General features: G+C 71.1%; 163 protein-coding genes, 13 pseudogenes and 1 riboswitch. Of the genes and pseudogenes, 87 read left to right on the forward strand and 89 right to left on the reverse strand.

The window, feature by feature from the left end; genetic code table 11:
- Nucleotides 1-53: 53 nt before the first annotated feature.
- Nucleotides 54-821 (reverse strand): alpha/beta hydrolase, encoded by a 768-nt coding sequence (locus tag ABZ396_RS27520; protein ID WP_358923882.1) that lies wholly within the window; start codon nucleotides 819-821, stop codon nucleotides 54-56.
- Nucleotides 822-2,218: 1,397 nt separating this feature from the next.
- On the opposite strand from ABZ396_RS27520, the gene ABZ396_RS27525 reads away from it, so the two are divergent.
- From ABZ396_RS27525 to ABZ396_RS27555, 7 genes are all read left to right on the forward strand, one after another.
- Nucleotides 2,219-2,983, forward strand: a complete 765-nt coding sequence (locus tag ABZ396_RS27525; protein WP_358923880.1) for a HipA family kinase — start codon at nucleotides 2,219-2,221, stop codon at nucleotides 2,981-2,983.
- 17 nt (nucleotides 2,984-3,000) lie between these two features.
- On the forward strand, nucleotides 3,001-3,429 hold the full coding sequence (locus tag ABZ396_RS27530; protein WP_358923891.1) for a DUF3037 domain-containing protein: 429 nt from the start codon (nucleotides 3,001-3,003) through the stop codon (nucleotides 3,427-3,429).
- 152 nt (nucleotides 3,430-3,581) lie between these two features.
- The gene (fabG, locus tag ABZ396_RS27535; protein WP_358923878.1) at nucleotides 3,582-4,343 is read left to right on the forward strand and encodes a 3-oxoacyl-ACP reductase FabG; all 762 of its coding nucleotides are present in this window, start codon (nucleotides 3,582-3,584) and stop codon (nucleotides 4,341-4,343) included.
- A gap of 32 nt (nucleotides 4,344-4,375) precedes the next feature.
- Nucleotides 4,376-5,146, forward strand: coding sequence for an SDR family oxidoreductase (locus ABZ396_RS27540; protein WP_358923876.1), 771 nt, complete (start codon nucleotides 4,376-4,378; stop codon nucleotides 5,144-5,146).
- Nucleotides 5,147-5,378: 232 nt separating this feature from the next.
- Nucleotides 5,379-6,956, forward strand: a complete 1,578-nt coding sequence (locus ABZ396_RS27545; protein WP_358923874.1) for an ABC transporter substrate-binding protein — start codon at nucleotides 5,379-5,381, stop codon at nucleotides 6,954-6,956.
- Between the two features lie 93 nt (nucleotides 6,957-7,049).
- Nucleotides 7,050-7,733: a uracil-DNA glycosylase gene (gene ung, locus ABZ396_RS27550; RefSeq protein WP_358923872.1), complete on the forward strand. Its 684-nt coding sequence runs from the start codon at nucleotides 7,050-7,052 to the stop codon at nucleotides 7,731-7,733.
- A gap of 553 nt (nucleotides 7,734-8,286) precedes the next feature.
- On the forward strand, nucleotides 8,287-8,817 hold the full coding sequence (locus ABZ396_RS27555) for a hypothetical protein (protein ID WP_358923870.1): 531 nt from the start codon (nucleotides 8,287-8,289) through the stop codon (nucleotides 8,815-8,817).
- Nucleotides 8,818-9,156: 339 nt separating this feature from the next.
- Here the strand turns inward: ABZ396_RS27555 and ABZ396_RS27560 are convergent, their stop codons facing one another.
- Together ABZ396_RS27560 and ABZ396_RS27565 are read right to left on the reverse strand one after the other, a co-directional pair.
- Nucleotides 9,157-9,624 (reverse strand): hypothetical protein, encoded by a 468-nt coding sequence (locus tag ABZ396_RS27560; protein ID WP_358923868.1) that lies wholly within the window; start codon nucleotides 9,622-9,624, stop codon nucleotides 9,157-9,159.
- Nucleotides 9,625-9,736: 112 nt separating this feature from the next.
- Nucleotides 9,737-10,249 carry a DinB family protein gene (locus ABZ396_RS27565; protein ID WP_358923866.1) on the reverse strand — a complete coding sequence of 171 codons (513 nt, stop codon included), beginning with the start codon at nucleotides 10,247-10,249 and terminating at the stop codon, nucleotides 9,737-9,739.
- 95 nt (nucleotides 10,250-10,344) lie between these two features.
- Between ABZ396_RS27565 and ABZ396_RS27570 the strand changes: the two genes are divergently transcribed.
- Entirely contained in the window at nucleotides 10,345-11,256 is a 912-nt protein-coding gene (locus ABZ396_RS27570) for a Gfo/Idh/MocA family oxidoreductase (protein ID WP_358923865.1), read from the forward strand.
- Here the strand turns inward: ABZ396_RS27570 and lnt are convergent.
- Both lnt and ABZ396_RS27580 read right to left on the reverse strand, forming a co-directional pair.
- Nucleotides 11,174-12,748, reverse strand: a complete 1,575-nt coding sequence (gene lnt, locus ABZ396_RS27575) for an apolipoprotein N-acyltransferase (RefSeq protein WP_358923863.1) — start codon at nucleotides 12,746-12,748, stop codon at nucleotides 11,174-11,176. The two genes, ABZ396_RS27570 and lnt, sit on opposite strands and share 83 nt — an antisense overlap.
- Before the next feature lie 74 nt (nucleotides 12,749-12,822).
- Nucleotides 12,823-13,305, reverse strand: a complete 483-nt coding sequence (locus tag ABZ396_RS27580; protein WP_358923862.1) for a nuclear transport factor 2 family protein — start codon at nucleotides 13,303-13,305, stop codon at nucleotides 12,823-12,825.
- A 100-nt stretch (nucleotides 13,306-13,405) separates the two neighbouring features.
- On the opposite strand from ABZ396_RS27580, the pseudogene ABZ396_RS27585 reads away from it, so the two are divergent.
- Nucleotides 13,406-13,579 (forward strand): annotated as a pseudogene (locus ABZ396_RS27585) (DUF4291 family protein); the annotation flags it as partial.
- Nucleotides 13,580-13,814: 235 nt separating this feature from the next.
- On the opposite strand, the gene ABZ396_RS27590 reads toward ABZ396_RS27585, so the two are convergent.
- Both ABZ396_RS27590 and ABZ396_RS27595 read right to left on the reverse strand, forming a co-directional pair.
- Nucleotides 13,815-14,546: a phosphotransferase gene (locus ABZ396_RS27590; protein WP_358923861.1), complete on the reverse strand. Its 732-nt coding sequence runs from the start codon at nucleotides 14,544-14,546 to the stop codon at nucleotides 13,815-13,817.
- Between the two features lie 529 nt (nucleotides 14,547-15,075).
- Nucleotides 15,076-16,470, reverse strand: a complete 1,395-nt coding sequence (locus tag ABZ396_RS27595; protein WP_358923859.1) for a vanadium-dependent haloperoxidase — start codon at nucleotides 16,468-16,470, stop codon at nucleotides 15,076-15,078.
- Nucleotides 16,471-16,852: 382 nt separating this feature from the next.
- On the opposite strand from ABZ396_RS27595, the pseudogene ABZ396_RS27600 reads away from it, so the two are divergent.
- Together ABZ396_RS27600 and ABZ396_RS27605 are read left to right on the forward strand one after the other, a co-directional pair.
- A pseudogene (locus ABZ396_RS27600) lies at nucleotides 16,853-17,065 on the forward strand (DUF4291 family protein); the annotation flags it as partial.
- Between the two features lie 32 nt (nucleotides 17,066-17,097).
- On the forward strand, nucleotides 17,098-17,838 hold the full coding sequence (locus tag ABZ396_RS27605) for an SDR family oxidoreductase (RefSeq protein WP_358923857.1): 741 nt from the start codon (nucleotides 17,098-17,100) through the stop codon (nucleotides 17,836-17,838).
- 14 nt (nucleotides 17,839-17,852) lie between these two features.
- On the opposite strand, the gene ABZ396_RS27610 is transcribed toward ABZ396_RS27605, so the two are convergent.
- Nucleotides 17,853-18,032: a hypothetical protein gene (locus tag ABZ396_RS27610; protein ID WP_358923855.1), complete on the reverse strand. Its 180-nt coding sequence runs from the start codon at nucleotides 18,030-18,032 to the stop codon at nucleotides 17,853-17,855.
- A 402-nt stretch (nucleotides 18,033-18,434) separates the two neighbouring features.
- Entirely contained in the window at nucleotides 18,435-19,283 is an 849-nt protein-coding gene (locus tag ABZ396_RS27615; RefSeq protein ID WP_358923853.1) for a helix-turn-helix transcriptional regulator, read from the reverse strand.
- A 134-nt stretch (nucleotides 19,284-19,417) separates the two neighbouring features.
- Between ABZ396_RS27615 and ABZ396_RS27620 the strand changes: the two genes are divergently transcribed.
- Together ABZ396_RS27620 and ABZ396_RS27625 are read left to right on the forward strand one after the other, a co-directional pair.
- Nucleotides 19,418-20,125, forward strand: a complete 708-nt coding sequence (locus ABZ396_RS27620) for an alpha/beta fold hydrolase (protein ID WP_358923851.1) — start codon at nucleotides 19,418-19,420, stop codon at nucleotides 20,123-20,125.
- A gap of 49 nt (nucleotides 20,126-20,174) precedes the next feature.
- Nucleotides 20,175-20,540 carry a DUF4440 domain-containing protein gene (locus ABZ396_RS27625; RefSeq protein ID WP_358923849.1) on the forward strand — a complete coding sequence of 122 codons (366 nt, stop codon included), beginning with the start codon at nucleotides 20,175-20,177 and terminating at the stop codon, nucleotides 20,538-20,540.
- Nucleotides 20,541-20,544: 4 nt separating this feature from the next.
- Here ABZ396_RS27625 and ABZ396_RS27630 read toward each other — a convergent pair whose 3' ends face one another.
- The gene (locus tag ABZ396_RS27630) at nucleotides 20,545-21,420 is read right to left on the reverse strand and encodes an undecaprenyl-diphosphate phosphatase (protein ID WP_358923847.1); all 876 of its coding nucleotides are present in this window, start codon (nucleotides 21,418-21,420) and stop codon (nucleotides 20,545-20,547) included.
- Between the two features lie 282 nt (nucleotides 21,421-21,702).
- On the opposite strand from ABZ396_RS27630, the gene ABZ396_RS27635 reads away from it, so the two are divergent.
- The 4 genes from ABZ396_RS27635 (at nucleotide 21,703) to ABZ396_RS27650 (ending at nucleotide 25,898) form a co-directional block, all read left to right on the forward strand.
- Nucleotides 21,703-22,860, forward strand: a complete 1,158-nt coding sequence (locus tag ABZ396_RS27635; protein ID WP_358923846.1) for a Gfo/Idh/MocA family oxidoreductase — start codon at nucleotides 21,703-21,705, stop codon at nucleotides 22,858-22,860.
- Complete coding sequence (locus ABZ396_RS27640; protein ID WP_358923844.1) at nucleotides 22,857-23,786, forward strand: PmoA family protein; 930 nt, start codon at nucleotides 22,857-22,859, stop codon at nucleotides 23,784-23,786. The genes ABZ396_RS27635 and ABZ396_RS27640 overlap by 4 nt, the downstream gene beginning before the upstream one ends.
- On the forward strand, nucleotides 23,780-24,508 hold the full coding sequence (locus tag ABZ396_RS27645) for a cupin domain-containing protein (protein ID WP_358923842.1): 729 nt from the start codon (nucleotides 23,780-23,782) through the stop codon (nucleotides 24,506-24,508). Before ABZ396_RS27640 ends, ABZ396_RS27645 begins: the two co-directional genes overlap by 7 nt.
- Nucleotides 24,509-24,695: 187 nt before the next feature.
- On the forward strand, nucleotides 24,696-25,898 hold the full coding sequence (locus ABZ396_RS27650) for a thiolase family protein (protein WP_358923840.1): 1,203 nt from the start codon (nucleotides 24,696-24,698) through the stop codon (nucleotides 25,896-25,898).
- A gap of 108 nt (nucleotides 25,899-26,006) precedes the next feature.
- Here ABZ396_RS27650 and ABZ396_RS27655 read toward each other — a convergent pair whose 3' ends face one another.
- Nucleotides 26,007-26,768 (reverse strand): TVP38/TMEM64 family protein, encoded by a 762-nt coding sequence (locus ABZ396_RS27655; RefSeq protein ID WP_358923838.1) that lies wholly within the window; start codon nucleotides 26,766-26,768, stop codon nucleotides 26,007-26,009.
- 334 nt (nucleotides 26,769-27,102) lie between these two features.
- Between ABZ396_RS27655 and tuf the strand changes: the two genes are divergently transcribed.
- Nucleotides 27,103-28,272, forward strand: a complete 1,170-nt coding sequence (gene tuf / locus ABZ396_RS27660; protein WP_358923837.1) for an elongation factor Tu — start codon at nucleotides 27,103-27,105, stop codon at nucleotides 28,270-28,272.
- 149 nt (nucleotides 28,273-28,421) lie between these two features.
- Nucleotides 28,422-29,267: a fused MFS/spermidine synthase gene (locus ABZ396_RS27665; protein ID WP_358923835.1), complete on the forward strand. Its 846-nt coding sequence runs from the start codon at nucleotides 28,422-28,424 to the stop codon at nucleotides 29,265-29,267.
- Here the strand turns inward: ABZ396_RS27665 and ABZ396_RS27670 are convergent.
- Both ABZ396_RS27670 and ABZ396_RS27675 read right to left on the reverse strand, forming a co-directional pair.
- Nucleotides 29,229-30,539: an MFS transporter gene (locus ABZ396_RS27670; protein ID WP_358923833.1), complete on the reverse strand. Its 1,311-nt coding sequence runs from the start codon at nucleotides 30,537-30,539 to the stop codon at nucleotides 29,229-29,231. The genes ABZ396_RS27665 and ABZ396_RS27670 overlap by 39 nt on opposite strands.
- Nucleotides 30,540-30,609: 70 nt before the next feature.
- Nucleotides 30,610-31,620, reverse strand: a complete 1,011-nt coding sequence (locus ABZ396_RS27675) for a hypothetical protein (protein WP_358923831.1) — start codon at nucleotides 31,618-31,620, stop codon at nucleotides 30,610-30,612.
- A gap of 164 nt (nucleotides 31,621-31,784) precedes the next feature.
- On the opposite strand from ABZ396_RS27675, the gene ABZ396_RS27680 reads away from it, so the two are divergent.
- Nucleotides 31,785-32,222: a DUF4442 domain-containing protein gene (locus tag ABZ396_RS27680; RefSeq protein WP_089105668.1), complete on the forward strand. Its 438-nt coding sequence runs from the start codon at nucleotides 31,785-31,787 to the stop codon at nucleotides 32,220-32,222.
- Nucleotides 32,223-32,292: 70 nt separating this feature from the next.
- On the opposite strand, the pseudogene ABZ396_RS27685 reads toward ABZ396_RS27680, so the two are convergent.
- Nucleotides 32,293-33,256, reverse strand: a pseudogene (locus ABZ396_RS27685) (UTP--glucose-1-phosphate uridylyltransferase).
- A gap of 401 nt (nucleotides 33,257-33,657) precedes the next feature.
- Nucleotides 33,658-34,680 carry a hypothetical protein gene (locus ABZ396_RS27690; protein WP_358923829.1) on the reverse strand — a complete coding sequence of 341 codons (1,023 nt, stop codon included), beginning with the start codon at nucleotides 34,678-34,680 and terminating at the stop codon, nucleotides 33,658-33,660.
- Between ABZ396_RS27690 and ABZ396_RS27695 the strand changes: the two are divergent.
- Together ABZ396_RS27695 and ABZ396_RS27700 are read left to right on the forward strand one after the other, a co-directional pair.
- A pseudogene (locus ABZ396_RS27695) lies at nucleotides 34,564-35,088 on the forward strand (ricin-type beta-trefoil lectin domain protein); the annotation flags it as partial. The gene ABZ396_RS27690 and the pseudogene ABZ396_RS27695 overlap by 117 nt on opposite strands.
- A 410-nt stretch (nucleotides 35,089-35,498) precedes the next feature.
- Nucleotides 35,499-36,194: pseudogene (locus ABZ396_RS27700) on the forward strand (class I SAM-dependent methyltransferase); the annotation flags it as partial.
- Between the two features lie 16 nt (nucleotides 36,195-36,210).
- On the opposite strand, the gene ABZ396_RS27705 reads toward ABZ396_RS27700, so the two are convergent.
- Nucleotides 36,211-37,209 (reverse strand): lysylphosphatidylglycerol synthase transmembrane domain-containing protein, encoded by a 999-nt coding sequence (locus ABZ396_RS27705; protein ID WP_358923827.1) that lies wholly within the window; start codon nucleotides 37,207-37,209, stop codon nucleotides 36,211-36,213.
- A gap of 216 nt (nucleotides 37,210-37,425) precedes the next feature.
- Here ABZ396_RS27705 and ABZ396_RS27710 point away from each other — a divergent pair, with 216 nt between their 5' ends.
- Nucleotides 37,426-38,064: a DedA family protein gene (locus ABZ396_RS27710; RefSeq protein ID WP_358923825.1), complete on the forward strand. Its 639-nt coding sequence runs from the start codon at nucleotides 37,426-37,428 to the stop codon at nucleotides 38,062-38,064.
- Between the two features lie 93 nt (nucleotides 38,065-38,157).
- On the opposite strand, the gene ABZ396_RS27715 is transcribed toward ABZ396_RS27710, so the two are convergent.
- Nucleotides 38,158-38,685: a gamma carbonic anhydrase family protein gene (locus tag ABZ396_RS27715; protein WP_358923823.1), complete on the reverse strand. Its 528-nt coding sequence runs from the start codon at nucleotides 38,683-38,685 to the stop codon at nucleotides 38,158-38,160.
- A gap of 110 nt (nucleotides 38,686-38,795) precedes the next feature.
- Here ABZ396_RS27715 and ABZ396_RS27720 point away from each other — a divergent pair, with 110 nt between their 5' ends.
- The gene (locus ABZ396_RS27720; RefSeq protein WP_358923821.1) at nucleotides 38,796-39,560 is read left to right on the forward strand and encodes an acyltransferase; all 765 of its coding nucleotides are present in this window, start codon (nucleotides 38,796-38,798) and stop codon (nucleotides 39,558-39,560) included.
- 1 nt (nucleotide 39,561) lies between these two features.
- On the opposite strand, the gene ABZ396_RS27725 is transcribed toward ABZ396_RS27720, so the two are convergent.
- Nucleotides 39,562-40,419: a DMT family transporter gene (locus ABZ396_RS27725; protein WP_358923819.1), complete on the reverse strand. Its 858-nt coding sequence runs from the start codon at nucleotides 40,417-40,419 to the stop codon at nucleotides 39,562-39,564.
- A gap of 115 nt (nucleotides 40,420-40,534) precedes the next feature.
- Here ABZ396_RS27725 and ABZ396_RS27730 point away from each other — a divergent pair, with 115 nt between their 5' ends.
- Together ABZ396_RS27730 and ABZ396_RS27735 are read left to right on the forward strand one after the other, a co-directional pair.
- Nucleotides 40,535-41,107, forward strand: coding sequence for a helix-turn-helix domain-containing protein (locus ABZ396_RS27730; protein ID WP_358923817.1), 573 nt, complete (start codon nucleotides 40,535-40,537; stop codon nucleotides 41,105-41,107).
- Between the two features lie 32 nt (nucleotides 41,108-41,139).
- Complete coding sequence (locus tag ABZ396_RS27735) at nucleotides 41,140-41,694, forward strand: YbaK/EbsC family protein (protein ID WP_358923815.1); 555 nt, start codon at nucleotides 41,140-41,142, stop codon at nucleotides 41,692-41,694.
- Here ABZ396_RS27735 and ABZ396_RS27740 read toward each other — a convergent pair.
- Nucleotides 41,691-42,833 carry a cation diffusion facilitator family transporter gene (locus tag ABZ396_RS27740; protein ID WP_358923813.1) on the reverse strand — a complete coding sequence of 381 codons (1,143 nt, stop codon included), beginning with the start codon at nucleotides 42,831-42,833 and terminating at the stop codon, nucleotides 41,691-41,693. The two genes, ABZ396_RS27735 and ABZ396_RS27740, sit on opposite strands and share 4 nt — an antisense overlap.
- 63 nt (nucleotides 42,834-42,896) lie before the next feature.
- Here ABZ396_RS27740 and ABZ396_RS27745 point away from each other — a divergent pair, with 63 nt between their 5' ends.
- Nucleotides 42,897-43,310 carry a metalloregulator ArsR/SmtB family transcription factor gene (locus ABZ396_RS27745; RefSeq protein ID WP_358923811.1) on the forward strand — a complete coding sequence of 138 codons (414 nt, stop codon included), beginning with the start codon at nucleotides 42,897-42,899 and terminating at the stop codon, nucleotides 43,308-43,310.
- A gap of 51 nt (nucleotides 43,311-43,361) precedes the next feature.
- Here ABZ396_RS27745 and ABZ396_RS27750 read toward each other — a convergent pair whose 3' ends face one another.
- From ABZ396_RS27750 to ABZ396_RS27760, 3 genes are all read right to left on the reverse strand, one after another.
- Nucleotides 43,362-44,570 (reverse strand): 4-hydroxybenzoate 3-monooxygenase, encoded by a 1,209-nt coding sequence (locus tag ABZ396_RS27750; protein ID WP_358923810.1) that lies wholly within the window; start codon nucleotides 44,568-44,570, stop codon nucleotides 43,362-43,364.
- 74 nt (nucleotides 44,571-44,644) lie between these two features.
- Complete coding sequence (locus tag ABZ396_RS27755; protein WP_358923808.1) at nucleotides 44,645-46,282, reverse strand: APC family permease; 1,638 nt, start codon at nucleotides 46,280-46,282, stop codon at nucleotides 44,645-44,647.
- A gap of 203 nt (nucleotides 46,283-46,485) precedes the next feature.
- Nucleotides 46,486-46,893 (reverse strand): CoA-binding protein, encoded by a 408-nt coding sequence (locus tag ABZ396_RS27760; protein WP_358923806.1) that lies wholly within the window; start codon nucleotides 46,891-46,893, stop codon nucleotides 46,486-46,488.
- 205 nt (nucleotides 46,894-47,098) lie between these two features.
- Between ABZ396_RS27760 and ABZ396_RS27765 the strand changes: the two genes are divergently transcribed.
- Both ABZ396_RS27765 and ABZ396_RS27770 read left to right on the forward strand, forming a co-directional pair.
- A complete protein-coding gene (locus tag ABZ396_RS27765) occupies nucleotides 47,099-47,830 on the forward strand; it encodes a hypothetical protein (RefSeq protein ID WP_358923804.1) in 732 nt (243 codons plus the stop codon).
- Nucleotides 47,827-48,369, forward strand: coding sequence for a histidine phosphatase family protein (locus tag ABZ396_RS27770; protein WP_358923803.1), 543 nt, complete (start codon nucleotides 47,827-47,829; stop codon nucleotides 48,367-48,369). Before ABZ396_RS27765 ends, ABZ396_RS27770 begins: the two co-directional genes overlap by 4 nt.
- Before the next feature lie 230 nt (nucleotides 48,370-48,599).
- On the opposite strand, the gene ABZ396_RS27775 is transcribed toward ABZ396_RS27770, so the two are convergent.
- Complete coding sequence (locus tag ABZ396_RS27775) at nucleotides 48,600-49,199, reverse strand: DUF308 domain-containing protein (protein ID WP_358923801.1); 600 nt, start codon at nucleotides 49,197-49,199, stop codon at nucleotides 48,600-48,602.
- Nucleotides 49,200-49,390: 191 nt separating this feature from the next.
- Here ABZ396_RS27775 and ABZ396_RS27780 point away from each other — a divergent pair, with 191 nt between their 5' ends.
- The 3 genes from ABZ396_RS27780 to ABZ396_RS27790 all read left to right on the forward strand — a co-directional run bounded on the left by ABZ396_RS27780 (nucleotide 49,391) and on the right by ABZ396_RS27790 (nucleotide 52,021).
- Nucleotides 49,391-50,593 carry a histidine kinase gene (locus tag ABZ396_RS27780; protein WP_358923799.1) on the forward strand — a complete coding sequence of 401 codons (1,203 nt, stop codon included), beginning with the start codon at nucleotides 49,391-49,393 and terminating at the stop codon, nucleotides 50,591-50,593.
- Nucleotides 50,590-51,249 carry a response regulator transcription factor gene (locus ABZ396_RS27785; RefSeq protein WP_358923797.1) on the forward strand — a complete coding sequence of 220 codons (660 nt, stop codon included), beginning with the start codon at nucleotides 50,590-50,592 and terminating at the stop codon, nucleotides 51,247-51,249. Before ABZ396_RS27780 ends, ABZ396_RS27785 begins: the two co-directional genes overlap by 4 nt.
- A gap of 145 nt (nucleotides 51,250-51,394) precedes the next feature.
- Nucleotides 51,395-52,021 carry a YigZ family protein gene (locus ABZ396_RS27790; protein ID WP_358923795.1) on the forward strand — a complete coding sequence of 209 codons (627 nt, stop codon included), beginning with the start codon at nucleotides 51,395-51,397 and terminating at the stop codon, nucleotides 52,019-52,021.
- A gap of 361 nt (nucleotides 52,022-52,382) precedes the next feature.
- Here ABZ396_RS27790 and ABZ396_RS27795 read toward each other — a convergent pair.
- A pseudogene (locus tag ABZ396_RS27795) lies at nucleotides 52,383-52,877 on the reverse strand (ATP-binding protein); the annotation flags it as partial.
- 307 nt (nucleotides 52,878-53,184) lie between these two features.
- Here ABZ396_RS27795 and ABZ396_RS27800 point away from each other — a divergent pair.
- Complete coding sequence (locus ABZ396_RS27800) at nucleotides 53,185-54,330, forward strand: exonuclease SbcCD subunit D (protein WP_358923793.1); 1,146 nt, start codon at nucleotides 53,185-53,187, stop codon at nucleotides 54,328-54,330.
- Nucleotides 54,327-57,317, forward strand: coding sequence for an SMC family ATPase (locus ABZ396_RS27805; RefSeq protein WP_359186224.1), 2,991 nt, complete (start codon nucleotides 54,327-54,329; stop codon nucleotides 57,315-57,317). The genes ABZ396_RS27800 and ABZ396_RS27805 overlap by 4 nt, the downstream gene beginning before the upstream one ends.
- A gap of 21 nt (nucleotides 57,318-57,338) precedes the next feature.
- On the opposite strand, the gene ABZ396_RS27810 is transcribed toward ABZ396_RS27805, so the two are convergent.
- Entirely contained in the window at nucleotides 57,339-57,785 is a 447-nt protein-coding gene (locus ABZ396_RS27810; protein ID WP_358922148.1) for an Lrp/AsnC family transcriptional regulator, read from the reverse strand.
- A 135-nt stretch (nucleotides 57,786-57,920) separates the two neighbouring features.
- Between ABZ396_RS27810 and ABZ396_RS27815 the strand changes: the two genes are divergently transcribed.
- Entirely contained in the window at nucleotides 57,921-58,397 is a 477-nt protein-coding gene (locus ABZ396_RS27815) for a rhodanese-like domain-containing protein (protein WP_358922146.1), read from the forward strand.
- 47 nt (nucleotides 58,398-58,444) lie between these two features.
- Nucleotides 58,445-58,960, forward strand: a complete 516-nt coding sequence (locus ABZ396_RS27820) for an immunity 21 family protein (RefSeq protein WP_358922144.1) — start codon at nucleotides 58,445-58,447, stop codon at nucleotides 58,958-58,960.
- 7 nt (nucleotides 58,961-58,967) lie between these two features.
- Here the strand turns inward: ABZ396_RS27820 and ABZ396_RS27825 are convergent, their stop codons facing one another.
- From ABZ396_RS27825 to ABZ396_RS27840, 4 genes are all read right to left on the reverse strand, one after another.
- Nucleotides 58,968-60,203 (reverse strand): cytochrome P450, encoded by a 1,236-nt coding sequence (locus ABZ396_RS27825; RefSeq protein WP_358922143.1) that lies wholly within the window; start codon nucleotides 60,201-60,203, stop codon nucleotides 58,968-58,970.
- Nucleotides 60,204-60,231: 28 nt separating this feature from the next.
- On the reverse strand, nucleotides 60,232-61,626 hold the full coding sequence (locus tag ABZ396_RS27830; RefSeq protein WP_358922141.1) for an FAD-dependent oxidoreductase: 1,395 nt from the start codon (nucleotides 61,624-61,626) through the stop codon (nucleotides 60,232-60,234).
- On the reverse strand, nucleotides 61,613-61,840 hold the full coding sequence (locus ABZ396_RS27835; RefSeq protein WP_358922139.1) for a ferredoxin: 228 nt from the start codon (nucleotides 61,838-61,840) through the stop codon (nucleotides 61,613-61,615). Before ABZ396_RS27835 ends, ABZ396_RS27830 begins: the two co-directional genes overlap by 14 nt.
- Nucleotides 61,841-61,984: 144 nt before the next feature.
- Nucleotides 61,985-62,656 (reverse strand): hypothetical protein, encoded by a 672-nt coding sequence (locus ABZ396_RS27840; protein WP_358922137.1) that lies wholly within the window; start codon nucleotides 62,654-62,656, stop codon nucleotides 61,985-61,987.
- Between the two features lie 112 nt (nucleotides 62,657-62,768).
- Here ABZ396_RS27840 and ABZ396_RS27845 point away from each other — a divergent pair.
- A pseudogene (locus ABZ396_RS27845) lies at nucleotides 62,769-62,887 on the forward strand (SDR family oxidoreductase); the annotation flags it as partial.
- 7 nt (nucleotides 62,888-62,894) lie between these two features.
- Here the strand turns inward: ABZ396_RS27845 and ABZ396_RS27850 are convergent.
- Together ABZ396_RS27850 and ABZ396_RS27855 are read right to left on the reverse strand one after the other, a co-directional pair.
- Nucleotides 62,895-64,583, reverse strand: coding sequence for a DUF885 domain-containing protein (locus ABZ396_RS27850; RefSeq protein WP_358922135.1), 1,689 nt, complete (start codon nucleotides 64,581-64,583; stop codon nucleotides 62,895-62,897).
- A 33-nt stretch (nucleotides 64,584-64,616) separates the two neighbouring features.
- The gene (locus ABZ396_RS27855; protein WP_358922133.1) at nucleotides 64,617-65,108 is read right to left on the reverse strand and encodes an Lrp/AsnC family transcriptional regulator; all 492 of its coding nucleotides are present in this window, start codon (nucleotides 65,106-65,108) and stop codon (nucleotides 64,617-64,619) included.
- A 116-nt stretch (nucleotides 65,109-65,224) separates the two neighbouring features.
- Between ABZ396_RS27855 and ABZ396_RS27860 the strand changes: the two genes are divergently transcribed.
- Nucleotides 65,225-66,358, forward strand: a complete 1,134-nt coding sequence (locus ABZ396_RS27860; protein WP_358922158.1) for an aminotransferase class I/II-fold pyridoxal phosphate-dependent enzyme — start codon at nucleotides 65,225-65,227, stop codon at nucleotides 66,356-66,358.
- A gap of 64 nt (nucleotides 66,359-66,422) precedes the next feature.
- On the opposite strand, the gene ABZ396_RS27865 is transcribed toward ABZ396_RS27860, so the two are convergent.
- From ABZ396_RS27865 to ABZ396_RS27880, 4 genes and pseudogenes are all read right to left on the reverse strand, one after another.
- The gene (locus ABZ396_RS27865) at nucleotides 66,423-67,814 is read right to left on the reverse strand and encodes a GNAT family N-acetyltransferase (protein WP_358922131.1); all 1,392 of its coding nucleotides are present in this window, start codon (nucleotides 67,812-67,814) and stop codon (nucleotides 66,423-66,425) included.
- Between the two features lie 194 nt (nucleotides 67,815-68,008).
- Nucleotides 68,009-68,491, reverse strand: a pseudogene (locus ABZ396_RS27870) (hypothetical protein); the annotation flags it as partial.
- 176 nt (nucleotides 68,492-68,667) lie between these two features.
- Nucleotides 68,668-70,248: an alkaline phosphatase D family protein gene (locus ABZ396_RS27875; protein ID WP_358922129.1), complete on the reverse strand. Its 1,581-nt coding sequence runs from the start codon at nucleotides 70,246-70,248 to the stop codon at nucleotides 68,668-68,670.
- A gap of 106 nt (nucleotides 70,249-70,354) precedes the next feature.
- Nucleotides 70,355-71,785 carry a PLP-dependent aminotransferase family protein gene (locus ABZ396_RS27880; protein WP_358922127.1) on the reverse strand — a complete coding sequence of 477 codons (1,431 nt, stop codon included), beginning with the start codon at nucleotides 71,783-71,785 and terminating at the stop codon, nucleotides 70,355-70,357.
- Between the two features lie 47 nt (nucleotides 71,786-71,832).
- Here ABZ396_RS27880 and ABZ396_RS27885 point away from each other — a divergent pair.
- Nucleotides 71,833-73,017 (forward strand): annotated as a pseudogene (locus ABZ396_RS27885) (DMT family transporter); the annotation flags it as partial.
- On the opposite strand, the gene ABZ396_RS27890 reads toward ABZ396_RS27885, so the two are convergent.
- Entirely contained in the window at nucleotides 72,904-73,734 is an 831-nt protein-coding gene (locus ABZ396_RS27890; RefSeq protein ID WP_358922125.1) for an alpha/beta fold hydrolase, read from the reverse strand. The pseudogene ABZ396_RS27885 and the gene ABZ396_RS27890 sit on opposite strands and share 114 nt — an antisense overlap.
- Nucleotides 73,735-74,373: 639 nt before the next feature.
- Between ABZ396_RS27890 and ABZ396_RS27895 the strand changes: the two genes are divergently transcribed.
- The gene (locus ABZ396_RS27895) at nucleotides 74,374-75,135 is read left to right on the forward strand and encodes a GntR family transcriptional regulator (protein WP_358922123.1); all 762 of its coding nucleotides are present in this window, start codon (nucleotides 74,374-74,376) and stop codon (nucleotides 75,133-75,135) included.
- A 68-nt stretch (nucleotides 75,136-75,203) separates the two neighbouring features.
- On the opposite strand, the gene ABZ396_RS27900 is transcribed toward ABZ396_RS27895, so the two are convergent.
- From ABZ396_RS27900 to ABZ396_RS27910, 3 genes are all read right to left on the reverse strand, one after another.
- Nucleotides 75,204-76,361, reverse strand: a complete 1,158-nt coding sequence (locus ABZ396_RS27900) for an ROK family transcriptional regulator (RefSeq protein ID WP_358922156.1) — start codon at nucleotides 76,359-76,361, stop codon at nucleotides 75,204-75,206.
- A gap of 101 nt (nucleotides 76,362-76,462) precedes the next feature.
- Nucleotides 76,463-77,113, reverse strand: coding sequence for a response regulator transcription factor (locus ABZ396_RS27905; RefSeq protein ID WP_358922121.1), 651 nt, complete (start codon nucleotides 77,111-77,113; stop codon nucleotides 76,463-76,465).
- A 14-nt stretch (nucleotides 77,114-77,127) separates the two neighbouring features.
- The gene (locus ABZ396_RS27910; RefSeq protein WP_359186231.1) at nucleotides 77,128-78,282 is read right to left on the reverse strand and encodes a histidine kinase; all 1,155 of its coding nucleotides are present in this window, start codon (nucleotides 78,280-78,282) and stop codon (nucleotides 77,128-77,130) included.
- Between the two features lie 109 nt (nucleotides 78,283-78,391).
- Between ABZ396_RS27910 and ABZ396_RS27915 the strand changes: the two genes are divergently transcribed.
- The 3 genes from ABZ396_RS27915 to ABZ396_RS27925 are packed head-to-tail and all read left to right on the forward strand — an operon-like array spanning nucleotide 78,392 to nucleotide 80,510.
- Complete coding sequence (locus ABZ396_RS27915; protein ID WP_358922117.1) at nucleotides 78,392-79,315, forward strand: ATP-binding cassette domain-containing protein; 924 nt, start codon at nucleotides 78,392-78,394, stop codon at nucleotides 79,313-79,315.
- A gap of 2 nt (nucleotides 79,316-79,317) precedes the next feature.
- Nucleotides 79,318-80,028, forward strand: coding sequence for an ABC transporter permease (locus tag ABZ396_RS27920; RefSeq protein ID WP_358922115.1), 711 nt, complete (start codon nucleotides 79,318-79,320; stop codon nucleotides 80,026-80,028).
- Between the two features lie 41 nt (nucleotides 80,029-80,069).
- Nucleotides 80,070-80,510 (forward strand): hypothetical protein, encoded by a 441-nt coding sequence (locus ABZ396_RS27925; RefSeq protein ID WP_358922113.1) that lies wholly within the window; start codon nucleotides 80,070-80,072, stop codon nucleotides 80,508-80,510.
- 4 nt (nucleotides 80,511-80,514) lie between these two features.
- Here ABZ396_RS27925 and mug read toward each other — a convergent pair whose 3' ends face one another.
- From mug to ABZ396_RS27965, 8 genes and pseudogenes are all read right to left on the reverse strand, one after another.
- Complete coding sequence (gene mug, locus ABZ396_RS27930) at nucleotides 80,515-80,952, reverse strand: G/U mismatch-specific DNA glycosylase (RefSeq protein WP_358922154.1); 438 nt, start codon at nucleotides 80,950-80,952, stop codon at nucleotides 80,515-80,517.
- A 131-nt stretch (nucleotides 80,953-81,083) separates the two neighbouring features.
- Nucleotides 81,084-82,526, reverse strand: coding sequence for an adenylosuccinate lyase (purB, locus tag ABZ396_RS27935; protein ID WP_358922112.1), 1,443 nt, complete (start codon nucleotides 82,524-82,526; stop codon nucleotides 81,084-81,086).
- A gap of 113 nt (nucleotides 82,527-82,639) precedes the next feature.
- Nucleotides 82,640-82,978, reverse strand: a complete 339-nt coding sequence (locus tag ABZ396_RS27940) for a DUF4326 domain-containing protein (protein ID WP_358922110.1) — start codon at nucleotides 82,976-82,978, stop codon at nucleotides 82,640-82,642.
- Nucleotides 82,979-82,988: 10 nt separating this feature from the next.
- Nucleotides 82,989-83,780, reverse strand: coding sequence for an SGNH/GDSL hydrolase family protein (locus ABZ396_RS27945; protein WP_358922108.1), 792 nt, complete (start codon nucleotides 83,778-83,780; stop codon nucleotides 82,989-82,991).
- Nucleotides 83,781-83,876: 96 nt separating this feature from the next.
- The gene (locus tag ABZ396_RS27950; RefSeq protein ID WP_358922106.1) at nucleotides 83,877-84,890 is read right to left on the reverse strand and encodes a hemolysin family protein; all 1,014 of its coding nucleotides are present in this window, start codon (nucleotides 84,888-84,890) and stop codon (nucleotides 83,877-83,879) included.
- The gene (locus tag ABZ396_RS27955) at nucleotides 84,887-86,221 is read right to left on the reverse strand and encodes a hemolysin family protein (protein WP_358922104.1); all 1,335 of its coding nucleotides are present in this window, start codon (nucleotides 86,219-86,221) and stop codon (nucleotides 84,887-84,889) included. Before ABZ396_RS27955 ends, ABZ396_RS27950 begins: the two co-directional genes overlap by 4 nt.
- 345 nt (nucleotides 86,222-86,566) lie before the next feature.
- Nucleotides 86,567-86,704, reverse strand: a pseudogene (locus ABZ396_RS27960) (aldo/keto reductase); the annotation flags it as partial.
- Nucleotides 86,705-86,866: 162 nt separating this feature from the next.
- Nucleotides 86,867-86,989, reverse strand: a complete 123-nt coding sequence (locus ABZ396_RS27965) for a hypothetical protein (protein ID WP_358922152.1) — start codon at nucleotides 86,987-86,989, stop codon at nucleotides 86,867-86,869.
- A gap of 373 nt (nucleotides 86,990-87,362) precedes the next feature.
- Between ABZ396_RS27965 and ABZ396_RS27970 the strand changes: the two genes are divergently transcribed.
- Both ABZ396_RS27970 and ABZ396_RS27975 read left to right on the forward strand, forming a co-directional pair.
- Nucleotides 87,363-88,259 (forward strand): helix-turn-helix transcriptional regulator, encoded by an 897-nt coding sequence (locus ABZ396_RS27970; RefSeq protein ID WP_358922103.1) that lies wholly within the window; start codon nucleotides 87,363-87,365, stop codon nucleotides 88,257-88,259.
- A 25-nt stretch (nucleotides 88,260-88,284) separates the two neighbouring features.
- Nucleotides 88,285-89,304: an aldo/keto reductase gene (locus tag ABZ396_RS27975; RefSeq protein ID WP_358922101.1), complete on the forward strand. Its 1,020-nt coding sequence runs from the start codon at nucleotides 88,285-88,287 to the stop codon at nucleotides 89,302-89,304.
- Nucleotides 89,305-89,350: 46 nt separating this feature from the next.
- Here the strand turns inward: ABZ396_RS27975 and ABZ396_RS27980 are convergent, their stop codons facing one another.
- From ABZ396_RS27980 to ABZ396_RS27990, 3 genes are read right to left on the reverse strand one after another with little or no spacing between them, the layout of a single operon-like run.
- Nucleotides 89,351-90,205, reverse strand: a complete 855-nt coding sequence (locus ABZ396_RS27980) for an LLM class F420-dependent oxidoreductase (protein ID WP_358922099.1) — start codon at nucleotides 90,203-90,205, stop codon at nucleotides 89,351-89,353.
- Nucleotides 90,206-90,247: 42 nt separating this feature from the next.
- Nucleotides 90,248-92,815 (reverse strand): FtsX-like permease family protein, encoded by a 2,568-nt coding sequence (locus tag ABZ396_RS27985; protein WP_358922097.1) that lies wholly within the window; start codon nucleotides 92,813-92,815, stop codon nucleotides 90,248-90,250.
- 4 nt (nucleotides 92,816-92,819) lie between these two features.
- Complete coding sequence (locus ABZ396_RS27990) at nucleotides 92,820-93,623, reverse strand: ABC transporter ATP-binding protein (protein WP_358922095.1); 804 nt, start codon at nucleotides 93,621-93,623, stop codon at nucleotides 92,820-92,822.
- A 171-nt stretch (nucleotides 93,624-93,794) separates the two neighbouring features.
- On the opposite strand from ABZ396_RS27990, the gene ABZ396_RS27995 reads away from it, so the two are divergent.
- Nucleotides 93,795-94,046 carry a toxin-antitoxin system HicB family antitoxin gene (locus ABZ396_RS27995; RefSeq protein ID WP_358922093.1) on the forward strand — a complete coding sequence of 84 codons (252 nt, stop codon included), beginning with the start codon at nucleotides 93,795-93,797 and terminating at the stop codon, nucleotides 94,044-94,046.
- 4 nt (nucleotides 94,047-94,050) lie between these two features.
- On the forward strand, nucleotides 94,051-94,425 hold the full coding sequence (locus ABZ396_RS28000; RefSeq protein WP_358922091.1) for a fic family toxin-antitoxin system, toxin component: 375 nt from the start codon (nucleotides 94,051-94,053) through the stop codon (nucleotides 94,423-94,425).
- Between the two features lie 12 nt (nucleotides 94,426-94,437).
- Here ABZ396_RS28000 and ABZ396_RS28005 read toward each other — a convergent pair whose 3' ends face one another.
- Together ABZ396_RS28005 and ABZ396_RS28010 are read right to left on the reverse strand one after the other, a co-directional pair.
- A complete protein-coding gene (locus ABZ396_RS28005) occupies nucleotides 94,438-95,121 on the reverse strand; it encodes a class I SAM-dependent methyltransferase (protein WP_358922089.1) in 684 nt (227 codons plus the stop codon).
- 96 nt (nucleotides 95,122-95,217) lie between these two features.
- Complete coding sequence (locus ABZ396_RS28010) at nucleotides 95,218-95,904, reverse strand: triacylglycerol lipase (RefSeq protein ID WP_358922087.1); 687 nt, start codon at nucleotides 95,902-95,904, stop codon at nucleotides 95,218-95,220.
- Nucleotides 95,905-96,020: 116 nt separating this feature from the next.
- Here ABZ396_RS28010 and ABZ396_RS28015 point away from each other — a divergent pair, with 116 nt between their 5' ends.
- Complete coding sequence (locus tag ABZ396_RS28015; RefSeq protein ID WP_358922085.1) at nucleotides 96,021-98,180, forward strand: LuxR C-terminal-related transcriptional regulator; 2,160 nt, start codon at nucleotides 96,021-96,023, stop codon at nucleotides 98,178-98,180.
- 33 nt (nucleotides 98,181-98,213) lie between these two features.
- Here ABZ396_RS28015 and bioD read toward each other — a convergent pair whose 3' ends face one another.
- The 3 genes from bioD to bioB are packed head-to-tail and all read right to left on the reverse strand — an operon-like array spanning nucleotide 98,214 to nucleotide 101,360.
- Nucleotides 98,214-98,930, reverse strand: coding sequence for a dethiobiotin synthase (bioD, locus tag ABZ396_RS28020; RefSeq protein ID WP_358922083.1), 717 nt, complete (start codon nucleotides 98,928-98,930; stop codon nucleotides 98,214-98,216).
- A 2-nt stretch (nucleotides 98,931-98,932) separates the two neighbouring features.
- A complete protein-coding gene (locus ABZ396_RS28025; protein ID WP_358922081.1) occupies nucleotides 98,933-100,213 on the reverse strand; it encodes an adenosylmethionine--8-amino-7-oxononanoate transaminase in 1,281 nt (426 codons plus the stop codon).
- A complete protein-coding gene (gene bioB, locus ABZ396_RS28030) occupies nucleotides 100,206-101,360 on the reverse strand; it encodes a biotin synthase BioB (protein WP_358922079.1) in 1,155 nt (384 codons plus the stop codon). Before bioB ends, ABZ396_RS28025 begins: the two co-directional genes overlap by 8 nt.
- Nucleotides 101,361-101,507: 147 nt before the next feature.
- Here bioB and ABZ396_RS28035 point away from each other — a divergent pair, with 147 nt between their 5' ends.
- Entirely contained in the window at nucleotides 101,508-102,635 is a 1,128-nt protein-coding gene (locus tag ABZ396_RS28035) for an 8-amino-7-oxononanoate synthase (protein ID WP_358922077.1), read from the forward strand.
- A 59-nt stretch (nucleotides 102,636-102,694) separates the two neighbouring features.
- Here the strand turns inward: ABZ396_RS28035 and ABZ396_RS28040 are convergent, their stop codons facing one another.
- Together ABZ396_RS28040 and ABZ396_RS28045 are read right to left on the reverse strand one after the other, a co-directional pair.
- Entirely contained in the window at nucleotides 102,695-102,922 is a 228-nt protein-coding gene (locus ABZ396_RS28040; protein ID WP_358922075.1) for a DUF397 domain-containing protein, read from the reverse strand.
- Nucleotides 102,923-102,931: 9 nt separating this feature from the next.
- Nucleotides 102,932-103,792: a helix-turn-helix transcriptional regulator gene (locus ABZ396_RS28045; RefSeq protein ID WP_358922073.1), complete on the reverse strand. Its 861-nt coding sequence runs from the start codon at nucleotides 103,790-103,792 to the stop codon at nucleotides 102,932-102,934.
- A gap of 213 nt (nucleotides 103,793-104,005) precedes the next feature.
- Between ABZ396_RS28045 and ABZ396_RS28050 the strand changes: the two genes are divergently transcribed.
- The gene (locus ABZ396_RS28050; protein WP_358922071.1) at nucleotides 104,006-104,464 is read left to right on the forward strand and encodes an ATP-binding protein; all 459 of its coding nucleotides are present in this window, start codon (nucleotides 104,006-104,008) and stop codon (nucleotides 104,462-104,464) included.
- Nucleotides 104,465-104,497: 33 nt separating this feature from the next.
- On the opposite strand, the gene ABZ396_RS28055 is transcribed toward ABZ396_RS28050, so the two are convergent.
- The 3 genes from ABZ396_RS28055 to ABZ396_RS28065 all read right to left on the reverse strand — a co-directional run bounded on the left by ABZ396_RS28055 (nucleotide 104,498) and on the right by ABZ396_RS28065 (nucleotide 106,468).
- Nucleotides 104,498-104,971, reverse strand: coding sequence for a C40 family peptidase (locus ABZ396_RS28055; protein WP_358922069.1), 474 nt, complete (start codon nucleotides 104,969-104,971; stop codon nucleotides 104,498-104,500).
- Between the two features lie 3 nt (nucleotides 104,972-104,974).
- Nucleotides 104,975-105,187: riboswitch (cyclic di-AMP (ydaO/yuaA leader) on the reverse strand.
- A 329-nt stretch (nucleotides 105,188-105,516) separates the two neighbouring features.
- Nucleotides 105,517-105,825: a hypothetical protein gene (locus ABZ396_RS28060; RefSeq protein WP_046730013.1), complete on the reverse strand. Its 309-nt coding sequence runs from the start codon at nucleotides 105,823-105,825 to the stop codon at nucleotides 105,517-105,519.
- 7 nt (nucleotides 105,826-105,832) lie between these two features.
- The gene (locus ABZ396_RS28065) at nucleotides 105,833-106,468 is read right to left on the reverse strand and encodes an ATP-dependent Clp protease proteolytic subunit (RefSeq protein WP_358922067.1); all 636 of its coding nucleotides are present in this window, start codon (nucleotides 106,466-106,468) and stop codon (nucleotides 105,833-105,835) included.
- A 146-nt stretch (nucleotides 106,469-106,614) separates the two neighbouring features.
- Between ABZ396_RS28065 and ABZ396_RS28070 the strand changes: the two genes are divergently transcribed.
- A complete protein-coding gene (locus ABZ396_RS28070; RefSeq protein ID WP_358922065.1) occupies nucleotides 106,615-106,893 on the forward strand; it encodes a type II toxin-antitoxin system Phd/YefM family antitoxin in 279 nt (92 codons plus the stop codon).
- A 305-nt stretch (nucleotides 106,894-107,198) separates the two neighbouring features.
- Here the strand turns inward: ABZ396_RS28070 and ABZ396_RS28075 are convergent, their stop codons facing one another.
- Nucleotides 107,199-107,318: an SDR family oxidoreductase gene (locus ABZ396_RS28075; RefSeq protein WP_358922063.1), complete on the reverse strand. Its 120-nt coding sequence runs from the start codon at nucleotides 107,316-107,318 to the stop codon at nucleotides 107,199-107,201.
- Nucleotides 107,290-107,619 carry an SDR family oxidoreductase gene (locus ABZ396_RS28080; RefSeq protein WP_358922061.1) on the reverse strand — a complete coding sequence of 110 codons (330 nt, stop codon included), beginning with the start codon at nucleotides 107,617-107,619 and terminating at the stop codon, nucleotides 107,290-107,292. The genes ABZ396_RS28075 and ABZ396_RS28080 overlap by 29 nt, the downstream gene beginning before the upstream one ends.
- Between ABZ396_RS28080 and ABZ396_RS28085 the strand changes: the two genes are divergently transcribed.
- The 8 genes from ABZ396_RS28085 (at nucleotide 107,600) to ABZ396_RS28120 (ending at nucleotide 114,264) form a co-directional block, all read left to right on the forward strand.
- Entirely contained in the window at nucleotides 107,600-107,728 is a 129-nt protein-coding gene (locus ABZ396_RS28085) for a TetR/AcrR family transcriptional regulator C-terminal ligand-binding domain-containing protein (RefSeq protein WP_359186241.1), read from the forward strand. The two genes, ABZ396_RS28080 and ABZ396_RS28085, sit on opposite strands and share 20 nt — an antisense overlap.
- A 190-nt stretch (nucleotides 107,729-107,918) precedes the next feature.
- Nucleotides 107,919-108,221 carry an urease subunit gamma gene (locus ABZ396_RS28090; RefSeq protein ID WP_358922057.1) on the forward strand — a complete coding sequence of 101 codons (303 nt, stop codon included), beginning with the start codon at nucleotides 107,919-107,921 and terminating at the stop codon, nucleotides 108,219-108,221.
- A gap of 10 nt (nucleotides 108,222-108,231) precedes the next feature.
- Nucleotides 108,232-108,543 (forward strand): urease subunit beta, encoded by a 312-nt coding sequence (locus ABZ396_RS28095; protein ID WP_358922055.1) that lies wholly within the window; start codon nucleotides 108,232-108,234, stop codon nucleotides 108,541-108,543.
- Entirely contained in the window at nucleotides 108,536-110,257 is a 1,722-nt protein-coding gene (locus ABZ396_RS28100) for an urease subunit alpha (RefSeq protein ID WP_358922053.1), read from the forward strand. Before ABZ396_RS28095 ends, ABZ396_RS28100 begins: the two co-directional genes overlap by 8 nt.
- Before the next feature lie 15 nt (nucleotides 110,258-110,272).
- Nucleotides 110,273-110,950 (forward strand): urease accessory UreF family protein, encoded by a 678-nt coding sequence (locus tag ABZ396_RS28105; protein ID WP_358922051.1) that lies wholly within the window; start codon nucleotides 110,273-110,275, stop codon nucleotides 110,948-110,950.
- 143 nt (nucleotides 110,951-111,093) lie between these two features.
- On the forward strand, nucleotides 111,094-111,774 hold the full coding sequence (gene ureG / locus ABZ396_RS28110) for an urease accessory protein UreG (protein ID WP_358922049.1): 681 nt from the start codon (nucleotides 111,094-111,096) through the stop codon (nucleotides 111,772-111,774).
- A complete protein-coding gene (locus ABZ396_RS28115; RefSeq protein ID WP_358922151.1) occupies nucleotides 111,771-112,532 on the forward strand; it encodes an urease accessory protein UreD in 762 nt (253 codons plus the stop codon). Before ureG ends, ABZ396_RS28115 begins: the two co-directional genes overlap by 4 nt.
- Before the next feature lie 130 nt (nucleotides 112,533-112,662).
- Nucleotides 112,663-114,264, forward strand: coding sequence for an alpha/beta hydrolase (locus tag ABZ396_RS28120; RefSeq protein WP_358922047.1), 1,602 nt, complete (start codon nucleotides 112,663-112,665; stop codon nucleotides 114,262-114,264).
- Between the two features lie 59 nt (nucleotides 114,265-114,323).
- Here ABZ396_RS28120 and ABZ396_RS28125 read toward each other — a convergent pair whose 3' ends face one another.
- Nucleotides 114,324-115,049: a lysophospholipid acyltransferase family protein gene (locus tag ABZ396_RS28125; RefSeq protein WP_358922045.1), complete on the reverse strand. Its 726-nt coding sequence runs from the start codon at nucleotides 115,047-115,049 to the stop codon at nucleotides 114,324-114,326.
- A 271-nt stretch (nucleotides 115,050-115,320) separates the two neighbouring features.
- Between ABZ396_RS28125 and ABZ396_RS28130 the strand changes: the two genes are divergently transcribed.
- Both ABZ396_RS28130 and ABZ396_RS28135 read left to right on the forward strand, forming a co-directional pair.
- Nucleotides 115,321-116,061: an SDR family oxidoreductase gene (locus tag ABZ396_RS28130; RefSeq protein ID WP_358922044.1), complete on the forward strand. Its 741-nt coding sequence runs from the start codon at nucleotides 115,321-115,323 to the stop codon at nucleotides 116,059-116,061.
- A gap of 13 nt (nucleotides 116,062-116,074) precedes the next feature.
- Nucleotides 116,075-117,070: a sigma-70 family RNA polymerase sigma factor gene (locus tag ABZ396_RS28135; RefSeq protein ID WP_358922042.1), complete on the forward strand. Its 996-nt coding sequence runs from the start codon at nucleotides 116,075-116,077 to the stop codon at nucleotides 117,068-117,070.
- Between the two features lie 391 nt (nucleotides 117,071-117,461).
- Here the strand turns inward: ABZ396_RS28135 and ABZ396_RS28140 are convergent, their stop codons facing one another.
- A complete protein-coding gene (locus ABZ396_RS28140) occupies nucleotides 117,462-118,322 on the reverse strand; it encodes an SDR family NAD(P)-dependent oxidoreductase (protein WP_358922041.1) in 861 nt (286 codons plus the stop codon).
- A 127-nt stretch (nucleotides 118,323-118,449) separates the two neighbouring features.
- Nucleotides 118,450-118,605: pseudogene (locus tag ABZ396_RS28145) on the reverse strand (NADP oxidoreductase); the annotation flags it as partial.
- 362 nt (nucleotides 118,606-118,967) lie between these two features.
- Between ABZ396_RS28145 and ABZ396_RS28150 the strand changes: the two are divergent.
- The 10 genes and pseudogenes from ABZ396_RS28150 (at nucleotide 118,968) to ABZ396_RS28195 (ending at nucleotide 127,953) form a co-directional block, all read left to right on the forward strand.
- Nucleotides 118,968-119,528 (forward strand): TetR/AcrR family transcriptional regulator, encoded by a 561-nt coding sequence (locus tag ABZ396_RS28150; RefSeq protein ID WP_358922039.1) that lies wholly within the window; start codon nucleotides 118,968-118,970, stop codon nucleotides 119,526-119,528.
- 443 nt (nucleotides 119,529-119,971) lie between these two features.
- Nucleotides 119,972-120,091: pseudogene (locus ABZ396_RS28155) on the forward strand (hypothetical protein); the annotation flags it as partial.
- 326 nt (nucleotides 120,092-120,417) lie between these two features.
- Nucleotides 120,418-120,531: pseudogene (locus ABZ396_RS28160) on the forward strand (site-specific integrase); the annotation flags it as partial.
- Nucleotides 120,532-120,771: 240 nt separating this feature from the next.
- Nucleotides 120,772-122,256, forward strand: a complete 1,485-nt coding sequence (locus tag ABZ396_RS28165; RefSeq protein ID WP_358922037.1) for a hypothetical protein — start codon at nucleotides 120,772-120,774, stop codon at nucleotides 122,254-122,256.
- A gap of 7 nt (nucleotides 122,257-122,263) precedes the next feature.
- Nucleotides 122,264-122,944, forward strand: a complete 681-nt coding sequence (locus ABZ396_RS28170; RefSeq protein ID WP_358922035.1) for a nitroreductase — start codon at nucleotides 122,264-122,266, stop codon at nucleotides 122,942-122,944.
- The gene (locus ABZ396_RS28175) at nucleotides 122,932-124,536 is read left to right on the forward strand and encodes a type I 3-dehydroquinate dehydratase (protein ID WP_358922033.1); all 1,605 of its coding nucleotides are present in this window, start codon (nucleotides 122,932-122,934) and stop codon (nucleotides 124,534-124,536) included. Before ABZ396_RS28170 ends, ABZ396_RS28175 begins: the two co-directional genes overlap by 13 nt.
- A complete protein-coding gene (locus tag ABZ396_RS28180) occupies nucleotides 124,533-124,952 on the forward strand; it encodes a hypothetical protein (protein WP_358922032.1) in 420 nt (139 codons plus the stop codon). The genes ABZ396_RS28175 and ABZ396_RS28180 overlap by 4 nt, the downstream gene beginning before the upstream one ends.
- Entirely contained in the window at nucleotides 124,949-125,377 is a 429-nt protein-coding gene (locus tag ABZ396_RS28185) for a hypothetical protein (RefSeq protein ID WP_358922030.1), read from the forward strand. The genes ABZ396_RS28180 and ABZ396_RS28185 overlap by 4 nt, the downstream gene beginning before the upstream one ends.
- Nucleotides 125,374-126,600, forward strand: coding sequence for an acyl-CoA dehydrogenase family protein (locus ABZ396_RS28190; protein WP_358922028.1), 1,227 nt, complete (start codon nucleotides 125,374-125,376; stop codon nucleotides 126,598-126,600). Before ABZ396_RS28185 ends, ABZ396_RS28190 begins: the two co-directional genes overlap by 4 nt.
- A 231-nt stretch (nucleotides 126,601-126,831) precedes the next feature.
- Nucleotides 126,832-127,953: a PP2C family protein-serine/threonine phosphatase gene (locus ABZ396_RS28195; protein WP_358922026.1), complete on the forward strand. Its 1,122-nt coding sequence runs from the start codon at nucleotides 126,832-126,834 to the stop codon at nucleotides 127,951-127,953.
- A gap of 179 nt (nucleotides 127,954-128,132) precedes the next feature.
- Here ABZ396_RS28195 and ABZ396_RS28200 read toward each other — a convergent pair whose 3' ends face one another.
- Nucleotides 128,133-129,155 (reverse strand): FAD-dependent oxidoreductase, encoded by a 1,023-nt coding sequence (locus ABZ396_RS28200; protein WP_358922024.1) that lies wholly within the window; start codon nucleotides 129,153-129,155, stop codon nucleotides 128,133-128,135.
- 294 nt (nucleotides 129,156-129,449) lie between these two features.
- Nucleotides 129,450-130,040: a TetR/AcrR family transcriptional regulator gene (locus tag ABZ396_RS28205; RefSeq protein WP_358922023.1), complete on the reverse strand. Its 591-nt coding sequence runs from the start codon at nucleotides 130,038-130,040 to the stop codon at nucleotides 129,450-129,452.
- Nucleotides 130,041-130,128: 88 nt separating this feature from the next.
- Here ABZ396_RS28205 and ABZ396_RS28210 point away from each other — a divergent pair, with 88 nt between their 5' ends.
- Nucleotides 130,129-130,881: an SDR family oxidoreductase gene (locus ABZ396_RS28210; RefSeq protein ID WP_358922021.1), complete on the forward strand. Its 753-nt coding sequence runs from the start codon at nucleotides 130,129-130,131 to the stop codon at nucleotides 130,879-130,881.
- 273 nt (nucleotides 130,882-131,154) lie between these two features.
- On the opposite strand, the gene ABZ396_RS28215 is transcribed toward ABZ396_RS28210, so the two are convergent.
- Complete coding sequence (locus ABZ396_RS28215) at nucleotides 131,155-131,988, reverse strand: PIG-L family deacetylase (protein WP_358922020.1); 834 nt, start codon at nucleotides 131,986-131,988, stop codon at nucleotides 131,155-131,157.
- 346 nt (nucleotides 131,989-132,334) lie between these two features.
- On the opposite strand from ABZ396_RS28215, the gene ABZ396_RS28220 reads away from it, so the two are divergent.
- Both ABZ396_RS28220 and ABZ396_RS28225 read left to right on the forward strand, forming a co-directional pair.
- A complete protein-coding gene (locus ABZ396_RS28220; protein ID WP_359186250.1) occupies nucleotides 132,335-132,754 on the forward strand; it encodes a DUF6153 family protein in 420 nt (139 codons plus the stop codon).
- Nucleotides 132,755-132,836: 82 nt separating this feature from the next.
- Nucleotides 132,837-133,466: a DUF305 domain-containing protein gene (locus ABZ396_RS28225; RefSeq protein ID WP_359186252.1), complete on the forward strand. Its 630-nt coding sequence runs from the start codon at nucleotides 132,837-132,839 to the stop codon at nucleotides 133,464-133,466.
- 60 nt (nucleotides 133,467-133,526) lie between these two features.
- On the opposite strand, the gene rocD is transcribed toward ABZ396_RS28225, so the two are convergent.
- The 3 genes from rocD to ABZ396_RS28240 form a co-directional block, all read right to left on the reverse strand.
- A complete protein-coding gene (gene rocD / locus ABZ396_RS28230; RefSeq protein ID WP_358926079.1) occupies nucleotides 133,527-134,756 on the reverse strand; it encodes an ornithine--oxo-acid transaminase in 1,230 nt (409 codons plus the stop codon).
- A gap of 78 nt (nucleotides 134,757-134,834) precedes the next feature.
- Complete coding sequence (gene ddaH, locus ABZ396_RS28235) at nucleotides 134,835-135,653, reverse strand: dimethylargininase (protein WP_358926077.1); 819 nt, start codon at nucleotides 135,651-135,653, stop codon at nucleotides 134,835-134,837.
- Nucleotides 135,654-135,798: 145 nt separating this feature from the next.
- Nucleotides 135,799-136,284, reverse strand: a complete 486-nt coding sequence (locus tag ABZ396_RS28240) for an Lrp/AsnC family transcriptional regulator (RefSeq protein WP_358926075.1) — start codon at nucleotides 136,282-136,284, stop codon at nucleotides 135,799-135,801.
- A gap of 110 nt (nucleotides 136,285-136,394) precedes the next feature.
- Here ABZ396_RS28240 and ABZ396_RS28245 point away from each other — a divergent pair, with 110 nt between their 5' ends.
- Genes ABZ396_RS28245 through ABZ396_RS28260 form a run of 4 tightly spaced genes read left to right on the forward strand, consistent with a single transcriptional unit; the run spans nucleotide 136,395 to nucleotide 140,417 of the window.
- The gene (locus ABZ396_RS28245; protein WP_358926085.1) at nucleotides 136,395-137,144 is read left to right on the forward strand and encodes a LytTR family DNA-binding domain-containing protein; all 750 of its coding nucleotides are present in this window, start codon (nucleotides 136,395-136,397) and stop codon (nucleotides 137,142-137,144) included.
- Between the two features lie 2 nt (nucleotides 137,145-137,146).
- Nucleotides 137,147-137,506, forward strand: coding sequence for a hypothetical protein (locus tag ABZ396_RS28250; protein WP_358926073.1), 360 nt, complete (start codon nucleotides 137,147-137,149; stop codon nucleotides 137,504-137,506).
- Nucleotides 137,503-139,215: a cation acetate symporter gene (locus tag ABZ396_RS28255; protein ID WP_358926071.1), complete on the forward strand. Its 1,713-nt coding sequence runs from the start codon at nucleotides 137,503-137,505 to the stop codon at nucleotides 139,213-139,215. Before ABZ396_RS28250 ends, ABZ396_RS28255 begins: the two co-directional genes overlap by 4 nt.
- Nucleotides 139,212-140,417 carry a histidine kinase gene (locus ABZ396_RS28260; RefSeq protein WP_358926069.1) on the forward strand — a complete coding sequence of 402 codons (1,206 nt, stop codon included), beginning with the start codon at nucleotides 139,212-139,214 and terminating at the stop codon, nucleotides 140,415-140,417. The genes ABZ396_RS28255 and ABZ396_RS28260 overlap by 4 nt, the downstream gene beginning before the upstream one ends.
- A 4-nt stretch (nucleotides 140,418-140,421) precedes the next feature.
- Here ABZ396_RS28260 and ABZ396_RS28265 read toward each other — a convergent pair whose 3' ends face one another.
- The 5 genes from ABZ396_RS28265 to ABZ396_RS28285 all read right to left on the reverse strand — a co-directional run bounded on the left by ABZ396_RS28265 (nucleotide 140,422) and on the right by ABZ396_RS28285 (nucleotide 145,279).
- Nucleotides 140,422-140,592, reverse strand: a complete 171-nt coding sequence (locus tag ABZ396_RS28265; protein ID WP_351352531.1) for a hypothetical protein — start codon at nucleotides 140,590-140,592, stop codon at nucleotides 140,422-140,424.
- Between the two features lie 351 nt (nucleotides 140,593-140,943).
- Nucleotides 140,944-141,894 carry a cytochrome c oxidase assembly protein gene (locus ABZ396_RS28270; RefSeq protein WP_358926067.1) on the reverse strand — a complete coding sequence of 317 codons (951 nt, stop codon included), beginning with the start codon at nucleotides 141,892-141,894 and terminating at the stop codon, nucleotides 140,944-140,946.
- Between the two features lie 189 nt (nucleotides 141,895-142,083).
- A complete protein-coding gene (locus ABZ396_RS28275; protein WP_358926065.1) occupies nucleotides 142,084-143,109 on the reverse strand; it encodes a 6-phosphofructokinase in 1,026 nt (341 codons plus the stop codon).
- Between the two features lie 179 nt (nucleotides 143,110-143,288).
- Nucleotides 143,289-144,017, reverse strand: coding sequence for a glutamine amidotransferase (locus tag ABZ396_RS28280; protein ID WP_358926064.1), 729 nt, complete (start codon nucleotides 144,015-144,017; stop codon nucleotides 143,289-143,291).
- Nucleotides 144,018-144,040: 23 nt separating this feature from the next.
- Nucleotides 144,041-145,279, reverse strand: a complete 1,239-nt coding sequence (locus tag ABZ396_RS28285; RefSeq protein ID WP_358926063.1) for a MurT ligase domain-containing protein — start codon at nucleotides 145,277-145,279, stop codon at nucleotides 144,041-144,043.
- A 151-nt stretch (nucleotides 145,280-145,430) separates the two neighbouring features.
- On the opposite strand from ABZ396_RS28285, the gene def reads away from it, so the two are divergent.
- On the forward strand, nucleotides 145,431-145,991 hold the full coding sequence (gene def / locus ABZ396_RS28290; protein ID WP_358926062.1) for a peptide deformylase: 561 nt from the start codon (nucleotides 145,431-145,433) through the stop codon (nucleotides 145,989-145,991).
- A gap of 79 nt (nucleotides 145,992-146,070) precedes the next feature.
- Here def and ABZ396_RS28295 read toward each other — a convergent pair whose 3' ends face one another.
- Nucleotides 146,071-146,715, reverse strand: coding sequence for a TetR family transcriptional regulator (locus ABZ396_RS28295; protein ID WP_358926060.1), 645 nt, complete (start codon nucleotides 146,713-146,715; stop codon nucleotides 146,071-146,073).
- Nucleotides 146,716-146,884: 169 nt separating this feature from the next.
- On the opposite strand from ABZ396_RS28295, the gene ABZ396_RS28300 reads away from it, so the two are divergent.
- On the forward strand, nucleotides 146,885-148,111 hold the full coding sequence (locus ABZ396_RS28300; RefSeq protein WP_358926058.1) for an acyl-CoA dehydrogenase family protein: 1,227 nt from the start codon (nucleotides 146,885-146,887) through the stop codon (nucleotides 148,109-148,111).
- A 19-nt stretch (nucleotides 148,112-148,130) separates the two neighbouring features.
- Here the strand turns inward: ABZ396_RS28300 and ABZ396_RS28305 are convergent, their stop codons facing one another.
- Genes ABZ396_RS28305 through ABZ396_RS28315 form a run of 3 tightly spaced genes read right to left on the reverse strand, consistent with a single transcriptional unit; the run spans nucleotide 148,131 to nucleotide 150,957 of the window.
- On the reverse strand, nucleotides 148,131-148,652 hold the full coding sequence (locus tag ABZ396_RS28305) for a cupin domain-containing protein (protein WP_358926083.1): 522 nt from the start codon (nucleotides 148,650-148,652) through the stop codon (nucleotides 148,131-148,133).
- An 8-nt stretch (nucleotides 148,653-148,660) separates the two neighbouring features.
- Complete coding sequence (locus tag ABZ396_RS28310) at nucleotides 148,661-149,896, reverse strand: cytochrome P450 (RefSeq protein ID WP_358926056.1); 1,236 nt, start codon at nucleotides 149,894-149,896, stop codon at nucleotides 148,661-148,663.
- On the reverse strand, nucleotides 149,893-150,957 hold the full coding sequence (locus ABZ396_RS28315; protein WP_358926054.1) for a type III polyketide synthase: 1,065 nt from the start codon (nucleotides 150,955-150,957) through the stop codon (nucleotides 149,893-149,895). Before ABZ396_RS28315 ends, ABZ396_RS28310 begins: the two co-directional genes overlap by 4 nt.
- Nucleotides 150,958-151,141: 184 nt before the next feature.
- Here ABZ396_RS28315 and ABZ396_RS28320 point away from each other — a divergent pair, with 184 nt between their 5' ends.
- Entirely contained in the window at nucleotides 151,142-151,804 is a 663-nt protein-coding gene (locus ABZ396_RS28320; protein ID WP_358926053.1) for a transcriptional regulator, read from the forward strand.
- Here ABZ396_RS28320 and ABZ396_RS28325 read toward each other — a convergent pair.
- The 5 genes from ABZ396_RS28325 to ABZ396_RS28345 form a co-directional block, all read right to left on the reverse strand.
- Nucleotides 151,797-152,039: a DUF6213 family protein gene (locus ABZ396_RS28325; protein WP_358926051.1), complete on the reverse strand. Its 243-nt coding sequence runs from the start codon at nucleotides 152,037-152,039 to the stop codon at nucleotides 151,797-151,799. The two genes, ABZ396_RS28320 and ABZ396_RS28325, sit on opposite strands and share 8 nt — an antisense overlap.
- A gap of 24 nt (nucleotides 152,040-152,063) precedes the next feature.
- A complete protein-coding gene (locus tag ABZ396_RS28330) occupies nucleotides 152,064-153,449 on the reverse strand; it encodes an NADP-dependent succinic semialdehyde dehydrogenase (protein ID WP_358926049.1) in 1,386 nt (461 codons plus the stop codon).
- Between the two features lie 75 nt (nucleotides 153,450-153,524).
- Complete coding sequence (locus tag ABZ396_RS28335; protein ID WP_358926047.1) at nucleotides 153,525-153,992, reverse strand: NUDIX domain-containing protein; 468 nt, start codon at nucleotides 153,990-153,992, stop codon at nucleotides 153,525-153,527.
- Nucleotides 153,989-155,527 (reverse strand): ATP-dependent DNA ligase, encoded by a 1,539-nt coding sequence (locus ABZ396_RS28340; RefSeq protein ID WP_358926045.1) that lies wholly within the window; start codon nucleotides 155,525-155,527, stop codon nucleotides 153,989-153,991. Before ABZ396_RS28340 ends, ABZ396_RS28335 begins: the two co-directional genes overlap by 4 nt.
- Nucleotides 155,528-155,557: 30 nt before the next feature.
- Nucleotides 155,558-156,505 carry an NAD(P)/FAD-dependent oxidoreductase gene (locus ABZ396_RS28345; protein WP_358926043.1) on the reverse strand — a complete coding sequence of 316 codons (948 nt, stop codon included), beginning with the start codon at nucleotides 156,503-156,505 and terminating at the stop codon, nucleotides 155,558-155,560.
- Nucleotides 156,506-156,583: 78 nt separating this feature from the next.
- Here ABZ396_RS28345 and ABZ396_RS28350 point away from each other — a divergent pair, with 78 nt between their 5' ends.
- The 6 genes from ABZ396_RS28350 (at nucleotide 156,584) to ABZ396_RS28375 (ending at nucleotide 161,920) form a co-directional block, all read left to right on the forward strand.
- Entirely contained in the window at nucleotides 156,584-157,159 is a 576-nt protein-coding gene (locus ABZ396_RS28350; protein ID WP_358926041.1) for an XRE family transcriptional regulator, read from the forward strand.
- A 110-nt stretch (nucleotides 157,160-157,269) separates the two neighbouring features.
- Nucleotides 157,270-158,238: an NADPH:quinone oxidoreductase family protein gene (locus ABZ396_RS28355; RefSeq protein WP_358926040.1), complete on the forward strand. Its 969-nt coding sequence runs from the start codon at nucleotides 157,270-157,272 to the stop codon at nucleotides 158,236-158,238.
- On the forward strand, nucleotides 158,235-159,452 hold the full coding sequence (locus ABZ396_RS28360) for an acyl-CoA dehydrogenase family protein (RefSeq protein ID WP_358926039.1): 1,218 nt from the start codon (nucleotides 158,235-158,237) through the stop codon (nucleotides 159,450-159,452). The genes ABZ396_RS28355 and ABZ396_RS28360 overlap by 4 nt, the downstream gene beginning before the upstream one ends.
- Nucleotides 159,449-160,531, forward strand: a complete 1,083-nt coding sequence (locus ABZ396_RS28365; protein ID WP_358926037.1) for an acyl-CoA dehydrogenase family protein — start codon at nucleotides 159,449-159,451, stop codon at nucleotides 160,529-160,531. The genes ABZ396_RS28360 and ABZ396_RS28365 overlap by 4 nt, the downstream gene beginning before the upstream one ends.
- Before the next feature lie 228 nt (nucleotides 160,532-160,759).
- Complete coding sequence (locus ABZ396_RS28370) at nucleotides 160,760-161,623, forward strand: phosphatidylinositol-specific phospholipase C/glycerophosphodiester phosphodiesterase family protein (RefSeq protein WP_358926035.1); 864 nt, start codon at nucleotides 160,760-160,762, stop codon at nucleotides 161,621-161,623.
- Nucleotides 161,624-161,725: 102 nt separating this feature from the next.
- Nucleotides 161,726-161,920, forward strand: a complete 195-nt coding sequence (locus ABZ396_RS28375) for a hypothetical protein (protein ID WP_358926034.1) — start codon at nucleotides 161,726-161,728, stop codon at nucleotides 161,918-161,920.
- 64 nt (nucleotides 161,921-161,984) lie between these two features.
- Here the strand turns inward: ABZ396_RS28375 and ABZ396_RS28380 are convergent, their stop codons facing one another.
- The 4 genes from ABZ396_RS28380 to ABZ396_RS28395 all read right to left on the reverse strand — a co-directional run.
- Nucleotides 161,985-163,157, reverse strand: a complete 1,173-nt coding sequence (locus ABZ396_RS28380) for a phosphodiester glycosidase family protein (protein WP_358926032.1) — start codon at nucleotides 163,155-163,157, stop codon at nucleotides 161,985-161,987.
- 143 nt (nucleotides 163,158-163,300) lie between these two features.
- The gene (locus tag ABZ396_RS28385) at nucleotides 163,301-163,666 is read right to left on the reverse strand and encodes a DUF779 domain-containing protein (protein ID WP_358926030.1); all 366 of its coding nucleotides are present in this window, start codon (nucleotides 163,664-163,666) and stop codon (nucleotides 163,301-163,303) included.
- Nucleotides 163,667-163,746: 80 nt separating this feature from the next.
- Nucleotides 163,747-163,956 carry a hypothetical protein gene (locus tag ABZ396_RS28390; protein ID WP_358926028.1) on the reverse strand — a complete coding sequence of 70 codons (210 nt, stop codon included), beginning with the start codon at nucleotides 163,954-163,956 and terminating at the stop codon, nucleotides 163,747-163,749.
- Nucleotides 163,953-166,648, reverse strand: a 2,696-nt coding sequence (locus tag ABZ396_RS28395) for a cation-translocating P-type ATPase (protein ID WP_359186262.1), incomplete at its 5' end; no start/stop codon positions are given. The genes ABZ396_RS28395 and ABZ396_RS28390, both read right to left, overlap by 4 nt.

The following is a 166,648-nucleotide window of genomic DNA, read 5'->3' on the forward strand; positions in this document are numbered from 1 at the left end:
GCGTCGACGTAGACGTGACAGTTGCCGGTGCCGGGGCGCCGCAACCGCTCAGGTCACGCCGACGCGGTGACTGCTCCGCCGAGGTGCCGGGCGAAGAACCGGACCGCGCTGTCTGCCTCGAACCTGGGCAGCTCCTTGTGCCTGCCCGAGTTCACGTGCAACGACTTCTCATTCGAGGCGAAGGCGTCGAACAGCGCGAGACCCTCCTCGCGCGAGATGTGCTCGTCGTCCCACTGCAGGTCGAACTCGATCGGGATGGTGATCTGCTTCGCTTTCTCGCCCAGGACATCGGGCCAGTGCTGGCCGAAGACCGCGGCGGAGATCCTGGGCTCGACCGCCACGAACGGGATGCCGATCGCGGTGCCCATGTTGATGCCCCAGAAGCCGACCGGCCCGTCGGTGCCGATCTCCGGGAGCTCCTGGAGGGCGTTCAGCATCGCCCGGTACTCGGGCACGGCCAGCTCCGCCAGGTGGTCGTTGTAGCGCACGACGATCGGGCCTTCCGGCTCGCCTGCCGCCCGTGCCGCGAACAGGGCAGCGATCTCCGCCTCGTCGTGCGCCGTGCGCGGCCGGTCGCCGTGACCGGGCGCGTCGAGGACGGCGACGTGGAAGCCGCAGCCGGCCACAAGGAGCCGTGCGCGGCCGGACATCGCCGCGTGCTTCTTGTGGGTGCCGCCGCCGTGGGCCATCAGGACCAGGGGCGCGCGGTCGGCTGCGTTGGAGGCCGGCGACCAGAGGACACCGGGGACACCGCCCACGGTGAAGTCGCGCTCAAGTATGCCGTTCGACGACGACTCGGCGGTGAACTGCAGAGACTGCATGGGATGTTGCCTTTCGGGAGTGCCTTGTTGTCGAGGCGCTCCTGGCGACACCTACGTCAATCGCCCAACCGTGACGAGAGGGGGAGCACCCACATGGATACAGCGTTCATGGGTCTCACCTCCTCGGGCGGCTTCACGGTCGAGTGAAAGCTACCAGCCCGATGATCATCCCCTCAACCCTTTTCCCCGCCACGTCATCACGACTCCAGGCAGGCCCCAGGCCAACACCGCCGCCTTGGAGAACGCTTTGGTGCCATCGATGGTTTCGGTGGATCCCCGCTGCGCGATCCCGACCTGCCGCCTCTCCCGCTCAAGCCGGGTGACCGGGTGTCCTGGCAGCGTGACGACTGTTGTCGGTCTTTGCGCACATCGAGGTCCAACCCGGCTTTGAAGTCCAGGGCGTGGGATCCGCGCTCGCGGAGGCTGCCGCGTCGGCCATGGTCGAGGAAGCGAACCTCGACGTGCTACGGCCAACCGTGCCCCCAGGATGACGACGGGTATCAGATGATCCGCACCTTCCAGATCGTCACTTCTGCATCCGTAAACTCCGTGGAGATCGCGACGTTCGACAGCGGGACCCGCACCTGGAACCCTCCTGTTCAGAAACATGTGCGATCCCGAATGCTTATCCTGGGACTGTTTCCGGGAGAACGTGTCAGCGTGTCCATGGGCAGCGGTGAGGCTGAAAATCGAATTGAGTTGGATCATTCCTGAGGGGATATTTCGGACCGCCTCCAGTGCGGCGATGCTTCGCTGACCAGTCAGGGTGGCGGGGGGCCAGCCGACTACTTCGGAGGACGGTGTTGTTCGGTCCCGGGCCGTGGTGACGCACAACCGGGCGCCGCCTGGCAGGCGGGTGGCGTGCCTTCTGGGTCTCGTCCGGGTCGGTGATCGGCTCGCCGGTGACGACGACGTGGTGTCTGTAGGATTGGCAGGTCGTCATGAGCGTAGTTTTCCGCGTGCGAACTCGCGGACGGCGAGGGTCAGCGGCTGGTCGCGGTCCTGCCACTACCGTCGCTACCTGCTCCCCGTTGCCGAAGACGGGCAAGCCGCCGCGCTCGCAGGCTGCGGCATAGTGCCGCAAGGGATCATGCGTGGCCCGGTCGGTCGGGGAGACGGCCAGCTTTCCATCGTCGAGGCGCTGTGCCGGGGCCTGAGAAGCCGCCGCGTCCAGTGAGCAAGCAGGCCCCGCACAGGGTGCCGCCAAGGGTTCTCGCCCCAGAGCGCTCCTCGCCTCGGATAGCGGGGGTGTTCACGAGTGGCCCTGACGTGACTCCTCGCCCGCGATCACCCTCGGTTACTATGCTCACTTCATGCCGGAGGCCGGGGCCAAGGGGCGCACCGCCGTCGACGATGGCCGTGGATTGCAAGGTTGAAGAGACGGGTGACCTGGGGAAATGTTGAAAGAGGTCATCGCGACCCGCTACATCACGCCCCTGCGTGAGGGTGGCTCACTGCCGGGGCTCGTCGAGGCCGACGACTTCGGGACGTACGTCATGAAGTTCACCGGCGCGGGGCAGGGCCGCAAGACGCTGGTCGCCGAGGTGGTCTGCGGTGAACTCGCCCGCCGGCTCGGGTTCCGGATGCCCCGTCTGGTCACCGTCGAACTGGACGCGGTGCTGGGGCTCGGCGAACCCGAGCAGCAGGTGCAGGAGCTGCTGCGGGCCAGCGGCGGCACCAACCTCGGCATGGACTTCCTCTCCGGCGCCCTCGGCTTCGACCCGCTCGCCTTCACGGTGAGCCGCGAGGAGGCCGGACGGATCGTCTGGTTCGACGCTCTGATCAACAACGTCGACCGCTCCTGGCGCAACCCCAACCTGCTGGTGCACCGTGGCGACCTGTGGCTCATCGACCACGGCGCCACCATGATCTGGCAGCACAACTGGCCCGCCGCCGAGGCCTCCGCAGCCCGCCCGTACGACGCCGCCGACCACGCGCTGAGCGGCTTCGCTCCCGACGTCCGGGCAGCCGCCGCCGAGTTGGCACCCCGGGTCACCGAGGACCTGCTCGCCGAGGTCACCGCCGAGATCCCGGACGTCTGGCTCGCCGGGGAACCTGGCTTCGACACCCCCGACGACCTGCGACGAGCCTACGCCCGGCGGCTGCTCGACCGGGCCGCCGTCATCCATGAGCGCATCACCGGCATCAAGGGGGCCAAGTGAGCCAGACCCACATCCATATGGCCGGACATGTGACCGAGCGCCACATCACCCGGGCCGGCCAGGGCGGCGACCGGGATGTCTTCGAGTACGCCCTGCTGCGTGTCGTACCCCGCGTGGAGCGCGGCGAGTGCATCAACGCGGGCGTGATCGTCTACTGCCGGGCCAAGACGTACGTCGGCGCCCGCACCCATCTCGACGAGGCCCGGCTGCTGGCCCTGGACCCGGACGCGGACGTCGCCGGGGTGCGGGCCGCGCTGGGGGCGGTCGAGGGCGTCTGCGCGGGCGGCGAGGCGGCGGGACACGCCGCCGGCGACGACCCGGGCAGGCGCTTCCGCTGGCTCGTCGCGCCCCGCTCCACCGTCGTACAGCCGGGTCCCGTGCACACCGGGCTCACCCTCGATCCGGCCGCCGAGACGGAGCGGTTGCTGGACCTCCTGGTGAGGTAATGGATCACACCCGCGCGGTGGGACGTTGACACCGCGTGCCAGGGCTTCTAGCGTCACCTCTACTGAAGGTACTAAGCGGTCGCTCACCGCAGGGCGGGCTCCGTGAGCGGGCTCACTCGATCAGGTTCTCTCAAGGGCGAGGAGACACAGGAATGTCCACCACTGAGCAGCGGGTCGCGGTCGTCACCGGTGCCGCACGCGGTATCGGCGCCGCCACCGCCGTACGACTGGCCGCAGAGGGCCGCGCGGTCGCCGTGATCGACCTCGACGAGGCAGCCTGCAAGGACACCGTCGAGAAGATCAGCGCGGCCGGCGGCAAGGCCATCGCGGTCGGCGCGGACGTCTCCGACGAGGCCCAGGTCGCCGCCGCGATGGCGCGGGTGGTCGAGGAGCTCGGCGCCCCGACGATCCTGGTCAACAACGCCGGTGTGCTCCGCGACAACCTGCTGTTCAAGATGTCCGTGTCCGACTGGGACACCGTCCTGAACGTGCACCTGCGCGGCTCCTTCCTGATGGCCAAGGCCGTCCAGCAGCACATGGTCGAGGCCGGCTGGGGCCGGATCGTCAACCTGTCCTCCTCCTCGGCGCTCGGCAACCGCGGCCAGGCCAACTACTCCGCCGCCAAGGCCGGTCTGCAGGGCTTCACCAAGACCCTCGCCATCGAGCTCGGCAAGTTCGGCATCACCGCCAACGCCGTCGCCCCCGGCTTCATCGCCACCGAGATGACCAAGGCCACCGCCGAGCGCGTGAAGATGGGCTTCGAGGAGTTCAAGGCCGCCGCCGCCACCCAGATCCCGGTGCAGCGCGTCGGCGAGCCCGAGGACATCGCCAACGCCATCGCCTTCTTCACCGACGAGGCGGCCGGCTTTGTCTCCGGCCAGGTGCTGTACGTGGCCGGCGGACCGCTGGACTAGGAGCCGTCAGGGACTATCGAGGATCACCGAACATGACTGAACTGCCTGAGCTGCCCGAGCTGTCCGGCAAAGTCGCCATCGTCACCGGCGCCAGCCGCGGCATCGGCTATGGCGTCGCCGAGGCGCTGATCGCCCGCGGCGACCGGGTCGCCATCACCGGCCGCAACGAGGACGCCCTCAAGGAAGCCGTCGAGAGCCTCGGCTCCGAGCGGGCCATCGGCATCGCCGGCAAGGCCCACGACCTGGCCCACCAGAGCGAGGTCGTCGAGCGCACCATGGAGGCCTTCGGCCGCGTCGACTTCCTCGTCAACAACGCCGGCACCAACCCGGTGTTCGGCCCGATCGCCGACGTCGACCTGGACGTGGCCCGCAAGGTGTTCGAGACCAATGTGGTCTCGGCCCTCGGCTTCGCCCAGAAGACCTGGCACGCCTGGCAGAAGGACAACGGCGGCGCCATCGTCAACATCGCCTCCGTCGCCGGCCTGTCGGCCTCGCCGTTCATCGGCGTGTACGGCATCAGCAAGGCCGCGATGATCAACCTGACCCAGCAGCTGGCGCACGAGTTCGCGCCGGGCGTGCGGGTCAACGCGATCGCCCCCGCGGTCGTCAAGACCAAGTTCGCGCAGGCCCTCTACGAGGGCCGGGAGGCGGAGGCCGCCGAGGGCTACCCGCTCAAGCGGCTCGGCGTGCCCTCCGACATCGGTGGCACCGCCGCGTTCCTCACCTCGGGGCAGTCCGACTGGATCACCGGCCAGACCCTCGTCGTCGACGGCGGCATCTTCCTCAACGCCGGCATCGCCTGACGGCACCACAGGCTGACCGGGACGCCTCCGGGCGTCGTCTTCGTCACAGACATTTCGTCGCAGCAACGACGGAAACGACGCCCGGCCGGTCATACAAGTTCCGCACAGCAAAATGACAACGTCGTCATGGCGCATTCGATCAACGCCCGTGTTTCCAGGGTGGTTCCAGGCGGGCAACGCTGCGGTATGGTCTGCCGCCGACCCTTGGTATGGCGGATCGAGGAGCTTGCGCGTGTTCAACCGGAACCGAGGCCTGCGAAGAGTGGCCGCTGTCGCGTCCATAGCCCTGGTGGCCGGCTGCGGAGTGTTCTCCAGCGGCGGCGCGGGCGACAGCGGGCCGATCGTCGTCGGGACCACCAGCGCCCCCAGCACCCTCGACCCCGCCGGGTCCTGGGACGGCTCCTGGGAGCTGTTCCGGAACATCTACCAGACCCTGCTCGCCTACCCCGACGGCGCCACCACCCCGCAGCCCGACGCCGCCGAGAACTGCGCCTTCACGGACCCCGGCAACCGCACCTACCGCTGCGAACTGCGCTCCGGCCTGAAGTTCGCCGACGGCGACCCGCTCGACGCGCAGGCCGTCAAGTACTCCATCGACCGGATCCGGACCATCGACGCGCCCAGTGGACCCGCCGGACTGCTCGGCAGCCTCGACCGGGTGCAGGCGCTCGGTGACCGCGAGGTGGTCTTCCACCTCAACAAGGCCGACGCCACCTTCCCGTTCGTGCTCGCCACCCCGGCCATGTCGATCGTCGACCCCGACGACTACCCCGCGAAGTCCCTGCGTGAGGACAACTCGGTGCACGGCTCCGGGCCGTACGCCCTCAAGTCGTACGACGACGGCAAGCAGGCCGAACTCGTCCGAAACGACCGCTACCGGGGCTTCGCCGACCGGCAGAACGACGCGGTGACCATCCGCTACTTCCAGGACTCGGCCACCATGGTCAAAGCCCTGCGCTCCGGCGACATCGACGTCACTTACCGCGGCCTCGCCGCCTCCGACATCGTCACCCTGGAGGCGCACACCGACACCAACCTGCAACTGGTCGACGGCGCCGGCACCGACATCAGCTACCTGGTGTTCAACCCCAGGGACCCGTGGGCCAAACAGCCCGCCGTGCGCAAGGCCGTCGCCCAGATCGTCGACCGCTCGGCGATCGCCCACAACGTCTACAAGGACACCGTCGACCCGCTCTACTCCATGGTCCCGGCGGGCCTCACCGGTCACACCACCGGCTTCTTCGACGACTACGGCGACCCCAGCGCCTCCAAGGCCCGCAAGATCCTCGCCGACGCCGGCATCACCCAGAAGGTCCCGCTCACCCTCTGGTACACCACCGACCGCTACGGCTCCGAGACCGGCCGGATGTTCCAGGAGCTCAAGCAACAGCTGGACGCCTCCGGGCTGTTCACCGTCACCCTCAGAAGCCGCCCCTGGAAGACCTACGTCGTCGGCTACCAGAAGGGCGAGTACCCGGTGTTCGGGCGCGGCTGGTTCCCGGACTTCCCCGACGCCGACAACTTCATCGCTCCGTTCGTCGGCGAGCGGAACGCCCTGGGCACGCCGTACCCGTCACCCGTGATCACCGGCAAGCTGCTGCCCGAGTCGCGCACCGAGAGCGATCGCGCCGAGGTCGTCAAGGCGTTCGAGGACGCCCAGCAGATCCTCGTCAGCGACGCCCGGCTGATCCCGCTGTGGCAGGGACGGCAGTACGTCGCGGCCAGCGACGACGTCTCCGGCGGCGAGCAGGCGCTCGACCCGTCGACGATCATGATGATGTGGGAGCTGCACCGCAAGACCAGCTGGTGAACCGGCCGTCCGGCACCCGGTGTCAGTGGTCGCCTGTAGGTTCTTGGGCATCGGCAGGAACTGAAAGTGACCGCAATTCGTGAGGACGTTGACGTGACCGACACCGCCATGCTGCCCGAGTCCTGGCGCGGGGTTCTGGGTGACGAACTGCAGCAGCCCTACTTCAAGGAGCTGACCGAGTTCGTCGAGGACGAGCGGGCGAAGGGCCCCGTCTATCCGCCGCGCGAGGAGGTCTTCGCCGCGCTGGACGCGACGCCGTACGACCAGGTCAAGGTGCTGGTCCTCGGCCAGGACCCGTACCACGGCGAGGGCCAGGGCCATGGCCTGTGCTTCTCCGTCCGCCCCGGGGTGAAGACCCCGCCGTCCTTGCGGAACATCTACAAGGAGATGAAGGAGGAGCTGGGCCTCGAGGTGCCGGACAACGGCTATCTGATGCCGTGGGCCCAGCAGGGCGTGCTGCTGCTCAACGCGGTGCTCACGGTCCGGGCCGGGGAGGCCAACTCCCACAAGGGCAAGGGCTGGGAGAGGTTCACGGACGCGGTGATCCGGGCGGTCGCCGAGCGGCCCGACCCGGCGGTGTTCGTCCTCTGGGGCAACTACGCGCAGAAGAAGCTCCGGCTGATCGACGAGACCCGGCACGTGGTGGTCCAGGGCGCCCACCCGTCCCCGCTGTCCGCGAAGAAGTTCTTCGGCTCCCGCCCGTTCACCCGGATCAACGAGGCGGTCGCGGCACAGGGCCACGAGGCGATCGACTGGCGCATCCCGAACCTGGGGTGAGCATGCGGGAGGGGGGTGTGCATGCGGGGCGGCGCTGAGCAGGGCGGACCGGGGTGAGCACGCCGGAGCGGGGTGCCGGGCCGGCGGGGGCGTGGGGCTGACGGGGGCAGGGCTGCTGGGGGTGGTCCCGTGGGGTGCGGCCGATGGGTGGGCGGCGCTGACCAGGCCGGACGGGGGTGCCGGGCCGGCGGGGGGTCGGACTAGTCGGCGGGGGTCGGACTAATGGGGGCACGGGGCTGACGGGGGCTCGGACCGACGGGGCACGGGGCTGACGGGGGCTCGGACCGACGGGGGGCGGGCCCGTTGGGGGGGCGCTCCCGTGCGGTTCGGCCGGTGGTGGGCGGCGGTCCCGAATGGGCGGGCCGGTGGGCGCGGCAGTCCTTTCGGGGGTGGGGCGGTGGGTTGCCGCGGTCCCGTGTGGGGTGGGGCGCCCGCGTGCGGAGCCCGGGGCGGTGGGTGGGAACACGTCGGTCCTGGAGCGGGTCGGATGGCCCGGAGAAACCCCGGCGCCGGTTAGCGTCGTCGGAGACATCCGGACAGCTCGGAGGACGTGGTGGCGGAGCGACAGGAGCGCACGGCACCCGATGCCGTGCTCACACGGATCGGGCAGGTCGTGATGCTGCACCACGCCGGGGACCGTGAGGAGGCCCGCCGGCGCCTGCTCGGCCTGTGGGCGGAGATCGGCGAACACGGCGCACCGCTGCACCGCTGCACCGTGGCCCACTATCTGGCCGACACTCAGGACGACCCGACCGACGAACTCGCCTGGGACCTGAGGGCGTTGTCGGCGGCGGACGAGGCGGACGAGGCGGAGGAGGCGGAGGAGGCGGAGGGAGCCGCCGGGCTGCGCGGTTTCTACCCCTCGCTGTATCTGAATCTCGCCGCCGACTACGTCAAGCTCGGCCGCACCGAGGCCGCCCGCACCCATCTGCGCCGGGCCCGCGGCGCGGCCGACGCCGCCCTCGGCGACGACGGGTACGGCGACGGGGTGCGGGCCGCGATCAGCCGTTTGGAGTTGCGGCTGGGGGAGGACGACACGCCGGAGGGCGGCTCCTGGGGCCCACCGCGGCAGCGGCCGAACTAGGGCCTGTGCGAAAGTCCCGTCGTCCGCCCGGAGGGCGGGCCCCGCGGCGTCCGGTGCGTGCTCTGGGGGTCCCCCCGGCCGGAGGCTGGGGGGTGCCGGGTGCAAGCCCTCGTACTGGACGTGCTTGGGTTTGTGCCCGGTGCGGCGAGAGTGCGTGCCGGGCGTCGCGGGGCAGGCGGGACTTTCGCAACAGGCCCTGGAGCGGACCGGTCGATCACCGCCACCACGGCTGTCCCCCCCGGCGGCCCCGGGGGCCCTGACGGCCGGCGTCATGGCACCCGCGCCGGAGGTCTCCTTGCCGACCGCCGCCCCGTGCCGCACGCGTCCTGGCTCGGCGCGTCAACGCCCATACGTCTGCTCACAGATCCGTGCCTCCGGGCTGCCCGCGCGCCAGCCGCCGTACTGCCGGCCAAGGGCGCACACGTCCGGTGCCTTCGGCACGGACCGGGAGAGGTCGGGGATATCGGCCTGCGGGCCGCGGTGCGGGTGCGGGTGGGGATGCGGTTCGGCAGCGCGCGGGGCGGGGGTTCGATGGTGGGCCGGGGGAGGGGCCGCCGGGGTGTGGGCGGCGGTCGGCGTGGCCCGGTGGGCGGGACGGGGCGGGCCGACCATCTCCAGGGCCTCCTTGACCGGCGCCTGCACCACCCGGGGCTCGGCGCTGCCGTCAGGGCGGGGCACCGACGGCTGCGAGGGCGCCGTGCCGGGTGGCGGGCCGGGCGCCGCCGGACGCTGGATCGTCACGCAGCCGGATAGGGCCGAGACGGTCACGGTGACCAGAAGCGCTGCGGTGGTGGTCGTTCGATGCACCCGCGCAACTCTGCTGGGTCCGGGCGGGGGTTGGCAGCGTCGAGGCGAGTTTGGTGCCCCTCACGGGTGATCTCGTGCCCCGTACGGAGGATCGGCGGGTGCGAGACTGACGTCAGTCGCCGGTCACACCGTCGATCCGCTCCCGGATCAGGTCGGCGTGGCCGTTGTGCCGGGCGTACTCCTCGATCATGTGGGTGTGGATCCAGCGCAGGTTGATCTGCTGCCCGGTGTGGCGGTGGCGGCCCTTGGAGAGGTCGTCCAGGCCGAAGCCGGCCGCGTTGCGCCGGGCGGCCTCGATCTCGGCCTGCCAGATCGCGTACGTCTCCTGCCAGGTGTCGGCCTCGCCGAGACGGAACTCGGCGTCCGGGTCCTTGTCGCTCCAGTAGAGCGGCGGCGCCGCCTCGTCGGCGAGGACCCTGCGGTACCAGGACCGCTCCACGTCGGCCATGTGCCGCACCAGCCCCATGAGGGACAGCGGGGACGGTTCCACGGAGGCGATTCGCAGCTGGGCGTCGGTCAGGCCCGCGCATTTCATCGCGAGGGTCTGCCGGTGGAACTCCAACCAGCCCTCCAGCATGGTGCGTTCGTCGGCGTCAACGGCGGGCATATGGCGTTCGGTCGTCATGCCAGGATCCTCGCCCACCCCGCCCGATCCCACCACGGATTATCGGCCCGTATGCTTCCGCACAGGCAGACGTAGGCAACCGCTAGGGAGCGTCAGTGAAGGTCGGCTGCATCGGACTCGGCGACATCGCGCGAAAGGCGTATCTGCCGGTGCTGAGCGCGCAGCCGGGCCTCGAACTCCATCTCCAGACCCGCACCCCCGCCACCCTCGCCGAGGTGGCCGACAGCCTCCACCTGCCCGCCGGCCGCCGGCACGTGACCCTCGACGACCTCCTCGCCCAGGATCTCGACGCCGCCTTCGTGCACGCGTCCACGGTCGCCCACCCCGAGATCGTCACCCGGCTTCTGGAGGCGGGCGTACCGACGTACGTCGACAAGCCCCTCGCCTACCGGCTCGCCGACTCCGAGCGGCTGGTGACGCTCGCCGAGGCGCGCAACGTGTCGCTGTGCGTCGGCTTCAACCGCCGCCACGCCCCCGGCTACGTCCAGTGTGCCGACCACCCGCGTGAGCTGATCCTGATGCAGAAGAACCGGATCGGGCTGCCCGAGGAACCCCGCACGATGATCCTCGACGACTTCATCCATGTCGTCGACACCCTCCGCTTCCTCGCCCCCGGCCCGGTCGACGACGTCACCGTCCGTGCCCGCGTCGCCGACGGCCTGCTGCACCACGTGGTCCTGCAACTGTCCGGGGACGGCTTCACCGCGCTCGGGATGATGAACCGGCTCAGCGGCTCGGCGGAGGAGATCCTCGAGGTCTCCGGGCAGGACACCAAGCGACAGGTCCTCAACCTCGCCGAGGTGATCGACCACAAGGGGCAGCCGACGGTCCGGCGGCGCGGCGACTGGGTGCCGGTCGCCCGGCAGCGCGGCATCGAACAGGCCGTGCTCGCCTTCATCGACGCCGTCCGCGCCGGCAAGGTGCTCAGCGCCCGGGACGCACTGGCGACTCATGAACTGTGCGAGCAGGTCGTACGAGCGGTTCAGCGGGGCCCCGGCGCAGCCTGACCGCCCGCAGCCCCTCGGTCAGGCAGAAGCCGGCCAGCACCACCAGCGCGCCGTCCACCGCCCAGTCGCCGTACCGCACGAACGGTGTGACACCGCGGGCGATCGGCACCTCGTACACCTCCGCCCTGCTGGCGTCCGTGCCCAGCCAGGGGCCCAGCCGCTCCCCGCCCGGGCCGTAGACCGCGGAGACGCCGGTCAGCGTGGCGTGGATCATGGTGCGGCCGGTCTCTGCGGCCCGCAGGGCGGCCAGCGAGGCGTGCTGTTCGGGGGCCCAGCTGTGCTGGAACGACGAGGTCGAAGTCTGGCCTATCAGCACCTCGGCGCCGTCCTGCGCGAGATGCCGGCTCATGTCGGGGAACGCGGTCTCGAAGCAGACCATCGGGCCGACCCGCAGCCCCTGGCCGACGTTCATCACCACCTGCTCGGTGCCGCGGCGCCGGTCCTCGCCGGCCGCCTTGCCGACCGAGGTGGCCCAGCCGAGCATCGAGCGGGCCGGTATGTACTCGCCGAACGGGACCAGCCGCATCTTGTCGTACCGGTCCCCGGTCGGGCCGTCCGCGCCCACCAGGAGGGAGCTCTTGTAGATGCCGGGCCGGTCGGAGCGCCGGGCGTCGACATTGACCAGGATGTCCGCGCCGGTCTCCCGGGAGAGGGCTGCGATCCGCCGGGCGAGATCGGGCCGGTCACCGAGGTCGTACCCGACGCTGCTCTCGCCCCAGACGATCAGGTCGGGACGCTGTCCGGCCAGTTGCCGGGTCAACTGCTCCTCGCGGGCGAAGCGCCGGTCACCGCTGTCGGTGCCGTCGACGATGCCCGGCTGTACGACGGCGATGCGGACCTGGCCGTCGACGTCCGGGCGCGGTGACCACAACCAGGCGGCGGAGGTCGCGGCGGCCGCGGCCACCAGCGAGGCCACCGCCGGCACCCGCGCCTCGCGCACGGAGACGAGCACGGTGAGAGCCACGTTGACGGCCACGACCAGGAAGCTCAGCAGCCACACCCCGCCTACGGAGGCCAGCCGCAGCGCGGGCGTCACCTGCCACTGGGTGGCCCCGAGCATGCCCCACGGGCCGCCCAGCCCCTGCCAGGACCGCACCAGCTCCACCAGCAGCCAGCCCGACGGAAGCAGCAGCACCGCGGCCGCGGCCCGCCCCGGTGATGGCGTCCCGCCCAGCAGCCGGCGTGTCAGCCGGCCCCAGGGCGCCCAGAGCACGCTCAGCAGCCCGGCTATCAGGAAGATGAAGACGTGCAGGCTCGGCAGCAGCCAGTGGTGCACGGCGACCATGAACCCGAACCCGCCGCACCAGCCGTCGTACGCCGCCCGCCGCCCGGTGGGCGCCGAGCGCGCGAGCAGCAGCCAGGGGACCAGCGCGACATAGGCGAACCACCACAGCGCCGGCGCCGGAAAGGCCAGTACCGGCAGCGCTCCCGCTAGCGCCGCTACGCAGGAACGCCGCCACGGGGAGGTGAGCCAGCGCTCGACGGTCCTCATGCATCGCCTCCTGCCTGCGGGTCCGTCCAGTGTGCGGGACCGGTGGGGATCTCCGACAGGGGGCATGGGCGGGGTCAGTCCGGCACAGCCGCGGCGCGCTGGTCGCTCATCCTGCGCCACTTCTCCTCGACCGCCACCTGGCGCAGCCGCCAGCCGTCCCGGGTGCGCAGGAACGCGAAGGCGTAGCGGCCGCCGCACACGAAGTGCGGGGCGGTGGAGGCGCTGTCGCCGGCGAAGCGCATGGGGTTGATGTAGTCGGCCTGAAGGTGGGCGGTGTCCCCGGTGTCGTGCTCCAGGATCCCGAACCGCACCTGGCGGTTGACGAACAGATGCTGCCGCATCGAGAACAGCGCCAGGCTCTCCGAGAGCCACCCGGCCACCTGCCCGGCGTCCCCCTCGATCCCTCCGGCCGACCGGTAGTCGGCCCGTCCGTCCGCGGTGAACAGTCCGCGGTACGCCGTCCAGTCTCCGTCGTCGACGGCCACCGCGTAGTCGGTGACCAGTCCGTCCACGGCCAGCCGGTCCATCACGGTCGCGAGCTCCACGCGCTGCGTCATCGGATCAGTGTTGGGCACGGGGCGGCCACAGCCAAGGGGTGCGGGCGATATGTGGGAGATATTCGTGGTGTTCGAATAGGGTGCCCCTGACCCTGGTCGTGTGAACCACCGGTCAGTCGAACAAAAACCCAAGTTCCGCATCCGGGCGCGCCATGCGGAATCCACCGTCACCGTGTAACAGGTCTACCGCCCCGGGATCGGCGGGCCGCCGGCCAGGACGGGGCGTTTTCCGGCCACCTGGAAGCGGGACCGGATGACCTGGGTCATCAAGCCGCGTTGACAGACCTCTTTCGTCGTCGGCGATGAACGCCGCAGACGAGTGAGTCTGGTGAGTGTCACAGTGTGGCAATCGTCCACGCTGAGGATCCAGCTGCCATCCAATGCTCGGACCACGCAGCTTGAACACTGATCGAGCCAGAATTCGGGATCCAGCACGCGTCGGATCGTAGAAGGCTGTCCGGCCCCCCGGGAAGGAACCTGCGAACTGGCTGCGGCCGTTGCCCACGCGCTCACTGTACTGAGCGTTCCAATGCCCCCCGATTATCGGAAACCCACTGATAGGCCGACTGAACTTGCCGAACCGCCCCAGCGTCACGGAGCTGGGTCATGGCGACGTCACCCGCATCGGCCTGGTTCTCGATGCCCCGCCAGCACCGGTCCTGCCACCACAGGATCGTGGACACGAGACGTTGCCGGGCCGACAGCCCGTAGCTGTCAACGATCAGCCTCATGCGCCGAGCCGTCTTCTCGACGTCGGTGACCGAAGGGCCCAGATCGAGGTACTGCCAGCAGACATGAGCGATGTCGTGGATCCGCTCGCCTGGTGCCGCAAGGTCCCAGTCGATGAATGCCGTGGGACGAAGCTCGCCACTGCACAGCTGATAGACCGTGTTCTTGGGCGACAGGTCGTTGTGACACACGACCTGTTGATCTCCGGCCAGCGGGGTGCCGGCCGTCAGGTCATGGAACTCACGCACGAGCCGGGCGACCGTCACCAGACTCTCGTCCGATGACACAGCAGCAGGTTGTCGCGGCTCCCATGCCACGTGGCCATCGACGTAACTGAGGACTTCACGGCCCTCGTCGTCCACACCGAGATACCGCGGAGCACCAGCCCAGCCACTGGCTTCAAGCAGCCTCAGCAGATCACCCACGAACTTCGCCGAGGCTGGACGGCGCACCGTGTCCCCGACACGAACGACCGCATTGACGAAACCTCCGGGCAAGGACGACTCAGGCATCCGTCCACCCTGCCTGATCGCTACCTCTAACGCTCATGACCTGTCCCGACGCTTGATCCGCTCCCGAAGACAACTCCGCCAGATGATCTACTCCGCAGACTGCCGCCCACGACCAGCGCGAGCACCGCGACAGACGAGCACACCAGCCCTTTGACCTGCGACGCCAAGTTGGCTGGGGCTCCGTGATCAGCTCTGACAGCTGATCAGATGCACTCTGGTCTGCTGCCAAGTTGCAGCAAGGTCTACGAGCGAGGCTCGACCTGGGTCATCAAGCCGCGTTCAAAGCCCTTTCCTGGAGTGGCTGCGTCCGCTGGGCTGCCGGGCGCGCCGCACCAGTTCGAGTCGTAGTCCCCAAGCAGCCACTCCGGGTCGCCCGAGTCGCACTTGCCGCGGAGGACGCGCTCCAGTCCCCGCTCGGTCTCTGTCAGAAGTGGCCGACCCCTGCAAGGGAAAGGCCTACCCGCTGGTCCAGTGCTCAAGGCAGGTTCGGAAGCCCGGCTCGACGCCGGGTCCTCTTCGGACCTGTGGTTCAGTCGGTGTAGTCGCCGCACCTGGGATCGGCGAGCCTGTCCTGCCGAGCCGTTCGTGTCGGCGGGGACGGCTGGGTGCCGTCCTTGGCGACCGGCTGGAAGTAGTGGTCCAGCGCCCAGGCGGCCACGTGGGTGCCGGCCCGGCAGCCGGCTGCGTCCGCCGTGCGGGAGTGGACGCCGCCCCACACACGGGCGTCGACGACGTCCCGGTTGAGGTCGTCGGAGGACCCGTAGAAGCGCGTGGTACCGGTGACCTCGGAGGGGACGTAGAGGTCGATGTGCGAGGTGCCGAGGACGCCGGTCAGGGCGCGTGTAACGGCAGCGGTGACGGTCGTGTGGCCGGCGACGTAGTCCGGGTGTGGAGGGGTGAGGAGCAGCGGCTCCCAGGCCGGGTCTGCCGTCGTCGCGGGGTTGCCGTCGGTGTCGGCGAGGCGGATGGCGGTGATCGGCCGCCAGGAGCCGTAGTGGAGCTTGGTGTCCCATGCGGTGACGACGGCGTCGGTCGCCGACGCGTTCACCGCGGCGAACAGTCGGGCCGTCTCGGCGATGCCGAGCCTGTGCCGGGCGGCGTGGTCTCGTACGGCTGTCTGGACCTGTTCGACCAGGTTGCCGCTGAAGAAGAGGGCGGTCTCGGTCTGCTGCGCGCTCCTGCCCGAGCCGGTCTTCCCGCCCATCGCCTTCAACTCCTGGACATCCTCTGCGTAAGCGGCCGAGGAGATGGCGGGTGGTCCGCCGGGGCGGAACTGCTGCGGGGAGGCGAGCAGGAGCGGGCGAAGCCTGGCGAGCCAGGTGTCGATGAAGGGCTGGAACGCGGGCGGGGTGGGCCGCCAGACCCCCGGTGCCGGGGAAGCGGTGAAAGGAACGTCCGTGAACCTTCCGTCCCCTTCCCGGAGTTCGATGATGCGGGCGGCGGCGCGCCTTCCGTAGTCCGCGCCCCGGTCTCTGGCCTGCCCGGCCGGAAGAGCGGCGAGCGAGTCCGCGTAGGCGGTGTCGAGCCGCTCCTTGAAGGCAGGGAAGTAGGTGAGCAGCACGTCGTGGGCCGCGGTGGCGGCGGCCGCCGCGGAGGATGCCTTGGCCGGACCGCGCTCGCGCCATTTGTACAGGGCGTAGCCGCCTTCGATCCCCACCACGGCGTTGTACACGGCGACGGAAACGAACCCCTCCCAGATCGCTACCTGCCCGGAGGGGCGTGGGCCGAGGCTGGTTTTGATCGTGTCGGTGGCGATGGCGTTCCACTCGCGGACCATGGCCGCCGGATCCGCCGCGGTCCGGGTGTCCGCGTCGGGGGGACTTGTCGCGGCGGTGAGCGTCAGGAGGGCGATGGCCGCGACGGCGCAGCTGAATCCCCGGACACGTGAACGCGGAGGACCGGGAAGAGGGGGCTCTTGATACACAGCGTCCTCCGTAGAGTCGAGTGCCCAAGGCTTAGCAACGGCCCACTGCGTGAGCAAGACAACTCGCCGCGAACCGGGCAGTCCTAGGGCGCCCGCGAACGCCTCACCGCCCGCTACGAGGAGATCACCGCCGGACGAACCCTGCACCCGACCCGGGCCCCGGCGAACCGCGCTGCAAGGGGCAGGGGAGCGAACCTGCTCGCCCGCCTCGACACCGAACGCCACCAGGTGCTCCCGTTCGCCTTCGACTGGCGGATGCCCTTCGACAGCAACAGCGAACAGGCCGTCCGGATGGCCAAGATCCAGCAGAAGGCCACCTGGCGGCGCCGGTCGAGCGATCACGCTTGGTCGGGCAGCAGGATCACGTGGTTCGTGGAACTGACTGCCTCATCGGTCGCTCCAGTTGGGCCTCTCGGATGAGGCGGCGGCCCGGTACGCCGACGAGTGGATCGTCGGTATCGCGGGCGTGACGCCGCTCGCGGCGGAGATCCATGGGCTGGTGCAGGCCGGCGAACTCGAACGGGCGGCTGTGCTGTTGCCCGAGGAGCGGTCGTATCCGGTGGCCGACGAGGTGCTCGTGCATCTGCGGTCGTAAGATCGCCGTCTCGTCGGTCTCAGGAGGCTCGTATGACACGTCCCGTCACGGTTGTCACCGGTGGGAGCCGGGGGATCGGTGCCGCGACCTGTCTGCGGCTTGCGGCTGATGGGCATGATCTCGTGATCGGTTACGTCCGGGACGCGGGCGCCGCCGAGGCGGTCGCGGCGGGGGTGCGGAAAGTCGGGGCGCGCTGTGCCGTCGTAGCGGTGGACACGGCCGTGGAAGCGGATGTGGAGCGGCTGTTCGACACGGCGGAACGGGAACTGGGGGCCGTCACCGGGCTGGTCAACAACGCCGCCGTCACCGGGCCGTTGGGGCGGCTGACGGATGTGGAGAGCGCCGATCTGCGGCGGGTTGTCGAGGTCAATCTGCTGGGTACGCTGCTGTGTTCACGGCGGGCGGCCCGGCTGATGGCGGAGCGGGGTAGTGGAGCGATCGTGAACGTTTCCTCGGCGGCGGCCACGCTCGGCAGTCCCGGCGAGTACGTCCACTACGCGGCGACGAAGGCGGCCGTCGACGCCCTGACCGTGGGCCTCGCCAAGGAGCTCGGACCGGACGGGGTGCGGGTCAACGCGGTCGCCCCCGGAGTCGTCGAGACCGAGATGCACACGGCGATGGGCGAGCCCGGCCGGGCCCAACGAATCGGCGCCGCAGTGCCGTTGGGACGGCCCGGCCGGCCGGAGGAGATCGCCGCCGCCGTCGCCTGGCTGCTGTCGCCGGAGGCCTCCTACACGACGGGCGCGGTGCTGCGGGTCTCCGGCGGGCGCTGAACCCGGGCGCCGGGTCAGGCCGCCTCGATGATCCGCGCGCGGATCGCCTCGGCCCACTCGACCACCAACAGCTCGTACTCCGCCCGCTCCTGTGCCGACAGCGTTCCGCCCGCACGCAGCCACAGCGCCCGGATGTGCTCGTTGACCTCGGCAGCAGACCGCACGGAAGCAGGGGTTCGGGAATCGGGGGACATACCGAACAGCGTAGGGGCAAGAACTGACCGTGCGCCACCGGGCGGCTACGCAGACCGTATGGGGTTGGTCACGGGCGATGCGGCGGGCGGGGCGCCACCCCTTGGCATTTGCCGGGCGGGTGGTCGCGACACGGATAGGGCTGTACGCCCCTGCCCTGGACTTCCCCCTCGCCGGAGCCGGTGCGGTGGCCCCAAAGCCCTTGAAAGCGGGGGGCTCTGGGGGTTGGCCGAGATGAGCCGCCCAACCGGGCCCACACCGAGGTCATCGCCGGGCGCTCGCGCCGGGGGCGGCCGGCCCTGCGCTCGCGCCGTCGGCGTGGTTTCCGCCCTCGCGCCATGGTCATCGCCCCCCGCGCACACTGTGGGCGGTGCCCTCGCCTACGCCGCGGGCGGTTCCCTCGCTCAACCGTCGGCGTCGCCCGCGCTCACCCCGGTGGTCGTCGCCGAGGCGAGCAGCGCCAGTTTCTCGGCGCTGTCGGTGCCCGGGTCCGGGTGGTAGACGACGAGGGTCTGGCCGGTCGTGCCGCTGACGCCCAGACGCTCGCGGTTCAGCCGCAGGCGGCCGACCTGGGGATGGTCGATGTGCTTGGGCGCGCCCTCGCAGGCGGCCACGTCGTGGCGGGCCCAGAGCCGGCCGAAGTGGGGACTCGCGACGGAGAGTTCGCCGACGAGGTCGATGACGCGGGGGTCGTCCGCGTCGGCCCCGACGGACCGGCGGAAACCGGCGATCATGCCGGCGCCCGCGTTCTCCCAGTCGAGGTGGAGGGCCTGCTCGGCCGGGTCGAGGAAGGTGTCCCGCAGCCGGTTGGCACCGACCGTGAGACGCGGTGACAGCGCGGTCGCCAGGGCGTTCACGGCGAGGACGTCGAAGTAGCGGCCCTCGACGAGCGCGGGGAGCGGGAGGGCGGCGACCAGCTGCGCGATGCCGGGCGGAACCGTCTCCCTGCGCCGGCGGCGCAGGGGTCGGCGGGGCTTTCCGGCGCCGAGGCTCAGCAGATAGGCCGTCGCGGCCTCGTCGAGACGCAGCACGCGGGCGAGGGACTCCAGGACCTGTGCGGAGGGGTTGCGGTCGCGGCCCTGTTCCAGGCGCAGGTAGTAGTCGGCGCTGATGCCGGCCAGCATCGCCACCTCCTCCCGGCGCAGGCCAGGCACCCGCCGTACCCCCAGTACGGGGATGCCGACCTGCTCGGGCGTGACGAGCTCGCGGCGGGCACGTACGTACGCGCCCAGCAGGTTCGGTTCGTCGGTCATCCCGCCACCGTAATACGGGCCGTCGCGCCCGTGCCTGGTCCTGTCACCCCCAGGATCAGCGGGGCTCTGCCCCGGCCGGAGCCGGGGCGGAAGTGTGATCCGTGACCTTCATGAGCACAGTGAGGAGCGAGACCATGTCGACGTATCTGCTGGTGCACGGCGCCTGGCACAGCGGAGAGTGCTGGCAGCGGGTGGTCCCGCTGCTGACGGCGGCCGGACACCGGGTGTTCGCGCCGTCGCTGACCGGGCATGGCGAGAAAGCGCATCTGCTCGGCCCCGACGTCGGCCTCGACACACACGTCGACGACGTCGTCAGGCTGATCACGGACGAGGACCTCAGCGAGGTCGTACTCGTCGGACACAGCTACGCGGGACTGGTCATCTCGTCCATCGCCAACCAGGTCCCCGACCGTGTCAAGCACTTGGTGTATCTGGACGCGATGCTCCCGGAGCACGGAGAGAGCGCCGCCGACGTCCAGCCCGTGACCCGGACCTTGATCGACCGTGCCCTGGCCTCCGACAGCGGCTGGCGGGTTCCGCCGCTGCCCGAACTGCCGCCACCGCACGGCCTGTTCGGGGTTACGGATCCGGCGGACCTGGCCTGGCTGCGCACGATGCTGACCGATCAGTCGGTGCGCTGCTTCCAGCAGCCGGTCCGGCTGGACAACCCGGCCGTACGCACGATCCCCCGGACCCACATCCACTGCGTGGCCAACGTAGCGGAAGGCATCGTCCGCCGTCCGGTCCCCGCGACGGAGCAGCTGTGGCGACTGCCCACCGGCCATGACTGCATGATCACCATGCCGGTGGAACTCACGGAGCTCCTGCTCAAGCTCCGCTGATCCCGGGGCGCGGCTGCGCCCGGGAGGTGTGAGGTCGTACCCTCCCCGCATGACGGACGAGGACGCACGCGCGGTGCAGGCGGCCATCGACGGGGAGTTGCGGCTTCTCGATCCCGAGGTGCGCGCTTCCCCGGACCTCGTCCTGGAGCTTCTCGACCCGGAGTTCACCGAGATCGGAGCGTCCGGCCGCCGCTGGGACGCGGTGTCGATCCTCACGGTGACGAGCGGCGGATCGGTGTCCCCCGCGTCGCCGGTCCAGGTGAGCGAGATGTCCGGGACCGTGCTCGCTCCGGGCGTCGTACACCTGACGTACTTCGGGGACAACCAGGGACGCCGGGTCTGGCGCAGCTCCGTGTGGCGGCTGACGGAGACCGGCTGGCGGATGTACTTCCACCAGGGCACGCCGGCCGCCTGAGGCGCTAACCCGCCGACTCCGCAGCGTGCGGGCTCAGCATGCCCGCCGAGACCAGGGCGATGATCACGATGCCGAGGGCGATGCGGTACCAGACGAACGGCATGAAGCTCTTGTTGGAGATCCATTTCATGAACCACGCGATGACCGCGTATCCGGAGGCGAACGCGATCACCGTCGCGAACAGCGTGGGCCCCCAGGCCACATGGCCCCCGCTTACCGAGTCCTTGACCTCGAAGGCGCCGGAGGCCAGCACGGCCGGGATCGCCAGGAGGAAGGAGTAGCGGGCCGCCGCCTCGCGCCTGTAGCCCATGAACAGGCCGCCGCTGATGGTGGCGCCGGAGCGGGAGACGCCGGGGATCAGGGCGCAGGCTTGGCAGAGGCCGTAGATCAGGCCGTCCTTCACGCTCAGGTTCTCCAGCGTCTTGCGCTGCTTCGGCGCGCGGTGCCGGCCGCCCGTCTCGTCGCGGGCGGCGAGCCGGTCGGCGATGCCGATGACGACGCCTACGACGATGAGCATGGTCGCCGTGATGCGCAGATCGCGGAACGGGCCCTCGATCTGGTCCTTGAGCGTCACACCCAGCACGCCGATCGGTATGGAGCCGACGATCACCAGCCAGCCCATCTGGGCGTCGTGGTTCCGCCGCATCGCCTTGTCGAACAGCGACCGGGACCAGGCCGAGATGATCCGCCCGATGTCCTTGCGGAAGTAGATCAGCACCGCGGTCTCCGTGCCGATCTGGGTGATCGCCGTGAAGGCCGCGCCCGGGTCCTTCCAGCCGGAGAAGGCCGCGGTCAGCCGCAGATGCGCGCTGGAGGAGACGGGCAGGAACTCGGTCAGCCCCTGGACGAGTCCGAGAATCAGCGATTCGAACCAAGACATGAAGGTACGGCGTCCCAGGGGTGAGAGAGTGGCTGGCGGGCGCGCGGGCGCGCGTGATCATGCGTGTGCAACGGCAGCGTAGCGGGCGGGAACGACAGTGCGGACACAGGGGTTCGGCGGGCGGACGGGCGTGAGGGGGTGTTGACCGGCTGAGGCACCGCCGCTTACGTTTCCCCAGGAGAAAGCGCTTGCTCCCGCACCTTGGGGTGCGTGTGCGGCGCATGTCGGGCGACGGTTCGCGCCCATCGTCGGTCCACACCCCGAGGAGTGCTGATCACGTCCATGCCCCGCACGCCCTTTTCCACGGGTCCCTTCACCGGCCGGCGCATCCGGGCCGCCGTCGTCGGCGCCGGCGCCATCGGGCGCGGTTCCCATCTGCCCGCGCTCGCCCAACTGGCCGCGGAGGGCGAGACCGAGGTCGTCGCCGCCGTCGACATCGATGCCACCGCCGTCGAGGCGTTCCGTGCCGAGGCCGGCATCCCGCACGCCTACACGGACCTGGACCGGATGCTCGCCGAGCAGCGGCCCGACCTGGTCACCGTCGGCACCCCGCCGACCCTGCACCGGGACCAGACGGTGGCCGCGCTGCGGGCCGGCGCCTGGGTGTGGTGCGAGAAGCCGCCCGTCCCCACCCTCGCCGACTTCGACGCGGTCGAGGCCGAGGAGGGCGCCGACGGCGGGCCGTACGCCTCGATCGTCTTCCAGCACCGCTTCGGCTCGGGCTCCACCCATGTGCGCCGACTGCTTGCCGAGGGGGCGCTGGGCCGGCCGCTGGTCGCCCACTGCCAGACCACCTGGTACCGGGACACCGCCTACTACGCCGTGCCCTGGCGGGGGCGCTGGGCGACCGAGGGCGGCGGCCCGGCGATGGGCCACGGCATCCACCAGATGGACCTGCTCCTCGATCTGCTCGGGCCATGGAGCGAGGTGCGGGGCATGGCCGGGCGGCTGGTGCACGAGGTGGAGACCGAGGACGTCTCCACCGCCCTGGTCCGGTTCGCGAGCGGCGCCATGGCGACCGTCGTCAACAGCGTGCTCAGTCCCGACGAGGTCAGCCGTATCCGCATCGACTGCGAGCGCGCGACCGTCGAACTGACCCATCTGTACGGCCACGGCAACGAGAACTGGCGCATCACCCCCGCCCCCGGCGTCCCCGCAGCCGAGGCGGCGGCCTGGCAGGACTTCGGCCCGGACGTGCCCAGCTCGCACCTGGCCCAGCTCCGTGAGCTGATCGCCAGCATGCGTGCGGGGGAGCGGCCGCGCAGCAGCGGCGCCGACGGGCGCACCAGCCTGGAGCTGATCACCGCGCTGTACAAGTCGGCGTTCACCGACACGACCGTGCGTGCGGGCGAGATCGGTCCCGGTGATCCTTATTACACGGCCCTGCACGGAGGCGCCCCGGGCTGGGCGCCGGTCGAGCGCGAGGAGGTGTCCGCATGAGCGGCGAACTGCGGATCACCCACACCCACGGAGACCGGATCACCGTGACCGAGCCGGTCACCGGCGTGCGGCTCTTCGCGTACGTATACCGGCCCGAGGCGCCCTGGGAGGCCCCCAAGCCCTATCTGCACCCGATCCGCACCCTCGCCGGGGACGTCGTCACCGACTACCGGCCCAACGACCACCGCTGGCACAAGGGCCTCTCCCTGACCGCCTCGCACCTGTCCGGCGCGAACCTGTGGGGCGGCAACTCCTATGTCCACGGGCAGGGTTACCTCGTCCTCCCGGAGCGCGTCGGCTCGATGCGGCACATCGGCTTCGACGAGGTGTCGTCGGCGGACGGCCGGCTGGTCGTCGCGGAGCGACTGACCTGGCATCCGCACGACGGGATGTTGTGGGCCCGGGAGCGGCGGCGCATCGAGGTCCATGACGTCGACCTCGAATCCGGTGCCTGGGTGCTGACTTGGTCCAGCGCGATCACCAACGTGCGTGACGAGCCGCTCCGGTTCGGTAGCCCGACCACCGCCGGACGCGAACAGGCAGGCTATACCGGCCTGTTCTGGCGTGGCCCGCGCGCCTTCCGGGACGGCCGGATCATCGGCCCCGACGGCGAAGGCCCGGAGCTCATGGGCTCCCAGTCGTCCTGGCTGGCCCTGTGCGGCGAGCACGACGGCGCCGACGGCCACGCCACCGTCGTCTTCGAACACGCCCCGGAGAACGACCACCTGGGCACGGGCGGCACCCGCCCCGCGCACTGGTTCGTGCGCAACGACCCGTTCGCCGGCATCGCCCCCTCCTGGGCCTTCCATGACGAACTCGAACTGGCCCCCGGCGACACCCTCCGGCGCCGCTACCGGGTCGTCATCGCGAACGGCGCCTGGGAACGCGCGGACATCGCCAAATACCTGGAGGCGCATCCGTGGTGAGCGGCGGGGAGTTCGCGTTCGCGGGGCTGCCGGGCGGCGTCGCGGTCTCCCGACTGTGCGTGTACGACTGGCCCGCCGCCGACGGTGTGCGCGGCGGGACTCCCCATCTGCACCTGGCCTGTTCGGAAGGTTACGTCGTCACCGGCGGCCGGGGTGCGGTACAGACGCTCACCACCTCCGGGTACCAGGTCACGCCTCTCACGGCCGGCACGGTCGCCTGGTTCACGCCGGGCACCGTCCACCGCCTCGTCAACGAGGACGGCCTGCGCATCACCGTGCTGATGCAGAACAGCGGCCTCCCGGAGGCCGGGGACGCGGTGCTGACGCTGCCGCCGCGGTACCTGACCGACCCGGAGACGTACGCCTCGGTGACCGCCATCCCCGCGGACGCGCTGGAGGCCGAGCGGGAGCGGATCGCCCGCGCCCGCCGCGACCTCGCCCTGGAGGGCTACCGTGCCCTGCGCGAGGCCACCGGCCCGGAGCCGCTGGCCGCCTTCCACCGGGCCGCCGCAGCCCTCGTACGGCCCCGGCTCGCCGAGTGGCGCACACGCTGGGAGCGCGGCGCCCGGGCGGCCGCCGCGGCCACGGGGGAGCAGCTCGACCGCCTCGAACGGGGCGATGTCAGCCACCTCGCCGACGCCGTCGTACAGGCCGAACAGCCCTATGAGCAGGGCCGGTTCGGGATGTGCGGGCGGCTTGACGTGTACCGGCAGGGGCAGTAGGGCCCCGAGCGCCGCAGCTGACCGGTCATTGCCGCAGCTGTGCTCGATCACCATGGGACGACCCCCGTCGGGGCGGAGGGGGCGGTTCCCGGGTCGGGGGAGGGTTGGATTTCCAAACTTACAGAGTTATGGTGAGTTCGGATTTCCTACTCACCGGTAATCGAGACTGGCAATCGAGGTCCCCGTGATGCCTGACGCAGTCATCGTCGAAGCCGTACGCACGCCCGTCGGGAAGGGCAAGCCGAACGGGTCCCTGGCGCAGGTCCACCCCGTCGAGCTCCTCGCCCACACCCTGCGCACCCTCGTCGAGCGCTCCGGCGTCGACCCGGCCCTCATCGACGACGTGATCGGCGGCACCGTCGACCAGGTCGGCGAGCAGGCCATGAACACCACCCGGTACGCCGTCCTGTCCGCCGGCCTCCCCGAGACGGTTCCGGCGACCACGGTGGACCGCCAGTGCGGCTCCTCCCAGCAGGCCGTGCACTTCGCGGCGCAGGGGGTCATTTCCGGGGCCTACGACATCGTCGTGGCCTGTGGCGTCGAGTCGATGAGCCGGGTGCCGATGTGGTCCAACGTGCCGCCCGGCAAGGACCCCTTCGGTCCCGGAGTCGCCGCCCGCTACCCGGAGGGCCTGGTCCCGCAGGGCATCAGCGCCGAGCTCATCGCGGCGAAGTGGTCGATCAGCCGGGCCGAGATGGACGCGTTCGCGGTCTCCTCGCACCAGAAGGCGGCGGCCGCGTGGGAGGCCGGACTGTTCGACGCCGAGGTGGCGGGGCTGGAGGGGGTGACCCGTGACGAGTCGGTACGGTCCGGTACCACCGCCGAGATCCTCGCCGGGCTCAAGTCCGCCTACTACGACCCCGGGTTCGCCGAGCGCTTCCCGCAGATCGAGTGGAACGTCACGGCGGGCAACGCGAGCCCGGTCAACGACGGTGCGTCCGCTGTGCTCATCACGTCCGGTGAGACCGCGGCGCGGCTCGGGCTGCGCCCGCTGGCCCGCCTTCACTCGTTCGCCGTGACCGGCTCCGACCCGTTGCTCATGCTCACCGGCGTGATCCCGGCGACCGAGAAGGTGCTGCGCAGGGCCGGGCTGAGCCTTGGCGACATCGACCTCTTCGAGGTGAACGAGGCGTTCTCCAGCGTGGTGCTGGCCTGGCGGCAGGAGACGGGGGCGGATCCGGCGAAGGTGAACGTGCACGGTGGGGCCATCGCGCTGGGGCATCCGCTGGGGGCGAGCGGGACCCGGCTGACCACGACGCTTGTGCACGCGATGCGGCAGCGCGGCGCTCGCTTCGGACTGCAGACGATGTGCGAGGCGGGCGGGCTGGCGAACGCGATGATTCTGGAGGCGGTCCGAGAAACGCGTCGGGGGGCGAGGGCGGTGTCGTAGCCGGCGCGCGGTTGGGGCCGGGGCGCGCCAACGCGGCGGTAGCCGCAGATTCGGTACAGCCCAGCCCCTCGCGGGGCGCCGTGACTACGGGACGCCCGCAGTACGGCCTTATTTCGCGCGCAGGTGGTGGCGCTTTCGCCAGGCCACGACCGCACCCGCCACCGCCGGGACCACGATCGCCGCCACCGAGATCAGGAACACCGGGGACGTCGGTCTCGAGGCCCGGGCGCCCGCCACGACGTACGCGGCGACGTTCGGGATCGAGCCCAGAGCCGTCGCCAGCAGGTACGGCGCGTAGCGCATGCGGGAGACGGATGCCGCGTAGTTCGCGGCCCAGAACGGGACGCCGGGAAACAGCCGTACCGCCAGCATCGAGCGGAAGCCGTGCTTGCTGAACTGGTTGTCCGCCGCCTTCAGCAACCGGCCGCGCAGCAGCGGGCGCAGCGCGTCCTGACCGAGCATCCGGCCGAGCGCGAAGGAGAGCCAGGCCCCGAGCACGGTGCCCACCATGGCCGCGCCCATGCCCAGCACCGAGCCGAACAGGGCGCCGGCCGCGAGGTTCAGGATCGGCCGTGGCACGAACGCCACCGTGACCAGGCCGTACGCCACGGCGAAGATCACCACCGCGGTGGCGCCCTGGACCTGGGGCGGCCAGCCCTGTGTCATCAGCTTCTGCGGCTCGAACAGCAGCACCGACGCCGCGGCCGCCGCCAGCAGGGCGATGAGCACAGACAGCCGGGACCACGGCGACAGCAGCAGTCTCGTGCAGCGTGCGGTGAAGCTCACCGGGCTGGATACGGCAAGGGTCAGCTCCTTGGCGGCGGCCGGGGGAGAGGCCGTGGCGGTGCCAGAGCGGTTGGCATCGAGCATTCCGTGACACTAACCCAAGCAGATGTGTGATCGCCGTATGGTTCCTGTCCATTGGGCGAAACCGGAGCCACGGAAAACCGTTCGACGTGGGGCGACGCTTCGGCAATGATCTGCGTCATGTTCCGGTACGCCTTCCTCCTCGCAGCATCCGCAGCCGCGGATGCGCCGAAGGCTGCCGTGCCCGTTCTCCTGGCCGCTGCCGACGGCGCCCGAAGCTGACCCTCCCCGGATCGTCCGGCGGACCCCGCAGGGGGAGGGTCGGCCGGTTCTCCGGGGTCCCCGCGTCTCGCGCTGAGGAGACGCATCACCGCAGTTCAGGCTTCGAGGTAGAGCCATGCCCAAGACGGCATACGTCCGCACCAAACCGCATCTCAACATTGGCACGATGGGCCACGTCGACCACGGCAAGACCACCCTGACCGCCGCCATCACCAAGGTCCTCGCCGAGCGCGGCACCGGCACCTTCGTGCCGTTCGACCGCATCGACCGGGCGCCGGAGGAGGCCGCCCGCGGCATCACCATCAACATCGCGCACGTCGAGTACGAGACCGACACCCGGCATTACGCCCATGTGGACATGCCGGGCCATGCCGACTACGTCAAGAACATGGTCACGGGGGCCGCGCAGCTGGACGGGGCGATCCTCGTGGTCTCCGCACTCGACGGGATCATGCCGCAGACCGCCGAACACGTGCTGCTCGCCCGGCAGGTGGGCGTCGACCACATCGTCGTCGCGCTCAACAAGGCCGACGCGGGTGACGAGGAGCTCACCGACCTCGTGGAGCTGGAGGTCCGTGACCTGCTCACCGCGCAGGGGTACGGCGGCGACTCCGTGCCGGTCGTACGGGTCTCCGGGCTCAAGGCCCTGGAGGGGGACTCGCGGTGGACGGCGTCCGTCGAGGCGCTGCTCGACGCGGTGGACACGTACGTGCCGATGCCCGAGCGGTATCTGGACGCGCCGTTCCTGCTGCCGGTGGAGAACGTGCTCACCATCACCGGGCGCGGGACCGTCGTGACCGGCGCCGTGGAGCGGGGGACCGTGCGGGTCGGCGACCGGGTCGAGGTGCTCGGCGCCGACGTCGAGACCGTCGTCACCGGTCTGGAGACCTTCGGGAAGCCGATGACGGAGGCGCAGGCCGGGGACAACGTGGCGCTGCTGTTGCGGGGGATGCCCCGGGACGCGGTGCGGCGCGGGCATGTGGTGGCGGCGCCGGGGAGTGTGGTGCCGGCGCGGCGGTTCTCGGCGCGGGTGTATGTGCTGTCGGGGCGCGAGGGGGGCCGTACGACTCCTGTCTCGACGGGGTACCGCCCGCAGTTCTACATCCGTACGGCGGATGTGGTCGGGGACGTCGACCTCGGCGAGGTGGCGGTCGCCCGGCCCGGGGACACGGTGGAGATGACGGTGGAGCTGGGGCGGGAGGTGCCGCTGGAGGCGGGGCTCGGGTTCGCCATCCGCGAGGGCGGCAGGACCGTGGGGGCGGGGACCGTGACCTCGGTGGAGTGAGGTCGCGGTCGTCCGAGGGTCACCGCGGCGCCCGGAAAGGGGCCCGGCTGTGTCCATGTGCGGCTCCGCCGCGTGGGCGCGGCCGGCCCCCACCGGCCCGCGGTTCCCACTGAGCGCCACCCTCCTTGTGGAGGCGGGAGAATGGTGCCGTGAACGAAGCCATACCCGTCGTCCGGGTCACCGATCACGGCACCGCCAAGCTCATGCCCGACGTCGACCGGGAGCGGGCCTGGCTGCTGACCGTCGACGGGGCGCCCCAGTCGTACGTCGATCTCGACGCGCCGACGCATCTGGAGTTCGAGTACGCCCGGCGGCTCGGGTATGCGCTGGACGCCGTGGCGGAGACCGGTGCGCCCCTGGACGTGCTGCATCTCGGTGGGGGCGCCCTCACGCTGCCCCGGTATGTGGCGGCGACCCGGCCGGGGTCCCGGCAGGACGTCGTGGACGCCGACCGGGGGCTGCTGGACCTGGTCACCGAGCATCTGCCGCTGCCGGACCACACCGGGATCGCCCTGCACGCCGCCGACGCACGGGGCTGGCTGGAGGGCGCTCCCGGGGACTCGGCCGATGTGCTGGTCGCCGATGTCTTCGGAGGGTCCCGGATCCCCGCGCATCTGACCTCGCTGGGCTATGCGCGGGAGGCCGAGCGGGTACTGCGGGACGACGGGGTCTACCTGGCCAATCTCGCGGACTCCGCCCCCTTCGACTTCCTGCGCTCTCAACTCGCCACGTTCGCCGCCGTGTTCGAGGAGCTGGCGGTCATCGCCGAGCCGGGGGTGCTGCGCGGGCGGCGGTTCGGGAACGCGGTGCTCATCGCCTCGCACCGGCCCATCGACACCGGCGGGCTGGCCCGGCGTACGGCCGCCGACGCCTTTCCGGCGCGGGTCGAACACGGGCCCTCGCTGCGGAGGTTCGTCGGCGGGGCCCGGCCGGTCGGGGACGCGGGCGCCGTGCCGTCACCCGAGCCCCCGGGCGGAGCGTTCGGCATCGGGTGACACCGGCGTCGGCCGCGCGGTGACCGGGACCGAGCGGCGGGTGAGGTTGCGGACGTCCGGCACCAGGAGGACCGCGGCCGTGACGGCGACGACCATTACCGCGCAGCCCCACAGCGCCGGACTCCGGCCGAAGGCATCCTCCGCGGGGCCCGCCAGCGCCGTCGCCAGCGGAAGCAGGGAGACGGAGCCGAACCAGTCGTACGCCGCGACCCGGGAGAGCTTCTCCTCGGGTATCTCCTGGTGCAGCGCGGTCATCCAGGAGACGCCGAAGACCTCGACCGTGGTCCCGGCCGCGAACATCACCACGTAGAGGACTCCCACCGGGACGGGCACCGCCAGCGCCGCCGAGGGGAGAGCGAGCGGGAAGACGCAGAGGGTGCCGACGAACAGCAGCCGGCGGGGTTTCCAGCGGGTCATCAGCAGGGCGCCGGCCACCGTGCCCGCGCCGAAGGCACCCAGAGCCAGGCCCCACGGGCCTGGGCCGCCCAGGCTGTCGCGGGCGACGAGCGGGCCGTAGACCGCGTCGGCGGCGCCCACCACCGCGTTCGCGACCGAGAACTGGACGACGATGCCCCACAGCCAGGGACGCCCCGCGAACTCCCGCCAGCCCTCCCGGAGGTCGGCCAGCATCCCCTCGCCAGGGGCGCGCGGCGGGATGTGGCTGACGTCGAGGAACGAGCGCAGTGCTCCGGCGACGGCGAACGCGGCCGCGTCCACCGCCAGGACCCAGCCGGGGCCCACCGCGGCCACCAGCGCACCGCCGAGGGCCGCGCCGCCGAGGGCCGCACCCTGCATCGCGATCCGGAACACGGCGAAGGCGCGGCCCGCCTGTTCCCCGCTCACCGAGGACATCAGCATGCCCTCGGCCGCCGGGCTGAAGAACGCCTGGCCCGTGCCGCCCAGCGCCGTGAGCAGCATCATCTGCCACAGGCGGGGCTCACCCGCGAGCACCAGGAAGGCGAAGGCACCCTGGGAGAGGAAGTTGAGGGCGTTGGCCGCGACCATCACACGGTGACGGGGGAACCGGTCGGCCACCGCGCCGCCGATGAGCAGGAACAGCACCAGCGGAAGAGTCCGGGCGGCGGCCACCAGGCCGACGTCGCCGCCGTCGCCCCCCGCCTCCAGCACCGCGAACGCGGCGGCGATCAGCGAGCCGTTGGCGCCCAGGCTCGTCACGACCGCCGCTGCGGTCAGCAGGCTGTAGTTGCGGCCTGCCCAGCCGGGTCTGCGCAGGCGGGCGGAGGTGCCGGGGGCGTCGGAGGTGGAGGTCACCGCCTGACTATCCCTGCCGGGGGTCCGGCTTGCCAAACCGTTTCGGTGGGCCTCAGGCCCCCTGATCCGGTCAGCTCTGGGTCGGGGTGCCGTGCAGCCGGACCGTGCTGAGGATCTTCATGATCGTGGCCGTGGGGACCTCGCCGTTGACGCCCTTGGCGCCGTAGAAGTCCCAGGACACCAGGTCGCCGGCCGAGTTCTGGAAGCCGAACGTGATCGCCTTGCCGTCGCTCGCGCACTTGCCCCTCTGCGGGGTGTTCGCCGAACGCGCCCAGGCGTAGGCGCCCTTGAGGCCCGACGCGGTGGTGTAGGCGGTGGCCTTCTTGTCGTAGGTGATGCTTTTCTTGTCGGGCTGCGTGTAGCCGCCGTACACCCACCAGGGGACCTCCCTGACGGCCGCGTCACCCCCGCTCTTCGCGCCGCTCTCGCCCTTGGTGCCGACCGCCGCGAGGGCCGTGTCCTCGGTCCTGCCGTCCTTGTCGTCGTCGCTCGTGCACCACTTCGACTTGTACTGGGCGGCCCCGGACATGGTGATGATCGGTTTGGCGTCCTTGTCCTCGAAGCCGATGGACGTGCCGGGGGACAGGACCTCCCAATCGGCCGGCACGTCGAAGGCCGTGCCCCGCTTGGGGTTCACGACGGTCTTCCAGCCCGCAACCGTCGGCTTCTCGGTCTCGTCACCGCGCGGGTTGTCGTCCGTCGAGGTGGAGGCGGACGTGGAGACGGTCGGCGACGGCGTCGGGGACTGGGTCGCCCGCTGGTCCTTCCCGCTGTCCGCCTTGTCGTCCTTCTTGCCGCCCAGCACCAGGAACCCGGTCACTCCGGCCGCCACGACGACGGCCGTGGCCGCGACGATCGCGACCAGTTTCGTCCGGTTGCCGCCGCCCCCGCCCTGCGGTGCCCGCGGCGCGCCGGCGGGTCCCTGCGGACCCCACTGCGGCTGCTGTCCATACCCGCCCGGCTGCGGATGCTGCTGGTAGCCCGGCTGCTGGTACGGATTCGGCTGCTGATAACCCGGTTGCTGATATGGGTTGTTCCCCGGGTACTGCTCGCCCCCTGGCGGCTGCTGTTCTGGCCACATGGCACGTAACCCTAGTGCCGCCCAGGACGCGGTACACCCCTGGCCGCACGACACCAGGCCGTCGTCCGAGCCACGTGGGCCGCCACGACAACAACGATCACCGCACCGGCTCTGGTCAGGCCCTGCTACTCGTTAGTAACATGACCGTCATGAGCACAGACCAGATGTCGATCGGCGAGATGCTCGCCGCCACGGTCCCGATGGTGCGGACCCTCAACCTGGAGTACCTGGAAACGACTCCGGAGCGGGCCGTGCTGTCCCTGCCGGACCAGGGCGACTTCCACAACCACATCGGCGGGCCGCACGCGGGCGCGATGTTCACCCTCGCCGAGTCGGCGAGCGGCGCGATCGTCCTCGCCGCCTTCGGCGACCAGCTCTCCCGGGCCGTGCCGCTCGCCGTCAGCGCCGAGATCGCCTACAAGAAGGTGGCTCTCGGCCCGGTCAAGGCGACCGCGACCCTGGGCCGCCCGATCGCCGACGTCGTCGCCGAGCTCGACGAGGGCAAGCGCCCCGAGTTCCCGGTCGCCGTCGCCATCACGCGCGAGGACGGCGCGGTCACGGGCGAGATGACCGTCGTCTGGACCCTGCGTCCCAACGGCTGACCGCCCCCGGGAACGCCGGGCGGGGTGAGAGGGCTGCCGGACCCTCACCCCGTCCTTCACAGGGGGCCGTTCAGGCGGCGCGGCGCTCGTCCTGTGCGGCCCCGTCCATGTCCAGTGCCGCCACGAACTCCTTCAGCCATGCCGTGAACTCGGGCCCCAGATCGGGGCGTTCGCAGGCGAGCCGGACCACCGTGCGCAGATAGTCGGCCTTGTCGCCGGTGTCGTAGCGCAGCCCGCCGAAGACGACCCCGTGCACCGTGCCGCCCGCCGCCAGCACCTGCAGTGCTTCGGTCAGCTGGATCTCGCCGCCCCGCACCGGCCGGGTGCGGTCCGCTCCAGCGCGCCGAACACCTCCGGGTCGAGGACATAGCGGGCGATGACCGCGTAATTGCTGGGAGCGTTCTGCAGGGACGGCTTCTCCACCAGCCCGGTCACTCGCACCACGCCGTCCTCGCCGGTGGGCTCGACGGCCGCACAGCGGTAGAGGTGGACCTGTGACGGGTCGACCTCCATCAGCGCCACCACACTGCCCTCGAAGCGGTCGCGGACGTCCAGCATCCGGCTGAGCAGGTCTCGCGCGCGTCGATCAGGTCGTCGCCGAGGAGCACCGCGAAGGGCTGGACGCCCACGTGGTGCTTCGCGCACAGCACCGCGTGGCCGAGGCCGAGCGGGTCGCCCTGGCGGATGTGGTGGATGTCGGCGAGCCGCGTGGGATCGCGTAAGGAGTCCAGGCGCACGGTGTCACCCTTGGCGGCCAGCGCCTGCTCCAGTTCGAGGGCGTTGTCGAAGTGGTCCTCGATGGCCCGCTCGTGTCGGCCGGTGACCATCAGGATGTCGTCGAGCCCGGCCTTTGCGGCCTCCTCGACGACGTACTGGATCGCCGGCTTGTCGACGACCGGCAGCATCTCCTTCGGGGTCGCCTTGGTGGCGGGCAGGAACCGGGTGCCGAGTCGGGCGGCCGGGACGACGGCCTTGCGCACCGACCGGCGGGACGTGAGGGCGGGCGAGGTATGGGGGGCGGTCATGCGGCACATGCTGGCCCGCCGGCATGAGAACAGGCCGAGAGAAACGTGGGAGACGGCTGTGGAAGGCCGCGTTCCGCAGCCTTGGACCGCGGCCGCCCGGGAGTTGGAGGTTTTGTGTGTCACCGGGCCCGCACCGCGCACAAGTTGAACCTGTGCGCCCGCTGAATCCAATCCGGTTGTGGATACCGACGGTAACTTATCTGAATTCTCGGAACTTTGAACTTGGGTCACCCCACTTCTTGTTTCCTGTGAGGCGCGTGTGCGAAGGTGAGCCTCCCCGCGGGAGGGTTCAGAGGCCGGTATGGCCGTTAGGCCGGTCCTTATGGGCCCTAAAGGTACGCACCAATCAGGCACTGCATTCCGTCAGGGCGCCATTTCGCATGCCGTCCTGCGGCTCGGAAGGAAATGGTTCAGTGCAATCCCCCTACCCCCCACGCCCGCCTTACCCGCCTCGCCCCGGTTCGACCCCGGCGGAATCCGACCGCAATCTCGTCGCCCAGCTCACCGGAACCCCCGCGGCCAGGCATCATGCCGTCGCCCTGCTGCTCACCCGGCACTGGCGCGCCGCCTGTGACTACGCGGTCGTCTGCCTCGCCTCCGCCACCCCTGCCGCGCAGTTGGTCGCCAGCGCCGCCTTCGAGCGGGTACTCGGCCGGCTGGCCGGGGGCGCGGTCGGCGGCGCCCTGCGTCCGCAGCTCCTGGTGGCCGTACGGGAGACGGTCCGCGCATGGGCCGCCGACGAGGTCATTTCCGTGGCCGTACCGGAACTGCGCAAAACCACCGGCGGCCGGGGACTCGGCGCCGCAAGACCGGGGACCCCGGAAAGACGGCAACTCGCAGAACGTGCTTTCCAGGCTCTTCCCGGAGCCTCGCAATGCCTCCTCTGGCACACCGAGGTCGAAGCCGAACCCATAAACATACCCGCCGGTCTGTTGGGCGTCGACTTCGCTACCGCGGCGGCCGCCCTCGACCAGGCCCGTGAACAATTCCGGGTCGGCCTGGTGCGCGCCCACCGGGAACTCGCCCCTTCGAAGGAATGCCGCTTCTACAACCGTCTCCTCGACGTCCCCATTCGCCGGGGCGGCTCTCTGCTCCCCGATGTGCAACAGCACCTGACGGAGTGCCGGTTCTGCCGGCACGCCGCCGAACAGCTCAGCCATTTCGACGGCGGACTGGAGGTCCTGCTCGCCGAGACCGTGCTCGGCTGGGGCGCCCGCCGCTATCTCGACGCGCGCCCCGGCCACGGCGCCGTCGAGGCCTGGCCGGCCGGTGCCGAACCCGCGCGTACGGCGGTGGCCGGCGGCCGGCACCGCACGATGTCCGAGGGTGGACGGCGCAAGGCCGTGGTGGCCGGCGTCGGCCTGGTCTCCCTCGCGCTGCTCGCCACCGTGCTCGTGGCCAAGGGCTGGTCCGACGACAACGGTGTCCCACACCCGGGCGCCACCACCTGGGGAGCCCCCAGCGCGAGCACCACCCGGCCCGGCCCCGGCGAGAAACCGCCCGCCGCCACCTTCCCGGCCTCCGCGGGCGAGCCCGTCGAGATCGCCCACGGCAGACTGCGCAGCCTTGACGCCGGGCTCTGCCTGGACGTGCGCGGCGGCCGGGTGCGGGCGGACGCGGAACTGCGGCTCGGCCGGTGTTCGGACGCCGGGTCCCAGCAGTGGTCATACCATGACGACGGCCTGCTGCGCAGCGCGCTTGACCCCACCCTGTGTCTGGCCGCCGACCCGGGCGGGCACAGTGTCGTGGTCTCCGGTTGCCTGGTGCACGCGGGCGAGGTGTCGTACGACCTGACGGTGCGCGGTGAACTCCTGCTGCGCTGGGACAAGGACCTCGCGCTGGCCGCGGACGCCACGCGCGTGGTCGTGGCCCGGCGGAGCGAATCGTTCGAGCAGCGGTGGGACCTGGCGTCGGGCGGCGCCGTCGAGGTGCGGACGCCGGAGGCCACGCACTCCGCGCCACCCGGGCCGAAGCAGGACGAGCGGTCGGCAGTACCCGCGCCGGCGCCGGTTCCGGAGGATCCGCAGGGGGCGCCCGGGAGTCCACGGGAGCAATACAGCACACGGGTCGCGCAGATCGGCTCCCAGGACGGTCCCGTCCCGGTCGTACCGGTAGTACCGGCCGAGCCGGCCGAGCCGGACGAGCCCGACGGATCGCTCGCCGGAACGGCCGGCGATGTCCTGGAGGCCGTGCCGGCCGCGGTGACGGGTGTCATGAGCGGGGCGGGAAGCGTGCTCGGCACGACGCCACCCCCAGGAACTGGCTCGACGTCGGCACCGGACACGGCCACTTCTGCGAGGCCGCCCGCGAGATCCTGCCCGGCACCGCCTTCGACGGCCTCGACTTCACCGACGGCGTCGAGCTGGCCGCCCGCGAGGGCCGTGTGGACCGCGCCTACCGGGGCGCCTTCCCCGAGCTGGCCCCCGACCTCAGCGCCCGCTACGACGTGGTCAGCATGTTCCACTACCTGGAGCACAGCACCGACCCCGACAGTGAACTCCGCGCCGCCCACCAGACGGTACGCCCCGGCGGCCACCTCCTCATCGAGGTCCCCGACCCCGAGAGCCGCTACGCCCGCCTCCTCGGCCGCTGGTGGCTGCCCTGGCTCCAGCCGCAGCACCTGCACTTCATCCCGGTCGCCAACCTCCGCGCTCGCCTCACCGAGCTGGGCTTCACGGTGGTCGCCGAACAGCACGCCGAGGCGCACGACCCCGTCGACCTGCTGGCCGCCGTCTGGCTGGCCCTGGACCACACCGCCCCGCGCGAGGACGCCCCCTGGCTGCCCCGCCCGCCGGGCGCCCCGCGGAAGACGGCACGCGCCGCCCTGCTCCTCGCCGGCATCCCGGCCCTGATCGCCGGCACGCTCGTGGACCGCTTCGCCGTACGGCCGCTCTCGCACCGCCTGCGCGTCTCCAACGCCTACCGTGTCGTCGCCCGCCGCGACTGAGCCGGACGCGACTGAGTCAGAGGACCTTCGCGCGGATCATCGCCGACAGCACCAGCGCGCCCGGCAGCAGCGGCACCCAGTCGGTCAGGACGCGGTAGCCGATCACGGTCGCGGTGGCCACCGCGACCGGGGAGCCGAACGCGGCCAGCGTGAACACCAGCGCCGCGTCCACCGCGATCCCGCCGGGCGCCGGTACGGCTCCGCCCGCGGTGCCCGCCGCCAGATACGCGAGGATCACGTCCGCCCACGACAGCCCGAGTCCGAGCGCCTCTCCGGTGCAGGCCAGCACACTCGCCTGCACCAGCGGCATCGCCGTCGCCCCACCCCACAGGGCCAGCACCCGGGAGGGCCGCGCGTGCACCGTCCGGGCGTCGGTGAGCGCACACCGCACCAGCCCGCTGATCGGCCGCCGCAGCGGTCGTACAACGATCATCGCCACGACCACCAGGGTGATCACGGCGGCGACCGCGATCAGCACCACACCGTCCGGGACCAGCTCGCCCAGCCGCCGCCAGGCGGACGAGGACAGCAGGAACACGATCAGCACGACCGTCTTCGCACCCGACTTGGCCACCGAATACAGGGCGATCGAGGCGGTGGCCCGGTCCAGGGCGATGTCCCGGGCGCGCAGGAAGCGCACGGTGACGGCGTGCGCGCCCAGCCCGCCGGGCAGCGCGTGGTTCGCGGCCCCGGCAGCGAACTGCGAGGCCAGCAGCAGTCCCGGCGGCAACCGGTCGGGTACGGCACCCTGCCGCATGCAGGAGGCCACCACCCAGGTCAGGCAGGTGAAACCGCCCCCGGCCAGCAGCCACCCGGGCTCCGCGTGCGCGAGTCGGCTGACACCCTCGGACAGCAGCGACTGGTTGGTCAGCCCCCACACCGCCGCGATGAGCAGCGGGGACAGAGCCAGGGCGAGCCGGAGCGGCCGGCCGGCCATCGAGGGCGTCTGCAGTGGACGTACGGGCGCGTCGGAGCGGAGCGGGGACAGTGAGGACAGTGAGGACAGTGAGGACACGGGGACGTTGTCCTTCCACGGCGGGCCGCGGTGGGGAGCCGCAGGCGAGCGGGACCGCAGGCGAGCGGGACCCCTAGGGAGCCTTCCCGTCCCGTATGACCCCCGGATGTCCGAAAGCCGAAGGCCGGGGGTCGGGCGGGTGCCGCGGGCGCGGCGGTGCCCGGCCGACCCGGTAGCCTTCCTGGGAAGCAGTAGGCGACAGGGAAGGATCCGGCGGTGCACGTCCAGGAATGGCTCGACTCGGTGCCGGCGGTCGCCGTCTACGCCGTGGTGGCACTGGTCATCGGACTGGAGAGCCTGGGCATCCCGCTGCCGGGCGAGATCGTCCTGGTCTCCGCCGCGCTGCTCTCCTCCCAGCACTCGGGCGTCAACCCGGTCGTCCTCGGCGCCTGCGCGACGGCCGGCGCGGTCATCGGCGACTCCATCGGCTACGCGATCGGCCGCAAGGGCGGCCGCCCGCTGCTGGCCTGGCTGGGCAGGAAGTTCCCGAGACACTTCAGCGAGGGCCATGTCGCGACCGCCGAGCGCTCCTTCGAGAAGTGGGGCATGTGGGCGGTGTTCTTCGGCCGCTTCATCGCCCTCCTCCGCATCTTCGCGGGCCCGCTGGCGGGCGTCCTCCACATGCCGTACTGGAAGTTCCTGACGGCGAACCTGCTGGGCGGCATCTGCTGGGCGGGCGGCACGACGGCGGTGATCTACTACGTCGGGATCGTCGCGGAGAACTGGCTGAAGAGGTTCTCGTACCTGGGGCTGGTGGCGGCGGTCCTGCTGGGCCTCACGTCCATGCTGATCATCAGGCGCAAGGCGAAGAAAGCTCAGCCGAAGGAAACGGAACCTGTCGGCACCGGGGAGTAGAACTCCCTAGGGGCGCGGGGCTGTATCAATGTGCGGCTCCGCAGCGTGGGCGCGACAAGCCAAGCCCCCACCCACCCGCACCCGCCGGGCCACCTATTCGTGCACCCCGCGATGCGCCTTCGCCAACTCCGCGTACAAGGTCCCGTTGAGGGTCACCCCCTGAAGCTCCTCCTCGGAAAGACTCCGCTTGACCTTCGCCGGCACCCCGGCGACCAGTGACCCCGCCGGCACCACCATCCCCTGGGGCACCAACGCCTGCGCGGCGACCAGCGACCCCGCCCCGATCACGGCCCCGTTCAGCACAGTCGCCCCCATCCCGATGAGGCAGTCGTCCTCGACGGTCGCCCCGTGCACCACCGCGTTGTGCCCGATGGACACCCGCTCACCCACATTCACCGGAAACCCCGGGTCGGCGTGCAGCGTCGCGTTGTCCTGCACATTCGCCCGCGCCCCCACGGTGATCTTCTCGACATCACCCCGCACCACCGCGCCGTACCAGACGCTCGCCCCGCCCTTCAGGGTCACGTCCCCGATCACCGAGGCGGTCGGCGCCACGAACACATCGTCCTCGATCTTCGGCTCGCGCCCGCCGATCCCCACGATCAGCGCCTTCTGCGTCATCACGGTCTCCCGTCGTCATCGATGTCCACGGCAACCTAGCCCACGGCCTGGGGCGAAGATCACAGCAGCCCACCCTCTTGCCGGCGCCCCCCGCTGAGTACCGTGACCCCGTGCCGAAGCCCAAGAACACGTTCTCGTCCTGGCGCCGCCGCCTCGCCCAGCGGGCGGTGCACGCGCTCTGGGCCCGGGTCCAGCGCACGGGCTCCGTCACCGCCGACCGCCCCGGCCGCTTCCACTTCGGCGCGATCGGCGAGGCCACCCGCCTCGCCTTCCCGCTGGGCACGGTCTTCGGCGAACCGTGGATCCACCTCGGCGCCCACTGCATCGTCGGCGAACAGGTCACCCTCACCGCGGGCCTGATGCCCGACCTCGACCTCGGCCCGGACCCGATCCTGCGCATCGGCGACGGCGTGGTCCTGGGCCGCGGCAGCCATGTCATCGCCGACACCACGGTCACCATCGGCAGTGACTGCTATTTCGGCCCGTACGTCTACGTCACCTCCACCAACCACTCCTACGACGACCCGCACGAGCCGATCGGCAAACAGTGGCCGCGCATGGAGCCCGTGGAGATCGGCCCGGGCTGCTGGGTCGGCACCGGCGCGGTGATCCTGCCGGGCGCGCGGATCGGCCGGAACGTGGTGGTGGCCGCCGGTGCGGTGGTCCGGGGCACGGTGCCCGACCACGCCGTGGTGGCCGGCGCGCCCGCCCGGGTCGTACGACGCTGGACCCCCGACAGAGGATGGCAGCCGCCGCTGCGCACGCCCGCACCGGTTCCGATACCGGAGGGCACGACCCCGCAGCAACTGCGGGCGCTGGCGGAACTGGACGAGGAGAGTGTGGCGAGGCTCGCCGCGCTGGAGGCCGAGGGCTGACTCAGCCGGTGGCGAGCAGCAGCGTCCCCACCAGCGCCAGCCCCGCTCCCGCCGCCTGGACGGCCCGTAGCCGCTCACTGAGGAAACCGCGGGCCGCGAGCGCGGTGACCACCGGATAGAGCGAGGCGAGCACCGCGGCGACGGTGACCGGGCCGTGCTGGGCGGCGACCGAGTACGTCCCGTTGGCGGCGACGTCGGCGAGACCGACGAAGCCCAGCGCCGGGAGTGTGGACCAGTCGAAGCCGCCCTCCGGCAGTGCGGGCGTGCCCTGCCGCGCGGACAGCCACAGGGCCGCGCCACCCGTCACGACGCTGGTCAGCCGCTGCACGAAGAGGGCCAGAAACAGGCCGGTGACCGTGGTGGACGCCTCCGTGATCAGCGCGAACACCGTGCCGAATCCGACCGCCGCGGCCAGGGTGAGCAGAATCGTGCGGCGCTGGACGGGCGCGCCGCGCAGCTGCGGGCCGCCTGCGAGGACGACCCCGCTGACGGCGACCGCGATCCCCGCGACCTGGAGCAGTCCGGGGCGCTCGCCGAGTATCAGTCCGACACCGACCGGGACGGCGACGCTCAGCGTGGCCAGCGGGGAGACCACGCCCATCGGGCCCTGGGCGAGGGCCTTGTAGAAGGAGAACAGCGCGATCGGCCCGACCAGGCCCGCCGCGAACGCGAACCAGAGCCGGGGCCCGGCCTCGCTCCAGCCGCCGGTGGCGACCACGATCACGCCGAGGACCGCCGCCGCGATGCCCTGCGACACGACGACCACGGTGAGCGCCGGGGCGCGTCGCGTCAGCAGCCCGCCCCCGAAGTCGGCCAGTCCCCACAGGAAACTGGTGGTCAGGGCGAAGAATGCTGTCACGGGCCGCCTCGCAGTACAGTTCGGTGAACGATCAGGTACATCCCACCGTAGTTTACTTAGTTGAACTCTGTCATTCAGAATATTAGACCGCAATGCTCTCGACGATGGACGGAACGTGTCGGACCTCGACCTGCTGACCCAGTCCCTGGCCCGCAACGTCAAGCACTGGCGCTCGGTGCGCGGCTTCACCCTGGACGTGCTCGCGGCCCGGGCCGGGGTCAGCCGTGGCATGCTCATCCAGATCGAGCAGGCCCGCACCAACCCGAGCATCGGCACGGTCGTCAAGATCGGCGACGCACTCGGCATCAGTATCACCACCCTGCTGGACTACGAGCAGGGCCCCAGGGTCCAGATCGTCCCCGTCGACAAGGCCGTACGGATGTGGCACACCGAGGCCGGCAGCTACAACCGCCTCCTCGCCGGCACCGAGGCGCCCGGCCCACTGGAGATGTGGGACTGGCGTCTGATGCCGGGCGAGAGCAGCCCGTCGGAGCCCCACCCGGCCGGCACTGTGGAGATCGTGCATGTCACCGCCGGTGAACTGACCCTGACCGTCGACGGGGTCGAGTACCGCGTGCCGACGGGCGCCAGCGCTTCCTTCGAGGCCAATACGGCCCATGTGTACGGCAACACCGGGGACGTGCCCATGGACATGGTGATGACCGTCTCCGTCCCGCCCGTGCCCTGAACCGCCCCGGACCGGGCTGTTAGCGTGCGGACATGCGCGCACCCATCGGAGACTTCGACACCGCAGCTCCCGCCCCCGACTGCCTCGACGAGCTGACCGCGCCGGTCGCCGACGCCGTCCGCCGCTGGAGCGGCGCCGTCCCCGCCGACCAGATCGTCTATGTGGAGACCGACCCGCGCTGGGCGGACACCGCGACCTTCGTCGAGCACTACGGGCGAGACCTGCTGGAGCGGTCGGCCAACTGCGTGGTGGTGGCGGGCAAGCGCGGCGGCGAGACGACACTGGCCGCCTGTCTGGCCCTGTCCACCACCAAGGTCGACGTCAACGGTGTCGTACGCCGTCAACTCGGTGCCCGCAAGGCCTCGTTCGCCTCGATGGACACCGCGACCGGGGAGACCCGCATGGAGTACGGCGGCATCACCCCGATCGGACTCCCGCGCGACTGGCCCCTGTTGGTGGACTCGGCCGTCGTCGACCTGCCCTGGGTCCTGGTCGGCAGCGGCCGCCGCCGCGGCAAACTCCTGGTCCCCGGCAAGGCGTTCGCCCAGCTGCCGGGCGCGGTGGTCCTGGAGGGCCTGGGCGTCTAGAACGGCGCGGTCGCGTGGTGCGCCAGTGCCAGGTGTGGGTCCTTCTCGCCGGGCACGGGTGCCGGGTCGGCGTGCACCAGGGCCGCCGTCAGCCTGGGTACGGCGTGCAGCAGCGCATGTTCGGCCTCGACCGCGACCGCGTGCGCCTGCCGTACGGTCGCCTCGCCGTCGACCACGACCGCGACCTCGGCCCGCAGCCGGTGCCCGATCCACCGCAGCCGCAGCTCACCGACCGCCCGCACCCCCGGCACCTCGCGCAACGCCCGCTCCGCCCGGTCCACCAACTCCGGGTCCACGGCGTCCATCACGCGCCGGAACACCTCACGGGCCGCGTCCCGCAGCACCAGCGCGATCGCGGCGGTGATCGCCAACCCCACCAGCGGGTCGGCGAGTTGCCAGCCCAGGGCCGCGCCGCCCGCCCCCAACAGCACGGCCAGCGAGGTGAATCCGTCGGTACGGGCATGCAGCCCGTCGGCCACCAGCGCCGCCGAGCCGATCTCCCGGCCCGCCCGGATCCGGTACCGGGCCACCCACTCGTTCCCGGCGAAGCCGACCAGCGCGGCCACCGCGACCGCCGCAACGTGGGTGACTGACCGCGGCTCCAGCAGCCGGTCGACCGCGGTCCAGGCGGCGAAGGCGGCCGATGCGGCGATCGTCAGCACGATCGCGATCCCGGCGAGATCCTCGGCCCGCCCGTAGCCGTAGGTGAAGCGGCGGTTCGCCGCGCGCCGCCCCAGCACGAAGGCGATGCCGAGCGGTACGGCGGTCAGCGCGTCGGCGGCGTTGTGCACGGTGTCGCCGAGCAGGGCGACGGAGCCTGACAGCACCACGACGACCGCCTGCGCGAGCGCCGTCACCCCGAGCACGGCCAGCGAGACCCAGAGGGCCCGCATCCCCCGCGCCGAGGCCTCCAGAGCGGGGTCGAGCTTGTCGGCCGTCTCGTGGGAGTGGGGTGTGAGCAGATGACCGAGCCGGTGGCGGAGACCCCCTCGCGACGAGTGGGAGTGACCGGGACCGCGCCCGCCATGAGGGTCGTGGGCGTGCGCCTGCTCGTGATGCTGCCGGTCGTGGGCGTGCGCGTGCTCAGGGTGGTGCCGGTCGTCCGCGGGTGCGTGCTCGTGGTGGTGCCCGTCGCTCATGCGGCTCCCCTCTCCGGTGCGCGGGACGTGGACATGCGACGCCCTCGACGCCATTATGTGCGTATGAGCGCACGCATGCACCTGTCATCTGCGCATCATGCGCATCCGCACAGTCCGGGCGAGGAACAGTTCACGCTCGCCGCCGAACTCCTGGCGCTGCTCGGCGACCGCACCCGGCTGACCCTGCTGCACGCCCTGACGGCGGGGGAGGCCGACGTCACCACGCTCACGGAGGTGTGCGGTGCCGCGCGGCCCGCCGTCAGCCAGCATCTGGCCCGGCTGCGGCTCGCGGGCCTGGTGGGCACTCGCAAGGAGGGGCGCCGGGTGGTGTACTCGCTGCGCCACGGTCATCTGCGTCGGCTGGTCGACGAGGCGCTGAAGGTGGCGGACCACCGGCTCACCGAGACCGCAGTCGAAGCCCCTGCCGCAGCCGCACCCGCAGCTACTGCCGAAGTCCCTGGCGAAGAAAGGAGTTGAGCTTCTCCGGCAGGCGAGCACCTCGTCCGGGTCACTGGTCGCCGCCGTGGGTCAGAACGCGGCGGCCGAACCGAGGTACTGCTCGGCGAAGGCCGTCGCCGCCGTGCGTGAGGTGAACAGCCTGCGCAGCCGGGCCAGTGTGGTGCCCGCGAGGAACGGATCTCCGGACGCGGTGCCGTGGTAGATGCCGGACAGGAACAAGGAGAACTCCTGGTAGTCCCAGACCCGGCGCAGACAGGCGTGGGAGTAGCCGTCCAGGCCGGCGTCGTCGCCCTTCGTGACGTGCGCGGCGAGCGCGTCGCCCAGCAGGAAGGCGTCGTGCAGGGCGAGGTTCATGCCCTTGGCGGCGATCGGCGCGATCAGGTGCCCGGCGTCGCCGGCCAGGAAGAGGCGGCCGAACACCAGCGGCTCGACCACGTAGTTGTGCATGTCCAGCACGCGCTTCTCGATCAGCCGCCCCTCGTTGAGCGGCGGCGCCCCGGTCGCGCCGAGCCGTTCGCGCAACTCGTGCCAGACCCGGTCGTGCGACCAGTTCTCCGGATCGTCGCCCGGCGGGCACTGCAGGTAGTAGCGGGTGACCTCGGAGCTGCGCGCCATGTGCCCGGCGAAACCGTTCGGATGCAGGCCGAACAGCACACAGTCCGAGGACGGCGGCCCCTCGGCGAGCAGCGCCAGCCACCCGATGCCGTAGTCCTGCCGGGAGATCCGCATCCGCCCGTCCGGTACCGCGTCCCGGGTCACCCCGCGCGCCCCGTCGCAGCCCGCGACGAACTCGCAGCGCACGACGTGCCGTTGACCGGTCCCGGGGTCGAGGTACGACACCGCGGGCCGGTCCGTCCCCAGGTCGTGCAGCGCGACGTCCCGCACCCCGAACCTGATGTCCCCGCCGCGGACGTCGGCGTACTCCCGCACCAGGTCCGTCACCAGCAACGGCTGCGGATAGACGTAGTGATGATGGTCCGTCAACTCACTGTAGTCGAACCGGAAGCGCTCGCCGGCGAAGCGGAACTCGCACTCGCTGTGCACCTGTGCCCGGGCCAGCAGGGTGTCGGCCAGACCGCGCTGCTGGAGGCCGCGGACCGCCCATTCCTCGATGACCCCGGCCCTGGGCCGGGTCTCGATGAACTGCCGGCTCTCGGTCTCCAGGACCACGCAGTCGACGGCGGCGGCCCGAAGGATGTTCCCGACGGTCAGCCCCGCGGGTCCGGCGCCCACGACGACGACCGTACGGCGTTCTTCGGAAGGGGAGTGAGGAATCACCCCCGCATTATGACGGTGTCCCGTCAGCCGCGGCAGGGCCGCCGTGGCTGACGGGACACGGACGTCGGGCGGGCTCAGTGCGCCGGGGCGTCAGTGACCACGACCTCGTCGATGCTGCGCTCGATGTCCTGGGCGGGGGAGGCGGTCGCCTTGGCCCAGTAGTAGATGCCGACCGAGAAGACGGCGATGACCAAGATGTCCCACCACAGCGCGATATGACCCTGGCCGCCGAAACCGCCCTGCCAGGAGATCAGTCCCAACCCCACCAGGTAGACGGGCAGCCACTGCGCGGCCCGGAAGTCCAGCCGGGGCGCGTCCGGAAGGTTCTTGCTGTGGGCGTACCAGGCGTAGCCGCCGAGCAGCAGGTAGCCGAGCACGATCGCGATAGCCAGTCGCCACAGGGTGTCCCAGCCCGACCAGTAGATGATCAGGTTGGCCACCACGAACGACAGCGGGGAGATCGCCTTGCCGAAGGGCAGCCGGTACGGCCGCTCGTGGTGCGGCAGCCGGTCGGCGAAGACGCCGTACGCCAGCGGCGCACCGGCGTACATCAGCACGCTCGCCGAGGTGATGAAGCTGACCAGCTGCTGCCAGCTCGGGAACGGCAGGAAGCAGATCACACCGGTCACGAAGGACATGGTGAGGCCGAACCACGGCACACCACGGGCGTCGGTCCGGGCGAAGATCTTCGGCGCGTAGCCGTTCTTCGCGAGGCCGAAGGAGACCCGGGAGGTGGCCGTGGTGTAGATGAGGCCGGTGCCGCCGGGGGAGATGATCGCGTCCAGGTAGAGGATCCAGGCCAGCCAGCCGAGGCCCACCAGGGTGGCGAGGCCGGCCCACGGGCCTTCTATGCCCTTGTAGTGGAGGTGCGCCCAACCGTGCGCGAACGTGCTGTGCGGCAGCGCGGCGATGAACACCACCTGGAGCAGGACGTAGATGACGGCGCCGATCGCGACCGAGCCGAGCGTGGCGCGCGGCAGGTCCCGCTTGGGGTTGCGGCTCTCGCCCGCCAGCTGGATGGCCTGCTCGAAACCGAGCAGAGCGAAGATGATCCCGCTGGTGCTGATCGCGGCGAGCACGCCCTTGGCACCGAAGGGAGCAAAGCCCTCCGAGTGGAAGTTGGCCGGATGGAAGTTGCCGATGGCGATGATGAAGATCGCGGCCAGCGGCACGGCGATCTTCCACCAGGTGGCGGCGCTGTTGGTGTGCGCGAGCACCCGCACGCCGAAGAAGTTGATGCCGACGAACAGAGCCATGAGCACGACTGCCACCAGCAGGCCGCTCGCGGTCAGGGTGCCGTCGAGGTGCTGGAGATGCTGGGCCCACCTCCAGTGACCGGCGTAACCGATCATGGCCTCGACCTCGATCGGGGCCACGGTCGCCGCCTGCAGCCAGGAGAACCAGCCAAAGGACATGCCGGCGAGTCCGCCGAAGGCGTAGTGCGGATACCGGGCCGTACCGCCCGCCACCGGGAACATGCCGCCGAGTTCGGCGTGCACCAGCGCCAGCAACACGATCGCTATCGCACCGACCACCCACGAGATGGTCGCCGCGGGACCGGCCTGCACGACGGCCTTCTGGGCGCCGTACAGCCAGCCGGAGCCGATGATCGACCCCACCGAGGCCCACATCAGGCCGATCAGGCCGACGTCCCGCCTCAGACCGCCCGAAGGCGTGATGCCTTCCGTCGCGGCTTTCTCGACACTCACCATGTCAAGTGGCCTCTCAGATTCTGAACGCAGATTTAACGAGCAAGAGGCCACAAGTTACGGGCGCAAGCCGCGCGGGCTGAAGAGTGTTTCCCAAAACTTGACCCTCGATCCTTCCTGTCTTGGTCAAAGCTTTTGCACAGGTCAGCGAGGGTCACAGAATGTCCGTATTCAGTTGGGAAATGTGAGAAGAGGGTAAGACAGACCTACTTCAGGCGGGGAATTTCGATGGCCGGGCAGCGGTCCATGACCATGTCCAGACCCGCGGCACGGACCCGCTCGTACGCCGCCTCGTCGACCACCCCGAGCTGGAACCACACCGCCTTCGCGCCCTTCGTCACCGCCTCGTCAGCGACCGCGCCGGCCAGCTCGCCGTTGACGAAGACGTCCACCACGTCGACGTCGAAGGGGATGTCCGCGAGCGAGGCGTAGCCCTGCTCCCCGTGCACCGTCTCCGCCTTGGGGTGGACCGGCACGATCCGCTTGCCGAACCGCTGCAGCACCTGCGCCACCCCGTACGCCACGCGTCCCCGGTTGGACGACAGGCCGACCACCGCCCAGGTGTCGCCCGTCTCGGTCAGGATCCTGCGGATCGTCGCTTCGTCGCCGTACACCGTCGGCCTCCTCGGCTCGGGGGAACATCCGCCGTGCCAACAGCGCCCGCCGGACCCTGATTCCCTGGCCTGGGCCAGACCCGCGCAGTACCGTCAGGACAGTCTTCGCGGCAGAAGGTGTCCCATGTCCCGCATGTCCCGCCACGGTGACCGGAATCGGCGCAAGGTGCCTGCGTACGGCCTTCCACCCGCCTACGCTCAGCCCGTGCTGCGCATCCTCGACGCCAAGACCGGTGAGACCGTCACCGCCGCCCCCGCCCGCCGCGCCCTGACCCGGGTCGAGGCCCATGCCTCCGGGTACGACCTGACCGCGCTGCGGGTCCTGCTCACCACCGACCTGCTCCTGCGCGCCCTGGAGATCGGCGGCACCCCGGTCCTGCCTCTGCTCACGGCCGACCACCACCAGGCCGAGCTGCACGCCGCCGCCACCACCCTCGGCATCCGCCCCTTCGAGGACGGCCGCGACCTCGCGTCCGGACTGGGCGAGGCACAGGTCGTCCATGTGGCGGCGCAGGGCGTGACCGTACCCGGCGCCGGGGTGACCGTCGCCGTCGCCCCCGCCGGCGGCCGCGACGCCGACGTCCTCAACGGGCTGGCCGACCCCGCCGCACTCCGGCTCGCCCTCCTCGACGCCCCGCGCGGCGCGGCCGTCCACCTCGGCGCCGGCGACCTCGACGCGGCCGGCCGGCGACTCGGGCGGCTGCGTCAGGCGGTGGCCCAGTGGGCGCGCAGCCCCTCACGGCCGGTGCCCGAGAAGCTGCGGGGGCGGCTGCGGGACGCCTGGGAGGACGACCTCGACGTACCCGGGGTGCTCGGCGTCCTGCGCTGGATGGAGAACCAGCCCGAGATCCCCGCCGGCGCCCGCTTCGAGACCTGCGCCTACGCCGACCGGCTGCTCGCCCTCGACCTCACCCGCGACCTCGGGAGCGCCGCGTGATCGCCCGGGCGGGTGCGGGCCCGCTGCGCCGCCTGGTCGTCCTGCGGCATGCCAAGTCGGCCTGGCCCGAGGGCGTCCCCGACCACCTGCGCCCGCTCACGGCCCGCGGCCGCCGCGACGCCCCCGCCGCCGGCCGCGCCCTCGCCGCGTCCGACTGCCTGCCCGACCTCGCGGTCTGCTCCACCGCGGTGCGTGCCCGGCAGACCTGGGACCTGGCCTCCGGCCAGTGGGGGACGCCACCGCCGGTGCGCCACGACGGGCGGGTGTACGCGGCCGACGTACCCGACCTCCTGGAGGTCGTGCACGAGATCCCGGCCGAGGTGGAGACGCTGCTGCTGGTCGGGCACAACCCGGGACTGGAGGAACTGGTCCTGGAACTGGCCGGGGACGGCCTCGACGACACCCTGGAGCAGGTGCGGAAGAAGTTCCCGACATCGGCGATCGCCGTCCTGGCCTGGCACGGGACGGGGTGGGCGGCGCTGGGTCCGGGGACGGCACTGCTGACGGAGGTGACGGTGCCTCGGGGGGAGAAGAGGTAGCCGGCAGCGTCAGAGGGTCTCGCGTGCGCGCGAGGGGTAGCTGCAGCTGCGGCAGCCGTTGTGGAGCGCGGCCGCGATCCGCGGCGGTGGTTTTTTGTCGGGTGTGCTCTGGCGGGCATCCTGCTTCCGTCGTTCAGCTGAATGTCGATGGTCATGTCTCTCCTCAGGTGGTCGTACCTCTGGTGAAGACGCCGCGCCTCCAGGAAAGGCGGTGGCTCCGACGGCGGCGGTCAACGCTTCTCGCGTCGGCTGCGGATGCTCAGGGCGATGACGGAGACAAGGAACCAGAAGGCACCGAAGGCGGAGTAGCCGGCGACGGTGGACAGGCCGCTCGTCGCCGACGCGGACGTGGCAGCGACGGTGGCACCGGCGAGGACGGACTGTCCGCCGCTGATGACCATGGGCCACTGGGCGCCGACGGTGCGCCGGCGTCGGATCGCCACGACGAGCTGGATGGCCCCGGAAAGGAGGGCCCAGACGCCGAACACGAGAAGGGCCGTCCCGATGGTGGAGAAGACGGCGATGATCATTCCGGCGGTGGTGGCGAGGCCGAGACCCATGTTGACGGTACTGACGCGGTTCGCGGAGCCGGTGCCGGCCAGGCGACGCTCGAGGAGCGTGGCGATGGCGTCCCACAGGGGGTAGACGATGAGCAGCACGGCCGCGATCACTGTGGGCCTGTCCGTCGACACGAGCGAGGCGGAGGTGGTGAAGACGAGTGCCACCCAGATCAGGGAGAAGACGACTCGGATCAGGTAGAGCGATCGGAGCCCGGAGGGCGTCGGGGTGGCCGTGGTCGAAGTTGTCGAAGTTACGGTGGTCTGAGTCATCGGGTGTCCCGTTGTCATCGTGACGGTGTGAGACGGTCGCCTCGATGACGAGTCTCAGCGGGCTCGGGAGGGGCCACGTACTTCGAACGAAGTAGTTCTGCCGTCCACTTCGATGGAATGAGTCCTGCCGTCTCCGTCGACCGAAGCAGCTTCGCCGTCTACATCGTTCGAAGTACACGGCCGCCGCACACGTGAACGAGAATCAGCTCATGGTCAAGGCGCAGAACAGTCAGGACGGGCCCGCGGCACCGCTGTGGGTCCGCCGCCCCGAGGTGCTGCACCGAGTCGCCTACTCAGTGGCCGCGCTGGTGTTCACCGGTCAGATCGTGGCAGTGATGCTGAGAGGGTCGGACTGGCCGACGGCCCTCTCCGTGCTCCTCGCCGGCGGCGGTGTCACCCTCTCGTGGTGGAAGCCGTGGGCAGGACTGGTCGTGACGAGCACGGCGTCCTTCGCCGTCACAGCGGTGGGCCAGGACCCCCTGTCGGTGTGGATGATGGCGGTGCTCGTGCTGTTCTCGGTCACCCTCAGGGGAAAGCAGCCGCTGGCCGGAACCGGCATCGTGGCGGCGTTCTTCCTGGGCGCGTTCATGACGCTCGGAGGATTCCGTGGCGGCGCGGTCGTGGGAGCGGCCGCCCTCTTCTCAGCCATGGCGGGAGGTGCGACAGGGGCCGCGCTCCGCATCCATCGAGACCACTGGTGGACCCTGGAGGAACGGGCCGAAAGCGCCATCGCCACCCGCGAGATCGAAGCCACCCGACGAGTGACCGAAGAACGACTCCGCATCGCCCGAGACCTCCACGACGTCATCGGCCACCAGGTCGCGATGCTGAGCCTGCACCTCGGTGCCGCGGAAATCGGGCTGCCCGAAGACGCCGAGTCCTCCCGGCAGGCCCTCGTCTCAGCCAGATCCAGCGCCCGCACCGTCGTCGTCGAAACGCAACGCATCCTCGCGCTCCTCCGCCTCGGGGACGACGTCTCCGAGGCGGAGGCGCTCCGGCCGACCCCGGCGTTCAGCGGCCTGGAAGGACTTGTCGCCTCTTTCGAAAGCATCGGCCTCGACATCCGACCCTCCATCGACATCCCCGCCGGTTTCGTGGAGCCCAGCGTCGGCGTGACGGTCTACCGGGTCGTTCAAGAAGCACTCACGAATGCCTACCGGCATGGAGAGGGGAAGGCAGCGGTGGACGTGCGCGAGCGCGACGGCAGGATCTGCGTCACCGTGGAGAACCGCGTCGGTCACTCACCCCGCGGCTCCGACGCGGGCAGCGGACTCGGACTCGTGGGGATGCGCGAACGCGTCGAGTCCTCCGGCGGGCGGTTGACGATCGACAGTCACGACGGGCGATTCCGGGTCCATGCGGAGTTCAGCCCCCTGGGAGCAGTCGTCCGATGACGCGGATTCTGATCGTCGACGACCAGGACGACATAAGGGCCGGGATCCGGGCGATGCTTCGGCTCGACCCGAGTCTCGTTGTGGCGGGTGATCTCTCCGATGGACTCCAGGTCGTCCCCTTCCTCCGGGACCACCCCGTCGACCTGGTCCTGATGGACATCCGGATGCCCGGCATCGACGGTGTCGAAGCCACCCGCCGGATCCGCGAAGAGCATCCACCCGAAAAGACGCGGGTGATCGTGCTGACCACTTTCGACCAGGACGACATCGTTCTCGCCGCCCTGCGCGCGGGCGCCAACGGTTTCCTGAGCAAGACCGTGAGCCCTGCCGAACTCGTCGCCGGAATCACCGAGGTCGTTGGCGGTGGCGGTGCGCTGTCGGCCGCCGCGACGGCCGCGCTCATCGGTCACATGACCGACAGTCCGCCCCCGGTGATCGACCAGGAACTGCTGCGACGCTTCGGCGCTCTGACACCCAGGGAGCGTGACGTGGTCGTTCTCGTTGCAAGCGGTCTCGGCAACGACGAGATCGCGGCCCAGATGTCCGTGTCACCGTTCACCGTGAAGACGCATGCGGTGCGGGCCATGACGAAGGTCGGCGCACGTGACCGAGCGCAACTTGTCTCGTTCACCTTCCGGGCCGGCCTCTACCCCTGACCCTGCCGGGCACTGGGACGCGCGCCGCTCTGTGCGGAGGTCTCGGGAGACCCGGCCGGCCGGAGGCGTCGCAGCCCCGCACTCGAACATCCCGAGAAGCTTCTGCTCCATCGGGACGCCCTTGACCACGGATTAGGCTGGGCGGATGCAGGACGAGTACCGCACAGTCGCCCGCGCGGGCACCCACGAGACCGAGGTCAACCGCTCCCGCTTTCTGTGCGCCCTCGCCCCGGCGGCCACCGAGCAGGAGGCCCAGGACTTCATCGCGCGCGTCCGCAAGGAACACGCCGGCGCCACCCACAACTGCTGGGCCTACGTCATCGGCGCCGACGCCTCCACCCAGAAGGCGAGTGACGACGGCGAACCGGGCGGCACCGCCGGCGTCCCGATGCTCCAGATGCTGCTGCGCCGCGACATGCGCTACGTGGTCGCAGTCGTCACCCGCTACTACGGCGGCGTCAAGCTCGGCGCCGGCGGCCTCATCCGCGCGTACGGCGGCGCGGTCGGCGAAACCCTCGACACCCTCGGCACGATCACCCGCCGCCGCTTCCGGCTGGCCACGGTGACCGTCGACCACCAGCGCGCCGGCAAGGTCCAGAACGACCTGCGCGCCACCGGCCGCGAGGTCCGCGACGTCCGTTACGGCGAGGCGGTCGCCATCGAGATCGGGCTGCCGGAAGCCGACGTGGACACGTTCCGCGCCTGGCTCGCCGACGCGACCGCGGGCACGGCAAGTCTCGAACTGGGCGGGGAGGCCTACGGGGACGCGTGACGATCTGAACCGCACCGCACCCCGGGCCACTTCGCCAGATGCGGAGCTCTCTTCTAGGCGGATTCGGCAGGTATGTCTCCCCCAAGCGGGCGTCGGGAGGGGGCGAACAGATCGTATCGAGGGGGCGGCCGAGGGACGTGATCCGGTCGGCCACGGCGGTGCAGAGCGACGTCGGCCACCGTGAGCACGGACCGCTCCGCGGGGCGGCCGACGCGGGACTCGACCACACCTCGTGCCTCGGTGGCGGTGAGCGGGGTGAGACGCAGAGTGTGCATCGGGCAGGAACCCGCCCACTGCGCTCCCGCCGCTTCGAGAACCTGTCGAACGGGCGCGGGGAGGTGACGACAGCGAGGACGGTCCCCTGACGGGTGCGGTGGATGAGTTCGGCGAGCCGGCGCAGGGAGTGGAGGTCGGCGAGGTGCATGCCGTCGACGGCCAGCAGCACGGGCCGTCCCCCCGACAGCGCCAGGAGCGTGTCGCACATACGGGCGACGGCGTCCGCGGGCCGGCTGGTGGGGCCGATACCGGAGGCCAGGGCACCTGTCCGGGACGGACAGCACAGGGTGCCCAGAAGCTGGGTGATGGCGCCGTAGGGGAGCTGGGACTCGCGCGGTGAGCAGCGGGCGACACCGACGGCGAGACCGGCGGCCCGGGCCCGGTCGACGGCCCGTTGGAGGACGGCGCTGCGGCCGGAGCCCACGGGGCCGGTGACCACGGCGATGTCCGGGACACCGTCCCGCAGCCGGTTGACGAGTCCGTCCAGGCTGTCGAGCACGGCCTGCCTGCGGACGAGTTGAGCGGGGGCGAAACGGGGGTGGTGGTCATGGGCGGCCCTGAGGGGTCGCGGCACGCACACCCTGGAGGGCGGTGGGGGTAGGTCGGCGAGCCGCAGACGGTTTCTGCGGAAAACCGGCCGGTAACGCGGGTGAACACTTGATTCCCGTACCGCAGACCAAGGTTGGCGAATTCCCGCGGCGCGCGGCCAGGGCCTGCCGGATGAGGTCGGCGCCCAGGCTCAGCAGGCGAACAGACGCACACTCCGGGGTCAGTGGTGGATCGGGGGACGACAGGCGTTAGCGTGGTGGGTGTTGATGGCGAGCCCGTGCTGGTTCGTGCTGGTTTAGAGGCGCAGTAGGGGTAAACGTGCAGGTCAGAGCGGCTTCATGAGAATTCTGCACACTTCCGACTGGCATCTCGGCCGGGTGTTCCACCGGGTGAACATGCTCGGCGCCCAGGCCGAGTTCATCGGTTACCTCGTGGCGACCGTCCGTGAGCACGCCGTCGACGCCGTGGTCGTGTCGGGAGACGTGTACGACCGCGCGGTCCCGCCGCTCGCCGCGGTCGAGCTGTTCGACGACGCCCTGCACCGGCTCGCCGACCTGGGCGTGCCCACGGTGATGATCTCCGGAAACCACGACTCGGCCCGCCGCCTCGGCGTCGGCGCCGGTCTCATCGACCGCGCGGGCATCCATCTGCGTACCGAATCGTCGGCCTGCGGCACGCCCGTCGTCCTCACCGACGCCTTCGGCGACGTCGCCTTCTACGGCCTGCCGTATCTCGAACCCGCCCTGGTGAAGGACGAGTTCGCCGTCGAGAAGGCCGGGCACGAGCCGGTGCTGGCCGCCGCCATGGACCGGGTCCGCGCCGACCTCGCGGCACGCGCGCCCGGCACGCGTGCCGTCGTCCTCGCGCACGCCTTCGTTACCGGCGGCGAGGCCAGCGACAGCGAGCGGGACATCACCGTCGGCGGGGTGGCCGCCGTCCCGGCCGGTGTCTTCGACGGCGTCGACTATGTCGCGCTGGGCCATCTGCACGGCTGCCAGACCATCACCGAGCGCGTGCGCTACTCCGGGTCCCCGCTGGCGTACTCCTTCTCCGAGGCCGACCACCGCAAGAGCATGTGGCTCGTCGACCTGGCCGCCGACGGCACCGTCACCGCCGAGCGCCTCGACTGCCCGGTCCCGCGCGACCTGGCCCGCATCCGCGGCACCCTGGACGACCTGCTCGCCGACCCCGCCCTGACCCGGCACGAGGACGCCTGGATCGAGGCCACCCTCACCGACGCGGTCCGTCCCGCCGACCCGATGGGCCGCCTCACCGACCGCTTCCCGCACACCCTCAGCCTGGTCTTCGCCCCCGACCGCGCCCCGGACGACCCCGACGTGACCTACGCCCGCCGCCTGGCCGGCCGCACCGACCGTCAGATCGCCGAGGACTTCGTCGCCCATGTCCGCGGCGCGGGCCCCGACCAGTGGGAACTGGCCGTGCTGGGCGAGGCGTTCGACGCCGTGCGGGAGGTCGCCCAGTGAGGCTCCACCGGCTCGACATCACCGCCTTCGGCCCCTTCGGCGGCACCCAGACCGTCGACTTCGACGCGCTCTCCGCCGCCGGGCTCTTCCTCCTGCACGGCCCGACCGGCGCCGGAAAGACCTCCGTGCTGGACGCCGTGTGCTACACGCTGTACGGCACCGTCCCGGGCGCCCGCCAGAGCGGTCAGGGCACGTCCCTGCGCAGCGACCACGCCGACCCGGCCACCCGCACCGAGGTCCGCCTCGAACTCACGGTCGCCGGACGCCGGTTGGAGATCACCCGGCAGCCGCCCTGGGAGCGCCCCAAGAAGCGCGGCTCCGGCACCACCCTCGACAAGGCCCAGACCTGGCTGCGCGAGTACGACGCGACAGGCGGCGCCTGGAAGGACCTCAGCCGCTCCCACCAGGAGATCGGCGAGGAGATCAGCCAGCTGCTCGGCATGAGCCGCGAGCAGTTCTGCCAGGTCGTCCTGCTGCCCCAGGGCGACTTCGCCCGCTTCCTGCGCGCCGACTCCGGCGCCCGCGGTCAACTGCTCGGCCGTCTTTTCGACACCCAGCGCTTCGCCGACGTCGAGAAACGCCTCGCCGAGCGCCGGAAGGCGACCGAGGCCCGGGTGCGGGAAGGCGACTCCGCGCTGCTGGCCGACGCACACCGCATGCAGCAGGAAGCCGGCGACGCGATGGAGCTGCCGGAGCTGGCCCCGGGCGAGCCCGGTCTCGCCGAGGCCGTCCTCACCGCCGCAGCTGTCGCCCGCAGCACCGCGCGCGAGCGCCTCACCCTCGCCCACTGCCGCCTCACCGCCGCCGAGTCCGCCCAGTTCGCCGCCGACCGTGCGCTGACCGGCGTACGCGAACTGGCCCGGCTGCAGGGCCGGTTCACCGAGGCCAGGGAGCGGGCCGTACGGCTGGAGGAGCGGGCCGCGGACCGCCGTGAGGCGCAGGCGCGGATGGAGCGGGGGCGGCAGGCGGCGACGGTGGCGCCGGCGCTGGAGCTGCGCGAGTCCGCCGAGGCCGGGCACCGCAGGGCGGCCGCCGCCGAGACGCGCGCGCGTGCGCTGCTGCCGGAGACCTTGGCGGGAGCCGGTGCGGCAGGGCTCGCCACCGCGGCCCGCCGGGCCGCCGAGGAACTGGGCGGGCTGGGGTCCGCGCGCCGGGCCGAGCGACGGCTCGCCGAGGTCGTCGACGAGCGCGGCCGACTGGAGCGGCAGGAGCGGGACGACGAGGACGTCCTGCGTGAGGCCGAGGGCTGGCTCGCCGACTGGGACACCGTACGCACGGGGCTGCAGACCCGTATCGACTCCGCCCAGGAGGCCGCGACCCGCGCCGAGCAGCTCGCCGTACAGCGCGAACCCGCCCGCCGGCGGCTGGAGGCGGCGCGACTGCGGGACGAGCTGGGCCGGGACACGGACGAGGCACAGCGCAGGGCGCTGGCCTCCGCGCGCCAGGCTGTCGACGCGCGGGCCCACTGGCTCGACCTCAAGGAACAGCGGCTGAACGGCATCGCTGCCGAGCTGGCCGCCGATCTCACCGACGGCGAGCCCTGCGCGGTCTGCGGGTCCACCGAACATCCGGCGCCCGCACGGAAGTTCGCGGGACACGTCGACCGCGAGGCGGAGGAGCGTGCGCTCGCCGCCTACCAGCGCGCCGACGAACAGCGCGCCCAGGACGAGCGGCGCCTTGGCACCGTCCGTGAGGCACTGGCCGCCGCCACCGCCGAGACGGGCGACACACCTACCAGCCAACTCGCCGCCCAGTCAGATGAGTTGGAGCAGGAGTACGCGCGGGCCCGGCGCGATGCCTCCGCCCTGCACGCGGCGCACGAGGAGCTGCGGCTCGCCGAGCATGAGCGCGAGCGCCGCCTGGCCGGCCGGCAGCAGGCCGAAGTCCGGGCAGCCGCCCGTCTCACTCGGCGTGACGGCCTGGTTGCCGAGCAGGCCTCCCTCGAGGAGGAATTGGCCCAGGCCCGGGGCAGCGCGGTCAGCGTCGCCGCCCGGGCCGCGCAACTGGAGCGGCAGGTTGCGCTGCTCACCGACGCCGCCGACACCGCACGCGCCGCCGCCGACACTGCCCGGCATCTGAAGGACGCCGACGCACGGCTCGCCGACGCCGCCTACCGGGCCGGCTTCGACACCCCGCAGGACGCGGCCGCCGCCCGGCTCGACGACACCGCCCACCGCGTACTCCAACGGGGCCTGGACGACTTGCAGTCCGAGGAGGCGGCGGTGCGCGCGGCGCTGGCGGAGGCCGACACCGCGGCGGCCGCCCAGCAGCCGCCCGCCGACCTCGACGCGGCGGAACGCGACGCCGCCACGGCGGCCCAGCGTCTGCGCGACGCCGCCTCCGCCCGTGACCGGGCCGCCCGCTGCTGCGCCGAACTCGACCGGCTGTCCGCCCGCGCGACCGAGGGCGTACGCCGGCTCGCCCCGCTGCGCGAGGAGTACGAACGGGTCGCCCGGCTCGCCGCCATCACCGCCGGCACCTCCGCCGACAACGAACGCAGGATGCGGCTGGAGTCGTACGTCCTGGCGGCCCGCCTGGAACAGGTCGCCGCCGCCGCGACCGTACGCCTGCACCGCATGTCCTCAGGCCGCTACACCCTCGTCCACTCCGACGACCGCACCGGACGCGGCCGCAGCGGCCTCGGGCTGCATGTCGTCGACGCCTGGACCGGACGCGAGCGGGACACCGCCACCCTGTCCGGCGGCGAGACCTTCTTCGCCTCCCTCGCGCTCGCCCTCGGCCTCGCGGACGTCGTCACCGACGAGGCCGGCGGGGTCCGGCTCGACACCCTCTTCATCGACGAGGGCTTCGGCAGCCTCGACGACCAGACCCTGGACGAGGTCCTCGACGTTCTCGACTCGCTGCGTGAACGCGACCGCAGCGTGGGCATCGTCAGCCATGTCGCCGACCTGCGCCGCCGCATCCACGCCCAACTTGAGGTGGTGAAGGGCAGAAGGGGCTCGACGCTGCGGCAGCGCGGGGTCTAGTGCCTGTTGCGGCAACAGGCACTAGGTGCCGATCGCGCGGCGGGGGAGGGGCGAGGAGTAGACGACGCTCGTCGTCACCGAGCCCAGTGTGCCGATCTTGCCGGAGATCTCCTCCAGGTGGCGCATCGAGCGGGCGGTGACCTTGATGACGAAGCAGTCGTCGCCCGTGACGTGGTGCGCCTCCAGAATCTCGGGGGTGGCTGCGACCAGGTCGTGGAACGGCTTGTAGTTGCCGTTCGGATAGCGCAGCCGGACGAAGGCGAGGACCGGCAGGCCCAGCCGCTCCGGGTCGACCACGGCCGCGTATCCCTGGATCACGCCCGCCTCTTCCAGCCGGCGCACCCGTTCGGTCACCGCGCTCGGCGACATCGCGACGGCACGCGCCAGTTCGGCGAAGCTGGCCCGGCCCTCACGCTGGAGGACGTCGAGGATGCGCCAGTCGGTGGCGTCCGGGGAAAACGCGGTCATGGGGGATGGATAACAGGGAATCCCCGGCCGGACAAGGTCATGGCCGGGGATCGTACCTTCAGGGCCTTTGGTCACCAGCCGTAGATTTCCGGTCATGGAGATCCGCCGACACCGGCGGCCGGCGAAAGGCCCGACATGACCGTCACCACCGTCGACAACCCCGTCCTGCGCGTCGCCCCGGCCGCCCCCGCCCAGGCCGCCGCCCACTTCCGGGCGAGCCTCGTCTTCCACGCCGACGTCTCCGACGTGGCCGCAGCCCTGGCCGCGGACGGCGACCCCGGGTTCGTCGTCCTGGACTCCCGTTCCACCGAAGCCTGGGACCAGGGCCACATCCCCGGCGCCGTCCACCTGCCCACCGCGCTCATCCCCGAGCAGGCGGACCGAGTCCTCGACAGGAGCGTGCCCGTAGTGACGTACTGCTGGGGGCCCGGCTGCAACGGCGCGACCCGTGCCGCTCTCGCGCTGGCCGAACTCGGCTACCGGATCAAGGAGATGCTCGGCGGGTTCGAGTACTGGGTGCGTGAGGGCTTCGAGTTCGAGACCTGGCAGGGCCTTGCACGCCGGGCTCCGGACCCGCTGACCGCACCCGTCGAAGGTGACTGCGGTTGCTGATTCCCCGAGGTGAAACTGTGCTGTCGCTGTACGTGTAGGTTCAGCCCATGACTCGTTATGCGGATCCAGGCGCGGTGGAGTGGGTGGAGTCGGGCGGCGGCCCGCTCGTGGCGGTCCCGGAGACGGTCCTGCCGTTCTGGGCCGGAGCCGACAGCGAGGACCTGGCCACCGACTACGACCGGGCCTGCGAGGTCGACGGCTACGTCGGACTGCTCCCGGTCGGGGACAGCGCGGCCCTGGTCTTCGGCGACGAACCCGCCTCGACGTCCTTCCTGCCGGACCACGGCACCTTCATACGCTGGTCCGCCGCCAATTCCGAGGACGAGCTCCTGGCACAGGTCCCCGCAGCGCTCGACAGCGCCGTGTGGGAGCACGAGATCCGCTGGCAGGTCCCGGGCCCCGTCGTCCTGTTCGACTCCGCCTGGCCGGGCGGTGAGGCCGAGGGCGGCGACCATCTGCGCGTCCCGCTGGAGCCCGGCACCTACGAGGTGCGCGCCGCCTACACCAGGCCCGGCCCGGAAACCTGGCTGGGACTGGTGCAGTTGCGCAAGCTCACGTCCTGACCAGCCGTCACTTGACCGCGCTCATTGTGATGTTGAGGTGGCGCGGGCCGCGCAGCACCGCGTTCGGACGGTAGGGCGGCGGATCCTCGACGAGCCGCGGGTTCACCAGCCGACGGGCCAGATGGGTCAGCGCGAGCTGGGTCTCCAGGCGGGCCAGCGGTGCGCCGAAACAGCTGTGGATGCCGCTGCCGAAGCCGAGGTGCTGGACGTCCCGGCGGTCCGGGTCGAAGCGCTCGGGGTCGTCGAAGCGCTCCGGGTCCCGGTTGCCGGCCGCCAGCATCAGCCAGATCCGCGACCCCTTGGGAATGGTGACCCCCCGCACCTCGATGTCCGTGATACAGGTGCGCTGCGGCACCATCTGCACCGGCGGCTCGAAGCGCAGCAGCTCCTCCACGAGGTTGGGGGCCAGGTCCGGGTCCTCGCGCAGCCGCTGCAGGATGTCCGGGTGGCGCAGCAGGGTCAGCATGCCGTTGGTGATCAGATTCACGGTCGTCTCGTGACCGGCGATCAGCAGCAGGACCGAGGTGCTGAGCACCTCCATCATCGTCATCGGCCCGTCCGGGCCGTGGCTGTTGACCAGGTCGGACAGCAGGTCGTCGCGGGGTTCCTTCCGGCGCTCCTCCACCAGCCCGGCCAGATACATGCCGAGCTGCATCCGGGCCTCCTGCGCGGTCTTCGAGAACGAGGGGTCCGCGTTCTTCGTGGTGTCCGGGTCGAGGTTCGCGACCAGCGGGTCCACCCAGGCGCGGAAGCGCGGCTCGTCCTCGCGCGGCACCCCGAGCAGCCGGCAGATGACCGTGACCGGGAACGGATAGGCGAACTGGTCGACGAGGTCGACCCGCTGGGCGTGCCCGAAGCCGTCGATCAGCTCGGTGACGACCCGCTCCATCTCCGGGAGCAGATCGATGATCCGGTGCGGCCGGTGGGGCGGCCCGAAGCCGCTGTTGGTGATCCGCCGCAGCCGGTCGTGCTCCGGCGGATCGAGCCGCAGGAAGGACGGCGGCAGCCCGGTCTGCTCCGCCTGGGAGAGCTCGTCGCTACTGGCCGCCGCGAGATTGGCGGCGTCGGAGCTGATCCGCGGGTCGTGGAGCAGCGCCTCGATGTCGAAGTACGAGCTGAAGACGTACGGGCCGCCCTCCTCCTCGTGCAGCACCGGGGTCTTGCGGAGCTCCTCGTACAGCGGGTACGGGTTGGCGCGGCTGGCGAAGTCGGTGATCTGGCGCACCAGCGAGGCTTGCGTCATGACAGGTCCTTGGGCGGTGACGTACGGCTCAGTGGCGGGCGGGGGTGAAGAGCAGCTGCCGGTCGGCCGGCGAGTAACCCGTGAGGGTCACCGTCGCGCCGTGCGTCGGCAGGGCGGGGTCCGGGAAGTCGGAGTCGACGGGCACCCGGCCCTCGGGACGGCGGTCCAGCGTCGGGTACTCCACCGGGAACGGCGCGCCCCTCTCGATCTCCCGCTGGTAGAACTCAAGCCACCGCGTGTTGTCGAAGCTCACCGCGGCGATCACACGGCCCTGGTGGCCGTACACCCCGACGAACCGGCGTTCGGCCAGCGAACCCTGCGTGATCATGAGCTGCTCGCCCATCGTCGGCACCCCGACGGACTTGATGTTCACGCCGAACTGCGACGACCAGAACGCCGGCACCCACAGATGCGGCCTGCGCCCGGCGCTCGGGCTGATCATGTTGTGCGCGGCGATCTCGGCCTGGGCGATCGCGTTGCCCCAGTGCTCCAGGGACAGGAACTGGTAGCCGAACAGCGCGTGCGGGGAGCGGGCGACATCGCCGGCGACGAAGACGTCGTCGGTGACGATGCCCCGGAAGTCGAAGGCACGGCAGCCGGCGTCGCAGGCGATGCCCCGGGGGCCCGCGCCGAGACCGGAACCGGCCAGCCAGTCGGTGTTGCGGGTCGCGCCGAGCGACACCACCACCACGTCCGCCTCGATGATGCTCCCGTCGGACAGATGGACCGCGCGCACCCGCCCCGCCGGGTCACCCTCCAGCGCGGTGACCATGACCCCGGTGCGCAGGTCCACCCCGTTCTCGCGGTGCATGTCGGCCGCGACCGCGCCGATCACCCCGCCCAGGGCGCCCACCAGCGGGGCGCCCGCGCGTTCCGCCACGGTGACCGAGATGTCCTGGTCACGGCAGGCCGAGGCGATCTCCGAACCGGTGAAGCCGGCGCCGATGACGAACACCCGGCGGGGCCCGGCCTTCAGCCGCCGCAGCAAGGCGGCCGCGTCGTCCCGGGTGCGCAGGGTGAAGACGCCGTCCAGCCGGGCGTCGTCCTCCTTGGGCCAGGGCCGGGCGCGTACTCCGGTCGCGATCAGCAGGCGGTCGTACTCGACCTCGTCGCCGTCGGCCAGCCGTACCCGCTTCGCCTCGATGTCCAGACCGGTCGCCGCGACCCCCAGCCGCCACTTCGCGTCGATCTCCCGCCGATGGGGCAGCTCGGTGCGGTGCGGGGACGCCTTGCCGAGCAGTACCGCCTTGGACAGCGGCGGCCGGTCGTAGGGCTCGTGCGGCTCGTCGCCGATCATCGTGAGTTCACCGGCGAAGCCCTCGTCGCGCAGCGTCTCGGCGCCGCGCAGCCCGGCCAGCGAGGCACCCACGACGGCGATCCGGCCCTCGCGGCGGAGCCAGTCCAGATAGTCAGTGGGCGGCATCGGAGGTCCTTCCCGCGGGCCCGTCCAGGCCGTCGGCCGTGATCGCCCGCACGGGGCAGGCGGCGACGGCGCGGGCCAGCCGCTCCCGCTGCTCCGCCTCGGCGCGCGGGTTGTAGACGAGCGATTCCTCGCCGTGCATGGTGAAGACGTCCGGAGCGAGGAACGCGCACTGCGCGTATCCCTGACACCTGTTCAGATCGACGACAAGGCGCATCTTGGCTTCGCCCTTCCGGTGGCCAGCTGTCGTGCGTACCGCCAGTGCGTCCGTCCGGTCTCGGACGGCGGAGAACTCCCCGCACGCCAGCATGGGAGCCCGCGCCCTCCGCCGCGCGCCGAGGCCTTCCGAACGGGTGAGCCCTCAGGGCGCCGGCGCCGCGGCGGCGCGGCGGAAGCCCACCGCCACGATGTACAGGCTGAGCAGCAGCGACCAGCCCGGGAACACCAGCTCCGCCCAGGGCACGGCGGCCGAGACGAACAGCAGGACCAGCGCGGTGAGGAAGCCCAGCAGGGTCAGCCAGCGGGGCAGGATGCCGAGGCGGTGCCCGATCACCGACGTGGAGCAGACGAAGACGGCCGCCATCCGCATCGCGTAGTCGGTCATCAGCGTATACGCGAAGTGCTGGCCGAAGTCCCAGGTGGGCCGGGAGGGCGAGGTACCCGCCGGGTGCGCGGTGTCCAGCAGGGCTGCGGCCGCCGCGGCGGCGCCGAACATCGTGGCAGTGAAGACCAGCCCGCTGCCGAGGAACACGGTGGCCAGGAACCGGTCCTCGCTGTCCCCGATATGGGTGCGCACCGCGCCGACGAACCAGAGGAAGAAGATGCCGGCGAACGGCACCAGCGTGAGGGCCGCGTGGACGGCGCTGCGCCGGGCGGGGTCCGCCGCCTGAATGCTGACCGCGTCGGCGCCCTGCGGGATGCCCAGCCGGATCAGCACCATCGCGGCGGCCAGCAGCAGTGCGAAGACGATGCCGGCCACACCGGCGGCGCGGGGGGTCTCCAGCGACTGCCGTGGAGGCGTGGAGGTCTGCATGCGCGGCTCGCTTCCTGTCCGATGGCCCCCGCACCAGCAAGCCGCCTGCGCCGGGCCGCCGCCACCGGAGCACACCCGAACGGCACAGCGCCCGCAAGCACAGCGCCCGCTCCCGGCCGGACGCTGGGGTCTGCCGACGACCCGGCGCGGCTCATCGCATGGCTGGCCACGGACGAGGCGCGCTGGGTCACCGGGCAGGTCGTCAACTGCGAAGGCGGCTTTCGCCGCTGACGTGACGTCAGAGCTGGGACAGCTCGTCCACCAGGTCGTCCAGGCCCAGCGAACCCTGGGACAGGGCTGCCATGTGCCAGGCCTTGAGGTCGAAGCCGTCGCCGCGCCGCTCACGGGCCTTCTCCCGGCCCTGCAGCCAGGCCCGCTCGCCCAGCTTGTAGCCGATGGCCTGGCCCGGCATGGACAGATAGCGGGTCAGCTCGCTCTCCACGAAGTCCGCCGGGCGGCTGCTGTGCGCGCCGAAGAACTCCTGCGCCAGCGCGGGCGTCCAGCGCTCCCCGGGGTGGAAGGGGGAGTCGTCCGGGATCGCCAGCTCCAGGTGCATGCCGATGTCGACGATGACCCGCGCGGCCCGCATCATCTGCGCGTCCAGGTAACCGAGCCGGCGCTCCGGGTCCGTGAGGAAGCCCAGCTCGTCCATCAGCCGCTCCGCGTACAGCGCCCAGCCCTCGGCGTTGGCGCTGACCATGCCCACGCTGGCCTGGTAGCGGGAGAGGTTCTCGGCGATGTGCTTCCACTGCGCCAGCTGGAGGTGATGGCCGGGCACGCCCTCGTGGTACCAGGTCGAGACCAGGTCGTACACCGGGAACCGGGTCTGGCCCATGGTCGGCAGCCAGGTGCAGCCCGGGCGCGAGAAGTCGTCCGACGGAGGCGTGTAGTACGGTGCCGCCGCGCTGCCGGGGGGAGCGATCCGGGACTCGACGCGGCGGACCCGCTCGGCCAGGTCGAAGTGGGTGCCGTCCAGCTCCTCCATGGCCTCGTCCATCACGGACTGCAGCCAGCGCTGCACCTCGTCGACGCCCCCGATGTGGGTGCCGTGCTCGTCCAGGTGCGCCAGCGCCACCCACGGCGTGGCGGCGCCGGGCAGGATCTTCTCGGCCTCGGCCTTCATCTCGCCGAGCAGCCGGTGGTACTCGGACCAGCCGTACGCGTACGCCTCGTCCAGGTCGAGGTCGGTGCCGTTGAAGTAGCGGACCCAGCGGGCGTACCGCTCGCGGCCCACCACGTCCGGCGCGCCCTCGATCGCCGGCGCGTACACGTCCCGCATCCAGTCGCGCAGCGCCACGACGCCCTGCGTGGCGGAGCGGGCCGCCTCGTCCAGCTCGGCGCGCAGCGCCTCCGGCCCGGACGCCGCGAACTGCTCGAACCAGCCACGCCCGTCGCCCGTGTCCGCCCACTCGCCGAGCTGTCCGACGAAGGTGGCGGTGGCGCGCGGACCCGCGTGCAGCTTCCGCTCCAGGCCGAGTTCCAGGGACTGCCGGTAACCCTCCAGCGCGGCCGGCACGGCGCGCAGCCGCTCGGCGACGGCCGCCCAGTCCTCTTCGGTGGCCGTGGGCGTCACGGTGAACACCTGGCGCACCGCGTGCGCGGCCGAACTCAGGTTGCTGACGGAGCGCAGGCTCTCGTCCGCCTCGTGCACGGCGAGGGAGGCGGTGAGCCGCTCGCGCAGCAGACGTGCGCAGCGACGCTCGATTTCACTGTCCGCGCCGGGCTGCCGCTCGGCCTCGTCGAGCCTGGCGAGCGTGTCACGCTGGAGCCGGGCGAGCGCCTCGCTGCCGGCCGGCGAGGTGTCGGGCAGACGGCTCGAACTCTCTTTGACGCCGAGGAACGTACCGGTGATCGGATCGAGGGCGATGAGCTCGTCGACGAAGGTGTCGGCGACCTGGCGGGGCAGCGGGCTGTTGGTCTGTGACATGCGGTCCATCCTCGTACGACGGGCCGCCGCACGTCACTGGGATTGAGCTGACGGCGTAGGCGGGAGCAGCGGTCCGCACGCCCACTGCTGGAAGATCAACCGGGTCTCCACCCGGGCCACTTCGCGCCGGGACGTGAACTCGTCCAGGACCAGCCGTTGCAGGTCCGTCATGTCGGCCACGGCCACATGCACGAGATAGTCGTCGGGACCGGTCAGATGGAACACCGTCCGCGACTCCGGCAGCGCCCGTATCCGCTCCACGAACGGCCCCACCAACTCCCGCCGGTGCGGCCTCACCTGCACCGACAGCAGCGCCTCGAGGCCGCGCCCGAGCTTGGCCGGATCGAGCTCCAGCCGATGCCCGAGGATCACTCCGGAGCGCCGCAGCCGGGACACCCGGTCCAGACAGGTCGACGGCGCCACGCCCACCCGGGCGGCGAGATCGCGGTAGGTGGTCCGGGCGTCGTTCTGCAGCAGCCGCAACAGATGCAGATCGACCGGATCCAGTACGACGGATTCGGCCATACGGCGAACGTAACACGGTGTTCGCTTCCCGTACCCCGCTCGATGTTCACCCTTCGCCCATGGACTCGACGAGCACCCACGACGACTCAGTGAGCCTCCGCGACGGCGCGACGCGGATGCCCGGCGCCTCGCGCGCCCTGGCCACCGAGGCCGTGCACGCCGGCCGCGACGACCTCGCCCGCCAGGGTCTGCACGCCCCGCCGATCGATCTGTCCACCACCTACCCGTCCTACGACAGCCGCGCCGAGGCCGCCCGCATCGACGCCTTCGCCACCGACGGCGCGGACCTGACGGGACCGCCGGTCTACGGGCGCCTCGGCAATCCGACGGTCGCCCGCTTCGAGACCGCCCTGGCCCGCCTGGAGGGCACCGAGGCCGCCGTCGCCTTCGCCAGCGGCATGGCCGCCCTGAGCGCCGCCCTGCTCGCCAGGGCGGCGGCCGGCCTGCGCCATGTCGTCGCCGTACGGCCCCTGTACGGGTGCAGCGACCACCTCCTGACCGCCGGACTCCTCGGCACCGAGGTCACCTGGACCGACCCGGCCGGTATCACCGACGCTCTGCGCGCCGACACCGGCCTGGTGCTGGTCGAGTCCCCGGCCAATCCGACCCTCGCTGAACTGGACCTGCGGGCCGTCGCCCACGCCTGCGGCACGGTCCCGCTGCTCGCCGACAACACCTTCGCCACCCCCGTCCTCCAGCGCCCCGCCGCACACGGCGCCCGGCTGGTGCTGCACAGCGCCACCAAGTACCTCGGCGGCCACGGCGACGTGCTGGGCGGGGTGGTCGCTTGCGACGAGGAGTTCGCCGGGCAGCTCAGGAAGATACGTTTCGCGACCGGGGGCGTCCTGCACCCGCTGGCCGGCTATCTCCTGCTGCGCGGCCTGTCCACCCTCCCGGTGCGGGTCCGGGCCGCCTCCGCCACCGCCGCCGAGCTCGCCCGCCGACTCAGCGCCGACCCCCGCGTCGCCCGTGTCCACTACCCCCGCCTGGGCGGCGCGATGATCGCCTTCGAGGTGTACGGCGACCCGCACGAGGTCGTCTCCCGGGTCCGGCTGATCACCCCGGCCGTCAGTCTCGGCAGCGTCGACACCCTCATCCAGCACCCGGCCTCCATCAGCCACCGCGTCGTCGCCCCGGACGACCGGCGCGGCGCCGGCGTCAGCGACCGGCTGCTGCGGCTCTCGGTGGGCCTGGAGGACGTCGACGACCTGTGGGCCGATCTGGACGCGGCCCTGGGCCGCGGGGTGTGAGACCGGCCCGGCGGACGAGCGGCCCGGCGCCTGCCGGACGCCGGGCCGCTGTCCGCCTGCCTTCTCAGGCCTGACCGAACCGTCCCCGCGCAGCGCTGTCGTACGGCAGCCGGGACACGACCGGGGTGGCGTCCAGACGGGCCGTGATGACCAGGGTGCCCTGCTCGATCTGGTAGTCGAGGGGCAGGCCCAGACCGCGCATCGCCGCGACCATGCCCGTGTTCGAGGCCTGCGTGACGGCGTACACGCTCTCGCAGCCCGCCTCGACGGCCATGCCCACCAGCCGGCCCAGCAGCTCGCTGCCGATGCCGCGCCGCTGCCAGCCGTCCTCGACAAGCAGCGCGACCTCCGTCTCGTCCCCGTCCCACAGCAGATGCCCGAGGCCGACGATCCGGCCCGACGCGGTCTGCACGGCCAGCGTCCGGCCGAAGCGGGGGCTGAGCAGGTGGTTCAGATAGCGGTCCGCGTCCCCGACCGGACCGTGGTAGCGCAGCCCCAGGGTCCGTGCCGAGCAGCGCTCGTGCATCGCCTTCGACGCCTCCAGGTCACCGGTGTCCGCCCGGCGCACGGTGATCTCCTCGCCCTCGGGCAGCGTGAGCACGTCCTGGCTGTGCGGGATGCGCGGCCCGAGCCGGGCGTCCAGCTCCACCAGCGCCCGCGCCCGCGCGAACTCGGTCGGCGTGAACGGCAGATACGGCCGCTCCACGGTGATCACTCCACCTTCCGGTGCGCGCAGCCGCATCACGGTGTCCTCCAGCGCCCCCTCGACGGGAACCGTCTCGGAGCACCGGGCCCCGCCGACCGGAGGGGCGGGGAGCGAGCGGATCGTGCACCTCCCCAGCAACTGCCTGAGGGCCAGCGGAAGTTCCGCCGCGTCCAGCGCGGTACGGGTCGCCAGGCCCAGGACCCTGGTCGGGGCGTCCACCAGATCGTGCGCGTCGGCCCGCTCGATCCAGGTGTGCCTGCCCCCGGCCAGCGCGACCGCCCGCGTGATCTCGCCGGCCGTCAGCTCACCCGGTGCCCGCAGCAGGAAGTCGTCCACCGTGCCATCGGCCAGCGGATGCGTCTGCAGGCTCAGGATGTCCACGCCGTCCCCGGCGAGCGCGGTGCACAGGGCCGCCAGCGAACCGGGCTCGTCCCGCACGGTCGTCCGCAGCCGCCACAGCGTGCTGTCCATACGTCCGTCCGCCGTGGCCTCCGCACCGCGCCCGGCCTGCCGCGTCTGGGTGGCGGTCGGCCGGGCGCCGGTATCGGTCCCGACCACCGGCGGTGCGTGACCTGGGCGCCTCGCCCACCAGATGTGGAAGCCGGCCGTCGACGCCAGCACCAGCGCCGAGATCACCAGCAGTGCCGGACCGTCGGGCCCGTGTCCGATCAGGTTCGCCACCGCGTCCGCCACCGCGACGGCCGTGAACAGGGCGGCGAGTTCCACGACGTCCCGTCGCCAGTGGTGCACAGGGCGTCCGTTCCTCGTGTGCCTCACATCAGACATGTCTCGATTCATACAGCCACTGTGAAGGAAGGGTGTTGCGTGATCACGAACACCCTGTGACCGATGGGTAAAGCATGCTTATGTTCTTTTTGTTCCGATTTTTACGTTGTCCAAGTCACTTGAAATGACCGGTTCTGGCCCTGTCAAGCGGCCGCCCCCTAACTCAGCGCGTCCCGCAGTCGGCGGGCCTGGACCACCAGACGGGACGAGCCGCGCCGGGCCGCCGCCTGAGAGATGCGGCAGCGCACCCCGAGCCCCGGACCGCTCGGCACACTCGGAGGCGATCGAGAGCAGCTCCCCGAGCCCACGGGCCGAACCCGATGTGCCCGCCCCCGCCGTCGCGAGGTCGGCGAGCAGCACGGGAAGGGCGTGCCGCAACATCTCCCATATCGTCGTGTTGACCCCGGTGGCCGCGGCCGTCCGCGCCGACTCGGCCGGCCGTGGCGGCTTCACCGCGCCACGCCGGACCAGCCGGCCCAGGTCGGTGCCCAGCCGCTTCGCGTCCAGTTGTCCGCGTGCGGCGGGCACCAGCAGCGCGTCCACCGCGGCGAGCACGGTCCTGCGGATGCCGGGCGCCCCAGCCCGTAGGCGACGCACAGATGGGTGCTCTCGCCCGCGGTCCCACCGGCCTCGGCGAGCAGCGAAGGACGGCGGCCGTGCCCCGCTGGTCGTCCACCGTGGGCGGAGCGGAGCACGGGGGGTTGGCGACAGGCCACGGCCGGTGAAGACCGCGTCATGGTCCCGCACCGGGGAGTACGACAGGGCCGCGCACCGGGGGATGACGCCGGAGCGCGGCCCTGAGAAAAGCGTACGGGAGTTACTGGCCGACCTGGCCCGGCCGCAGGGTCTGGGTGAACAGCACGGTGCCGTCGTACTCGCGCAGACGGACCGTCAGCTCACCGCTGCCGCCGTCGATGTCGACCTCGCCGAAGAACTGGTAGCCCTCGGCGGGAGACACGTTCGCGGCGGTCGGCGCCTTGACGAACACCCGGTCGGGGCCGAACGTGCCGTCCAGCGCGCTGGCCGGGAAGGCGCCGGCGTTGAGCGGGCCGGAGACGAACTCCCAGAACGGCGCGAAGTCCTTGAACGCGGCCCGCGACGGGTCGTAGTGCTGGGCCGAGGTGTGGTGGACATCGGCCGTCAGCCACACCGTGCCGGTGATCTTACGGTGCTTGATGTACCGCAGCAGTTCCGCGATCTGCAGTTCACGGCCCAGCGGCGCGCCCGGGTCGCCCTGGGCGACGGCCTCGAAGTTCGCCTTGCCCTCGACCGGGTCGGGCACGACCAGACCGAGCGGCATGTCGGCGGCGATGACCTTCCACACCGCACGCGAGCGGGACAGCTCGCGCTTGAGCCACTCCAGCTGCTCGGCGCCGAGGATGCCCTGCGGGTCGGTGGTCTGGTCGTCGGGCGAGTTGGCGTTGCGGTAGGTCCGCATGTCGAGCACGAAGACGTCGAGGAGCGGCCCGTGGTGGTGGACGCGGTAGATCCGGCCGTCCGGACGGCCGCTGATCGTGGAGATGGGGAAGTACTCGGAGAACGCCTGCCGGGAGCGCAGGGCCATGTCGTCGAGCTTGGTGCCGGCCGGGTAGGCGGTGCCGGTGCCGATGACCTCGCCCGGGTACCAGTTGTTGCGGACCTCGTGGTCGTCCCACTGGATGACGTTCGGCACCTGGGCGTTGAACCGGCGCAGCGCCTCGTCCAGCAGGTTGTAGCGGAAGTTGCCGCGGAAGTCGTCCAGGGTGACCGCGACGTGCGACTTCGCCTCGCTGGTGACATTGCGGTACACGCTGCCGTCGGGAAGCGCCTGCGTCGCCGGGATCACGCCGTCGGCGTAGATGTTGTCACCGCTGCACAGGAAGAAGTCCGGGTCCAGCTTCGCCATCGCGTCGAAGATGCGGTAGCCGCCGATGGACTCGTTGATGCCCCAGCCCTGCCCGGCCAGGTCGCCGGACCACACGAACCTCACGTCCTGGCGCCGGCGCGTGGAAGCGGTGCGGAAGGTGCCGGTGACCGGCTCGCCGGTGCGGCGCGGGTCGTCGGGGTCGGCGAGCAGGACTCGGTAGTGGATCTGCTCGCCGGACGGCAGCCCGTGCAGCCGCGTGGTGCCGGTGAAGTCGCTGTCCGCGCCGAGCAGCGGGCCACGCCATCTGCGGGCGTTGCGGAAGGACTCGGTGGCCGAGGTCTCCACGATCATCTGGGCCGGCCGGTCCGAACGGACCCAGACCAGGCCGGAGTCGGCGGTCACGTCGCCCGCCTGCACACCCCAGTCCGCCCGGGGACGCCCGGACAGCGCGAACGCCGGAGCCGAACCGAGGGCAGTTGGCAGGGTCAGGGCCGCCGACGCGGCGAGGGAGCCGCGCAGCACGCTGCGACGGCCGGGGAGCGAAAGGGACATGAAGGGCCTCCATGGCGAGATCCGGCCAGTTGTGCACAGCAACAACTACTGGTACGCCGCAGCGCTCACGGAAACCACAAGTGAACAACTGACCGGACCCGGAAAGTCACCCGCCGACCGCCTCCGCCATCACCCGCACCCCCTCCCGGATCCGCGCCGGCGGCAGATGCGCGTACCCCAGCACCAGCCGCACGACGGATTCGTCGCCCCGCGCGTGCGTGCACGCACCCAGTGGACGCACCGCGACCCCGGCCGCCGCCACTCGCTCCACGAAACGGCTCTCCGGCCCGCAGGACCCAGGCACTTCGGCGATCGCGTGCAGCCCCGCCGCGATCCCCGACACACGCGCGTGCGGGAAGTGCTCGGCCAGGGCGGCCACCAGGACGTCCCGGCGCTCCCGATAGGCGCGCTGGCAGCGGCGCAGCTGCCGGTCGTAGTCGCCGCGCTCAAGGAACCGGGCGAACGCCGCCTGGTCGAGCGAGGGATGACCCAGGTCCATGGTCCGCTTGCGCTCGACGACGGCGTACGCCAGGGACTCCGGCACCAGCAGCCAGCCCAGCCGGAGCCCGGGCGCGAGGGACTTGCTGACAGATCCCATGTACGCCACTCGTTCCGGATCGAGACCCTGGAGCGCGCCGACGGGCGCGCGGTCGTAACGGAAGTCGCCGTCGTAGTCGTCCTCCAGCAGCAGTCCGTCGACCGAACGGGCCCAGTCCAGCAGTCGGGTCCGGCGTTCCGCGGAGTAGGCGATCCCGGTCGGGTACTGGTGGGCGGGCGTCGTCACCACCGCGCGTACGCCCGACTCGTGCAACGGGCGCAGGGCCAGGCCCTCGGCGTCCAGGGGCAGTGGTGCGGTGCGCATCCCGGCCGCCGCGTACAGGCCGTCGTGCTGCGGGCTGCCAGGGTCCTCCACGCCGATCTCGCGCAACCCGCGCGCGTGCAGCACGCATCCGAGCAGCGTCGCCGCCTGCGCCACCCCGGAGACGACCACGATCCGCTCCGGGTCGGCGACCGTACCCCGGCGCCGGCCGAGCAGTTCGGCGAGGGCCGAGCGCAGCCGGGGCAGCCCGCGCGGGTCCGGGTAGCCGAGGTCGCGGTGCGGGAGCTCCGCCAGCACCTCGCGCTGTGCGGCGGCCCAGGCGGCGCGCGGGAACAGCGCCAGATCCGGTGACCCCGGCACGAAGTCCACCCGCACCCCTGGCGAGCGCGGCGCGAGGTCACGCGTGGGTGTCGGCGCCGCCCGTACGGCAGCGCCCACCCAGGTCCCCGCACCCCGGTCACTGCGCAGGTAGCCCTCCGCCGTCAGCTGCTCGTACGCCTCGGTGACCAGCCCGCGCGACACGCCGAGGTCCTTGGCCAACTCCCGGCTCGACGGCAGCCGGGTGCCCGGTGCGAGCCGTCCCGCGCGGATCGCCTCGCGCAGGGCCGCCTGAAGGAAGTGGCCACGCGCGCGTGCCGGTGCCGACGCGGCCGGCAGCAACAGCTCCCAGGCGGCGGAACCCGGCAGGTGGCCCGGATTGGTCCCCGATGACGTCATGGAAGTGGACCTTAATCCGGGCCGTCCATGTTCCTAGCGTCGTCCTCATGAACGCGACCATCACGCGCGGCGCCCTTCTGACGGCGTTTGCCTATGTGCTCGTCGGGGGCTCCTTCACGGCAAACAGCGTGCTGGGCCACTACCCCTACGCGGGCGGCCAGTTCCTGCGCTACGGGCTGGCCTGTCTGCTGCTCGTGCCGTTCGTCGGCACGGGTGCGGTGGAGCGGCTGCGCGGGCTCGGGGCGTGCGCTTGGCTGCGGCTGGCCCTCCTCGCCGCTGTCGGCATGGTGGGCTTCAACCTGGCGATCCTCGCCGCCGAGCGCACTGCGGAACCAGCGGTTCCGGGTGTCTTCGTGGGCTGCGCTCCGGTGGTGGTGGCCGTCCTGGTCCCGCTCCTCGACGGGCGGGCACCTCAGCGCCGCGTTCTCCAGGGGGCGTTGCTGGTCGCCGTCGGCGCCTTCGCCGTCCAGGGCTGGGGGCGTACCGACGCAAGTGGGATCGCCTTCTCGGTGTGCGCGCTGGCCGGCGAGGTCGGGTTCGCGGTGCTCGCGGGGCCGGTGCTGCGGACGCTCGGGCCGCGGCTGCTGACCGCTGTGGTGTGCGCCGTCGCCGCGGCCGAGGCGGCGACGGCCGGAGCCGTACTCGACGGTGCGGCGTGGCTGCGCCGGCCCGACGCCACGGAGACGGCCGCGCTGCTGTGGCAGGCGGCGGTCGTCACCGTCGTCGGTTTCGTGTGCTGGTACATGGGCGTGCAGCGGATCGGCACCGAGCGCGCGACGCTCCTCACGGGCCTCGTCCCGCTCACCGCCGTCGCCACCGCCCCGCTCGTCGGAACGGGCTCCTACGGTCCCGCTCAGGCCGTCGGCGGCGCCCTGGTGGGCGCGGGGGTCGCCCTGGGCGCCGGAGCTCTGCCGCACATCGGCCGTCGGGTGGTGGGTTTGGGTGCCGTGCGCCGTATCGGCAGCCGGGTGGTGGGTGCCCTGTGCCGTATCGGCCGCCGGGTAGTGCGTGTCCGCGCCCCGCGCCGTATCAGTTGCCGGTCAGCGGCTGCCGGAGCCCGGTCCGGTAAGAGCCGTCGGCCGGCGACCGCGGACGCTTCATCCCGCCTCGGACGACGCTCAGCGACTGCCGTCCAGGATGACCCGCGCGACCAGCGCCGGGTCGTCGTTCATCGGGCAGTGCCCGCAGCCGGGCAGCCGGACCAGGCGCGCCTTGGGGATGATCTGCTTGGCCCGTACCCCCTGACGGCGCACCAGCAGCATGTCCCGGGTGCCCCAGCCCACGGTGACCGGGATACCGGGGATGTCGTCCGTGAACTGGACGGCGGCGCCCGCCCGCAGGGTCTCGGCGAACCCGGTGGCCCGCGCGAGTGCGAGCGTCTCGGCGACCACGGCGTCGGGTGAACGCCGCGCCGGGCGGGCGTAGATGGTGCTCGTCAGGGCAGTCCGCCCGGCGGCCGTCCGGGACAGCCTCTCGACCAGCGGGAGCGGCAGCCGCTCCGCGATCCGCCGCATCGCGACGAGCATGCCGAAGGCGTAGCGCCGCTCGGCCTGCGACCAGAATCCGGCGGGGGAGAAGGCGGTGACGGACCGGACGAGCTTCTCGCGGCCCAGTTCCAGGGCCAGCAGCCCGCCGAGCGAGTTGCCGGCCACGTGCGGCCGCTCCAGCTTCAGCGCCTCGAACAGGGCGGCGAGTACTGCGTTGGTCGTCGGCAGGTCGTAGGCGAGCCCCGTGGGAAGCCCGGGGGAGGCGCCGAATCCGGGCAGGTCCACGACGATCACGTCCCGCTCGGTCGCGAGGATGTCCACTACCGGGTCCCATGCCTGCCGGTGGTGCCCTATGCCGTGGATCAGGACCAGCGGCTCACCGCGGCCCACGCGCGCGTAGGAGACGGTCACGTCCTGCTGGCCGTGCGCGGCCGGGACTTTGAGGGAGACGGTGGCGGACATGCGGGGCTCCTCGTCTGGACATCGGCTGACGTCGTAGACAGCTTGTCAGCAATTGCTACTGACGGGTAGTCCCCGGGGTGGCGTGTCGTCCGGCGGAGGGTGCAGCTCAACGCGCCCTGGACGGCTCCGGGTTGGAAGGGGGTGCCCCGAAACGCCGGCACCCGCGCCGGATCCACTAACGAGTACCGCATCGGCCACCCTTCCGGGACCGGGCCGCCGACCGCCGGCGGTCCGCCGATCATTCTGGGCCGGGCGCATGGCAGACGGGGCGATGCAACCTGGACACGGAGGAACGTGTCGAATGGGACGGGGCTCTCACCGCCGACACCGCGACCGCCGGCACTCCGACCGTCAGCCGCCTGACCGCCGCAACCGTGACCCCCGTAACCCTGACCGGCGTCGCCGACGGCCGGCCGCTCCGCTCGTACGACGGGAGCTTTGCCGTCATGTCACGAAAACGCCCCCGTGCGAACGCGTCGTGAACGCTGCGTGGCACCGCTTTCTCTGCGTTGTCGAACAGATCGAGGATTGGTCTTGACCAAGGGTGTGCGCCGCCCTATGGTCGCAGATAAGTACAACAACCTTTAATAAACAAGGGCGCTAAAACGCCGCCGGACCACGGCGATTGCGGAGGACAGGGTGGGGACCACGCAGCTGGAAACGGTGCCGGAACCGAAGTACTGGCATCTCAGGACCGTGCTCAGTGAGGCACTCGACTCGGAGTTCTCGGTCGGCGAGATCCTGCCCAACGAGCGCGATCTCGCCGCCCGCTTCGGCGTGGCCCGCGCCACCCTCCGTCAGGCCCTCGAACAACTCGAACTGGAGGGCCGTCTCCAGCGCCGACGCGGTGTCGGCACGACGGTGGCGCCCCCACGCATGGGCGTGGCCGTGGGCACCGACCAGGACGCCTGGCCGGGCGCCCCTGACGACGCCTGGCAGCCGGTCGACTCCGCCCTCGCGGTGCCGCCCGCCGCCGTCGCGACCGCCCTGGAGACCGGCGCGGAAGAGACGGTGCACATCGTGCGCCGCTCCCGCGTCTCCCACGGCCAGCCCGTCGCCGCGGAGCTGCTCTACATCCCGGCGTCCTCGGTCCCGGACCTGACGGCGATCGACGCGCCGTCCGGATCGGCACGCGCGCGTGCGGTGCTGCGCGAGCTGCGGCGCCTGGAGCTGGACGGTCAGGACCGCGCCGTGGAGCTCGGCTCGGCCCGCGCGGACGACGCCAAGGAGCTCGACCGCCTTCCCGGCGCCCCGGTCCTCGTCGTGACCACCCGTTTCCTCGCCGCCGGCCGCACCGCCGCGCTCTCCGTGGCCACGTACCGCGCGGACACCTGCCGGCTGACCTTCGGCGACTCAGGCGGCGTGGAGATCCACCACGGACCGGAGCGGCAGGCCTCGTAGCCACCGAGCCGGAACAGAACGCGCCCCGGAACTCCTCCGGGGCGCGTCGCGTTTCTCAGCGCGGCTGCTCAACGGCGCGCGGTGACCGTCCCGTCCACCGCGAACAGCTGCTCCTCCACATGGTCCAGGGCGAGCCGCAGCGCGCCCGTGGCCACCGCCGCCTCACCGAGGAGGGAGAGGGTCACCCTGGGCGGGCGCAGACAGTAGCGGGCGAGTTCACGGCGCAGCGGCTCCAGGACGCCGTCGAGGCCCGCCGCCCAGCCGCCGATCACGACCAGCTCCGGGTCGAAGGCCAGCGCGAGCGCGGCCACGTCGTGCACCAGCCGCTGGATGAACCGGTCGACCGCGGCCCGCGCCCGCGTGTCCCCCTTCCGGGCCAGCGCGAACACCTCGGCCACCGCCTGCTCGTCCAGCGGGTGCAGCGGTTCGTCGGTGGTGGACAGCAGCGTCTCCGGGGTCACCTCCCGGCCCAGCAGATGCAGCGCGCCGATCTCCCCGGCCGCCCCGCCGTACCCCCGGTGCAGCCGTCCGCCGATCAGCGAACCGGCGCCCGGACTGAGCCCGGCCAGCACCATCACCACGTCGTCGGACTCGGTGGCGGCGCCCTTCCAGTGTTCGGCCACGGCCGCCGCGTTGGCGTCGTTCTCCACCAGTACCGGGCACTTGAAGGACCGGCTCAGCCGCTCGCCGAGCCGCAGTCCCGTCCACTGGGGCAGCGCGGTGCCCAGCCGCACCCGGCCGTCCGCCTCGACGATGCCCGGCGTGCCGACCCCGACCGCCCGCAGCGAACTGCGCGGCACCCCGGCCCGGCGCAGCAGCTCGGCGACCGCGGTACGCAGCCGTTCCAGCCGCTCGTCCGCGTCGGCCGTCTCGTCCACGTCCTTGGCCTGCGCCCCCAGCACCCGGCCGTCCAGATCGGCCAGAAGCGCGGCGACGCGGTGCGCACCGATCTCCAGGCCCAGCAGATGCCCGGCCTCGGCCCGGAACCGGAACCGCCGCGCAGGCCGCCCCTGCCGCCGGGTGGCGCCCTCCTCGGCCGCCTTCTCGACGACCAGACCGGACTCGATGAGCCCCTCGACGACCCCTTCTACGGTCGGCCGGGACAGCCCGGTGACCCGGGTGATCTCGGTGAGGGTCGCGGAGTCCGTGGCACGCAGTGCGTGCAGCACCACCGCGGAATTGATCCTTCGCAGCAGCGACGGATCACCGCCGGTCAGCCCCGCCAACGTCCGTCCTCCCAGCTTGTCCTGCGTGTTGGCCGGATCGTACTTCGGCACCGGCGGCCCCGGCGAGTGCCTGGCACCCCCGACCTGCCGAAGAGCCGCGATCAGCGGGGCGCGACGAACCCGGACTCGTACGCCGCGATCACCGCCTGCGTACGGTCCCGCGCCCCGAGCTTCGCCAGCACGGCGCCCACATGGGACTTCACGGTCTCGGTGCCGACGACCAGCCGCCCGGCGATCTCGCCGTTGGACATCCCCTGAGCCATGAGCCGCAGCACCTCGGCCTCCCGCCCGGTCAGCCGCGCCCACTCCAACGCGTCGCGCCTGCCGGCCTCGCCGTAGCGGGCGGCTAGCTGCCGTACGGAAGCGGGGAAGAGCAACGACTCGCCCTCGGCGACCAGCCGCACCGCGTGCACGATCTCCGCAGGCCGGGCCCGCTTCAGCAGAAACCCGTCGGCACCCGCGCGCAGCGCCTCGTACACGTACTCGTCGTCCTCAAACGTCGTCACCACCAGGATCTTCGGCGGCTCGACGACGGTGCGCAGCACCGCGCGCGTGGCCTCGATCCCGTCCAGCAGCGGCATCCGTACGTCCATGGCGACCACGTCCGGCCGCAACTGCCGCACCAACGGGATCACGGCCGCCCCGTCCGCCGCCTCGCCGACCACCTCGATGTCGGGCTGCCCCTCCAACACGGCGCGCAGACCCACGCGTACGAGGGGTTCGTCGTCGACAAGGAGAACGGTGACCGGCATCGGGTCAGGGTAGATCAGCGCACCGGCAACTCGGCGTGCACGTGCCAGTCGCCCTCGTCCGGTCCGGTACGCGCGCTGCCCCCGAGCAGGGCCGCGCGCTCGCGTATCCCGCGCAGCCCGCTGCCCCGCCCGGGCCCGGGTATCGCCGCGGTGAGGGCATTGCGGATCTCCAGTGCGAGGACACCGTCGGCCACGGTCACCCGGACCCGCACGGGCACGGCCCCCGCGTGCCGCAGCACATTGGTGAGCGCCTCCTGAAGGATGCGGTAGCCCTCCCGGGACACCGGACCCGGCACTGTCTCCAGCGGGCCGGCGACTTCCGCGTCCACCTGCGCGCCCGAGGCGCGCGCCGACTCCAGGAGCCGGTCGGCGTCGGCGAGCGTGGGCCGTCCGCTCGCCGGCTGCCGGGACTCACGCAGGACGCCCAGCACGCGCTCCAGATCCTCCAACGCGCTCCGGCCGGTCTCCTCGATGGCCGCCAGCGCCCGTTCGGTGAACTGCGCGTTGCCCGCCGCCCGGGCCGCGCCGGCCTGCACGACGGCCACGGTCAGGGCGTGCCCGATCGAATCGTGCAGTTCGCGCGCGATACGCGTGCGCTCCAGCAGTTGCTCGGTGCGCTCCTCCAGGGCCGCGAGCCGCTCGGCGGCGGACAGGCCGAGCAGCCGGCGGGCCAGAACGGTGACCAGTTCCCCGAAGCCCACGACGGCCCCGTAGAAGGCGATGAGCGGGAGCGGGATCAGCAGGGCGTACGCCCAGTGCGGTCGCGCCGTGCCAAGCACCGGGATACCACCGGGCGCCGGCCCCGTGGCGAGTTGGCCGAGGCCGAACGCGATCAACGGCAGCCACACCGTCGCAAAGGAGCCCGCGACGCCGAGGATCATCCGCGCCTCCAGCCACAGCACCGTGCGCCACCGGTCCCGCCAGGTCGCCGACGGTGTCTCCGAGATCCCCGAATCCTCTTCGCTGGGTGTGAGGAGCAACCGAGCCTGCACGCCCTCGCCCCGGCGCACGGATGGGATCAGACCGACCGGAATCAGCACCAGCGCGGGCACCCAGGGGGTCGACGGGTCGACGAAGAGCCACAGGCCGACGACGAGCATCGGCACCCACAGATGCACCAGGCGCGTGTAGGTCGTCCCCCGCAGCAGCGGGCGCAGAAAGCGGGCCATGCGGACATCGTGACAGGCCCCACCGACAACGGTCCTCCCCCGAGCGGGGGAGACGATCTCCACCGGCGGGGGAGGACTCCGATCCCCTTGACCGGCAAGAGTGGTGGCCATGACCAGCATCGACGTGTGTGAGCTCACCAAGGAGTACGGCGGCCGCCGGGCCGTGGACCATCTCACCTTCGCAGTCCACCCCGGGCGCGTCACCGGCTTCCTCGGCCCCAACGGCGCCGGCAAGTCCACCACTTTGCGCCTCATCCTCGGCCTCGATCACCCCACCTCCGGAGTCGCCACGATCGGCAGCCGCTCCTATCCCGAACTCCGCGAGCCCCTGCGCAGGGTGGGCGCTCTGCTCGACGCCCACGCCGCACATGGCTCCCGCACCGGACGCGACCATCTGCGCGCACTCGCGGCTAGCAACCGCATCCCGGTCGGCCGGGTCGACGAACTGCTGGAGGAGACGGGACTTGCCCCAGCCGCCCGGCACCGGGTAAGGACGTACTCCCTCGGTATGCGCCAGCGGCTCGGCATCGCCGCCGCGCTCCTCGGCGATCCCGAGGTCGTCCTGCTCGACGAGCCCTCCAACGGCCTCGACCCCGAAGGCATCGTCTGGATCCGCCAGTTGCTGCGACGGCTGGCTGCCGAAGGACGCACGGTACTGGTCTCCAGCCATCTGATGAACGAGACGGCGTCCTTCGCGGACCACCTGATCGTCCTCGGCCGCGGCCGGCTCCTGGCCGACACCCCGGTCCGCGACTTCATCCATGCGCGCGTGCGGCCCGGGGTGAGAGTCCGTACCGCCGACGACCAACGCCTTGGAGAGCTGCTCACCCGGCATGGCTACGACGGGACACGTGGCGCGGCCGGCGCCTGGACGGTACGGCAAGCGCGCGTGGAGGACCTCGGCCGCCTGCTGGCCGACGCGGGCGTCCCCGTCCTCGAACTCACCCAGGAGGAGGCCACCTTGGAACAGGCATACCTCGATCTGACGTCGGCGGAAGCCGAGTTCACCGCGCACCGCCGTCAGGAGGCCTGACCATGCCGTTCCAGCCCGTCCTGCACGCCGAGTGGATCAAGATCCGTACCCTTCGCTCGCTCGTCGGCAGTCTCTGCGCCGTCCTGCTCGCCACCGCGTTGTTCTCCGGGCTCGCGGCGGCCGGGTCCGACAACTCCGACCCGCTCTTCTCCGCGTTCTTCGGCGTGTCCTTCGGGCAGATCGCGGCGGTCGCCTTCGGCGCGACGGCCGTCTCGTCCGAGTTCCACGGTGGCGCGTTGCGGCTGACCCTGTCCGCGGTGCCCGACCGGCGGCGATGGTTCGCGGCCAAGGCCACGGCGATCGCGCTGCCGGCGCTCGCCGTCGGTCTGCTCACCGGCCTCGTCACCCTCGCGCTGGGCAAATTCCTGCTCGGGGCCGACGGGCCGAGCTGGGCGGAAGGGCTGCGCGGCGCGCTGGGCTGCGGTGTCTACCTGACGCTGATGGCTTTGTTCGCGGCGGGACTCGCGACCGTACTGCGCAGTGGGACCGCGACGCTCGGCATCCTGATCCCGTTCCTGCTGATCGTGTCGTTCGTGATCGGCGATCTGTCCTCCGGCATCGCCGACTTCCTGCCCGACCGGGCGGGCCAAGTCGTCCTCCACAGCGCCTGGGACGGGCCCCTGGGCCCGTGGACCGGGCTGGCGGTCACCGCGCTGTGGACGGCGGCCGCGCTGCTCGCCGGAGCCCGGAGCCTGCGCCGACGGGACGCCTGACGGACCGCCAAATGTCAGTGGCACCCGCTTTACTGGATCACATGGACATCGCGAAGTACCTTGCCGTGGTCGAGGAGCTGTGCGCCCGGGAGTTCCCGACGGAGCACGGCAGGATTGATGTCGGCAGGGGCGGACCGGGGTATCTGATAGCCGAGTTACAGACCAGCGGCGACTTCTACGAGGACGGCGGGAGCGAGCGGGAGGAGACGGAGGCGCAGTTCGAGGCCGACCGGGACGCATTGGGGGAGCGGCTTACCGAGAGGTGGCGCCCGGCGGAACCGATCAGCCTGTTCAGCGTCTTCAGCCGCAGCATGGACGGGGAGGAGATACCGGAACCCTGGGGCACGCTCGCCCCGCATGTGGTCGACGTCCAGCTCTGGCAGTCGGAGTCGGGCCGGTGGGTCGCCCTGGGCGTCTCCCAGTGGGACGACGAACTGCCGTTCCAGCTGCTGGCCGTGGTGACCGAGGTGGACCCGCCGTGACCCGCTAGGCCCCCGACGCCTCCCGCAGCCGCCCGAACTCCTCCGCCATCGTCGCCGCCGTCCAGTGCGCGTTCAGCCCGCTGGGGTTCGGCAGGACCCACACCCGCGTGTCCCCGATCATCCGCTCCTGCGGCCCCACCTGCGCCGTGCGGTCACCGAACGCGGCCCGGTAGGCCGTGACGCCCACCACCGCCAGCCACCTCGGCCGCGCCCGTGTCACCTTCGCCGTCAGCAGCCGCCCGCCCTCGGCGTACTCCGCGGCCGTCAGCTCGTCGGCCCGTGCGGTCGCCCGCGCCACCACGTTCGTGATCCCGAGGCCGTACGACAGCAACTCGCCCTGTTCCGCGGGCTTCAGCAGCCTCGGCGTAAACCCGGAAAGGTACAGCACCGGCCAGAAGCGGTTGCCGGGACGGGCGAAGTGATGGCCCGCGGCCGCCGTCATCAGACCGGGGTTGATTCCGCAGAACAGGACATGCAGGCCGTCCGCGATCACGTCCGGGACGAGACGGTCGCGGGCGGCCGCCAGTTCCGCCTGAGTGAAGCGGGGTGACCGGGATGAACCGGGCGAGCGGCTCAGAGGATCGCTCCGGGGGTGTAGCCGGCGGCCTCCGGGTGCTGCTTCACGATCTCCTCGATCCGGCTGACGACGGCGGCGACCTGGTCGGCGGCCGCGCCCGTGAAGGACAGCTTGTCGGCCATCAGGGCCGCCAACTGCTCGCGGTCGAGCGGCAGCCGCTCGTCGGCGGCGAGCTTGTCGAGCAGGTCGTTGCGCTCGGCGCCCTGCTCACGCATCGCGAGCGCGGTGGCGACGGCGTTCTCCTTGATCGCCTCGTGCGCGACCTCACGGCCGACGCCCGCGCGCACCGCGGCCATCAGCACCTTGGTGGTGGCCAGGAAGGGCAGGTAGCGGTCCAGCTCCCGTGCGATGACGGCCGGGAAGGCACCGAACTCGTCGAGGACCGTCAGGAAGGTCTCCAGCAGCCCGTCCAGGGCGAAGAACGCGTCGGGCAGCGCCACCCGGCGCACCACCGAGCAGGACACGTCGCCCTCGTTCCACTGGTCGCCCGCCAGCTCGCCGGTCATCGACGCGTAGCCGCGCAGGATCACCATCAGGCCGTTGACGCGCTCGCAGGACCGCGTGTTCATCTTGTGCGGCATCGCCGAGGAGCCCACCTGGCCCGGCTTGAAGCCCTCGGTGACCAGCTCGTGCCCGGCCATCAGCCGGATCGTCTTGGCCAGCGAGGACGGCGCGGCCGCCAGCTGCACCAGCGCGGTCACCACCTCGTAGTCCAGCGAGCGCGGGTATACCTGGCCGACCGAGGTGAACGCCTGCGAGAAGCCCAGGTGCCGCGCGATCCGGTTCTCCAGGTCGGCCAGCTTCGCCGCGTCCCCGCCCAGCAGGTCCAGCATGTCCTGGGCCGTACCGACCGGGCCCTTGATGCCGCGCAGCGGGTAGCGGCCGAGCAACTCCTCGACCCGGCCGTACGCCACCAGCAGCTCGTCGGCGGCGGTCGCGAAGCGCTTGCCGAGGGTGGTGGCCTGCGCGGCCACGTTGTGGGAGCGGCCGGCCATGACCAGCTCCGCGTACTCGCCGGCCAGCTTGCCCAGCCGCGCCAGGACGGCCACCGTACGGTCGCGCACCAGCTCCAGCGAGAGCCGGATCTGCAGCTGCTCGACGTTCTCCGTCAGGTCCCGGGAGGTCATGCCCTTGTGCACGTGCTCATGCCCGGCGAGGTGGTTGAACTCCTCGATGCGCGCCTTCACGTCGTGCCGGGTGACCTTCTCGCGTTCGGCGATGGAGGCAAGGTCGACGGTGTCGAGGACCCGCTCGTAGTCGGCGATCGCCTCGTCCGGCACCTCGATCCCGAGGTCCTTCTGCGCCCGCAGCACGGCGAGCCAGAGCTGCCGCTCCAGCTTCACCTTCTGCTCGGGCGACCAGAGCGTGGCGAGCTCGGCGGAGGCGTAACGTCCGGCGAGGACGTTCGGGATGCTGGGTTTGGCGGCGGCAGATGTCACGTGTACGGATTCTACTGGCGGTTCCTGCAGGCCAGCGCCACGGGCCCACTCGTGCGAAGCTACGAGAGCCGTGCCACGGCCAGGACGCGCCGTCCGGACCGGCCCGGCGGCCCCTAGAGGACGTCGGCCAGCTCCGCCAGCACGTCCGCGTGGCACAGCTCGGGCGCGCACCAGCACGCCAGGGTCCGCCCGCGCAGCTCGGCCACCAGCTCCAGCAGCTCGGGACGCTCCAGCAGATACGCCCGGTACATCGCCATCACCTCGCCCCGGCTGCCGTCCCGCTTCTTCCGCGGGGTGTCGTAGGCGAACGGGTTGCAGAGCGGGTGGCGGGGCAGGTCCCAGCCGCCCATGGTCCAGCGGCGGCCCACGTAGACGACGTCCTCGGGGGCGTGTTCCAGCCGGGGGCCGAACTCGTGGATCCGGCCCCTGACGTTGATCATCCGCGTGGACACGGGACCAACGCTATGCCTCGTACGGCAGCAGCTCCGGCCGCTTCGGCGCGCGGCCGTCGCCCGAGGAGCGGCCGGTCAGGCGGCGGCCTATCCACGGCAGCAGATGCTGCCTGGTGAAGCGGGCGTCCGCGACCCGGCGCGCGACCCAGCCGGGCGGCGGTGTGTCCGGCATCGGCGTGTGCCACTCGCTGTCCTCGGCCTCGTAGCCGAGGGTCTGCCAGACCGCCTCGGCGACCCGGCGGTGTCCCTCGGTCGTGAGGTGCAGCCGGTCCACGTCCCACACCCGGGGGTCGGCCAGTGAGGGGGCGCCGTACAGGTCGACCACGAGGGCGCCGTGCTGCCCGGCAAGCCCCTCGATGATCTCGAACAGTGCCTCCATGCGCGGCCGGAACCGTTCGAGGACCGGGCCCTGGCGGCCGGGGCTGCGCATCAGCACCAGCCGCTCGCAGGCCGGTGCCAGCCGCTCCACCGCCTCGGTCAGCAGATCCCGGACCCGCCCCATGTCGCACTTGGGGCGCAGTGTGTCGTTGAGGCCGCCGACCAGCGTGATCACGTCGGGCCGCATCGCGACCGCCACGTCCACCTGTTCCTCGACGATCTGCCCGATGAGCTTGCCGCGCACCGCCAGGTTGGCGTACCGGAAGCCGGAAGTGTGGGCGGCCATACGGGCGGCGAGGACATCGGCCCAGCCCCGGTAGGAGCCGTCGGGCTGCAGGTCCGACATGCCCTCGGTGAAGGAGTCACCGACCGCGACCAGACTGGAGTGTGCGGGAAGCGCAGGGTTCACAGGGTTCTTCTGCATGGCGACAGAGATGGTATCCCGAGGCGCATACCCGTCGGTCGGTCGGGCCGGACTCCCGCCCACCCGTGAGCTCCTCGGGGCTCCTCCTCGTGGGGGTCACGCATGCTGCCCGAACAGCTCCCGTAGCACGTCCTCCATCGTCACCAGCCCCGCCAGCCGCCCGTCGTCGCCGAGCACGCCCGCCAGATGCGTACGGCTGCCGCGCATCGCGGTGAGCACGTCGTCCAGCGGGGTGCTCTCACGCACTCGCGCGATCGGCCGCATGTCCCGCAGCCGGAACGCCACGTCCCGCGGGGAGGCGTCCAGCGCGTCCTTGACGTGCAGATAGCCGACGATCCGCCGCCCCCCGTCGACCACCGGGAACCGGGAGAAACCCGACTGCGCCGACAGCCGCTCCAGCTCCTCCGGAGTGACGCCCACGCGCGCGTAGACGACACGTTCCAGCGGCACCACCACGTCCCGTACGGGTCGGCGGCCCAGCTCCAGGGCGTCGTGCAGCCGTTCCTGCGCCCGGTCGTCGATCAGCCCCGCCTCGCTGGCGTCCTTGACGATCTCCGCAAGCTCGGTGTCCGTGAAGGTCGCCGCGACCTCGTCCCTCGTCTCCACGTGCAACAACTTGAGCAGGCCGTTCGCGAAGGCGTTCACCGTGAAGATCACCGGACGCAGCGCCCGGGACAGCGCGACCAGGGGCGGCCCGAGCAGCAGCGCGCTGCGCACGGGCTCGGCGAGCGCCACGTTCTTCGGCACCATCTCGCCGAGCAGCATGTGCAGATATGTCGCCAGCGCCAGCGCGATCACGAAGGACACGGCATGGCCGGCGCTCTCGGACACGCCGACCGCGTGGAACACCGGCTCCAGCAGATGCGCGATCGCCGGCTCCGCGACCACGCCCAGCACCAGCGTGCACAGCGTGATGCCGAGCTGGGCGGCGGCAAGGAGCACGGACACGTGTTCCAGGCCCCACAGCACGCTCTTGGCCCGCCGGTCGCCCGCCTCGGCATGCGGCTCGATCTGGGAGCGGCGCACGGAGATCAGCGCGAACTCGGCGCCCACGAAGAAGGCATTGGCGACCAGCGTCGCAAAACCGATCAGCAGCTGTACGACGGTCACCGGTGCCCCTCCTGCTCGTGCTCGCCGGCGAGCGGCGCGTGCAGCAGCACCTGGGCCGCCCGCCGCCCCGACGCATCCACCACGTCGAACCGCCACCCCGCGACCTCCACGCTGTCCCCGGTCTCGGGTATCCGCCCCAGCTCGGTCGCGACCAGACCGGCGAGTGTCTCGTACGGCCCCTCGGGCGCCCTGAGGCCGACGCGCGCAAGCTGGTCCAGGCGGGCCGCGCCGTCGGCCGAGTAGAGCGCGCGGCCCTGCTCGTCGGCGCCCGCGGGGGCGAGGTCGGGTGTCTCGTGCGGGTCGTGCTCGTCGCGGACCTCGCCGACGACCTCCTCGACGATGTCCTCCAGGGTGGCGACCCCGGCCGTACCGCCGTACTCGTCGATGACGACCGCCATGGTGCGCCGGCCGCCGAGGCGGTCCAGAAGGCGGTCGACGGTGAGGGACTCGGGGACCAGCAGGGGTTCGCGCATCACCTCGGCCACCCGGACGCGGGCCCGCTCCGTCACGGGCAGGGCCAGGACGTCCTTGATATGGGCGGTGCCGACCACCGAGTCGAGGCTGTCTTGGTACACAGGGAAGCGGGACAGGCCGGTCGCCCGGGTCGCGTTCGCCACGTCCTCGCAGGTCGCCCGGGCCTCCAGGGCGACGACCTGGACGCGCGGGGTCATCACGTTCTCAGCGGTGAGATCGGCGAGGTTCAGCGTGCGCACGAACAGCTCGGCGGTGTCCGCCTCCAGCGCGCCCTTCTTGGCGGAGTGCCGGGCCAGGGCGGCCAGCTCCTGCGGCCCGCGCGCGGAGGCCAGCTCCTCGGCGGGCTCCACGCCGAACCGTCGTACCACCCGGTTCGCCGTGTTGTTCAGGTGGGTGATGAACGGCCGGAAGGCCGCGCTGAACAGGCGCTGGGCGTTGCCCACCCGCTTGGCCACGGCCAGCGGTGAGGAGATCGCCCAGTTCTTGGGCACGAGCTCGCCGACGACCATCAGGAACACCGTGGACAGCGCGGTGCCGATCACCAGCGCGAGCGAACTCGCCGCCGACCGTGGGATGCCCACCGCCTCCAGCGGACCGGCCAGCAGCTTGGCGATCGACGGCTCGGCGAGCATGCCGACCACCAGGTTGGTGACCGTGATGCCGAGCTGTGCCCCCGAGAGCTGGAACGTCAGGTGCCGTACGGCCTTGAGGGCGCCCGCCGCCCCGCGCTCGCCGCGCTCCGCGGCCCGCTCCAGCTCGCCGCGCCCCACCGTGGTCAGCGAGAACTCGGCCGCGACGAAGGCACCGCAGGCGAGTGACAGCAGGATCGCCACCAGCAGGAGGAGCACTTCGGTCATCGGGTCACCTCCGTCCCATGATCGGACACGGCGGACGGGATCGCGCGGTGTTGCCGAAACAGCGGACGGGGACGCTCGCCCATGGGCGGACGCTCACCCACCTTTCCTGGAGGGGCGGGACGACTCCTCAATGGTAAAGGATCGGCAAAGCGCGTTACTCGGCGGCCTCCGCAACTCGCGTCACTCGGCAATCGCCGCCAGCGGCTTGACCCACCGCCGGCACTTCTCCTCCGGCTTGTACCCCGCCGCCCGCCCAGCAGCGCCGGCCGTCGAATCTTGGCCGCTCACGCACATCGCACGTATCTGGAGGGGCTTGACCCAGCGGCGCCAGTGGTCCTCGCGGCGGTAGCCGGCTGCGGTCCACCGGTAGCCGAGGTCGAGGGCGGCCGTGACGGCGGCCCGGGTCTCCTCGGGCGGGGTCTGGAAGACGCCGAGTCCGAGGGCGGGCATCTGGACGCCGTTGTTGAGGGTGAGGGTCTGCATCAGGTGTCCTTTCGTGGTGGGGGACGCGTGTGGGGACGATGAGGGCCGAGACGGCCACGAGTGCCGGCGCGAGCAGGACGGCGGAGCCGGTCAGTGCCGCGCCTGAGCGGGCGGTGATGTCGGCGGCGGTGTGTCCGGTGGGGACGGCGGCGGCCACGGCGGTCAGGTCGCCTCGACCACGCCGATGAACTCGTGGCCCATCCGGACCGGGCCGTCGGAGCCGGACCTCGACCGGTACGGGCGGAGGCCGCTGCCGCGGACGCTGGTGGCGGTGAGGCGGACCAGGGCGTCGGTGGGTTTCTCGAGGGCCGGGGCTGCGACATGCCCGACGCGGACGCCGCCGGCTTCCTACGTGAGTGCTGCGCGCACGGTTTCCCTCCGGGTCGGTTCGCAGTCGAGCGTCGGGATCAGTTCCGGGTGGCCCGGCCTCGGTCTTCTCCAGGGAACCGTGCCCGGGCCCGCAGGTGGGAGTCACTGCTCTTCCAGGTACTGGCAGTACCTCGCAGGCCGTGGCCCACACACCTACGGTGGAGACGCCGGCACAGGATTCACGCCGATCAGGAGGAGTTCCCCGTGTCCCTGGCTCCCGCCGAAGCCGTCATCCGCCTCGCGTCATGTCCTCCGGCAGCGCCGCGGCACACCCCTGCGGAGTCCGACGATGGCCGGCGCTGACAAGAAGGACCTCGCCGCCGAGGTCCGCGAGTTCCTGAGCACCCGGCGCGCCCGGATCACCCCCGAGCAGGCCGGACTGCCGGTCTACGGCGGGAACCGGCGCGTCGCGGGTCTGCGCCGTGAGGAGGTCGCCCTGCTCGCGGGCATGAGCGTGGACTACTACGTCCGCCTCGAACGCGGAAACCTCTCCGGCGCCTCGGACTCGGTGCTCGAAGCCCTCGCGCACGCCCTGCAGCTCAACGAGGCCGAGCGCACCCACCTCTACGACCTGGCCCGCGCGTCGACCCCGTCGGGCCGGCGACCCACGGTGACCTCCTCCCGGGTGCGGCCCACGATCCTGCGGCTGCTGGACTCGATGACCGGTGTGCCGGCGTTCGTGCGCAACGCCCGGTTCGACATCGTGGCCGCAAACGCGTTGGGACGCGCGCTGTACGCACCGGTCTTCGACTCGCCGCTGTTCGCCCAGCGGGGGCCGGTCAACAGCGCCCGTTTCATGTTCCTGGACCCCGCGAGCAAGGACTTCTGGGTCGACTGGGACAAGGGGGCGGACGATTCGGTCGCCTTCCTGCGCACCGAGACGGGCAGGGCACCACACGACAAGGCGCTGACCGACCTGATCGGAGAGCTGACGTCCAGGAGCGGCGACTTCGCCCGCCGATGGGCACGCCACGACGTGAACTTCCACCGCTCCGGCGTGAAGAACCTCCACCATCCGCTGGTCGGCGATCTCGCCCTGCCCTACGAGGCGATGGACCTGCCGTCCGACCCCGGCCTCCGCCTCAACTTCTACACGCCCGAACCGGACTCTCCGGAGCGGGAGGCCCTCGGCCTCCTCGCCAGTTGGGCGACCACCGGCACGGTCGTGCCCGCCGGAACCGACTGACCACACGAACGAGGAGAACCACTTCATGCAGTACCGACCGCTCGGCCGCACCGGTGTCCAGGTCAGCCCGCTCTGCCTGGGCGCGATGATGTTCGGCCCCTGGGGCAACGCGGACGAAGCCGACTCCGTACGGATCATCCACCGAGCCCTCGACGCGGGCATCAACTTCGTCGACACCGCGGACGTCTACTCCGCCGGTGTCTCGGAGGAGATCGTCGGCAAGGCACTCAAGGGCCGGCGCGATGACGTGTTCCTGGCGACCAAGTTCTTCATGCCGATGGGCCAGGAGGACCCCAACCAGCGCGGCGGCTCACGGCGCTGGATCATTCGTGCGGTGGAGAACTCCCTGCGGCGCCTGGGCACCGATCACATCGACCTCTACCAGGTCCACCGCCCCAGCCCGGACACCGACGTCTCGGAAACCCTCGGCGCCCTCTCCGATCTCGTGCACCAGGGCAAGGTCCTTTACATCGGCTCTTCCTCCTACTCCGGTTCCCAGATCGTCGAGGCCCAGTGGGTCTCCCGGGAGCGGCACCTGGAGCGGTTCGTGACCGAGCAGCCGCCGTACTCGATCCTGGTCCGCGGCATCGAGGAGGACGTGCTGCCCACGGTGCGCCGCCACGGCATGGGCACCCTCACCTACAGCCCCCTCGCCGGCGGCTGGCTCTCGGGCCGCTACCGCAAGAACGCTTCCGAGGGGCCTGCCTCGGCGGCACGCCCCAAGGCCCGCTTCGACATGAGTGCCCCGGCCAACCAGCGCAAGCTCGACGCCGTCGAGCAGCTCGCGGCCCTGGCGGAGAAGGCCGGCCTCACGCTGATCGAGCTGGCCGTCGCCTTCGTCATCAACCACCCGGGCGTCACCTCGGCGATCATCGGGCCGCGCACCATGGAGCAGTTGGAGACGTTCCTGCCCGCCGCCGACGTCACGCTCCCGGCCGACGTCCTCGACGCCATCGACGACATCGTGGCCCCCGGGCTCACGATCAACCCGACCGACAACAGCTACGGCGACTTCGAGCTGCGGCCCGACCAGCGGCGCCGTTGACACGATCGCGGGTCACGGACGGTCGAGAACAGTCACCCAGCGGCCATCACGTCGCCAGCTCCGCGAGCACCGGAGCGAAGGCCTCCATGTACGGCTCCAGGACGGTCAGATAAGAGAACCCGTAGCGCTCGCGCAGCGCCCGCACCCGTCCGGCGACCTCCTCCAGGGCGCCGACGAGGACGGTGGGCAGGGCGAGGGCCTGTTCCAGGGTCAGCTCGGACCGGCGGTCCAGGAACGGGGCCAGTGCGGACCGCGGGTCGTCGGTGATCGCCACGATCTGGACGAGCAGGTTCCGTTCGGCGGCATCCCCGCGGCCCGCCGCCAACTCCTCGTAGCGGGCGACCCGTTCGTCGAGTTCCTCGGCCGTGACCGGCTCCAGGCGGCCCTCGGTGTTTCCGGGCGCCAGACGGGCCCCGGCGAAGGCCGCGATGTCCGCGTGCTCGGCGGTCAGCCGTAGCATCCGGTCGCCGTTGCCGCCGATCAGCAAGGGCACCCGGCACCCTTCCGACCTGAGCAACTCCTCGACCGTACGCTGCAGATGGTCCACCCGCTCGCGCGGCGAGCCGAAGGGCAGCCCGGCCCGATCGTGCTCCGCCTGCACATAGCCGGTGCCGAGCCCGAGTTCGAGACGGCCGCCGGTCAGCGCGGCGGTCGTCGCCACCTCGCGGGCCAGCAGCACCGGGTTCCAGAAACCCGCGTTGAGCACGAAGGTGCCGAGGCGGGGCCGTTCGGTCGCCCCGGCCGCCGCGACCAGCGCCGGAAAGGGTGCCGGCATGCCGAGGTGATCGGGTACGAGGAGTACGTCGTACCCCAGTTCCTCGGCGCGCCGGCACTTGGCGCGCCACTCGTCGGCCGAGGCCGGCGTGAGCAGGTTGACCCCGAAGCGGAACGGACGCGACATGGACTCTCCTCAGCGGTCCGGAACGTGAGAGTCACGATTCCATCACTCGTGCGCGATGGCCGCCAGCACATTCATGCGCGATGCACGCAACGCCGGCAGCAGCGCGGCCACGATGCCGACGACCGCCGAGCCGATCACCACCGCGACGATCGTGCCCCAAGGGATCGCCAGCGCCTTCATGCCCTGCAGAGCCAGGACCTGCTGGGTGCACACGCCCCACACCAGGCCGAGCGCGAGCCCCAGCACCGCGCCGAACACCGCGATCACCACCGACTCCAGCCGGATCATCCGGCGCAGTTGCCGCCGGCCCAGCCCGATCGCGCGCAGCAGCCCGATCTCCCGGGTGCGCTCGACGACCGACAGGGCAAGTGTGTTGACCACGCCGAGCACCGCGATCACGATCGCCAGCCCCAGCAGCGCGTACACCAGGTACAGCAGCACGGCGATCTGGTCGTGGACCAGCTTCTTGTAGTCGGCCTGGTCGCGGACCTGCACCTGGGGGAACGGGGCGAGGGTCTTCTCCAGGTTCGCGCGGAGTTGGTCCGCACCCATCCCCGAGGCCCGGTTGACGTACAACGTGGAGTCCTGGCCGCCGGGGACGTACTTCTCTACGGTGGCGATGCCGAAGAACAGGCCGCCCTGCGCGCCGAAGCCGCTGCCGCTGTCCTGGTCGGTGAGGGCGCCCACCGTCATCTCGGCGGTCTTCCCGCCCTGGAACTCGACCGGGAGCACACTGCCGAGGCGCAGCTTGTGGTCCGCGGCGAAGGTGGCGTCCATGCCGATACTGCCGTCGGCCAGCGCGGCCGCGGTGTCGCCGCCCTTGTAGGCGAGATGGGCGACGTCGTCGACCCGCGGGCCGTACCCGGCGGCGGTCGTGGTGACCCGCTTGCCGTCCGGCAGCCGTACCGCCACCGGCGCGAACCGCTGCCGTACGACGAGCCCCACACCGTCGGTGCCGCGCACCTTGTCGGTGACCTCCCGGGTGAACGGCAGGAAGTTGCCGTTCTGGATGACGAAGTCGGCGCCCAGCGTCTTGTCGATCTGCTGGTCGAAGGACTTGGACATGGAGGCGCTGGCCACCGACATCCCGCCGACCAGGGCGAGTCCCACCATGAGCGCGGCCGCGGTGGCGCCGGTGCGGCGCGGGTTGCGCAGGGCGTTGCGCTGGCTCATCCGGCCGACCGAGCCGAAGAGGGCGGGGAAGGCCGCGCCCAGGACGCGGATCACCGGGCGTACCAGCAACGGGCCCGCGATGACCGTCGCGAGCAGCGTCAGCACCACGCCGAGGCCCAGCAGCGAGGCAGCCGAGGCGGTCTTGGTGGCCGCCGCACAGCCCGCGAGGGCCGCCACCCCGATCGCCCCGACGACCGCGCCCACGATCGCCCGGACCGTCAACGGCTTGCCCACACCGGCGATCTCGGCGTCCGCGAGCGCCGCCATCGGCGACACCGTGGCCGCGCGCCGGGCGGGCAGATACGCGGCGACGAAGGTGACACCGACCCCCACGGCATACGCGGCGACGGGCGTGCCCCAGCCGAGGACCATCTCGGTGGTCTTGAGGTTCATCCCGAACGCGCTCATCAGCTTGATCAGCCCGAGCGCCAGCCCGATACCGGCGCCCAGACCCAGCGTCGATCCGACCAGCCCCAGCAGGACCGCTTCGGTGAGCACGGACCGCCGTACCTGACGCCGGTCGGCGCCCAGCGCGCGCAACAGGCCCAACTCGCGTGTGCGCTGGGCGATCAGCATGGAGAAGGTGTTGACGATCAGGAAGATGCCCACGAGCGTTGCGATGCCCGCGAATCCCAGCATCACGTACTTGATGACGTCGAGGAAGCCGCCCAAGTCCGCGGCGGAGGACTTCGCCTGCTCGTCGGCGGTCTTCAAGTCGTACGTCCCGGTCCCGATCGCCTGGCCGACACGCCGCTTGAGCTCGGCGTCCGTGACACCCTGCGCCGCGTCCACCGAGATGCTGGTGGCCCGGTCGGCGGAGCCCAGCAGTTGCTTCGCGGCGACCGACGGGTCGAGGAAGACCAGAGCGGCGCCCGGGTTGGTGGTGGTGAAGGTGGCGATGCCGACGACCTCGACCCTGAAGGTGCCGGGCTGCGCCTGCACGGTCAGCGTGTCGCCGATGCGCACGTGTTTCTTGTCGGCGGTGTCCGCGTCGAGGAGCGCCTGGCCTGCACCCTGCGGGGCGTGCCCCGAGGTCAGCTTCACGGGGCTGCGGTGGGTGAGGTACCAGTCGGTGGCGATGGTGGGGGCGCCGGTGGTCGGGCCGACCGACTTGTTGTGGCTGTCCACCACCACGATGTTCTGCACGGAGACGTCCGCGTGGGTGTCCGCGACCCCGCCGACCTTGGCGGCCCGCTCCTTCAACGCGGCCGGTACGGTCGGGACGGCGCCGGTCGGCACCGACGACTTGAGGTCCTGCTTCGGCTCCACGGTCACATCGGCGGAGGTGGAGGCGAACAGCCGGTCGAAGGTGCGGGTGACGGTGTCGGAGAAGATCAGGCTGCCCGCGACGAACGCCACGGACAGGACGATGGCCAGCGCGGACAGCAGTAGCCGTCCCTTGTGGGCCAGGAAGCTCCGCAGGGTTGCCTTGAGCACCGGATCAGTCCTCCTCGGGCCCCGAGGAGCCGCGTCCCACGTCGAACCGTTTCATCCGTTCCAGCACGGCGTCCGCCGTCGGCCCTTGCATCCGGTCCACCATCCGGCCGTCCGCGAGGAAGAGCACCAGGTCGGAGTGGGCGGCGGCGCCCGGGTCGTGGGTCACCATGACGACCGTCTGCCCGAGCTGGTCGACCGCGTCCCGCAGAAAGCCCAGCACCTCAAGACCTGCCCGCGAGTCCAGGTTGCCGGTCGGCTCGTCGGCGAAGATCAGCTCCGGCCGGGAGGCCAGCGCCCGCGCGCAGGCCACCCGCTGCTGCTGCCCGCCGGACAGCTGTGCGGGCCGGTGCTTGAGCCGGTCCCGCAGCCCCAGCGTGTCGATGACCTGGTCCAGCCACTTCCCGTCGGGCTTCTTGCCCGCGATGTCCATGGGCAGGGTGATGTTCTCGGCCGCGTTCAGCGTCGGGATCAGGTTGAACGACTGGAACATGAACCCGATCCGGTCCCGGCGCAGCCGCGTCAGCTCGCGCTCCCTCAGACCCGTTATCTCGGTGCCGCCGAGCCAGACCTGACCGGCCGACACCGTGTCCAGTCCCGCCAGACAGTGCATCAACGTGGACTTCCCGGAGCCCGACGGGCCCATGACCGCGGTGAAGCGGCCGCGCGCGATGTCCACGTCGACCGAGTCCAGTGCGAGCACGGCCGTCTCGCCCGCGCCGTACGCCTTGGTCAGCCCGCGTGCGCGGGCCGCTGTCCCGTCCGCGGCCGCTCCCTCCGCGGCCGGTCCCTCCGCAGCTGGTGTGGACAACGCTGCCTCCTCGCTCGCGCGACCTCATCGTCCGGCCGAGAGCCAGCCGTGATCCCCTGTGTCCGCGCTGTGTCCGGGACGAGCGTAGTGTGACGCGTCCCACAGGCGGTATCACTTTTCGATTCCGACGCGCGCTTGCCGCTGCTAGCGCAAATGCGCTAGCGTCTAGGTATGGCGAAGACCCAGCTGAACGTGCGCGTGGACGAGGGCACCGCCAAGGCTGCCCGTGATCGCGCCCTCGCGCGCGGGATGAGCGTCAACCGCTACATAGAGGAACTGGTCATGCAGGACACGGGTGAAGCGGGCCGTACGTTCGTCGAGGCCGCCGCTGACTTCATGAAGCAGTACGAGTCCGTTTTCGCGGAGGAATTCGGCGAAGCGCCGGGTCCCGACACGTCTGACAAGACCGAAGGTCGTCACTGATCCCTTGAACGACCTGACCATCGATCTCGCCTGGCTCCTCATGCTCGCCGAACAGAAGACCCCGGGGGACCCCCAGGTCACCGACTGGGGTGCGCTGATCGCCGCCGTAGCCCGGCACCGGGCCGAGATATTCGGCATCCCCGTCTACGACACCCCGCAGGCCCGAGCCGCCGCACTGCTGCAGCTTCTTATCCACGTCCCGGCCCTTGAGCGCTCGAACGCCCTGTTCGCCTCCTCGGTCGCCTACGCCTACCTGGTCGCCAGCGGCCTCAAGATCGCCACCTCGCCCGAGCAGGTCCGCGATCTGGCGCGGCTGGTGAAGACCGGCGGGGCGAGCGTCTCCGACATCGCGGAGGAGCTGCGCCGCTGGAGCCTGTGATCAGGATTCCGGTCAGGATTCCCGGGGCTTGCGGGCGACGCCCAGGACACAGTACGAGGACGGCAGCCGCGGGCCGTTCTCCGGCAGGAACACCTCCCGGTACGGACCGAGTTGGAACCCGGCGGCGCGCAGTTCGGCCATCGGCTCCCGGGACAGATGGCAGCTGCCGCTCAGCAGCGGCCACACCGTCCGGTCCAGAGCCCGCTGGGTGAACATCATCGCCGGCCCGCCGCCCCGGCCGTGCTCGAAGAACCGCAGCTCACCGCCCGGCCGCAGCACCCGGCGTACCTCGGCGAGCGCCCGTGGCACATCCCGCACACTGCACAGCACCAGCGACAGCACCGCCGCGTCGAAGGCCTCGCTCTTCACCGGCAACGCCTCCGCCGCGCCCGGTACCACGTCCACCGGGACCTCGGCCCGGACGGCGGCCTCCGCCGCCAACTGCCTCAGGGTGCGCTCGGGTTCGATCGCGACGACCTCCGCCACCGACCCGGGATACCGCGCGAAATTGAGACCGTTGCCCGCGCCGATCTCGATCACGCGCCCGGACAGCCCGGAGAGCAGCCGCTCCCGGATCGCGGCCATGCCGAGCTTCGTCTCGGCGGTCACGCTGTAGCGGGCGTAGAAACGGGCGAACAGCGGGTGGTGGACGGGATCCCGAGCCGGTTTCCCGGCGCCGGCGGACAGCAGCCGCATGACGACCTCCAGACGGAAGCAGGTCTACGGTGATTGTCCCCCGTACGGGCCCGTCGCACCCCCCGCCGCGCGATCGGGCGGAGAACCGCCACCCGGCTAGGCGACGAAGTCGCGCACCTGCTGGTAGACGCCGTAGTCGTTGTTCATGTCGGTGTGCGAGATGCAGCCGACACCGACGTTGGTCGCCCCGCTCAGCAGGGCCGAGGAGTCCGGGTCGATCGCCGAGTCGCAGTTCGACCAGTACGCCGCGTACGAGACGCTGCCGGGCGTCTCGTCACCTGAGTTCAGCGCGGTCAGGAAGGAGCTGCCGGTCTGCATCTCCTTGCACGACGTGTAGAGCCACCCGCACGACGAGGCGGCGCTGGTCCCGTGGTTCACCCCGGCGACCGACACGAAGTCGTCCACGTACGAGGTCCCGCCGAGGTTCTTGAGGTAGTACCGGCTGTTGAGCGCGCCCATGGAGTGCACCACCAGGTCCACCTTCGAGGCGCCGGTCTGCGAGAGGACGGTCTGGACGTAGCTCGACAGCTGTGAGGCGGTGGTGACGTTGGACTTCGTCCAGTCGTACGACCACGCGAACAGCTCCGACGAGGTGTAGCCGTCGGCCTTGAAGTCCGCGGTCCAGTCGTTCCAGCTGCTGGAGTCGCTGCTCAGACCGTGCACGAACACGATCGGGTTGTGGCCCGCCGCCTGCGCGGGAGTCGTGGCCAGGGGGAGTGACAGAAGGAGCGAACCGGCTATCGCCGTCAGAGCGGTTGCGATGCGACGCTTGGCGCGTTGCATGATGCCTCCTGAAACGGGTGGGGTTGTTCAGGAGTGTCGGGACGGGTCTACGCGCGCCGCATCGGTGAAGTCGCCAGTCTTTACGAGTCAACTAACTGGCCAGTAACGTCTTTCGTGTGGTGATACCGGTGAACCCCCCACCTCTTGACCGCACTTCGCCACCGCAGACGACCGACGCGGGGCCGGCCCCGGCTTCGGCGCTCCCCGAGGGCGTGCGCGCCCGGGTGCGGCGCGTCGTATACGAAGATCAGCGCGCCGTGGGCGAACTCGTGCCGCGCCTCACCGGGCGGCAGGCGGCGGGCCTCGACCCGCTGCCGGTCGAACCGGCCGAACTGGCACCGCGGTTGCTCCACGCCCTGCCCGACGACACCCGGCTGTTGCTGCTCCTCGCCGCGGCCGACCAGTACCCGGTCGCCACCCACGCCTTCCTGCGCGCGGTCACGGCCCGCCGGCTCGACACCCGTCCGCTGGAGGCCGCCGAGACGGCCGGGGTCGCCCACGCCAGTGCCGGCGGGGTGTTCTTCCGGGACGCCTGGACCCGGATCGCCGCGTACGGGACCGCCTCACCGGCCGACAGGCGCGAGGCCCACCAACTGCTCGCCCGGGTACTGGGCGGCAAGGGCGAGACGACCCGCCGCTCCTGGCACCGGGGCGCCGCCGCGCTCGGCCCCAGCTCCCGGCTCGCGGCGGAACTCCGCGTCGCCGCCGACCGGGCCCGTACCGAGGGCAGACCCGCGCTCGCCCGGGTTCTCGCCGAACGCGCCGCCGACCTCTGCCCGGATCCGGTGGAAGAGGCCCGGCTCCTCGCCCTGGCCGCCGCCGACGCCTGGCGCTCCGGAGAGCCCGACCGGGCGAGACGGCTCGCCGCCCGTACGGACGACCCCGCCATCAACGGAGTCCTCGCCCTCAGAGCGGGCAACGCCTCGGAGGCCTTCGACGCCCTGCTCACCGCCGCCGTCCGGCAGGAACGTTCAGCCGACTCCGTCGAACTCCTGGCCCTCGCCACCGACGCCGTCGTCTACACCGGCGACCTAGGACGCTGCCGCGAGGTCCATGTCCTCGCCCAGTGGCTGGGCCTGCCTCCATCCGGCATACTCGCCGGACTCGCCGCCGCCGTCGAAGGCCGCTACGACGACGCCCGCGTGCTCCTCAAGGGCACCGCCGGCCGCTGCGGACCCGGCGGCGACCCCGGTCTGCTGATCCACTCCGGCATCGCCGCGCTGATGCTCGGCGACCACACCCGCGCCGTCACCGCCACTCTGCGGGCCGCCGCCTCGGCCCGCGCCCGCGGCATCCCGGCGACGGCCGCACAGGCCATGGAGTTCCGTGCCTACGCCGACTTCTGGACCGGCCGCACCCGGGTCGCCGAGGCCGCCGCCCAGGAGGCCCTGAGCCAGGCCCAGGCCACCGGGCAGGACAACGGGGCATGCCATCTCCAGGCCGCGCTCGCCATGTTCGCCGCTGTCAGGGGCGACGAGGATGCCTGCCGTGAGCGCACCGCCGCCGTACGCTCCCACGCCCTGGCGCACGGGCTCGGCCTGCCCGCGGCCCTCGCCCAGTGGGCGCTCGCCTTCCTCGACCTCACCAACGGCCGCTTCCCGGCGGCGGCCGCCCGGCTGCGCGCCCTCGCCGGGTTCGGCCCCGGACACGGCCACCGGGCGATCCGGCACCTGGCCACCCCGCACTACGTCGAGGCCGCCGTCCGCACCGGAGACACCCGGGTCGCCCGCGCCGCGCACGCCGACTACCACCGTTGGGCCACCGCCGTCCGCAGCACCGACGACCTCGCGCTCAGTGCCCGCTGCCGGGCCCTGCTCGCCCCCGGCGCCGAGGCGATCCAGCATTACCGCACCGCACTCGACCTGCACGCCCGGGGCACCCGGGACTTCGAACGCGCCCGTACCGAACTGTTGTTCGCCGGAGCCCTGCGCCGGCTGCGGCACCGCGCCGAGGCCCGTGACCGGCTGCACAGCGCGCTGGCGGCCTTCGAGTCCTTCGGCGCCCCGCACTGCGCCGCCCAGGCCCGCGCCGAACTGCGCGCCCTGGGCACGCCGTCGGCCCCGAACTCCGGCGCCGACCCGGCCGCCGTCCTCACCGCCCAGCAACTCATGGTCGCCCGGATGGCCGCCGAGGGTGCCACCAACCGCGAGATAGCCGACCGGCTCAACCTCAGCCCGCGCACCATCGACCACCATCTGCGCGGAGTCTTCGCCCGGTTGGGCATCCGGTCGCGGATCGAACTGGTCCGGCTGCTCGCCGACGGGAAGGCCCCCTAGATGTGCTGTCACCAACGTGCCGGGACAGCACACCTAGCGCGCCTCGCGCACTCGGAACGCCTCCGCGTCCCAGCCGCCGTCCAGTCGTGCGGACAGCCAACCCGGCGCCGCCGCACGGAAGTCGGCGGGCGCGAGCGCTCCGGCCCCGGCGGGCAGCGCACCGAGCAACGGGGCCCCGGCCACCTCGGGCAGATCGGCCACATTGCACCGTGAGGCCAGATCGGGAGAGCCGGGCCAGCTGCCGATCACCACACCCAGCAACTCGAGTTCACGGGCCCTCAGTTCACGGGCCGTCAGCTCAGTGGTGTTGAGGGTGCCGAGTCCGGCCGACGCCACCACCAGCACCGGAGCGTCCAAAAGCCGGGCCGCGTCCGCGAGCGTGCCGCCGGCCGCGTCGAACCGCACGAGCAGCCCGCCCGCGCCCTCGACCAGCACCAGATCGTGCTCGGTGGCCAGCTTGGCGGCGGCCTCCGCCACCTCGTGCGGACGTACGGGGGCCATCCCCGCCCGGCGGGCCGCCGTACCCGGCGCCAACGGCTCCGGGAAACGGGCGAGTTCGGCCGCCGTCACCGGGCCCGCGAGCCGCGCGACCTCGTCGGCGTCCCCGCGCTCGTCAGGTCGTACCCCGGTCTGCGCGGCCTTCAGCACCGCCACCGAGCGGCCCGCCGCGAGCGCCGCGGCGGCGACCGCGGCCGTGGTGACCGTCTTGCCGACCTCCGTGCCCGTCCCCGTGATCATCAGGATCGGCATGCTCATCCCTTCCGCGCGGCGGCGCACACCGCGCGCGCGATCCGTGCCACGTCCGCGTCACCGGTGACGTACGGGGGCATCGTGTAGACCAGATCGCGGAACGGCCGCAGCCACACACCCACACGCACCGCGGCCGCCGTGGCGGCCTTCATGTCCACCTCGTGGTCGAGTTGTACGACCCCGATGGCACCGAGGACGCGGACGTCCCGTACGCCGGGGATGTCCCGTGCCGGCGCCAGACCGTCCCACAACCCCGCCTCGATCCGCTTGACTTCCGCCTGCCAGTCCTGGCCCAGCAGCAGCCCGATCGAGGCGCACGCCACGGAGGCCGCCAGCGGATTGCCCATGAACGTCGGGCCGTGGGCCAGCACCGGCACCTCGCCCCGCGAGATGCCCTCGGCCACGCGTGGCGTGCACAGCGCCGCCGCCATCGTCAGGTAACCGCCGGTCAGCGCCTTGCCCACGCACATCACGTCCGGGGTGACGGCCGCGTGGTCCGCCGCGAACAGCGCGCCGGTGCGGCCGAAGCCGGTCGCGATCTCGTCGAACACCAGCAGCACGTCGTGCGCGTCGCAGGCATCGCGCAGCACCCGCAGATAGGCGGGGGAGTGGAACCGCATCCCGCCCGCGCCCTGCACCACCGGCTCCACGATCACCGCGGCCAGTTCGTGCGCGTGGTGCTCGATCAGCGACCGCAGACGGTCGGCGTACGACTCGTCGTACGCCGTCGGCGGCGCGTCCGCGAAGACCTGGCGGGGCAGCGCCCCGGACCAGAGCTCGTGCATCCCGCCCTCGGGGTCGCACACCGACATCGGCTGCCAGGTGTCGCCGTGGTAGCCGCCGCGCCAGGTCAGCAGGCGCTGTTTCGCGGGGCGGCCGAGGGAACGCCAGTACTGCAGGCACATCTTGACCGCGACCTCGACCGACACCGAGCCGGAGTCGGCGAGGAAGACATGTTCGAGACCGTCGGGCGACATGTCGACAAGGAGCTTCGCCAGGCGTACGGCGGGCTCGTGGGTGAGGCCGCCGAACATCACATGGCTCATCCGGCCGAGCTGGTCGCGCGCGGCCTCGTTGAGCACCGGGTGGTTGTAGCCGTGGATCGCCGACCACCAGGACGACATCCCGTCGACCAGCTCGCCCGAACCGTCCGCGAGCCGCAGCCGGACCCCGCTCGCCGACTCCACGACGAGCGGTTCGGCCCGCCCCGGCATCGGTCCGTACGGATGCCACACGTGCCGCCGGTCCAGCTCCAGCAGATCGGGGACGCTCAGGTCAGGCATTGGGCGCGAGATCCGTTCCGGCACCCCGCCGGCGGACGGCGACCAGGTCGGTGCGCGGCTCGTTGGCAGGAACGCTGCCGCAGACGCCCTCATGGGAACCGCAGCCCGTCTCGGCGTGCGACTCGCAGCCGCCCCCGCCCGTCGCCCGGTGCTCCGGCAGGGTCACCTCGTCGGCGCCCTCCACCACGAACCCGGCGTCCGCGATCATCTCCAGGTCGGCCTGGCCGGCCTGGCCCTCGGTGGTGAGGTAGTCGCCGAGGAAGATCGAGTTGGCCAGGTGCAGCGCGAGGGGCTGCATGGTCCGCAGATGAACCTCGCGGCCGCCCGCGATACGGACCTCCACGTCCGGACAGACGAACCGCACCATCGCCAGGATGCGCAGACAACGCTGCGGGGTGAGGTTCCACTCCTTGGCCAGCGGGGTGCCCTCGACCGGGATCAGGAAGTTGACCGGCACCGAGTCCGGGTCCAGCTCACGCAGCGAGAACACCACGTCGACCAGGTCCTCGTCGGTCTCTCCCATACCGGCGATCAGACCGGAGCAGGCCGACAGACCTGCCGCGTGCGCCTTGTTGACGGTGTCCACCCGGTCGGCGTACGTGTGCGTGGTCGTGATGTCCCCGTACGTCCCCTCGGACGTGTTGAGGTTGTGGTTGTAGGCGTCGGCGCCCGCCTCGCGCAGCCGCTCGGCCTGGCCGTCGGAGAGCAGACCGAGGCAGGCGCACACCTCGACGCCCTCGTTCTGCTCCTTGATCGCCTTGATGGTACCGGCGACCCGGTCGACGTCCCGGTCGGTCGGGCCGCGTCCGCTCGCCACCAGGCAGACCCGCTTGGCGCCCCCGGCCAGACCGGCGGCGGCCGCCTGCGAGGCCTCGTCGGGTTTCAGCCAGGTGTACTTGAGGATCCCGGTCGAGGAGCCGAGGCGCTGCGAGCAGTAGGAGCAGTCCTCCGGACACAGGCCCGACTTGAGGTTGACCAGGTAGTTGAGTTTCACGCGCCGGCCGAACCAGTGCCGGCGCACCTTGCCGGCCGCGGCCACCACATCGAGCACGTCGTCGTCGGCGGTCGCCAGCACGGCGAGCGCTTCCTCGCGGGTCGGCAGCTCGCGCCGAAGCCCCTTGTCCACCAGCGTGTTCAGCAGGTCCATGAGAGCCGATCCTGTACTACGAGGCGGCTCCGGGCCAAGGAGAGTTCGCACAACCCTGGCGGTTCGACGTGTGGGTATTGCCACACCCTGGGTGGCTGGTGGCCCCGCTAGGGTCTGTCCACTGCCTACAAAATCACCGGAGGAGCCATGGCGTTCGGCTGGATCGACGAACAGGCGGAACTGCGCCGCCGCGCCGGACTGGTACGGACCCTGCGCCCCCGTCCCGCCGACTCGCCGTTGCTGGACCTGGCGAGCAACGACTACCTGGGCCTCGCCCACCACCCGGAGGTCGCCGAGGGCGCCGCCGGGGCGGCCCGGACCTGGGGCGGCGGCTCCACCGGCTCCCGGCTGGTGACCGGCACCACGGAACTCCACACCGAGCTGGAGCGCGAGCTGGCCGAATTCTGCGGGTTCGAGGCGGCCCTGGTCTTCTCCTCCGGCTATGCCGCCAACCTCGCCGCCGTCACCACCCTCGGCCCGCACGGCTCCCTGATCGTCTCCGACGCCCTCAACCACGCCTCCCTGATCGACGGCTGCCGGCTGGCCCGGGGCGCCACCCAGGTCGTCGGGCACGCCGACCCGGACGCCGTACGCAAGGCGCTCGGCACCCATGAGGGACCCGCGGTCGTCGTCTCCGACACGGTGTTCTCGGTCGACGGCGACGCGGCACCGCTGGCCGGACTGGCCGAGGCGTGCCGGGAGCGCGGCGCCGGACTGCTCGTGGACGACGCCCACGGGTTCGGGGTCCTCGGGGACGGCGGCCAGGGCGCGCCGTACGCGGCCGGGCTCGCCGGCGCCGACGACGTGGTCGTCACGGCGACCCTGTCCAAGTCGCTGGGCAGCCAGGGCGGGGCCGTGCTCGGCCCGGCCCGGGTGATCGGCCATCTGGTGAACGCGGCCCGGACCTTCATCTTCGACACCGGCCTGGCCCCCGCCGCGGCGGGGGCGGCGCTGACGGCCCTGCGGCTGCTGCGCCGTGAGCCCGAACGCGCGGTCCGGGCCCGTGAGGTCGCCGCAGACCTGTACACACGGCTGACCGCCGCGGGTCTGGAAGCGGTACGACCGGACGCCGCGGTGGTCTCCGTGCGGGCACCGTCCCCGGAGGGGGCCGTGCGGTGGGCGGCCGACTGCCGTACGGCAGGCCTGGCCGTGGGCTGTTTCCGTCCGCCGTCCGTGCCGGACGGCGTCTCACGGCTCAGGCTCACCGCCCGCGCGGACCTCTCCGGGGCCGAGATCGAACGCGCTGTACATGTGATCGGCGAGACGCGACCATGAGTCGGCGTGACACGGCCGTGCCTTGCTCGTATGCGGATACGGAGTCGGTTACGGGCTGATCAGCTGGTGAGCGCCGCCACGAAACCCGCCCAGCTCCCGGGGGAGAAGAGCAGCGCGGGTCCGGCCGGATCCTTGGAGTCGCGCACGGCGAGCAGTCCGGTCAGCGGACCGGAGTGCGGCCGTGCCGTCTCCACACAGTTGTTCGCTCCGGTGCTGTAGCTGCTGCGCAGCCACCGCAGTCCGTGCAGATCAGCACTTGAAGATACGTTCCGAGGCATTGCGGTCATGGTGCCTCCCTACGCGCCGTCACCTGTCCCGGCGATGTAATCCAACGAGTCCTCGGGCGAAAGGGCGTGGATCTGAAGGGTGTTGAAGGCCTCCGTGTAGGCCTGGAGGTCTTCTTTCCGTTCGAGGTAGAGGCTACTCGTCAACTGGTCGAGAACAACCACATCCAGATCGGAAGTGCTCGGAAATGAGAAGATTACGAAAGGCCCGGTGATGCCGATATGTGCCCCGGCCGAGAACGGCAGCACCTGGAGCCGTACCTGGGGCAACCGGGCCGCCTCCACCAGCCGCTCCAGCTGCCGGGCCATCACCCCCGGGCCGCCGACCTCCCGGCGCAGCACCGCCTCGTCAAGGACCGCGCTCAGCGCCAGCGGCGGCTCGTTGCGCAGCACGTCCTGCCTGGCCAGACGTACCTCCACCAGGGTGTCCAGCGCCTCGTCGTCGAGCCCGTCCGCAGCCGCCCGGGTCACGGCACGGGCGTACTCGGGGGTCTGCAGCAGCCCCGGTACGACCGAGGTCTCCAGCGTGCGCATCGCACTGGCCTGCGACTCCAGACTGATGAAATCCCGGTAGGTGGGCGGCAGCACCCCGCGATAGGCGTGCCACCAGTGGTGCCGCCCGGCGGTGTCCTCCGACCCCGCCAACACCAGGAGCAACTCCCGCAGTTGCCCCTCGACCACGCCGTAGGCGTCGAGGAGTAACCGCACATCGGCCGGTTTCACACCGCTGGCGCCGGTCTCGATCCGGCTCACCTTCGACTGATGCCAGCCCACCAGACGGGCGGCCTCACCGCTCGTGAGGCCGGCGCCGGTGCGCAGTGTGCGCAGTTCGGCGCCCAGTTTCCGGCGGCGTACCGCGGGACCGTTCTGCATGGGCTACTCCTTACTCCTTCCGGGCCGCCCAAATAGGGTCTGAGGTAGCAGAGTTCACCGCTTCGAGCGACAGATATATGCATATCTTGGTGGATCGCTCCCCGTGGCCGGCCCGGTAATGGCAGTCTGACGAAGAAGCACCAGTCCGGGACCGTACTCGAACCATCCGCACCGTGTCGGGCTCCGGTCCCGTGGGAAAGGGACGACGTCGCCATGGCAGACCACCTGGAAGCATCCCTCACTCTGCCGAGCGATCCAGCCTCGGTCTCCACTGCTCGCACCTATGTGCTGGGCACCCTCGCGGAGTGGGGGCTGCCACGGGAGACGGAAACCGCGGACACCATCCGCCTCATCGTCTCCGAACTCGCCACCAACGCCGTGCAGCACACCTTCGGGCAGTCACCCACCTTCACCGTGGACCTCGTCCTCGACCGTGACGAACATCTGCGCATCGGCGTCACGGACAGTCACCCGCGCTTCCCCAAGAGACTCCCCGCCGCGGTCCAGCAGGACAACGGGCGCGGCATGGTCATCATCCGCTGGCTCACCGCGGAGTGCGGAGGCAAGCTCCGGGTGCGCCCCACCCGGGAGGGCGGCAAGACGGTCTTCATCGAACTGCCCTGGGCAGTCCCGGCCGGTACGGTCACCGCGGCCGGCCAGCAGGAACCGTAGCCCTGAGTTCCCGCCGGCCGGCTGCTGGGTGGGTCAGCTGACCCGGCCGTACCAGACGCTCCTTGTCCAGATCTTCTGGAGCTTCACCACGTCCCCGGTCTTCGGGGCGTGCCAGATCCTTCCCTTCCCGGCGTAGATGCCGACGTGGTACACGCTGGAACCCGAGTGGAAGAAGACCAGGTCCCCGGCCTTGCGGCTGCCGGCCGAGATGTGACGGGTCCTGTTGTACTGCTGGGCCGCCGTACGCGGGAGCTTCTTGCCCGCCTTCTTGAACGAGTACAGCGTGAGCCCGGAACAGTCGAACCGGTTCGGTCCGGTGGCGCCCCACCTGTAGGGCGAGCCCTGTTTCGAGGCAGCGATCTTAAGCGCCTTCGTCGCTATCGTGGCGGCCGAGGCGTCGGAGGCGACACCCGGAATCACGATGGAGCCGCCCACGGCGGCGATGGTGAGCGCCGAGGCCGTGCCGGCCCGCGCCATGAGCGACGGAACACGATTGAGCGCAGTCATGCGCAACCCTTCGTCAGCCGCCTGTGAAGGATGACCTGTCGGATTCGGGCTGGCGAAGTTGCCCGGCCGCGTTACCGCGGCTTCACCCCAAGGGCTGCTCGGCCGGTCAAGGTGCGACCGTGCCGACGACCCGTCGTGCTTGGGTCCTCCACTCCTGCCGATGCACTTCCGTCGACCGGTCGTCCGAGCGGCGGCAGGACTCGGCGTCCGCCCGGACCGCCCCGCCGTTGTGGCGGGGGCTTGTCGTCAGACACGGATCCTCACTCACGGATGTCTGAAAATCCCAACGAAATCGGGGGTTTGTGGAGTTACTCACCACCCACCCGTTCGGGGGCACGGTGTTGTGTTCGATTAGTCGTCAACTGCCCTGCGTAGCCCCGGACCTGCGCCTAAGCCGTCCGCGGGCACCTCCGCGCGCGCACCTTGAGCGACCTCGGCGGTCAGGTAAAACCACGCCACACTCCGCCGAACGGGGGTAACTCCTTTGGGTCGTTTCAACTCCGGTGGTGGGCCGGAGGACGCGTCGCACCGGACTCCCGTGGGCGTCACCGTACGCAGTCGGGCGGGAGTGCGACGCGAGCGGTGCGGCGCTCACCGTCAAGCACCCGCAACGCCCGTGCCAGCGTGTCCCCGTGGAGCTCCGTCTCACCCCGTCGATGCATCAGGGCCAGCGCGTCGCGCAGTTCGGACGCCGCGCGCACCAGCGCCTGCGCGGCGCGCAGCCCACGATAGGTGTCCTCGTTCTGCGCCGGATTGATACGGCCCAGCAGATCCACCACGTCCAGATAACGGTCGATCAACTCGCCCTCGGCCCGGGTCAGCGCGGGCAGCGGCGGAAGTTCCGGTGGCAGCATCGGCCGCTCACCCCGCGTCCGGCAGACCGAGGGAGGTCCTGCGGCTGGGCACGATCCGGTCCACCAGCCCGTACGCCAGAGCCGCCTGCGCGTCCAGGACCAGGTCCCGCTCCAGGTCCTGGTGGACCTGCTCCGGCGTGCGCCCGGTGTGCCGGACGAGCATCCCTTCGAGCAGTGTGCGGATCCGGTCCAACTCCTCTGCCTGGATGACCAGATCACTCGGCTGGCCTTGCACCGGTTCCGGCAGCGACGGTTGCTGGAGCACGATGCGTGCCCCCGGCAGCATGGACCGCTTGCCCGGTGTGCCCGCCGCGAGCAGCACCGCGGCCGACGCCCCGGCCTGCCCCAGGCAGATCGTCTCCACGTCACAGCCGACGTACTGGACCGTGTCGTAGATCGCGGCCATCGCGCTGAACGAGCCGCCCGGAGAGTTGATGTACAGCGAGATGTCCCGCTCCGGCGCCGCGTGCTCCAGGTACATGAACTGGGCCATCACATCGTTGGCGGACGTCTCGTCGACGGGCGTGCCGAGGAAGACGATCCGCTCCTCCAGCAGCTTCGAGTACGGATCCAGGGTGCGCTGCCCGGCGCTGGTGCGTTCGGTGAACTCGGGCAGGACGTAGCGGGCGGACGGTCGGGTCATGACGTACCTCTCCTCGCGGCTGAATCTCAGCGGCCGGACTCTCGGTAAAAATGTACAGGACGTACAGATCTTTGGAAGGGTGTCGCGGGGTGTTCCGCTGTCGCGGGACAAGATGTGTTGTCCGGGGTGCCCCGTAAGCTGGGTTCATGGCCTACGAGATTCCGGTGACGCAAGCCAGGGCTGAACTCGCCGAACTGATCAACCGGGTGGTGTACGGCGGTGAGCGTGTCGTCGTGACGCGGCACGGCAAGCCTCTGGTCGCCCTCGTCTCCGCTGCCGACCTCGAACGCCTCGAAGAGCTCCCGGAAGTCGCCGAGGACCAGGTGGTCAGCTCGGTCTCCACGGTCCGCGAGACCGCCGCCGTACGCCCGGAGCGCGGCCGCTTCGGCATCGCGGCCGAACACCGGAGCGCCCCGGGCTCCTAGGGCCTGTCGTTTGGATCACTCCGCAGACGCGGGGGCCGGCACGCGCACTGCCGCGTTGTCGTCGGTCGCCGACGTCCCCCAGCCTTCGGCCGGGGGTGCCCCCACCGCGTCGCCCGCCGCGGTAGCGGCTGATTGTCCACGCCTCCTCCGCCTTGCAGCCACACGCACCGGCCCCCGCTCCCCGGCATCGAACTGCACCGCTACTGACCTGCGGCCTGATCCAAACGACAGGCCCTAGCCGCCGTCATGACATCGGCCCTCCCCCGGAGCGTCCGGGGGACGGCCGATGGGTGTGTCGAGGACCGTCAGGCGACCGTGAAGCCACCGTCGACCGGCAGGACCGACCCGGTCACGTAGGTGGCCTCCATGAGGTAGCGAACGGCACCGGCGACGTCCTCAGGGGGACCGACCCTTTTGGCAGGCACCGTGTCGGCTGCCGCCGCGAACTGCGCCTGCCGCCGCGAAGTGCGCCTGCCGCTGCTCCTGGGGCAGGAAGTCCCACCACGGCGTGTCGACGGCGCCCGGTGACACGGCGTTCACCCGTACGGGCGCGAGCTCGGCGGCGAGGGGTGACACGATCCGTTCAAGGGCGCCGTTGACCGCCGCGAAGGTCACCGTCCCGGCCGGCGCCGACCGTGCCGTGGACGCGGAGACCAGTGTGATCGAGCCGGTCACCTGCGCGGCGCGCGGCGAGATCGCCGCCGATGTGGACCCCGAACTCCTCATCGACGTCGTCTACGGCGTGCTCTGGTACCGCCTGCTGCTCGACCACGCGCCCTTGGACGAGGCGGCGGGCCGGCAACTGGCGTCGCTGGTGGTTCGCGCCGTGCGCTGAGACTCACCCCATGCACCGGCCATGAGGTGATCAAGGTCCGGTTAACGTCGCCGAAACTCCGGCAAACTAGCCTGCCGATCCACGCCACCAGGGGGTTTTCTATCCGGATTGGATTCGTGAGCCCAATCTGTCGCGGTGGCTGCGGCAACCGGACCCCGCACGGTCCGGAGCGAGGACTGTGAGGTGGGACGTGCAACTGACCCCGCACGAGCAAGAGAGGCTGCTGATCCATGTGGCGGCCGACGTGGCCGAGAAGCGCCGGGCCCGCGGGCTCAGGCTGAACCACCCCGAGGCGATCGCCCTCATCACGTCGCACATCCTGGAGGGCGCACGTGACGGCCGTACCGTCGCCGAGCTCATGGCCTCCGGACGCAAGCTGCTCACCAGGGACGACGTCATGGACGGCATCCCCGAGATGATCCATGACGTCCAGGTCGAGGCGACCTTCCCGGACGGCACCAAGCTCGTCACCGTCCACGACCCGATCGTCTGAGGGGATGCCGATGATTCCCGGAGAGATTCTCTTCGCCGACGAGCCCATCGTGTACAACGAGGGCCGCGACATCACCCGGATGACCGTCCTCAACGCCGCCGACCGGCCCGTCCAGGTCGGTTCCCACTACCACTTCGCCGAGGCCAACCCCGGACTGGAGTTCGACCGGAGCGCCGCGCGCGGAAAGCGGCTGAACGTCGCCGCAGGCACCGCCGTCCGCTTCGAGCCCGGCATCCCCGTCGACGTCGAACTCGTCCCCCTCGCCGGGGCCCGTGTCGTACCCGGGCTGCGCGGCGAGACCGGAGGTGCCCTCGATGCCTGAGATCTCCCGCGCCGCCTACGCCGACCTGTTCGGACCAACGACCGGTGACCGGATCCGGCTTGCCGACACCGACCTGATCGTCGAGATCGAGGAGGACCGTTCCGGCGGGCCCGGGCTCGCCGGTGACGAGGCCGTCTTCGGCGGCGGCAAGGTCCTCCGCGAGTCCATGGGCCAGTCGCGTGCCACGCGTGCGGAAGGCACCCCCGACACGATCATCACGGGCGCCGTGGTCGTCGACCACTGGGGCATCGTCAAGGCCGACGTCGGCATCCGCGACGGCCGGATCACCGGCATCGGCAAGGCGGGCAACCCCGACACCATGGACGGAGTCCACCCGGACCTGGTGATCGGCCCGGAGACCGAGGTCATCGCCGGCAACGGGCGGATCCTGACCGCCGGCGCCATCGACGCCCACGTCCACTTCATCTGCCCGCAGATCGCCGACGAGGCGCTGGCAGCCGGGATCACGACACTGGTGGGCGGCGGCACCGGACCGGCCGAGGGCTCCAAGGCCACCACCGTGACACCGGGCCCCTGGCACCTCGCCCGGATGCTGGAGGCGATGGAGCAGTACCCGCTCAACATCGGCTTCCTCGGCAAGGGCAACACCGTCTCGCACGAGGCGATGCTCTCGCAGATCCGGGGCGGGGCACTGGGGCTGAAGCTGCACGAGGACTGGGGAACCACCCCGGCGGTCATCGACGCGGCCCTCACCGTCGCCGACCGCACCGGCATCCAAGTAGCCATCCACACGGACACGTTGAATGAGGCCGGGTTCGTCGGTGACACGCTCGCCGCGATCGGCGGGCGGGGGATACACGCGTATCACACCGAGGGCGCGGGTGGCGGGCACGCGCCGGACATCATGACGGTCGTCTCCGAGCCGCACGTACTGCCGAGTTCGACCAACCCGACGCGGCCGTACACGGTGAACACCGCCGAGGAACACCTCGACATGCTGATGGTGTGCCACCACCTCAATCCGGCGGTGCCGGAGGACCTGGCCTTCGCCGAGTCCCGGATCCGGCCGTCGACCATCGGGGCGGAAGACATCCTGCACGATCTGGGTGCGATTTCTATCATCTCTTCCGATTCGCAGGCCATGGGGCGCGTCGGCGAGGTGATTCTGCGGACCTGGCAGACCGCGCACGTGATGAAGCGGCGGCGGGGCGCGCTGCCGGGCGACGGACGGGCCGACAACCGCCGGGTACGGCGCTATGTCGCCAAATACACGATCAACCCGGCGCTCGCCCAGGGGCTAGCCCGTGAGATCGGGTCCGTCGAGAGCGGCAAACTCGCCGACCTCGTGCTGTGGGAGCCCGCGTTCTTCGGGGTCAAGCCGCAGCTCGTCATCAAGGGCGGGCAGATCGCCTATGCGCAGATGGGCGACGCCAACGCGTCGATCCCGACGCCCCAGCCGATTCTGCCGCGTCCCATGTACGGGGCGATCGGGCGGGCGCCGGCCGCCAACTCCTTCAACTTCGTGGCCCCGCTCGCCATCGAGGACGGGCTGCCGGAGCGGTTGCAGCTCGGGAAGCGGTTCATCGCCATCGAGTCGACCCGTGGGGTGACCAAGGCGGACATGCGCGAGAACGACGCGCGTCCGAGGGTGCGGGTCGACCCCGACAGCTTCGCCGTGCACATCGACGGGGAGCTGGTCGAGGCGACACCGGTCGCCGAACTGCCCATGGCCCAGCGCTACTTCCTCTTCTGAGAGCAGAGGTCTGTGATGTCTCGGGCAGCGTTGTTGGTACTGGCCGACGGCCGCTTTCCCGCCGGAGGACATGCGCACTCCGGCGGGGCGGAGGCGGGCGTCAAGGCCGGGCGGATCACCGGGGCGGCGAGCCTGCAGGAGTTCTGCCGGGGGCGGTTGCACACGGCGGGGCTGGTGGCGGGCGCGCTCGCCGCGGCAGCGGTACTCGGTGTGGAGGTGAGGGAGTTGGACGCGGCGGCGGATGCGCGGACGCCGTCGCCCGCACTTCGGGGCGCGGCCCGCAGGCTCGGGCGACAGCTGCTGCGTGCCGCGCGGACCACCTGGCCGAGCGCTGAACTCGACGCCCTGGCACGGGAGTTCCCCAAGGGGGCTCATCAGCCCGTGGCGTTGGGGACGGTCGCCCGGGCCGCGGGGCTCTCGGCTGAGGACGCGGCCTACTGCGCGGCGTACGAGTGCGTGAGCGGGCCGGCCGCGGCGGTGGTGCGGTTGCTCAGTCTGGACCCGTTCGAGGCGACGGGGGTGCTGGCTCGGCTGGCGCCCGAGGTGGACCGGGTGGTGGACCGGGCGGTGGAGGCGGCGCGGAGGGTGGCCGAGGGGGGCGGGGTGGACGAGCTGCCCGCCGGTTCCGCGCCGTTGCTGGAGATCGGGGCGGAGTGGCATGCGGGGTGGGCGGTGCGGTTGTTCGCGTCGTAGGGCCCGCGGCGGAGCCGCTGTTGGATACAGCGCCTGTCTCCGCCCCTGCCCGTCCCGTCCCAGGGGGCTGCGCCCGCTTCGGCCTGAACGGCCTTGTCCTCGAACGCCGGACGGGCTTGAGAGTGTCTATGAAGGAGCCGTACATGCATCTCGACCACGATCACCACCACGGTCCCGTCGCCGTGAGCGCCGACGCCCACCGTCCCGACGGATCCCGGCGCGCCCTGCGGATCGGGCTCGGCGGGCCGGTCGGGTCCGGCAAGACCGCCACCGTCGCCGCCCTCTGCCGGGCCCTGCGTGACGAGCTGTCCCTCGCCGTCGTCACCAATGACATCTACACGCGCGAGGACGCCGAGTTTCTGTTGCGGGAGGCCGTGCTGCCGCCCGAGCGGATCACCGCCGTCGAGACGGGGGCCTGCCCGCACACCGCGATCCGGGACGACATCTCGGCCAACCTCGAAGCTGTGGAGGACCTGGAGGACGAGGTCGGGCCACTGGATCTCATCCTCGTCGAGTCGGGTGGGGACAATCTCACGGCCACCTTCTCGAAGGGGCTCGTGGACGCGCAGATCTTCGTGATCGATGTGGCCGGGGGTGATGACATTCCGCGGAAGGGCGGCCCCGGTGTCACCACCGCCGACCTGCTCGTCGTCAACAAGACCGACCTCGCTCCCTACGTGGGGTCGGACCTGGCGCGGATGGCCGCCGACGCGAAGGCACAGCGGGCCGAGCTGCCCGTTGTCTTCCAGTCGTTGCGCAGCGAGGCCGGAGTCGGGGAGGTCGCCCGGTGGGTGCGGGAGCGGCGCGCTGCGTGGACGGCATGACCGTCACCGGGGTGTGTGCGAACGCGCGGATCGTCGCCAGGGGCGATGGACGGGGTGGTACCTCGCTTCCCGTTCTGGAGGGGGAGGGGCCGCTCGCACTGCGCCGTACCCGGGGGAGCGGTGCCGAGGCCCGGGTGATGGTCGTCGGGGCGATGAGCGGGCCGCTCGGCGGGGACCGGTTCGGGATCGAGACCCGGGTGGAGGACGGGGCCCGGCTCTGGGTCGGATCGGCCGCGGCGACCATCGCGCTGCCGGGCCAGCTGAAGGGCGAGGCTCGGTACGACGTTCGGCTCGATGTCGCCGACGGTGGTGAACTGCGGTGGCTGCCAGAGCAGTTGATCTCGGCGAAGGGGAGCGATCTGTCTGTCTCCACCCGCCTGGACGTCGGGGCGGGCGGCCGGCTGGTGTGGCGCGAGGAACAGGTGCTCGGACGGGTGGGGGAGGAGCCCGGTCGGCTCAGCAGCCGGGTCACCGTGCGGGTCGCAGGTCGGACCGTGCTCGACCAGGAGCTGGCCTGCGGGCCCGGGGCGCCCGGTGGCTGGGACGGGCCCGCCGTGCTGGCGGGACACCGCGCGGTGGGACAACTCGTCGTCGTACGAGCCGAGTTCGCGGCGGAGCCGATGGCGGCGCGGATGCTGGGGGAGTGTGCCGCGCTCACTCCGCTCACCGGGCCCGCCGTACTCGTGAGTGCGGTGGCGGTCGATGCGCTGCGGCTTCGGCGGGTGCTGGACGAGGCGTTGGACCACCTCGGTGGCTGATCCGCTCAGCGGGACGTGATCGTCCGGTTATCGGATTGGTAAAGACCGCTGTCACACCCTGTTCTCAGGAGGCTCACAGCCGGAAGGATCCCCCCTGACTATTCGTAACCAAGTACGGGGAGGGGCCCACTTGAGGGACAACTTCAGATCGAGGAGCCGGATTCTGGCGCTCGGCACGGCCGGAGCGCTCATCACCGCGAGCCTGATCACCGGTGCGCTCGCGGTGCCCGCTTCCAGCGCCGAGGCCCGGCACGGGCAGGACCGTGAGCAGTGGGGCGCGGCCGTCGCCGCCGCGCACGCCGCCAAGGCCGGCATCGACTGGGCGGACTGCCCGGCCGACTGGGGCCTGACCAAGCCGGTCCAGTGCGGCTGGGTCAGCGTGCCGCTCGACTACGCGAAGCCCTACGGCAAGCAGATCAAGCTCGCCGTCGACCGAATAGGCAACACGGGGACGAAGGCGGAGCGCCAGGGCGCGCTCGTCTACAACCCCGGCGGCCCGGGCGGCTCGGGGATGCGCTTCCCGCTCCGGGTCACCAACAAGAGCCCCCTGTGGGTCAACGCTTCGAAGGCGTACGACTTCGTGGGCTTCGACCCGCGCGGCGTCGGCCACTCGGTACCCATCTCCTGCGTCGACCCGCAGGAGTTCGTGAAGGCGCCCAAGGCCGACCCGGTGCCGGACACCGAGGCCGACAAGACCGCCCAGCGCAAGCTCGCGAGGGAGTACGCGGACGGCTGTGCCGAGCGCACCGGGCGGGCGATGCTCCAGCAGATGACCACCGCCAACACCGCCCGCGATCTGGATGTCATCCGGGCCGCACTCGGTGAGAAGAAGCTCAACTACCTCGGTGTCTCCTACGGCACCTACCTCGGCGCCGTGTACGGGACCCTGTTCCCGGGGCATGTGCGCCGGATGATCGTCGACAGTGTCGTCAACCCGTCGCGGGAGACGATCTGGTACCAGGCCAACCTGGACCAGGACGTCGCCTTCGAGGGCCGCTGGAAGGACTGGGAGGACTGGGTCGCCGCGCACGACGCCGCCTTCCACCTGGGGACGACGCGTGACGCCGTGCAGGCCAAGTGGCTCCAGCTGCGCGCCACCGCCAAGAAGAGCCCGATCGGCGGGGTCGTGGGACCGGCCGAGCTGATCTCCTTCTTCCAGAGCGCGCCGTACTACGACTCCTCCTGGGTCCCGGTCGCGACGGTGTTCAGCAAGTACGTCGCGGGTGACACCCAGGCCCTGGTCGACGCGGCAGCCCCGGACCTCTCCGACACCGCGGGCAACATCTCCTCGGAGAACGGCAACGCCGTCTACACCGCCGTCGAGTGCACCGACGCCAAGTGGCCCACCAGTTGGCGGAAGTGGGACCGCGACAACACCGAGCTCAACAAGCAGTACCCCTTCATGACCTGGGCCAACGCATGGATGAACCTGCCGTGCGCCACCTGGCCGGTCAAGCAGCGGACCCCCGTGAACGTCACGACCCACAAGGGGCTGCCGTCGGTGCTGATCGTGCAGTCCACCCGTGACGCCGCCACCCCGTACCCGGGCGCCGTCGAACTGCACAAGCGCTTCAAGGGCTCCCGCCTCATCACCGAGCAGGGCGCCGGTTCGCACGGTGTGACCGGCCTGGTCAACCCGTGCGTCAACGACCGAGTCGACGCCTACCTGCTGACCGGCAGGCTGGACGGCGCGGACGTCACCTGCACCCCGCACGCGACACCGCAGCCGTAACCCCTCCGGTACGGCGCCGAGGGGCGGCGGGAACACACTCCCGCCGCCCCTCACCCACGTCAACTCAACGGCGCGCGCGGGAACTTGCGTTCCTTCCCGCCCTTCGTCGCCGCCTGCCCGACCTTGACGACGGCCGCGTACTCGTCGACATACTCCTGCTCGGAGAGGGCCAGAACGGCGTACATGATCTCGTCGGTGATCGCGCGCAGAACGGCCTTCTCGTTCTCCATCCCGGCGTAGCGGGAGAACTCGAGGGGCTTGCCGAAGCGGATCACGACGGGGCGGATGTTCGGGATGACCTTGCCGGGCGGCTGCGCCTCGAAGGTGCCGATCATCGCGCAGGGGATCACCGGGACACCGGCCCGCAGTGCCATCACGGCCACGCCGACCTTGCCCTTGTAGAGCCGGCCGTCGTGCGAGCGCGTGCCTTCCGGATAGATGCCGAGCAACTCGCCCTTGCGCAGCACTCCGAGCCCCTCCCGGATCGCGGCCTGGCCGGCCTCCTTGCCGGAACGGTCCACCGGGATCTGCCCGGCGCCGCGGAAGAAGAACGCGGTCAGCCGGCCCCGCACTCCTGGACCCGTGAAGTACTCGGCCTTGGCGAGGAAGGTGATCCGCCGCTTGAGGACGGCCGGCATCAGGAAGTGGTCGGAGAAGGAGAGATGGTTGCCGGCGACGATGGCCGGACCCGACGCGGGCACATGTTCCAGGCCCTCGATCCGGGGCCGGAACGCCAGCCGTAGCAGCGGCCCCAGTAGTACGTACTTGAGCAGGTAGTAGAACACGGCTCGCCCCTCACTTTTCCGGCTCCCCTGGGAGCCGGCGTTTCTCAGCCAGTATCGGTTTCCCGGGCGGTTCGGTCACGTGCGCCTGTGGTCATCTGTCGCCATGGTCGGTCGGCTCCATGCTGACCTTTTGCTGACTTGCCTGACGGTCGGTCAATCCACTTGTGAGTGTGACCCACATCACTATTCCTGATTGGGTCACGGCGACGGGTTTTCCTCCTGCGGCTGGTCTTGATGCGGACCGAACCCGACCACCCCTGGGGAGTCTCCGATGTCCGATCCCTTCCAGGCCGCTGTTGTCACAGGTGCCAGCCGTGGCTTCGGGCGCGCGATTGCAGCCGCGCTCGTGGCCGCGGGCACCAGCGTTGTCGGCATCGCCCGCGACGAGCAGGAGCTGCGCGCCGTAAGCGACGAACTCGGCGCGGGCTTCACGCCCGTCGCCGCCGATGCCACCGATGAAGCGCTCGCGCAGGACGTGATTCGAGCACACCGTCCCAGCCTGCTCATCCTCAACGCCGGGGCCGCTCCGCACATGGCGCCCGTGCAAGAACAGACGTGGGAAACCTTCAGCCGCAACTGGCAGGTCGACACCCGGCACGCCTTCACCTGGCTGCGGGCAGCGCTGCGGGAGCCCCTGGCGCCGGGCAGCGTGGTCCTCGCGATGTCCAGCGGAGCCGTCCTGGGCGGCTCTCCGCTCAGCGGCGGATACGCCGGCGCCAAGGCCGCCATCCAATACCTGCGCGGGTACGCGGCTGACGAGTCGGAGCGGGCCGGCCTTGGCATCCGGTTCCACGCGCTGCTTCCGACACTGACTCCGGCCGGCGGCGTAGGCTCGGTCGGGGTGGCGGGCTACGCCGCCCGCCAGGGCGTCGACCGGGACTCCTTCGTCAAGGGCCTGCAGCCGATCCTTACCGCGGACCAGGTCGCCAAGGCCGTCATGGAAATCGCCGGGGATCCCGGCGCCGGCCCGGAGTACCAGGTCAGCGGCGCGGGACTGCGTCCGGTCGGCTGAGCCGCCGCCCACAGTGGACCGCACCGCCCCCCTGGGAGAAGCTGCGATGCCGCAGGACGTCGAGTTCGCCGCCCTGGCCGAGCCGTTCCGGCCGGAGCTGCTCGCGCACTGCTACCGGATGCTCGGCTCCATCCATGACGCCGAGGACCTGGTACAGGAGACCTACCTGCGCGCGTGGCGCGCGTTCGACCGGTTCGAGGGCCGCTCCTCGGTGCGGCGATGGCTCTACAAGATCGCCACCAGGGCCTGCCTGACGGCGCTGGAAACACGCTCCCGGCGGCCGCTTCCGTCAGGACTGGGTGCGCCTTCGGAAGATCACCGAGTGGCCATGGCTGCCCGAGAGCCGTCGGTGGCGTGGCTCCAGCCGGCGCCCGACGCGCTGGTCGGCGCCGACGACCCGGCGGCGATCGCGGTCAGGAGGGTAGGAGTGCGGCTCGCCTTCATCGCCGCACTCCAGTTCCTGTCCGCCCGGCAGCGGGCCGTGCTGACACTGCGCGACGTGCTGGCGTTCCGGACCACCGAGGTGGCCGAGATGCTGGACACGACGACCGCAGCCGTCGACAGTGCGCTGCGCCGCGCCCGGGCCCGCCTGGCCGAGGCCGGACCATTCGAGGACGACCCGGCCGAGCCGGACGAGGAGACCCTGCGAACCCTCCTCGACGACTACGTCGACGCATTCACCCGCGCCGACCTCGACGCGCTGATCAACCTGCTGCGGGCCGACGTCGAGATGGAGATGCCGCCGATCCCGACCTGGTTCACCGGCCGACGGGCCGTCGCCGGATTCCTGGCCGGTCGAGTACTCCGCAGGGGCCTGTGGTGGATGGTGCCCACCCGCGCCAACGGCCAGACCGCCCTCGTCGTCTACAAACGCATCGGCAATGGCCGGTACGAGGCGTACGGTGTCCAGGTCCTGACCCTGACCGGCGCCCGCATCGCCCGGATCACGGCATTCAACGACCCGAGTCTGGTCCCGACGTTCGGCCTCACGCCCGCGCTCATCACCTGAACCAGCCGGCTACCGCCATCCGGCCAGAAGCTCCGAGCAGCGGCGCTCCCTTCGCTCGAACCTCGATGGCACGAGCTCAAAAATCCATGTCACAGGACGCAAGTCACCGCAGGTATGGGGGTGTTATCTGCGGGACCAATTCGGATCGGTCCGGGCGTCGGCACCCCGTCAGCCGCCCACCAGGGCCGACGTCGGCTTGGCGCACGATCTGACATGGATGTTCCTCAACCCCCATCTCCTGCTCGTTACGGCGGTTCGAGGCGATCTCCCCGCCCTGCCATAGGCGATCACGGAGTTGGCGCCCTGGAGGACTCATGACGGGTTTTCACACTGAGATGAGGCGGTCATGGCTCAGCGACGCTCGGCCACGTCCCGCGTGCCGGCTCCCGCCTCACCGGAGGCTGAGATGGGGTTCGGGCGGTCCGCCGAGTTGGTGGCGCAGGCTGCGCGGGGAGCTGCCGTCGATGTCGGTGACGCCGAGGTAGGCGCCGAGTTCTGCGCCAATGAGTGCCCGGCCGGAGAGAGCCATGAGGTCGGCGCTGTCATAGAGCGCTGCGATGACTCGGCCGGTGAACTGCGGGGATTCCCGCTTGGCTGTCGGGCGGGACTGCTGCGGCAGGGAGGCGAGGTAGGCGCGGGTGCGTTCGGTGTCCAGTCCGCCCATCCAGATGGAGGCCGCGGCCACGTTGTGGGGGCGCAGTTCCTTGGCCATGTCGGCGGCCATCTTGTCCGCGCCGGCCTTCTGGGCGCCGTAGGCGGCGCCGTGGTGGTAGGAGACGGCGCCGTAGTGGCCGGTGTTCACGATCAGGCCCCGGCCGTTGGCTATCAGGAGCGGGGCGGCGTAGTAGCCGGCGACGTAGTGCGAGCGCAGTCCGACGGTCAGCAGGTCGGCCGCCTCCAGAGGCTTCTCCCAGAAGCCTCCGGGCGCAGGGGTTCCGACCACCTTGGCCGCGTTGTTGACCAGGATGTCCAGGCGCCCATGGGCTGATTGGACGGTGGCGAACAGGTCCTTGACCGCGGCGTCGTCGCCGTGGTCGACGGCCATCGCGATGCCGGTGCCGCCGGCCTCGTCGACCAGTGCGGTGGTCTCCCCGATCGTGCCCCCGTAGGGCGAGTCGGCGGAGTTCTGGCTGCGGCCGGTGACGTAGACGGTGGCGCCGTGCCCGCCCAGCGCCTGGGCGATGCCCCGGCCGGCGCCCCGGCTCGCACCGGTGACCACCGCCACCAGGGGGCGTGTTCGGTTTGCATGCATGCGGATTCCTTCTTCCGTGCCCGGCCAGGTTTATGGCGGGGCGCCGTGGGTGTGCGGGCGTGGTCTCACCCGGGCAGCGGCTCCGGGAGAGACCGGGTCGGTTCAGCCTTGTGGTGTGCGCAGGCGCTCACGCCAGGCTGGTGTTTTCGGGTTCGGCGGCGGCGAGCGCCCGACGTGCGCCATCCGCACTGAGGTCGGCGGTGTAGACGGGGGTGCCGGGCTGCTGGCGCCAGGAGGCGTCCAGCGGACCGGCGTCCACGCCGTCGGAGCCGAGCTCATCGACCCAGTAGCCGATGTGGTGCGGCCAGCCCGCTTCCGGGGTGGCCTGCGGTGTGCCGGGCATGGCCTGCCAGATCTCGACGGCGAACGGTCCGCCGAGCGAGAACGTGACGTGGCAGTCCACCTCGTTCGGCCGGCCCGGGGCGTCCTTGGTGGTCATCGACCGGGCGCCAGGTCAGGTCGAACAGTTCGCCCACCTCGGCCATGCCCCGCTCGAGGTCCGGCGCGGCCAAGCCGAGGTGCCAGATCTTGCTCACAACCCCGCCTCCAATCCGGACACCGTGTCCGATTACCTCTGCGACGATACGGACATGGTGTCCGTTTCGCAATCGGACGCGGTGTCCGGTTGTTGGGTAAGGTGGCTGCATGACCTCTCCAGCCACCGCGAAACCCCTGCGCGCGGACGCGCGGCGCAACTACGAGGCCCTGCTGGCGGCCGGCAAGGCCGTGTTCGCCCGCTCGGGCACGGACGCAAACCTGGAGGACGTGGCCAAGGAGGCCGGGGTCGGGCAGGGCACGCTCTACCGGCACTTCCCCAGCCGCGAGCACCTGTTCGTCGCGATCATGAAGGAGCAAGTGGACCAGCTGGAAGCCAAGGCCGTCGAACTCGTCGACGTCCCGGACCCCTGGGAGGCGCTGACGACGTGGCTGCGGCTCTACGACCGCAGCGCCTCGCGCTACCGTGGGATGAGCGCCCGGGTGGGCAACGGACTGGCCGAGGACGCCTCACCCATGGCGGCCGCCTGCGCACCGATGAAGACCGCCTTCGTGCAACTCTTCGCCCGTACCCAGGCCGAGGGGGTCGTGCGCGGAGATGTCACCGCGATCGAGGTCCTCACGCTGGTCGCGGCCCTCCCCGAGCACGCATCAGACGGCGATCACTCGGGGAACTACCTCGACATCGTGCTGCGCGGCATCCGGAAGTAGGTCGTCGTCCGCCGAACCACATTCCGCCAAGTGCGCTGACCGCGCCGCTGATCACGTCCAGTAGCCGACAGGGCGCGCACTCAACGAGCACGCGCAGTGCACCCCAGTGCAGTTCCAGGAAGGGGCGGGCGGTTTGGCGCTGTGCGCGTCGCGACACCATGCTGAGCTCCGTCTAGTCCGAGTCAGCACGGTCGCGAATGATCCGTGACTTCCATGGCGTACCCGAGAGCCTTCTCAGGCAGACGGCAGCGGCGAGGTGCTCTTCGCCGACCAGGTCGGTATCCGCTCCGACTGGGCCACCGGCCCCACCTGGGGCGCCAGAGGGTGTGCCCTGTCGTGCGTCGCTCGGGCAACAGGTTTTCGGTGAACGCGATGTCCGCGATCAGCACGAAGGGCCGGATGCACTTCACGGTGTTCACCGAGACCTTCGACGCCGAGGTGATATGCCGCTTACTGGACCGGCTCACGGGCCACTTCGACCGCAAACTCACCTCGTCCCGGACGATCACTCCGCGCACCGCACCCGCACGGTCCGCGCCTGGCCGGCTGATCACTCCGACCGGATCGAGTCGCGCTTCCTGCCGTCGTACTCGCCGGAGTTGCACCCCAACGAGTTGGTCGGCGCCGACCCAAAAACGCAGCCTGCCCATGCACAGCCGGGCCCGCGACCAGGCCAACTCGCCTCCGAGATCCGCCGCTTCCACCGGCTCCGACGCCACCCCCGCATCGTCCGCGGCTACTTCGGTGGCCCTCACGTCCGCTGCATTCTTGAAATAGAACTGATTGAGTTTCCGATCAATAAGGCTTGTGAGCTGGTATATCGCCTGCGTATCAGCCTACGCAGCGACCCGCGGGAAATGCAGACCAAACCGTTTCCAGCCGCGCCGGCGGCCCCGTGTTCGTCACCCATCGCCGTTCCGACTCCGGCAAGGTGGTCAGCCCACGCGACGTCTGCCCGAATGCCGGGCTCGCCTGGCTTTCCTCCGGGCAGGCCCGCGCGCTCTCATGGCCGCACCGCGGTGCACGGGCCGGACACGGCTGCTCCACCTTCTCGGTGCCAGAGCCCACGGGCCCACTGCTCCTGCGCTGGCTGCATGTGCCTGAGGGCGGTAGGCTGATCAAACGCGTCTGCGGCTGAATAGCAGGGTTCCAACCGGATTATTTCGGGTCAGATTTCGACCAGGCGCGTCGATCCCCGAATGTGGCTTCAAATCCTTGACGTTCGACCAGTAACGGGACAGCTATGGGCTGGCTCACCTTCGGATACTTCGTATCGTATATTCCCTACGCCATGCTGGTGAAGGCGCTCGCCAGCGGGGTGACTCCGCTATCGTCCCAGCCGGTCAGCGGCTTTGAGATGCTGCCGGCCGCCGCCCTCGGGCAGATCTTCGTCATGGTGCTCTTCATGGGCCTGACGGGCCGGTGGCGGGACATGCGGCGGAGTGAGATCGGTGGGCGCAGAATTCCGGTGCCGGGGCGGGAGACACTTGCGTCCGGCTTCTTCACTTCGCTTATCATCGGCGCCACTACAATGAACTACACCTTTTCCGGCGTCTCGATCCTCTTCATGCTGTTGTTGATGAGGGGCGGAGTTCTGATTCTCTCCCCATTGATCGACATGGCCGGCAGGCGGCGGGTCATGAAATATTCCTGGGTGGGGCTGTGTCTCAGTCTTATTGCGGTTTCGGTGGCTCTCGGCGATGTGAACAGCTACCACCTCACGCTGGCCGCCGTGCTGAGCGTCCTCATTTACCTCGTCGGCTATCTCGGCCGGTTCGAAATCATGAGCCACGTCGCCAAGAACGGGGTTGTCGCAACGGACCGCCGATTCTTCGCGGAGGAGCATGCGGTGGCACCGGTCTGGCTGGCTCTGCTGCTGGGCGCAGGGGCGCTGGCGGGGCAACCACAGCTTGGCGCCGGCTTCACCACGTTCCTCGGCACCCCTGCCGCCTTGGGGGCAGTGGGGATCGGAGTGGTCTACGAGGTGCTGTTCATTTTCGCTTCGCTCATCTACCTCGACCGACGCGAATACACCTGGGGTGTACCGGCCTGGGCCTTCGCCAGCCTGATGTCCGGCCTGGTCGCCTCCTATGCGCTCACGTTGCTGGCCGGGCTCCAGGCTCCCGGGACCGGCCAGCTGATCGCGCTCGCGTTCGGCGTCGGCGCGGCTGCGGCCCTGTCCTGCCCGTCGGCCGCCCTCTGGTGGCGAACCCGGGGCACCGGTGCGGCACTCCGGGTGCTGTTCGTCTGCGGTGGGAACACCTCCCGCTCGCCCATGGCGGAGGTCATCGCGTGGGGCCAAGCTGCGGAGGCGGGCGTCGCACACCTCTTCCGGTTTTCCAGCGCGGGTGTCGCGACGCCGCTGCCTGCGGGAGCGATGGCTCCCGGCGCCCGGTCCGCCCTTGCCGAACTGGGACTGCCACGGGTGCCGGGCCGGGGAAATCCCCGCCGTCACCGCGCTCGGCCGGTCACCTCGGAACTGTGCCGGGCCAGCTTCGTCATCTACTGCATGACCCGAGCCCATCGCGACAGGGTGATCGCCATGGCGCCCGAAGCCGAGGGCCGTACCCTCTGTCTGGACCCGCACGGTGACATCCCCGATCCGGAGGGGCGGTCCCCAGAGGCGTACCTTGGCTGCGCGCAGCACATCCAGCGGTCCGTCCGCGTCCGCCTGTGCGAGCTCACCGAGTCCTGCGACCCTCGTCGGATCACATCCGGACGGGGGTGAGTCACGGATGACATGCGGGCTTCGCGACGGCCTGTCCCTGATCACCTCCCGCCACTGCAAGAGAGCCTTTCTGGACCGGGTGGTACCCAGGGATGCCCTGGCGGAGATATTCCGCGCCGCCGGCCACGCGCCGTCCAGCCGCAACACCCAGATGTGGCAGCTGACAGTGGTCACCGGCAGCGCGCTGAAGGCGCTGGTGGACGCCCTGTGCGCGGCGTTCGACAGCGGTGACCCGCCCCGACCGGACTACACCAGCCGGCCGCCGTCGCTCGATGATGTCGTCGAGCGACGCGCCGACCAGGCCGTGACGGGAGTGCTGCTGGCCAAGGGCCACGCCCTCCCGGACCCCGCGGCCGCTCGGGCGCACTTCCGCGACAACCTGCGCTTCTACGGGGCGCCGACCGCCCTGGTCTGCCATCTGCCCGGTAACGCGGTGCCGGGCACCTTCCTGGAGATGGGCCTCTTCCTGCAGAACGTCATGCTCGGGCTGGTGGACAAGGGTCTCAGCAGTTGTCCGCAGTTCAGCGTCGCCGGTTATGCGGACGTGCTGCGCACGAAGGCGGGAATCGACGCCGACCGGCTCGTCGTCTGCACCATGGCGGTCGGCTACGCGGACGAGGCAGCCCCGGTCAATCGGTTCGTGCCCCAGCGGGCCCGTCTGGAGGAGTACGTCCAGTGGCGCGATTGACGAGCGGATACGGTGCCGCCGGGCGTCGGGCCCGGCTGGTCGCGGTGGTCTCCGAACCGGAAGACCTCACCCCAGGTCGTCTGCGCGGCCTCGCAGAGGTGGCGGACGAACTGGAGATCCGTGCCGACCTGGTCGGCGATCCCGATCCGGCCCAGCTGCGTCGGTACTTCAGGGGGCCGCTGACGTACAGCCTGCGCTCTCGGCGACATGGTGGCCGCTCGGCGGCCGGCCCGGTCGAACGGAGCACCCGGCTCCTGCGCGCGGCCGACCACTATGAACGGGTCGATCTTGAGGCGATGGACGACATGGAGCCCGAACTGCTGGCGGCCGTCCCCGCCCGGCAGCGGCGTGTCTCCTGGCACGCGTCCGGACATTCGGGCACGCCCGACCGTGGCGGCAGGGCCGGACTGCTGGAGGCATCAGGAGCACTCCGGGAGCGGTTCGCCGCGATGGCCGCCGTACCGGCGGCGCTGTACCTCCTCGTGCCGGAGCCGGGCGCACAGTACGGATCGAGCGCGCCGCTGCTGCTGACCGGGCTCGGTCGCAGGGACGTGACGGCGTTCGCGTCCGGTCCGGTCGGCACGTGGACCCGGGTGCTGGCGCCCTGGCTGGGGGCGCCCGTCGTCTTCGGCCGGGCCGGTGCGCCGGGGGCGGACGGAATGCCGAGCGTGGTTCGGCTCCTGACCGACTACGGCTTGCCCGCGCTGCCCCCGCTCAGCGGCCTGTTCGGCATTGCCGGGGGTGCCCCGGCCAGGTCGCTGTCGCCTCGGCTGCACAATGCGGCGTTGCGGGAACTGCGGCTACCCGCGCTCTATCTCCCCTTTCAGGTGGACCGGTTTGCCCGCTTCTGGCACTGGGGCTTCGACTTCGGCTCCCTGTGCGGGCTGCCCTTGCACGGGCTGACCGTGACCGCCCCCCACAAGGAGAGCGCGCTCCACTTGGCCGATGCCGCCGACCCGGAGGCGCTGGGGTGCGGCGCGGCCAACCTGCTGTGCCTCGACAACGGGTGCTGGCGCGCGGCCACCACCGACGCCGTCGCGGCCCTGCGCACCCTTGCCCTGTCCGGAGTCGACCCGAGCGGCCGCAGAGCCGCCGTCATCGGCTGCGGTGGCGCAGGGCGGGCCGTCGCGTGGGCCCTGGGCCGGGCCGGAGCCAGGGTGACCCTGGTCAACCGAGGGATCGCACACGGTCTGGAAGCCTCCGCACAGCTCGGGCTTCCCTACGTACCCCTGTCCCGGTTCTCGCCGGCGGGGTACGCCGTGCTCGCGCATGCCACGCCCCTGGTGGAACGGGAGCCGTTCCCGGTCGCCGCCGCCGACTGGGACGCGGCGGTGTTGGAGATGGCCTACCGCGATCCGCCGACCGCACTCACGCGCGCCACCCGTGCCCGCGGACTCATCGGCATCGATGGCTGGGAGGTCCTGTTCGTTGAAGTACGCGAGCAGTTCAGGCTGCTGACCGGCCATTCCATGCCGGAGACGCTGCGCCTGCGCTCCCTCTGTCTCGGCCCGGCCGCGCAGGCTGACGCCCACGACCTCACCCCGTCAGGGGCACCGGTTCCGACGCATCCCACGAGGCGGGAGGCACCATGACAACCCGTTCGACGTCCCCGTCCGGAGCGCCCGCACCCCGCCCGGCCGCCACGCCGGCGCCATCGGCGCTGCTCGGCGAGTGGGTCAACGCCGACCAGCGCGGTACGAAGGGCCCCCTTGTACTGAGCGCGACGTGGCACGACGAAGGCATGTTCGTGAGGGCTTTCGGCGCCGGGAGCCCGCAGCCGCGCGACTGGGGCGAAGCGCCGGCGGTCCTTTACACCCCGCCAGGTACACCGTCGGCCGCCTGGTCGTTCTCGGCGGTCTACGCGTTCGGCTCGGTGCGCACCGTCGTGAGCGCCTACCACAAGACGGGCGTTCTGATCGTCACCACGTCCACTGTGTTCAGTGACGACGGCGCAGGCGCCGACCACTGGGCCCGCTCGTTCTTCCACAGGGCGGAGGAGCGGTCATGACGGTACACGCGGTCGATCCGGCGCCGTTGGCAGGGGACTGGGTCAATTTCGACACCGCCGCCACCGGCATCGACGTGGTCGATGCCGCGGTCGATGGCAGCCGGCTCATGCTGCGGATCACCGAGCGGGGCGATCCCAACCCCTCACAGGAGGCGCCCGGACCGCCCGCGACCCCCGTCACCGGCGCCACCCTGCCCGCAGTCCCGCTGGCCGATGACATCGACGCCACCGAGGCCATCGCCTTCCTCGCCGAAGGACCGCTCGGCTCCCGGCAGGTCATTCTTGTCGGCTACCTCAACCGTGGCCTGCTGACCATCGACGTCCATACCGTCCACCCCAGTGATGCGCGGATGCCGAACGTGATGTACCGAGCACACTTCTACCGCTTGGAAGCAGCCACACCGGCTGGAAGGGCACCGGCATGACCGGCGACCTGCCCCGAACCGTGGGATCGGCCCGCAACCCGGCGATCGGAGACGACCAGGCCGTTCTCCGCACCGTGGCGAAGCTCGCCGCGGACAGATTCGCACCCCGCGCCGAGGAGTACGACCGCAAGGCCGTCTTCCCCGCCGAGGACTTCGACGATCTCTTCTCCAGCGGACTTCTGGGCGTCACCGTGCCCCGGGAGTACGGGGGCCTTGGTTACGGCCCTCAACAGGGCAACACCCTGCCCCTGTGGGAGATGACCACCACGCTGGCCAAGGCCGATCTGTCGCTGGCCCGCTGCTGGGAAGGGCACGCCAACTCACTTGTCCTTGTCGACGCCCTGGCCACCGCGGAGCAGAAACGACGCTGGTTCGCCGGCGTGGTGGAACACGGGGAGAAATGGGCCGCCTGGAGCGGCGAACCACAAGCCCCGAAGCCGGGCGAGAGCGTTCGGTTCGGCACCACGCTGGCTCCCGTCCAGGACGGCTGGACCCTGAACGGCAGCAAGGCGTTCGCCACCAGCGCCACCGGCGCACAGTGGGCGATCCTGCTCGTCGATCCGTACGGCGCCGGCGGAGCCCGCGGAACCCGAGACGTCCGCCGGAGACTCCTGCTGCTCGCCTGCGATCTGTCCGATCCGAGTGTGACCGTGGATTCTTCGTGGTGGGATCCCATCGGCATGCGGGCGACAGTCAGCCACGCGGTGCGCTTCCACGACACGTTCGTACCGCGCGAGCATGTCATCGGCGGTCCCGGCAGCTACTTCGACGGGCAATGGCAGAGTGCCTTCATCCCCCATTACGCAGCCAGCTTCCTCGGCGGCGCCCTCGCCGCATATGAGTACGGGCTTGCGTATCTGAAACGGCAGGGCAAGGGGGGAGATCCCTACGTACAGCAGCGGGTGGGCAGCATGGTGGTCAATGCCGAAACCGCCCGCCTCTGGCTGCGCCACGTCGCCGGTCTGTGGGACGAGGGCAGGCTCGGCGAGGCCCGAATCGCCGGAGACAGGGCCTGGCATGTGATTGCGCGGCTGACGCAGGAATTGGTGCATCACGCCATCCAGGTGTGCGGCGCCCGCAGCCTGATCCGCCCAAGCCCTGTGGAGCGGATCCTGCGCGACCTGACGCTGTACGAGCTGCATGACAACAGCGATCACGTTCTGGCGACCATAGGCCGGGTCGTCCTCGGCGAGCAGTACGACCCGTCCTTCCACCAACTCTGAGTTCCGACGCGTGGTGCGCCGGAATGGTGGGTTTCCATCCTGAAGCCGCAGGTGTGGGCCTGGTGTGAGCGGTGAGGGGGATGCTGTCCGCCGGAGCCGGGGTGCCCCTTCACCGTGTGTCCAGGACATGCCACCGATGTCATCGGCTCGAACGGATCAGTCAGGAGCATCACATCGAGAATGGCCCTCGGACTGTTCTCGTGGCCCGCCATGTCCGCTTATGTTCGATAGGTGAAACTTCTACGACCGAAACAGCCGTACAGAGGGGGGCCCACGCTCCGCGCCCTGGACTCGCTCGTACCGGCGGGGGGCGGGCTGCTGCTGCCCCTGCTGATGATCGCCGCGATCAGCGTGGCCGACTGGCTGATCGGCCCCACGACGTTTCTGGCCCCGATGCTGGTCATGGCCCCGGCACTGGCCAGTGTCTCCACGACCTGGCGGCGCACCCTGCTGGTCGGCGTGATCGGCCTGGCCGCACAGCTGGTGATATTCCACGTCGCCGCGGCACGGGTGACGCAGGGCCTCACGCTGCGGGTGGGCCAGGTCGCCGCGTTTGTCATCGTCACGTTCTTCTCCACGTACATCGCCTGGCGCGCCGAGCAAGGCCGGCGGACCTTCGCCGCCGTCCACTTCGTCGCCGAGGCGGCCCAGCAGGCGCTGCTGCGGCCCTCGGGACCGAGAGTGGGGGACCTGCGGCTGGCCGTGCGCTACACGTCCGCGGCCGACACGGCGCGGATCGGCGGTGACCTGTACGAGATACTGGACACCCCGCACGGCGTACGCGCCCTTGTCGGCGACGTCCGCGGCAAGGGGCTGGAGGCGGTGCAGACGGCGGCGGTGGCGCTGGGCTCCTTCCGGGAGGCGGCGTACGACGAGTGCAGCCTGACCCGGGTCGCGGAGCGGGTGGACACGAGCGTGAGCCGGCACCTGACGCCCGGCGACTTCACCACCGCATTGTTTCTGCAGTTCAACGAACCGGGAATGGTGGAGCTACTGCACCACGGGCACGTCCCTGCGCTGCGTGTCGCCCCGGACGGCACCGTGACCACGCTCGACCCGCCCGCCCACTGGCTGCCGCTCGGGCTGTCCGAGTACGCCACCAGCTCCCCCGCGCCGTGGCGAGAGCGGCTTGGCCCGGGCGACGTCCTCGTGCTGTACACCGACGGCGTCATCGAGGCACGTGGCGCCATGGACGGCTCGTTCTACTCTCTCGCCGACCGCGCGGGGCGGCTCGCACGCGCCTCCGCGGACGATCTGGAAGGCGCTGCCGAGCGCCTCTACGCGGACCTGCTGGAGCACACCGGCGGCACCCTCTCCGACGACGCCGTGCTGCTGCTGATCTCCCGGCCATGAAGGCGCCGCGGGCGGTGTAACGGCTTTGCGCGGGAGCTGCCACGGCGTGAGCGATCGGGGCCCGTACGCCGGCCGCGCATCGGGCCGGCTCGTCACCAGGCGGAAGCGTTCACGTTGACACAGCTGCTGCAAAGCCAGGGGCGGTGAGGCACACCCTGGAGCGATCGTCACCCGTGCGGTCAGCCCGCCGACGCCCCCATGACCGGTGTCGGCGGCCACTTGGAACTCACCGAGCACGGCCCTTGGGAGTGCGTTGGGCGGCGGCCGATCGGGGGCGCGGTCCCGCTCACGGATGTTTGCCAGGACTGACGGGCTGCGATCGCCGCACGCCACGGCAGCAGCGCCTTCGGCGGGACGTTCACCCCTACGACGCCGACGAGCCGTTCCCCGCCGCGGAATGCCGCGATGAAGCTGCGTGCGGCAAGGTCGCCGTGAACGATGGCGACCTCCTCGTGACCGCGCAGAAAGCCGTAGGCCTTGATCTTCATGTCGTACTGGTCGGACCAGAAGTACGGCACCGGAGCGAATGGACGGCGGGCCTCGGGATGGAGGAGGGCGCGGGCGACCGCCAGGGCTTGCTCAGCCGCATTGGTCCGGTGCCCGATCCGCATCATGGAATCGAACAGTGGATTGTGCCAGCGGGCCACGTCGCCGACGCCGTAGACGTCTGCTGCGGCCTGGCTGAACTCGTCGCAGATCAGTCCGTCGTCCAGGAGCAGTCCGCTGTCCTGCAGCCAGTCGGTGTTGGGAAGCGAGCCGATGCCGACCACGATGTCCTCCGCGGCCACCTTCGCGCCGTCGGTCAGGCGGACTCCGGAGACCGCGCCGGCATGGCTGAGTACGCTGTCGACGGCCACTCCGGTACGCAGATCCACTCCGTGGTCACGGTGTGCCCGGGTCAGCAGTCGACCGACCCTCTCGCCCAGCGCGTGCGCCAGTGGCACGGGCGCCGGCTCGATCAACGTCACCTCAACGCCCAGGCCACGGGCCGACGCTGTGGTTTCCGCGCCGATGAATCCGGCCCCGAGCACGACCAGGCGCCGCCCCTTTAGGAGACGACCCTTCAGCGTGAACGCGTCCTCGAGTGCGCGCAGATGGTGGATGCCGCCCGTCCCCTGGGTGCCGGGCAACCGGCGGGGCCGCACCCCGGTGGCGATGACCAGGGCGTCATACGTCAGCGCCGTCCCGTCGGCCAGGGTCATCGCATCTGTGCGGCTATTACTGGACGCTGAGCCGCGTGTGCACCGTCCTCGAGGTGGACCTCACCCGGATGTACGCCCAGGAGTCCGTGGAAGGATTTCCAGCCGGCGAAAGCAATTCCGCCTCCCCTGGGGCGCGATACGTGCTCGTCCGCCCGGACCAGTATGCCGCGGGCGGGCCCGTGTCCTTGAGGAGTGCGCCCGTACCGTTTGGACTGTCCTGGCCGCAGGCTCGGAGGCAGGAGCGGGGCTGCTCGCATCCCGCAGGCGGCTTTTTGTGCTGCGCTCCGTGCGGTTCTACGGCCGGGGCAGGAGATCCAGGGCCGTGTCGGCGATCGCGCGCAGCGACTCGGGGCTGTTTCCGCCTTTGCCGAGCGCCTCGATCCCCCGCAGTACGGCCAGGAGGAGTGCGGCGAGTCGGGTCGGGTCCGTGTCCTGCTTGATGTCGCCCGCGCGCTGCGCTCCCGCGACGCAGGAGGTGAGGAGTTCCTGGATGGCTGTGAACGTCTTGCGGGCCGTCGCCGCGACGGCCGGATCCAGCCCCGACAGCTCGGCGGTGCCCTTGGCGAGCAGACAGCCGCGCAGACAGGCGTCCGAGGCGGTGGCGTTCGCCACGGCGTGGATGTGTGCGCGCAGGCGTTCGTAGGCCGTGTCGTCGGGGCCGTCGAGTGCCCGGCGCACGGCCTCGATCAGCCCGGTGCAGTAGTCGTCGAAGGTGCGCAGGAAGAGTTGGTGCTTGTCGCCGAAGGCGCCGTAGAGGCTGCCCTTGCCGAGGCCGGTGGCCGCGGCGATGTCGTCCACCTTCGTCGCTGCGTAGCCGCTCGACCAGAACTGGTCCCTGGCGGTGCGCAGCACCTCGCTCTCATCGAACTTTCGCGGTCGTGCCATGGCCTCACGGTACCCGTTCTTGACTGACTCGTCCAGAACCGTGCTATGTTCTGGACGAGTCAGTCAAGAACTTGGAAGGACGACACTCATGAGCTCCATGGACGGAAAGACGGCCCTGGTCACCGGCGCCTCCAGCGGCATCGGCCGGGCGATCGCCCAGCGCTTCGCCGACGACGGTGCCCGCGTCTACATCACCGGCCGGCGCAAGGACGAACTCAACGCCGCGGCCGAGGAGATCGGCCCCCACACGGTCGCCGTGCCGGCCGACGTCTCGCAGGCTGCCGACCTCGACCGCCTCATCGACGCCATCCAGGGCGACGGACGGCAACTGGACGCCGTAGTGGCCAATGCCGGCCTGGGCGACGGGGGACTCCTCCAGGACGTCACGGAGGAGCAGTTCGACCACGTCTTCGGCGTGAACACCAAGGGCAGCCTGCTGACCGTGCAGAAGGCGCTGCCCCTGCTCGCCGAGCCGGCATCGGTGATCCTGCTGGCGTCCTCCACCATCCATCAGGGCAACGCCGGGATGGGTATCTACGCCGCGTCCAAGGCGGCCGTGCGGAGTCTGGGCCGGACGTGGGCCGCTGAGCTCGCCCCGCGGGGCGTGCGGGTCAACGTCATCACGCCCGGCCCCATCGCCACTCCCGCGATCGAGGGCCTGGCCGCGCGGCTCGGCCAGAGCACCGAGGACTTCCACAGGGCGATGGCCGCGCCCCTTCCACTGCGGCGCATGGGCCGCCCCGAGGAGGTCGCCGCGCTGGCCGCCTTCCTCGCCGGGCCGGACAGTTCGTTCATCACCGGCGCCGAGTACTTCGTCGACGGCGGACAGGTCCAGGTCTGACGGCATCGCACATCGGCACAGAAATCGAGGTCGAGGACCTGGAGTCCGCGATTCCCTTCCACCGGGAACCGGCCGGGGGCGCCGAGGTCCTGCTGTACGCCGGCCCGTTGGAGAGATGCCGGCCCGCCACCCCGACGGTGCCGAAGAGAGCCTGCCGGCCTGTTGGCGGGCTCCCGGAGCGGAACCCGCGTGGAGAAGCCTCCGGGTGACCGAGCGCGCTCGGTCACGCCGTGCGGCTGATGAGCTGTCCCAGGCCCCGGTCTGACAGGCGGATCAGCGCAGGCCGGCGAAGAGATCGTTCTCGGGAACGGCCGCGCCGGTGGCGTCCTGGACACGCACGAAGGTCTCCATGCCCATCAACTCGCCGAACCGCTCCTTGCCCATTCTGAGGAAGAAGATGTTCTCGCCCTGGCTGGCGTGCGCGGCCAGCGCGTCGAACTTCTGACCGCTGAACGCGAGGGTGTCCACCCAGGTGGTGATCTCATCGTCGGGGAGGCCGATCTCGGCCATTGCGGCGGCCTCGGCAGGATCCGGCTCCGGCATGGCCTCATTGAACTCGCGCACGATCTCCCCGAACCGCTGCATCATCGAGCGGGGCATTGTCGTCCAGTACACCTTCGGTGTCAGCGCGGTCATCTTCAGCGCCGCCATCGTGATGCGGTGGGCCTGGATGTGGTCGGGGTGGCCGTAGAAGCCGTTCTCGTCGTAGGTGACGACCACATCGGGTCGGTAGTGCCGCATGAGTTCCGCGAGTCGGGCGGCGCCTTCCTCCACGGGGGTCTGCCAGAAGGATCCGGGGGCGTCGTTGCTCGGCCAGCCCATCATTCCGGAGTCGGCGTAGTCCAGCATCTCCAGATCGCTGATCTTCAGGACGTCACAGCTCGCTTCGAGTTCTTGACGGCGCATCAGGGCGACGGCGGCCGGATCGTGCCCGGGATCGCCCGGCTTGACACCTCCCGGTCCATCACCGCAACCGCCGTCGGTACACGTCACCAGGACCGTGCGGAAGCCCTCCGCCGCGTACCGCGCGAGGACCCCTCCGGTTCCCGTGGCCTCGTCGTCGGGGTGGGCGTGCACTGCCATGAGCGTCAAGGGCCGGTCAGTCATGAAACAGTCCTCCTGGAGAAATCGGTCTCAGTCCAAGTGCGCGGCGGGCGTACCGCGATCCCGAGGGCCTGGCTCCTGTCGGGGCGACGACCTTGTGGTCTCCGTGTTCCCCGCCCGTGCGGCGCCGGTCCCTCGGTCGATGCAACAGTGCCGACCGGACCGGCTGTTCCCGGCAGGGACCGGCTTCTGCTCGCCCTGTCCGAATCCGGTTGCCGCTTCGTGGCCGACTGCGCATCCTGCTGGGAAGCGCTCCTCCAACATCCCGAACTTCGGTGACTTTGCCGAACGGATTGGCGGGGACGTGTCCGTTCCGGTCCGCTCTCAGGCCGTGCATAGGATGAGCGCGATGCGCCCCACCGAACAGGTCACCCCGCTCCCGCCGCACCGGCGGTGGCGAGCCCTGCTCGTGCTGGGGCTGTTGGCCGGGCTGCTGGGCATGCACGCGCTGGCACCCGGTGGTGCGATGGGCCACGGCGGTGCGATGGGTCACGGCGGGCATGAGCGGGTCTCGCACATGACCGTGACGGTCACCGCGTACGACGGCTGTTCCGGCGAGGACGGCCACTGCGGCGGCAACCACGCGCACCACGCCGACGCGGCCTGCGCCTCGGGTGCGGTGAGCGGCGGACCGGCGCTGCCGGCGCTCGTCCCGGACCCGGTACCCGTCCCCGTGGCCGCCCGCCCGGCCGGCGCCCGCCCGGCCACGGCACCGGACGGCGCCCGTGCGCCCCCCGATCTGGCCGAACTCCAGCTCCTGCGGATCTAGAGGCACCCGAGCCGGCCGTGCGCGTACCGCGCCGCGGTCGTGCTCCCGCGCGCCCATTCACACCCACCGCAGGAGATCCAGCATGACCCCCACTCGCACCCGTGCCGTCCTCGTCGCGCTGACCGCGACCGCCGCCCTCGCCCTCACCGCGTGCGGCAGCGGCGACGGCACCGCTCACAGCGGCGCCCACGCCACCCCGAACAGCGGCGCACCCGCCGGCGCGTCCGCGCCGGCCACCACCGCCGGCGCGCACAACGCGCAGGACGTGACCTTCGCGCAGAGCATGATCCCCCACCACCAGCAGGCCCTGGAGATGGCGGCGCTCGCCGCCGACCGTGCCTCCTCGGCCCGGGTCCAGGACCTCGCCGCCCGGATCGAGAAGGCCCAGGACCCGGAGATCAAGACCATGTCCGGCTGGCTCAAGGCCTGGGGCGAGGACGTGCCCATGGCGGGTATGGACCACAGCGGCCACACCGACATGGCCGGGATGATGGACGACAAGGACATGACCGCGCTGAAGAAGGCCGAGGGGAAGGACTTCGACACGATGTTCCTGACCATGATGGTCCAACACCACCAGGGCGCCGTGGACATGGCCACCACCGAACGGTCCAAGGGCGAGTACGCCCCGGCCACCAGCATGGCCGGCGACATCGTCACCGCCCAGAACGCCGAGGTCAAGGAGATGAACAAGCTCCTTGGCAAGGGCTGAATCGGCAGGGGCTGATCAGGGGCGGGGCGGCCGCGCCCACCGGCGCGGCCGCCCCCTCGCTCAGACCGCCAGAACCTTCTCCAGCGCCCCCAGTGCCGAACGCAGTTCCTCCGCCGTGACGGTCAGCGGCGGGGCCAGCCGGATCGTCGAGCCGTGCGTGTCCTTGACCAGGACGCCCTCGCGCATCAGGCGTTCGCTGATCTCGCGCCCGGTGCCGATCGCCGGGTCCACGTCGACGCCCGCCCACAGGCCGCGCGAGCGGAAGCCGACCACGCCCTTGCCGACCAGCTCCGCCAGGCCGTCCCGCAGAACCACGCCCAACTCGGCCGCCCGGCGCTGGAATTCGCCGCCCTCCAGCAACTCGACCACGGCTGTGCCGACCGCGGCGGCGAGCGGGTTGCCGCCGAACGTCGAGCCGTGCTCGCCCGGCCGCAGCACACCCAGCACCTCGCGCCGGGCCACCACCGCCGACACCGGCACGATCCCGCCGCCCAGCGCCTTGCCGAGCAGCAGCACGTCCGGGACGACGTCCTCGTGGTCGGCGGCGAGGGTACGGCCCGTGCGGCCGAGGCCGGACTGGATCTCGTCGGCCACGAAGAGGCAGCCCGTCCGCCGGGTCAGTTCACGGACCCCGGTCAGATAGCCGTCGTCGGGGATCACGACCCCGGCCTCACCCTGGATCGGCTCGATCAGCACGGCCGCAGTCGTCTCGTCGACCGCCGCCTCCAGCGCGGCCAGGTCGTTGTAGGGCACGATCCGGAAGCCCGGCGTGAAGGGACCGAAGCCCGCGCGGGCGGTCTCGTCCGTGGAGAAGCTGACGATCGTGGTCGTACGGCCGTGGAAGTTGTCCGCCGCGACGACGATCGTCGCCCGGTCGGCCGGGACGCCCTTCACGTCGTAGGCCCATTTGCGGGCCACCTTGATGCCGCTCTCCACCGCCTCCGCGCCGGTGTTCATCGGCAGCACCATGTCCAGGCCGGTCAGCTCGGCCAGGCGTTCGGCGAACTCGGCGAGCCGGTCGTTGTGGAAGGCGCGGGAGGTGAGGGTCAGCTGGTCCAGCTGGCGGTGCGCGGCCTCGATCAGGGCCGGGTGGCGGTGGCCGAAGTTGAGGGCCGAGTAGCCGGCCAGCATGTCGAGGTAGCGGCGGCCCTCGACGTCCTCCACCCAGGTGCCCTCCGCGCGGGCGACGACCACGGGCAGTGGATGGTAGTTGTGCGCGAGGACCGGCTCCTCCGCCTTGATCAGCTCGTCGGACGAACGAGCCGTACGGGTGCGTGCGGGTGCGGTCATCAGGGGTCTCCTGGATCCTCGGCGGAATACGGCGGAATACGGCGGGATACGGCGAACGTCGGTGGTCGTCGGCCGGTGTCAGCGGATTTCCTGGGTGCAGCACTTGATGCCGCCGCCGGCCTTGTGGAACTCCGACAGATCGACGGGGACCGGTTCGTAGCCCTGGTCGGCGAGCCGGGCGGCGAGCGCCTCGGCCTGCGGCGCGATGAAGACATGGCGGCCGTCGGAGACGGAGTTCAGCCCCCACGCCATGGCGTCGTCGCGGGTGGCGAGCACCGCGTCCGGGTACAGCCGGCGCAGCACCTCGCGGCTGCCGGCGGAGAACGCCTCGGGGTAGTAGACGATATTTCCCTCGTGCCCGCCGTCGAGGACGAACAGCGCGGTGTCCAGGTGGTAGAAGTACGGGTCCACCAGGGTCAGGCTGATCACCGGGTGGCCGAAGAACTCCTGTGCCTCCCGGTGTGCCTCCCGGGTGGTGCGGAAGCCGGTGCCGGCGAGCAGATACCGGCCCGTCCAGACCATGTCGCCCTCGCCCTCGACCACCGAGCCGGGGCGGTGCACGTCGTAGCCGGCGGTCTTGAACCACAGGTCGTAGTGGGTGGACTCCGGGCGCCGCTCGGGCGCGTGGAACAGGGAGCCGAAGACGCGGCCGCCGACGACGACCGCCGAGTTCGCGGCGAAGACCATGTCGGGCAGTCCGGGGGCCGGCTCCAGACGGTCGACGCTGTGGCCATGGGCACGGTAGGCGTCGATGAGCGCGGTCCACTGCTCATGAGCCAGGTCGACGTCGACCCTGGTGTCGGGGTTCATCCAGGGATTGATCGCGTACTGCACGGCGAAGTGTCTGGGTTCGCAGACCAGGAAGCGCCGGACGCGCGGCACACGGCTTTCGGGCACAGAGGTGTTCCTCCGCTTTCCTGCGGTGTCGACTGAGGGTTGACACCAAGGTAGAAAGCGTGGGATACGCGCGACAAGAAACGAATGTTGCGTGTCTGCGCAGGAATGCTGCGTCTCTGACCGTACCAACGCAGTGTCGGTGCGTTTACTCAGGAGCCGCGTGGGTCGCGCCCGCCTCCGGGCTCTCCGGGAGCAGATGCGACAGCACCATCACGCTGATCGTCTTCCGGATGAAGGGCTCCACGCGGATCCGCTCCAGCACCTCCTCGAAGTGGCCCACGTCCCGCGCGCGGACGTGCAGCAGGGCGTCCGCGCCACCGGTCACCGTCATGGCGGCGGTGATCTCCGGATGGTTGCGGACCACCTCCGCGAGCCGCCTGGGAGGTGCCGCGCCCTCGCAGTACACCTCGACATACGCCTCGGTGCGCCAGCCGAGGGCCGACGGCTTCACGGTGGCCGTGAACCCGGTGATCACTCCGGTCTCGCGCAGCCGGTCGACGCGCCGCTTCACGGCCGTCGCGGAGAGCCCGACGGCCGCACCGATCTCGGCGAAACTGGTCCGCGCGTTCGCCATCAGAGCGGTGGTGATCTTCCGGTCGAGATCGTCGAAGGAGGCGGTGCCGCTGTTCATGTCCGCACTGTATCCACGGGGAAAGACCCTTCAGGGACACCACTTCGTCCGGCGCGAACGTCCACGTCCGGTACATGTCCAGTGCCCCGTCCGCCGCCTACACTCCGTTCATGCTGCGCGCCCTCGCCGTCGACGACGAACGCCCCTCGCTGGAGGAGCTCCTCTATCTGCTGAACGCCGATCCGCGCATCGGCAGCGTCGAGGGCGCCGGGGACGCCACCGAGGCACTGCGCCGCATCACCCGCGCCCTGGAGTCCGGACCCCACGGCGCCGAGGCCATCGACGTCGTCTTCCTGGACGTCCAGATGCCCGGCCTGGACGGCCTGGAGATGGCCCGGCTGCTCACCGGCTTCGCCCGGCCCCCGCTGGTCGTGTTCGTCACCGCCCACGAGGACTTCGCCGTCAGGGCCTTCGATCTCAAGGCGGTCGACTACGTGCTGAAACCGGTACGGAAGGAACGCCTGGCGGAGGCGGTACGACGGGTCGCCGAACTGCGCGGCACCTCAACGCGGATACCCGTGCACGAACCCGACCCGGACCACATACCGGTCGAACTCGGCGGTGTCACACGGTTCGTGGCCGTGGACGACATCACCCATGTCGAGGCCCAGGGCGACTACGCCCGCCTCCACACCCAGCGCGGCAGCCATCTCGTACGCATCCCGCTCTCCACCCTGGAGGACCGCTGGCGCTCCCGCGGCTTCGTCCGCATCCACCGGCGCCACCTGGTCGCCCTGCGGCACATCGGCGAACTCCGCCTGGACGCGGGCACGGTGAGCGTCCTGGCCGGCGGCGAGGAACTCCAGGTCAGCCGGCGCCACGCGCGCGAGCTGCGGGACCTGCTGATGAGGAGGGTCTGACGATGCCCACGGACCCCGCCGAACGCCGCGTCACCGTCACCGGCCCGCCACGCCGTAGCCGCCGTACCTCCGGCTACTACCGGCCGCGCACCGAGATCGACGAGCAGACCACCCTCGGCCACACCTATGTGCGCTCCCTCATGCGCTCCCAACTGCGCGTCGCCCTGGCCGTGTTCGCGGTCCTCGTGCTCCTCGTCGGCCCGCTCCCGCTGGTGTTCGCGGCCGCTCCGCAGGCCCGCCGTCTGGAGTGGCTGGTGCTCGGCTTCTGCCTGTACGCCCCGCTGATCCTGCTGGCCCGCTGGTACGTGCGCCGTGCCGAACGCAACGAGGAGGACTTCGTCCGCCTCGTCGAGGACCGATGAACTCCGGCTACGCCGTCCCGGCCGTCGCCCTCGTCGTCGTCGCGACCGTCCTCGTCGGCGCCTTCGGCCTGCGCATCTCCCGTACCACGTCCGACTTCTACGTCGCCTCACGCACCGTCGGACCGCGTCTCAACGCGGCGGCGATCAGCGGCGAGTACCTGTCCGCCGCCTCCTTCCTGGGCATCGCGGGACTGATCCTGGTGCAGGGCCCGGACATGCTCTGGTACCCGGTCGGCTACACCGCCGGCTATCTGGTCCTCCTGCTCTTCGTCGCCGCCCCGCTGCGCCGCTCCGGCGCCTACACCCTGCCCGACTTCGCCGAGGCCCGCCTCGCCTCGCAGACGGTACGACGGCTCGCCGGGGCGTTCGTCGTCGGCGTGGGCTGGCTGTATCTGCTGCCCCAGCTCCAGGGCGCCGGACTGACGCTGGCGGTGCTCACCGGGGCCCCGGACGCGCTGGGCGGGCTGATCGTGGCCGTCGTGGTCGTGGCCACGGTCGCCGCCGGAGGCATGCGCAGCATCACCTTCGTCCAGGCCTTCCAGTACTGGCTGAAACTCACCGCCCTGCTCGTGCCCGCCCTCTTCCTCGTCCTCGCCTGGCAGGGGGCCGGAGCCCCCACTCACGCCTTCGACGAACCGGCCACCTTCCGTGACCAGCGCACCGTCAGCGTCCAGCACACCCTCGCCCTCAGGCTCGACCGCCCCCTCACGGTCACCGTGACCGGCACGGTCGACGGCCGCCCGCACCAGGACACCAGGGTCACCCTCCCCGAGGGCACCCACCGCATCGCCGCCGGCACCCGTCTGACCTTCGCCGAGGGCACCCGTGTACCCGCCACCGACCGGGGCACCAACGGCGGTATGTCCACCTCGCTCGCCGACAGTCGCGAGGAACGCCCGCTGTACGCCACGTACGGGCTGATCCTCGCCACCTTCCTCGGCACCATGGGCCTGCCGCACGTCGTCGTCCGCTTCTACACCAGCCCGCACGGCGTCGCCGCCCGCCGCACCACCGTCGCCGTCCTCGCCCTGATCAGCGTCTTCTACCTGCTGCCGCCCGTCTACGGCGCACTGGGCCGTCTCTACACCCCCGAACTCACCCTCACCGGCGACGCGGACGCGGCCGTCCTGCTGCTGCCCGACCGGGTCATCGGCGGCCTCGGCGGCGAACTCCTCGGCGCACTGGTCGCGGGCGGCGCCTTCGCCGCGTTCCTCTCCACCGCCTCCGGACTGACCATGGCGGTCGCCGGAGTCCTCACCCAGGACGTCCTCCCCTCGCGCGGTGTACGGCACTTCAGACTCGGCACCTTGCTGGCCATGGCCGTACCGCTAGCAGCCAGCGTGCTCGTCGGCGGGCTGCCGGTCGCGGACGCCGTAGGGCTCGCCTTCGCCGTGTCCGCCTCCTCCTTCTGCCCGCTGCTGGTCCTCGGCATCTGGTGGCGGCGGCTGACCCCGCCCGGCGCGGCCGCCGGCATGCTGGTGGGAGGCGGCTCGGCGTTCTGCGCGGTGGCCGCGACGATGGCCGACTTCCCGGGCACCGGATCCGTCCACACCCTGCTCGCCTGGCCCGCCCTCTGGTCGGTGCCGCTGGGCTTCCTCACCATGATCCTGGTGTCCCTGGCGACGCCGAGCCGGGTCCCGCCGGGAACGGCCGCGATCCTGGCCCGCTTCCACCTCCCCGAGGAACTGCGCGCGGAGGTGAAGGCGTGACCGGCTTCCTCGCCGGCCTCCTGGTGGCCGTACTCCCGCTGCTGGCGGCCGGCTTCTGGGTCGGCCGCCGCACCGCACGCCCGGAGAGTCTCGGCGGTCTGGGCACCCCCGTCGAGCACGCCACCTTCGAGACCCTGCACACCGCGTCCCTCGCCGCACCCCCGCTGCGCGCGGGCCTGACCGAGGAGACCGCCCGCCGCTCGGCCCGCCGGCTGCGCACCCTGCTCGGCACCGACGCCCTCTGCCTCACCGACCACGAGAACCTCCTGGTCTGGGACGGCGTCGGCGACCATCACCGCACCGAGATCATGGAACGCCTTGCCGGACCCCTGGAGTCCGGCCGCGGCGAGGCCTTCCGGCTGCACTGCGAACTCCCCGACTGCCCGGTCCGCTGGGCGGTGGTCGCCCCGCTCACCGTCGACGACCGCGTCCACGGCACGCTCGTCGCCTGCGCCCCGCGCGAGTCCGCGGTGCTGGTCCGGGCGGCCGGCGAGGTCGCCCGCTGGGTCAGCGTCCAATTGGAGCTGGCCGATCTGGACCGCTCACGGACCCGGCTGATCGAGGCCGAGATCCGCGCCCTGCGCGCCCAGATCTCCCCGCACTTCATCTTCAACTCGCTCGCGGTGATCGCCTCGTTCGTGCGCACCGACCCCGAGCGGGCCCGTGAACTGCTCCTGGAATTCGCCGACTTCACCCGCTACTCGTTCCGCAGGCACGGCGACTTCACCACCCTCGCCGACGAACTCCACGCCATCGACCACTACCTGGCACTGGTCCGGGCCCGCTTCGGCGACCGGCTCACGGTCACCCTCCAGATCGCCCCCGAGGTGCTCCCGGTCACCCTCCCCTTCCTCTGCCTCCAGCCCCTGGTCGAGAACGCCGTCAAGCACGGCCTGGAGGGCAAGACCGGGACCTGCCGCATCCAGATCACCGCGCAGGACGAGGGCGCCGAGGCCCTGGTCGTCATCGAGGACGACGGCGCCGGCATGGACCCCGGGCTGCTGCGCCGTATCCTCGCCGGCGAGATCAGCCCCTCCGGCGGCATCGGCCTGTCCAACGTCGACGACCGGCTCCGCCAGGTCTACGGCGACGGTCACGGCCTCGTCATCGAGACCGCCCCGGGAGCGGGCATGAAGATCACCGCCCGGCTGCCCAAGTACCAGGCCGGGGTCCACCAGGCCGCGCGCCTCACGCCCGAGTGAGTCCTCAGCTGCTCTGGGTGACCACCATCGCGAGGGTCAGCAGCCCCAGCACCACCCACCCGAACCAGAGCCAGCCGTTGCTGCCGAGCGCCACCGTGTAGGCCGTCACCACTACGAGTCCGCCTACGGTGAGGACCCCCATCGCCTTCGTGGAACCGTTCGTAGAACCGGGCATCGCGACACCCTCCTCATGGTCCGTTCCCTCCATGGTGCCCCCGTTCGGCCTCCGGAAGCGCGTCCGCACCGAGGGCACCCGCAGAGAGTCGCGCTCGTGCATGGTGGCGGCATCCGCGGACGCGGTGCCCTCAGCGCGGTGGCGCAAGCGTCCCGCGCAGCTCCTCGGTCCGCGCCTCGCACCCGGCCGGCTCCCGCTCGCGCACCGGCGGCGGACGCCACGGGCACGAAGGCAAGCACCTCACCGTCCGGCGCCCATGTCCGCGCAGGTCGGACCGAGGGTGAGCCTGGGGGCACCCGTGGAGCGCCGCCCGGCGTCCGGCCGGCGAGGAGGCGGTCACCGGCGGGCCTTTCAGCCCCTGCGTGCGTTCAGTGAGGTCAAATAGGCGTTGTACGCCTCAAGTTCCTTGTCGCCGTCCCGGTCGGCGGCGCGGTCCTGGCGCCGGGCCTGGCGCTGCTCGGAGCTGTGCCACTGGAAGAGCAGGGCGATCAGGACCAGCACGGACGGAATCTCGCTGAACGCCCAGGCGATACCGCCGGCCGCGTTCTGGTCGGAGAGCGCGTCGATGCCGAGCGAGGCGGACGGGTTCTTGAACGTTTCGACCATCGGCTCCGACGCCATCATCAGCGCGATGCCGAAGAACGCGTGGAACGGCATGCCCGCGAACAGTTCCAGCATGCGCATCAGATGCCCTGGCCGGCGCGGTCCCGGGTCGACGCCGATGATCGGCCAGAAGAAGACGACACCGACGGCGAGGAAGTGCACCATCATCGCGATGTGCCCGGCTCTCGACCCCATCAGGAAGTCGAACAGCGGGCTGAAGTAGAGCGCGTAGAGGCTTGCGATGAACAGCGGGATCGTGAAGGCGGGATGGGTGACGATCCGCATGTACCGGCTGTGCAGCAGGGCCAGCAACAGCTCACGCGGCCCCTTCCGCCCCTTCCCGGCGACGGGCAGCGCGCGCAGCGCCAGGGTCACCGGAGCGCCCAGCAGAATCAGAATGGGCGACAGCATGCTGATGATCATGTGCTGCACCATGTGCACGCTGAACATGACCATCCCGTAGTCGTTCAGCCGGGTGCACATCACGAGCATGATGGTGAGCACACCGACGACGTACGAGACGGTACGTCCCGCGGACCACGCGTCCCCGCGCCGCCGCAGCCGTACGACCCCCCACCCGTACAGCGCGAGCCCCGCGACACAGGCCACGAGAAAGAACGGATCCGCCGACCACTCCAGCCCCCGCCCCAGCGTGAACGGCGGCAAGTCCATGATCATGCCGTGCCCGCTGTGATCCATCCGGCGGCTCCTGATTCGTGTGGGGTTGTACGTTTCTGCCGACCCCACATTAGAACCGTCACCGACCGAGCTTGTGGGCGGGGGCCACGATCCCTGCCCGAAGGGGCGCGGGGAACCGCGCGAGCAACCACACACAACCCGCACCCGGCAGCGAACCAGCACCCCTGCGGAGCACCCCCACGGCGATGCCTAAAGCACGGTCTCCGCTTCCTCATACCGGTCCGCGGGAACCGTCTTCAACGTCTCCACCGCCTCGGCGAGCGGCACCGTAACGATGCCCGTCCCCCGAAGCGCCGTCATATGACCGAACTCTCCCCGGTGCACCGCCTCCACCGCATGCCACCCGAACCGCGTCGCCAGCACCCGGTCGTAAGCCGTGGGTGTCCCACCCCGCTGGACATGCCCGAGGATGACCGGCCGTGCCTCCTTGCCGAGCCGCTGCTCCAGCTCGATGGAGAGCTGCCGGGCGATCCCGGCGAACCGCTCGTGGCCGTAGATGTCCTTGCCGCCCTCGTCGAAGGCCATCGTGCCCGGCTTCGGCTTGGCCCCCTCCGCGGCGACGACGATCGCGAACCGCTTCCCGGCCTCGAACCGCTCACCGACCCGGCGGGCCAACTCCTCGATGTCGAAGGGCCGTTCCGGTACGACGATGGCGTGGGCGCCGGCCGCCATGCCGGAGTGCAGGGCGATCCAGCCGGTGTGCCGGCCCATGACCTCGACGACGAGGACCCGCTGGTGGGACTCGGCGGTGGTCTTCAGCCGGTCGAGGGCCTCCGTCGCCACCCCCACGGCCGTGTCGAAGCCGAAGGTCACGTCGGTGACAGCGATGTCGTTGTCGATCGTCTTCGGCACGCCGACGATCGGCAGGCCGGCATCGGACATCAGCCGGGCCGCCTTCAGCGTGCCCTCACCGCCGATCGGGATGATCGCGTCGAGGCCGAGCTCGGCGACGTGGCCCCTGGCCCGCTCCACGCCGTCCCGCAGATGCGAGGGCTGGACACGGGAGGAGCCGAGGATCGTGCCGCCGCGGGCCAGGATGCCGGCCACGGCGTCGAGGTCGAGCTTGAGATAGTCGCATTCCAGGAGGCCCTTCCAGCCGTCCCGGAAGCCGATGACCTCGTCGCCGTGGTCGGCGACGGCGCGGTGCACGACGGACCGGATGACGGCGTTCAGGCCGGGGCAGTCGCCGCCGGACGTGAGGACACCAATGCGCATAGCCCGAAACAACCTTCTCCGTGTGGGCCGAAGACCGGACCACGCTGTCCGGCTGTCATCGCCGTCACCCTACCCGCGCGAGGGTGTCTCGCCGTACCGGGCGTCCGCCTGCTGGACGCGTCCGCACATGTGAGCGGACACCCTGTCAGGCGGGCCCGGAATCGACCACTCCGTTACCGTCAGGCGGGCTGCTGGGCGGCCGCGATCCGCTCGCTGCGCAGGGCTTCGTACCAGCGGTCGTCGATCGGCGGCAGCGCGTTGACGTCGAGCGCCAGCTTCAGCAGCAGGTCGGCGATGAGCGGGTTGCGGGCGAGGACCGGCCCGTGCATGTAGGTGCCGAAGACGGTGTCGTTGTAGGCGCCCTCCGTGCCGTCCCCGGTGCCGTTGCCCTTGCCCAGCTGGACCCGGGCGAGGGGGCGGGCGGTGGGGCCGAGCTGGGTGATCCCCTGGTGGTTCTCGAACCCGGTGAGCTGCGGCAGCCCCAGGCGCGGGTCGATGTCGCCGAGGACGTCACCGACGCACCGCTCGCCGGTGCCGCGCACGGTCGTCACGTCGAGCAGTCCGAGGCCCGGTTCCCGCTGGCCCAGGTCGTTGATGAACTCGTGCCCGAGGATCTGGTAGCCGGCGCACACGGAGAACACGATCGCGCCGTTCTCCACGGCCCGGTACAGCTGCCCGTCGCGGCGCAGCCGCTCGGCGGCGAGCCGCTGCGGACGGTCCTCGCCGCCGCCGATCAGGTAGATGTCGCCGGAGGTCGGGATCGGCTGGTCGCTGCGGACGTCCAGCCGGGCCACGTCGAGACCGCGCTGCCGGGCCCGGCGCTCCACCACAAGCGCGTTGCCCTGGTCGCCGTATGTGCTGAGCAGGTCCGGGTAGATCCACACCAGCCGCAGTTGGTTGTCGCTCATGAGTGATCGTCCTTCGTGGTCAGTCAGTTGCCGACGCGGCGGCGCAGGTCCTGGAACGCGGTGTAGTTCGCGATGACCTCGATCCGGCCCGGCGGGCACATCTGCACGGCCTGGTCGAGGGAGTCGCAGACCTGGAAGTGCTGGCCCGCGACCTCCAGACGCACCGCGAGGTCGAGCTTGCGGTCGCCGAGCACGAAGATCGGGTGGCCGGTGAGGCGGGTGTAGTCCACGTCCCACAGCCAGGAGGTGTCGGTGCCGTCCGCGCCGCGCGCGTTCACGGAGAGGATCACCGGGGCCGGTGGCGGGTCGATCAGGGAGAACGTCTCCAGCCAGCCGGCCGGGTTCTTCGCGAGGAGCAGACGCAGGTCGCGCCCCTGGAACTGCACGACGTCGTACCGCCCCGCGACGGCCTGCACCTGGTACATCCGCTCCAGGGCGACCTGCGGCGGCACCCCGAAGACGGCGGCGACGGCGGCCGAGGAGGCCGCGTTCGCCTTGTTGGCGCGCCCCGGCAGCTGCAGATGGATCGGCCAGGCGGACCCGTGCGGGTCGAGCACATGGTCCCCGGACAGCACCCAGCTCGGGGTCGGCCGCCGGAACCCGCACTCACCGCAGAACCAGTCGTCGCCCGGGCGCTGCATCACACCACCGCAGGACGGGCAGGACCAGGCGTCGTCCTTCCACATCTGCCCGGCGGCGACCCAGATCACATTGGGGGAGGAGGACGCGGCCCACACCACCAGCGGGTCGTCGCAGTTCGCCACGATGACGGCCTTCGACCCGGCCAGGCCCTCCCGCCAGTTCTCGGCGAGCATCCGGGTCTCGGCGGCGCGGTCGAGCTGGTCGCGGGAGAGGTTGAGCAGGGCGATGCACTTGGGGTCGGTGTCCCGGGCCACTCCGGCGAGGTACTTCTCGTCGACCTCGATGACACCGAACTTGGCGTCGGAGCTGCCGGCCAGCGCCGAGGTGATGCCGGCGGGCATGTTGGCGCCGAGCGCGTTCGACACGACCGGCCCCGCGGCCTTCAGCGCCTCGGCGATGAGCCGGGTCGTGGTCGTCTTGCCGTTCGTCGCCGAGACGAGCGTGACGTCCAGGTTCTGGGCGAGCCGGGCGAGAAGGTCGGGGTCGAGTTTGAGTGCGACCCGGCCACCGATCACGGATCCGCTGCCGCGTCCCGCGGCACGGGATGCCGCCGCAACCGCCTTGCCCGCGGTCACGGCCAGCTTGGCCCGCGGCGTGAGCGGGTCCGAGTTGCCTGCCATCAGTTCTCGATCCTCCTTGCGTACGCGCCGCGCCTCAGCCATCCGGCAACGTGGTGTGCACCTCAGCCTATCGAGATCCATTCGCACACCCGAATTCCGGCCCTCGCCTGCGCGGCGGGCAGGGGCCCATCGGAACCGTACCCTTGCGGCCATGCGACACGGTTCCATTCCGGGCGCCCATGGGCGGGTCCGGCCTCTCAGCCTGCTCGGCGACCCCGTCCTGCACGCCCGCTGCGCGAAGGTCACCGACTTCGGTCCCGAACTCTCACGTCTGGTGGAGGACTTGTTCGCGACGATGTACGCGGCGGAGGGCGTGGGCCTGGCGGCGAACCAGGTGGGGGAGCCGCTGCGGGTGTTCGTCTTCGACTGCCCCGACGACGAGGACGTACGGCACCTGGGCCATGTGGTGAACCCCCGGCTGGTGGAGACGGACGGCGTGACGGTCCGCGGGCCGGAGGGCTGCCTGTCCCTGCCGGGCCTGGAGGCGGGGACCGAGCGGTACGACCGTGCGGTGGTGGAGGGCTTCACGGCGACGGGAGAACCGATCACGATCGAGGGCACTGGCTTCTTCGCGAGATGCCTGCAACACGAGACGGACCACTTGCAGGGCCGGGTGTACGCCGACCACGTCACAGGTCGGCGCCATCGCAAGCTCATGCGACAAGTGGCCAAGGCTTCATGGCACCGGCGAGGAGACCTACCTGCCTTTTAGGGGCGCGGGCTGTATCGATGTGCGGCTCCGCCGCGTGGACGCGACCAGCCCCCACCGGCCGGCACTATCCCGAGAACCGTCAGAACCCCGGCCCTCCGACCTTGTCCCCCGCAGCCGCCAACCGCCCCCACAACAAATCCGCCAAACTCTTTACCAACTCTGCACGACAACAGGGCCGTTCCCCCAGCCACCAGTCCCCGGCCGCATGCATCATCCCGACGATCCCGTGCCCCCACACCCGAGCCAGCTGCTGACTCCCGGGCCCGAGATCCAGCCGGTCCTCGATGACCTGAGCCAGCTCCTCGCCCATCCGTCGCAGCAGCGGAGCACTGTGCTTCCCGACATCAAATCCTTGATCGGCCCCCGTGCTGCCCTCGCCAGGATGCATCAGGAACCGGTACACCTGAGGCCGCGCCTCGATCGCCGCGAGGTACGTGTCCAACGTGGCCTCGACCCGCTCACGGCGGTCCGCCGGCGCGTCCAGCGCCTGCCGCAGCGAGTTCAGCAAGGCGTCGGTGTGCCGCTTGGCAAGGGCCGCGTAAAGTCCGCCCTTGTCGCCGAAGTGGCGATAGAGGATCGGTTTGGTGATGCCGGCCTCCGCCGCGATCGCGTTCATCGACGCTTGCGGGCCGTCGCGCAGCACCACCCGGTCGGCGGCCTCCAACAGCTCACGCCGGCGGCGGTCGGCTGACCGCTGCTGTTCGGTCCGCTGTGTGGTGTCCATGTGCTCTCCCCACCCCGTGCTGTTTCGGTGACGCCTGCGCAAACTAACACCTGACAGCCACCCGACCTCGAACTGGCTGCCGAGGTGACCTTGGGAATTGACTTTCCTACCGACGAGTAACAGACTGGGGTTACCGCTAGTAACACATTATGCGCCCGCTGGAGGGGTCATGGCCGAGTTCACCATGGAGCTCAACGACGAACAGAAGGAGGTCCGGGACTGGCTGCACGGCTTCGCCGCCGACGTCATCCGCCCCGCGGCCGCCGAATGGGACGAGCGTGAGGAGACTCCCTGGCCGGTCATCCAGGAGGCCGCGAAGGTCGGCATCTACTCCCTCGACTTCTACGCCCAGCAGTACTTCGATCCCACCGGCCTCGGCATACCGACGGCCATGGAGGAGCTGTTCTGGGGCGACGCGGGCATCGCCCTGTCCATTGTGGGTACGGGTCTCGCCGCCGTCGGCGTCCTCGCCAACGGCACCGAGGAGCAGATCGGCACCTGGATCCCCCAGATGTACGGCGACACCAACGACGTCAAGGTCGCCGCGTTCTGCTCCTCCGAGCCCGACGCCGGCTCCGACGTGGCCTCCATGCGCACCCGGGCCGTGTACGACGAGGCCAAGGACGAGTGGGTGATCAACGGCACCAAGACCTGGGCGACCAACGGCGGCATCGCCAACGTCCACGTCGTCGTCGCGGTCGTCGACCCGGAGCTCGGTTCCAAGGGCCACGCGTCCTTCATCATCCCGCCGGGGACGCCCGGGCTCGCCCAGGGCCAGAAGTTCAAGAAGCACGGCATCCGTGCCTCGCACACCGCCGAGGTCGTCCTGGACGGCGTACGGGTGCCCGGGTCCTGCCTGCTAGGCGGCAAGGAGAAGCTGGACGAGCGGCTGGCGCGGGCCCGTGAGCGGGCGAAGACCGGCGGCGAGCGGGTCAAGAACGCGGCGATGGCGACGTTCGAGGCCTCGCGCCCCGCCGTCGGTGCGATGGCCGTCGGCACGGCACGCGCCGCCTACGAGGTCGCCCTCGACTACGCCAAGACCCGCGAGCAGTTCGGGCGGCCGATCATCGACAACCAGGGTGTCGCCTTCCAGCTCGCGGACATGCGGACCCAGATCGACGCGGCTCGGCTGCTGGTGTGGCGTGCGTCCTGGATGGCGGTGAACGGGAAGCCGTTCACCGCCGCCGAGGGCTCGATGTCCAAGCTGTTCGCCAGCGAGACGGCGAAAAAGGTCACCGCCCAGGCGATCCAGATCCTGGGCGGCAACGGCTACACACGGGAGTATCCGGTGGAGCGGATGCACCGCGACGCGGCCATCTACACGATCTTCGAGGGTACGAGTGAGGTGCAGCGGTTGGTGATCGCTCGCACGCTGTCGGGGATGCCGATCCGGTAGCCCCCAAGGGCAGAACTCCTCACCGGTGCTTCAGAGGCGTCAGTTGCTCGATGTCGTAACGCCTGCGGAGTTCCTCGATCGCCTGGTGATCGGGAGGCCCCGCCGCACCCAGGATCTCCAGCAACTCCTCGAAGTAACGCTCGTGATCGGGTGGCGGAGACGCCTGGAAGAACATCCTCGCCGGTGTCTCCGTCGGGTTGGCGAAGGCGTGCGGGCACCCCGGAGGTACGACGATCACCGTGCCCGGGGTCGCCCTCACCACCCTCGTGCCCGAACTCGACTCCCACTTCTGCCAGTTGTCCGGAGTGCGGATACGGGGCTCGAAGGCGAGGACGTCCAGCTCGCCTTCGAGTACGTAGAACAACTCCTCGCTGCGGGTGTGCACATGGGCGCCCACGTCGAAGCCCGGCGGGACCTCGACCTCGAAGGTGGAGGCCATCCGCGAGTGCGCGCCCGTCACCTTGAACGTGACACGCTGGGCCGGCGTCTGGACCACGCGCCCGTGGCCCGGCGGTACGAGGAGTCCCTCCGTCGCCGTCACGGGGGCGCTCACCAGGTCACCGGAAGGGCCTCGGGTCCCCGGATCAACGCGCCCTTCCTGAACGGGACCTGCTCCGGGGGTACGGCGAGCCGCAGCCCGGGCAGCCGGTCAAGCAGGGCGTCGACCAGGAGTTCCTCCTCCAGTCTGCCGAGCTGGCCGCCGGGGCAGTAGTGCGGGCCGAACCCGAAGGACACATGCGGGTTGGGGCTGCGGGTGAAGTCGATCGTCTCGGGGTCCGGGAAGACGTCCGGGTCGCGGTTGGCGGCCAGGTACGAGACATAGACCGGGTCGCCCGCGCGGATCCGTACGCCCTTGATCTCCACGTCCTCCAGGGCGATCCGGGACAGTCCCACCGCGCTGCGGTGCGGGATGTACCGCAGGAGCTCGTCGATCGCCCTGGGGCGGATCTCCGGCTCGGTGCGCAGCCGGTCGAGGAGGTCGGGCCGGGTCAGAAGCAGATAGAACATCTGCCCGCTGTTGTTGGTGACCGCCTCGCCGCCGATCTGGAGGAGGACGGCGAGACCGACGGCCTCCTCCAGTGCGACCTCGCCACGGCCCACGGCCGCGCCCAGCAGGGAGGCCACGTCCTCGCCCGAACTGCCCTCGCGCAGGGCGATGAGGTCGCCGAAGTAGGCGCTCATCTCTCGCTTGGCGTTCTCGCTGATCTCCTTGCCGTGGCTGGAGGACAGGATCAGCTGGGTCCGGATGTGCATGGTGTGCCGGTCGGCGGCCGGAACGCCCATCACCTCGCAGATCACCGAGATGGGGAAGGGGCTCAGGACCGTGGCCGTGAGATCGGCGGGCGGGCCGCCCTGGATCAGCTCGTCGACAAGCTGGTCCAGCATCCGGTGTGCCTTCTCGCGGACCCGCTCCACACCCTTGCTGGTGAGCGCGGAGGCCACCGACCGGCGCAGCCGGGTGTGGTCGGGCGGGTCCAGGAATCCGACCGCGCCGCGGTCCGGGACGAAGTGCGGGGCGAGCCGGGTGACCGGCTGCTCCATCACCGCCTCGCGGCTGAACCGGGGATCGTTGGCCACCATGCGTGCGTCGTCGTAGCGGGTGACCAGCCAGGCCCAGCCCTCGCCGTTGGGGAGCTCGATCCGGGTGACCGGGCCCTCGCGCATCAGCTCGGCCAGGGTGGGGTCGAAGTCCACCCCCGCCAGGTCCGGCACGTGCCAGTGCCGGACCGGACAGGCGGGCTCGGTGGCCGGGTCCAGGAGTTCGGTGAGCGTCTCTTCGGTCATGACGCCTCTTCGTCCGAACGCCGCCAGCGACCCAGCGACATTTCCGCGGTGATGCCGGGACCGAAGCCGGCCAGGAGGCCGCGCGCCCGGTGCTCGGCCCCGCCCTCGTCGAACATCCGGCGCAGTGCGTCCAGGACGACGGCGCTGGCGATGTTGCCGTACTCGGTGAGCGTGGCCCGGCTGAACCGGAACGCGTGCGGATCGACCCGGAGGAACTTGCTCAGGTCGTCCAGGATTCGCGGGCCGCCCGCGTGGACTATGTAGAAGTCCAGGTCGGAGGCGTCCCAGCCGTGCAGCCCTGCCAGGTCCTGGAGGGCCGGCGCGAGCGGTTCCATGGTTGCCGGGACCCGCTTGTCCAGCAGGAAGTGGAACCCGGTGGCCCGGACGTCGTACATGATCCACTCTTCGGTCTTGGGGATCAGGTACGAGCCGTTGCGTTCGAGTTCGACGCCGTTGCCGCCGTTGCCGCGGACCACGGCGGCGGCGATGCCGTCACCGAAGAGGCCGTTGGAGAGCAGCGAGCCGACGCCGAGGTCGGTCGGCTGGTAGCACAGCGAGCAGAACTCGCAGGCCACGATGAGCGCGTTGGCGTCCGGGTACGCCGAGCAGAAGTCGTGCGCCCGGTTGATCGCCGCTCCGCCGGCCGCGCAGCCGAGCTGCGCGATGGGGATCTGGCGGGTCGTGGAGCCGAAGTCCATCTCGTTGATCAGCCACGCCGTGAGCGAGGGCATCATGAAGCCCGTGCACGAGACGTAGATGATCACGTCGATGTCGCTGGTGAGCAGTTCGGCGTCGTCGAGTGCTCGCTGGATCACTGCGGGGACCCGGGCCTTGGCCTCGACCTCGTAGAGCTTGTTGCGCTCCTCGAAGCCGGGGTGCTTGAGGGTTTCCTCGATCGGCTGCACGATGTGCCGGGTGCGAACGCCCGTGTTCTCGATCAGTCTCAGCGCCAACGGCAGCTGCGGGTGGTTCTCGTGGTGGGAGCGCGCCAGGTCCAGCGTCTCCTCCATCGTGATCACGTACTCCGGGACCGACACTGAGGGTTTGCACAAAGTCGCCATGAACCGTGCCTGCTTTCAGCCTTCCGGCGGGTTTGGGCCCGACCGGTCAGAAGGTGGTTCACCTCAGGAGGTGGTCCCTTCACGATCACCCGTGAGGGCGACGATCTCTCGCCGGACTACTCCGAATCAGTGACCCCGTGTCAGGGTCGAAGCAGCACGGAGGTATCCCGACGAGGAGGACGCGATGCCCGGCACGGCCGCGGAAATGCTGAGAACGACCAGGTCAGAGCTTGCTCCGGACCCGAACGCCAATCCTTGGGTCCCCCTCGTCGCCGGCGGCCGGGCGAGCCTGGAGACACTCGCCGCTCTTGCCCTGGAACAACACCACGTGATTCCCGCCGACCGCCGCGCGTTCGTGCATCTGGCGCAGCGAGCCACCGAGGAGCCGGCGGCCGCCGGGTTCTTCACCATGCTGGCCGAGGGCGAGGAACTGGCGGCGGAGCGGCTGGGCGCGTTCGCCGAGGCGTGCGAAGTGGATGAGTCGCACGTGCAAGCGTACGAGCCCCTACCGGGCTGCCAGGCGTATCCGGCGTACATCTCCTGGCTGGCCCTCAACGCGACCCCGACGGACGCCGTTGTGGCCATCACGGCCAACTTCGCGACATGGGGCACGTATTGCGCCCGCATCGCCGAGGGCCTGCGCTCGCACTACGGCTTCACGGACGAGGCCTGCGCGTTCTTCGACTTCTTCGCAGAACCGGCACCGGCCCTTGACCGGCAGGCGGAGGCGGCGGTGGAAGCGGGACTCAACTCGGCCCGGCTGGACGAGAAGCGGGTGTACACCTACGGCAGGCTGCTCCAGGCATACGAGGAGATGTTCTGGACGTCGCTGCCCGGACTCACTTAAGAGGGCCCTGCCCGCTGCTATGGGCGATACAGGCCACGTCGATCCGATCGGCGAGCTTGGCGAGCTCAATGGTCAGCGAGGCCACCGTGTCCTCGTCCAGCCCGCTCTCCCCGGCCTCCACCAGCCGCACCCACCGCCCGCCCACGGTCCGCAACAACTTACTCACGTCGGCCGCGGCCACCTGCAAGGTACCGCGGTCGTCGACGATCAGAGGCAGAGTCACTTCCCGGTTCACACCCGGATCGTAGCCGCGCAACCGTCACGCACCCTGCCAAACGGTGGTGATGTTGCAGAACTCCCGGATTCCGTGCCCGGACAGCTCACGCCCGTATCCGGACCGCTTCACACCCCCGAACGGAAACGCGGGGTGGGAGGCGGTCATGCCGTTGACGAACACGCCACCGGCCTCCAGATCCCGTACGAACCGGTCCACCTCGGCCTCGTCGCGCGTCCACACGTTCGAACTCAGTCCGAACGGCGAGTCGTTCGCGATGAGGATCGCCTCGTCCAGGTCATCGGCCCGGTAGAGGGTGGCCACCGGCCCGAACGCCTCCTCGCGGTGGATGCGCATATCGCGGTGGATCCCGGCGAGCACGGTCGGCGGGTAGTACCAGCCGGGCCCGTCCGGCCGCTGCCCGCCGCACAGCACCTGCGCCCCCGACCGCCTCGCGTCCTCGACGAGCTCCTCCAGGTCGGCCCGTCCCTGTTCGCTCGACAGCGGCCCGACGTCCGTCTCCTCGTCCATGGGGTCGCCCATCCGCAGCGCCTCCATCCCGGCCACGAACCGTTCGGTGAACGCGTCGTAGACGTCCGTGTGCACGATGAACCGCTTCGCGGCGATGCATGACTGCCCGTTGTTCTGCACACGCGCGGTCACCGCGATCTTCGCGGCGCGGTCGATGTCCGCCGAGGGCATCACCACGTAGGGGTCGCTGCCGCCCAGTTCCAGCACCGTCTTCTTGATCATCTCGCCGGCGGTGGCGGCAACCGCGCGGCCCGCGGGTTCGCTGCCGGTGAGCGTGGCCGCCCGCACCCGCTCGTCGCGCAGGATGTCGTCGACCGCTGCGGAGCCGATCAGCAGGGTCTGGAAGCAGCCTTCCGTGAAGCCCGCCCGGTGGAAGAGGTCCTCCAGATACAGGGCGGTCTGCGGAACGTTCGACGCGTGCTTGAGCAGTCCCACATTGCCGGCCATCAGCGCCGGCGCGGCGAAGCGGATCACCTGCCAGAGCGGGAAGTTCCACGGCATCACGGCCAGCACCGGCCCCAGGGGGCGGTAGCGCACCCGCACCCGGGACGCGCCGGAGTCCTTGACGTCCGTCTCCGCCGGCTCCTCGTCGGCCAGCAGTTCCTCCGCGTGGTCGGCGAACCAGCGCATGGCCTTCGCGCACTTCGCGGCCTCCGCGCGGGCCTGCCCCAGCGGCTTGCCCATCTCGGTGGTCATCGTGCGCGCGATGTCGTCCTGGTCCGCCTCCAGCAGGTCGGCGGCCCGGTGCAGCAGCCGGGCGCGCTCGGCGAAGCTGCTCGTGCGGTACGTGCGGAACGTCGCCTCAGCGAGTTCGAGCCGGCGTTCGAGTTCGTTCTGGTCCATGGCCTCGAACGTTTCCAGCGTCTCGCCGGTCGCCGGGTTCACCGTCGCGATGGGCATGGCTGACCTCCCTGGGAGCGGGCTTGCTTCGACCTTCGCGCGCGGTCCGGTGGACCGCAACGTGTACGCATCTGTTCAGTCCGTGTGCTCCGCCAGCCGGTCGAGAAACGCGGCCTGCGCCTTGACGATCACCTCGCGGGCCCGGTCCGGGCGGAACCAGGCCACCCGGTCCAGCTCGGGGAACTCCTGGATCCGGCCCGACCGCGGCGGCCACTCCATCGTGAAGGTCCCGGGGTCGATCGCGGCCGGGTCCAGGTCCGCCTCGATCGCCCACGCCCTCACGATCTTGCCGTTGGTCTGCCGGACCTCGCCGAGGTCGATCGGCTCGCCGTCCGGCGGCGGCAGGCCCAGCTCCTCCTGGAACTCACGGCGGGCCGCCTCCCAGGCGCTCTCGCCGGGCTCGTACTCGCCCTTGGGGAGGGTCCATGCGCCCGCGTCCTTCTTCGCGAAGTAGGGGCCGCCCATATGGCCGAGCAATACCTCGACGCCGTCGTCGGTGTGCCGGAACAACAGCAGTCCGGCGCTTCGCCTCGGCTCCGTCAACGCCGTACCTCCGGGTGGGCGGCCAGCAGGGTCTCCACCGTATCGGCCTCCTCCGGCCGCTTGTCCTCGCGGTAGCGGACCACCCGGGCGAAGCGGAGGGTGACACCGGCCGGGTAGCGGGAGGACTTCTGCAGGCCGTCGTAGGCGATCTCGACGACGAGTTCGGGGCGTACGGTCACCGCCCAGCCGTTGTCCGAGACCTCCAGCTCCTTCAGCCGGGCGGTCTGCCACTCCAGCACCGCGTCGGTCATGCCCTTGAAGGTCTTGCCGAGCATGGCGAAGGTGCCGTCCGGGTTGCGGGCGCCGAGGTGGAGGTTGGAGAGCTTGCCGGTGCGGCGGCCGTGTCCCCACTCGGCGGCCAGGACGACCAGGTCGAGGGTGTGCACCGGCTTGACCTTCAGCCAGGAGGCACCGCGCCGGCCCGCGCTGTAGGGGGCGTCCAGGGCCTTGACGACCACGCCCTCGTGGCCGCGTCCCAGGGTGGCCGTGAGGAACTCCTCGGCGGCGGTCGTGTCCTCGGGCCCGGACACCAGTGCCCGGCGGACCCGCATCGGCTCGGGGACCAGGCGGGCCAGCTCCGCGTGCCGTTCGGCGACGGGGAGGTCGAGGAGGTCGTGGTCGTCGACCGAGAGTGCGTCGAAGAAGACGGGGGAGACCGGGACCTCCCGCGCGGCCTTCGCCACGTCCGTCCGGGAGCCGACCCGGCCCGCCGTCTCCTGGAAGGAGCGGGGGCGGCCGTCGGCGTCGAAGGAGATCACCTCGCCGTCCAGGATGAACCGGTCACCTCGCAACTCCCTCGCGGCGGCCGTCACTTCGGGGAGGCGGTCGGTGATGTCGTCGAGGGTGCGGGTGAAGACCCGTACGGTGTCGCCGTCCCGGTGGACCTGGACCCGGATGCCGTCCAGCTTCTCCTCGACGGCGCAGGCACCCAGCTTCCCGACCGCCTCGGTGACCGAGGAGGCGGTGTGCGCCAGCATGGGCAGCACCGGGCGGCCGACGGTGAGCCGGAAGCGGTCGAGGGCCGGCGGGCCGTCCGCCAGCAGCGCCCCGGCCACCGTCTGGAGGGACCCGGCGAGCATCACCGCACGCCTCACGTCGGCCGCGTCGGCACCGGTCGCCTGCGCGAGCCCCTCGACGGCCACCGCGTCCAGGGCGCCCTGCCGCACCTCACCGGTGATCAGCCCCAGCAAGAAGCGCTGCTCGTCCGCCGTCGCCGCACCCATCAACTCGCCCACCATCCGGGCGCGTTCGGCCTGTGAACCGGCCCCGGAGACCTTGCCCAGGTCGGTCAGCCGGGAATCGACCTCGCGGACGGTGAGGGACGGTTCCGGAGCGGGCGGGACCGGCCGGCTCAGCACCTTCCAGCCCACGCCGAGGCGTCCCTGTGGGAGACGGCCGGCCAGATAGGGGATGACGACGGGCACATCGTCCGGGGCCGTCTCCCGGAAGAGGTCGGCGAGCAGTGCGGTCTTGCGGGACCGGGCCGCGGTGGCGGCGACCTCCCGGGACACTTCGGCGAGCCGGCTCAGCAGCATGCAGCCAATGGTGCAACGGGTGGGTCCGGACTACACCCCCAGGGCGGCGTCCAGGTCCGCGAAGAGCAGCTCACCGTTGATCGCCGCACCGGCGCGATAGCCACGGCTGGCCGCGTTGACCACCTGCTCGGCGAAGCCGCTGGCGTTGCCGGCCGCCCACAACCCGGGCACGGTCGTCAGGCCCCGCTCGTCGATCACCGGGTAGGCACCGAAGGGAGTCTCCCGCAGCTCCGCGCCCAGCTTCCTGAGCAGGTCGTTCTGCGGGACCGGGCGCGGGGATACGAAGAGGGCCTCCCGCTGGTGCACGCTCCCTCCCCCAGAGGGGGTGCCCCCAGTGAGCCGCACACCGGTGAGCCGGTCGTCCTCGATCCGCAGCTCCGCGACCTCCCCGGGCACCACCCTGACCCCGGCCGCGGCCAGCCGGCGCAGGTCGTCGTCGGTCAGCTCCGCCTCGGTGATCTGGTGCAGGAAGAGGGTGACGTCCTTGGACCACTGGGTGACCATCAGCGCCTGGTGCACGCTCATCGGGGTCGTGGCCAGTACGCCGAAGGCCTGGTCGCGCACCTCCCAGCCGTGGCAGTACGGGCAGTGCACCACATCGCGGCCGAACCGCTCGGCCACGCCGGGCACCGGCGGCAGCTCGTCCTTCAGGCCGGTGGCCACCACCAGCTGCCGGGCCCGGACCTTCCGGCCGCTCGCAAGCGACACCGTGAACTCGCCGTCCTTGGCCGCGTCCACCACCCGGTCCCGGACCAGCTCCACGCCGTATCGCGCGATCTCCTCGCGGCCGACGGCGAGGAACTCCTCGGGCGGCATGCCGTCCCGGGACAGAAAACCCTGCATATGGGCCGCCGGGGCGTTGCGCGGCTCGCCCGCGTCGACGACCAGGGTGCGGCGCCGGGCCCGGCCCAGGACAAGCGCGGCGGACAGCCCGGCCGCACCGCCTCCGACGACGACCACTTCGTACGTATCGGTCATGGTGACCACCTCCATGGGCGACGGTCGCGCATACCCTGCCGTATTGACAAACGTCTTTGCCGAAACTGCAATACAACCATGACTACGGACGACGTTCTCGCGGAGGTTGGTCCCCGGCTGCGCCGGCTCCGCAAGGAGCGGGAGGTCACCCTCGCCGCCCTTTCCGAGACCACCGGCATCTCGGTCAGCACCCTCTCCAGGCTGGAAGCCGGGCTGCGCAAGCCCAGCCTGGAGCTGCTGCTGCCGATCGCGAAGGCTCATCAGGTGCCCCTGGACGAACTGGTCGGGGCCCCGCCGGTCGGGGATCCCCGGGTGCGGGCCAAGCCGATGGAGCGGTACGGCCGTACCTTCTTGCCGCTGACCCGGCAGCCCGGCGGCCTGCAGGCCTTCAAGGTGCTCGAACCGAAGCGGAGACTCGATCCCGAGCCGCGTACCCACGAGGGCTACGAGTGGTTGTACGTGCTGTCCGGGAAGCTGCGGCTGGTGCTCGGTGAGCACGACGTCGTCCTGGGGGCGGGGGAGGCGGCCGAGTTCGACACCCGGGTGCCGCACTGGTTCGGGTCGACGGGGGAGGGGCCGGTGGAGTTCCTCAGCCTGTTCGGGCCGCAAGGGGAGCGGATGCATGTGCGGGCGCGGCCGAAAGGCACGGCCTGACGGGTCCGCTGTTGCCTCAGCGCTCCCTCAGCTGTTCAGCTGTTCCCCCGGCGTCAAGCGACCGCTTAGTATGTGGTGGACCCTGACGAAGCAGTCTGTGGAGGCACCGCATGCAGGCATGGCAAGTGCACGAGAACGGCGAGCCGAGCGAGGTGATGCGGCTCCAGGAGGTGGAGCGGCCCACGCCCGGCGACGGCCAGGTCCTGCTCAAGGTGCGTGCCGCCAACATCAACTTTCCCGATGTGCTGATGTGCCGGGGCGACTACCAGGTGCGCCCGCCGCTGCCGTTCACCCCCGGCGTGGAGATCTGCGGTGAGACCGAGGACGGGCGCCGAGTGATCGCCAACCCCACGCTGCCGCACGGCGGGTTCGCCGAGTACGCCGTCGCGGACGCCGTCGCCCTGCTGCCCGCGCCGGACGCGCTGGACGACGCCGAGGCCGCCGCCCTGCACATCGGATACCAGACGGGCTGGTTCGGACTGCACCGCCGGGCCGGACTCAAGGCCGGCGAGACACTGCTGGTGCACGCCGCCGCCGGCGGGGTCGGCAGCGCCGCCGTACAGCTCGGCAAGGCGGCCGGCGCCACCGTCATCGGTGTCGTGGGCGGCGCCGACAAGGCCGTCGTGGCACGTGAGCTGGGCTGTGACGTGGTGATCGACCGGCGCGCAGAGGACGTGGTCGCCGCCGTGAAGGACGCCACCGGCGCCCGGGGCGCCGACGTGATCTACGACCCGGTAGGCGGCCAGGCGTACACCCAGTCGGCCAAGGTCGTCGCCTTCGAGGGCCGGATCGTGGTCGTCGGCTTCGCCAGCGGCACCATCCCGAGCCCGGCGCTCAACCACGCCCTGGTGAAGAACTACTCGATCCTGGGCCTGCACTGGGGCCTGTACGCCACCAAGAACCCCAAGCTGATCCTGCACTGCCACGAGCAGCTCACCGAGCTGGCCTCGAGCGGTGCCATCAAGCCGCTGGTCAGCGAGCGGGTGCCGCTGTCCGAGGCCGCGGCGGCCGTGCAGCGGGTCGGTGACGGCGTCACCACCGGCCGGGTCACCGTCGTGCCGAAGGGAGTCGCGGCATGACCGACGCCGCCGAACTCAAGCGCCGCACGGCCGACTTGCTGGCCGCACACCCGCCCGCCGCCACCGGCAGGCTCGACTTCCTCAAGGCGCGTTTCGACGCGGGACTCGCCTGGGTGCACTACCCGGAGGGCCTCGGCGGCCTGGGCGCGCCTCGCTCGCTTCAGGTCGTGGTGGACGCCGAACTGGAGGCCGCCGGCGCCCCAGACAACGACTCGCGCCGCAACGGCATCGGGCTCGGCATGGCCGCGCCGACCATCCTCAGGTACGGCACGGACGAGCAGAAGCAGCGCTTTCTGCGGCCCCTGTGGATCGGCGAGGAGATCTGGTGCCAGCTGTTCAGTGAGCCCGGCGCCGGCTCCGACCTGGCCGCGCTCGGCACCCGGGCCGTCCGGGAAGATGGGGGCACCCCCCGCTCGAGCGAAGCCGAGAGTGGGGGAGACTGGATCGTCAACGGGCAGAAGGTGTGGACGTCCGGCGCGCACAACGCCCGCTGGGCCATCCTCATCGCCCGCACCGACCCGAACGTGCCCAAGCACGCCGGCATCACCTACTTCATCTGCGACATGACCGACCCGGGCGTGGACGTCCGCCCGCTGCGGCAGATCACCGGTGAGGCCGAGTTCAACGAGGTCTTCCTCACCGACGTCCGTATCCCCGACTCCCGCCGCCTCGGCGGGATCGGCGACGGCTGGCGGGTCGCGCAGACCACGCTGAACAACGAGCGCGTCGCCATCGGCGGGATGCGGCTGCCGCGCGAGGGCGGCATGATCGGCCCGGTCGTGAGGACCTGGCGCGAACGCCCCGAGCTGCGCACCCACGACCTGCACCAGCGGCTGCTGAAGCTGTGGGTCGAGTCCGAGGTCGCCCGGCTCACCGCCGAGCGGCTGCGCCAGCAGCTCGTCGCCGGACAGCCAGGACCCGAGGGCGCCGGCATGAAGCTCGCCTTCGCCCGCCTCAACCAGGAGATCAGCGGCCTGGAGGTCGAACTCCGTGGCGAGGAAGGCCTGTTGTACGACGACTGGACCATGCGCCGGCCCGAGCTGGTGGACTTCGTCGGCCGGGACGCCGGCTACCGCTACCTCCGCGCCAAGGGCAACAGCATCGAGGGCGGGACCAGCGAGGTCCTGCTGAACATCGTCGCCGAGCGCGTTCTGGGCCTGCCGGCCGAGCCGCGCACCGACAAGGACGTCGCATGGAAGGACCTGGCCCGATGAAGACGCAGCCCGACCTGCTGTACTCGGAGGAGGAAGAGGCGCTGCGGGCCGCCGTACGGGACCTGCTCACCGACCACTGCGACGCGCCCGGCGTCATCGCACGCACCGAGTCCGGCGCCCCGCACGACCTGGCGGCCTGGAAGGCCCTCGCGGACGGCATGGGCCTCGCCGGTCTGCTGGTGCCGGAGGAGCTGGGCGGCCAGGGCGCCTCGCACCGCGAGGTCGCCGTCGTCCTTGAGGAGCTGGGGCGGGCGGTGGCGCCCGTGCCGTATCTGAGCAGCGCGGTGGTGGCCACGGAGGCGCTGCTGGCCTGCGGTGACGAGGAGTTGCTCGGGAAGCTGGCGTCCGGGCGGACCGTCGGTGCGCTGGCCGTGGGGCTGCACGTCGCTCCGGGCACCGACTTCAGGACCGTACGCGTCGAAGAGGGCCGACTGTACGGCGAGTTGACCGGAGTCGCCGACGCGGTCGCCGCGGATGTGCTGCTGGTGCCGGTGGACGACGGCGGTCTGTACGCCGTCGAGGCGACGGCCCTCACCGTCACCCCGCAGGATTCCCTCGACCTGACCCGGCCCCTCGCCACGGTCAACCTCGACGGGGCCGTCGGACGCCGGGTGGGCGACGCGGAGCCCGCCGTACGGCGCGCGCTGCGGGCCGGGGCCGGGCTACTGGCCTCCGAGCAGTTCGGGGTCGCCGACTGGGCGTTGACCGAGACCGTGCGGTACCTCAAGGAGCGCAAGCAGTTCAACCGGCCGGTAGGTGGCTTCCAGGCACTCAAGCACCGGCTGGCGCAGCTGTGGCTGGAGGTCGTGAACCTTCGGGCTGCCGCCCGGGGCGCCGCCGATGCGCTGGCCTCCAGCGAGGATTGCGACGTGTCGGTGGCCGTTGCGCAGGCTTATGCGGGCCCGGTTGCCGTGCATGCGGCCGAGGAGGCGCTGCAACTGCACGCGGGTACCGGCATGACCTGGGAGCACCCGATTCATCTGTATCTGAAGCGGGCCAAGGCGGATTCGATTGCCTTCGGTACGGCGGGGGCGCATCGGGAGGCGCTGGCCGGGCTGGTCGAGCTTCGGGCGCCGTAGTTTTCGGTTGTCGGGTGCGGGTGTGTGGGGGCCGGTCGCGCACCCGCGGCGGAGCCGCATATTCGACACAGCCCGGCGCCCCCTTCGGGCGCGCCTCTGCTGAGGTTCGCATGAAGTGAACCGGGGGTGGCAGTCCAGCCAAATCCCGTAACGCTCGCACCATTTGGGCTCTGCTCGCCCGCATACTCCCTTGGGTTCCTCAAGGCCCTACAAGGGAGGCAGAGCATCATGGCCCTCACCAGCCGTCGCAGAGCCCTCACCACCCTCGGTGCCGCCCTCGCCGGCGCCGTCGCACTGCCCGGCGCGCAGGCCTGGGCGGGCGGCGGCCACCGCGGCCCGCGTCCGCTGTGGCGTGCCCACGCCCACAACGACTACGAGCACACCCACCCCCTCTTCGACGCGCTCGGCCACCGCTTCGGCAGTGTCGAGGCCGACATCTTCCTCGTCGGCGACCAGCTCCTCATCGGCCACACCGCGGACGACCTCGACCCGAGCCGCACCCTCGAGTCCCTCTATCTCGAACCGCTGGCCGCGATCGTGAAGGCCAACCACGGTTCGGTGTACCGGGGGTGGCGCGAGCCGCTGCAGCTGCTCATCGACATCAAGACCGAGGGCTCCTCGACGTACCTGGAACTCGACCGCCACCTCCGGCGCTACAACCACCTGTTCACCACGTACGCCCACGGCCGCGTCATCCCCGGTGCCGTCACCAACGTCATCTCCGGCGACCGCGCCGCGCGCACGCCGATGGAGGCGCAGACCGTGCGCCGGGCCTTCTATGACGGCCGGCTCACCGACCTCGGCACCTCGGCGCCCGCCTCCTTCGTCCCGCTGATCAGCGACAACTGGACCCTCAACTTCACCTGGCTCGGCGAGGGCGACTTCCCGGCCGCCGAGCGGCAGAAGCTGCGCGGCATCATCCAGAAGGCGCACGCGAACGGGCAGAAGGTCCGGTTCTGGGCCACCCCGGACGTGGCCGGTCCGGCGCGCGACGCGCTGTGGAGCGAACTGCTCGCCGCCGACGTCGACTACTTCAACACCGACGACCTGGCCGGCCTGGAGGCCTTCCTGGACACCCGCCGGGCGTCCTGACACCACCCGAACGGGGAACGTGTCGACGGCACGGGCCAACCCTCCGCTACGCCACACTTGCGGCCGAACGCCCTGAAACGGGCGTGGCGGAGGAGGTTCGCGATGGCCGTTTCCATCTCTGTGGTGCTGCTGCTTCTGTTCCTGGCCGTGCTCTTCATGCGCCAGGGTGCGCTGAAGATCTCGCACGCCCTGGTCTGCGTGCTGCTCGGCTTCTACCTGGCCAGCACCAGCATGGCGCCCACCATCAACAGTGGGCTCACCGCGACCGCGGACCTGGTCAGCAGTCTGCGGCCCTGAGCCGGCGGTCCTGAGCCGGCGGTCGTGGGCCGCCGGCTCAGGGCTTCCGGTCAGTGGCTTCCGGTCAGGGTTTCCAGAAGACCCCGATCCCGTTCGCCACGGCGCGCGCCGGGCTCTCGGTCGGGTGGTTGAGCACGCTCACCGACTTCGCCCCCGAGGTGCGGGCCACCAGCGTCGTGGAGCCGCCGCCGTCCAGGCTGAACGCGTCGGCCGCGCCCAACGCCCGCATCTCGTCGGCGACTTCGGCGATCGTCATGCCCCTGCGGTAGGCCACCGCGCCGTCCAGTGCGAGTAGCAGGAGCCTGTGTCCGCCGCTCGCGTAGCCCACGGCGGTGCGTACGGCCGAGGTGGTGTCGTTCAGCCCGGTCAGCGGCCGGCCGCCGCGCAGCACCGGGTAGCCGCCGACCGCGAAGCGGTACGGGACCTTGGAGGCGGACGCCACCATCTGCTTGCGTACCGTGACCCGTTCTCCCTTGGTGAGCCCGCGCAGCTTGTGCGCGCCCGCCTCCCGGCCCAGCAGGACGGTCGTACCCGCAGCGATCGCTCCGCTGCCCGGGGTGGCGGACGTGGCGACGACCTTGCCGTCGCGGATCCGTACCTCGTAGGTGTCCGTGCTGCATCCGGCCGCCCGGTTGGTGTCCGAGCCGCAGGTGGCGCGCTTGCGGGAGACCGAGCCCCAGGCGGCGGTGTAGGCGCCGATGGAGTCCTGCGCCAGCGCGTACTGGTTGAGTCCCCGCAGCGCGAGGTTCCCGTCGGACGTGCGGACCGTGCCGATGAGCGTCAGTCGGTCGAGCCGGGCCTGTCGGTCCGCGCCGACGCCGAAGACGTCGGTGGTGTCGGTGCCGGGCGGCAGCGACGGGCCGAACCGCTGGGCCTTCGGCACCGCCGCCTTGAGCAGCCTGCCCTGGGCGATGGCCGGGCCGACGCTCGCGCCGGTCGCCTGGACGCCCGGGTGCTGAGTCTCGGTGATGTTGAAGAAGTCGCCGTTCACGCCCGCGACCGCGCCCACCGCGTCCGCCATCGTGGACACCGGCGACCGGGCGGCCACCGCCCCCGGGTGGAGGAGGTCCACGTGGACGTGCGGGTTGGTCAGGTCGACGGTCAGCAGATGAGCGTGGACCGTGCCCTTGGCCGCCGGAACGTCGAACTGCCGGTAGGTGACGCCGGACGCGAGCTGTGCGGCGTCCGACACGGCGCCGGCCGGTGCCGCACCCGCGAGGGCCGCACCGGCCATCATGCCGGACGTCGTGAGAATCGTGAACAGAGTTCGGGTCGTCGCTGCAAGTCGTCTCTGACGATGCGTCACCGCACCCCCTGATGTCTCGTCAAGTAGCTCAGGACTCAGGGAAGTGCAGCAGAAGAGAGTGACCCGCAGGGCGGCTAGACGTCGACTACGCGAGAACGGGTGAGAAAACGCACCCCCTCGGGTGCCTCCAGCGAGAAACCGCTCCCCCGTCCGGGTACCACGTCCACGATCAGCCGGGTGTGGCTCCACGCCTCGTACTGGCTACGGGACATCCAGAAGGTGACCGGCTCCTCGACGCCTTCCACCGCCAGCTCGGCCAGCAGCACGTCCGAGCCGCCGGTGCGGAACTCGCCGTCCGGGTAGCACATGGGCGCGCTGCCGTCGCAGCAGCCGCCGGACTGGTGGAACATCAGCGGGCCGTGCTCGGCGCGCAGCCGGCGCACCAGCTCGGCGGCCTGCGGGGTGAGTTCGACGCGCGGAGGTACTGCCTGGTCGTCCATGGTCACCGTCCTGGGGCCGGGGCGTCGGATCCCCTCAGTCTCACGCCTCGTCACCAAACCGTCCAGCAGCGGTCGTTGATCTAATCCGTTCGCAGCGCGGTCACCGCACGGACGCGGGCCGTCCAGCCCGCCGGGAGCAGGCAACCGGGGCTCGCGATCGCCGTACCGCACGGGGCGGGCATGACCGGTTCGGGCAGGGCCGGTTCGGGCGCCCGCTGGACGTCCAGAGCCACGCCGGGCAGCCGAAGCCCGCCGGCGGCACGGTGAGCCGCCGACGGGCCAAGGCTCATGAGCGCGGTATCAGGTCCGCGATCTTCTTCTCCAGGAAGGGCAGGGCGCGCTGGCCCCAGACGGCCAGGGCGATCGACGCGGCCACGGCGGTCAGCGCCACCGGGCCCAGCGGAGTGCAGCCGAAGAAGCGGCTGATACCCGGTGTCTCGATGAGCGCGACGAGGACGGCGGCCGAGCCGAGGGAGGCAATGCGGACCAGTGTGCTGTCCCGCCGGTCCAGCAGGGTCTGGATGAGCTGGGTGCCGACCACCGCGGTCAGGGCCATCGTGCTGGAGCGGCGGGGCGTTCCGGGCGTGGCGCGGCCGATGAGCCAGGCCATGAGCGCGCCCGCGCTGGTCGTCAGCGCCCGGTGCCGGATCTGCCGGAGCAGCGGCGCTCCGAGCACGGCCGACGGCGAGTCGGGGTCCGACTGCTCAGCCGTCTCCTTCGGTGTGACCGCCACCGCCATCGCCGGGAACAGGTCGGTGAAGAGGTTGACCAGCAGCATCTGGCGGGTGGACAGCGGAGCCCTGCCGGCGAGCAGGGTGCCGAGGATGCCGAAGCCGATCTCGCCCGCGTTGCCGCCGATGAGGATGGCGACGGCGTCCGCGACGCTGTGCCACAGCGACCGGCCCTCGCAGACCGCGTCGATCAGGACCGTCAGGTCGTCGTCGGTGAGGACGAGGTCGGCTGCGTTACGGGCGGCGGCGGAGCCACGGGTGTTGATGCCCACGCCGATGTCGGCGGCGCGGATCGCCGCCGCGTCGTTGGCGCCGTCGCCGACCATGCCGACCACCCGCCCCGCATCCCGCAACGCTTCGATGACCTGCAGTTTCTGCTCCGGCGCCACGCGTGCCACGACACCCGCGTCGCGCAGCATGCGGGCCCTGCCCGACCGGTCCGCGTCGGCGAGCTCGTCCCCGGTCACCACGACCGTGTCCTCGGGCCAGCCCAGTTCGGCGGCGATCGCCCGGGCGGTCTGAGGGTGGTCGCCGGTGAGCATCACCGGACGTATGCCCTCCTCGTACAGGCCTCGCACCAGAGCCGTGGAGGTCTCCCGCGGGGTGTCCGCAAAGCCGACCAGTCCGACGAACTCCAGCTGTTGCAGGGGCGGTTCGAGGACGTCCGGGGCGGTCTCGGCGTCGCCCAGCCGACGCTGGGCGACCGCAAGGACCCGCAGTCCCTCGGCGGCCAGCGCCTGGGCCGACTCCGAGGCGTGCTCGGGGAGTTCGGAGCATGCGGGCAGGACGGTTTCCGGTGCTCCCTTCACCACCAGCAGGTGCGGTTCGTCACCGGACCGGCCGACGGCGGCGGCGTACCCGCGCGCCGCCTCGAACGGAAGCTCTTCCGACTGCTCCCATTCGGGATCGGGATCCGCCGCGTCCAGGACGGCCGCGTCGGTGGCGTGCTCCGGCGGCCCGTCGTTGTCACCGACCCGGGGACATGCCCGGGCCGCCACCCGCAGGGTGTCGGCCGCCGCCTCGTCGCCCGCCGCGTGGCTCCGCCCTTCGGCGTCGGTCAGTTTGACCAGGCGCAGCGTGTTCTCGGTGAGCGTCCCGGTCTTGTCGAAGCAGATGGTGTCCATCCGGCCGAGCGCCTCCAGTGCGCGGGGCGCCCGGACCAGGACTCCCGCCCGGCTCAGCCGCCGCGCCGCGGCCAGCTGGGCCACCGTCGCCACCAGCGGCAGCCCTTCCGGTACGGCGGCCACGGCGACGGCGACACCTCCGCTGACCGCTTCCCTGATGGGGGTGCCGCGCAGCAGGGCGAGACCCGTGATCGCGGCGCCGCCGCCCAGCGTCAACGGCAGTGCCCGCGCGGTGAGTTCATGCAGCCTGGCCTGTACTCCGGCGGCCGGGGGGGTGCGCGCGGCGAGGTGGACGGCGCGGGCGGCCTCGGTGCGCTCACCGGTGTCCACCACGACCGCACGCGCGTGACCGGCGGCCACCGTCGTGCCCTCGAAGACCATGGAGTGCCGGTCGGCCACCGGCACGTGCGGGGTCGCATCGGCCTGTTTCTCCGTCGGCACCGACTCCCCGGTCAGCGCGGACTCGTCGACCTCCAGGCCTTCCTCCGACAGCACCCGGGCGTCGGCCGGCACCACGTCGTCCGTGTGCAGGTCGATCACATCGCCCGGTGCGAGGCGTGCCGCGTCCACGGTGTGCGTGTCCGGCTGGTCGGGCGAATCGGCCACCCGGGCCTGCCGTTTCTGCTCGGCGAGCAGCCCGGACACGGCCTTTTCGGCCCGCAGCCGCTGGACGCCGCCGACCAGCGCGTTCAGGTCGAGCGCGCCGACCACCAGCAGGGCGTCCACAGCCGAGCCGACGATCGCGGACGCCGCCGAGCCGACGGCCAGCACCGGGGTCAGCGGGTCGTCCAGTTCGCTCCGTACGGCTCCAGCGAGCCGCCGCGTCCACTTCACCGGCGCGAGCAGCCGGCTCCGGGACGGCCCATCGGTCTGCTCCCGTTTCTCGGGCGGTTCCGTCTCCCGCTCGTGCTCAAGGCGCTCCAGGGTTTCCCGCGGGCCGAGTTCGTGCCAGTGCACCCGGGCCCTGGGATGCGGGGCCTCGGCCCTCGCCACCCGCAGGGCCGCCCCCGCCCCCGACAGCAGCGCGGTCGCGGCGGCGCCGTGGTCGCCGGACTGCTCGCGCTGCGCTACGGCCGCCTCTGGCCCGCCATGTCCGGCCGCTACGAGCGCGGCACGGGTGCGCAGCG

Origin of the sequence: Streptomyces sp. NPDC005866 (assembly GCF_040629895.1) — a bacterium.
In the GTDB taxonomy this organism is placed as follows: Bacteria; Actinomycetota; Actinomycetes; order Streptomycetales; family Streptomycetaceae; genus Streptomyces.

Coding starts and splice junctions, on each gene's coding strand:
- ABZ396_RS28370 (WP_358926035.1), top strand. CDS start 160,760: ATGGCCCTCACCAGCCGTCGCAGAGCCCTCACCACCCTCGGTGCCGCC.
- ABZ396_RS28205 (WP_358922023.1), bottom strand. CDS start 130,040: ATGGCACGACCGCGAAAGTTCGATGAGAGCGAGGTGCTGCGCACCGCC.
- ABZ396_RS28150 (WP_358922039.1), top strand. CDS start 118,968: ATGACCTCTCCAGCCACCGCGAAACCCCTGCGCGCGGACGCGCGGCGC.
- ABZ396_RS27630 (WP_358923847.1), bottom strand. CDS start 21,420: ATGTCTTGGTTCGAATCGCTGATTCTCGGACTCGTCCAGGGGCTGACC.
- ABZ396_RS27605 (WP_358923857.1), top strand. CDS start 17,098: ATGACACGTCCCGTCACGGTTGTCACCGGTGGGAGCCGGGGGATCGGT.
- ABZ396_RS28215 (WP_358922020.1), bottom strand. CDS start 131,988: ATGACTGACCGGCCCTTGACGCTCATGGCAGTGCACGCCCACCCCGAC.
- ABZ396_RS28225 (WP_359186252.1), top strand. CDS start 132,837: ATGACCCCCACTCGCACCCGTGCCGTCCTCGTCGCGCTGACCGCGACC.
- ABZ396_RS28310 (WP_358926056.1), bottom strand. CDS start 149,896: ATGACCGAAGAGACGCTCACCGAACTCCTGGACCCGGCCACCGAGCCC.
- ABZ396_RS28340 (WP_358926045.1), bottom strand. CDS start 155,527: ATGCTGCTGAGCCGGCTCGCCGAAGTGTCCCGGGAGGTCGCCGCCACC.
- ABZ396_RS27610 (WP_358923855.1), bottom strand. CDS start 18,032: ATGTCCCCCGATTCCCGAACCCCTGCTTCCGTGCGGTCTGCTGCCGAG.
- ABZ396_RS27840 (WP_358922137.1), bottom strand. CDS start 62,656: ATGCAGACCTCCACGCCTCCACGGCAGTCGCTGGAGACCCCCCGCGCC.
- ABZ396_RS27970 (WP_358922103.1), top strand. CDS start 87,363: ATGGCCGGCGCTGACAAGAAGGACCTCGCCGCCGAGGTCCGCGAGTTC.
- fabG (WP_358923878.1), top strand. CDS start 3,582: ATGTCCACCACTGAGCAGCGGGTCGCGGTCGTCACCGGTGCCGCACGC.
- ABZ396_RS27745 (WP_358923811.1), top strand. CDS start 42,897: ATGAGCGCACGCATGCACCTGTCATCTGCGCATCATGCGCATCCGCAC.
- ABZ396_RS28140 (WP_358922041.1), bottom strand. CDS start 118,322: ATGCATGCAAACCGAACACGCCCCCTGGTGGCGGTGGTCACCGGTGCG.
- ABZ396_RS27520 (WP_358923882.1), bottom strand. CDS start 821: ATGCAGTCTCTGCAGTTCACCGCCGAGTCGTCGTCGAACGGCATACTT.
- bioB (WP_358922079.1), bottom strand. CDS start 101,360: ATGGACCTGCTGAACACGCTGGTGGACAAGGGGCTTCGGCGCGAGCTG.
- ABZ396_RS28185 (WP_358922030.1), top strand. CDS start 124,949: ATGACGGTACACGCGGTCGATCCGGCGCCGTTGGCAGGGGACTGGGTC.
- ABZ396_RS27850 (WP_358922135.1), bottom strand. CDS start 64,583: ATGTCACAGACCAACAGCCCGCTGCCCCGCCAGGTCGCCGACACCTTC.
- ABZ396_RS28165 (WP_358922037.1), top strand. CDS start 120,772: ATGGGCTGGCTCACCTTCGGATACTTCGTATCGTATATTCCCTACGCC.
- ureG (WP_358922049.1), top strand. CDS start 111,094: ATGCATCTCGACCACGATCACCACCACGGTCCCGTCGCCGTGAGCGCC.
- ABZ396_RS28285 (WP_358926063.1), bottom strand. CDS start 145,279: ATGGCAGGCAACTCGGACCCGCTCACGCCGCGGGCCAAGCTGGCCGTG.
- ABZ396_RS27565 (WP_358923866.1), bottom strand. CDS start 10,249: ATGACGACCGAACGCCATATGCCCGCCGTTGACGCCGACGAACGCACC.
- ABZ396_RS27945 (WP_358922108.1), bottom strand. CDS start 83,780: ATGCAGAAGAACCCTGTGAACCCTGCGCTTCCCGCACACTCCAGTCTG.
- ABZ396_RS27910 (WP_359186231.1), bottom strand. CDS start 78,282: ATGGCCCGCTTTCTGCGCCCGCTGCTGCGGGGGACGACCTACACGCGC.
- ABZ396_RS28050 (WP_358922071.1), top strand. CDS start 104,006: ATGGCAGACCACCTGGAAGCATCCCTCACTCTGCCGAGCGATCCAGCC.
- ABZ396_RS27615 (WP_358923853.1), bottom strand. CDS start 19,283: ATGACCGACGAACCGAACCTGCTGGGCGCGTACGTACGTGCCCGCCGC.
- ABZ396_RS27625 (WP_358923849.1), top strand. CDS start 20,175: ATGACGGACGAGGACGCACGCGCGGTGCAGGCGGCCATCGACGGGGAG.
- ABZ396_RS28070 (WP_358922065.1), top strand. CDS start 106,615: ATGGCCTACGAGATTCCGGTGACGCAAGCCAGGGCTGAACTCGCCGAA.
- ABZ396_RS27820 (WP_358922144.1), top strand. CDS start 58,445: ATGACTCGTTATGCGGATCCAGGCGCGGTGGAGTGGGTGGAGTCGGGC.
- ABZ396_RS27655 (WP_358923838.1), bottom strand. CDS start 26,768: ATGCTCGATGCCAACCGCTCTGGCACCGCCACGGCCTCTCCCCCGGCC.
- ABZ396_RS28380 (WP_358926032.1), bottom strand. CDS start 163,157: ATGATGGCCGGTGCGGCCCTCGCGGGTGCGGCACCGGCCGGCGCCGTG.
- ABZ396_RS28025 (WP_358922081.1), bottom strand. CDS start 100,213: ATGCCTGACCTGAGCGTCCCCGATCTGCTGGAGCTGGACCGGCGGCAC.
- ABZ396_RS27590 (WP_358923861.1), bottom strand. CDS start 14,546: ATGCCTGAGTCGTCCTTGCCCGGAGGTTTCGTCAATGCGGTCGTTCGT.
- ABZ396_RS27800 (WP_358923793.1), top strand. CDS start 53,185: ATGAGAATTCTGCACACTTCCGACTGGCATCTCGGCCGGGTGTTCCAC.
- def (WP_358926062.1), top strand. CDS start 145,431: ATGCGACACGGTTCCATTCCGGGCGCCCATGGGCGGGTCCGGCCTCTC.
- ABZ396_RS28100 (WP_358922053.1), top strand. CDS start 108,536: ATGCCTGAGATCTCCCGCGCCGCCTACGCCGACCTGTTCGGACCAACG.
- ABZ396_RS27815 (WP_358922146.1), top strand. CDS start 57,921: ATGACCGTCACCACCGTCGACAACCCCGTCCTGCGCGTCGCCCCGGCC.
- ABZ396_RS27740 (WP_358923813.1), bottom strand. CDS start 42,833: ATGAGCGACGGGCACCACCACGAGCACGCACCCGCGGACGACCGGCAC.
- ABZ396_RS28240 (WP_358926075.1), bottom strand. CDS start 136,284: ATGAACAGCGGCACCGCCTCCTTCGACGATCTCGACCGGAAGATCACC.
- ABZ396_RS28295 (WP_358926060.1), bottom strand. CDS start 146,715: ATGGACACCACACAGCGGACCGAACAGCAGCGGTCAGCCGACCGCCGC.
- ABZ396_RS28320 (WP_358926053.1), top strand. CDS start 151,142: ATGCCCGGCACGGCCGCGGAAATGCTGAGAACGACCAGGTCAGAGCTT.
- ABZ396_RS27640 (WP_358923844.1), top strand. CDS start 22,857: ATGAGCGGCGAACTGCGGATCACCCACACCCACGGAGACCGGATCACC.
- ABZ396_RS28355 (WP_358926040.1), top strand. CDS start 157,270: ATGCAGGCATGGCAAGTGCACGAGAACGGCGAGCCGAGCGAGGTGATG.
- ABZ396_RS28390 (WP_358926028.1), bottom strand. CDS start 163,956: ATGAGCCTTGGCCCGTCGGCGGCTCACCGTGCCGCCGGCGGGCTTCGG.
- ABZ396_RS27525 (WP_358923880.1), top strand. CDS start 2,219: ATGTTGAAAGAGGTCATCGCGACCCGCTACATCACGCCCCTGCGTGAG.
- ABZ396_RS27635 (WP_358923846.1), top strand. CDS start 21,703: ATGCCCCGCACGCCCTTTTCCACGGGTCCCTTCACCGGCCGGCGCATC.
- ABZ396_RS27735 (WP_358923815.1), top strand. CDS start 41,140: ATGCGCGCACCCATCGGAGACTTCGACACCGCAGCTCCCGCCCCCGAC.
- bioD (WP_358922083.1), bottom strand. CDS start 98,930: ATGCCGATCCTGATGATCACGGGGACGGGCACGGAGGTCGGCAAGACG.
- ABZ396_RS27825 (WP_358922143.1), bottom strand. CDS start 60,203: ATGACGCAAGCCTCGCTGGTGCGCCAGATCACCGACTTCGCCAGCCGC.
- ABZ396_RS28180 (WP_358922032.1), top strand. CDS start 124,533: ATGACAACCCGTTCGACGTCCCCGTCCGGAGCGCCCGCACCCCGCCCG.
- ABZ396_RS28035 (WP_358922077.1), top strand. CDS start 101,508: ATGGCGTTCGGCTGGATCGACGAACAGGCGGAACTGCGCCGCCGCGCC.
- ABZ396_RS27775 (WP_358923801.1), bottom strand. CDS start 49,199: ATGACTCAGACCACCGTAACTTCGACAACTTCGACCACGGCCACCCCG.
- lnt (WP_358923863.1), bottom strand. CDS start 12,748: ATGAGGACCGTCGAGCGCTGGCTCACCTCCCCGTGGCGGCGTTCCTGC.
- ABZ396_RS27715 (WP_358923823.1), bottom strand. CDS start 38,685: ATGACGCAGAAGGCGCTGATCGTGGGGATCGGCGGGCGCGAGCCGAAG.
- tuf (WP_358923837.1), top strand. CDS start 27,103: ATGCCCAAGACGGCATACGTCCGCACCAAACCGCATCTCAACATTGGC.
- ABZ396_RS27995 (WP_358922093.1), top strand. CDS start 93,795: ATGGCGAAGACCCAGCTGAACGTGCGCGTGGACGAGGGCACCGCCAAG.
- ABZ396_RS27855 (WP_358922133.1), bottom strand. CDS start 65,108: ATGGCCGAATCCGTCGTACTGGATCCGGTCGATCTGCATCTGTTGCGG.
- ABZ396_RS28250 (WP_358926073.1), top strand. CDS start 137,147: ATGCCCACGGACCCCGCCGAACGCCGCGTCACCGTCACCGGCCCGCCA.
- ABZ396_RS27830 (WP_358922141.1), bottom strand. CDS start 61,626: ATGCCGCCCACTGACTATCTGGACTGGCTCCGCCGCGAGGGCCGGATC.
- ABZ396_RS28375 (WP_358926034.1), top strand. CDS start 161,726: ATGGCCGTTTCCATCTCTGTGGTGCTGCTGCTTCTGTTCCTGGCCGTG.
- ABZ396_RS27835 (WP_358922139.1), bottom strand. CDS start 61,840: ATGCGCCTTGTCGTCGATCTGAACAGGTGTCAGGGATACGCGCAGTGC.
- ABZ396_RS27755 (WP_358923808.1), bottom strand. CDS start 46,282: ATGGTGAGTGTCGAGAAAGCCGCGACGGAAGGCATCACGCCTTCGGGC.
- ABZ396_RS28010 (WP_358922087.1), bottom strand. CDS start 95,904: ATGCAACGCGCCAAGCGTCGCATCGCAACCGCTCTGACGGCGATAGCC.
- ABZ396_RS28170 (WP_358922035.1), top strand. CDS start 122,264: ATGACATGCGGGCTTCGCGACGGCCTGTCCCTGATCACCTCCCGCCAC.
- ABZ396_RS27880 (WP_358922127.1), bottom strand. CDS start 71,785: ATGACGTCATCGGGGACCAATCCGGGCCACCTGCCGGGTTCCGCCGCC.
- ABZ396_RS28060 (WP_046730013.1), bottom strand. CDS start 105,825: ATGCTGCCACCGGAACTTCCGCCGCTGCCCGCGCTGACCCGGGCCGAG.
- ABZ396_RS28275 (WP_358926065.1), bottom strand. CDS start 143,109: ATGCGCATTGGTGTCCTCACGTCCGGCGGCGACTGCCCCGGCCTGAAC.
- ABZ396_RS27785 (WP_358923797.1), top strand. CDS start 50,590: ATGACGCGGATTCTGATCGTCGACGACCAGGACGACATAAGGGCCGGG.
- ABZ396_RS28210 (WP_358922021.1), top strand. CDS start 130,129: ATGAGCTCCATGGACGGAAAGACGGCCCTGGTCACCGGCGCCTCCAGC.
- ABZ396_RS28280 (WP_358926064.1), bottom strand. CDS start 144,017: ATGAGCGACAACCAACTGCGGCTGGTGTGGATCTACCCGGACCTGCTC.
- ABZ396_RS27790 (WP_358923795.1), top strand. CDS start 51,395: ATGCAGGACGAGTACCGCACAGTCGCCCGCGCGGGCACCCACGAGACC.
- ABZ396_RS27580 (WP_358923862.1), bottom strand. CDS start 13,305: ATGACGCAGCGCGTGGAGCTCGCGACCGTGATGGACCGGCTGGCCGTG.
- ABZ396_RS27915 (WP_358922117.1), top strand. CDS start 78,392: ATGACCAGCATCGACGTGTGTGAGCTCACCAAGGAGTACGGCGGCCGC.
- ABZ396_RS28190 (WP_358922028.1), top strand. CDS start 125,374: ATGACCGGCGACCTGCCCCGAACCGTGGGATCGGCCCGCAACCCGGCG.
- ABZ396_RS28300 (WP_358926058.1), top strand. CDS start 146,885: ATGGCCGAGTTCACCATGGAGCTCAACGACGAACAGAAGGAGGTCCGG.
- ABZ396_RS28265 (WP_351352531.1), bottom strand. CDS start 140,592: ATGCCCGGTTCTACGAACGGTTCCACGAAGGCGATGGGGGTCCTCACC.
- ABZ396_RS28005 (WP_358922089.1), bottom strand. CDS start 95,121: ATGCGGCTGCTGTCCGCCGGCGCCGGGAAACCGGCTCGGGATCCCGTC.
- ABZ396_RS28220 (WP_359186250.1), top strand. CDS start 132,335: ATGCGCCCCACCGAACAGGTCACCCCGCTCCCGCCGCACCGGCGGTGG.
- ABZ396_RS28115 (WP_358922151.1), top strand. CDS start 111,771: ATGACCGTCACCGGGGTGTGTGCGAACGCGCGGATCGTCGCCAGGGGC.
- ABZ396_RS27955 (WP_358922104.1), bottom strand. CDS start 86,221: ATGACCGAAGTGCTCCTCCTGCTGGTGGCGATCCTGCTGTCACTCGCC.
- ABZ396_RS28045 (WP_358922073.1), bottom strand. CDS start 103,792: ATGCAGAACGGTCCCGCGGTACGCCGCCGGAAACTGGGCGCCGAACTG.
- ABZ396_RS27540 (WP_358923876.1), top strand. CDS start 4,376: ATGACTGAACTGCCTGAGCTGCCCGAGCTGTCCGGCAAAGTCGCCATC.
- ABZ396_RS27875 (WP_358922129.1), bottom strand. CDS start 70,248: ATGTCCCTTTCGCTCCCCGGCCGTCGCAGCGTGCTGCGCGGCTCCCTC.
- ABZ396_RS27530 (WP_358923891.1), top strand. CDS start 3,001: ATGGCCGGACATGTGACCGAGCGCCACATCACCCGGGCCGGCCAGGGC.
- ABZ396_RS27890 (WP_358922125.1), bottom strand. CDS start 73,734: ATGTCCGCCACCGTCTCCCTCAAAGTCCCGGCCGCGCACGGCCAGCAG.
- ABZ396_RS27980 (WP_358922099.1), bottom strand. CDS start 90,205: ATGTCGCGTCCGTTCCGCTTCGGGGTCAACCTGCTCACGCCGGCCTCG.
- ABZ396_RS28345 (WP_358926043.1), bottom strand. CDS start 156,505: ATGACCGATACGTACGAAGTGGTCGTCGTCGGAGGCGGTGCGGCCGGG.
- ABZ396_RS28255 (WP_358926071.1), top strand. CDS start 137,503: ATGAACTCCGGCTACGCCGTCCCGGCCGTCGCCCTCGTCGTCGTCGCG.
- ABZ396_RS28365 (WP_358926037.1), top strand. CDS start 159,449: ATGAAGACGCAGCCCGACCTGCTGTACTCGGAGGAGGAAGAGGCGCTG.
- ABZ396_RS27620 (WP_358923851.1), top strand. CDS start 19,418: ATGTCGACGTATCTGCTGGTGCACGGCGCCTGGCACAGCGGAGAGTGC.
- ABZ396_RS27680 (WP_089105668.1), top strand. CDS start 31,785: ATGTCGATCGGCGAGATGCTCGCCGCCACGGTCCCGATGGTGCGGACC.
- ABZ396_RS28385 (WP_358926030.1), bottom strand. CDS start 163,666: ATGGACGACCAGGCAGTACCTCCGCGCGTCGAACTCACCCCGCAGGCC.
- ABZ396_RS27920 (WP_358922115.1), top strand. CDS start 79,318: ATGCCGTTCCAGCCCGTCCTGCACGCCGAGTGGATCAAGATCCGTACC.
- ABZ396_RS28080 (WP_358922061.1), bottom strand. CDS start 107,619: ATGAGGAGTTCGGGGTCCACATCGGCGGCGATCTCGCCGCGCGCCGCG.
- ABZ396_RS28245 (WP_358926085.1), top strand. CDS start 136,395: ATGCTGCGCGCCCTCGCCGTCGACGACGAACGCCCCTCGCTGGAGGAG.
- ABZ396_RS28315 (WP_358926054.1), bottom strand. CDS start 150,957: ATGGCGACTTTGTGCAAACCCTCAGTGTCGGTCCCGGAGTACGTGATC.
- ABZ396_RS28095 (WP_358922055.1), top strand. CDS start 108,232: ATGATTCCCGGAGAGATTCTCTTCGCCGACGAGCCCATCGTGTACAAC.
- ABZ396_RS28105 (WP_358922051.1), top strand. CDS start 110,273: ATGTCTCGGGCAGCGTTGTTGGTACTGGCCGACGGCCGCTTTCCCGCC.
- ABZ396_RS27650 (WP_358923840.1), top strand. CDS start 24,696: ATGCCTGACGCAGTCATCGTCGAAGCCGTACGCACGCCCGTCGGGAAG.
- ABZ396_RS28065 (WP_358922067.1), bottom strand. CDS start 106,468: ATGACCCGACCGTCCGCCCGCTACGTCCTGCCCGAGTTCACCGAACGC.
- ABZ396_RS27675 (WP_358923831.1), bottom strand. CDS start 31,620: ATGTGGCCAGAACAGCAGCCGCCAGGGGGCGAGCAGTACCCGGGGAAC.
- ABZ396_RS28040 (WP_358922075.1), bottom strand. CDS start 102,922: ATGACCGCAATGCCTCGGAACGTATCTTCAAGTGCTGATCTGCACGGA.
- ABZ396_RS27810 (WP_358922148.1), bottom strand. CDS start 57,785: ATGACCGCGTTTTCCCCGGACGCCACCGACTGGCGCATCCTCGACGTC.
- ABZ396_RS28200 (WP_358922024.1), bottom strand. CDS start 129,155: ATGACCCTGGCCGACGGGACGGCGCTGACGTATGACGCCCTGGTCATC.
- ABZ396_RS28360 (WP_358926039.1), top strand. CDS start 158,235: ATGACCGACGCCGCCGAACTCAAGCGCCGCACGGCCGACTTGCTGGCC.
- ABZ396_RS28130 (WP_358922044.1), top strand. CDS start 115,321: ATGTCCGATCCCTTCCAGGCCGCTGTTGTCACAGGTGCCAGCCGTGGC.
- ABZ396_RS28350 (WP_358926041.1), top strand. CDS start 156,584: ATGACTACGGACGACGTTCTCGCGGAGGTTGGTCCCCGGCTGCGCCGG.
- ABZ396_RS28330 (WP_358926049.1), bottom strand. CDS start 153,449: ATGCCCATCGCGACGGTGAACCCGGCGACCGGCGAGACGCTGGAAACG.
- ABZ396_RS28270 (WP_358926067.1), bottom strand. CDS start 141,894: ATGGATCACAGCGGGCACGGCATGATCATGGACTTGCCGCCGTTCACG.
- ABZ396_RS27925 (WP_358922113.1), top strand. CDS start 80,070: ATGGACATCGCGAAGTACCTTGCCGTGGTCGAGGAGCTGTGCGCCCGG.
- mug (WP_358922154.1), bottom strand. CDS start 80,952: ATGACGGCGGCCGCGGGCCATCACTTCGCCCGTCCCGGCAACCGCTTC.
- ABZ396_RS27905 (WP_358922121.1), bottom strand. CDS start 77,113: ATGCCGGTCACCGTTCTCCTTGTCGACGACGAACCCCTCGTACGCGTG.
- ABZ396_RS27860 (WP_358922158.1), top strand. CDS start 65,225: ATGCCCGGCGCCTCGCGCGCCCTGGCCACCGAGGCCGTGCACGCCGGC.
- ABZ396_RS27975 (WP_358922101.1), top strand. CDS start 88,285: ATGCAGTACCGACCGCTCGGCCGCACCGGTGTCCAGGTCAGCCCGCTC.
- rocD (WP_358926079.1), bottom strand. CDS start 134,756: ATGACCGCACCCGCACGCACCCGTACGGCTCGTTCGTCCGACGAGCTG.
- ABZ396_RS28055 (WP_358922069.1), bottom strand. CDS start 104,971: ATGACTGCGCTCAATCGTGTTCCGTCGCTCATGGCGCGGGCCGGCACG.